General features: G+C 67.2%; 163 protein-coding genes and 1 tRNA gene. 103 read left to right on the forward strand and 61 right to left on the reverse strand.

What is annotated here, in order from left to right; genetic code table 11:
• Window positions 1-48: 48 nt before the first annotated feature.
• Entirely contained in the window at window positions 49-1,065 is a 1,017-nt protein-coding gene (locus ACTXPP_RS01185) for a serine hydrolase domain-containing protein (protein WP_443340480.1), read from the reverse strand.
• A gap of 492 nt (window positions 1,066-1,557) precedes the next feature.
• Here ACTXPP_RS01185 and ACTXPP_RS01190 point away from each other — a divergent pair, with 492 nt between their 5' ends.
• Genes ACTXPP_RS01190 through ACTXPP_RS01200 form a run of 3 tightly spaced genes read left to right on the forward strand, consistent with a single transcriptional unit; the run spans window position 1,558 to window position 3,597 of the window.
• Complete coding sequence (locus ACTXPP_RS01190; RefSeq protein WP_443340625.1) at window positions 1,558-2,628, forward strand: ATP-binding protein; 1,071 nt, start codon at window positions 1,558-1,560, stop codon at window positions 2,626-2,628.
• 10 nt (window positions 2,629-2,638) lie between these two features.
• Entirely contained in the window at window positions 2,639-3,142 is a 504-nt protein-coding gene (locus ACTXPP_RS01195; RefSeq protein WP_443340481.1) for a GNAT family N-acetyltransferase, read from the forward strand.
• 26 nt (window positions 3,143-3,168) lie between these two features.
• Window positions 3,169-3,597: a DUF1801 domain-containing protein gene (locus ACTXPP_RS01200; protein ID WP_301494456.1), complete on the forward strand. Its 429-nt coding sequence runs from the start codon at window positions 3,169-3,171 to the stop codon at window positions 3,595-3,597.
• Window positions 3,598-3,657: 60 nt separating this feature from the next.
• Here ACTXPP_RS01200 and ACTXPP_RS01205 read toward each other — a convergent pair whose 3' ends face one another.
• Complete coding sequence (locus ACTXPP_RS01205) at window positions 3,658-4,704, reverse strand: 1-acyl-sn-glycerol-3-phosphate acyltransferase (RefSeq protein WP_443340482.1); 1,047 nt, start codon at window positions 4,702-4,704, stop codon at window positions 3,658-3,660.
• Window positions 4,701-5,636, reverse strand: coding sequence for a patatin-like phospholipase family protein (locus ACTXPP_RS01210; RefSeq protein WP_443340483.1), 936 nt, complete (start codon window positions 5,634-5,636; stop codon window positions 4,701-4,703). The genes ACTXPP_RS01205 and ACTXPP_RS01210 overlap by 4 nt, the downstream gene beginning before the upstream one ends.
• A 199-nt stretch (window positions 5,637-5,835) precedes the next feature.
• Here ACTXPP_RS01210 and ACTXPP_RS01215 point away from each other — a divergent pair, with 199 nt between their 5' ends.
• A complete protein-coding gene (locus tag ACTXPP_RS01215) occupies window positions 5,836-6,438 on the forward strand; it encodes a MarR family winged helix-turn-helix transcriptional regulator (protein ID WP_443340484.1) in 603 nt (200 codons plus the stop codon).
• Window positions 6,439-6,494: 56 nt separating this feature from the next.
• Here ACTXPP_RS01215 and metE read toward each other — a convergent pair whose 3' ends face one another.
• Window positions 6,495-8,843 (reverse strand): 5-methyltetrahydropteroyltriglutamate--homocysteine S-methyltransferase, encoded by a 2,349-nt coding sequence (metE, locus tag ACTXPP_RS01220; RefSeq protein WP_443340485.1) that lies wholly within the window; start codon window positions 8,841-8,843, stop codon window positions 6,495-6,497.
• Window positions 8,844-9,129: 286 nt separating this feature from the next.
• Window positions 9,130-9,735 (reverse strand): class I SAM-dependent methyltransferase, encoded by a 606-nt coding sequence (locus ACTXPP_RS01225; RefSeq protein WP_443340486.1) that lies wholly within the window; start codon window positions 9,733-9,735, stop codon window positions 9,130-9,132.
• A 132-nt stretch (window positions 9,736-9,867) separates the two neighbouring features.
• On the opposite strand from ACTXPP_RS01225, the gene ACTXPP_RS01230 reads away from it, so the two are divergent.
• The 3 genes from ACTXPP_RS01230 to ACTXPP_RS01240 all read left to right on the forward strand — a co-directional run bounded on the left by ACTXPP_RS01230 (window position 9,868) and on the right by ACTXPP_RS01240 (window position 12,439).
• A complete protein-coding gene (locus tag ACTXPP_RS01230; protein ID WP_443340488.1) occupies window positions 9,868-10,665 on the forward strand; it encodes an ECF transporter S component in 798 nt (265 codons plus the stop codon).
• Window positions 10,662-11,354: an energy-coupling factor transporter transmembrane component T family protein gene (locus ACTXPP_RS01235; RefSeq protein ID WP_443340489.1), complete on the forward strand. Its 693-nt coding sequence runs from the start codon at window positions 10,662-10,664 to the stop codon at window positions 11,352-11,354. The genes ACTXPP_RS01230 and ACTXPP_RS01235 overlap by 4 nt, the downstream gene beginning before the upstream one ends.
• 134 nt (window positions 11,355-11,488) lie before the next feature.
• Window positions 11,489-12,439, forward strand: coding sequence for a VanZ family protein (locus ACTXPP_RS01240; protein ID WP_443340490.1), 951 nt, complete (start codon window positions 11,489-11,491; stop codon window positions 12,437-12,439).
• Here ACTXPP_RS01240 and ACTXPP_RS01245 read toward each other — a convergent pair.
• On the reverse strand, window positions 12,436-13,212 hold the full coding sequence (locus tag ACTXPP_RS01245; protein WP_443340491.1) for an HAD family hydrolase: 777 nt from the start codon (window positions 13,210-13,212) through the stop codon (window positions 12,436-12,438). The two genes, ACTXPP_RS01240 and ACTXPP_RS01245, sit on opposite strands and share 4 nt — an antisense overlap.
• Window positions 13,213-13,294: 82 nt before the next feature.
• Between ACTXPP_RS01245 and ACTXPP_RS01250 the strand changes: the two genes are divergently transcribed.
• The 7 genes from ACTXPP_RS01250 (at window position 13,295) to purT (ending at window position 23,031) form a co-directional block, all read left to right on the forward strand.
• Entirely contained in the window at window positions 13,295-13,723 is a 429-nt protein-coding gene (locus ACTXPP_RS01250; protein ID WP_301494870.1) for an OsmC family peroxiredoxin, read from the forward strand.
• Window positions 13,724-13,753: 30 nt separating this feature from the next.
• A complete protein-coding gene (locus ACTXPP_RS01255; RefSeq protein ID WP_443340627.1) occupies window positions 13,754-15,682 on the forward strand; it encodes a fructose-specific PTS transporter subunit EIIC in 1,929 nt (642 codons plus the stop codon).
• A gap of 387 nt (window positions 15,683-16,069) precedes the next feature.
• On the forward strand, window positions 16,070-17,782 hold the full coding sequence (locus tag ACTXPP_RS01260; RefSeq protein ID WP_443340492.1) for an ABC transporter ATP-binding protein: 1,713 nt from the start codon (window positions 16,070-16,072) through the stop codon (window positions 17,780-17,782).
• Window positions 17,779-19,506: an ABC transporter ATP-binding protein gene (locus tag ACTXPP_RS01265; RefSeq protein WP_443340493.1), complete on the forward strand. Its 1,728-nt coding sequence runs from the start codon at window positions 17,779-17,781 to the stop codon at window positions 19,504-19,506. The genes ACTXPP_RS01260 and ACTXPP_RS01265 overlap by 4 nt, the downstream gene beginning before the upstream one ends.
• A gap of 219 nt (window positions 19,507-19,725) precedes the next feature.
• Entirely contained in the window at window positions 19,726-20,895 is a 1,170-nt protein-coding gene (locus ACTXPP_RS01270; RefSeq protein ID WP_301525401.1) for an ATP-binding cassette domain-containing protein, read from the forward strand.
• A gap of 34 nt (window positions 20,896-20,929) precedes the next feature.
• A complete protein-coding gene (locus ACTXPP_RS01275) occupies window positions 20,930-21,724 on the forward strand; it encodes a MerR family transcriptional regulator (protein ID WP_443340494.1) in 795 nt (264 codons plus the stop codon).
• Between the two features lie 23 nt (window positions 21,725-21,747).
• On the forward strand, window positions 21,748-23,031 hold the full coding sequence (gene purT, locus ACTXPP_RS01280) for a formate-dependent phosphoribosylglycinamide formyltransferase (protein WP_443340495.1): 1,284 nt from the start codon (window positions 21,748-21,750) through the stop codon (window positions 23,029-23,031).
• A gap of 10 nt (window positions 23,032-23,041) precedes the next feature.
• Here the strand turns inward: purT and ACTXPP_RS01285 are convergent, their stop codons facing one another.
• Window positions 23,042-23,779 carry a RidA family protein gene (locus ACTXPP_RS01285; RefSeq protein ID WP_443340497.1) on the reverse strand — a complete coding sequence of 246 codons (738 nt, stop codon included), beginning with the start codon at window positions 23,777-23,779 and terminating at the stop codon, window positions 23,042-23,044.
• A 277-nt stretch (window positions 23,780-24,056) separates the two neighbouring features.
• Between ACTXPP_RS01285 and ACTXPP_RS01290 the strand changes: the two genes are divergently transcribed.
• Window positions 24,057-25,322 carry an HNH endonuclease signature motif containing protein gene (locus ACTXPP_RS01290; protein ID WP_443340498.1) on the forward strand — a complete coding sequence of 422 codons (1,266 nt, stop codon included), beginning with the start codon at window positions 24,057-24,059 and terminating at the stop codon, window positions 25,320-25,322.
• Between the two features lie 15 nt (window positions 25,323-25,337).
• On the opposite strand, the gene trhO is transcribed toward ACTXPP_RS01290, so the two are convergent.
• Entirely contained in the window at window positions 25,338-26,267 is a 930-nt protein-coding gene (gene trhO, locus ACTXPP_RS01295; protein ID WP_301494856.1) for an oxygen-dependent tRNA uridine(34) hydroxylase TrhO, read from the reverse strand.
• An 83-nt stretch (window positions 26,268-26,350) separates the two neighbouring features.
• On the opposite strand from trhO, the gene ACTXPP_RS01300 reads away from it, so the two are divergent.
• Window positions 26,351-27,157 (forward strand): aminoglycoside adenylyltransferase domain-containing protein, encoded by an 807-nt coding sequence (locus ACTXPP_RS01300; protein WP_301520527.1) that lies wholly within the window; start codon window positions 26,351-26,353, stop codon window positions 27,155-27,157.
• Window positions 27,158-27,183: 26 nt separating this feature from the next.
• Here ACTXPP_RS01300 and ACTXPP_RS01305 read toward each other — a convergent pair whose 3' ends face one another.
• Window positions 27,184-27,738 carry a GNAT family N-acetyltransferase gene (locus tag ACTXPP_RS01305; protein WP_301494283.1) on the reverse strand — a complete coding sequence of 185 codons (555 nt, stop codon included), beginning with the start codon at window positions 27,736-27,738 and terminating at the stop codon, window positions 27,184-27,186.
• Window positions 27,739-27,997: 259 nt separating this feature from the next.
• Here ACTXPP_RS01305 and ACTXPP_RS01310 point away from each other — a divergent pair, with 259 nt between their 5' ends.
• Complete coding sequence (locus ACTXPP_RS01310) at window positions 27,998-29,074, forward strand: hypothetical protein (RefSeq protein WP_443340501.1); 1,077 nt, start codon at window positions 27,998-28,000, stop codon at window positions 29,072-29,074.
• Between the two features lie 72 nt (window positions 29,075-29,146).
• Here the strand turns inward: ACTXPP_RS01310 and ACTXPP_RS01315 are convergent, their stop codons facing one another.
• Entirely contained in the window at window positions 29,147-30,577 is a 1,431-nt protein-coding gene (locus ACTXPP_RS01315) for an FAD-dependent oxidoreductase (protein WP_443340502.1), read from the reverse strand.
• Between the two features lie 1,666 nt (window positions 30,578-32,243).
• Here ACTXPP_RS01315 and ACTXPP_RS01320 point away from each other — a divergent pair.
• The 11 genes from ACTXPP_RS01320 to ACTXPP_RS01370 all read left to right on the forward strand — a co-directional run bounded on the left by ACTXPP_RS01320 (window position 32,244) and on the right by ACTXPP_RS01370 (window position 45,372).
• Complete coding sequence (locus ACTXPP_RS01320; RefSeq protein ID WP_301494322.1) at window positions 32,244-33,917, forward strand: nitrite/sulfite reductase; 1,674 nt, start codon at window positions 32,244-32,246, stop codon at window positions 33,915-33,917.
• Window positions 33,918-33,935: 18 nt separating this feature from the next.
• Entirely contained in the window at window positions 33,936-34,145 is a 210-nt protein-coding gene (locus ACTXPP_RS01325; protein ID WP_443340503.1) for a hypothetical protein, read from the forward strand.
• A gap of 44 nt (window positions 34,146-34,189) precedes the next feature.
• On the forward strand, window positions 34,190-35,746 hold the full coding sequence (locus ACTXPP_RS01330; RefSeq protein ID WP_443340504.1) for an ABC transporter transmembrane domain-containing protein: 1,557 nt from the start codon (window positions 34,190-34,192) through the stop codon (window positions 35,744-35,746).
• On the forward strand, window positions 35,743-37,548 hold the full coding sequence (locus ACTXPP_RS01335; protein ID WP_443340505.1) for an ABC transporter ATP-binding protein: 1,806 nt from the start codon (window positions 35,743-35,745) through the stop codon (window positions 37,546-37,548). Before ACTXPP_RS01330 ends, ACTXPP_RS01335 begins: the two co-directional genes overlap by 4 nt.
• A gap of 180 nt (window positions 37,549-37,728) precedes the next feature.
• The gene (locus ACTXPP_RS01340; RefSeq protein WP_301524743.1) at window positions 37,729-38,565 is read left to right on the forward strand and encodes a phosphoadenylyl-sulfate reductase; all 837 of its coding nucleotides are present in this window, start codon (window positions 37,729-37,731) and stop codon (window positions 38,563-38,565) included.
• Entirely contained in the window at window positions 38,547-39,485 is a 939-nt protein-coding gene (gene cysD, locus ACTXPP_RS01345; RefSeq protein ID WP_443340506.1) for a sulfate adenylyltransferase subunit CysD, read from the forward strand. The genes ACTXPP_RS01340 and cysD overlap by 19 nt, the downstream gene beginning before the upstream one ends.
• Complete coding sequence (locus ACTXPP_RS01350; protein WP_443340507.1) at window positions 39,485-40,792, forward strand: sulfate adenylyltransferase subunit 1; 1,308 nt, start codon at window positions 39,485-39,487, stop codon at window positions 40,790-40,792. The genes cysD and ACTXPP_RS01350 overlap by 1 nt, the downstream gene beginning before the upstream one ends.
• A 13-nt stretch (window positions 40,793-40,805) precedes the next feature.
• Window positions 40,806-41,507, forward strand: a complete 702-nt coding sequence (locus ACTXPP_RS01355; RefSeq protein ID WP_443340509.1) for a sirohydrochlorin chelatase — start codon at window positions 40,806-40,808, stop codon at window positions 41,505-41,507.
• A 10-nt stretch (window positions 41,508-41,517) separates the two neighbouring features.
• A complete protein-coding gene (locus tag ACTXPP_RS01360) occupies window positions 41,518-42,474 on the forward strand; it encodes a sulfite exporter TauE/SafE family protein (RefSeq protein WP_301494303.1) in 957 nt (318 codons plus the stop codon).
• Between the two features lie 251 nt (window positions 42,475-42,725).
• Window positions 42,726-44,141, forward strand: coding sequence for a phosphate acetyltransferase (gene pta / locus ACTXPP_RS01365; protein WP_443340511.1), 1,416 nt, complete (start codon window positions 42,726-42,728; stop codon window positions 44,139-44,141).
• 22 nt (window positions 44,142-44,163) lie between these two features.
• Window positions 44,164-45,372: an acetate kinase gene (locus tag ACTXPP_RS01370; RefSeq protein ID WP_443340512.1), complete on the forward strand. Its 1,209-nt coding sequence runs from the start codon at window positions 44,164-44,166 to the stop codon at window positions 45,370-45,372.
• Here ACTXPP_RS01370 and ACTXPP_RS01375 read toward each other — a convergent pair whose 3' ends face one another.
• Complete coding sequence (locus tag ACTXPP_RS01375; RefSeq protein ID WP_443340513.1) at window positions 45,373-45,822, reverse strand: PAS domain-containing protein; 450 nt, start codon at window positions 45,820-45,822, stop codon at window positions 45,373-45,375.
• On the opposite strand from ACTXPP_RS01375, the gene ACTXPP_RS01380 reads away from it, so the two are divergent.
• Together ACTXPP_RS01380 and ACTXPP_RS01385 are read left to right on the forward strand one after the other, a co-directional pair.
• Complete coding sequence (locus tag ACTXPP_RS01380) at window positions 45,823-47,151, forward strand: aminotransferase class I/II-fold pyridoxal phosphate-dependent enzyme (RefSeq protein ID WP_443340514.1); 1,329 nt, start codon at window positions 45,823-45,825, stop codon at window positions 47,149-47,151. It abuts the gene before it with no gap.
• Complete coding sequence (locus tag ACTXPP_RS01385; RefSeq protein WP_301494313.1) at window positions 47,148-47,894, forward strand: aspartate/glutamate racemase family protein; 747 nt, start codon at window positions 47,148-47,150, stop codon at window positions 47,892-47,894. The genes ACTXPP_RS01380 and ACTXPP_RS01385 overlap by 4 nt, the downstream gene beginning before the upstream one ends.
• Here ACTXPP_RS01385 and ACTXPP_RS01390 read toward each other — a convergent pair.
• Complete coding sequence (locus ACTXPP_RS01390) at window positions 47,866-48,369, reverse strand: helix-turn-helix domain-containing protein (RefSeq protein WP_443340515.1); 504 nt, start codon at window positions 48,367-48,369, stop codon at window positions 47,866-47,868. The two genes, ACTXPP_RS01385 and ACTXPP_RS01390, sit on opposite strands and share 29 nt — an antisense overlap.
• Window positions 48,370-48,420: 51 nt before the next feature.
• Entirely contained in the window at window positions 48,421-48,819 is a 399-nt protein-coding gene (locus ACTXPP_RS01395) for a DJ-1/PfpI family protein (RefSeq protein ID WP_443340516.1), read from the reverse strand.
• Between the two features lie 106 nt (window positions 48,820-48,925).
• Between ACTXPP_RS01395 and ACTXPP_RS01400 the strand changes: the two genes are divergently transcribed.
• Window positions 48,926-49,564 (forward strand): HD domain-containing protein, encoded by a 639-nt coding sequence (locus ACTXPP_RS01400; RefSeq protein ID WP_301494318.1) that lies wholly within the window; start codon window positions 48,926-48,928, stop codon window positions 49,562-49,564.
• A gap of 25 nt (window positions 49,565-49,589) precedes the next feature.
• Complete coding sequence (gene scpC, locus ACTXPP_RS01405; protein WP_443340517.1) at window positions 49,590-51,107, forward strand: succinyl-CoA:acetate CoA-transferase ScpC; 1,518 nt, start codon at window positions 49,590-49,592, stop codon at window positions 51,105-51,107.
• Window positions 51,108-51,136: 29 nt separating this feature from the next.
• Here the strand turns inward: scpC and ACTXPP_RS01410 are convergent, their stop codons facing one another.
• From ACTXPP_RS01410 to ACTXPP_RS01420, 3 genes are read right to left on the reverse strand one after another with little or no spacing between them, the layout of a single operon-like run.
• Window positions 51,137-53,506, reverse strand: coding sequence for a serine/threonine protein kinase (locus ACTXPP_RS01410; RefSeq protein ID WP_443340518.1), 2,370 nt, complete (start codon window positions 53,504-53,506; stop codon window positions 51,137-51,139).
• Window positions 53,496-54,623 carry a transporter substrate-binding domain-containing protein gene (locus ACTXPP_RS01415; RefSeq protein WP_443340520.1) on the reverse strand — a complete coding sequence of 376 codons (1,128 nt, stop codon included), beginning with the start codon at window positions 54,621-54,623 and terminating at the stop codon, window positions 53,496-53,498. Before ACTXPP_RS01415 ends, ACTXPP_RS01410 begins: the two co-directional genes overlap by 11 nt.
• Window positions 54,620-56,128, reverse strand: coding sequence for a GlnX family signal transduction membrane protein (locus ACTXPP_RS01420; protein ID WP_443340521.1), 1,509 nt, complete (start codon window positions 56,126-56,128; stop codon window positions 54,620-54,622). The genes ACTXPP_RS01415 and ACTXPP_RS01420 overlap by 4 nt, the downstream gene beginning before the upstream one ends.
• A gap of 76 nt (window positions 56,129-56,204) precedes the next feature.
• On the opposite strand from ACTXPP_RS01420, the gene ACTXPP_RS01425 reads away from it, so the two are divergent.
• The 3 genes from ACTXPP_RS01425 to ACTXPP_RS01435 are packed head-to-tail and all read left to right on the forward strand — an operon-like array spanning window position 56,205 to window position 59,289.
• Entirely contained in the window at window positions 56,205-57,218 is a 1,014-nt protein-coding gene (locus ACTXPP_RS01425; protein ID WP_443340522.1) for an ABC transporter ATP-binding protein, read from the forward strand.
• The gene (locus tag ACTXPP_RS01430; RefSeq protein ID WP_443340524.1) at window positions 57,218-58,030 is read left to right on the forward strand and encodes an ABC transporter permease; all 813 of its coding nucleotides are present in this window, start codon (window positions 57,218-57,220) and stop codon (window positions 58,028-58,030) included. The genes ACTXPP_RS01425 and ACTXPP_RS01430 overlap by 1 nt, the downstream gene beginning before the upstream one ends.
• 26 nt (window positions 58,031-58,056) lie before the next feature.
• Window positions 58,057-59,289 carry a multidrug effflux MFS transporter gene (locus ACTXPP_RS01435; protein WP_301520387.1) on the forward strand — a complete coding sequence of 411 codons (1,233 nt, stop codon included), beginning with the start codon at window positions 58,057-58,059 and terminating at the stop codon, window positions 59,287-59,289.
• Here the strand turns inward: ACTXPP_RS01435 and ACTXPP_RS01440 are convergent.
• From ACTXPP_RS01440 to ACTXPP_RS01465, 6 genes are all read right to left on the reverse strand, one after another.
• Window positions 59,286-59,804: a MarR family winged helix-turn-helix transcriptional regulator gene (locus ACTXPP_RS01440; protein WP_301496202.1), complete on the reverse strand. Its 519-nt coding sequence runs from the start codon at window positions 59,802-59,804 to the stop codon at window positions 59,286-59,288. The two genes, ACTXPP_RS01435 and ACTXPP_RS01440, sit on opposite strands and share 4 nt — an antisense overlap.
• A 160-nt stretch (window positions 59,805-59,964) precedes the next feature.
• Entirely contained in the window at window positions 59,965-61,404 is a 1,440-nt protein-coding gene (gene cls, locus ACTXPP_RS01445; RefSeq protein ID WP_443340628.1) for a cardiolipin synthase, read from the reverse strand.
• A gap of 113 nt (window positions 61,405-61,517) precedes the next feature.
• Window positions 61,518-62,282: an exodeoxyribonuclease III gene (locus ACTXPP_RS01450; RefSeq protein ID WP_443340526.1), complete on the reverse strand. Its 765-nt coding sequence runs from the start codon at window positions 62,280-62,282 to the stop codon at window positions 61,518-61,520.
• A 3-nt stretch (window positions 62,283-62,285) separates the two neighbouring features.
• Window positions 62,286-63,383: an N-acetylglutamate synthase, CG3035 family gene (locus tag ACTXPP_RS01455; protein WP_443340528.1), complete on the reverse strand. Its 1,098-nt coding sequence runs from the start codon at window positions 63,381-63,383 to the stop codon at window positions 62,286-62,288.
• 2 nt (window positions 63,384-63,385) lie between these two features.
• On the reverse strand, window positions 63,386-64,021 hold the full coding sequence (locus ACTXPP_RS01460; protein WP_301496188.1) for a peptide deformylase: 636 nt from the start codon (window positions 64,019-64,021) through the stop codon (window positions 63,386-63,388).
• Between the two features lie 31 nt (window positions 64,022-64,052).
• Complete coding sequence (locus ACTXPP_RS01465; RefSeq protein WP_443340530.1) at window positions 64,053-65,381, reverse strand: MFS transporter; 1,329 nt, start codon at window positions 65,379-65,381, stop codon at window positions 64,053-64,055.
• A 129-nt stretch (window positions 65,382-65,510) separates the two neighbouring features.
• Here ACTXPP_RS01465 and ACTXPP_RS01470 point away from each other — a divergent pair, with 129 nt between their 5' ends.
• From ACTXPP_RS01470 to ACTXPP_RS01480, 3 genes are all read left to right on the forward strand, one after another.
• Window positions 65,511-65,744, forward strand: coding sequence for a DUF3263 domain-containing protein (locus ACTXPP_RS01470; protein ID WP_301496192.1), 234 nt, complete (start codon window positions 65,511-65,513; stop codon window positions 65,742-65,744).
• A 50-nt stretch (window positions 65,745-65,794) separates the two neighbouring features.
• Window positions 65,795-66,598, forward strand: a complete 804-nt coding sequence (locus ACTXPP_RS01475; protein WP_443340532.1) for a LytR C-terminal domain-containing protein — start codon at window positions 65,795-65,797, stop codon at window positions 66,596-66,598.
• A 70-nt stretch (window positions 66,599-66,668) separates the two neighbouring features.
• Complete coding sequence (locus ACTXPP_RS01480) at window positions 66,669-67,847, forward strand: glutamate--cysteine ligase (RefSeq protein WP_443340534.1); 1,179 nt, start codon at window positions 66,669-66,671, stop codon at window positions 67,845-67,847.
• Between the two features lie 11 nt (window positions 67,848-67,858).
• Here ACTXPP_RS01480 and ACTXPP_RS01485 read toward each other — a convergent pair whose 3' ends face one another.
• Window positions 67,859-68,488, reverse strand: coding sequence for a hypothetical protein (locus ACTXPP_RS01485; RefSeq protein WP_443340536.1), 630 nt, complete (start codon window positions 68,486-68,488; stop codon window positions 67,859-67,861).
• Between the two features lie 165 nt (window positions 68,489-68,653).
• Window positions 68,654-70,066 (reverse strand): dipeptidase, encoded by a 1,413-nt coding sequence (locus ACTXPP_RS01490; protein WP_443340537.1) that lies wholly within the window; start codon window positions 70,064-70,066, stop codon window positions 68,654-68,656.
• Window positions 70,067-70,291: 225 nt separating this feature from the next.
• Between ACTXPP_RS01490 and groL the strand changes: the two genes are divergently transcribed.
• The 3 genes from groL to ppk2 all read left to right on the forward strand — a co-directional run bounded on the left by groL (window position 70,292) and on the right by ppk2 (window position 73,412).
• The gene (groL, locus tag ACTXPP_RS01495; RefSeq protein WP_443340539.1) at window positions 70,292-71,941 is read left to right on the forward strand and encodes a chaperonin GroEL; all 1,650 of its coding nucleotides are present in this window, start codon (window positions 70,292-70,294) and stop codon (window positions 71,939-71,941) included.
• Window positions 71,942-72,228: 287 nt separating this feature from the next.
• Window positions 72,229-72,360: a PorACj family cell wall channel-forming small protein gene (locus ACTXPP_RS01500; protein WP_301499114.1), complete on the forward strand. Its 132-nt coding sequence runs from the start codon at window positions 72,229-72,231 to the stop codon at window positions 72,358-72,360.
• Window positions 72,361-72,521: 161 nt separating this feature from the next.
• Window positions 72,522-73,412, forward strand: coding sequence for a polyphosphate kinase 2 (gene ppk2 / locus ACTXPP_RS01505; RefSeq protein ID WP_301520384.1), 891 nt, complete (start codon window positions 72,522-72,524; stop codon window positions 73,410-73,412).
• On the opposite strand, the gene ACTXPP_RS01510 is transcribed toward ppk2, so the two are convergent.
• Both ACTXPP_RS01510 and ACTXPP_RS01515 read right to left on the reverse strand, forming a co-directional pair.
• The gene (locus tag ACTXPP_RS01510; RefSeq protein WP_301497055.1) at window positions 73,409-73,894 is read right to left on the reverse strand and encodes a MarR family winged helix-turn-helix transcriptional regulator; all 486 of its coding nucleotides are present in this window, start codon (window positions 73,892-73,894) and stop codon (window positions 73,409-73,411) included. The two genes, ppk2 and ACTXPP_RS01510, sit on opposite strands and share 4 nt — an antisense overlap.
• A 74-nt stretch (window positions 73,895-73,968) precedes the next feature.
• The gene (locus tag ACTXPP_RS01515; RefSeq protein ID WP_443340542.1) at window positions 73,969-74,277 is read right to left on the reverse strand and encodes a rhodanese-like domain-containing protein; all 309 of its coding nucleotides are present in this window, start codon (window positions 74,275-74,277) and stop codon (window positions 73,969-73,971) included.
• Window positions 74,278-74,415: 138 nt separating this feature from the next.
• Between ACTXPP_RS01515 and ACTXPP_RS01520 the strand changes: the two genes are divergently transcribed.
• Window positions 74,416-75,096 (forward strand): YdcF family protein, encoded by a 681-nt coding sequence (locus tag ACTXPP_RS01520; protein WP_443340544.1) that lies wholly within the window; start codon window positions 74,416-74,418, stop codon window positions 75,094-75,096.
• Here the strand turns inward: ACTXPP_RS01520 and ACTXPP_RS01525 are convergent.
• The 3 genes from ACTXPP_RS01525 to ACTXPP_RS01535 all read right to left on the reverse strand — a co-directional run bounded on the left by ACTXPP_RS01525 (window position 75,093) and on the right by ACTXPP_RS01535 (window position 77,249).
• Window positions 75,093-76,142 carry an SGNH/GDSL hydrolase family protein gene (locus ACTXPP_RS01525; RefSeq protein ID WP_443340546.1) on the reverse strand — a complete coding sequence of 350 codons (1,050 nt, stop codon included), beginning with the start codon at window positions 76,140-76,142 and terminating at the stop codon, window positions 75,093-75,095. The two genes, ACTXPP_RS01520 and ACTXPP_RS01525, sit on opposite strands and share 4 nt — an antisense overlap.
• A gap of 157 nt (window positions 76,143-76,299) precedes the next feature.
• The gene (locus tag ACTXPP_RS01530; protein ID WP_443340548.1) at window positions 76,300-76,773 is read right to left on the reverse strand and encodes an inorganic diphosphatase; all 474 of its coding nucleotides are present in this window, start codon (window positions 76,771-76,773) and stop codon (window positions 76,300-76,302) included.
• Between the two features lie 11 nt (window positions 76,774-76,784).
• Window positions 76,785-77,249, reverse strand: coding sequence for an SRPBCC family protein (locus tag ACTXPP_RS01535; RefSeq protein ID WP_443340550.1), 465 nt, complete (start codon window positions 77,247-77,249; stop codon window positions 76,785-76,787).
• Between the two features lie 128 nt (window positions 77,250-77,377).
• Between ACTXPP_RS01535 and ACTXPP_RS01540 the strand changes: the two genes are divergently transcribed.
• From ACTXPP_RS01540 to ACTXPP_RS01550, 3 genes are all read left to right on the forward strand, one after another.
• On the forward strand, window positions 77,378-77,692 hold the full coding sequence (locus ACTXPP_RS01540) for a type II toxin-antitoxin system Phd/YefM family antitoxin (protein WP_301520811.1): 315 nt from the start codon (window positions 77,378-77,380) through the stop codon (window positions 77,690-77,692).
• 64 nt (window positions 77,693-77,756) lie between these two features.
• Entirely contained in the window at window positions 77,757-78,059 is a 303-nt protein-coding gene (locus tag ACTXPP_RS01545; RefSeq protein WP_443340553.1) for a type II toxin-antitoxin system RelE family toxin, read from the forward strand.
• Between the two features lie 29 nt (window positions 78,060-78,088).
• Window positions 78,089-78,739, forward strand: coding sequence for a flavin reductase family protein (locus tag ACTXPP_RS01550; protein ID WP_301497041.1), 651 nt, complete (start codon window positions 78,089-78,091; stop codon window positions 78,737-78,739).
• A gap of 11 nt (window positions 78,740-78,750) precedes the next feature.
• On the opposite strand, the gene ACTXPP_RS01555 is transcribed toward ACTXPP_RS01550, so the two are convergent.
• Window positions 78,751-79,764 carry an ABC transporter substrate-binding protein gene (locus ACTXPP_RS01555; RefSeq protein WP_301497039.1) on the reverse strand — a complete coding sequence of 338 codons (1,014 nt, stop codon included), beginning with the start codon at window positions 79,762-79,764 and terminating at the stop codon, window positions 78,751-78,753.
• Between the two features lie 8 nt (window positions 79,765-79,772).
• Between ACTXPP_RS01555 and ACTXPP_RS01560 the strand changes: the two genes are divergently transcribed.
• The 18 genes from ACTXPP_RS01560 to ACTXPP_RS01645 all read left to right on the forward strand — a co-directional run bounded on the left by ACTXPP_RS01560 (window position 79,773) and on the right by ACTXPP_RS01645 (window position 96,378).
• Window positions 79,773-81,338 carry a helix-turn-helix domain-containing protein gene (locus tag ACTXPP_RS01560; RefSeq protein WP_367618691.1) on the forward strand — a complete coding sequence of 522 codons (1,566 nt, stop codon included), beginning with the start codon at window positions 79,773-79,775 and terminating at the stop codon, window positions 81,336-81,338.
• Between the two features lie 102 nt (window positions 81,339-81,440).
• Window positions 81,441-82,808: a D-alanyl-D-alanine carboxypeptidase/D-alanyl-D-alanine endopeptidase gene (gene dacB, locus ACTXPP_RS01565; RefSeq protein WP_443340555.1), complete on the forward strand. Its 1,368-nt coding sequence runs from the start codon at window positions 81,441-81,443 to the stop codon at window positions 82,806-82,808.
• A 16-nt stretch (window positions 82,809-82,824) separates the two neighbouring features.
• Window positions 82,825-83,901 carry a tRNA lysidine(34) synthetase TilS gene (gene tilS, locus ACTXPP_RS01570; protein ID WP_443340557.1) on the forward strand — a complete coding sequence of 359 codons (1,077 nt, stop codon included), beginning with the start codon at window positions 82,825-82,827 and terminating at the stop codon, window positions 83,899-83,901.
• Window positions 83,901-84,479 carry a hypoxanthine phosphoribosyltransferase gene (gene hpt, locus ACTXPP_RS01575; RefSeq protein ID WP_301498266.1) on the forward strand — a complete coding sequence of 193 codons (579 nt, stop codon included), beginning with the start codon at window positions 83,901-83,903 and terminating at the stop codon, window positions 84,477-84,479. The genes tilS and hpt overlap by 1 nt, the downstream gene beginning before the upstream one ends.
• Window positions 84,480-84,568: 89 nt before the next feature.
• A complete protein-coding gene (gene ftsH, locus ACTXPP_RS01580) occupies window positions 84,569-86,995 on the forward strand; it encodes an ATP-dependent zinc metalloprotease FtsH (RefSeq protein WP_443340559.1) in 2,427 nt (808 codons plus the stop codon).
• Window positions 86,958-87,602 carry a GTP cyclohydrolase I FolE gene (gene folE, locus ACTXPP_RS01585; protein ID WP_443340561.1) on the forward strand — a complete coding sequence of 215 codons (645 nt, stop codon included), beginning with the start codon at window positions 86,958-86,960 and terminating at the stop codon, window positions 87,600-87,602. The genes ftsH and folE overlap by 38 nt, the downstream gene beginning before the upstream one ends.
• Window positions 87,602-88,507, forward strand: coding sequence for a dihydropteroate synthase (gene folP, locus ACTXPP_RS01590; protein ID WP_443340563.1), 906 nt, complete (start codon window positions 87,602-87,604; stop codon window positions 88,505-88,507). The genes folE and folP overlap by 1 nt, the downstream gene beginning before the upstream one ends.
• On the forward strand, window positions 88,500-88,880 hold the full coding sequence (folB, locus tag ACTXPP_RS01595) for a dihydroneopterin aldolase (protein ID WP_301494612.1): 381 nt from the start codon (window positions 88,500-88,502) through the stop codon (window positions 88,878-88,880). Before folP ends, folB begins: the two co-directional genes overlap by 8 nt.
• Window positions 88,877-89,404, forward strand: coding sequence for a 2-amino-4-hydroxy-6-hydroxymethyldihydropteridine diphosphokinase (gene folK / locus ACTXPP_RS01600; protein WP_301520382.1), 528 nt, complete (start codon window positions 88,877-88,879; stop codon window positions 89,402-89,404). The genes folB and folK overlap by 4 nt, the downstream gene beginning before the upstream one ends.
• Before the next feature lie 10 nt (window positions 89,405-89,414).
• Window positions 89,415-89,948, forward strand: coding sequence for a DUF3180 domain-containing protein (locus ACTXPP_RS01605; protein ID WP_301494615.1), 534 nt, complete (start codon window positions 89,415-89,417; stop codon window positions 89,946-89,948).
• The gene (locus ACTXPP_RS01610; protein WP_301494617.1) at window positions 89,945-90,994 is read left to right on the forward strand and encodes a DUF6779 domain-containing protein; all 1,050 of its coding nucleotides are present in this window, start codon (window positions 89,945-89,947) and stop codon (window positions 90,992-90,994) included. Before ACTXPP_RS01605 ends, ACTXPP_RS01610 begins: the two co-directional genes overlap by 4 nt.
• Window positions 90,991-91,941 (forward strand): Rossmann-like and DUF2520 domain-containing protein, encoded by a 951-nt coding sequence (locus ACTXPP_RS01615; RefSeq protein ID WP_301494619.1) that lies wholly within the window; start codon window positions 90,991-90,993, stop codon window positions 91,939-91,941. Before ACTXPP_RS01610 ends, ACTXPP_RS01615 begins: the two co-directional genes overlap by 4 nt.
• A gap of 72 nt (window positions 91,942-92,013) precedes the next feature.
• Window positions 92,014-92,994, forward strand: a complete 981-nt coding sequence (gene panC / locus ACTXPP_RS01620; RefSeq protein ID WP_443340567.1) for a pantoate--beta-alanine ligase — start codon at window positions 92,014-92,016, stop codon at window positions 92,992-92,994.
• A gap of 10 nt (window positions 92,995-93,004) precedes the next feature.
• A complete protein-coding gene (gene panD, locus ACTXPP_RS01625; protein WP_443340569.1) occupies window positions 93,005-93,418 on the forward strand; it encodes an aspartate 1-decarboxylase in 414 nt (137 codons plus the stop codon).
• Between the two features lie 46 nt (window positions 93,419-93,464).
• Entirely contained in the window at window positions 93,465-93,767 is a 303-nt protein-coding gene (locus ACTXPP_RS01630; RefSeq protein WP_301494626.1) for a DUF503 domain-containing protein, read from the forward strand.
• 182 nt (window positions 93,768-93,949) lie between these two features.
• Entirely contained in the window at window positions 93,950-94,444 is a 495-nt protein-coding gene (locus ACTXPP_RS01635; protein ID WP_301494628.1) for an RrF2 family transcriptional regulator, read from the forward strand.
• Between the two features lie 43 nt (window positions 94,445-94,487).
• Complete coding sequence (locus ACTXPP_RS01640) at window positions 94,488-95,738, forward strand: globin domain-containing protein (RefSeq protein WP_443340572.1); 1,251 nt, start codon at window positions 94,488-94,490, stop codon at window positions 95,736-95,738.
• Window positions 95,739-95,805: 67 nt separating this feature from the next.
• Entirely contained in the window at window positions 95,806-96,378 is a 573-nt protein-coding gene (locus ACTXPP_RS01645; protein ID WP_443340574.1) for a GNAT family N-acetyltransferase, read from the forward strand.
• 2 nt (window positions 96,379-96,380) lie between these two features.
• Here ACTXPP_RS01645 and ACTXPP_RS01650 read toward each other — a convergent pair whose 3' ends face one another.
• Window positions 96,381-97,250 (reverse strand): HEAT repeat domain-containing protein, encoded by an 870-nt coding sequence (locus ACTXPP_RS01650; protein WP_301494634.1) that lies wholly within the window; start codon window positions 97,248-97,250, stop codon window positions 96,381-96,383.
• A 300-nt stretch (window positions 97,251-97,550) separates the two neighbouring features.
• Here ACTXPP_RS01650 and ACTXPP_RS01655 point away from each other — a divergent pair, with 300 nt between their 5' ends.
• From ACTXPP_RS01655 to ACTXPP_RS01675, 5 genes are all read left to right on the forward strand, one after another.
• The gene (locus ACTXPP_RS01655; protein ID WP_301494636.1) at window positions 97,551-97,937 is read left to right on the forward strand and encodes a hypothetical protein; all 387 of its coding nucleotides are present in this window, start codon (window positions 97,551-97,553) and stop codon (window positions 97,935-97,937) included.
• A complete protein-coding gene (locus tag ACTXPP_RS01660; RefSeq protein WP_301494638.1) occupies window positions 97,927-98,784 on the forward strand; it encodes a hypothetical protein in 858 nt (285 codons plus the stop codon). The genes ACTXPP_RS01655 and ACTXPP_RS01660 overlap by 11 nt, the downstream gene beginning before the upstream one ends.
• A 71-nt stretch (window positions 98,785-98,855) precedes the next feature.
• The gene (gene lysS, locus ACTXPP_RS01665; protein ID WP_301494639.1) at window positions 98,856-100,487 is read left to right on the forward strand and encodes a lysine--tRNA ligase; all 1,632 of its coding nucleotides are present in this window, start codon (window positions 98,856-98,858) and stop codon (window positions 100,485-100,487) included.
• Window positions 100,488-100,694: 207 nt separating this feature from the next.
• Window positions 100,695-102,104 carry an acyl-CoA dehydrogenase family protein gene (locus ACTXPP_RS01670; protein ID WP_301494641.1) on the forward strand — a complete coding sequence of 470 codons (1,410 nt, stop codon included), beginning with the start codon at window positions 100,695-100,697 and terminating at the stop codon, window positions 102,102-102,104.
• Between the two features lie 34 nt (window positions 102,105-102,138).
• Entirely contained in the window at window positions 102,139-103,347 is a 1,209-nt protein-coding gene (locus ACTXPP_RS01675; RefSeq protein ID WP_301494643.1) for an acyl-CoA dehydrogenase family protein, read from the forward strand.
• Between the two features lie 367 nt (window positions 103,348-103,714).
• Here ACTXPP_RS01675 and ACTXPP_RS01680 read toward each other — a convergent pair whose 3' ends face one another.
• Window positions 103,715-105,475 carry an AMP-binding protein gene (locus ACTXPP_RS01680; RefSeq protein WP_301520379.1) on the reverse strand — a complete coding sequence of 587 codons (1,761 nt, stop codon included), beginning with the start codon at window positions 105,473-105,475 and terminating at the stop codon, window positions 103,715-103,717.
• Between the two features lie 446 nt (window positions 105,476-105,921).
• Between ACTXPP_RS01680 and ACTXPP_RS01685 the strand changes: the two genes are divergently transcribed.
• Complete coding sequence (locus tag ACTXPP_RS01685) at window positions 105,922-108,588, forward strand: ATP-dependent Clp protease ATP-binding subunit (protein ID WP_301494647.1); 2,667 nt, start codon at window positions 105,922-105,924, stop codon at window positions 108,586-108,588.
• A 137-nt stretch (window positions 108,589-108,725) separates the two neighbouring features.
• Here the strand turns inward: ACTXPP_RS01685 and ACTXPP_RS01690 are convergent, their stop codons facing one another.
• Window positions 108,726-109,733 (reverse strand): iron-sulfur binding domain-containing protein, encoded by a 1,008-nt coding sequence (locus tag ACTXPP_RS01690; RefSeq protein WP_301498510.1) that lies wholly within the window; start codon window positions 109,731-109,733, stop codon window positions 108,726-108,728.
• A 124-nt stretch (window positions 109,734-109,857) separates the two neighbouring features.
• On the opposite strand from ACTXPP_RS01690, the gene ACTXPP_RS01695 reads away from it, so the two are divergent.
• Together ACTXPP_RS01695 and ACTXPP_RS01700 are read left to right on the forward strand one after the other, a co-directional pair.
• Window positions 109,858-110,505 (forward strand): carbonic anhydrase, encoded by a 648-nt coding sequence (locus ACTXPP_RS01695; RefSeq protein ID WP_443340577.1) that lies wholly within the window; start codon window positions 109,858-109,860, stop codon window positions 110,503-110,505.
• Window positions 110,506-110,584: 79 nt separating this feature from the next.
• Entirely contained in the window at window positions 110,585-111,289 is a 705-nt protein-coding gene (locus ACTXPP_RS01700) for a hypothetical protein (protein WP_301498513.1), read from the forward strand.
• On the opposite strand, the gene radA is transcribed toward ACTXPP_RS01700, so the two are convergent.
• From radA to ACTXPP_RS01715, 3 genes are all read right to left on the reverse strand, one after another.
• The gene (gene radA / locus ACTXPP_RS01705; RefSeq protein WP_301520707.1) at window positions 111,276-112,694 is read right to left on the reverse strand and encodes a DNA repair protein RadA; all 1,419 of its coding nucleotides are present in this window, start codon (window positions 112,692-112,694) and stop codon (window positions 111,276-111,278) included. The two genes, ACTXPP_RS01700 and radA, sit on opposite strands and share 14 nt — an antisense overlap.
• 39 nt (window positions 112,695-112,733) lie before the next feature.
• Window positions 112,734-113,351, reverse strand: coding sequence for a hypothetical protein (locus ACTXPP_RS01710; RefSeq protein ID WP_443340579.1), 618 nt, complete (start codon window positions 113,349-113,351; stop codon window positions 112,734-112,736).
• A gap of 78 nt (window positions 113,352-113,429) precedes the next feature.
• The gene (locus tag ACTXPP_RS01715) at window positions 113,430-113,552 is read right to left on the reverse strand and encodes a hypothetical protein (protein ID WP_301520708.1); all 123 of its coding nucleotides are present in this window, start codon (window positions 113,550-113,552) and stop codon (window positions 113,430-113,432) included.
• Between ACTXPP_RS01715 and ACTXPP_RS01720 the strand changes: the two genes are divergently transcribed.
• Both ACTXPP_RS01720 and ACTXPP_RS01725 read left to right on the forward strand, forming a co-directional pair.
• The gene (locus tag ACTXPP_RS01720) at window positions 113,551-114,141 is read left to right on the forward strand and encodes a CarD family transcriptional regulator (RefSeq protein WP_301494444.1); all 591 of its coding nucleotides are present in this window, start codon (window positions 113,551-113,553) and stop codon (window positions 114,139-114,141) included. The genes ACTXPP_RS01715 and ACTXPP_RS01720 overlap by 2 nt on opposite strands.
• Window positions 114,142-114,183: 42 nt before the next feature.
• Window positions 114,184-115,059: an IspD/TarI family cytidylyltransferase gene (locus ACTXPP_RS01725; RefSeq protein WP_301494442.1), complete on the forward strand. Its 876-nt coding sequence runs from the start codon at window positions 114,184-114,186 to the stop codon at window positions 115,057-115,059.
• A gap of 45 nt (window positions 115,060-115,104) precedes the next feature.
• Here the strand turns inward: ACTXPP_RS01725 and ACTXPP_RS01730 are convergent, their stop codons facing one another.
• Window positions 115,105-115,701, reverse strand: a complete 597-nt coding sequence (locus ACTXPP_RS01730) for a neocarzinostatin apoprotein domain-containing protein (protein WP_301494440.1) — start codon at window positions 115,699-115,701, stop codon at window positions 115,105-115,107.
• Window positions 115,702-115,775: 74 nt separating this feature from the next.
• Window positions 115,776-116,645: a fumarylacetoacetate hydrolase family protein gene (locus ACTXPP_RS01735; RefSeq protein WP_301494439.1), complete on the reverse strand. Its 870-nt coding sequence runs from the start codon at window positions 116,643-116,645 to the stop codon at window positions 115,776-115,778.
• Window positions 116,646-116,673: 28 nt separating this feature from the next.
• Between ACTXPP_RS01735 and cysS the strand changes: the two genes are divergently transcribed.
• Entirely contained in the window at window positions 116,674-118,095 is a 1,422-nt protein-coding gene (gene cysS / locus ACTXPP_RS01740; protein ID WP_301494437.1) for a cysteine--tRNA ligase, read from the forward strand.
• A gap of 165 nt (window positions 118,096-118,260) precedes the next feature.
• Here cysS and ACTXPP_RS01745 read toward each other — a convergent pair whose 3' ends face one another.
• Entirely contained in the window at window positions 118,261-119,670 is a 1,410-nt protein-coding gene (locus ACTXPP_RS01745; protein WP_301494435.1) for an MFS transporter, read from the reverse strand.
• 76 nt (window positions 119,671-119,746) lie between these two features.
• Here ACTXPP_RS01745 and rlmB point away from each other — a divergent pair, with 76 nt between their 5' ends.
• The 3 genes from rlmB to ACTXPP_RS01760 all read left to right on the forward strand — a co-directional run bounded on the left by rlmB (window position 119,747) and on the right by ACTXPP_RS01760 (window position 122,437).
• Complete coding sequence (gene rlmB / locus ACTXPP_RS01750; protein WP_443340582.1) at window positions 119,747-120,700, forward strand: 23S rRNA (guanosine(2251)-2'-O)-methyltransferase RlmB; 954 nt, start codon at window positions 119,747-119,749, stop codon at window positions 120,698-120,700.
• A gap of 65 nt (window positions 120,701-120,765) precedes the next feature.
• Entirely contained in the window at window positions 120,766-121,896 is a 1,131-nt protein-coding gene (locus ACTXPP_RS01755; protein ID WP_443340584.1) for an NADH:flavin oxidoreductase/NADH oxidase, read from the forward strand.
• A 217-nt stretch (window positions 121,897-122,113) separates the two neighbouring features.
• Entirely contained in the window at window positions 122,114-122,437 is a 324-nt protein-coding gene (locus tag ACTXPP_RS01760) for a hypothetical protein (protein ID WP_443340585.1), read from the forward strand.
• On the opposite strand, the gene ACTXPP_RS01765 is transcribed toward ACTXPP_RS01760, so the two are convergent.
• The 3 genes from ACTXPP_RS01765 to ACTXPP_RS01775 are packed head-to-tail and all read right to left on the reverse strand — an operon-like array spanning window position 122,421 to window position 125,035.
• Window positions 122,421-123,326, reverse strand: a complete 906-nt coding sequence (locus ACTXPP_RS01765; protein WP_301494427.1) for a metal ABC transporter permease — start codon at window positions 123,324-123,326, stop codon at window positions 122,421-122,423. The genes ACTXPP_RS01760 and ACTXPP_RS01765 overlap by 17 nt on opposite strands.
• Window positions 123,326-124,036, reverse strand: coding sequence for a metal ABC transporter ATP-binding protein (locus tag ACTXPP_RS01770; RefSeq protein ID WP_301494425.1), 711 nt, complete (start codon window positions 124,034-124,036; stop codon window positions 123,326-123,328). Before ACTXPP_RS01770 ends, ACTXPP_RS01765 begins: the two co-directional genes overlap by 1 nt.
• The gene (locus ACTXPP_RS01775; protein ID WP_443340588.1) at window positions 124,037-125,035 is read right to left on the reverse strand and encodes a metal ABC transporter solute-binding protein, Zn/Mn family; all 999 of its coding nucleotides are present in this window, start codon (window positions 125,033-125,035) and stop codon (window positions 124,037-124,039) included. It lies immediately after the preceding gene.
• A 93-nt stretch (window positions 125,036-125,128) separates the two neighbouring features.
• Here ACTXPP_RS01775 and ACTXPP_RS01780 point away from each other — a divergent pair, with 93 nt between their 5' ends.
• A complete protein-coding gene (locus tag ACTXPP_RS01780; RefSeq protein ID WP_443340589.1) occupies window positions 125,129-126,304 on the forward strand; it encodes a LacI family DNA-binding transcriptional regulator in 1,176 nt (391 codons plus the stop codon).
• On the opposite strand, the gene otsB is transcribed toward ACTXPP_RS01780, so the two are convergent.
• The 5 genes from otsB to thrE all read right to left on the reverse strand — a co-directional run bounded on the left by otsB (window position 126,279) and on the right by thrE (window position 131,314).
• Window positions 126,279-127,115 (reverse strand): trehalose-phosphatase, encoded by an 837-nt coding sequence (gene otsB, locus ACTXPP_RS01785; protein WP_301494420.1) that lies wholly within the window; start codon window positions 127,113-127,115, stop codon window positions 126,279-126,281. The two genes, ACTXPP_RS01780 and otsB, sit on opposite strands and share 26 nt — an antisense overlap.
• 29 nt (window positions 127,116-127,144) lie before the next feature.
• Window positions 127,145-127,660, reverse strand: coding sequence for an META domain-containing protein (locus tag ACTXPP_RS01790; RefSeq protein ID WP_301494418.1), 516 nt, complete (start codon window positions 127,658-127,660; stop codon window positions 127,145-127,147).
• Entirely contained in the window at window positions 127,657-129,174 is a 1,518-nt protein-coding gene (locus ACTXPP_RS01795) for an alpha,alpha-trehalose-phosphate synthase (UDP-forming) (RefSeq protein WP_301494450.1), read from the reverse strand. Before ACTXPP_RS01795 ends, ACTXPP_RS01790 begins: the two co-directional genes overlap by 4 nt.
• 99 nt (window positions 129,175-129,273) lie before the next feature.
• Window positions 129,274-129,615: a hypothetical protein gene (locus tag ACTXPP_RS01800; RefSeq protein WP_301494448.1), complete on the reverse strand. Its 342-nt coding sequence runs from the start codon at window positions 129,613-129,615 to the stop codon at window positions 129,274-129,276.
• Between the two features lie 64 nt (window positions 129,616-129,679).
• Window positions 129,680-131,314, reverse strand: a complete 1,635-nt coding sequence (gene thrE, locus ACTXPP_RS01805; protein WP_443340592.1) for a threonine/serine exporter ThrE — start codon at window positions 131,312-131,314, stop codon at window positions 129,680-129,682.
• Between the two features lie 205 nt (window positions 131,315-131,519).
• On the opposite strand from thrE, the gene ACTXPP_RS01810 reads away from it, so the two are divergent.
• Window positions 131,520-131,592, forward strand: a tRNA-Thr gene (locus ACTXPP_RS01810).
• 121 nt (window positions 131,593-131,713) lie between these two features.
• Here the strand turns inward: ACTXPP_RS01810 and ACTXPP_RS01815 are convergent.
• Window positions 131,714-132,049, reverse strand: coding sequence for a hypothetical protein (locus ACTXPP_RS01815; protein WP_301494415.1), 336 nt, complete (start codon window positions 132,047-132,049; stop codon window positions 131,714-131,716).
• 294 nt (window positions 132,050-132,343) lie between these two features.
• On the opposite strand from ACTXPP_RS01815, the gene ACTXPP_RS01820 reads away from it, so the two are divergent.
• Window positions 132,344-132,988, forward strand: a complete 645-nt coding sequence (locus tag ACTXPP_RS01820) for a GNAT family N-acetyltransferase (protein WP_443340594.1) — start codon at window positions 132,344-132,346, stop codon at window positions 132,986-132,988.
• A gap of 107 nt (window positions 132,989-133,095) precedes the next feature.
• Here ACTXPP_RS01820 and ACTXPP_RS01825 read toward each other — a convergent pair whose 3' ends face one another.
• From ACTXPP_RS01825 to purF, 7 genes are all read right to left on the reverse strand, one after another.
• Entirely contained in the window at window positions 133,096-134,475 is a 1,380-nt protein-coding gene (locus ACTXPP_RS01825) for an MFS transporter (protein WP_443340596.1), read from the reverse strand.
• Between the two features lie 62 nt (window positions 134,476-134,537).
• Window positions 134,538-135,425 (reverse strand): formate dehydrogenase accessory sulfurtransferase FdhD, encoded by an 888-nt coding sequence (fdhD, locus tag ACTXPP_RS01830; protein WP_443340598.1) that lies wholly within the window; start codon window positions 135,423-135,425, stop codon window positions 134,538-134,540.
• A gap of 15 nt (window positions 135,426-135,440) precedes the next feature.
• Window positions 135,441-137,762, reverse strand: coding sequence for an FdhF/YdeP family oxidoreductase (locus tag ACTXPP_RS01835; protein ID WP_443340600.1), 2,322 nt, complete (start codon window positions 137,760-137,762; stop codon window positions 135,441-135,443).
• 182 nt (window positions 137,763-137,944) lie between these two features.
• Window positions 137,945-138,328, reverse strand: a complete 384-nt coding sequence (locus ACTXPP_RS01840) for a DUF6457 domain-containing protein (protein ID WP_443340602.1) — start codon at window positions 138,326-138,328, stop codon at window positions 137,945-137,947.
• A 167-nt stretch (window positions 138,329-138,495) separates the two neighbouring features.
• Complete coding sequence (locus tag ACTXPP_RS01845; RefSeq protein WP_443340631.1) at window positions 138,496-139,614, reverse strand: heme/hemin ABC transporter substrate-binding protein; 1,119 nt, start codon at window positions 139,612-139,614, stop codon at window positions 138,496-138,498.
• A 41-nt stretch (window positions 139,615-139,655) separates the two neighbouring features.
• Window positions 139,656-140,291, reverse strand: coding sequence for a nucleosidase (locus ACTXPP_RS01850; protein ID WP_301498618.1), 636 nt, complete (start codon window positions 140,289-140,291; stop codon window positions 139,656-139,658).
• Between the two features lie 30 nt (window positions 140,292-140,321).
• Window positions 140,322-141,824, reverse strand: coding sequence for an amidophosphoribosyltransferase (gene purF, locus ACTXPP_RS01855; RefSeq protein ID WP_301498616.1), 1,503 nt, complete (start codon window positions 141,822-141,824; stop codon window positions 140,322-140,324).
• 465 nt (window positions 141,825-142,289) lie between these two features.
• Between purF and rpsH the strand changes: the two genes are divergently transcribed.
• The 20 genes from rpsH to ACTXPP_RS01955 all read left to right on the forward strand — a co-directional run bounded on the left by rpsH (window position 142,290) and on the right by ACTXPP_RS01955 (window position 156,054).
• A complete protein-coding gene (gene rpsH, locus ACTXPP_RS01860; protein WP_301520648.1) occupies window positions 142,290-142,688 on the forward strand; it encodes a 30S ribosomal protein S8 in 399 nt (132 codons plus the stop codon).
• 22 nt (window positions 142,689-142,710) lie between these two features.
• Window positions 142,711-143,247 (forward strand): 50S ribosomal protein L6, encoded by a 537-nt coding sequence (gene rplF, locus ACTXPP_RS01865; protein WP_301520647.1) that lies wholly within the window; start codon window positions 142,711-142,713, stop codon window positions 143,245-143,247.
• A 2-nt stretch (window positions 143,248-143,249) separates the two neighbouring features.
• The gene (gene rplR / locus ACTXPP_RS01870) at window positions 143,250-143,654 is read left to right on the forward strand and encodes a 50S ribosomal protein L18 (protein WP_301520646.1); all 405 of its coding nucleotides are present in this window, start codon (window positions 143,250-143,252) and stop codon (window positions 143,652-143,654) included.
• A 40-nt stretch (window positions 143,655-143,694) separates the two neighbouring features.
• The gene (rpsE, locus tag ACTXPP_RS01875) at window positions 143,695-144,336 is read left to right on the forward strand and encodes a 30S ribosomal protein S5 (protein WP_301520645.1); all 642 of its coding nucleotides are present in this window, start codon (window positions 143,695-143,697) and stop codon (window positions 144,334-144,336) included.
• Window positions 144,337-144,341: 5 nt separating this feature from the next.
• Window positions 144,342-144,527 carry a 50S ribosomal protein L30 gene (gene rpmD / locus ACTXPP_RS01880; protein WP_301520651.1) on the forward strand — a complete coding sequence of 62 codons (186 nt, stop codon included), beginning with the start codon at window positions 144,342-144,344 and terminating at the stop codon, window positions 144,525-144,527.
• Between the two features lie 3 nt (window positions 144,528-144,530).
• Window positions 144,531-144,977 carry a 50S ribosomal protein L15 gene (rplO, locus tag ACTXPP_RS01885; protein ID WP_301520644.1) on the forward strand — a complete coding sequence of 149 codons (447 nt, stop codon included), beginning with the start codon at window positions 144,531-144,533 and terminating at the stop codon, window positions 144,975-144,977.
• Window positions 144,978-145,505: 528 nt separating this feature from the next.
• Window positions 145,506-146,837, forward strand: a complete 1,332-nt coding sequence (gene secY / locus ACTXPP_RS01890; protein WP_301498274.1) for a preprotein translocase subunit SecY — start codon at window positions 145,506-145,508, stop codon at window positions 146,835-146,837.
• Window positions 146,834-147,379, forward strand: a complete 546-nt coding sequence (locus tag ACTXPP_RS01895; protein ID WP_301498276.1) for an adenylate kinase — start codon at window positions 146,834-146,836, stop codon at window positions 147,377-147,379. Before secY ends, ACTXPP_RS01895 begins: the two co-directional genes overlap by 4 nt.
• A gap of 19 nt (window positions 147,380-147,398) precedes the next feature.
• Window positions 147,399-148,202 (forward strand): type I methionyl aminopeptidase, encoded by an 804-nt coding sequence (map, locus tag ACTXPP_RS01900; protein ID WP_301498278.1) that lies wholly within the window; start codon window positions 147,399-147,401, stop codon window positions 148,200-148,202.
• 214 nt (window positions 148,203-148,416) lie between these two features.
• Window positions 148,417-148,635: a translation initiation factor IF-1 gene (gene infA / locus ACTXPP_RS01905; RefSeq protein WP_301498279.1), complete on the forward strand. Its 219-nt coding sequence runs from the start codon at window positions 148,417-148,419 to the stop codon at window positions 148,633-148,635.
• A gap of 227 nt (window positions 148,636-148,862) precedes the next feature.
• Window positions 148,863-149,231, forward strand: coding sequence for a 30S ribosomal protein S13 (gene rpsM / locus ACTXPP_RS01910; RefSeq protein WP_301498281.1), 369 nt, complete (start codon window positions 148,863-148,865; stop codon window positions 149,229-149,231).
• A gap of 3 nt (window positions 149,232-149,234) precedes the next feature.
• Complete coding sequence (gene rpsK, locus ACTXPP_RS01915) at window positions 149,235-149,639, forward strand: 30S ribosomal protein S11 (protein ID WP_301498283.1); 405 nt, start codon at window positions 149,235-149,237, stop codon at window positions 149,637-149,639.
• A gap of 23 nt (window positions 149,640-149,662) precedes the next feature.
• Window positions 149,663-150,268 carry a 30S ribosomal protein S4 gene (gene rpsD, locus ACTXPP_RS01920; protein ID WP_301520596.1) on the forward strand — a complete coding sequence of 202 codons (606 nt, stop codon included), beginning with the start codon at window positions 149,663-149,665 and terminating at the stop codon, window positions 150,266-150,268.
• 138 nt (window positions 150,269-150,406) lie between these two features.
• Window positions 150,407-151,420: a DNA-directed RNA polymerase subunit alpha gene (locus ACTXPP_RS01925; RefSeq protein WP_301498736.1), complete on the forward strand. Its 1,014-nt coding sequence runs from the start codon at window positions 150,407-150,409 to the stop codon at window positions 151,418-151,420.
• A gap of 140 nt (window positions 151,421-151,560) precedes the next feature.
• On the forward strand, window positions 151,561-152,082 hold the full coding sequence (gene rplQ / locus ACTXPP_RS01930; protein WP_301498738.1) for a 50S ribosomal protein L17: 522 nt from the start codon (window positions 151,561-151,563) through the stop codon (window positions 152,080-152,082).
• Between the two features lie 317 nt (window positions 152,083-152,399).
• Window positions 152,400-153,236, forward strand: coding sequence for a hypothetical protein (locus ACTXPP_RS01935; protein ID WP_443340609.1), 837 nt, complete (start codon window positions 152,400-152,402; stop codon window positions 153,234-153,236).
• Complete coding sequence (gene truA, locus ACTXPP_RS01940; protein ID WP_443340611.1) at window positions 153,237-154,103, forward strand: tRNA pseudouridine(38-40) synthase TruA; 867 nt, start codon at window positions 153,237-153,239, stop codon at window positions 154,101-154,103. It abuts the gene before it with no gap.
• A 119-nt stretch (window positions 154,104-154,222) separates the two neighbouring features.
• Window positions 154,223-154,627 carry a hypothetical protein gene (locus ACTXPP_RS01945; protein ID WP_443340613.1) on the forward strand — a complete coding sequence of 135 codons (405 nt, stop codon included), beginning with the start codon at window positions 154,223-154,225 and terminating at the stop codon, window positions 154,625-154,627.
• A gap of 266 nt (window positions 154,628-154,893) precedes the next feature.
• Window positions 154,894-155,502 carry a flotillin family protein gene (locus ACTXPP_RS01950; protein WP_443340614.1) on the forward strand — a complete coding sequence of 203 codons (609 nt, stop codon included), beginning with the start codon at window positions 154,894-154,896 and terminating at the stop codon, window positions 155,500-155,502.
• A gap of 48 nt (window positions 155,503-155,550) precedes the next feature.
• The gene (locus tag ACTXPP_RS01955; protein WP_443340616.1) at window positions 155,551-156,054 is read left to right on the forward strand and encodes a flotillin family protein; all 504 of its coding nucleotides are present in this window, start codon (window positions 155,551-155,553) and stop codon (window positions 156,052-156,054) included.
• Between the two features lies 1 nt (window position 156,055).
• Here the strand turns inward: ACTXPP_RS01955 and ACTXPP_RS01960 are convergent, their stop codons facing one another.
• The gene (locus tag ACTXPP_RS01960; RefSeq protein ID WP_367618716.1) at window positions 156,056-157,024 is read right to left on the reverse strand and encodes an arsenic resistance protein; all 969 of its coding nucleotides are present in this window, start codon (window positions 157,022-157,024) and stop codon (window positions 156,056-156,058) included.
• Between the two features lie 105 nt (window positions 157,025-157,129).
• Window positions 157,130-157,912, reverse strand: a complete 783-nt coding sequence (locus ACTXPP_RS01965) for a hypothetical protein (RefSeq protein ID WP_443340617.1) — start codon at window positions 157,910-157,912, stop codon at window positions 157,130-157,132.
• A gap of 176 nt (window positions 157,913-158,088) precedes the next feature.
• Between ACTXPP_RS01965 and eccB the strand changes: the two genes are divergently transcribed.
• Window positions 158,089-159,276 (forward strand): type VII secretion protein EccB, encoded by a 1,188-nt coding sequence (gene eccB, locus ACTXPP_RS01970; RefSeq protein ID WP_443340618.1) that lies wholly within the window; start codon window positions 158,089-158,091, stop codon window positions 159,274-159,276.
• A gap of 11 nt (window positions 159,277-159,287) precedes the next feature.
• Here the strand turns inward: eccB and ACTXPP_RS01975 are convergent, their stop codons facing one another.
• Complete coding sequence (locus tag ACTXPP_RS01975; protein WP_443340620.1) at window positions 159,288-160,445, reverse strand: S8 family serine peptidase; 1,158 nt, start codon at window positions 160,443-160,445, stop codon at window positions 159,288-159,290.
• The gene (locus ACTXPP_RS01980; RefSeq protein WP_443340622.1) at window positions 160,442-161,695 is read right to left on the reverse strand and encodes a ubiquitin family protein; all 1,254 of its coding nucleotides are present in this window, start codon (window positions 161,693-161,695) and stop codon (window positions 160,442-160,444) included. Before ACTXPP_RS01980 ends, ACTXPP_RS01975 begins: the two co-directional genes overlap by 4 nt.
• Before the next feature lie 260 nt (window positions 161,696-161,955).
• Here ACTXPP_RS01980 and ACTXPP_RS01985 point away from each other — a divergent pair, with 260 nt between their 5' ends.
• Together ACTXPP_RS01985 and ACTXPP_RS01990 are read left to right on the forward strand one after the other, a co-directional pair.
• Window positions 161,956-165,276 carry an FtsK/SpoIIIE domain-containing protein gene (locus tag ACTXPP_RS01985; RefSeq protein ID WP_301495690.1) on the forward strand — a complete coding sequence of 1,107 codons (3,321 nt, stop codon included), beginning with the start codon at window positions 161,956-161,958 and terminating at the stop codon, window positions 165,274-165,276.
• Window positions 165,273-166,475, forward strand: a complete 1,203-nt coding sequence (locus ACTXPP_RS01990; protein ID WP_301495691.1) for a type VII secretion-associated protein — start codon at window positions 165,273-165,275, stop codon at window positions 166,473-166,475. Before ACTXPP_RS01985 ends, ACTXPP_RS01990 begins: the two co-directional genes overlap by 4 nt.
• Here ACTXPP_RS01990 and ACTXPP_RS01995 read toward each other — a convergent pair.
• Together ACTXPP_RS01995 and ACTXPP_RS02000 are read right to left on the reverse strand one after the other, a co-directional pair.
• A complete protein-coding gene (locus ACTXPP_RS01995) occupies window positions 166,467-167,717 on the reverse strand; it encodes an alpha-hydroxy acid oxidase (RefSeq protein WP_301495693.1) in 1,251 nt (416 codons plus the stop codon). The genes ACTXPP_RS01990 and ACTXPP_RS01995 overlap by 9 nt on opposite strands.
• A gap of 112 nt (window positions 167,718-167,829) precedes the next feature.
• Window positions 167,830-169,542 (reverse strand): L-lactate permease, encoded by a 1,713-nt coding sequence (locus tag ACTXPP_RS02000; protein ID WP_301495695.1) that lies wholly within the window; start codon window positions 169,540-169,542, stop codon window positions 167,830-167,832.
• Window positions 169,543-169,871: the final 329 nt, after the last annotated feature.

Here is a 169,871-nt window from a genome sequence, read left to right on the forward strand (position 1 = left end):
TGTTAGGCGGGATGATCGCCGGGATTGTCCAGATAGCCCGCGCCTGAGTCAGCGCAACAGTTCCAGCGCCACCGGCAGTAGGTCGGCCTGCATGGTGCCGTCGATCACCGAGATGGACGCCCCGCGCCGGGCTTCCCGGTCGAGGACGACCACGGAGCAGAACCCGCTGGCGGCACCGTTGTGCCACGCGAGGTTGGGTTGCAGCATCCATCCTGCGCCGATGCGCACACTGTCGGTGCTGTCGTTCCGGAACAGCGGGGTGAAGGCGTTCTGCCAGCCCGGCAGCGGGTCGTTGAGCATCCGCTCCATCAGCACGGACATGTCTTCGGCGGACGCCCGGATCCCGCCCGCCGGCGCGTAACCCTCGCCTGTCCACTGCTCCTGGGAGCGGTTGACCACGCTCAGGCCGTGGGCGTCGCGGGGTCCTTCGGTGTCACCGGGGGAGGGGACGTGGATGGTGGGACGCCCCACTGGTCCGGCGAGGCGGTCGGCGACGAGTTCCGGGTAGGACGTTCCGGCTGCCTTGGCCAAAGCATGGCCGAGGGCGGACCCGCCGAGGTTCGAGTAGTCGAAATGCCCCGGGCGTGCGGGAGCTGCGCGGAGTTGGACGACCAGGTCGTCGAGGGTCTCCGGTTGAGGGTCCAGGCCGTGGAGGAGTCGCCAGGTGATCCGGAGTGACGTACGTCGTCCACCCCCGGTCGACGGAAGTCCGGAGGTGTGGGTCAGCAGGGACTCCAGCGTCGCCCGGCCAGCAGCGGTGCCGTCCAACGGGAGGAACTGGTCGAGGGTGTCCTGCGGTCGCACCAGCCCCTCGGCGACCATGGCGGAGTAGATCAGTCCGTTGAAGGCTTTTCCGACGGAACCGAGCAGGTAGGTGTGGTCCGTCGGCGTGCCGATCCCGCTGACCCGCGACCCGTCCGGTGAGACCACGGCGAGGGACGCACCGAACAAGGTCGGTTTCTCGGGAGCGAGTCGTCGGAACTGCGTGACCAGGTCATGATCGCCGTATGTGGGGGCCTCGGAGGTGAGGTGTCCAGAGGGAGTAATCGTCGTCCTCCCCGGCATCCCGGCGGGATTTCTTCCTGCGACGTGCGATCGCCTCGGCGCCCGTTGCGATCTGGAGGGGAAGGGGGCCGGTCGCCCAGTCCACAAACGTCAGGATTCGGTTTAAGGTTCTCTTCACGGCACCGTTCTTTCTCATTGCATTACTCCTGCGAGGCAGGCGAGGAGCGGGACAATGCGGGCAACAGGAATCTCGTAGGATCCGCGTCCTGCCTGGTGCACCCAACCTGCAGCGACGAGTTGCCGCAGGTGATGGTGCAACTGACCGGTGGTGCCGAGATGGTCCATAGCTGCGAGATCCGCGGTCCGGTGGGTGCCGTTGAGGATATGGCGCAGTAGTTCCAGCCGGACCGGATTGCCGAATGAGGTGAAGGACGCGGCGTAGGCACTCCAGTCGGTCTCCAGGAGGTTGCAGTGTCCCCGCTTCAGCAGTCTGACGCCGTTGGTCGCCGACGGAACCCGTTCACTCCGACGGCGGGTGCTACTCCACCCCTGATGGTCGGAAGGGGTGATGAACTCGACGACTTCAAGGAGTCCATTGTCGACGGCCCCGGTCCTCCGGGGCTGCTCACTCTGGTCACTGGTCCGCGAGGGACGGGGAAGACCGTCATGCTCAACGCGATGGAAGATACCGCGAGGTCCGAGGGGTGGTTGCATCTGTCGGAAACGGCCACCACCGGGCTTATTGAACGTCTCAGGGACGGTGTCGCCGGACTGGCGGAAAAGACGGGTGGCGAAGACCGGTCGCATCCGCCTATCACCGGGGTCTCCACTCCGGTGGGAGGCGTGAACATCGAGTACACGGATCGCCCGGACAGCAGTCTCCGGCAGTCCCTCTCGCAGCTCCTCGACAGCCTGGAGCGACACGGGACCGGAATCGTCATTTCCGTCGATGAGGTTCATGGTGGAGACCGCGAGGAGTTTCGGCAACTGGGAGTGCTCGCGCAGCACCTGGTCCGGGAGCAGCGTCCATTTGCGCTGATCCTGGCAGGTCTGCCAGGTGCGATCTCCGACCTGCTCAACGATGCCGTACTGACCTTCCTCCGACGGGCAGAACGTGTGGAACTCGGGAATGTCTCGATCCACGATGTCCGGTCAGCTCTGCAGGACCCCATTGAGAGATCCGGTGTCACCGCAGACGAGGAAGCTCTTGACGCTGCAGTGGCGGCGACTGAAGGGTATCCGTTCATGATTCAGCTGGTCGGATACAACGTGTGGCGATGCGCGGAAGACGGTCATATCGGGGTGGATGAGGCTGCCAAGGGGATTGACCGGGCGCGGAGGAGGCTCGGAAACCTGGTTCATGCGACCTCGCTCAGTGATCTCTCCGATGTTGACAAGACTCTTCTCGTGAATATGGCGAAAGACGACGGCACGAGTTCGGTATCGGACATCGCTGAGCGGATGGGCGTACGGAAGAACTACATTTCGGTGTACCGGCAACGGCTCCTTGATGCCGGGGTGATCAGGGCAGCAGGCCCCGGATGGATAGAGTTCACCCTGCCCGGCCTGAGGGACTATCTCCGGGACCACGCGGCTACCTTGGTCCGCTCGCGCCGCGCGTAGCATCACCTGCATGACTGAACTGAGCCCCTTCCCCGACGGTGCCGTGGTGCGTCCTGCCCGCCCGTCCGATGTCCCCGGCATCCTGGACTGCATCCGTGCCCTCGCCGTGTACGAGAAGGAACCGGACGCGGTGGAGAACACCGAGGAGATGCTTGCCGGGACTCTCTTCGGGGAGAATCCGCAGGCCTTCGCGCATGTCGTGGTGAAGGACGAACAGGTCCGCGGCATCGCCCTGTGGTTCCTGTCCTACTCCACCTGGACCGGACGCCACGGCATCTGGCTCGAGGACCTCTACGTCTATGAGCGCTTCCGCGGCTCCGGCTATGGCACCGCGCTGCTGTCCGCGCTCGCTGCGATCTGCGTCGAACGCGGCTACAGCCGCCTGGAGTGGACGGTGCTGGACTGGAACGAGCCGTCCATCGCCTTCTACCGCTCCATCGGTGCTGTCCCGCAGGACGAATGGACCACCCAGCGTCTGATCGGCGACGACCTGGCCACCCTCGCAGGGCGCTGACGATCATGGCCGCAAAGACTCCCGCAATGTCCCCCTCTGACATGCCGTACACCGAGGTGCTCGACCGGGTGACCGGTCCGCGCCGCGCGGAGGCTGACGACCTGGTCGCTATGATGCGGGAGGTCACGGGAGAGGAGCCGGTGGTGTGGGCCGGCCGGATCATCGGTTTCGGAATCGGACGCTACCGCTACGAGTCCGGTCACGGCGGCACTGTACCCCTGGCGGCCTTCGCGACGAACGCCCGTCAGCACACCGTCTACCTGGGCGGCGGTTTCCAGGAGAAGTACCCGAAGCTGCTCGGGGAGCTTGGGCCGCACCGGGCAACGACCGGATGTCTGCACGTCACGCGACTGTCGAAGGTGGACGCCAGCGTCCTGCGCATTCTCGTCGAACGCACGGTGCGCGTTGCCAGGGCGGTGGACGCCGCGGTCGACGACGACCAGGAACCGAGCTGAGACTGCAGCTCGCGGAGACCCCGGTGCTCCGGCATGTCTGGCTCCTGACAAGGAACACAATCAGCGCAGGTCAGCGTCGATCCAGGCATCGATTTTCCGCCACCAGTGGTACAGCCAGTCGACCCGGTCCGTGTAGGTGGCCGGGATGTCCTCCGGGGGCACGTACCAGCCCTTGACGTGGAGCGTTTTCTCGATCGGCAGGGCCTTCCATATCTCACCCAATGACTCGAACTTGTCGAGGCCGGTGTGTGCGACGAACACCACGCCGGCATCGGGCTGCGCGTCGATGGCGGCGAACAGACCGCCGGGGCGGGGAGCCAGCACATTCGTCATTCCCGCCGCCATCTCTGCGTGGTCATCGTGGCCGTCCTCGGTGAGTTGCTTGATCCGTGCGAGGCGTCGACCTTGGGTGAAGTTGCCGCCCTCGGGGAAGACGATCAGTGTGTCCCTGTCCTCCATGGCCGCGGACATGGCGGCGATGCGGTCGACCGAGCGGGCACCACGCTGCGGATTGCGGGGGTCGGTGAAGGACGTGGGCTGCAGGAACACCATCGACAGCCGGTTCATCAGGACGTCGATGGCCGGGTCCCACTGCAGGGTGTCCTTCAGCACGATGCGCGGGTTTCGGTGGAATGCGTTGAGCAGACTGTGGATCAGGGTGAAGGAATCTCCGGGTCCTGCATGCCGGGACGCGAGCACCTGTGGCCGGTCACCGTGTCCCTGTGTGGTGCCGAAGTCGCCGTAGTAGCGGATGCTCAACCGCAGGCTCCAGTCCACATAGGTGAACAACACCCGAAGTATCCAGGCGGTCAACCGGTAGTGCGCGGCGCGGAACCAGGGACTGTGGATACGCCAGCCGAACCCGGAGATGATCCACAGGCCGAACAGGGACACCAGCAGTGCACCCTCCAGGACCAGGTAGATCACCAACACGCCCAGGACCCGCACCGCCCTGCCGACCTTGGGAATCAGTCCCAGCGCCACGATAGCCAGCAGATACAGCGGTATCGTCCAGACCAGCACGGCGGCCAGTGCCACCACCGCCGGGGCAAGGACGACCCGGCGGAACCAGGTGGGTGGCAGACGGGGGCTCATGGTGCTGCTCATGACAATTCGGTGTCTCCACCGCGCACCGTCATGCCGTCGCGGGACGCGATCGACAGGTCGCCGTCCGGGTTCATCCGGTGGTCCACCGTGTGCTGGGCGGCGAGGAAGGCGGAGGACCGTCGGTAGGCCTGCTCCATGCGGTCTTCGGAGCCGGTGAGTGTCGGAATCGTCGCGTTGCGCTTGTCGCCAGGGGGCACGCCCCCGGACGGGAGGACGTGGACGGTCACGCCGTCCGGCAGGGTGGCCAGATCGCTGGCGAACCGGTGGCGCCGGGCGATTTCGAAGGACACCCGCATCGACCCGATGATGTTCGTGGGGCGGTGCAGTGGCTCTTCGATGCGTCCGACCTGCATCACGTAGATCGTCTTCGCGCCCATGGCGATCGCCTTGCCCAGTGGGATGGACGCCACGAGGCCGCCGTCGTAGAGGTGCTCGCCGTTGATCCGGGTCGGCGGCAGTAGCCCGGGGACCGATGCTGAGGCCATCACCGCCGGCAGTAGCGGGCCCGAGGTGAACCAGCGTTCGCAGGCTCCTTCCACGCTCGAGGCGACGGTGGCGAAGGGGACGGCCAGGTCGGCGAAGGTGGTCTCGGGGTCCAGGGACTGGGTGAGCAGGTCCTTCAGTGGTGCCGGAGACAGCGTGTGGTTGCGCAGTCGCACCAGACGGGCTGCCTGGCGGAACAGTGATTGTCCGTAGACCTTCCGGGCCTTCTCGGAGGTCCATGCCTCCATGAGTGGTTCGACGGCGTCCGTGCTGGGGTGTGCGGCGATGAGCGCACCGTTGATCGCGCCGATGGATGTTCCGACGACCAGGTCGGGGACGATTCCGTGTTCGAGGACGGCCCTGGCCTGGCCGACCTCGACGGCGCCGCGGATTCCCCCGCCGCCGAGGACGAAGGCGACGGGCCCTTCAGGTTGTGTGCGGGTGGACATGACTAAAGGGTAGTCGGGTCGGTCGGCAGCTCCCCAGTGGTTACACCAGCGTGGAGTGGGCGGGCTGCGGAGAAAAGTGACGGTGAACTGGGGGAAATGAAACATGTGTAGGTACCTGTTGACCTTTGCAGGTACCTGAGTACCCTATAGTGCACAGGTACCTGAAAGACAGGTGCCGAAGTATCTCGGAGGAGAGAACATGAACGACAACACTGAATTCAACAACATTGCCGACCGAGACCTGGCCAGCCAGTTCACTCATGTGGCGATGATGATGCGCCGGCTCGACATGTCCGGTCACCCCGGTCGACCTTTCGCAGGGATGCGCGCCGGGCAGGGGCGCGTCCTGCACGTCCTGACGCTGCGTAGTCCCATGCCTCAGAAGGAACTCGCGTACATGCTCGGCGTACGGCCGCAGTCGCTCAGCGAGCTGCTCGGCAAGCTGGAGTCCGCCGGACTGGTCGAACGACGACGAGATGACGGTGACCGCAGGACGGTGATCGTCGAGATCACCGAGGACGGTCGCGAAGCCACTGCCGAGACTCCCGAGACGGACGACCCCTTCGACGTCCTCAGCGACGAGGAGCAGGAGCACCTGGCCGATATGCTCGACAGGGTCGGCGCGTCCCTGCGTGCGAAGTTCCCGGACCGTGATGGCAGGGGAGGTCGTGGCGGCGGACGCGGCGAGCGCGGCGGTTACGGTCGCGGCCACCACGGACACCGCGGCCACCGTGGCCACGGCGATCACCCCGGCACCATGGAGATGACCATGATCTGGGGCCGTCGCCCCCGATTCGCCTAGTCGCCCCCGCGCAAAAAGCCCCACCGAGGTGGGGCTTTCCTCATACGCGGGAAGAATCAGGCGTTCACGGTGGCGCGAGCCTTCTCGGCCGCGGCGACGAGCACCTTCAGCGCGGCGGTGGTCTCCTCCCAGCCACGGGTCTTCAGACCGCAGTCCGGGTTGACCCACAGCTGGCGTGCCGGGACGGCCTCGAGGGCGTCGGCGAGCTGCTTGTCGACCTCGGCCTGGTCCGGCACGCGCGGGGAGTGGATGTCCCAGACGCCCGGGCCGACGGCCAGCTCGAAGCCGGAGTCCTTCAGGGCGTGCAGCACCTGCATGCCGTTACGGGAGGCCTCGATGGAGGTGACGTCGCCGTCCAGGTCCGCGATGGTGCCGATGAGCTCGTTGAACTCGGAGTAGCACATGTGGGTGTGGATCTGGGTGACGTCCTCGACGCCGGCGGTGGCCAGGCGGAAGGAGCCGACGGACCACTGCAGGTAGTACGGCTGCTGGGCGGCGCGCAGCGGCAGCAGCTCACGCAGGGCGGCCTCGTCGACCTGGACGATCTTCGCGCCGGCGTCCACCAGGTCGTCGATCTCGTCGCGCAGGGCCAGGGCGACCTGGTCGGCGGTCTCGCCGAGCGGCTGGTCGTCACGGACGAAGGCCCAGGCCAGCATGGTCACCGGACCGGTGAGCATGCCCTTGACGATCTTGTCGGTGAAGGACTGTGCGGTCTTGAACCACTCGACGGTCATGGCCTTCGGGCGGGTGACGTCACCGAACAGGATCGGGGGCCGCACGCAGCGGGAGCCGTAGGACTGGACCCACGCCAGGTCGGTGGAGTGGTAGCCCTCGAGCTGCTCGGAGAAGTACTGCACCATGTCGTTGCGCTCGGGCTCACCGTGGACGAGCACGTCGAGGCCCAGGGCCTCCTGACGCTCGATGACGTCCTTGATCTCGGCGACCATCGCGTCGTGGTACTGCGCGTCCGAGAACTCGCCGGTGCGCAGCTTGGCACGGGCGGCACGGATCTCGGCGGTCTGCGGGAAGGAGCCGATGGTGGTGGTCGGCAGCGGCGGCAGGTCCAGCTCGCGCTCCTGGACCTCACGACGCTGGTCGAAGGGGTTGCGGTGGCGGTCGGCGTCGGTGATGGCACCGGTGCGCTCGCGCAGCGCGGCGTTGCGGGTGCGCTCGGAGTTCTTGCGGGACGACACGGCGGCCTCGGCCTCGGCGACAGCCTCGGCGTCACCCTCCTTCTCCTCACCACGCAGGGCGCGGGACAGGACGGCGACCTCGGCGACCTTCTCGGCGCCGAAGGCGAGCCAGCTACGCAGCTCGGAGTCGTCGTCGAGGCTGGTCTCCTGGGCGAGGGAGTAGGGGACGTGCAGCAGCGAGGAGCTGGTGGAGACACCGACCGGGCCGCGGGCGGCGAGGGCCTTGAGGGTCTCCAGGGCGCGGGCCAGGTCGGTGCGCCAGATGTTGCGGCCGTCGACGACGCCGGCGAGCAGCTGCTCGGAACCGTTCCAGGACGGCAGCAGGTCAGCGTCGGCGATGTTGGTCTCGTCGGACTGACGCTCGTCGGTGCGGCCGGTGACCAGGTCGACACCGAAGGCGGCGATGCCGGTGCCGGTGAGGGTCTTGATGGCCAGGTCGCCGTCGCCGAAGTAGGTCTGGACCAGCAGGTTCAGGTCGGTGGCGGCAGCGAGCTTCTCGTAGCCGGCGCGGGTGCGGGCCAGCAGGTCGGCCTTGCGGTCGGAGTCCTTGTCGACGTCGGTGACCAGGTAGGGCTCGTCGAACTGGACCCAGTCGGCGCCGCGCTCGGCGATCCGCGGCAGCAGGCGGGCGTAGGCCTCGAAGACCTCCTCGAGGTGGGTCAGCGCGTCCGAACCGTCGGTGGTGCGGGCCAGGGCCAGGTAGGTCAGCGGGCCGATGAGGACCGGACGTGCCGCGGTGCCACGGGTGAGCTGGTCGCCCAGGTCGGCGAGCAGGGCGGCGTCGTCGAGGCGGAACTCGGTGTCGGCGGCGAGCTCGGGGACGATGTAGTGGTAGTTGGTGTCGAACCACTTGGTCATTGCGGAGGCCGGGAGCTCGGCGGTGCCGCGGGCGGCGGCGAAGAGACGGTCGACGAAGGCGGGCAGTCCGTCGTTGCCGTGGTCGTCGATGTCGGCCACGCGGGCCGGCAGAGCGCCCAGCAGGGCGGAGGTGTCGAGCATCGAGTCGTAGAAGCTACGGCCGATGGTCGGGACGGAGTCCAGGCCCTCACCGGTGAGACGGTCGGCTTGCTGGTTGACCAGCTGGGTGGCGACGGTGGCGAGGTTGCGGCCGGTGGTCGCGTCCTTCCAGTAGGTCTCCAGGGCCTTCTTGAGCTCGCGCTTCGGGCCGATGCGCGGAACCCCGGCGACGGTGGCGTTGATCTGTGCGTTCACGAATGATCCTTCACGTGTGGATGTACGGTTCTCGCCGTCGGTGCGAGACGTCACGCGCGGATTGTCCCTCCCCGGGCACACAAAAGCCCCGGGACGTGGACGGCGCAGGCCACAGGTGTGGCGGGCGGGTCCGCACGCTACAGGACGGCTCACATGTGTGGGTGTGTCCTGCAGGTTCGACCTCGTCCGGGGCTCCAGGAGGTCAAACTCGACTCTCGTCGACTGCTTCGGGCACTAGGTAACCAGTAGACCGCTTGGTCTGTCAAGCGGTTCGTGTGATTCCAGTTCACCCCCGGCGTTCAGCCACCACATAGGCGGCCGTCATCGCGAACGAGAGCGTGTCGTCCCCGGCCCTGTCGAAGAATTCCCGTTCAGCTCGTTCTTGCACGTCAGCAGTCTGTGCCAGGAAAGTCCGACCAGCAGTTCCCACGCCACCGGACACGCCCCGCCACAGGTCCGACGGTGTGACCTCCCAGTCCCAGGCGAGCGACCCGGTAGGCCAGATCGTCACCGCGGCGCGACCGGCCGGACGCAGCACCCGCGCGATCTCGGCCATGCCGCGCCTCGGATCGGGGAGATGGTTGACCAGGAAGTTCGCGGTGACCACATCGAAGGTCCCCGACCCCAGCGGCAACTCAAGCGCTGAGGCCCGGTAGGTCGCCGCCAGCGGCACCCGCTTCCGCGTCCGCGCGACCATCGCGGGATCACTGTCGACGACGGTGACGTCCCGACCGCGCTCCACCGCGGCTGCCGCGAGACCGCCCGTACCGCATCCCAGATCAAGATGACCAGTCTCCCCACCGCTCGCTGAGGTGTCGGCGAGCATCCGCTCGACCGTCCCGGAACACAGCGTCCCGAAGGACACCTCGTAGGACTCGGCAGGAAAGGTCATGCCGCAGACGCTACCCGCCTGTCTTGCCCCTGGCGCGTCGACTCGGCACAATGTGACAGGTCACCGCCCTGCGCATCCCCGAGGTGACATACGGGAGCGCGTGGGCCATTCCACCTGCCCCAGGAGCCCTCGTTGCGTCCGCTGTCACAGTCCCTGCGTATCGCTCTCGTCTCGATCGCCGTCGTCATCTACGCGGTGACCTGGCTCTACCTCGTCCTCAACCAGCCTGACGACTCCGACTTCACCTCCATGGCGGATTCGGCGTCCACCACCATCGCCCTGGTCGGATTCCTGGTCCCCACCATCATGGCGCCGATCGCGGTGATCCCCACCTTGCCGGTGCGCACCCTGGCGCTGATGCCGGTCGCCCTGGTGCTGAATATCGTGGTCGGTCAGGTCGTGGGCACCATGGGCCTGCCGCTGCCGCTGTACCTCGACTCCTTCGGTACCGTGCTCGTCGGTGTGCTCGCCGGACCAGCCGCTGGCCTGGCCACCGGCGGTCTCTCGGCGATGGTGTGGGGCACGTTCAACCCGACCATCATCTGCTTCGCCGCAGGCTACGCCCTGTTGGGTCTGGCCGCGGGCCTGGTGCGCAAGCTCTTCGAGTCCTCCTGGTGGAAGGTCGCCCTCGCTGCCCTGGTACTCGGTTTCTTCTCGGCGCTGGTCTCCGCCCCTGTCGCCTCGTTCATCTTCGGCGGTACCGCCGGCACCGGCACCGGTCTGCTCGTCAGCTTCTACCAGGGCCTCGGTGCCTCGCAGACCACCGCGGTGTTCCTGCAGTCGTGGACCTCCGACCCGCTGGACAAGCTCATCGTCTTCCTCGTGGTGTGGGTGGTCGTCCGCTCGCTGCCGCAACGTTCGCGCCGCACCTTCGCACCGGATGACGCTGAGCGTTCTCTGGACCGGAAAGCCGCGCCCGACCGAGTATGAGCCCACTGACCCCGCTCACCGCTGCGGCGTGCGCGATCATCACGGTGATGGTCCTGCACGACGTGTGGGTCTCGACCGCCTTCATCGCCCTTGCCGTACTCCTGGCTTTCGTCGGACGCCGCCACCGCCGTGCACTCATCGCCGGGCTGGTCCTGTCAGTGCCGGCGTTCCTGTCGTATCTGCTGATCTACGTGCCCTTCGGTGATGTGGAGGTCGCCCGGTTCCTGATTCCGGTCACCTCCGACGGTGCGGCGGTCGCCACCGGCCTGGGCCTGCGCTTCATGGCGATGACCTGCGCCGGACTGGTGGTGGGCAGTTTCGTCGACGCGGACGCGCTGATGCGTCGGTTGCAGTTGTCCGTCCCGGCGCCGTTGGTCTACATGGTCGGCACGGTGGTGCGTCTGCTGCCGATGGCGCAGCAGCGGTGGCGGACGATCCGGCAGGTCCAGGCGTCCCGCGGGGTGGACGTCGACACCTGGCGTTCCCGTGGCGCGACCGTCCTGCCGCTGGTCGTCGGCCTGATCGACGATGCCGCCCAGCGCGCCCGGCCCCTGCAGCGCACCGGCATCGGTGAACCGGGCCCGCGCACGCTGCTGCTGCCGGTGCCGGATTCCCTGGTCCAGCAGGTGTGTCGCTGGCTGATAGTCGCCGGAGTCGTCGCGGTGCTCGTCCTTGCTGCGGTGGTGTAGGACGCCGCTCTGTTCGATCGCGTTAGAATCACCGCATGTCTGACAGTGTCTTCCCCGCGTTGATGGCGGTTCTGATCGGTGTGGCGGCGAGTGCGGTGCTGTTCACCCCTTTGTGACGCTGAGTTACCGTCGTCGTGGTCGACCTGGGGGCGGGCAGGACGCTGCTGCGGGCCGCGGCGCTGATCTACTTCTGGGCGATCTGGTCGTACACCCTGCTTCCGCTGCCGGACAGTACATCGGGCTTCCAGTGCGCAGGCACCAACACTGACCCCCTGCAGTCCGTGGACACCCTACGGGTCGCGGTACGACGCCCCGGGGACCCGCTCACCGACCCAGGGGTGCTGCAGCTCGCGCTGAACGTCCTGCTGTTCATCCCGTTGGGGTTCCTGGTGCGTGTGCTCGGCGGACGTGGGATACCCACGGCAGTGCTGGCCGGACTGGGTACCTCGTTGTTGATCGAGTTCACGCAACTCACCGGCGTATGGGGGATCTACGACTGCGCGTACCGCGTCTTTGATGTGGATGACCTGATCACCAACACCGTCGGTGCGCTCTGCGGTTCGCTGCTCGCTCTGGTCGTACCTCGTCGGCACCGGGGTATGGCGCCCACCCAGGACGCAGGTGAACCGCGCCCTGTCACCCGCGGAGGACGTCTTCTCGCGATGCTCTGCGACTGGCTCGGGTTCACCTTGGTCAGCGTGTCCGTGTCCGTCTCCGTACAGCTCATCCTGGATGTGACAGGTCAGCGCGACGCCGTCCTCGAGGGGGAGATCGCCTCGCTGGTGGGGCCGGGTGTGGCCCTCGTCATCTGGCCGGTCGCGGTGCTAACCACGGGCGCGACCATCGGCGACCTCGCCGTGCAGTTGCGGTACCGGGGTGGTGCCCTTCCTCCACCACTCTCCCGGCCGCTTCGTTACCTCGGTGGGATAGGCGGGTACGGGCTGCTCGGGCTCATCCCGGGCATCGGGTGGGTGTCGTGGCTGTTCGCGGTGGTGTGCATCGTCCTCGTGTTCGTGACGCAGCAAGGCAGAGACCTCCCCGGCCTGGTCAGTGGGCAGGAACTCGTCGACGCACGGCAACGCTAGAGTCTCGGCAGGACCTCCGCCACCGACCCGATGACCTCCCCGGTGGCCTCCTTCAATGCATCCGGTGACCAGGGGAAGGAGAACGCCCGGTCAGCCACCGCGTGCATCGACAGGTCGTTCCAGGAGTCGCCGAAGCTGATCAGCTCCACGTCCTCGCGCGGCAGTGCCAGGTGGTCGACAAGCCAGTCCAACCCCGCGCCTTTGGACGCACCGACGGGCAGCACGTCGACGAAGTTCTGGTTCACCACGCACCCCACCTCGTATGACGCGCTGATCTCCCGGTGGATCCGATCGCGCAACTCCTCGTTGTCGGGAATCCGCACCGGCACGCCGACGAATTGGGCGCCGGTGAGCGTGTCGATCCCGGCGATGTCCATGTCCAGGAAGTCGGTGAGGACCGAGGTGGGCGGCTCATTGTTGATCGTCGAGCTGAACCGAACGTCCCGGCCACCGAGCATGGTGCCGTAGACGGAGATGCCGTCGATGCTGGAGAGGTGCTCCACGATCCGGCGCACCATCGCCGGGTCCAGGGTCGAACGGTGCAGGACGTCCCACCGCTGGTCGGTCAGCACAGCACCGGTGAAGACCGCGGAGTAGTCGAAGCTCAGGTCGTAGTCCCGCAGGGCGAATTGTGTGGCGGAGAGGGACTTGCCGGTGGCGGCGACGGCGAGGTTCCCGGCGGCCTGCCAGTCGTGGATGGCGGCCAGCGTGTCTTCGGCGATGCCGTCGTCGAAGAGGATGGTGCCGTCGAAGTCAAAGGCAGCGATCTTCATGCCCGCAAGCCTAGCGACCGAGTCCGGCACCGCGCGTACGCTGGATCCCACCACACATCCACCACGAATGAAAGGAAGCACCATGCCGAAGCCATCCGTCAGCGAAGCAAGCGCCCACTGGGAAGGAAGCCTGTTCGAGGGGTCAGGCAGCGCCACCCTGGAGACCTCCAAGGTCGCCACCTTCGACACCAGCTGGAAGGCCCGCACCGAGGCCGGTGCCGGGACGACCAACCCCGAGGAGCTGCTCGGTGCCGCGCTCGCGTCCTGCTACACGATGCAGTTGTCCAACGGGCTGGCCGAGGACGGTCACCCCGCCACCACACTGGACGCCCGCGCCGCGGTGACCTTCGACCCGTCCAAGGGAGGGATCACCGGCATCACACTCACCATCAGCGGGGACGTGCCCGGTATGAGTGCCGAGGACTTCCGGGAGAAGGCCCGCTGGGCCAAGGAGAATTGCCCGGTCTCCACCGCCCTGAAGTCGGTGCCCAAGGAACTGCGCTTCGAGTAGCGAACAGTCAAGAGCACACCGGAACAGCCGCTGGTCCTGGCGGTCACCGCCTGCCCGACCGGCATCGCGCACACCTACATGGCCGCCGAGAACCTGGAGGCCGCCGCCGAGAAGGCGGGCGTGCGCGTCCGCGTGGAGACCCACGGCTCCATCGGCGTGGAGAGTGCCTTCACCGACAAAGAGATTCTGGACGCTGCCGCCGTCGTGATCGCCGCCGACCTGGCGATCGACACCTCCCGCTTCGTCGGGAAACCGGTGGTCTCCACCGGGGTGGACGACGGGATCAAGAAGTCGGCTGAGCTGCTGGAGAAGGCGTTGAGCGCGCCTGTCGCGACCGGCGACGAAGCGGGCGGTATGTCGGACGCTGCGTCCGACACGGCGTCCCACGACGACCGCCCGTTCCTGCGCAGGTTCGGCGACGACCTCTACCGTGCGCTGATGAACGGCGTCTCCCACATGATCCCGTTCGTGGTCACCGGCGGGCTGATGATCGCCGTCGCCCTGTCGATCGGCGGTGAGCCGAGTGCCGAGGGCCTGGTGATCCCCGAGGACTCCTTCTGGGACACCCTGAACCAGCTCGGCGGGCTGGCGTTCTCCCTGATGGTGCCGGTGTTGTCCGGCTACATCGCCATGGCCATCGCCGATAGACCGGGCCTGGCACCGGGCTTCATCACCGGCCTGGTCGCCGTCACCGGTGACCTGTACGGATCGGAGGCGGACGCCGGGTTCATCGGCGGCATCATCACCGGTATTCTCTCCGGTTACATCGCCCTGGCGATCCGCAAGATCCCGGTGCACAAGCACATCCAGCCGATCTGGCCGATCATCGTCATTCCGGTGCTGACCACCCTCATCGTCGGTGCGCTGTTCATCTACCTGCTCGGCCTGCCGATCGCCAACCTCTTCGAGGCGATGACGGAATGGCTGGAGGGACTGCAGGGTTCCTCGGTGCTGCTGCTCGGTGTGATCATCGGCGCGATGATCGCCTTCGACATGGGCGGCCCGCTGAACAAGACGGCGTTCCTGTTCGCCGGGGGTCTGATCGCCACCGGAAACGCTGCCCCGATGGGCATGGCGGCCGCGGCCATTGCCGTGCCGCCGCTGGCCGCCGGGGTGACCACACTGGTCGCCCGCCACCGGTTCAACAAGTCGGAGCGGGACTCCGGTATAGCCGGTCTGTTCATGGGCTTCTTCGGTATCTCGGAGGGTGCGATCCCGTTGGCGGTCGCGCGTCCGCTGCAGATCATCCCGGCCAATGTCATCGGTGGCGCGGTCGCCGGTGCGCTGGCCGGCCTGTTCGGGGTGAAGGACAATGTGATGCACGGCGGGCCGATCGTCGCCGTCCTCGGCGCGGTCGAGGGCATCGCCTGGTTCTTCCTTGCCCTGGTCGTCGGTGTGGTGGTCACCTCGGCGGTGCCGCTGCTGCTGATGGCGGTGACGGTCGGCGGTAAAGGCAGTGACAACGGCAACGACAACGGTAAGGACACGCCGTCCGACCTCATCGACGCCGATACCGTGGTGCTGACCAGTGCCGCCACCGACCGGGACGCGGTGATCCGTGCCCTCGCCGGACAGGCGGAGAAGCAGGGACGTCTCGACGTCAGCCCCGTCGTCGACGCAGCCTTGGCACGCGAGGAACAGTCCACCACCGCGGTGGGCAACGGTGTGGCCATCCCGCACGCCCGGACCGCGGCGGTGAGCGTCCCGACGCTGGCGTTCGGGCGGTTGGCGACGCCGGTGGAGTGGGACGCTCCGGACGATGAACCGGTCGACCTCGTATTCCCCATCGCGGTACCGGAGGATGCGGGTGAACAGCATTTCAAGATCCTCGCGAAGCTTGCCCGCGCCCTGATGAAGGACGATTTCCGCGAATCGTTGCGGTCTGCGTCGTCCGCGGAAGACGTCGTCGACCTGGTGAAGGATCTCGGTGTCGAGGACGTCGGTGCCGTGCCTGCGTGACCAGTGACAGTGTCCGTCGAGCCGTGTACTGTCATGGGTGTCAGACCTTTCGACCTCGGTTGAAAGTACTGCACATAAAACAGCCCCGGAAGTGCTTCCAACACTGCCAGGGCTGCCCGAGCACCAACGTGCCCGGCCTCTTCGGTTCAGGCTCCTACCTGAACCATCCGAGGATGTCGGTTTGCGATATCTACTACCTCGCTTGCCACTGTGATCCCGATCAGGACCGTGGCGGCGAGGTTCTTTCTATCGCGACCGGTCCGGACACGGACGGCGATGCTGTATTCCGTTCAAGCACCGACCGCTGCGGACAACTTCCTGTCCGAACGGCATGGCAAGCTTGCAGGGAGACCTCACTGACGGGGTCGTCAGGAGGAACATCCGTCAATGCCACGACCGCAGCACCGCCCGGGAGTTGTTCCCGCCGCCGACGGCGAAGCGCTACGCAGCCACCTCTTCGGTATCCGCTGGCCGCTGTTCTTCCAGGCCTCACCGACCCCGCCGTCCCGCAACCCGGTCGACTACGACGCGGACACCACCCCGGTCCAGTTCATCTGGCGCATCATCTTCGCCGCCCGCCGATTCACCATCCCCGCAGCGTTCCTGCTGGGTCTCAGTCAGGTCGCCGGAGCGTTACTGCCCGTCGCTGCCGGTACCGCGGTCGACTCCGGTATCGCCACCGGCAACACCGGCCAGCTCGTCCTCTGGTGTGCCGCAGTGATCGCGCTGGTCGTCGTGAATTCCATGGCCACCCGCTACGGTTCACGCTGCGGCATGTACGGCATGCAGACCGTCCAGCACCGCCTGCGCATGACCGTCACCGAACGCCTGCTGCACCCGGCCGGCATGAAGAACCGCACCCTGGGTGGTGCACAGCTGGCCGTCGCCACCGGCGATGTCTTCCGCGTCTGCGCCACCATGCAGCTCGGCGTGTACCCCGTCGGCGAACTCGTCGCCATCGCCGCCGGTGGAATCGTCCTGTTCACCATCGCCTGGCCACTGGGACTGGCCGTGCTCATCGGCGCCCCGTTGATGATGTGGATCATGGCCGTGGCCGGGCGCCCCATGCAACGCCGCAACAAACAACAACAGGCCCGGGTCGCCGCCGCCACCGGCCAGGCCGCCGACCTGATCACCGGCTACCGCACCATCAAGGGGCTACGCGCCGAGGCGAACTCCACCGCCCGCTACATCACCGTCAGCCAGGAGGCACTGCAGGGTGCACTGACGCTGCAGAACTCCCGTGGGATCTACTTCGCCTCGATGAACGTGGTCTCCGGCTGCCTCGTCGCCGGCCTGGCCGTCGGTGCCACCGCGATGGCATTGGACGGCCAGTTGAGCGTCGGTGAACTCATCGCCGTCGTCGGTGTCACCCAGTTCATGATGGGCCCACTCGCCGGACTGCCGCGGTCCATCGGCGCAGTGTGGGCCACGGGTGTCGCCTCGGCCTCCCGAGTCCTCGACCTGCTGAACACGCCGTACGACGTCCCGCCGCGCCACGGTGACGCGCAGCCACCAGCCGATCTCGGAATCACCGCCGTCGACATCACCGTGAACCCCGGCGAACGCGTCGGCATCCGCGCCTCCGGCGCCCCGGCCCGCGAGTTCGTCGCCCACCTTGCCTCCGGTGACGAGGGAGTCGTCCTGCACGGCGACGGGCAGACGGTCACCGCAGCAGATGTTCCGCTGGAGCTGTACCGGCGCAGCGTCCTGGTCACCCCACACGCCGCCGACATCTTCGACGGCACCGTCACCGACAATCTCGCCCCCTCGGCCGCGAGCCCCGCGGCGATGCAGGACGCACTGGTCGCGGCGTCCTGCACGGACATCCTCACCGCCCTGCCGGACGGTGCGGACAGCCGCGTCGGCGAATCCGGCACCCGGCTCTCCGGTGGGCAACGCCAACGCATCGCCCTGGCCCGGGCCCTGGCCGTCGAGGCGCCGGTCCTGGTGCTGCACGACCCGACCACCGCCGTCGACGCCATCACCGAACACCACATCGCCGAGGGCATCGCCGGCATGCGTGCGGGACGCACCACCCTCATCGTCACCGAATCTGCCACCCTGCTGAATTCCTGCGACCGGGTGGTGACGCTGTGAAAACGAACACCGACACCGACACCGACATCGGCGACCGCCTACCCACCGCCACCGGCCCACGCACCGCCCGGGTGCTGTGGCAGGAACTCACCGGCCGACGCTGGATGCTCGTGGTCTCCGCGATCATCGCCGCCGTCGCCGCCGGCATCGAACTGATCGCCCCGGCCACCCTCGGCCGGGTCGTCGACGACATCACCGGCGACGGCGACGGTTGGCCGCCGTGGGGTTACGCCGTGGCGATCATCGGCTCCATCGTCGTCGGCGGGGCACTGCAGATCGTGGGCGTGCTCTTCGCGAACTACTGCTGCGAACGCGTGCTCGCCGGGATCCGCGAACACCTCGTGGCCACCGCACTGCGGTTGCCGCAGCAGCGCGTGGAACGCAGCGGCACCGGCGATCTGATCAGCCGGGCCAGCGACGACGTCGCCCAGGTGTCCGGGGCACTGCAACAGGTCGTGCCGGTGCTGTCCTCGACGGTATTCACCGTGCTGCTGACCGTGGCCGGGATGAGCGCCCTGGACTGGAGGTTCGGGCTGATTCTGGTGGTGATGCTGCCGGTGTACTGGCTGGCGCTGCGCTGGTACCTGCGTCTCGCGCCGCCGATGTACGCCGCCCAACGCATCGCTTTCGGCACCCGCGCGCACCACGTCCTCTCCTCGCTGCGCGGCATCGACACCCTCACCGCTTTCGGGCTGGACGACCTGCACCAGCAGCGCATCGGACGTGCCTCCTGGGCAGTCGCCGGCTGGTCACTGCGCGCCCGCACCGTGATCTCGATGTTCAACTGGCGGATCGACGCCGCCTTCGCCGTCGCCGTCACCGTGGTGCTGGTCATCGGCTTCGTGCTGGTGGACGGCGCTGCGGTCACCGTGGGTGCGGCGACCACGGCGGTGCTGTTCTTCCTGCGGCTGCAGGGGCCGATACGGGCACTGATGAGCGTCATCGACACTCTGCAGCTGGCCACCGCATCGCTGAGCCGGATCGTGGGGGTCACCGACCTTGCACAGGACGCAGGACGCCCCGGGCCCGCAGTCAGCGACGCGGCCGGACTCACCGACGTCAGTTTCTCCTACACCGAAGGCCCACAGGTCCTCCACGACGTCACGGTGCACATCGCACCCGGCGAGCACCTGGCGGTCGTCGGCACCACCGGTGCCGGCAAGACCACGGTCGCCTCCCTGCTGGCCGGGGTGCACACCGCGGACAGCGGTGAGGTGACCGTTCCAGCGAAAACCGCGCTGATCAGCCAGGAGACCCACGTCTTCGCCGCCACCCTGCGCGACAATCTCGCACTGGGCACCACCGAGGTCACGGACGGGCAGATCATCGCCGCGGTCACCGCTGCGGGTGCCGAGGATCTGCTCGCGCAACTGCCGGACGGCCTGGACACCGATCTCGGTCCCCAGGGCTATGCGCTGACCACCGCGGATTCCCAGCACATCGCCCTGGTGCGGGTGCTGCTCGCCGACCCGGACCTGGCGATCCTCGACGAAGCCACGGCCGAAGCAGGTTCGGCACACGCCCATGTGCTGGACGACGCCGCTGCCGCCGTCCTGCAGGGACGCTCCGGCGTGGTCATCGCCCACCGGCTGAGCCAGGCCGCGGCCTGCGACCGGATCATCGTCATGGAACACGGGCGGATCATCGAGGACGGTACCCACGAGCAGTTGCTGGAGTCTGGCGGTCAGTACGCCCGGTTGTGGGCCGCGCAGCATGCCGGGTGACGGTGTCGCATGTGCTGTGTAAAGTAGACAAGGAACAACCCCAGCGGTGTTGGTTCACCGCCAGGGCTGCCCGAGCACCAACGTGCCCGGCCTCTTCGGTTCAGGCTCCTACCTGAACCATCCGAGGGTGAATCAACCAAGACAACCACCTCCTTCGCGCAGCGAGGAGGGCGGCCATGATCGACCGCACCGTCTCGCACTCTATAAGGCGGCTCGGACATGAACGATGCCCCTGGTAGCGTCACCTGCATGATCGACCGCTTCTACTGGGCGGCCTCCGGGGCAGGCCTGTCCGAGCACGCCTGGGCCACCGCCGAAACCTCCGGCGCCGCCTGGGTCGGCAACGACGCCTCCTCCCACCTCTCCCTGCTGCGCTCCACCGTTGTCCAGGAACTCGCCTTCGGCATGGAGCAGCAGGGCGTTGACCCGGAGACCATGGCGTCCCGCATCGAGGCGGCACTCGATGTCTGGGACCTGCGGGCCGTCGCCGAGCGGGAACCCTCACGCCTGTCCACAGGGCAGACGCGCCGGGTGGCCATCGCCTCAGCCCTGCTGCGTGACCCCGGTGCGCTGGTCCTGGACTGTCCGACCGACGGGTTGGACGCCGCGGCCGTGGAGATCCTGCGCACCACCCTCAACCGTTTCGACGGGGACGTCACCGTCTACGACCGGGTGCGCACCGCGCTGGCTGACGATGCCGCCGCGGAACTCACCCTCGACGGCACTCCCGCCGCAGCCCCGGCACCCCAGGTCGACCATGCCCCGGTACCCGGTCAGGGGAGCGTCCTGACCATGGACGCGGTGACCGTCACCCGCGGCCTCTTCACCGCCGGCCCAGTGACCATGCGAGCTGCCGGCGGGCAGGTCACCCACCTCGCCGGGCCGAACGGATCCGGTAAGACCACCCTGATGCTGGCCACCCTCGGTCTGCTCGACCACCAGGGCGAGCTGGACGCCCCGACGACCGGTTGGGCGCCGACCGGGATGGACGCGGCGTTCTCGAAACGCACCGCACTGCGCGAACTCGCCGTCGGCACCGACGCCGCCCACGCCGAGGCCGCGCTGGTCTGGGTCGGACTGGAGAAGTGGCGGGACGTCCACCCCTTGGACGTCCCCAGCTCGCCGCGACGCATGCTCGCCGTCGCCGCAGCCCTGGTCCGCGGGCCCGGCCTGCTTATCCTCGACGAACCGACCGTCGGGTTGGACGCCGAGGGCTACGCCTGGCTCGCCCGCGTCATGCGCGGCTATGCGGCGGGGGAGTACCACGCCGCCCTGCGCGCGGCCGGTGTCGAGCCGCTGTGGGACGAGGGCCTCCCGGCCGTCCTCTGGTCCTGCCACAACGCCACCTTCGCTGCCGCGGTCAGCGATGCCGCGGTGCAGTTGGCTTGACCCTCACGTCGCGTCAGGGAGGAGTATCTGGTTCATGAACACCGAATTCACCGTCAGCCAGGCCGCCGACTTCCTCGGCGTCACCGTCCGCACCCTGCACCACTGGGACGCCAAAGAACTGCTCGTCCCGGAGACCCGCACCTGGTCCGACTGCCGCATCTACACCGACGAGGATCTCGCCCGCGGCCAACGCATCCTCGTCTACCGCGAGTCCGGCGTCCCGCTCGCCGAGATCGCCGAGCTGCTCGACGCCACCGGTTCCGATGAGCGCATCCACCTGCTGCGCCAGCGCGAGATGCTCATCGACCGGCGCAAGGGGGTCGAGCGCATGCTCGCCGCGGTGGACGCCCTGATCGCCGAGGCCGACAGTGGTGTCTACACCGGCCCGGTGCCACCCCGGAGGGTCCGGGAGATCCTCGGGCCCGACTGGGACCCCGACTACCAGCGCGAGGCCGAGGAACGCTGGGGCGACACCGAGGAATGGCGGCAGGGGCAGGACGCCATGTCGAAGATGGGTGAGGCCGACTGGAAGAACATCCGGGAGGAGGGCGACCGCTTCGCCCGTGCCCTCGCCGACGCGCACCAGCGCGGCGTCCTACCTGGTTCGGAGGAGGGCAACGCCCTGGCCGAGCGGCAACGCGCCTCGCTGTCGTACTGGTACGAGGTCACCCACGACCGGCAGGTGATCCTGTCCGGCATGTACCTCGCCGATGCCCGCTTCCGTGTCAACTGGACCGTCGACGGTGAGGACCACACCGACTTCCTCGTCGACCTGATCCGCGCCAACGCCGCGGCACAGGGGGTGGACACCGACAACCCCACCTGGTGATTCGCCTGGTAGCGTTTCCAGGCATGTACACGCCTGACGTCATCGGAACGCCACTCGCCCCCAACGCCACCAAGGTCCTCCTGCTCGGATCCGGCGAGCTCGGACGCGAAGTCACCATCGCCCTGCAGCGCTACGGGGTGGAGGTCCATGCCGCGGACCGCTACCAGGGCGCCCCCGCCCACCATGTCGCCCACGCCGCCTACACCCTCGACATGACCGACCGGGCCGCGATCCGCGCCCTGATCGAGGAGGTCGGCCCCGACTTCGTGGTGCCGGAGATCGAGGCGCTGGCCACCGATGCGCTGCAAGAGGTCGAGGACGAGGGTGTGGCCACGGTCATCCCCACCGCCCGCGCCACCCGCCTGACCATGAACCGTGAAGGCATCCGCAACCTGGCGGACAAGGAGCTCGGCCTGCCGAACTCCCGCCACGTCTTCGCCTCCACCTACGAGGAGTTCACCGCCGGTGTCGAGGAGGTCGGCATGCCGTGCGTGGTCAAGCCGGTGATGAGCTCCTCGGGCAAGGGCCAGTCCTATGTGCGTTCCGAGGACGATCTGCAGGCCTCCTGGGACTACGCCATGAGTGGCGCGCGGGTGGCGAACCAGCGCGTGATCATCGAGCAGTTCGTGCCCTTCGACTACGAGATCACCCTGCTGACCGTGCGGTCGCTGGACCCGGGGACCGGTGAGGGCGTCACCTGGTTCTGCGAGCCGATCGGTCACCGCCAGGACCGCGGCGACTACGTGGAGTCCTGGCAGCCGGCCCAGATGACCCAGGCCGCCCACGAGGCCGCCCGCTCCGTCGCCGCCCGCATCACCAGCGCGCTGGGAGGACGCGGCGTCTTCGGTGTGGAACTGTTCATCAAAGGTGACGACGTGTACTTCTCCGAGGTCAGCCCCCGCCCGCACGACACCGGCATGGTGACCATGGGATCCCAGCGCTTCAGCGAGTTCGACCTGCACGCCCGGGCGATCCTGGGTCTGCCGATCGACACCACGCTGATCTCCCCGGGTGCCTCCGCGGTGATCTACGGTGGGGTGGAGAGCAGTGAGGACGCCTCCGCCGGCGCCGAGTTCCCCGCGTACTCCGGCCTGTCCCAGGCGCTGGCGGTGCCGGAGACCGAGGTGCGGATCTTCGGCAAGCCGGTCAGCCACGAGCGTCGCCGCATGGGTGTGGCGTTCTCCACCGCGGAGAACGTCGAGATCGCCCGTGAGCGGGCGAGCCAGGCGGCGGACACTGTGACGGTGTCGCTGCAGGGCGTTTCGGACGCTCCGGCCGACGCCGACGGCGAGTGGGGACGCCGCTAGTCGTCCTGTTCTAGTCGTCCGACTCGGTGTAGGCGTCCACCTCGACCTGCACCAGCCAGCCGTCGACGGGCTGGTCGGCGACCCCGATGGTGAGCACCGTGGGTTTGGTGGGGTTGTCCTGTCCGGGCAGTGGCGACGAGGACGTGGTGGTCGCAGTAGTTTCGGTGGGTTCAGCGGATTCGGACGGCTCCGCGGGCTCGCTGGTCGCCGGGGCCGAGGTGGGGGAGGTGGTCTCAGTGTCCGAGCTTTCAGGGTCCTTCGTGACCGTCAGCGCGCTGGGGGTGATCAGGCTCTCCCCGGAATCGGGGTCTACGTTGGCGAAGAAGGTGCGGTACGCACGCTGCCACCCCTCGTAGTCCGCACCGTCCGGCCCGTCGGTGAGGTACACCCGGATGCTGGCGACATCGAGGATCCTGACCTCTTCGGCACTGAGCTCGTCGTTGATCTTCGACAGTACTCCGAGTGCCTGGGCTTCGGTGGGGGTCATCCGTCGTTTGAGTGTCCCCTCGTCGGTGATCAGCGACGGATCGATGAAGCGCAGGGGGTCGCCTTCCTCGGCGTCCTCGTTCAGTTCGTCGGGGCCGGTGGCGCCGATGCGGTACAGGTCGGCGCTGGAGGGCACGGAGACCGCCCGGGCGTTGGTCTCGCTCTCCTCGGCGGAGGAGCTGAACACCGTCTCATCGAATCCGCAGGCACTGAGTCCGAGTACAAGTGTGGATCCGGCAAGCACGGCGAGGGGGCGCTTCATCTTCGGGGGCTCCGATCTTGGGCGGGCGCTGCAGGCTACCTCCACACCCTACCGGGATGTCTGTCCACCGTCGGAACCCGGATCTTGCGTCAGATTTCGTCCTGGACGGACGTCGATGACCTGCGGATTGTCCTGACCGTCGCGGCTGAACCTCCAATTTAGAACATACGTTCCCATCAGGAACCTGGGCGAAATATTGCTGTCCAGTGCAGTTGTTAGTGTACGAAGTGCACCATTCGACAATGTGATCGTAAATACTCTGACGGCAGGAGAACCCATGAACGTCGTACCATCACCCCAGGCAGGTGGCGAGGTGGCAACCCCACTGACCCGTCGTGAACGGGCCGGGTTGGCGTTGCAGTTCTCGGGGAGGATCAACCGTGCAGAGCTGGAACTGGTGGAGTTCCTCGCCGGGGTGCCGGCAGATCACCGTCTGTCATCCGCGGAGGTGATGCGCCGGCGACGTACCGCCGAGTCGCACCGCTACGTCCACGCCGCCGAGATCGCCGAACGGATGCCGGACCTCTTCGCCACGTTCCGGGCGGACGGCCGTTACTCCGTGGACCACCTCGACACCCTGTGGAGCCGGGTGAACCGCCACGCCAGGGCACTCCGGACCTCCGACCCGGCCACAGATGTTCTCCTGGACGTCCTCGATGCCGCAGTGGCTACGGCGATTCGTGACTGGGTGGACCGGACCAACATCACTGCGATCACAGCCTTGTCCGATGTCGCCGATGAGGCGCTGGTGGCGGTCGCCCCGCTGGTGGTGGCGCAGACCGAGGAGCGCGAAGCAGAGGAAGTACGGTTGACCCGTCAGGGGACGAAGTTCGTCCTGGATTGCGGCACCGAGGTCATCGCCGAGTCCTTGTGGTCGTCGATCAGCGACGTTGCACTGGACTGGCGGCGGGAGCACGCCACGCAGGACGCCGCAGTGCCGGACGGGGATGCGCCGGCTGCGGCCCCGACGATGAGCGAATGTCGGGGCGAGGTTGTCCTCGGCATCCTCGGCGGACGCATGGAGCAACTCTCCGTGACCGTCAACATGTACACCCAGGAAGGTGCCGGCGGATACCTCACCGGAATCGGGTGGGTCTCACCGACGACCGCGGCCACGCTGGCCGGGATCGCCGAGCAGGTCCGGAACCTGCCGGAACGTGCCGAGGTTCCGGCGACAGCGTCCTACCGTTTCACCACGGTGCAGCGGGCACTGATCGAGGGGAGGGACGGACGGTGCCGATTCCCCGGCTGCTGCGTCCGGGCCGACCGCTGCGACCACGACCACCTGGTCAGCTCGCCGCACACCGATCCGACCAGCGACGGGCCGACCAGTGTGGAGAACGGGATCGCGTTGTGCCGGACCCACCACCAACTGAAGACCTTGGGGATATGGCGAGTGACCAGCCCGGATGATGCAGTCACCCTGCACTGGGCAGGACCAGGGAAGATCACCGCCACCACCACAGCCGCCGGCCCCCTGTCACCGGCGCACCTCGGGCCCCGGCCTGACGAGGCCGACCCCCCCACCCCCGGTCCTCGATAAAGCAGCGGAGCCGGGCTACAGGTGCGCGCCGACGGACTGACAGGTCTCGCTACCGCAATGCGCGGTGGCGGGCGACGCGGCGCAGGAGTCGCACAGCAGGACCATCTCGCGGCAGTCCTCGTTCACACAGTTGTGGAAGGTGTTCGTCGCCTCGCCGCAGTGCACGCAGTGGCCGAGCTGTGCGGCGTCCTCACTGAACTCCATGTGCATCCGCTTGTCGAAGACATACAGCGAGCCCTCCCACAGGCCCTTGTCACCGAACTGCTCGCCATAGCGGACGATACCGCCGTCGATCTGGTACACCTCGTTGAACCCACGGTTGCGCATCAGGGCGCTGAGCACCTCGCAACGGATGCCGCCGGTGCAGTAGGTGACCACCGGACGGTCCTTGAGATCGTCGTACTTGCCGGAGTCGATCTCGGTGATGAAGTCATGCGTGGTCGTCACATCCGGCACCACGGCGTTCCGGAACTTCCCGATCTGCGCCTCCATCGCATTGCGACCGTCGAAGAACACGACCTCCTCACCAACCTCCGCCCGCTCCTCGACAAGCTCATTGACCTGCTGCGGGCTCAGATGCGTGCCACCGCCGACGACACCGTCCACGTCGACGGCAAGCTCCTCGGGGGCCCCGAAGCTCACGATCTCCTCGCGGACCTTCACCGACAGTTTCGGGAAGTCCTCGGCGGAGCCGGCCGACCACTTGAACTCCATGTCCTTGAACCCCGGAAACTCGCGGGTGCGGCGGATGTAGAGCTTCACGCTGTCCAGGGGACCGCCGACGGTGCCGTTGATCCCGTGTGGGCTGATGATGATGCGCCCGCGCAACCCGAGCGACTCGCACAAGGTGCGCTGCCACAGCATCACCGCAACCGGATCGGCGATCGGGGTGAACTGGTAGTAGAGGAGGATGCGTGTCTCGGAGTTGGTTCCTTTGGTTCCCACGCAGGTCACTCTATCGGCGACCGGCCACGAGATTGAAAACCGGCGGACCCCGTACCCTGGGACAGGTGGACGAGCTTTCTGCTGTGGCTTCTGAACCTGCCGTGCCGTTGATTCTCGAGCATCTCGACACCCATGATCCCGGCGGAGTCCGTGGGGTGTATCTGTACGGGTCAGCGGTGACGCCCGGTCTCACGGTCCACAGTGATGTTGACCTGCTCGTCGTCGTTCGGAGGAGCTTGAACCAGGCGGAACGACACCAGTTGTCTGCGCTGTTGCTGCAGGTCTCGGGATGGTCGGGCCATGCCGATGATCCGGCGGTGTCGTCGCGACGTCCGGTCGAGCTGACGGTGCTCGTGGAACACGGCAGTCCCCGTCGGATCGACTACCAGTACGGCGAATGGCTCCGCGCGGAGATCGCCGCCGGGGCTCTGCCTCGCCCGGTCAGCGACCCTGATGCGGTGGTGCTCCGTGCAACGGCACTGGATGCGTCACGTACGTTACGCGGTCCGGACCCGGATCAACTGCTGGAACCGGTGTCAGCGTCGGAGTTGCGGGCCGCGATGATGGGCGCATTGCCGGACGTCCTGGCCGGTGTCGACGGCGATGAACGCAATGTGCTGTTGACGTTGGCGCGGATCCTGGTCACCGTCCGGACCGGACGGATCGTCTCGAAGCACGTGGCGGCAGCACAGGCGGGGGAGTGGGTTCCTGGGGTGGCCGGCCCCCTTGACCAGGCGAGACGGGGGTATCTCGGCGAAGACGGCCACTCGACGCAGGACGCACGGTCGGCTGCCGCTCTGTTGGCCGACGCAATTCGTGATGAATACTCCCAGGGGCGTCCGGGCAGAGAAAAAGGCACCGCTGCCATGGGTGGCAGCGGTGCCGGTTGACGCGGGGTCGCCGGTGAGGGGTGCCCCTAGTCCAGGGTGACGCGCATTTCCTGGTGCTCGATACCCTCGGCGGTGAAGGGCTCGTCGATCGCCTCGAAGCCATAATTCTTGTAGAAGGGCATCAGGTAGGTCTGTGCTTCGATCTTGACCTCGGTCTTCTGCACGTTCGGGTCCAGTGCGGCAGCTCGGCCCTTGATGACCTCGAAGGCGTCGTCCACCAGCTGGCTGGCGATGCCGAAGCCGCGGAAGTCGGGGTGGACGCACAGGCGGCCGATGTGCTGCTGCTCGGGCGGGCCGAAGACGCGCACGGTGCCGACCAGTCGCAGCGGCGAGCCAGGGTCGGCGTTTCCCCACGGGTAGTCCGGGCCGGAACCGGGGTGGACGTAGGCCATGACATGGTGGGTGCCGGGCTCGGCGTCGGTGTCGTCGATTTCGGCGAAGCAGCCCCGCTGCTCGTTGACGAATACGTCGACGCGCAGTTTGTAGAGAGCGTGAACCTGCTGGGGCTGCATCGCGAGGAGCTGCTTGCCGGTGACGTGAACAGTCGGTCCGGTGACGGTGGTGTCTGTTGCGTCTGTCATGGGTTCAGGATAGTCGGACAGGGTGGGCTATGTAAGTGGAACAGTGAACTGTCGGCCACGTTTCCGGAACAATCCGGTGCTGCCGAAGGTCTCGTACTGGTCACATAGTTTTTTCGTGTGTTGCGACCTGTAGGAGGTCACGCAGTCGGGGCGAGGGGATGGTGGGTGACACTGGAAAGACCGGCGTTATTCTCAGGCTCATCCGAGGTAGGATGCATATGGGATAACAACTTTGATAGGTGAAGCTTGGGAGTGGATCATGAACCGTGATGTTCGGCGTGCCCTCAGGAGTGCTGCGGCGATGACGGGTACCGTCCTGATGCTCACCTCGTGTGGGTCCGACGGCGGTACCGCCGGTACCGAGAGCACGGACAGCGCCGCGGAGCCGACCGCCGACCCGTATTGCACGGTCGCCGAGGGGCTGGACGTCGCGGATTTCGAGGACGACGTGGTGACTGGTGCGGACCGCCATCTCACCGGCGATTTCGAGTTCGCGCTGGTGGACATCACCGGTGACGGGGAGGACGAATTGCTGTTCCGGGCGGTCGGCAACCACATCAGCGCCACCCAGGTCTTCGCTGCCGGTGAGGACGGTGACGAGCTCACCCGGATCGACCGGAACTTCTACGCCGGGGCAGCATCCACCGGTGGCTTCCGGGCGGAGTTGCATGCGGCCTCGGACGGATCCGGCTTGCTGAGCTCCGAAGGCCAGTCGGGGACCGGGCAGTACACCACGGAGAAGTGGACGGTCGACGGCTCGGAGATGGTGGAGACCGGCGACGGGTGGGACTTCCGCCTGGACCAGAAGCCCGATGACCTGGAGTCTCTGCAGGCCGAGATCGAGTGGGGGAGTGTCGGGGACGTCTGTGTCGACGGCGAGCAGTCGGACGGGACGTCCGACAGCAGCAACGGCGCCCCGAACCCGACCAGGGGGAGTTCTGCGTCCGGCCCGGCACCGGACCGGGGCTCCTCCCCGGAGCCGTCCGACGGCGAGTTCGCCCTCACCGGGACTGTCGTCGAGATGACCGCCGGTGAACTCATGGAGGGTGGGCGCACGCCCAATGGTGAACCGACGAGCGACATCTATGTCGTGCTGCAGCTGGACAGTCCGACGCCGGTGAGCGCGCAGCAGTCCGGCAGCCCTGGGCAGACCAGGGATGAGACGGTCTCCGAGATCAGCCTGGCGACCCCCTATGGTTCGCTGAGCTCGATCAACTGGGACAACTATATCGGTGAGCAGGTCACCGTGGACGCCACTGCCGACGGGCTGATGTTCCCCTCGGACACCGGCCTGCCGCTGGGTATGGTGCGGCTGACGGAGGGGACGGTGGAGTGACAACATAGACGGAGAGGTCACTCCAGGTGCTCTGGAGTGACCTCTCCGTCTATGTCGATGCGGCGCGGGGCCTTAAGCCTTCACGCGGGCCTCGCCGGAGGAGTAGCGGACCATCTCGTCGTGCTCGCGGACCTTCTTGCGCTCACGGCCCTCGGCCTCACCGAGCGCGCGCTCGTGGGCGTCGAGGTTGTACCAGCCCTCCCAGGTCGAGTAGTCGACACCGCGGGAGTGCAGCAGCTCGATCACGCCGTCCTCGGAGGGGTCCTCCGGGGAGAAACCGATGCCGTTGTCGTGGTCGGCGACCAGGTTGGCGACGGCCTCGTTCGCATCGCCCTTGGTGTTGCCGATCAGGCCGACCGGGCCACGGCGGATCCAGCCCGTGGCGTAGACACCGGGCAGGGTCTCACGCAGCTCGGCCTCCGGGTCGGCGGAGCCCGGGACGCCGGCGATGCCGTCGGCGGTGGGGCCCTCGGTCAGGACGCGGCCACCCACGTTGGGGATGACGTTCTCCTTGCCGTCCCACGGGATGTCGGCCTGCTCGTCGGACTTGTAGCCGACCGCGCGGTAGACCTGGCCGACGTTCCACTCGGTGAGCTCGCCGGTGTGGGTGACACCACCATTGCCGTCGAGCTCGGTCCGCTCGGTGACCAGGCCGGTGACCTTGCCGTTGGCGTCGTGCTTGACCTCGACCGGGGACTCGAAGAAGTGCAGGTAGAGCTTGTGCGGTGCGTCCTTCGGCTCGGCGACGGCGTAGTTCTCCAGGATGGTGCACACCTGGTCGGTGATCTTGGAGTTGTGCCGGGCGGCCTCGGAACCCTCGTCGTAGTCGATGTCCTCGGGGTTGACTATGACCTCGATGGTGTCGGAGTGGTTGAGCTCCTTGAGTTCCAGCGGGGTGAACTTCGCCTGGGCCGGGCCGCGGCGTCCGAAGACGTGGACTTCCTTGGCCTTGTTGGTCTTCAGTGACTCGTAGACGTTGTCCGGGATCTCGGTGACCAGCAGCTCGTCGGCGGTCTTGGCGAGGACGCGGGCGATGTCCAGGCCGACGTTGCCGACGCCGATGACGGCGATGGACTCGGAATCGACGTTCCAGGCCTCGTCGAAGTGCGGGTTGGCGTCGTAGAAACCGACGAACTTGCCGGCGCCGAAGGTGTGCTCACCGCCGGGGATGTTGAGGTCGCGGTCATCGGTGGCGCCGGTGGCGTAGATGACGGCGTCGTAGTGCTTCTTCAGGTCCTCGAGGGTGATGTCCTCACCGACGTTGATGTTGCCGAGCAGGCGGATCTGCGGCTTGTCCAGCACCTTGTGCAGCGCCTTGATGATGCCCTTGATGCGCGGGTGGTCGGGGGCGACACCGTAGCGGATCAGGCCGAAGGGGGCGGCCATCTTCTCGTAGAGATCGATGGAGACGTCCTTGCCCGACTTCATCAGGGCATCCGAGGCGTAGATGCCGGCCGGGCCGGATCCGATGACGGCGACGCGGAGCGGTCGGTTGTCAGACATGAATGCTGGGTCCTTTTCGGTGTTACGTGGGCGGATATCTCACCATGTTAGCCTCCCCTACTGTCGAACTGAAGAGCTCGCGAGGGCAGACGGGGTTCCGCACTGACGGAAGCAGACTATAGACCACTCGGTCTGTCTACTGCAAGGATTTACCGGGGGGACTGCTGTGAACTCGTGCTTTGCGGGTGAGTGCTGCCTACGTTGTGTCCGCGGACAGATCGGTCTAGTCTAGTGCGACGAGAACGGAACAGACTGAGTTGTCTGTACCCCACACTGCACGACCCACTGCGCGACCCCCAGAGAAGAGGACCTGATGACTACGGCGACCGAGGCGGCGACTGACATGACGCCCACCGCTCTTCAGGACGCCCAGGCTGCGGTGCAGAAGGCCGCAAGCGAGAAGGAGGATGCCGCCATCGCCGCACGTAAGGCGACGGAGGCATCCAAGGCGGACCCTGACAATGACGCCCTCGCGGACGAGGCGCGTCTCGCGAAGAACGCGCAGCGCCGCACCTCCCGCGCGCTCAAGAAGGCGCAGGACGCACTGACTGAGCTGGAGGGCACCGAGCCACAGTCCGAGCTGGAGCAGGCGCAGGCGGAGTACGCGAAGCTCGAGGTCGAGCAGGGCAAGCTCGTCGCCGCACTGAAGGAGGCGGAGGCTGCCACCGTCGCCGACCCGGACAACAAGGACCTGTTCTCCGCAGCGCGTAAGGTCCGCTGGGACGAGATGAAGGCCGGCAAGGCGCTCAAGCGCGCAGCCGCGAAGGTCGAGGAGCTCGGCGGGTCCACTGAGCAGGCTGAGCAGGCTGAGCATACTGAGCAGCCTGAGCGGACCGAAGCGCAGCCGGCTGAGGAGCCCCAGCCCGTCACCGAGGCTGCACCCGCCGCCCCCGCGGGAATCCCGACGGTCGCCGAGGCCGAGCGACTGGTGGCGGAGACAGAGAAGGCCGCTGTCGAGGCCGAGACCGCGACTTCCGCAGACCCGGACGACAGGAAGCTCGCCGCGACCGCACGTCGCGCCCGCTCGGCAGTGCGCAAAGCCAACCGTGCGCTGAAGAAGGCAGTCAAGGCTGCCGAGGAGAACGGTGATGACGGTGTCGCCGCAGCAGATGGTGCAGATAGCACCGACGGAGCTGCGGAGAACGCGGAGAAAACTGCCTCACCTGAAGAGACTGCCGCCACCGGCGGAGCCAGCCTGCAGGAGGCGGTGTCCCTGGTGCAGGCAGGATCATCCGTCCTCACCGTCGCCGCCGACGCCGCGGAGCGCGCCGCCGCCGCAGCGCCCGGCAATGTCGAACTGGCCGCCGCCGCGACCGCCGTGCGCGCCGCGCAACAGCAGGCCGCCGAGGCGCTCCGGGCGTCCCAGATCGCCAACGGCGACACCCCGACCGAGGCTGAGAGCGAGCCGGAGGTCGCGGAGCCCGCGCCCGAGGACCCCAGTGTCATCGCCGCCCGCGAGGCACTCGCCGCAGCCGAAGCCGAGCAGGCCGAATTCGCCGAGGCCACCAAGCAGGCCGAGGCCGCCACCGACGCCGACCCGGACAACAAGGACCTGTTCTCCGCCGCACGCAAGGCCCGCTGGAATGAGCTGAAGGCCGGCAAGGCCGTCAGCAAGGCCGCCAAGGCACTCGACCAGGCCATCGCCGATGCCCCGCCGGCACCGAAGGTGCTCACCGAGGAGGAGAAGGCCGACCGCAAGGCGCCGAAGCCCGAGGGCCAGTGGCTCATCGACGGCAAGGACCCGCTGAACAACGACGAGCGCATCAAGCAGGAGGACGCCGGCCTCGCCGTCGCCGACCGCGTGCGCGAGATCTACGCCAAGCAGGGCTTCGACTCGATCCCCGCCGAGGACCTCGCCCCCCGCTTCAAGTGGATCGGCATGTACACCCAGCGCCGTCAGGACATGGACGGTGAGCAGACCAGCCTGCTGACCAACGCCGAGTTGCAGGACCGCTACTTCATGATGCGTGTCCGTCTCGACGGTGGGGTGATGAGCAGCGAGCAGATGCGCGTCATCGGCGGCATCTCCTCCGACTTCGCCCGCGGCACCGCCGACTTCACCGACCGCCAGAACATCCAGCTGCACTGGATCCGTATCGAGGACGTCCCGGAGATCTGGGACCGTCTGGCCTCCGTCGGCCTGGACACCTTCTTCGGCTGCGGTGACGTCCCGCGCGTGGTGCTGGGGTCCCCGGTCGCCGGTATCTCCAAGGACGAGATCATCGACGCCACCCCGGCGATCCGCGAGATCAAGGACAACTGGCTGACCCGCGACGAGTTCGCCAACCTGCCGCGCAAGTTCAAGTCGGCGATCTCCGGCAACAAGCGTCAGGACGTCACCCACGAGATCCAGGACATCTCCTTCATCGGCTCCGAGCACCCCGAGCACGGCCCCGGCTTCGACGTCTGGGTCGGTGGTGGTCTGTCCACCAACCCGATGCTCGCCCAGCGTCTCGGTGCCTGGGTGTCGATCGACAAGGTGCCGGAGGTGTGGGCCGGTGTGGTCCGGATCTTCCGCGACTACGGCTACCGCAAGCTGCGTAACCGTGCCCGGCTGAAGTTCCTCGTCGCCGACTGGGGCATCGAGAAGTTCCGCCGCATCCTGGAGGACGACTACCTCGGCTACAAGCTGGACGACGGCCCCGAGCCGGAGGTCGCCCCCGGCTACCGTGACCACGTCGGTGTCCACGAGCAGCGCGACGGTCGGTTCTACGTCGGTGTGAAGCCCACCGTGGGCCACACCGAGGGTGACCACCTGCAGCGCCTGGCCGACATCGCCGAGTCGCACGGTGTCACCGACCTGCGCACCACCCCGGACAAGGAGCTTCTGTTCCTCAATGTGGAGTCCGACAAGATCGATGACCTGCTGAAGGATCTGGAGTCCGAGCACCTGTCGGCCAAGCCGTCGTCCTTCCGACGCGACATCATCTCCTGCACCGGCCTGGAGTTCTGCAAGCTCGCCCTGGTCACCACCAAGCAGCGTGCGATCACCCTGGCCGACCAGCTGGAGGAGCGTCTCGGGGACCTGGACGTCCCGCTGAAGATCAGCCTCAACGGCTGCCCGAACTCCTGCGCCCGTACCCAGGTCGCCGATATCGGCCTGAAGGGGCAGATCGTCACCGACGACAACGGCAACCGGGTCGAGGGCTTCCAGGTCCACCTGGGTGGTGCTGTCGGCATGCACCCGGACTGGGGCAAGAAGCTGCGCGGCCACAAGGTGACCTCCGCCGAACTGGACGACTACGTCGTGCGGGTCGTGGAGCACTACAAGGAGCAGCGCGCCGAGGGTGAGCAGTTCCGCGACTGGGTGTTGCGTGCCGACGAGGCCGTGCTGCAGTAGCGGTAACAGAAGGCACCGATGGACAGCGCCAACGACCGTATCCCCGGACCGACCGCACACCACAACCCCAGGAGGGCCACCGTCATGAACTGCCCGTACTGCACCTCGGAGAATCTCTTCCCCGACTTCGAGACCGACAACGCCTGGCAGTGCCGGGACTGCCGCCGGGTGTTCTCGGTGAAACTGCACGGTCACCTCGACCGGGGCGTGGACCGCGGCGCCGACTGAGCGTATTCGCAGGTTAGGGTACACTTCCGGTAGGGTGGCGCCTTATGGCGTCCACCATTCGATCGGGGTTGCTGCGCACCTCCCCCTCAGAACTTCCCGACCCGCACGACCGGCGCTGGTTGCTGAAGTTGGCTTTCGCCCAACGCCCGTGGCAGTTCATCGCCATGGCGGGGATGGCGTTCGGCTTCATCTGTAATGCGACGACCTCGATCGTGGTCGGACGCGCCATCGACGATGCGGTGGCCACCGGGGAACTGGACCGCCTGGTGCTCTGGTCGTTGGTGCTCGTGGCCTTGTTCGCCGTCAACGGCGTCTGCGTCTGGTTCGCCCGACGCTACATGGAACTGACCATGCAGCAGCTCAGCCACGACCTGCGCACCACGGTCACCGACCGGATCCAGGACCCGCGCGGCATCGCCGGCCGGGAACGTACGGCCGGTGGCCTGCTGTCCATCGCCAGCACGGACTCGAACAAGGCCGCCGAGATCGTGGTGATGACCGTCTTCCCGGTCGCCGAGGTCGCCTCGATCGTCTACGTCGCCGCCGTGGTGCTGTCGATCCACTGGCAGCTCGGACTGGGCGTGCTCCTCGGCGCTCCGCTGGTGGTCGCGTTGTCGGTGCGGGCGGCCCGGCCGCTGCGCGACCGCTCCCGTGATCGCCAGCAGGCCCTGGCCGAGGCCGCCGCCGTCGCCGCCGATGCGGTGCAGGGCCTGCGCATCATCAAGGGGTTGGGTGTGGTCCGCACCATGCGTCAGCGCTACCAGGGCTATTCCTCGCGCGCCTTCGACGCCACGGTGCGGGCGAACGCCGCCGAGGCGCGGTTGACGATGATCACCGAGTCCGTCGGCGCGATCTACGTCGTCGCCATCGGTGTGAGTGCCGGCTGGATCGCCCTGCACGACGGGCTGACCATCGGTGAGCTGATCACCATCGTCGGCCTGTCGCAGTTCGTCGTCATGCCGATGACGATGCTCGGCAAGAACTTCGCCACCCGCGTGGCGAACGCCGCGGCGTCCGGTCACCGCGTCGTCGAGGTGCTCACCGCCGAGGTCGCGCACCCGGAGGAGGCGTCGGACGCGGCGACGGACGCCGTGCTCTCCCACATCCCCTCCGGCGTCACCGTGGTCCACGGACCGGCCGGGGAGCTGGCCGATGCAATGCGCCGGCTGCCGAGGCACCGTGTCGTGGTCGCCCCGCATGCCGCCGATCTTTTCGACGGACCGCTGCGTGACAACGTCCATCCGGACTCCCGGGTGGCGGCTGCCGCACTCGAGGTGGCGGACTGCTCCGACATCCCCGGCGGGCCGGACCGGTCGGTAGGGGAGGGGGGACGCCGTCTGTCCGGCGGTCAACGTCAGCGCGTGGCGCTGGCCCGTGCGGTCGCGGCCGATCCGGAACTGCTGGTGCTCATCGACCCCACCACCGCGGTGGACTCGGTCACCGAGCAGCACATCGCCGAGCGCCTCAGTGCGCTCTACAACGACGGCAGTGGACGAAGGGTCGTCGTCATCAGTGACGCCCCGGCCTGGCAGGTGGCCGCCGCCTCGGAGACCACCGCAGCCGAACTCCTGGACCTCGTGAGTGAGCGGGTGAGCCGATGAGAGCCGCTGGACTGGCACCGATCAACACCGCGTCCGACGGTGGCGAACCGATCCGCACCTTCCCCCTGGCGACCTGGGCCCAGGCGCGACGTGAGATCGCCGCCCAGGCACGGCGGCTGCCCCAGGCACGCCGCCAGGCGCTCATGGCGGTGCTCCTGCTGGCGGTGGGTGCCTGGTGCACCGTGACCATCCCGAGGCTGCTCGGCCGGATCGTGGATATCGTCAGCGGAAGCGGGACGGAGACCGACCTGTGGGGCACCGCCGGGCTGATGGTGGTCGTCGCCATCGTCGCCGGTGTCTGCAATGGTTCGGGCTACTTCCTGCTGGCCCGGTTGTCGGAACGGCTGATCGCGAACCTGCGCGAGGACATGGTCGGCACCGCCCTGGGGCTGCCGATGCACGAGGTGGAGGACGCCGGTACCGGTGACGTGGTCTCCCGCTCCACCGACGATGTCGCCCAGGTGTCCTCGGCGATCATGGAGGCCCTGCCGATCCTGTCGGGCGCGGTGTTCGTCATCGCTGCCACGGGGGTGAGCCTGCTCACCGTGGACTGGCGGTTCCTGCTGGTCGTGGTGCTGGTGTCGCCGGTGTACTGGCTCGCTGCGCGGTCCTACCTGCGCAAGGCCCCGACGCTGTACGCCGCCGAGCGGGCGTCGATGGGCATGCGTGCCCGCCGGGTGCTGGAGGCGATCCACGGTCGGGCGACGGTGCGGGCCTTCCGCATGGAGGACGAGATGCATGACCGCGTCGGCCAGGCGTCCCGCGATGTGGTGGTCAACGCGGTCAACGCCAACCGGGTGATGGTGCGGCTGCTGAACTGGATGCTCATCGCTGAACTGGTCATGCTCCTCACCGCAGTGGTCCTGGGCTTCTTCCTGGTCGATGCCGGGGCGATCGGGGTCGGTTCAGTCACCGCCGCGACGTTGATGCTGATCCGAGTGCGTGGCCCGCTGCAGCAGGTGATGCGCATCCTCGATGTGGCCCAGTCGGGCTATGCCTCGCTGGCCCGCATCGTCGGTGTGACGGTGGACCCGCCGCGTCCGGTGCAGGACGCCGGGGCACCGGCACCGGTGGGTACCGTCGAGCTGCGCGGGGTCGACTTCCGCTACGGCGCGGAGTCCTGGGCGGTGCAGGACGTCTCCTTCACCATCGAGCCGGGGCGCACGGTGGCGCTGGTCGGGGCGTCCGGTGCCGGTAAGACGACGGTGGCCACGCTGCTCGCGGGCTTGCGTGAACCGACGAGTGGCGCGGTGACCGTCGACGGGGTTCCGGTGACCGCGCTCTCTGATGATGAGCGGGCGGCCCGGTTGGCGCTGGTGTCGCAGGAGGTGCACACCTTCTCCGGGACGCTGCGCGATGACCTGGCTCTCGCCGCCCCGGACGCCGGGGACGAGTCGCTGGTCGAGGCGCTGCGTGCGGTGGGCGCGGGGGCGTGGTTCGCCCGGTTGCCGGACGGACTGGGCACCGTCGTCGGTGCCCGCGGACTGATCCCGGACCCGGTGGTGGCCCAGCAGATCGCCCTGGCCCGGGTGCTGCTGCGCGACCCGAAGGTCGTCGTGCTGGACGAGGCGACAGCGGAGGCCGGGTCGTCCGGTGCGGCGGCGCTGGAGGACGCGGCGGCGCGGCTGACCGTGGGACGTACTGCGTTGACCGTGGCGCACCGGCTGGACCAGGCCCGTCTGGCCGACGAGATCCTGGTGATGGAGGACGGCCGGATCGTGGAGCGGGGTTCCCACGATGGTCTGGTGGCCTCGCAGGGTCGCTATGCACGACTGTGGGCGGTCTGGTCGCAGGGGCGCTGAACCCCGCTGTACAGACCCCTCGGTCTACTAGTTTTCACATCATCTACCTGCTGTCACAATTGAAACTTGTGACGGTATCGGGAAATTCGGTTGCCGGGGGCGGACAGACTGGTCTAGTCTGGTGCGGCACAGCACAGACCGACCGGTCTGTCGCACCCCAGGCAAGCGAGAAGAGCAGGTATGACGAACACAGGACCGGCCGCCGGCTTCACGGCGCTCACCGGTTTGGTCGGCGTCACCCGCGCCGATGACCAGCGGGAGCCGGCTGACCTCCGGGACCCGGAGGTCAGCCCGTCCGACGCCCCGACGACCACCACCCACCTCACCGAGGAGCAGACCGCCGCCCACCAGGCCCTGGTGGACGAGTGGAATGACAAGCTCGAAGGCGCGACCGCCGAGGAGATCCTGGAGTGGGTCAACGAGCACACCACCGGCACCGTGGCAGTGACGCTGTCCATGCAGGACACCGTGCTCGCCGAACTGGCCCAGGACCGGGTCGAGGAGGCCGAGCTGGTCTTCCTCGACACCGGCTACCACTTCGCCGAGACCCTCGATGTCGCCCATGACGTGCAGCAGCGCTACAGCCTGCCGCTGCGCACCGTGGAGCCGGTCTACTCGGTGGCGAAGCAGGACGAGGTCTACGGCCGCGACCTGTACCAGTCCAACCCCACCGCCTGCTGCCGCATGCGCAAGGTCGAGCCGCTGGCCCGGATGCTCAACCCCTACGAAGCCTGGATCTCCGGCGTCAAGCGGGTCGACAACGAGATGCGCAAGAACACCCCGATCCTCGACGTCGACCGTACCGGCCGGCTGAAGATCAACCCCATCGCCGCGTGGACCGACCAGGATGTCCAGGACTACATCGAGTCCCACGACCTGATCGTGCATCCGCTGACGACGCAGGGCTACCCCTCGATCGGTTGCGAGACCTGCACCCTCCCCGTCGCCCCCGGCGAGGATCCCCGTTCCGGCCGCTGGGCCAACTCCACCAAGACAGAATGCGGACTTCACCTGTGACTACTGCCTTTGATGCCACCGAAACCAAACTCAGCCCCCACCTCGCCAGCCTCGAGGCCGAGGCCATGGAGATCCTGCGCGAGGTCGCCGGCCAGTTCGAGCGTCCCGCCCTGCTGTTCTCCGGCGGCAAGGACTCCGTCGTCGTTCTGGAGTGCGCCAAGCGTGCCTTCGCCCCGGCCCCGGTGCCCTTCGAGCTGGTCCACGTCGACACCGGCCACAACTTCCCGGAGGTCATCGAGTTCCGCGACCGGATCGCCGAGGACCCGCGGATCACGCTGCACGTCGCCGCCGTCCAGGACTGGATCGACTCCGGAGCCATCCAGGAGCGTCCCGACGGCACCCGCAACCCGCTGCAGACCGTCCCGCTCGTCGAGACGATCCAGAACCGCAACTACGACGCCGTCCTCGGCGGCGCCCGCCGCGACGAGGAGAAGGCCCGGGCCAAGGAGCGCGTCTTCTCCGTGCGCGACCCCTTCGGCGGCTGGAACCCGCGGCGTCAGCGTCCGGAACTGTGGGGTCTGTACAACGGCCGCCACCAGGCCGGCGAGAACATCCGCGTCTTCCCGATCTCCAACTGGACCGAGGCCGACATCTGGGACTACATCAAGGCCCGCAACGTCGAGATCCCGGACATCTACTACTCCCACGACCGCGAGGTCTTCAACCGCGGCGGCATGTGGCTGACCGCCGGTGACTGGGGCGGCCCGAAGGAGGGCGAGACGGTCGAGACCAGGACCGTGCGCTACCGCACCGTCGGCGACATGTCCTGCACCGGTGCCGTCCTCTCGGACGCCGCGACGATCGACGACGTCATCGACGAGATCCGCCTGTCCACCACCACCGAACGTGGCGCCACCCGTGCCGACGACAAACTCTCCGAGTCCTCCATGGAGGACCGCAAGAAGGAAGGCTACTTCTGATGACCGCCGCCACCCTGGAAAACACCGAGGTCGCCGTGACAGACCTTCCCACGCTGCGCCTGTGCACCGCCGGATCCGTCGACGACGGCAAGTCCACCTTCGTCGGACGACTGCTGCACGACACCAAGTCCATCCTCGCCGACCAGTACGAGGCCGTGGAGCGCGTCTCCGCCGCCAAGGGACTGGAGAACCCCGACCTGTCGCTGCTGGTCGACGGCCTGCGCGCCGAGCGGGAGCAGGGCATCACCATCGACGTGGCCTACCGCTACTTCGCCACCGACAAGCGCTCCTTCATCCTCGCCGACTGCCCCGGACACGTGCAGTACACCCGCAACACGGTCACCGGCCTGTCGACCTCCGACCTGGTGATCGTGCTGATCGACGCCCGCAACGGTGTCATCGAGCAGACCAAGCGCCACCTCACCGTGGCCGCGATGATGCGCACCGCGCAGGTCGTCGTGGCGGTCAACAAGATCGACGCCGTCGACTTCGACGAGGGCATCTTCCGGTCCATCTCCTCCGACGTGCACGCCCTGGCCGCCGAGCTGGGACTGCCGAAGGTGGACGTGGTGCCGACCTCCGCACTGCTCGGCGACAACGTCGTCACCGCCTCGGCCAACACCCCCTGGTACTCCGGCCCGACCGTGCTGGACATCCTGGAGAAGGCCCGTCCGTCCCGGATCAACGCCGGCACCGTCCGCGGCCTGCGCTTCCCGGTGCAGTTCGTCATCCGCGACCACGCCACCGACTACCGTGGCTACGCTGGACGCCTGACGTCCGGATCGGTCTCCGTCGGTGACACCGTCACCGTCGGCGGCGCCGACGGACGCACCACCACCGTGGCCGGCATCGACGGCCCCGGCGGCGAGCAGACCACCGCCGAACGCGGCGAGTCCGTCACGCTGCGCCTGGCCGACGACATCGACATCGCCCGCGGCGACCTCATCGCCACCGCCACCGAGGACGACAGCACCCCGGAGGCGTCCAACCAGGTCACCGGACTCGTCTTCCAGCTCTCCGAGACCCCGGTGAAGCTGCGCGGCAATGTGCTGCTGCGCTACGGTGCCGCCACCGTGCGCGCCCGGGTCGACGAGATCGTGCGCCGCGTGCACATCCTCGATGCGGACGAGACAGCAGACCTCGGCTCCGAGCTGGCCCTCAACGACATCGCCGAGGTGCGGATCACCGTCGCCGAGCCGCTGCCGTTCGAGGCATACCGCCGTGGCGGCCGCGTCGGTTCCTTCCTGCTGATCAACCCCGGCTCCGGTGACACCCTCACCGCCGGCCTGGTCACCGAGAGCAACTGAGGAGCCTGGGTCGATGGCCGACATGCTTCCTGTGGTGTGTCTGGCCCACGGCTCCCGTCACCCGCAGGCCGATGCGGCGGTCTCCCGGATCGCCGCGGCGGTCGAGGATCTCAGCGGACGTCGCGCCGTGGCGTCCCACCTGGACTTCTCCCCGCTGACCCTGATCGAGGTCACCCGACTGCTCGGGGTGTCCGGGCATGAGGCGGCCGTGGTCGTCCCCCTGCTGTTCACCGATGCCTTCCACCTGCGGCAGGACGTCCCGGACGCCCTGGAACAGGCCAGCGAGGCCAGCGGGGTGCAGCTGCACCTCGCCGCTCCGGTGGGCCTCGGTGAGGACCTCGCCGAGGTCATCGCCGGGCGGGTCGGGGACGCCGACCACCTGGTGCTCTACTCCGTGGGGTCGACGGTCCCCGGGGCCAATGACACCGTCGCGGCACTGGCCGCACGGGTCGGGGAGCTCCTCGGGGTTCCCGGCCACGCCGTCGTCGCCACCGGTGGCGACGGCACCGGGACGGACGCCCTGCTCGCCCACTGCCGGTCGGTGGGGGACGTCGCCGTCCAGCCACTGTTCTTCTCACCGGGCACCCTGTGGGACCTGGCTGTCCGGGCACTGTCCGGCGAGCCGGGGGTGCAGCTCGGAGAACCACTGGGGGAGGACGTCGCCCCGCTCGTCGTCACACGGGTGAATGACACTGTAACCGACCGAGAGAGATAGAGGAGTAGGCGTGCAACTGCTGATGTTCGCATTCGCCGGCCTGGCGGCACAGCTGGTCGACGGTGCACTGGGTATGGCCTTCGGCGTCACCGCCACCACCATGCTCATCCTCTCCGGCATGGCGCCGGCCTACGCCAGTGCCGCAGTGCACTTCGCCGAGGTCGGCACCACGCTGTTCTCCGGGCTGGCCCACTGGCGCCTCAACAACGTCCACTGGCCGACCGTCATCTTCCTCGGCATTCCGGGTGCCGTCGGTGCCTTCGCCGGCGCGACGGTCCTGTCCGGTCTGTCCGCCGAATCCGCCGAGCCGGTGGTGTCGCTGCTGCTGCTCCTGCTGGGCGGCTACGTCCTGGTCCGTAGCGTCCTGGTGCCGTGGGGACGGTCCTCCGCAGGCTCCACCGAGGACACCCCGCCGGCCGGGAACGGTCGTCGCTCCCGGGTCGGTCTGGTCGCCCTGGGACTGGGCGGCGGTTTCCTCGACGCCTCCGGTGGCGGCGGCTGGGGGCCGGTCACCACATCGACGCTGATGAGTGTGGGACGCAGTCAGCCGCGCAAGATCATCGGCACGGTGAACACCGCCGAGTTCCTGGTGGCCGTCTCCGCCTCCGCCGGGTTCATCGTCGGGCTCGAGGCCGTGCACGACTCGTGGCAGCCGGTGCTGGGCCTGCTGATCGGCGGCGTGATCGCCGCCCCGATCGCCGCCTGGGTGGTCACCAAGATCCGCCCCGACATCCTCGGCGGTCTGGTCGGCGCGCTGCTGGTGTTGCTCAACGGACTACGGGTCTCCGCCTCGATGGGTTGGATCGGCGTCGCGATCGCCGCCACCGTGGCCGCGCTGTGCATCACTGTGGTGCTGCGGTCGCTGGGCCGGACACGTCGTGCTGCGGCTGTCGTGGAGCCGGCGCCCACCGACGCCGACGATGACCCGGATCATCCACGGGTAGTTATCCGCACAGATACTCTCTGAGAGGGGAGCGTCGGGGAAACCACCCCCGGCGTAGTGGGGTAGGACACAATATTGGGGGTAGTGAGACTCGGCGAACAGGCCTTCGTTGGGCACTGGTTGCTTTTCACGGCACAATAGGTCGATGTAGGTAGCGCACAAGATTCCGTCGCAACGGTCTCCATGACGATGAGCCAGATGGTCAACAAGATGTGGCCAATCACACGTGGGTGTCACGGTTAGCGGCGGAACAGTCGAGTTATGAAGGAGAGACCGTGACTGTTCGAGCAGTGCTCAGTCCGATCGCGACCGGGGCAGGCCGCCGAGACGATCTCATCGCCCACCTGTCGGGATCAGTGACCGACATCTTCGACACCCTGCGTCCCTCGGCGCCGGATTTCGGAGCCGCACTGGGGACCGCCCTCACCACTGACGGTGGTGTCCTCATCGGCACCGGTGAGCCGATGTTCGACTCACGGCTCGCCGCAGCCGCCGGAGTGGGGCACTTCCTCGTCGCCGGTGGGGAGCAGGACCACCTCCAGCTGCAGCAGGTCTCCGGCCAGCTCGTGCGGTCCGGCCGGACCCCGCGCGGCATCAGCGTGCTGGACCACCCGGACGCATCGTCCTCCGCCCTGGAAGCCGAAGGCAGCGCCGTGCCCTTCGTCGCCGTCACCGCAGGTCTGGACGCCGAGCCCGGCACCCCGGTCATCGGCCCGGAGTCCTTCGAGCGCAACCTGATCATCCAGGCCCGCGCTGCCAAGGCCCACATCGTCCTGCCGGAGGGCGACGACGACCGCATCCTCGAGGCCGCCGACCAGCTGCTGGCCGCCCGGGTCTGCGACCTGACCATCCTCGGCGACCCCGCCACGATGGCCGCCCGCGCCCACGAGCTCGGCCTCGACCTCAGCTCGGCCACGCTGACCGACCCGACCAAGGGGTCCGACCTGGAGCGCTTCGCCGAGGAGTTCGCCGAGCTGCGCAAGGCCAAGGGTGTCTCGCTCGACGAGGCCCGCGAGACGATGAAGGACATCTCGTACTACGCCACGATGATGATCCACCTCGGCATGGCCGACGGCATGGTCTCCGGTGCCGCCCACACCACCGCGCACACCATCAAGCCCAGCTTCCAGATCATCAAGACCTCGCCGGACGCCTCCATCGTCTCCTCGATCTTCCTCATGGTCATGGACGGCGTGCTGTGGGCATTCGGTGACTGTGCGGTCAACCCGAACCCGACCCCGGAGCAGCTTGCCGAGATCGCCGTGGTCTCCGCCAAGACCGCCGCCCAGTTCGGCATCGAGCCCAAGGTCGCCATGCTGTCCTACTCCACCGGTGCCTCCGGTGCCGGTGAGGATGTCGAGGCCGTCGCCGAAGGTGTGAAGATCGCCCAGGAATCCGCTCCCAACCTGGAGATCGATGGCCCGCTGCAGTTCGACGCCGCCGTCGTCGAGTCCGTCGGCCAGAAGAAGATGCCGGGGTCCGAGGTCGCCGGCAAAGCCACCGTCTTCGTCTTCCCGGACCTCAACGCCGGAAACATCACCTACAAGGCCGTGCAGCGCACCGCCGACGCCTTGGCCGTCGGCCCGATCCTGCAGGGACTGAACAAGCCCGTCAACGACCTGTCCCGAGGAGCCACCGTCCCGGACATCGTCAACACCGTCGCCATCACCGCCATCCAGGCCGGAAACTAGCCCGAAAGGCCCTCAGAAGCTCATGACCAAGTATGTTCTCGTCCTCAATTCCGGTTCCTCCTCCATCAAGTTCCAGGTCATCGACCTGAACGCCGATGTGAAGGAAGGGCCGTTCCTCTCCGGTCTCGTCGAGCAGATCGGCGAGAGCCGCGGACACATCAAGCTGATCACCGAAGACCAGACCATCGAGGACCGTCGTCCGATCCTCAGCCACTCCGTGGGTCTTGAGCGTGCCTTCGGCATGATGTCCCTGCTGGGTGTCGGCCCGCAGGACCTCGACATCTCCGCGGTGGGGCACCGTGTGGTCCACGGTGGATCCCACTTCTCCGAGCCGGTGATCATCACCGACAAGGTCGTCGACGAGATCCGTGGTCTGGTGCCGCTGGCCCCACTGCACAACCCGGCGAACATCGACGGCATCGAGAACGCCCGCGCCCTGCTGCCCGATGTGGAGCACGTCGCGGTCTTCGACACCGCCTTCTTCCACGGGCTGCCGGAGTACGCGTCCCGCTACGGCCTCAACCGTGAGGTCGCCGACCAGTACAACATCCGTCGTTACGGCTTCCACGGCACCAGCCACGAGTACGTCTCCGGACTGGTCCCCAAGCTGGTCAACAAGGATGCCGAGGACATCAACCACATCACCCTCCACCTGGGCAACGGTGCCTCCATGGCCGCGGTGCGTGGCGGTAAGCCGGTGGACACCACCATGGGGCTGACTCCGCTGGAGGGTCTGGTCATGGGTACCCGTACCGGTGACATCGACGCCGGTATCATCTTCCACCTCTACCGCGAGGGCAAGATGACCATCGACGAGATCGATACGCTGTTCAACAAGCGCTCGGGTCTCAAGGGCCTCGCCGGTGCCAATGACTTCCGCCTGATCCAGGAACTGATCAACGAGGGCGACGACAACGCGCAGGAGGCCTACGACATCTACGTCCACCGCGTGCGTCGCTACGTCGGTGCCTTCATGCTGCAGCTCGGTTCCCTGGATGCCGTCGTGTTCACCGCCGGCGTCGGCGAGAACCACGTCGGTATCCGCCGCGACACGATGGCCGACCTGGAGAACTTCGGGATCAAGATCGACAAGTCCCGCAACAACAACGATGAGGGCGTTGAAGGGCCCCGCGTGATCTCCACCGACGACTCCGCCGTCAAGGTCCTGGTGATCCCGACCAACGAGGAGCTGGCCATCGCCCGCGCCGCTGATCACCTGTCCCAGGCCTGATCAGTCCCGGTTCTCGAGCTCCCGCACCCGTCGGCGTAGTTCCCGTTCCGCCTCCCAGCGTGCGGTGACGTCCCGCAGGATCGCCCCGACACCCTCCACCGTGCCGTTGGCGTCCTTGAGCAGGACAATCGAGAACTCCAGTGAGATCCGTTGCCCGTCCCTGGTCATACCAGGGGCGGTCAACGGATCTGTGCCGTAGTTGGTGGCCCCGGTGTCCATGACCCTGTCCCAGCCGGTCCAGTGCCGTCCCCGGAGTTTCTCCGGGATGATCAGGTCCAGTGACTGGCCGAGCGCCTCGGACTCCGGGTAGCCGAACATGTCTTCGGCGGCTGCATTCCACAGTGTGACCTTCCCCGAGCGGTCGGCGACGATGACCGCGTCGAGGGTGGACTCCTCGATGACCCTGGCGGCGAGTGCCGTCCGTTCTGACGTTCCGGTAGTGTTTGGCATATGCCAAACTCTACCACGATGATCACCGGAGACTCGGCCGAGAGTATCGCCGACTCCGTCCGGGAACTCGTCGATCGTGGAGACCTGGCCCCGGGCCAGCAACTGCCCTCGGTCCGGGCACTTTCCGGTGAGCTCGGCGTGCACCGGAACACCGTCGTCTCCGCCTACCGGCGACTCGCCACCACCGGGACGGTCTCCACCCGCGGCCGCGCCGGCACCGCCGTCACCGGTGCTACCCCCATGTCGGAGGAGGGCAGTGCGGGTGGAGGAACCCTCCGGGACATCGGTCACGGCAATCCGGGGGCCACCTGGTTGCCCGACCCCAGGGACGCCTTCGCACTGTTGGCGACGATGGACCAGCCGGCTGTCCTGTACGGCGGCGACTCCCTGGACGAAGACGTGGAGCGCTGGGCGCGCCGGTGGATCTCGGCAGATCACGCACGAGACTTCGGGGTCGTGCTCACCGCCGGGGCGGTTGACGCGGTGGAACGGCTGCTGGCACAGTCATTGACCCGCGGGGACGGCGTGGCCCTGGAGGACCCCTGCTTTCTCACCAGCATCAACTCGGTCCGGCTGGCCGGCTACCGCCCCGTACCGGTGCCGGTGGACGCCGAGGGGATGACCCCGGACGGGTTACGGACCGCGCTGCAGGCCGGGGTTCGTGCGGTGGTGTGCACGCCCCGGGCGCACAACCCCACCGGTGCCAGCCTGACCGCCGGGCGCGCCGCCGAGCTCCGTGAGGTCCTGCAGGCCCACCCCCACGTCCTGGTGGTGGAGGACGACCATTTCTCGCGATTGTCCACCAGTGACTACCACAGCATCATCGGTGAGGGACACCGGCGTTGGGCGCTGGTCCGGTCGGTCTCCAAGTTGCTCGGACCCGACCTCCGGCTGGCGGTCGTCGCAGCCGACGATGACACGGTGGGTCGGCTACGACGACGTCTCAGCGCAGGGACGACGTGGGTGAGCCACATCCTGCAGCGCATCGTGACCGTCATGCTGGATGACGGCACCACCGCAGACCGTATCCATCAGGCACGGGAGTACTACGCCAGGCGGAATGCGGACGTCGTCCGGATGTTTGCCGGGACGCCGGTCGTCGCCGCCCCCGGTGACGGGCTCAACGTGTGGCTCACCCTGCCGGTCCCGGCACAGGGGGCTGCAGCACGACTGGCGGCACGGGGATGGCGCGTGCGGACCGGTGAGCAGTTCGCGCTGACCGGGACGGGTGAGGATCGGCATCTGAGGCTGACCGTCCACGATCTGGACGACGCTGATCTGCAGGTACTGGCCGAGGATATTCTGGCTGTGGTAGCCATGGGCTCATGAACACCATGCGAAAACTCGGCCTGATCGGAGGAACCGGACCGGAGTCCACCCAGCTGTACTACCGGGCCCTGACCACCGGGGTTCAGCAGCGGTGCGGGGAGGAGGTGCTCCCCGAACTGACGATCGAGTCGCTCAGCGTCTTCGAGGTCTTCCGCCATCTCGGCGCGAAAGACACCGACGGGCTCACCGACTACTTCGCTGCCGCAGTGGACAACCTTGTCGCCGCCGGCGCACGGGTGGTCAGCCTGAGTGCGATCACCCCGCACATCATTCTCGACCGGCTGGTGGAGCGCTCCCCGGTCCCGCTGGTCAGTGCCGTGGAGGCGGTACGGGACGAGGCCGCCGCCAGGAACGCCACCCGGGTGCTGCTCCTGGGCACGGGGTTCACGATGTCACCGGAGACCAACGACTTCTTCCTCCGGCCGTTCACCGAGGCAGGTATCGAGGTGGTCATTCCGACGGCGCCCGACCGCGAGGAGATCCAGCACCGGATCGCCACCGAACTTGAACTCGGGTTGGCCACCGATGAGACCAGGGGCCGGTTCGTGGACATCATCACCGGAATCCACCGGGAGCAACCACTGGACCAGGTTGTCCTCGGATGCACCGAGCTGCCCATGGTGCTCGACGACGAGGTGTCTCCGGTGCCCTGCCTCGACACCGTCGGTATCCACACCCGTGCCCTGGTCGAGGCGATGTTGACGGATCCGACGACTACTGCCCCCGTCGGAAGGTCGAGCTGAACCGCACCCGGTACTCGGACGGGGTGATGTGAAGATGCCGGTCGAACGCCCGACGCAGGCTTTCGTCACTGCCGAAGCCTGCCCCGCCGGCCGCCGCGGTGACGGTCTGCCCGTCGAGGATCAGCTGTTGGGCCGTTGACATCCGGAACTGTTCGAGCCAGCGGGACGAGGTGGCCCCCAGTTCCTCGCGGAACATTCTTCCCAGGTGGCGTGTGCTCACGGCGGCATCGGAGGCCATCGTGGTCACGGTATGGGCGCCGGCCGGGTCCGCCTGAACCCGTGCGAGGACCTCCCGGAGGATGGGGTTGTCCACCAACGGGGCGTTCGGGGGGCTGGCGAACTGGGACTGGCCACCCGGTCGATGCATGAAAACGACCATCTCACGGGCGATCCGACGCGCCGTGTCCGCGCCGAGATCCTCCTCCACCAGTGACAGTGCCAGATCGATGCCGGCGGTGATCCCGGCCGAGGTCACGAAGCGGCCGTCGTGGACGTGGAGGACGTCCGTCTCGACGCGTATCCGGGTCTAGCGCCGGGCCATGTCGCGGGCGTTGCGCCAGTGTGTGGTGACCCGTCGACCGTCGAGCAAGCCCAGTTCGGCCAGCAGGAATGCTCCGGTGCACACACTGGCGATCCGTCGGGGATGTCCGGAGAGGACTGCCGTGGCCTCGAGCAGGCCGGGGTCGTTCGCCCGGTCGGGGAGGTCGTCGGCACCGGTGATGATGATGGTGTCCAGGTCAGCGGCGGCCCCGGGGGACGGGGGCACGGTCCCGGCGACGGGGAGTCCGTTGGCCGCGGTGACCGTACCTCCGCGGGGAGAGAACACGGTGAACTCATAGTCATCGGCACGGCCGAGAACCTCAGCGGGGCCAGCGTAGTCGAGCATGGTCATGCCGTCGAAGACCAGGAAGCCGACGCGCCTCATGTCCGGTTTAGTGGGATATGCGTCGGGAAAGACATGGTGCACGTGTACCTGCCGGAACGAAACTTGTTACCAGGCCTGTGACCCCACCGCTGGAGGTGGATGAGCAATGACCGACACCATCGCCGGTATCACGACCCCGGACTCCGACCTCGCCAAGGAAGCCACAGAACTCGTGCGTGACGTCGCCACCCCGCTGGTCTTCGACCATTCGCGCCGCGTGTACCTCTTCGGTGCGCTGCGTGGCGAGCGCGACGGCACCACGTACGACCCGGAGCTGCTGTACATCGGTGCGATGTTCCATGATCTCGGGTTGACCGAGACCTTTCGACGCACCGATCAGCGTTTCGAGATCGACGGGGCGGATGAGGCGCGCAGGTTCCTGGTGTCCCACGGCATCGCCGAGGACGCCGCCGACAAGGTCTGGCCGTCGATCGCACTGCACGCCACCCCGGAGATCCCACTGCACATGGATTCCGAGATCGCACTGGTCACCCGCGGCGTCGAGCATGACGTGCTGGGGCTCGGTTTCGACACCGTCACCGAGGCTCAGCGTGCGGAGATCGTCGCGGCGCATCCCCGACCCGACTTCAAGAACGGCATCCTCGCCGCCTTCACCGACGGACTCAAGGACCGTCCTGGCACGACGTTCGGAAACGTCAAGGCGGACGTGCTCGCCCATTTCCTCCCCGGGTTCGAACCTGGTGACTTCGTCGAGGTCATCCGGAACAGTGCCTGGCCCGAGTAATCCACCACCCACCAAGGGGAACACCATGTCCGACCGTTCCGACCGTATCGCCAATACTGAGCTTCGTTCGAGGACCATGACCGCCGACGAGGCGGCCGAGTTCGTCCACCACGGTGACACCGTGGGGATGTCCGGTTTCACCGGGGCAGCCTACCCGAAGGCACTTCCCACCGCCATCGCCGACCGGGCCTCCCGGGCCCACGACCGTGGTGACGAGTTCACCATCAACCTGCTCACCGGGGCGTCCACCGCCCCGGACTGCGACGGGGTCCTGGCTGAGGCGGACGCGATCAACTACCGCATGCCCTACCAGTCGGACCCGGTACTGCGCTCCAAGATCAACGCCGGCAGCGCCAAGTTCCAGGACATCCACCTCTCCCACTCCGGCCTGCAGGTCGAACAGGGTTTCTTCGGTGCCCTGGACGTCGCCGTCGTCGAGGTCACACGGATCACCGAGGAAGGCCACCTGGTCCCCTCCTCCGGTGTGGGCAACAACCTCGAGTACCTCGATGCCGCCGACAAGATCATCATCGAGGTCAACTCCTGGCAGTCGCCGGAACTGGAGGGCATGGCGGACATCTACCGGGTGCCCCGTCTCCCCAACCGCACCCCGATCCCGATCAACAATGTCGGTGACCGGATCGGAACGACCTACATTCAAATCGACACCTCGAAGGTTGTCGCGGTCGTCGAGACCAATGCCCCGGACCGCAACAGCCCCTTCAAGCCCTTCGACGAGGTCTCCAAGCAGATCGCGGGACACTTCCTGGACTTCCTCGAGGGTGAGGTCACCGCGGGACGGCTGACCTATGACGGCTACATCATGCAGTCGGGGGTCGGCAACGTCCCCAACGCGGTGATGGCCGGACTGCTCGACTCGAAGTTCGAGAACATCCAGGCATACACCGAGGTCGTCCAGGACGGCATGCTCGACCTGATCGACGCCGGCAAGATGACGGTGGCCTCGGCAACCTCGTTCGCACTGTCCCCGGAGTACGCCGAGAAGATGAACCGGGAAGCTGCCCGGTACCGTGAGTACCTCGTCACCCGCCCACTGCAGATCTCCAACTCGCCGGAGGTCATCCGGCGCATGGGGCTGACCGCGTCGAACGGCATGATCGAGGCCGACATCTACGGCAACATCAACTCCACCCATGTCAGCGGTACCCGACTCATGAACGGGATCGGTGGCTCGGGTGACTTCACCCGGAACGCCTTCGCCTCGACGTTCATCTCCCCGTCGGTGGCGAAGGACGGTGCGATCTCCGCGGTGGTCCCCTTCGCCTCACACATCGACCACACCGAACATGACGCCATGGTCGTGATCACCGAGTACGGCTACGCGGACCTGCGTGGACTGGCACCGCGGGACCGGGTGGCGAAGATGATCTCGGTCGCCCACCCGGACTACCGGCCCCTGTTGGAGGAGTACTACCAGCGGGCCGCGACCAACAGCCATCTCCACACCCCGCACGACCTGCCCACCGCTTTCTCCTTCCACGGCAACCTCGCCGAGCGGGGATCCATGAAGGCCACTGGTTAGAACCCCGTCAGAACTCCGTCAGAACTCCGTCAGAACCAGGTCCGGGGACGGATCTTGTTCGCCATATCGACCAGCCGGAACCGGTGGTTGGTGAACGGGGACTGACGGGCGATCTCCCGCAGTCCCTGCTCCAGTCCGGCGCGTAGGCCACTCTCGCTGAACTCCACGTCGAACAGTGGAGGGGAGGACTTTCTGACGGCCGGGTCACCGTCGGGGCGCGACCGCAGCCAGTCGAGGGCCGCCGCCAGTACAGCGAGCCTGACCTGCAGGATCCGTGGTTCGTTCGTCGGCATGATCTCCAGGCGGCGGGCGGCGCGACGTAACCGGGCCTCATTGACAGTCGACTGGTCCGACACCAGTATCAGCACCGTGGTCAGACGTGCCGTCTGGTGGTGGCGGGAGGACTGCGGAACCCGGTCCAGGGCCGAGATCGCCGCGTCCACCAGACCCTCGGCGTGCAACTGCCGGGCCAGGCCGAAAGCCGCCGAGACCGTCGTCGGGTTGGTCGTCCACACCAGGCCGTAGAGACGGATCGTGTGGAACCGCAACGCCACCGGGTCCTTGGTCACGTGCGTCCACCCGGGTACCTCGCTGTAGTCGGTGCCCTGTTTGCCCCGCGGGTACGTCAGTGCCAGCGAAGCCTTCTGCACGTCCGTGTCGAGCAGGCGGGTGTAGTTCACCCCCTGGTGCTGCAGCAGCAACTCATCGGTGGCGGCCAGGGCGAGTTTCGGGGCAGGCTCGCCGGGGAGGGTGTTGAGCACCTCGTTGAAGCTCTCCTGTGCGGAAGAGAAATCTCCGTTCAGCAGGTTGGACACCCCGGAGAGCCAGAGGTGCCGCCAATCGCTGCGTAGGCTGTCGTCCATGTTCTGCAGCGTCAGCCCCGCCTCGGTGGTCATGCCCAGGTCGAGCTGGGCGCGCACGATGGTCAACGGGATCTCGGTGGAGCGGGACATGTCCGGCTGGTTCAGGGCGGCCCTCAGGGTGTCGAGCATTTCACCGGGCTCGGTCAGGCTCGCCGCCGACAGCAGAGAGGCGCCGGGATCATTCGGATCGGTCAGCGGGATGGGCAGCGCCGAGACGACCTCCGGGGAGGTGATCTCCACCGAGCGCTCGATGCCGTCGATCAACTTGTCGGTGGGGAACAGCAGGTGCTTGGTGCCGTAGGTGGATCGCTGGGCGGTGAAGCGGGTGTCGAGGTGTGCGTACTGGCGGCCGTCCCGGATGGCCAGCACCTCCCGCAGTACCCCGGTCAGCTGGTTGGCCATGGTGCCGGCGGAGGAGAACCGCTTCTCCGGGTCCTCGTGGGTGGCCCGCAGCAGCAGACGGTAGAGCGAGAGGTACTTCCGGAAGATCGGTTCGTCGTCCGGGGTGGGCAGTCCCTCGTCGTAGACCCCGTCGGTGACCGGGAGTTTCACGATGAGGCTGGCGAGAGTGCGTCCCACGGTGAAGATGTCGCTGGCGATGGTGGGGCCGGTACGGGAGATCTCCGGGGCCTGGAAACCCCGGGTGCCGTAGATGTGGCCGAAGGCGCCGATGCCGGATACCGCACCCAGGTCGATCAGTTTCGTCTGGTCCTCGGTGATGATGATGTTGTCGGGCTTCAGGTCGTTGTAGACCACGCCGCGGGAGTGCAGGTAGTCCAACGCCGGCAGGATCTCCAGGAGGTAGCCGATGGCGGTGTCGACCGGCAGGGTGTTGCCGGGTTGGCGCATACGACGGTGGCGCAGCGACGGCCCGCCGACGTACTCCATGATGATGAATCCACCGGGGCTGCGGGTGTCGTCGATGAAGTTGAAGATCTTGACGATCCCGGGGTGGGTGATGTCGGCGAGGAAGGCGCGTTCGGAGTCGGCGATGGCACGTTCGTGCGCGGTGTTGGTCTCCATCATGCCCTTGAGCACGACCCACCGGTCGGAGACGTTGTGGTCGATGGCGAGGTAGATCCAGCCCATGCCGCCGTGTGCGATCGGCCCCAGCACCTCGTACTGGGCGGCGACGATGTCGCCGGGGTGGAGGACAGGACGCTCCGTTCCCCCGGCGACGGCCTTCTCCACCTCCTCGTCGTCGATGACGGCGTCCGGCGGGTTCGTCGGCGGTATGAACGGCAGACGCACCATGCCGCCGGCGACCTCGGCACCGGCGCGGGACGTGCCGCGCCGCCGGCGGAAGGTGGAGAGAGCCTCGCGACGGCTGCGTTCCCCCGAGTCCTCCTGGGCCTGGTTCAGCGTCGGGGTCGGGTTGGTGGCCCCGTCCCCGTCGTCCGCGAAGGGGTCGAACGGTGTGGCCTGGGTGGCGGCGCTGTCGCCGGTGTCCTGGTCTTCGTCGTCGGCGAAGGGGTCGAAGAAGGTGGCTTCCGTCTCGGTCCCGGTCTCGTCACGGGAGATCGGGTCACTGTTCATTGTTGTCCTCCTCGATCTCGGCTTCCGATTCGGCGGCGGAGTCCGCGGCGTCCTGCAGTGCCTGATGGCGCAGCGCGGCCAGCTCCCGGGTGTCATCGGCGGTGCGGTACTTCATGTCCGGCGCGCTGCCGTCGCCGAGGTAGTCCTGCATCCACTGCTGGTAGAGCCGGTCCCACGTCCCGTCGGAGCGGATCCGTTCCATGGTGGAGTTGACCTGGCGCACCAGTGAGGACGAGTCGCGTTGCTGGGGAAGCGCGGCGGCCACCGCGTACTGGGAGGCGTCGGTCGCGGTCCCGACAATCTCGGTGTACGGGTCCTGCGACTGCAGCCCGGAGAGGATCGCCGAGTCGGAGAAGATGGCGTCCACCTGCTGTCGCTGCATCGCCAACAGGCAGTCCGACCAGGTCTGGGTGGTCAGGATGTCGCCATGGGAGTCGAGGCGGCGTAGCTCCAGCAGGTTGGTGGAGTCCACGGTCACGCAGACCGACCGGTCCGTCAGGTCAGCCTCGCTGTGGATCCCGGAATTCCGCATCACCAGGATGCGCGGATAGGTCGTGAGGTAGGGGACGGAGAACTCCACCTCGGTCTGCCGGTCCCGGGTGACGGTCATGGTGCGTAGCACCAGATCCACCGTGCCCTCGGCCAGGGCGTTCTCCCGGCCCGTGCCTTCCACGAAGCGGAACTCGACCCGGTCCGGGTCGCCGAAGATGTCGCGGGCGATCTCATGGGCCAGGTCGACCTCGAAACCTGCCATGTTCTTGGTGACCGGGTCGCGGAAGCCCAGGCGGTTCAGCGACTGGGCGACGCCGACGACCAGACGGCCACGTTCGATGATCTCAGGCACCCGACGGTTCGGCGATACCTCCTCGCCGGTGTCGGGACTGCGGTTGGGACGCAGCGAGCCGAAGGGCTCGCCGGAGTCCTTCGGCAGGACGTCCTCGCCGGCATCGGCAGTGGCGGGGATGAGAGTGGACCCGTTCGGCAGCGCCAGGGACGGTTCCGGCGGCTCCGGCCACTCCTGCAGGTCGAGGCCCTCGGAGGCGCAGGACACCAGGGCCAGGGACGCGGCCAGTGCAGTCGTGAGCGCCAGCGCGGCGCGGAGCGGGTGCGGGTTCACAGGTACTCCTGGAGACGGGGGCGGGTGCCCTGGATGACGCACAGTGCCGAGACCAGGCCCAGCAGTATCACGATGGACGTCACCTGCTGTGCCGCGGCCCGGGAGTCGGACAGGTACTCGCGCAACTGCTCACGGGTGTCGTTGATCAGGGTGCGCAGGTTACCGTCCAGCGCCTGGTAGGACTCGGTCACCGTCGGGGGTGCGGAGGTGCCGGAGCCGTCGTCGGCGACGGTCGGGCTGTCACCGACGGTCGCCCGGATCGCCGCAGCGTAGTCACCTTCGCGTACCAGTGACAGCATGTCCGCGTGGGCGCTGTCCCAGGAACGCAGGTTCTCCCGGGCCTCGTCGACGGCGTCGCGGTCACTGATGGACGGGCGTAGTTGCTCCAACGCCGCGTCGATCGAGGCGATCTGGTCGGAGAACGAGGAACGGTCGCTGTCGTTGTAGTCGCGCTGGACCAGGCCCAATGCTTCGGAGGTCCGGGTCTGCTGCACCTCGATACGCAGCGTGGTGAGCGCCTCCAGGGGCTGGGTGGTGCCGTCGAGACCGCGGGAACCGTTGGTCCAGGTGTTCAGCGCGGACCCGCCGGCCCACAACATCGCGATGGTCATCAGCACGGTGGCGGCGAGGTAGCCGGGGTTGATCCGGCGGTTGGTCTGTGCGGCCAGGTAGAACTGCGCGATGATCAGCAGCACCACCGCGGCGACCAGGCCGGAGAGGGCGAACCAGTTGGGCTGGGTCAGGGCGATCTGCTGGCGTCCCACCTCCGAACTGGTGCGGGTGTGCAGCTCGCCGGCGGCCGGGAGGATGTCGTCCTGCATCATCGAACTGGCCTGGGTGATGTAGGCCCCGCCGACCGGTAGTCCGTGGCGGTTGTTCACCCCGGCCTCGGTGATCAGGCTGGTGTACATCGGCAGCTTCTCCTGGATCTCCAGGATCAGTTCCATCTCGCGGGAGGACGGGTCGTCGATCCCGGCGGCGGCCCGGACCACCGCCCGTGAGGCGGTGTCCAGGGCCTCCCGGTAGGACGACTGGTAGTCGGCCGCGCCCGCGGCGTCCTCCACGAAGCCAGTGGTGGCGACCGAATCGGCCACCGAGAGGGAGTTGTAGAGGTCCTGGGCGGCGAAGGACACCGGCTCGGTGCGGTTGACCAGGGTGTTGAGGTCTCCCTGCTGGTTCGCGGCCTGGCCGGCCATCGCCCCGCCGGCGGCGATGATGGCCAACACCAGCAGTGCGGAGACGGCCGTCATCAGACCGGGGGTGGTGGAGATGAAACGCTGGATCCGGCGGGGGATCTCCAGGGCCGGGCTGAACACCCCCATCGGGCCGGGGCTGGCGCGCCGCTGCAGGGCATCGTCCATCCACCGGTCGGAGTCGGTGCGCCGGTCACCGGTGCCCGCGGCTGGACGGGTCGAACTGTCCCCACTGGTCACCGACGCGGAAATCGCACCGTCCGGGGCCGGGTCAGCGGCCCCGTCCAAGGAGTCGGTTTCCGGAGCGGGCATGACTGCAATCCTACAGTTGCAGTCACGATGATGTGTCACCGAAACCTCACGTGCACTCTGTGGCACCATAGGAAGAATGATTGATGTCCAATCCCTGACTAAGCGGTACGGATCCGCCACCGTCGTTGACGACCTGAACTTCACCGTCGAACCCGGGATCGTCACCGGCTTCCTCGGGCCGAACGGTGCCGGGAAGTCGACGACGATGCGTATGATCGTCGGCCTCGACCGCGCCACCGCCGGGACGGCGACGATCGACGGCAAACGCTACGACGAGTACGCCAAGCCGTTGCACAAGGTCGGGACCCTGCTCGACGCGAAGTGGACCCACCCCAACCGCACCGCGGCCAACCACCTGAAGTGGCTGGCCGCGGCGAACGGTATCGCCGCGACGCGGGTCGACGAGGTTCTCGATCTCGTCGGCCTGACGGATGTCGCAGGTAAGAAAGCCGGCAACTTCTCCCTCGGTATGGGCCAACGTCTCGGCCTGGCCGTCGCCCTGCTGGGCGACCCGGAGGTGCTGATCCTCGACGAGCCGGTCAACGGCCTGGACCCGGAGGGTATCCGGTGGGTCCGTGACTTCGTCCGCCACCTCGCCGGTGAGGGACGCACGGTGTTGATCAGCTCGCACCTGCTCAGTGAGATGGCCCAGACCGCCGACCACCTGGTGGTCATCGGCCGGGGAAAGTTGGTCGCGAACACCTCCACCCACGACTTCATCAAGAATGCGTCCACGGCGACCACGGTGGTGCGGACCCCGCACAGTGATGAGTTAAAGGACGCCCTGACGGAGCAGGACATCGTGTTCACCGAGTCCACCGACGGGGACGGTCGTCAGATCCTGGTCATGGAGGACACCGAGCCCGACACCGTCGGCGAGATCGCCTTCAGCTACGGGCTGATGCTGCGCGAGCTCAGCGAGAAGCGTGCCTCGCTGGAGGACGCCTTCATGCGTATGACCGGCCACGCGGTGGACTACCATGCCACCCTGGGGGACATTCAGGACGTCCCGGGCCAGGGCCCGGTGTCGGATCCGGGACCGGCCCCGGTTCCGCCGGCAGGCAACGCCAGTGACGAGGGGGAGAAGTAATGCTGTTGAACACCATCCGCTCCGAGTGGTTGAAGATCCGCTCCACCAGGTCCGTCTACTGGACCACCGTCCTCGTCGCGGTCATAGTCTGGGGACTCGGCGCCATCATGGCCTGGGCCAGCGGTTTCAGTCTGCAGACGGCGCTCGACGACGGCGAGATGGACGTCGTCGCCAGCATGGTGGAGACCATGAGTGTCTCCGGGGCGATCTTCGCGTTCCCGGTGTTCGGTCTGATGATCATCCTCATCCAGGCCGTCCTGCTGGTCACCGGTGAGTACGGCAACGGGACCGCGAAATCCAATGTTCTGGCCGCGCCGAAACGCTGGCAGCTCCCGGTGGCCAAGTGGATCGTCTACGGACTGATCGCTGCGGTGGTCACGGTGATTGTCTCGGTGGTCAGCGTGTACCTGTACAAGTGGGTCGCCGGGTTGCAGATCGAGGACACCTCGGTGCTGGACGGGATGTCGATGTCCGCCGACGACGCCTGGAACGTGGTCGCCCGGATGACCCTGTTCTCCGTGCTGGGTGTCGGTCTGGCGATCGGTGTGGCCTACCTGCTGCGGCACACGGCCGGGGCGATGGCCGTCGTCCTGCTGTGGAGCCTGGTGCTCGAGGACCTGGTGAACTTCATCCCGAAGGTCAGCGACGAGATCTACCCCTACATGCCCTTCCTGAACATGCGCAGTGCCGTCAACCTCAACGACGTCAACAATGCGGCCTGGGGCCAGGGCGGGTCGATGATCTACTTTGCCGCGATCGCCCTGGTGGTGTTCCTCGCCGGGCTGGTGGCACTGCGCCGTCGGGATGCCTGAACCGGAGTTGGTAAGCTGACGGGATCATGTCACAGAACCCGTCCCCACGCTCGTCACAGAAGGCGGCCATGCCGCTGGCGATGCTGGCCGGTATCGCCCTGTTGTCCACCGGAGGTCCCTTCGGCACGGACATGTACCTGCCGTCGCTACCGGAGATCACCGACGAGCTGGACACCACCGCGTCGCTGACCCAGTTGACCATCACCGCCTACATGGTGGGGATGGCCGCCGGCCAGCTGGTCATCGGACCGCTGTCGGACCGGCTGGGACGAAACCGCCTGCTTGTCGGCGCGACCGTCGTCGGTCTGGTCTCTTCGGTGCTCTGTGCACTGGCCCCGTCGATCGGGCTCTTCATCGTGATCCGCTTCTTCCAGGGGGCTGCCGGTGGTGCGGGGGTGACCCTGGGTCGGGCGATGATCGCCGACCGGGTGCAGGGGGCGGCGGCCGCGGCGGCATTGTCGACGATGATGATGTTCACCTCGATGGCACCGATCATCGCCCCGGTCGTCGGCGGTGTGGTCGCCGGACTGGCAGGCTGGCGGGCGGTCTTCTGGACGCTGGCCGCCATTGCGCTGCTCCAGGTGGTCGTGGCACTCGCCCTGCCGGAGACCCACGCACCGGAGAAGCGGGCCACCGGCTCGATCCTCACCGTCTACCGGCGGATGGGTGGCCTGTTCCTGATCGGCCCGTACATGGGGCATCTGGTGGCCTTCGCCGTCGGCTTTGGCGTGATGTTCTCCTTCGTGTCCGGGTCCTCCTTCGTGATGCAGGAACAGTTCGGCCTCGGTCCGACGGCCTTCAGCCTGGTCTTCGCCGGCAATGCGGTCGCCCTGGTACTGGCGAACATGGTCAACGTCCGGATCGTGGGACGGATCGGGGCACCGCGGATGCAGATCGTGGGACAGACCATGCTGGTCACCGGAGCGTTCGGCCTGCTGATCGTGGCACTGACCGTGCATTCCCTGCCGCTGGTGATCATCCTGACCTTCGTCGCGACGGTCGGCTCCGGATTCAACATGGGCAACACCACCGCGCAGGCGATGGACCTGGCCCCGGGGCGCGCCGGGGCGGCATCCGCTCTGCTGGGTGCCGCGCAGTTCCTCATGGCCGGCGCGGTCGCACCGGTGGTGGGACTGGGGGAGGACGGTCTGCTGACCATGGCCACGGTGATGGCGGTGTGTGCGTCGGTGGCGGCGGTCGCCGGCGTCGTGGGACGCCGGGGTGCCGCGCGGCGGGCCACGGTACTGCAGCGCGGTTAGCTACGGCTGCGCTGGATGTCCTCGATGAGACTCTCGGCGGCGATCGACAGGTTGCGCAGGGCGGGGACACCACGGCGCAGCTTGGCGAGGTCGCGGCCGTCCATTCGCTTGGCGGCCCGGGCGATGAGCATCGCCCATTCGTCGGTGACGGAGTTCAGCATCTCGATGCCGTCGTCGGAGAGGTCGAGGTCCTGGGCCCGGCGGTCCTGGTCGTTTGCCTGGCGCACGACGAGGCCGGAGTTGATCAGGCGACGCACCGTGGCGGAGACGTTCGAGGCGCGCAGGAACCGCAGCCGGGCGATGTCGGAGACACCGCAGCCCGGGTGCTGGGCGATGAAGTGCAGCACCTCGATCTCGGACTGGGAGACCGAGAGCTTGTGGTTGGGCCGGTCCATGAGCCGACGCAGTGCGGAAAGGAAGTCGTAGACGGCGGTGGCGATCTCGGCCACGTCGATCTCGGGGAGGATCTCCGGGGCGCGGTGGCCGCGGATCTGGTCGTGGAGTGCGTCCCCCATGAAATCGGTGTCCTCGACGGTGCCTGAACCGTCCCGGGAATCCCTGCTGTCCTGGATGTCACTGGCCATGGTGGGCTCCTTCTCTCCTGTGATGGTCGTCGGGGTCGAACGCGTGCGCGGTAGTTTCTTCAGGCTATGTGTTTATGACATTGTATGCCACCTACTGCAGTGCCGAGGTAAGGCGGGCGACATTCTCCAGATATCGTCGCCACATCGGCCGGCTGTTCCACTGGTCGGTGGTCAATTCGGTGCACTCGGCGCGGTAGTCGGCGGCCAGATCGTGCAGGGCACTGATCACGTCACCCTTTTCGACCATCAGCGTGACCTCGTAGTTCAGCTCGAAGGAGCGGATGTCCATATTGGACGACCCCATCACCGCGACCTCGTCATCGGCGATCATGAACTTGGTGTGCAGCACCGCCGGGTAGGGGTACTGGAAGATACGGACACCGGCGCGTTGCAGTTCGGAGTAGTACGAGGACTGGGCGAAGTCGACCAGGGCCTGGTCGGCCTTCTCCGAGACGTACAGTTCGACCTCCACACCGCGGTAGGACGCCGTGGTCACCGCGTCCATCAGTGCCTCCTCCGGCACGAAGTAGGGGCTGACGATGACCAGCCGCTCCTTCGCGTGGTGCGCGAGTGAGACGAACAGTCGCAGGTTGGGTTCGGTGGTGTATCCCGGGCCGGAGGGGATGACCTGCATGACCTCGGCGCCGGGGGTGTCGTCCCACGGGGTGTCCTCGCTGGCGAGCCAGTCGGCGGCCTGGGTGGGGGAGAGCAGGGCGAGCTCCTCCTTGGACTCGGTGAACCAGTCGACGGCGAAGATCGCGTCGAGGCTCAACACGATCGGTCCGCTGACCTCCACCATGATGTCCACCCAGTGCCGTCCCTTCCGCTGGTTGGCGGACTTGAGGTAGCTGGAGTCGATCATGTTCTGACTGCCCATGAAGCCGATGCGTCCGTCGACGACCAGGATCTTGCGGTGGTTGCGCAGGTCGGGTCGCCGGAAACGCCATTTCAGCGGCTGCAACGGCAGCATCAGCTTCCAGTCCACACCGATGTCGGTGAGACGTTTGCCGAGCGTGCGGTAACCCGGGTACTTCCAGCTGCCGACCTGGTCGAACATCAGACGGACCTTCACCCCGCGGGCGACGGCGCGTTCCAGGGCGGAGAAGAAGACGTCGGTGGAGTCGTCCCAGGCGGTGATGTAGATCTGGACGTTGACGTAGTTCTCGGCGGTGTCCACCGCCTCGGCCATCTTCCGCAGGCTCTCCTGGTAGTCGGAGTGCAGGGCGACGAAGTCGCCGGTGGCCGCGGGCATGGCGGTGAGATGGCGGTTCAGCATGATCATGCTGGCGACCTCGTCGTTGAGCGTGTGGCCCTCGGGGATGGCGGGTTCGTCCTGGCTGACCGTGCGGATCAGTTCATTGGCCTGGTTCTGGATGCGGTGGCGTCGCCGGCTGATGTACGGCGATCCCATCAGCAGGAACAGGACGATGCCGACCATCGGGATGAGGAAGATGGCAAGCAGCCAGGCCATCGCACTGGTGGGTTTGCGCTGGGAGGGCACGTAGCCCAGGGCCACGATGCGCAGCAGCATGTCGAAGGCGAGCACCCCCCACTGCCACCAGGTGAGGTCCGCGGAGAGGTAGTGGCCGACCAGGGGGAAGGCGAGCCACTCCGGGGTGATGAAGGACCAGAACTCCGACCAGCTCATGCGGTGTAGTCCACGATCACCGGCGCATGGTCAGAGGCACCCTTGCCCTTACGCTCGTCGGCGTCGGTCCAGGCACGACCGGCAGTCATCCCACGGCTGAACTGCAGGTCGATCCGGATGCCCTGGTTACGTTGGAAGCGCATCGCCTGGTAGTCCCAGTAGGAGTAGGTGCCGGAGAGTCCCGCGGTGGCCTCGGCCATTCCGGCGTCGGTGACGAGCCGTTCGAGTGCGGCACGTTCCCGCGGGGTGACGTGGGTCTTGCCGTCGAAGAAGGACCGGTCCCACACATCGGCGTCGGTGGGGATGATGTTGAAGTCGCCGACGACGACGGTGGGCTCCGTGCCCTCCCGCAGCGAAGACACCAGTGCGTCGAGGAAGTCGAGCTTGTAGGTGTAGTGCCGGTCGGAGATCTCGCGGCCGTTGGGGACGTACAGGCTCCACACCCGCACCCCGCCGCACACCGCGCTGAGGGCGCGGGCCTCCTCGGTCGGTTCGGCCGCCGGGTCCTTGTCGAAACCGGGCTGGCCGAAGCTGGTGCTCACGTCCTCTAACCCGATGCGGGAGAGGACCGCGACCCCGTTCCAGGCGCTGAACCCATGGTGGGCCTGTTCGTAGCCCATGTCGGAGAAGTCGGGGAACTGTTCGTCGGTGCACTTGGTCTCCTGGAGACACAGCACGTCCACGTCCGAGCGCTCCAGGAAGTCCCGGATACGTTGCTCACGGTTGCGGGAGGAGTTCACGTTCCAGCTGGCGATGCGCATGACCTACAGCATATCGGTTTCCTGATTGCGCAGGGTCATGCACCGGTGCCGGTGGTGTTCGGAGAAGCCCAGCGAGTGGTAGAGGGCGCGTCCGGCGGTATTGGACGTGATGACCTGCAGGTAGCTGCGGGACGCCCCGTGGTCGCGTCCCCAGTGCAACATCGCGGTGACCATGTAGCGCCCCAAGCCTTTCCGGCGCCAGTCGGCGGCGACCTCGACGGCGGAGAAACCGAGGTAGTCGTGGGTTCCGCCGCGGGTCACGGTGCCGCGGGTGACGGCGACGAGTTCACCGTCGACGGTGATCCGGGCGAAGCCGAGGGTGCCGTCGATGCGTCCGGCCAGTAGCCGCAGGGCGTGCTCGGGCAGCGGTTCACCGCGGAAGTGGTACAGGCTGAGCCAGTCGTCGTCGGGGTCCCCGGCGATGGAGAACTCCACCGAGCGTCCGGCCAGGGCCGGGATGTCGGGGAGTTCGGGCAGGTCGCCGTCGAGGTCGCGGGTCATCACGATGATCTCCGGGCCGTGCTCCCCCTTGAGCTGCTCGGCGGGACGCGCGACCCGGTCGGGCACGAGCAGGCGCACCGGCAGGTCGTGGCGGGCGTAGAAGTCGCGGATGGCGACCATCGGCACCGGGGTGGTGCCGGTGGAGGGGCCCAGCGGGACCGCGGAGTTGGACCGTTCGGTGATGCCGTCACCGGCGCGCAGCAGCCAGCCGTCGACGGTCTCGTTGGCGATACCGGGGAAGGCGGCGGCGGTGGCCTGCTCCACCGCCCGGATGTCGGAGGTGCGGACCGGGCGGGAGGCCAGGGTCTTGAGCACCACCACCTGGTCGGCGGGGATCTCGTGGGAGTCGCCGTGCTTGTCGACGAGGACCAGCGGATCGACTGAGGTGATCACCCCGATGACGTCGCTGACCAGCGGGCGGCCGGTGGTGGGGTTGATCACTGTCTGACCGTCCTGAACGACGAGGCGACGCACCGTGGCGCGGGAGCCGACCCGCACGCTCACCGGGTCGGTGTGGCGGGAGACCGGGAAGGCCAGGCCGGGGTGGGACACCGCACCGGCATGTGCGCCGGACCAGGATGTGTCAGGGGTGTCAGGCACTGCTATTCGCCATGGCCGAAGGGGGCGGGGTCCTCGCCCGGGAGCCAGGTGTTGCCGGCGGTGGTCCAGCCCTCATGCTTCACGGTCTTCTTCGCGGCCCGCTTGTTCCGGCCGACGAGGGTGTCGATGTAGAGGAAACCGTCGAGGTGACCGGTCTCGTGCTGCAGGCAGCGGGCGAAGAAACCGTAGCCCTCCACGCTGACCGGCTCGCCGTTCTCGTCGACACCGGTCACCCGGGCCCAGTCGGCGCGTCCGGTGGGGAAGTCGTAGCCGGGCACGGAGAGGCAGCCCTCGACGTCGTCCTCCGGGTCCGGCATGGTGCCGGGGATCTCGGAGGTCTCCAGCACCGGGTTGATCACGCAACCCTTACGCATCGGGCCCCCCTGGGCCTCGATGTCGGCCTCCGACTTACGCTCGCCCCCGGCGTCCTCGATGTCGGGGCAGTCGTAGATGAACAGACGCTTGGCCACCCCGACCTGGTTGGCGGCGAGGCCGACACCGTTGGCGGCATCGAGGGTCTCGTACATGTCGGCGATCAGGGTGTTCAACTCCACAGAGCCGATCTCGGCCGGGTCGACCGGTTCGGTGGGGTTGTGCAGGACGGGATCGCCACAGATGACGATGGGCATGACGGACATGCCCATCAGGATAGTCGCTGCCGGCCTGAGGTCACACGTGCAGGTCGGACTTCTCCACGGACTTCGGGACCAGCCAGACGGCCACGCCGGAGATCACGGCCATCGCGGCAAGGTAGACGCCGATCGTCCAGGAGTTGCCCGTCTCGTCCAGCAGCAGCTGGGCGATCATCGGGGCGAATGCACCACCGAGGATCGAGCCCAGGGCGTAGCCGATGGAGGTACCGGAGTATCGCACCTTCGCCGGGAACATCTCTGCGTACAGGGCCGACTGCGGGGCGTAGGACGGTGCGAGGCCGACGGTCAGCACGACCACGACCAGGACCAGCCACAGCAGCTCACCCTTGTCGACGAAGAACCACATGGGGACGGCCCAGACGGCGATGATGGCGTAGCCGATGATGAAGGTCTCGCGGCGTCCGATCTTGTCGGAGATCTTGCCGGACCACAGGGTCAGCACCAGCCAGGAGACACCACCGATCAGGGTCGCGACCAGGGTCTGCGAACGCTCCAGGCCGACGGAGTCGCTGCTGGAGTAGGAGGAGAAGAAGGCGATGATCATGTAACCGGCTGCGTTGTTGCCCGCGAAGATGAAGGCGGCGAGCAGGACGCGACGCCAGTGGTGGCGGAAGAGGTCGCCCAGTGGAGTGGACGCCTCCTTCGCACGCTGCTGCATCTCGGTGTAGACCGGGGACTCCTCGACGGCACGACGGATGACGTAGCCGACGACGATCAGCACGATCGAGGAAAGGAAGGGGATGCGCCAGCCCCAGGACTGGAAGGTGTCCTCGTCCATGCTGGTGGTCAGCAGGTACATGAAGGACGTCGCCAGGATCAGGCCCAGCGGCACGCCGATCTGCGGGTAGGCGCCGAACAGGCCGCGCTTCTCGACCGGGGCGTGCTCGACCGCCATCAGGGCGGCGCCGCCCCACTCGCCACCGGCGGAGAGGCCCTGCATGATGCGCATCAGGATCAGCAGGATGGGTGCGGCGACACCGATGGTCTCGTAGGTCGGCAGCAGGCCGATCAGTGCGGTGGCCAGGCCCATGCCGAACAGCGTCGCGACCAGGACGGACTTGCGTCCGTACTTGTCGCCGAGGTGGCCGGCGATGACCGCGCCGAGCGGGCGGAACAGGAAGCTGATGCCGATGGTGGCCCAGGAGATCACCTGGGCGAGGGTGGACTCGCTGCCCAGCGGTTCGAAGAACAGCGGGGCGAAGACGAAGGCGGCGGCCTGGGCGTAGATGAAGAAGTCGTACCACTCGATGGTGGTGCCGACCAGGGTGCCGGCAAGGACCCGTTTCTGTTCGCGGGTCTGCTTGCCGTTCGGGGGACTCTGCCGCTCATTGGTGGCTGTGGTCATTGTTTCTCCGGAAAAAGTCAGTGGTCGCGCCGGTGGAGCGACATCATGTCGGGCACACGTACTGTACGCAATCGGTGGCGGCGGTGGGGAGTTTTCGATGCATTCTGGTGCCGGATAGAGTGAATCTCCATGACGGACACCGGGGAGAGTACGGGCTCGCTCAGCGAGCGCGAGCGCGAGATGCTCAGTTTCGAGTCACTGTGGTGGCGTGATGAGGGGGCGAAGGCCGAGGAGATCCGCCGCCGTTTCCAGGTCACTCCGGTGCGTTACTACCAGCAACTCAATGCGTTGATTGCCCGGCCGGAGGCGTTGGACGTGGATCCGGTGCTGGTGAAGACATTACTGAGACGTCGGGATACGTGAAGGCGGTGTCGGTCTGGTGTGACTGGTGTGACACAAGTTAAGCTGGCACCGTGACTGATCAGAACGGACCTGTCTACGACCCGAACCCGAACACCTCCTACGACGAGGACTTCGCCATCGGTGCTGCCGCTGGAGCGGGGGACGCCGGGCTCACCCCCGAGATGGAGAAGGAGAAGCCGGCCGGTGGGGCACCGCTGCGCGGGCTGGCGATGATCCTCACCGCGGTGGCGGTCGTCCTGATCGCCTGGGGCGTCTTCTCCTTCGTCGGCGACGACGGTGACGATGACGGAAGCGACGGCGACTCGGGCACGGTCGCCGGGGAGCAGGACGGCGCGAATGGCTCGGACGGCAGCGGTGCCGACTCCGACGACGCGAACAGCACCGGCGACGCGAACGGTGCCGACGGGGCGTCCGACCAGGATGACGCGAACCGCGACAGCGACGGCGACTCGGACGGCGACTCGGACAGTGATGGTGATTCGGACGGCAACGCGGACGGGAGCGGCGCGAACATCGACCGCGGTGAGACCGCGGTGACCGTGCTGAACAACGGCCCGAACAACGGTGGCCCGATCGCCACCGACGCCGCCGACCGCCTGCGCGAGGATAACTGGAGCAACATCGGCTTCGGAAACCTGCAGGGACGGGTGACCGGGGTCAGTGAAGAGACCCGCGTCTACTACCCCGAGGGCAATGCCCAGGCGCAGGCCGCTGCCGAGCAGATCGGACGGGACCTCGGGATCCCGGTGGCTTCCGGAAACAACGACTACTACGACCGCTTCGGCGAGGCCGACGTCCGCAACGGTCCGGACGCGACGAATGTGGTCATCGTCCTGACCGGTCCGCTCACCTAGAAGCGGGGTCTGGTATCGGGGCAAGGGTTCCGGGCAAAGGATCCGGAGCGGATGCAGTAACATTCCCCCCATGGAATTTCCGTCCTCCGCCCCGACGGTCGGTATCGAATGGGAGGTGGCCCTGGTCGACCCGGAGACCAGGGACCTCATCCCTGCCGCCCCCGCGCTCGTCGATGCCCTTGACGAGCGGTTTCCGGGCCACCGGATCACCCGCGAGTTCCTCGCGAACACCGTCGAGATGGTCACCGGGGTCCACGAGACCATCCCCGGCGCCGTCGAGGACCTGCGCGAACAGCTCACCCAGATCCTCGCGGTCGCCGATGACCTGGGGGTGAACGTCTTCTCGGCGGGTACCCACCCGTTCGCCCACTGGGGTGACCAGATCCTCAGCGAGAAATCGTCCTACCAGGAGATCATCCAGCGCACCCAGTACTGGGGCCGCCAGATGCTGATCTGGGGCATCCACGTGCATGTCGGGGTCGGCGGCAGGGACCGGGTGTGGCCGATCATCAACGCGGTGATGACGCAGTACCCGCATGTGCTGGCACTGTCGGCGTCCTCCCCGGCGTGGGAGGGCCTGGACACCGGCTACGCCTCGAACCGCACACTGCTGTACCAGCAGCTGCCCACCGCCGGTATGCCCTACCAGTTCGCCGACTGGGACGAGTGGGAGGCGTTCAACGTCGACCAGGACCGTTCCGGGGTGATCAACCACACCGGCTCGATGCACTTCGACGTGCGTCCCTCGAAGTACGGCACGGTGGAGGTCCGCTTCGCCGATGCCACGATGGAGGTCTGGGAGGTCGGCGCGATCGCCGCCTTCATCCACTGCCTGGTGGTGCACTACGAACGTGAGTGGCAGGCCGGACGCGACCTGCCCACCCTGCAGCACTGGCATGTGGCGGAGAACAAGTGGCGGGCGGCCCGGTACGGGCTGGAGGCGTTGATCATCACCGACCGGGACACCACCGAGCGGTGGGTCACCGAGGACATCGCCGACTGGCTGGAGCGGCTCGCCCCGCTCGCCGAGGAGCTGGGGTGCTCGGCGGAGTTGGCTGACGTGCGCCGCATCATGGAACGCGGCGGGGACTACGCCCTGCAGCGTGCGGCGGCCCGGGAGGCCGGGGCGGCTCTGGAGCCGGGGGTGCGCACCCGCGGTGACGTCGGTGCCGAGGAGGGCTTCACCCAGCCGGACGCATGGATCGCCGCAGTGGACCTGACGGTCGACTCACTGCGGCGATCGGTGTAGGTGGAGCGTCGTTAGCCGTGCAGGCGTCCGGCGGCGGACGCCAGGGCGTTGGCGATCGAGAGATCACGGTCGGCGCCGAAGCCGACGGCCCAGACCTTCTTCGTCTCGTGCTGGGCGAAGATGAAGGTGACCGTCGCCTCGAAGATGTCGTACTGGTGGAACTCCAGGACCTCGACCCGGCGGCCGTGGTCTGCCAGGATCTGGGTCATGGCCGAGGATGCGCCCATCGCCGTGATCGAGACCCGGGTACCGGCGTTGCCACGCAGGCCGGTGATGCTCAGCTCGTAGGACTTGCGGCCGGCCGCCCGGCGGGTCGCGGTCATCGACTCGACCCGCAGGGTGGAGGGGGCGTAGGTGGCGATGAACTTCCGCCACTCCATGCCGCGGGCCTCCTGGCGCATGCCGGTGGGAAGGCGCTTGCCGAAGCGGGCGCGGAAGGGGTCCTCTGAGAAGACCCGGGTGCGCTGGCGGCGCTTCTCGATCCGGGTGGGGTTGCCCTCCCGGTAGGTGACGGCAGTGGACCGGCGCAGGCCGGGCTGGTCGGTGTAGGTCGGGGCATTCCGCGTGGCGTCGGCCTCTTCGGGGCGCGCAAAACGGATCATCGTGGTGGTGGGCATCCGGTTGTCCTGTGACTCGAACATGAGTGGGTCTTTCCCTTGTGCTGGTTGGTCGTCGGGGGATGTGGACCGACGCAACCGCCGCGAATAGCGCGACTTACCCCGAGGTGGAGGGGTCAGTCCGCTCCTCCACCGGGGTGGGCTACTCGCTTAAGGGTGCTGATCATGGGGATGATGTTAGTTGTGTCACTACTTTTTATCAAGCCGGGAGAGGAAGAGGAGCTCAGCGACACCGATGTCCCTGATCTCATCCGGTGAGACCGACTCGTCCGCAGAGTGGATACGGCAGGAGGGTTCCTCAATGCCGAACAGGGCCAACTCCGCCTCCGGATAGTGCGACAGCAATGCATTGCACAGCGGGATGGAGCCGCCGGAACCGATCTCGGCGGTCTCGGACGCGCCGTAGGCGTCCGCCAGGGCCCGCGACAGGATGCCCAGGGCCGGGCCGGAGGTGTCCGCGGAGAACGGGGAGGCCAGCGAGTTGCGCTCGATCTCCAACTTCGCATTGTGCGGGACGTGGGACTCGAGGTGGGCCACCAGGGCGTCCTGCGCAGTCGCCGGGTCCATTCCCGGCGGCACCCGCAGGCTGACCACGGCACCGGCCTCGGCGACCACGGCGTTGACCGAGTCCGCCACCGACAGCGAGTCCAGGCCGGTCACCGTGATCGACGGGCGGGTGATCGTCAGGTCATTGGGGTTCAGGCCCTGTGCGGCACCCAGGACGTCCACCCCGTCGAGCACACCGGCATCGGTGCGGAAGGTGGCCTCGTCGGGGCCGCGTCCCTCCCAGGTCTCCTCGGAGGCGAGCCCGTCGACGGCGACGAGGCCGTTGTCGTCCTGCAGGGTGGCGAGCAGCTTGATCAGCGACAACAGGGCGTCCGGGGCCGCACCGCCGAACTGACCGGAGTGCATCGGCTGCTCCAGGGTGCGCAGTCGCACGGTCACCGGGGCGGAACCGCGCAGGGCGGTGCACACGGCCGGGACGCCGAGGGTGTCATTGCCGGAGTCGGCGATGAGGAAGGTGTCGGCGGCGAAAAGCTCCGGATCGGACGCCAGCAGGTCCTCCAGTCCGAAGCCGCCGCGCTCCTCGGAGCCCTCGACGACCACGCGGATACCCACACTGCGCAACGCTTCGGCGCTGGCGGCCGGGAGGGAGTCGTCCTGCAGCAGCTCGTTGACCGCCCGCAGCACGGCGAGGTGCATGACCACGTGCCCCTTGCAGTCGGCCGCGCCGCGGCCGTACCAGCGGCCGTCGCGTTCGGTGAGCTCCCAGGGGGAGGACGTCCAGTTGTGGACGTCGGACGCCGGCTGCACGTCGTAGTGGGAGTACAGCAGGATGGTCGGCCAGCCCGGGGCGGCCTCGCGCACACCGATCACCGACACCGATCCATCGGAGGTGGTGTGCTCCTCGACCGGGATGCCGGCGTCCCGGAAGTGTTCGGTGACCCAGCGGGCGGCACCGGCGTTGTCCTCCTCCAGGCCGGGGGTGGAGTGGATGGACTGGAAGGCGACGAGCTCGGTCAGGGCCTGTCGAAGCCAGGGGAGTTGTGCGGCGACGGCGTCATGGGCGGCGGCGGTGGCCAGGTGAATGTTCTCGGTCATGGGAACCAGCCTAGCCCGACCGTCTGTCCTTGCACTCGGGGCCGGAGACTGCTAGAAAATGGTGTTAGCACTTGCTCTCGCAGAGTGCCAGCAAAACGAGAACGAAACCCACTCAGATGCAGTGAGGGTGGACGATGCGACATGCGTCCTCCCGTGCCGTCGCGGGCGCTGGGTCTGAACCTCAACGTGTCGCTTGTATCTCAACACGTAAGGATCAACAGCCACATGGCAAAGATGATTGCATTCGACGAGGAAGCTCGCCGTGGTCTGGAGAAGGGTCTGAACACCCTCGCCGACGCGGTGAAGGTCACCCTCGGCCCCAAGGGCCGCAACGTTGTGCTGGAGCGCCAGTGGGGCGCCCCGCTGATCACCAACGACGGCGTCACCATCGCCCGGGAAGTCGACCTCGAGGACCCCTACGAGAAGATCGGCGCCGAGCTCGTCAAGGAGGTCGCCAAGAAGACCGACGACGTCGCCGGTGACGGCACCACCACCGCCACCGTCCTGGCCCACTCCCTGGTCAAGGAGGGTCTGCGCAACCTGGCCGCCGGTTCCAACCCGATGGGCATCAAGCGCGGCATCCAGGCCGGTGTCGAGAAGGTCACCGAGGCACTGCTGGCCGGTGCCAAGGAGATCGAGACCCGTGAGCAGATCGCCGCAACTGCCGGCATCTCCGCCGCGGACGAGAAGATCGGCGAGCTGATCGCCGAGGCGATGTACGCGGTCGGCGACGGTGAGCTCAACAAGGACGGTGTCATCACCGTCGAGGAGTCCAACGCCTTCGGCGTCAACCTCGAGACCACCGAGGGTATGCGCTTCGACAAGGGCTACCTCTCCGCCTACTTCGCCACCGACGTCGAGCGCGGCGAGGCCGTCCTGGAGGACCCCTACATCCTCCTGGTCTCCTCCAAGATCTCCAACGTCAAGGACCTTCTGCCGCTGCTGGAGAAGATCATGCAGTCCGGCAAGCCGCTGCTGATCATCGCCGAGGACATCGAGGGTGAGGCACTGTCCACCCTGGTCGTCAACAAGATCCGCGGGACCTTCAAGTCCGTCGCCGTCAAGGCACCGGGCTTCGGTGACCGTCGCAAGGCACAGCTGCAGGACATCGCCATCCTCACCGGTGGCCAGGTCATCGCCGAGGAGGTCGGCCTGTCCCTGGAGACCGCCGACATCCCGCTGCTGGGTACCGCACGCAAGGTCGTCGTCACCAAGGACGACACCACCATCGTCGACGGTGCCGGCTCCGCCGAGCAGCTCGAGGGCCGCGTGCGCCAGATCAAGCAGGAGATCGAGAACGCCGACTCCGACTACGACAAGGAGAAGCTGCAGGAGCGCCTGGCCAAGCTGGCCGGCGGTGTTGCAGTGCTCCAGGTCGGTGCAGCCACCGAGGTCGAGCTCAAGGAGCGCAAGCACCGCATCGAGGATGCCGTGCGTAACGCCCGTGCCGCTGCAGAAGAGGGCATCGTCGCCGGTGGTGGCGCCGCACTGCTGCAGGTCGCCAGCGTGCTCGACGACAACCTCGGCCTGGAGGGTGACGAGGCCACCGGTGTGCAGATCGTGCGCGCCGCCCTGTCCTCGCCGCTGAAGCAGATCGCCACCAACGCCGGCCTGGAGCCGGGCGTCGTCGCCGACAAGGTGACCGGCCTCGAGGCCGGTCACGGTCTCAACGCCGCCACCGGTGAGTACGTCGACCTGCTCGCCGCCGGCATCTCCGACCCGGTGAAGGTGACCCGTTCCGCACTGCAGAACGCCGCCTCCATCGCCAGCCTCTTCCTGACCACCGAGGCTGTCGTCGCCGACAAGCCGGAGCCCGCCGCTGCTGCCCCGGGTGCCGATGAGATGGCCGGAATGGGCGGTATGGGCGGCTTCTAGTCCGTCTGTCGCATACCCCCATATGCGGCCCCCTTGAGCCCGCCACAGTCACGGTGAATGCCGTTTCCTGTGGTGGGTTTCTTTTATTTCGCGGGTGGATCGAGAAGTGTCCGATCACTTCCCTGAACAGTGATGATCGGGAGTGTCGATGGTCATTCTTCCAACGATCGGACGTTCCCCCCGGGAAAAAATCGCGAACTGCGGTTGCAGAATCCCTGACAGTTGGTAGGTTCAGGAAACGAGGTCCGGATGCCCCGGGCCGTACATGAACTTCAGGAGAGAACATCATGGATCTCAGCTCTATCACCGACCTGTTCGACAACTTGTCCACCTTCTTCGGCGGCTTCGCTGACGTCTTCGGCGGCCTCTTCGACATCTTCGAGAGCGGCGCTGCACTGTCCTCCGGCAGCGGCGAGTAGGACTCGTCCCCCTCCTTCGGGGATCATGGTAGCCCGGCTTCGGCCGGGCTTCCGTCTTGTCTGGGGCCGGTGTCCCGATATGCCTCAACGTGCGCGCAACCGGGGGTGAGTCGTGTTTCGTCCCCATGTAGGCTGCCCTCTTCTCCACTAGACTGGTGAGCATGGACAATGAGGAGTTCCACATCGTCGACCTGGCGGCGACCGAAGGCTATATCGTCGATGACTCGGACGAGGACGACCCCGTTCTGGTCACCCCGGACGGTCACCGGGTGGACACCTGGCGGGACAGCTACCCCTACCCGGAGCGGATGGGCCGCGAGGAGTACGAGACGATCAAGCGGTCCCTGCAGATCGAGTTGCTGAAGTGGCAGAACTGGACCAAGGAGACGGGCCAGAAGCACATCATCCTGTTCGAGGGCCGTGACGCCGCCGGTAAGGGTGGCACCATCAAGCGGTTCAACGAGCATCTCAACCCGCGTGGTGCGCGCACCGTCGCCCTGGAGAAGCCGAGTCCCCGGGAGTCGACGTCCTGGTACTTCCAGCGCTACATCGAGAACTTCCCCTGTGCCGGTGAGATCGTCTTCTTCGACCGCTCCTGGTACAACCGCTCCGGTGTGGAGCGGGTAATGGGCTTCTGCACCGATGACCAGCACTCGGAGTTCCTGCGGGAGGTACCGATGCTGGAGAACATGATCATGGGCTCCGGTATCAGCCTGACCAAGCTGTGGTTCTCGGTGACCCAGAAGGAGCAGCGGACCCGTTTCGCCATCCGCCAGGTGGACCCGGTGCGTCAGTGGAAGCTCTCGCCGATGGACCTGGCGTCCCTGGACAAGTGGGACGACTACACCCGGGCGAAGGAAGAGCAGTTCCGCTACACCGACACCAATGAGTCGCCCTGGATCACCATCAAGTCGAATGACAAGAAGCGCGCACGGCTCAACGCCATGCGCTACGTGCTCAGCAAGTTCGACTACACCGGCAAGGACTACGACGTGGTCGGGGAGCCGGATCCGAAGATCGTCAAGCGCGGTCGCGACCAGATCGGCGACTAGTCCCGGCGGTGGTCGTCGATGTCGTCGACCTCGCTGTCCTCCTCGGCGGCGATGATCGACTTCGCCAGCTTCTTCAGGTGCTTGAGCTGCTTGGACGTCGACTCGTCCAGGGCGGAGTCCTCAGCCAGTTGAACGATGGGGGTCAGTGTGGCCTGGGCCTTCGCACCCTTCTTCGTCACCGAGATGATCTGCCGCCGCCGGTCCTTGGCGTCCTTCTCCCGCTTGGCCAGCCCGCGCTTCTCCAGGGCGTCCACCAGACGCACCATGTCGGAGCGGTCGACACCGATGATCTCGCCGAGCTCGGCCTGGCTGGCGGCGTCCCCGTCGACCAGGTAGGTCAGCACCCAGTACTCCCGGAGATTGAAGTCCTTGGCGGACAGTGCAGCCTCCACGTGGGTGCGGGTACGGCGTCGAAGTCGTTCCAGCTGGAACGACGGCGACTTCAGGAGACCCTGCGGGAGGTTCACGGTGGTTTCAGCCATAGTCACATTCTATCGTCTCAGGGGTGGGGAAGACGAACTATGGGGGAACCCCGCTAACCGCGTCGCCTCGGTGACTAGCCTTCGGTCCCGACGATCGGCAGGCCGGAGTCGCGCCAACCGATGGTGCCGTTGGAGACGTTGATCGTGTCGATGCCGTTCATCTCCAGCCAGGTGCAGGCCTTCGCACTGCGGCCACCGGAGAGGCAGATCAGGTAGATGTCCCGGTCGAAGTCGAACTCACCGTAGCGGGCCTGGAGTTCGGAGAGGGGAAGGTTGGTCGCGCCCTCGGCGTGCCACTGGTTGAACTCGTCCGGCTCGCGGATGTCGATGAGCTGGGCCCCTTCGGGGACTTCGTTGGCCTTGACGTTCTCGAAATCACTCATGGTGCCCCAGTGTACGCAGGCACAACTGAGTCTTCACGGTCGTGAGCTCTAAGGGAGTCGTATGTTTGCCCTGGGAATGTCGGAAGTCGGCTGCAAAAGTGCGTCAAACGGCTGACATGACTGCTCGAGGGGTGCAGGGTGGGGAAAGTCAACATCGCCAACCTCTCCGAACTTTCCGAAAAGGACGTCCCCATCGCCATGAAGCCTTCATCCCGTCGTGCCCTGTCAGGTCGATTCTCCCGCTCCGCCACCGCAACCGGACTGGTCGCCGCCACGGTGGCAGGCCTCTGCATCGGTGCCGGTGCCGCCCCGGCGACTGCCGCGCCGCTCGTGCCGGACACCAAGAACGTGATCTCCGACAACCGGGACATCGCCGATCACGAACGGGTGCGCCCCGTCGCCAGCCACGCCGTGCTGGCCAATGACCGTAGGGTGCCGATCGTTGTCCTCGGCGCGCGACTGAACGAGGACTGCAAGACCCCGAAGGTGCTCGACGACCGCCTCAACGGTGCCGCTGAACTCGCCCGGATCCACCGGGGCAACCCCGTCGTGGTCACTGGCGGAACCACCCAACCGGACTGCCCCTCGGAGGCCAAGGCCATGGAGAAGGGGTTGCGCCTGCGCGGGGTCAGCAACCCGATCGTCGTCGAGGAGAAGTCCGGCAGCACCCTGGACAATGTTGCCAACACCTCCGACTACATCCGCAGCAACGGTGGGGTCGCGGTGATCGTGACCTCTGACCCGCACTACTCCCGGGCCCTGTCGAACTACCGGGACAAGGGGATCGAGGCTGTCGCCTACGTGGAGGGTGAAGGCTAGGACTCGGTCTCGTCCGAGGCGTCCTCCTCGACGACGTCCTCGAGAGCGTCGGCGACGTCACCGATCACCGGCGTGTTCTCCAGGTCAGCGTCCTCGATGAATTCCAGGATCTGCTCGGCGGCGTCGCGACCGAGGAATGCCACGATCTGTGCGGCCAGGAACTGGCTGCCGGCGATCGAGGGGTGGGCGTTCATGTTGAACCCGGGGGTCGTGTAGTCGCGGTTGCCGGAGACATAACGATCGGCGTCCGGTGCGCAGGTGGAGTTCTTCTCGAGGGTCATCTCGTGGATGTCGATGAACTCCACACCAGTGCGCTCGGCGACGTTGCGCTGGATGTCCTGGACGGCAGTTTCGCGGGCGGCGGTGTCTTCGGCCACCTGGCCGAGGGGCAGGTACGGGATCAGGTTCACGCTGCACTGTCTGCCATCGGGGTCGGTGGTGGCCAGGCGTCCGAGGATGATGATCTCCGCGCCGGGGGCTGCGTCCTGAATCTTTTCGACCGCCGCGAGGAAGTTCGCGGTGATCTCCGCGTCGCCGAGTTCCCGTTGCTTGTCGTTCATGCCGGAGGAGAGCACCACGGTGGAACTGTCGTTGACGTGCCCGGCGTCGATGGCGCGGGTGACCCGGTTGAGCATGTGGGCCGTGCCGGAGTTCGTGCAGGCCCAGTTCTGGACCGGGATGCCGGTGTCCTCGGCGAGCAGGCCGGGCCAGGCGTCCGGGGCGATGTGGCAGCCGCTCTGCTGTGGGTAGTCCTCGGCGGAGGATTCGATGTTGTTCGCCACGGAATGCGTGTTCGCGGTGAAGGAGTCCCCGAAGGTGACGAGGTTGTCGGTGGTGTCCTCGGAGTAGGGGTTGGACGGGTTGAGTGCGGCGGAGCCGGGAGCATTCGCCGAGCCCTGGCCGGACGAGCCGGACAGTGCAGAGCTGCCGGTGCTGCCTGAGCTACTGTCCTGCGCGACGGAGACAGCGGCAGTGACAGTGGTGAGGGTGAGCGCGCAGGCGGCAGTGAACGTGGCGCGGATGAGGGACAGGAGTGAGGGGTGCATGGCGCGTCCTGGGGGAGTGGGGGAGTGGGGGGAGTGGGGAGAGATTTCAGTGATCGACCTTAACCCGGGCCATTCGTCGGTGCTGGACATCGCGCCGGAACGCAAGAACCCCGCAGACTCCGTGAGTCGGCGGGGTTGGTGTGTGTCAGCGTCGAAACTACTTGTGGCGCTCCACAGCCTCAGCCAGGATGCGCTCGGCCTCGGCCTTGTCGCCCCAGCCGGAACCGTTGACTTCCTTGCCCGGCTCCAGGTCCTTGTAGTGGACGAAGAAGTGCTCGATCTCGTCCTTGACGTCCTGGGCGATGTCGCCGATGTCCTGGAACTTCTCGTAACGGACGTCGTCGACGACGCAGAGCAGCTTGTCGTCGCCGCCGGCCTCGTCGGTCATCTTGAAGACACCGACCGGGCGGGCCTCGACGATGACACCCGGGAACACGGACTCCGGCAGGATCACCAGGGCGTCCAGCGGGTCGCCGTCCTCACCGAGGGTGTGGTCGATGAAGCCGTAATCGGCCGGGTACGCCATCGGGGTGAAGAGGTAACGGTCGAGGTAGACCTTGCCGGTCTCGTGGTCGACCTCGTACTTGTTGCGGGAACCCTTGGGGATTTCAACGGTGACTTCGATGCTCATGGCAGCAGAGTTTACCTTGCCGGCTCCGCCGTTGCGGCGATGGCCGCGAGGGTCTGGGCGATTCCCTGCTCCATCTCAGCTTCGAAGGTGTCGTTGCCGCCGAGGAAGGCGGCGACCAGACCCCGGGACAGGGCACTGGTGTTGCCCTTGACGATGCGGGACTCGGTGAGGGTGGTGGTGCCGTCACCGTTGTCGGTGAGTTCGTAGCGCCAGTGGCTGCGGTTCAGCGGGATGCGCCATTCCAGCAGTTCATTGGGGGTCCACTGGGTGACCTTGGACCAGGTCGGCCAGAACAGAGGTCCGCGCTTGTTGAGGTTGATGGTGGTGGTGCCGGTACCGGGCTCACCGCCGAGGACGAGCATCTTCTTGCACTGTGGGCTGCGCTCGCCCATGCCCTTCAGGTCAGACGCGACGGCCCAGACCTGTGCGGGGCTGGCGTTGATGGTGCGGGATGCGGTGATGAGTTCTTTCGCCATGGAATGGAGCATACGTTCCAGGCGGGGATCGTCGCAGCGATTCGGCGGAGGTCGGCGTGCAGAGACCTTTAGCGTTGACCTGGGTAATATTCTGGGTAGAATTGCACGTAGAAAGTGAGGTGGATGGTATGGAAACCAACACCAGGGACATGATCAGCATGAGCGAGTTCTCCCGGAACCCGTCGGCTGTCGTCAATGACCTTCCGACGCACGGGCACAGGGTGATCGTGCGGAACAATCAGCCTGTCGGTGTGCTGATGTCAATGGAGGAAGCGGACCGGTTGGACGAGGTCCGTGAGGACATGCAGCTCATGGCGATGGCGATGGTGAGGATGGCGTCCGACGACGGGGTGCGGTACAGCCTTTCTGAGGTGATCGCGGAGTTCGGCCTCGACGAAGCCGAACTCATGGATGAGGGGGAAACTGGGGATGAAGCGCTATGAAGTTGAGTTGACGCGTGAGGCGTGAAAGGATCTCAAAGGGTTGGAGGGCTCGCAACGTAACATGGTGCTGAAGGCACTGGTGAAGTTGCAGAGCGAACCATTAGAGCGCGGATTCCGGCTGGGACGTCGGCAGGGCGGCGACCTGACCGGCCTGTTCAAGTTGGTCGTGGGGAACAGGACGATCCGGGTGATTTACGAGGTCAACGAGGATAACCGGATCACGATCGTCTGGGTCATCGCGCAACGGAGTAATGATGAGTGCTACGAACTTGCCTACTCCCGGATTCCTGCGATCGGTTCATCGGAGCACCGCGATCGGATCCGCTCCCTGCTCGACAACGCTTTCGGCAGGAGTTCGGGCGACTGACACCGGGGTTCGCGCCTACAGTGGCCGACATGACGGCGGACAGATCACGCGAACAGGACAGTGGCACCCACTTCTACGAACCCGGGGTCGGCACCGGGCTGCCCCATTCGCCGTTCAACGCGATCATCGCGCCGAGACCCATCGGGTGGATATCCAGCCGTTCGGCGGACGGCGTGCTCAATCTGGCGCCTTTCAGTTTCTTCAACGCCTTCAACTACGACCCGCCGATCGTCGGGTTCGCCAGCAACGGGCCGAAGGACAGCCTCCATAACGCCGGGAGTACCGGGGAGTTCTGCTGGAACCTGGTGACCAAGGAACTCGCCACGGCGATGAACGCCACGTCCGCTGTCGTCCCGCCCGAGGTTGATGAATTCGACATCTCGGGGCTGACACCTGCGGCCTCGATAATCGTCGGGGTGCCGCATGTGGCGGAGTCGCCGGTCGTCTTCGAATGCCGCACCACCCAGGTCGTCCCGCTCCAGACCCAGACCGGTCATGTGACTGCGACAAGCATGGTCTTCGGCGAAGTCGTCGGCGTCCACATCGACCAGTCGCTGCTGGTTGACGGTATCTACCAGACAGCGCTGGCGGATCCGGTGCTGCGCGCCGGTGGTCCGTCGGACTACTTCACCCTCGCCGAGGAGAACCGGTTCCAGATGGAACGTCCGGAGGCGGGATAACTATGGTCGGCCTACTTCAGTTTGTCCCCCAGTAGGTCAACGATGTGCTCTGCCAGCCACACGTTCGTCAGCGGCGCGGGGGAGCGCAGCCCCACGGCCATCGTGCCCGGGAACGGGTCATCATCCGACAACTCTAACGGGAAGGCCAGGTCATTCTGGACGGCAGGGAGATTCTGGAATGCCTGGCTCCCGCTCAACGTCGGCATTCCGCCGGAGGGGTCATAGATGAACATCACGTCTGCAGCGAGGTCAGCGTAGCGTTCGCCGCTGACAACGTCGGTGTTGGTGAATTCCTCCGCCTTCTCGAACGGTTGGAAGCCGAGTTGGGCGAAGAACTCTTCGCCGGGTGATCCTGCAAATGACTCGACATCGACGTTGTCGCCCTTATCCGAGATGAAGTTCGCGCTGTACTCGGCGAACTCCGGGTTCTCATCGCGGATGGCCTGGATGGCGTCGTCGTGGGTTGACTCGACGTCTGCCGCAGCCTCTGCGAGGTCCGTGGCCTCACCCAATCGGGCCAACTGTTCGCGCCAATCCGTTCCGTTCTCGCCCCAGGAGTAGCTATAGGCAAGGACAGGCGCGACCTGTGACAACTGGTCGAAAACACTTTGTTCGGTGGTGTTCACCACGATCAGGTCGGGGTCCTCCGCCGAGATGGACTCGACGGGCACATTGCCGTCGACAGGTTCGAGAATGGTGTCGATGTCATCTGCCCCGTACTCGGAGAGGAAGGAACTGAACTGCTCCCAGTCGTTCGAGGCGATCGGGGTGATCCCGAGCGACAGTGCAAGCTCGGGGCCCAGGCCGCGATAGGCAACGATCTTCTCCGGACGATCCTCCAAGGTCGTGGAACCATACTCGGTATCCAGCTCAAGAGGGTATTCGGTGGTTCCTTCCCCGGCGGGCAGACGGGATGAGGCGTCTGACGCATCATCTGCGTCGGAACTGCAGGCGGTCACCGTGCCGGCGACCAGGACAAGGCCGAACAGGGGTGCGGCTAGTTTCTTCAGGCTATGGGTCAACATGAAACATCATGGTAGGGTTCGCTAATGATCGACTATGTCGTCAGCAGACATATAATGAACCCTTGAGTCCGGGAGGTCCCGTAGTGCGGAGTCTGGCACCGTGCTGGCTCGGTACGGTCACTGTTCACAGTGACAACCACCTTTACTACGTTGTCCGGGGACGCGCTCGCGTCCTAGTCGACGGCAGTGCGTATGACCTGCGGGAGGGTGACGCCCTGTGGATTCCTCCGGGCATCCCGGTCAACCAGATCGCCACCGACCGGGAGACCGTCGCTTTCACCGTCCTGCTGCCTTCGACAGATTTTCCGGACGCTGCATCCGCAGCCGTGTGTAGGAAGCTCCCTGGTGCGATGGTGGACGTCCTGCTGCATCTCTTCTCCCGCTGGATCACCCCTCCGTGGCAGGAACCAGGAACAACAAGGGAGATACTGGATGCGCTGCGGGCCACGTTCTTCAGCGACGGGGCCCGGTCGGTGAGTTTTCCACCGATGCCGACGACTGCCGCCGTATCTCACGTCGCACGCCAACTTGCCGACGATCCTTCCGATCCCCGGAGTATCGAGGATTGGGCAGGTGAAGCCGGAATGAGCGTCCGGCACTTGACCAGGTTGTTTATGGCAGAAACCGGCATGTCGTTCAATAGGTGGCGATCCACGGCACGAGGAGCTGTGGCTGCACGATCATTGTCGCGCGGTGCGACGATCGCTGAGGCGGCAAGGCTCAGTGGGTATGCGTCGACGGCATCGCTCTCCCACGCACTTCAGCGGCAACTGGGGATGTCTCCCGGCATGCTGCGAAGTACGACAGGCATCGGGCAGATACCGGCTGACAAGACGGCACCACGGGTTCCGGCGGGAAGAATGCTGCCGATCGTCAATGCCCGACATGTCCTGGTGTGGATGGCACGGGGGAGTGCTCGTGTTCGTCTCAACAATGGGCAGGTCACTCTCGCCCGTGGCGACCTGCTGTGGTTGCCTTCCGGAGTGTGGCACGACCTGTCCACCGATCCAGGCGGGGTGATCCTGCCGGTCGGCTCACTTCCCACGGAATTCCCGCTGTCCCGGAAGAATGTGGTCGCCTTTCGGCCTGCCGGAAGCTCAGAGACGGAACTGCTCTACCGCGCTGCGGTGAGCCATACGTTGGTCCGCCCGTACCCGTGGAACGCCGCAGAATTCGCTGGCGGACTCACTGAGCTGCTTCCATCGGCGAATACAGCGCAAGCGCCCCCGGAAGCTTCTTCCGCTAAGGTGGCACGAATCCTGCGCGAGACACCGTCGACATCCGATTCCCTCACCCGCTGGTCAGTGAGGCTTGGAGTCCCCCGGCGGGACTTGGCCAGAGCGTTTCAGAGGGTGACCGGCAGTTCATACCGGCAGTGGTCCGTTGAGCGGAGGATGTCCGTGGCACGCGCGATGCTGCGCCGCCCCACGAGTTCCGTGTCCGACGTGGCCGTCCGGGCCGGATACGGCAGTGTCGTTTCCTTCGTACGGGCATTCAGGAACCGCAATGGTATGACTCCGGGTGAGTTCCGGATGATTCATCTCAGACGTGAGGTGTTCGACGCGGTGGAGTGAGTGCGACATCAGTTCCAACTCACCACACCGCGCACCGTGTCCACCCCGTCCGATACTCTAAGGTGGTTCGCCGACACCATGATGAAAGGCCCTGATGCCACGATGAGCACGAAAGCCTCGCGACGCTGGATCTACGGTGGATCTGTCGCGGCCTTTGCCGTCGTGGTGGCGCTCATCATCGTGGTTGCGCTGATCCTGGACAACCGCAACCCCTACAACATCGCCGACGCCGAGACGCCCGCCCCGGCCACGCCGGTACTGGAACCCGCAGTGTCCGGTGGGGATGCGCCTGACGTGGACGACGAACTCCGGGAGGTGGCGTCCGACCCCGATCTGGGCACCCTGTCCGGCCACGTCACCGACATCGCCACCGGCGAGGAGGTGTGGTCGACCCGCGCCGACCGGATGCTGGTGCCGGCCTCGGCGACGAAGCTGGCCACCGCGGCCGCTGCACTGACCACCCTGCCTGGCGACCAGCGTGTGTCGACCCGGGTGCTGCCCGGCGAGACCGAGGGGCAGATCGTGGTCAAGGGCGAGGGGGACATCACCCTGGAGAGCACCTCCGGGGCCGGATTCTTCACCAACCCGGCGGCGTTGGACGATCTCGCCGCCCAGGTCACCGACGCGCTCGGCGATGCCGGGGTCACCGAGGTCACCGAGATCATCGTCGACAACTCGGTGCGCTCCGGGGACCTGTTCAACAGTGACTGGTCCCGCGACGACATCGGGGCAGGCAACGTCGCCCCCTTGTCGTCGGTGATGCTGGATGCCGGACGGATTGACCCGTCCGACTCCTACTCGCCGCGGTCGAGCGCACCGGCCCAGGACGTCGGCTCCGGCCTGGCCGAGGCACTCGGATTCCCCGAGGCCTCGGTGTCCGTCTCAGACAAGAAGGTCTCGACCGCCTCGGATGCCGATGAGCTGGGCGAGGTGCAGTCTGCCCCGCTGACCACCCGGGTGCGCGATATGCTGCTGCACAGCGACAACATGCTGGCCGAGGCGATCGGCCGGGAGGTCGCCGAGGCCGCCGGGGAACCCACGACCTTCGCCGGGGCGACGACCGCCACCCTGGACGCCCTGGACGAGGCAGGCCTCGACGTCTCGGAGGCGGTACTGGGCGACAACTCCGGGATGAGCCGGAAGAACCGGCTGTCCGCACGGATCCTCGACGGGATCATCGCCTCGGCGGCGTCCGAGACCGAGCTTCGCGGCATCCTCGACGGCCTGCCGGTCGCCAACGGCAGCGGAACCTTGATCGACCGCTACGACTCAACGTCCGGAGCCACCGACGGCGCCGGATGGGTGCGCGCGAAGACCGGCACCCTCGACGGGGTGAACTCGCTGGCCGGCACGGTGACGACCGAGGCCGGACGCACCCTCAGTTTCGCCTTCCTGTCCCATGGCTCTGACATGGACGCCGGGCGTGCGGCCCTGGACCGGCTCGCCGCCGCGCTGCGCACCGTCGAGTAGGGGCAGAGGTACGCAGTTGGTTGCCACACCGCATACGCTGGCGGTCCGCCACAGCCTGCGGTCTTTCCTGGCCCAGGCCGGACTGTCGCCGGGCGACGAGGTGGTCTGTGGGGTGTCCGGCGGAGGGGACTCGGTGGCACTGGCCGCAGCCTGCGTGGCCGCCGGGCTGGACGTCACGACCGTCACCGTCGACCACGGCCTGCAGGACGGCTCCGCCTCCGTCGCCGCGCGTACTGCCGCGCTGTGTACCGATCTCGGGGCCCACGCCTGCACCGTGCCGGTGACGGTCGAGGGGAGTGGGGAGGCCCCCGCCCGCTCGGCCCGGTACGCCGCGCTGGGTGAGGTCGCGGCAGGACGTCCTGTCCTGGTCGCCCACACCGCCGACGATGACGCCGAAGGCCTGCTGCTGTCCCTGGCACGGGGGTCCGGTACCGGCAGTCTCGCCGGGCTGAGGGCAGTCACGCACGACCACCCGGTGGTCGCCGCCGGGGCGGCGTGGCTGGGTCGGCCACTGTTGGGCGTCGCCCGCGCCGACACCCAGGGCAGCTGCGCTGAACTGGGGTTACCGGTGTGGCATGACCCGCACAACGAGTCCCCGGAGATCATCCGCTCCCGGGTGCGTCACGAACTGTTGCCGCTGGCCCAGGAGATCCTGGGCGGCCATGTGGACTCCAACCTGGCACGGTCGGCCCGGCTGTTGCGTGAGGACGCCGATGAGCTGGACGCCCAGGCCGCCCGGATTCTGGAGCAGGCCAGGGGGCGTATCGACAGTGCAGCGGCCGGTGTCCCATCGGGGCTGCAGGTTTCTGTCCTGGAGTCGGCGCCGGCACCGCTGCGCCGCCGGGTGATCAGGCAGTGGCTCGCGGAGACGGCCGGACCACTGACGTCCCGGCACCTGGACATGGTGGACGCACTGGTCACCGACTGGCACGGCCAGGGGCCGGTGGCGGTGCCCTGGCCGCCACAACCGGCGGACAATAAGCTGTCCGAGGCACCCTCTACAATGGGGACGACCCGCCGACTGGTGGTGCGCCGCCGTCGGACGGACACCGGAAGCCAGCTGGAACTCGACCGGACCGCAGGAGTCTCGTGATGATCAGCAAGAAAACCGACGTTCCCGACAACTGCTACGGCGATGACGTAGAGGCGGTGCTCGTCGACCACGAGACACTGCACGCCCGGATCGCCGAGATGGCCCGCGCCGCCAGCGACCGCTACCGGGACGAGGACGAGGACACGATCCTGGTCTGCGTGCTGAAGGGGGCGACCTACTTCATCGCGGACTTCGCCCGGGCCATGGACATCCCCACCCAGATGGAGTTCATGGTGGTGTCGTCCTACGGCAGCTCCGCTCACTCCAGTGGCACGGTGGAGATCATCATGGATCTGAAGCGCGACATCCGCGGGCGCAACGTCATCATCCTGGAGGACATCATCGAGTCCGGCATCACCCTGTCCTGGCTCGTGTCGGACCTGGCGGCACGGGGGCCGAAGAACCTCGAGGTCATCACGCTGTTGCGCAAGCCGGAGGCAGTGCAGAAGCAGGTGGACGCCTCGGAGGTCGGCTTCGAGATCCCCAATGACTTCGTCGTCGGCTACGGCCTGGATTACGCCGAGCGCTACCGGGATCTTCCCTGGGTGGGGACGTTGCGTCCCAGCGTCTACAGTTAGACCGGCGGGTGCTGTGGGATCCATAGTGTCCCACATGGCCACCGCCTCTCCCGTCCCACGTCCGTCTCCTTCGATACGCTAGAGAGATTATGAACAAAAAGAGGGTCCTGAGGATTGCCGCCATCGTGGCCGCGCTCCTCGTCGCGTTCTACGCTTTCAGCGTCCTCACCGACTCCACCCGTGGTTACGACAACGTCGACACCTCGGTGGCACTGGAACAGATCGACGACCAGAACGTCGCCGAGGTGCAGATCAACGATCGTGAGCAGCAGCTGCAGATGACGCTGCGCGACGAGATCAGCGTCGACGGCAAGGACGGCATCGACCAGATCATCGCCCAGTATCCGGCGCGGGCCGCGGACACCATCTTCGACCGGGTCGAGGCCGCAGACTCGGACAAGTACACCACCAACGTCACCGAGGACAGCTTCCTCGGTTCGCTGTTGGTCATGCTGCTGCCGATCCTGCTGATCGGTGCGCTGCTGCTGTTCTTCCTCACCCGGATGCAGGGCGGCCCCGGCGGGGCACTGGGGATCGGCAAGTCGAAGGCCAAGGAACTCAACGTCGACAACCCGGACACCACCTTCGACGATGTCGCCGGTGCGGACGAGGCTGTCGAGGAGCTCGACGAGATCCGCGACTTCCTGCAGAATCCGGACCGCTACGAGGAAGTCGGTGCGAAGATCCCGCGCGGTGTGCTGCTCTACGGCCCACCCGGTACCGGTAAGACCCTGCTGGCCCGCGCCGTCGCCGGTGAGGCCGGGGTGCCCTTCTACACGATCTCCGGTTCCGACTTCGTGGAGATGTTCGTCGGTGTCGGTGCCTCCCGGGTGCGTGACCTGTTCAAGACCGCCAAGGAAAACAGCCCCTGCATCATCTTCGTCGACGAGATCGACGCGGTCGGACGTCAGCGTGGCGCCGGTATGGGCGGCGGCCACGATGAGCGCGAGCAGACCCTCAACCAGCTGCTGGTGGAGATGGACGGGTTCAGCGACCGCGAGAACGTCATCCTCATGGCCGCGACCAACCGCCCCGACATCCTCGACCCTGCGCTGCTGCGTCCGGGCCGTTTCGACCGGCAGATCCCGGTGACCAACCCGGACATCGCCGGCCGTGAGCAGATCCTTCGGGTGCACTCCAAGGGCAAGCCGTTGGCCGACGACGTCGACCTGAACTCCCTGGCCAAGCGCACCGTGGGCATGTCCGGTGCCGACCTGGCGAACGTGCTCAACGAGGCGGCGCTGCTGACCGCGCGGGTGGACGGCAACGTGATCACCGGCGACGCCCTGGAGGAGGCGACCGACCGGGTGATCGGTGGTCCGCGCCGCAGCGGCAAGATCATCTCCGAGCACGAGAAGAAGGTCACCGCCTACCACGAGGGCGGCCACACCCTGGCCGCCTGGGGCATCAAGGACATCGAGCGGGTCTACAAGGTCACCATCCTCGCTCGCGGTAAGACCGGTGGCCACGCCATGGCCGTGCCGGAGGACGACAAGGGCATGTACAACCGGGCGGAACTCTTCGCCCGCCTGGTGTTCGCCATGGGTGGCCGCGCCGCCGAGGAACTGATCTTCGGCTCACCGACCACCGGTGCCTCCGCCGACATCGAGCAGGCCACCAAGACCGCCCGCGCGATGGTCACCGAGTACGGCATGAGCCCGCAACTCGGTGCGGTGAAGTACGGCGAGGAACAGGGCGATCCGTTCGTCGGACGTGGTGGTTCCGGAACCCTGGACTACTCCCCGGCGGTGGCTGCCACCATCGACGAGCAGGTCCGCATGCTCATCGAGAAGGCGCACGGTATCGCCTACCGCACGCTGCGCGACAACCGTGAGTACCTCGACACCCTGGCCGAGAAGCTGCTCGAGAAGGAGACGCTGCGTCGACCGGACCTGGAGGCGATCTTCTCCGACCTGGAGCCGGTGGAGGTCACCGACATCTTCGAGAACCAGGACGCCGACTTCCCGCAGGACCACCGGGAACCGGTCAAGACCCCGACCGAGCTGGCCCGCGAGCGTGGCGAGGAGCCACCGGCACGCAACGACTTCTTCTCCGCGGCCCGCCGCGCCCGCATGGAGCGCCGCCGCAAGGAGAAGGACGCCAACCTGCGGGGGAACGACCCAGCTGGCCCGGTCGTCCCGGTGGAACCGTCGGTGGTCCCGTCGGATGCCCCGTCATCGACTGACCCCGGGTCCTCCGGGCCGGTCGGCCGCTGGAGTGGCCGGTCCACCACCAGCACCGACCACCTCTGGGGCGGTCAGGACGATGCCGACGCCGGTCACCGTCACCCCGGTGAGATCAGTTACGGCGACGGCAGTGCCACCGACTCGCCGGAGTCGCGGCGTCCGGAGCAGCGTGGCTTCCGCCTGCCGGACAATGAGCAGCCGGAGCACCCGTGGCCGAGCGAGAGCAGCCCGACGCGTAACCTGGGACGTTCCGAGGGAAACGACGCCGGTGGCCGACACCACCGACGTGACGATGAAAGAGAACAGGACCACAGTGACCGAAACGACTGACGCCACCGGCGACGCCGCCGTCAACGTGTCGACCGGGGCAGTCTTCGACCAGCAGCGGGCTGAGGCCGCGGTGCGTGAACTGCTCATCGCCATCGGTGAGGACCCGGACCGGGAAGGACTCCAGGAGACTCCCGCCCGGGTGGCCCGGGCCTACCGCGAATCCTTCGACGGGCTCTTCCGCGACCCCGCAGACGTCCTCGCCAAAACCTTCAACGAGGACCACCGGGAACTGGTGCTGGTCAAGGACATCCCGATCTACTCCACCTGCGAGCACCACCTCGTGCCCTTCTACGGTCACGCCCACATCGGCTACATTCCTGGCGACTCCGGCACGGTCACCGGCCTGTCGAAGCTGGCCCGGCTGGCCGACGGATACGCCAAGCGACCCCAGGTTCAGGAACGTCTGACCAGCCAGATCGCCGATGCCGTCGCCGAGCACCTCGAAGCACAGGCCGTCATCGTCGTCATCGAGGCCGAGCACCTGTGTATGGCGATGCGTGGCATACGCAAGCCCGGGGCATCCACGGTGACCTCCGCGGTACGTGGCGGATTCCGCAATGACGCCCGCTCCCGTGCCGAGGCAATGAGCCTGATCCGGGACCACTGATGCCCGACAGAACCCCCGAACGGAGCCCGGACCGGACCCTCGTGATGGGCATCCTCAACGTCACCGAGGACTCCTTCTCCGACGGCGGCGAATGGATCGACCCGCAGCGTGCGGTCGACCACGCCCGCGCAATGATCGCCGACGGGGCCGACATCATCGACGTCGGCGGCGAGTCGACCCGCCCCGGCGCCGTCCGGGTTGACGCCGAGGTCGAGGCCGCCCGCGTCGTACCGGTGATCCAGGCGCTGGCCGCCGAGGGTATCGCGGTCAGTGTGGACACCATGCGCGCCACCACAGCAGCAGCGGCCGTGGCGGCCGGGGCAACCATCGTCAACGACGTCTCCGGTGGCCTGGCAGACCCTGACATGGACCGGGTGGTCGCCGAAGCCAACCAGGACCGTGCGGTGGACTACTGCCTGATGCACTGGCGCGCCGAACGGTTCGAGTCCGCCGCCGGCCGGGCAGACCACACCGGAGGGGTACTCGCCGACGTCACCGGGCACCTGGTGGACCTGGCCGACCGGGCCCAGCGTGCCGGGGTGCCCGGCGACCGGATCATCCTGGACCCCGGTCTCGGCTTCGCCAAGGATCCCGCCGACAACTGGTCCCTGCTGCGCGGCCTCGGCGACGTCACCGCACTGGGCCACCGGGTGCTCGTCGGCGCCAGCCGGAAGCGGTTCCTCACCGCACTGCGTCCGGCAGCCGACGGGGCACCCGCTGCCGCAGATTCCGCGGCCGCCGACCAGGCGACCGCCGCAGTCACCGCACTGGTCGCAGCGTCCGGAGCGTGGGCGGTCCGGGTGCATGACATCGCATCGAACCGGGTGGCGGCGGACGTCGCCCACGCCGTGGCCACCGGCCGCGGCCCCGCATTACCCGAAGGATGGAGGGCACGTCGTGGCTGACCGCATCGAACTGGACGGGCTGGAGGTCTACGGCTACCACGGCGTATACGACTTCGAGAAGGAGGCCGGGCAGAAATTCATCGTCGATCTGGTGGTCTGGACCGACTTCACCGTCGCCGTCGCCGAAGACGACATCAACGCCACGATCTCCTATGTCGACCTCGCCGACATCGCGGTCGATGTCGTCTCCGGTCCGAGCCTGGACCTCATCGAGACCGTGTCGGCGACGATCGCCGACCGGATCAACGCCCTGGACGGCATACTCGCCGTCGAAGTGACCGTCCACAAGCCCGATGCGCCGATCCACCATCCGTTCTCCGACGTGCGGGTCGTGGCCCGCCGGTCGCGCAAGACCCCCACACCCCGGTCATGACCCGCCCACGCCGAGCCGTCCTGGCCTTCGGTTCGAATCTCGCCGGTCCGTTGTCCGGGCCAGAGGAGCAGATCCGTGTCGCCGCCGCCGCCCTGGCCGACCGCACCGGGGTGACCCCGGTCGCCGCCAGCGCCATGTACGCCACCGCGCCGTGGGGTGTGACCGACCAGGCGGAGTTCCGCAACAGTGTGCTCATCGTGGACACCACGCTCAGTCCCCTGGAGTTGCTGCACACCGGTCAGACGCTGGAGCAGGACGCCCGCCGCGTCCGCGAGCGCCACTGGGGGCCACGCACCCTCGACATCGACCTGGTGCACATCGAGGGCGAGACCAGCGACACCGACGAACTACGGTTGCCGCATCCATGGGCGCACGAGCGGGCGTTCGTCCTGGTGCCGTGGTTGGACGCCGACCCCCACGCCGCACTGTCCGGGCGCGCCGTCACCGAGTGGCTCGCTGAGTTGGGCCCTGATGCCGCCACGGCGGGAATCCGGGCGCTGCCTGAGGTCGAGTGGGCACCGTAGCATGGGCGGCATGACGCCCCGACGGGAGAATCGCACCGGTCCTGGTCCGGCCCTGTCCACGACCAGTATCGGCCTGCTGCTGCTCGCCGCCGCCGGTGCCGTACTGGTCGGCCTGGCCGGAAGCTGGATGTTCTACGGTGACCTCCCGCCGGTGAAAGTGAGCGGGTCGGTGGCGATGTGGGTGTTCGCCGCGCTGGCGGTCGTGCTCGCGGTGGTCGTGAAACACCGGGTGGAGGACGGACGGATCGGCCAGGACTCCTCGCAGCTCTTCCCGGTATTCGTCGCCCGCTGTGCGGTTCTCGGCATGGCCACGGCATGGATCGGGGCGGTCGTCGGTGGTCTGTACGGCGGGGTCACGATCTACGTCCTGCTGCGGCACAGTGACTTGCTCGCGGCCCAACAGGACACCCCGGGGGCGGTGACGTGCCTGGTGGCAGGGGCGGCCATGGCGGCGTCCGGGGTGTGGCTGGAACGCAGTTGCCTGGTGCCGCCCGGCGGGGCCGACCCAGACAACGGCACAGGCGATGTACTGTTGACCCCATGAGTTCTGCGTATGTGCCCGACGACTCGCACCGGCTTCCCGACCCGTCGAGCCGGAGCGCCTCCCGCACGCCCGGCGGCGGCCTCAAGATTCTGATGTACCTGGTGTTCGTCCTGGCCCTGGCGGCGACGATCATCATGTTCTTCGTCGACTCCGAGGTCTGGCTCACCGTGGCCGTCATCACCTCGCTGTGGGCGGCGTTCTTCGGGGCGATCCTGGTGTCCCGGTACTCCGGTATCCTCAGCGAGGAAACCAGCCGCCGGAAGGAGCTGGAGCGCCGCCACCGCGCCGAGATCGACTACGAGCGTGCCGAGGCGCAGCGTCGTGAGGGCGAGCTGGAGCGTGACTACAACACGCGGCTGGCCACCCAGCGTGACGAGACCCTCGAGGCGATCCGCAAGGAGCTCGAGGTCATGCGGGAGCAGCTCACCGATCTCTCCGGTGCGCCGTGGACCGGTGAGCAGGTGTCACTGAAGGCACGCGCAGAACGAATCATCGAACTGGAACGCAGCACCGTGCGCTCGTCCTCGTACTCGAGCTCGAGTTCGTCCCCGGAGCACAGAGCCGCCACAGACCAGGCGACCGAGCAGGTCGGGAAGTCCGAGCCGCAGGAGCGGACCGGTTCCCGCAAGGGCGCCTTCGCCACCGGGACATTCGCCGCGGTGCGCTGGTCGGGCTCCGACAACCAGGAGACCACCCAGATCCCGATGGTCGTCGATACCCGTGGCATCGACGAGGACACCACGCAGCAGGGTGAGCAGGCTCAGCCCGCTGAGCCGACTGAGCCTGAAGCGCCCGCTGAGCCCGCTGAGTCCGCTGGGCAGTTCGGCCGTCCGACGCCGCAGGCCGAAGCGCCGGAGACTCCGGAAACTCCGGAGGCACCGCAGCCGACGCCGCAGCCGGTACCGGAGCAGCCTGAGACCTCGGGTCGTCGCCGCGCGGCCGATCAGCCGGAGGAGGCCCACGGCCGCCGCCGCGCCGACGAGCATTCCGGCGGCGTCACCGTCGCCGAGCTGATGGCCCAGATGAAGAAGAACGCCAAGTCGTGACATCGTCCCCCGGGGCCCACCCCTCCGACCGACAGGAACCCCGCCTGTCGGTCGGAGTCATTTCCGCCGGGGCCGTCGGCACCGCGGTCGCCGAATCGCTGCAGCGCGCCGGCCACCACATTCACGGCATCGTCGCCCGCTCGGAAGCCTCCCGCGCCCGCGCCGAGGACCGACTGCCCGGAGTCCCGGTGACCACCGTCGCCGACGCCGCCCAGGCCGCGCTGGTCGTCCTGGCGGTCCCCGACCCGCAACTGCCCGCGGTGGTCGAGGAGGTCGCCACGACGGTGCGGGCCGGACAGATCGTCCTGCACACCGCCGGTGCGCTGGGATGTGACGTCCTGCAACCGATCACCGACACCGGGGCACTGCCGCTGGCGCTGCACCCGGCGATGACCTTCCTCAACCGCCCGGAGGACACCGACAACCTGCAGGGCTGCGCCTGGGGTGTCACCACCGACTCGGAGACCGGCACGGCCGTCGCCGAGCTACTGGTCAGCTCCCTCGGTGGGGTGCCGGTGGCCGTCCCGGAGGACGCCCGGACGCTCTACCATGCGGCCATGGTCCACGGCGCCAACCATGTCGTCACCCAGGTCAGCGAGGCGCTGTCGATCCTCGACCGGGTGCTGGGGGACCCGTCGGTGCAGAATCCGGAGTCGGCACTGCTGTTGCGGCGGATCCTGCCGACGGCGGTGGACGCTGCGTTGGCCTCCCGGATGAGCGCGCTGACCGGACCGACCGCCCGTGACGACGCGGCGACGGTGCTGCGTCATCTCACTGCGCTGGACGCGGCGGACGTCTGTGACAACACCAGTACCTCCGGCGGATCCGGCCTCGCGGAGGCGTACCGGCAGGACGCCGAGCGCACCGCCCGTGCCGTCGGATCGCTCGATGTGGAACGTGCCGTGCGCCTCGTCAGGCATTCAGGCACAGGATCAGGCGCCGACTAGAGATTGTGGTACCGGGAGGACTATCCTGTAATACCTGTTCCACCCACTCATACCCACAAAGGAGCGTCGCCGGTGAGTTTCACCCCGGGCCAGGCCACCGTCTACACCGAAACCGAGACGATCGGCGAACTCACCCGCGCGATGCGTAAGGCCGGTCGTCCGGTCGTTCTCGTTCCCACCATGGGCGCGCTGCACGAAGGCCACCTGTCGCTGGTGCGCGCCGCACAGTCCATCCCACGGGCCCTGGTTGTGGTGTCGATCTTCGTCAACCCGCTGCAGTTCGCCGAAGGCGAGGATCTGGACGCCTACCCGCGCACCCTCGAGGCCGACGTGGAGAAGCTGCGCTCGGTCGGTGTGGACGCCGTGTTCGCCCCGAGCCCGCGCGAGATGTACCCCAACGGGCCGCGCACCACGGTGAACCCCGGCCCGGCCGGCGAGATCCTGGAGGGCACGGAGCGTCCCACCCACTTCGCCGGGGTGCTCACCGTCGTGGCGAAGCTGCTCACGATCACCAACGCCAGCCACGCGTTCTTCGGCGAGAAGGACTACCAGCAGCTGGTGCTGATCCAGCAGATGGTCACCGACCTGAACCTGGGTGTCGTCGTCCACGGTGTGCCGGTGGTCCGGGAATCCGACGGGCTGGCGAAGTCCTCGCGCAACATCTACCTCTCCGACGACGAGCGGCAGCTGGCATTGACCCTGTCGGCCGCACTGCTCGCCGGGGCGCACGTCGCCGAGGACGGGGCGGACGCGGTGCTGGACACTGCCCGCGCGATCCTGGACGCTGCCGAGGGTATCGAGCTGGACTACCTCGCGCTGCGCGGCCTGGACCTGGGGGAGGCTCCTGAGGTGGGCAACGCACGCCTGCTGGTCGCCGCACGGGTCGGTGCCACCCGACTGATCGACAATGTCGGGGTGCCGGTGGGAGTGGGCTTCCGCAACATCGAAGCCGCCGAGGCAGAAGCAGAAGCAGCGGCAGAAGCAGCGGCAGAAGCAGCGGCTGAAGCCGCCGGTTCCGCCGATGCCGACACACTGATCAAGACCGAAGGGTAGTGTTTCTCTCGTGATTCGCACCATGATGAAGTCCAAGATCCATCGGGCGACCGTCACGCAGGCCGACCTGCACTACGTCGGGTCCTGCACCATCGACGCGGACCTGATGGAGGCCGCCGACATCCTCGAGGGCGAGCAGATCGACATCGTCGATGTCGACAACGGCGCCCGCCTGACCACCTATGCCATCACCGGGGAGCGCGGTTCCGGGATGATCTCGATCAACGGCGCTGCCGCGCACCTGGTCCACCCCGGTGACCTGGTGATCCTCATCAGCTACGGCCAGTACATCTCCGAAGAGCTCAAGGACTACAACCCGCGGGTCGTCTTCGTCGACGCCGCCAACCGTCAGGTCACGCTGAGCTCCGATCCGGCGGACGTCCCGGTGGGATCCGGCCTGCTCAACCCGCGCTTCCCGGTCTGAGCACCCTTCCCGCCGGACAGGTGCCCAGGCTAGAGTGGGCGCCCATATGTGGATCGCAACCCTGGAACTTGACCTGCTGCTCGGCGATGTCCATTCGCTGAAGCAGAAACGATCGGTGGTCCGGCCGTTGGTGTCGGAGATCCGACGCCGCCATGACGTCTCGGTGGCCGAGGTCGGCCACCGGGACGTGCACCGCCGGACGATCATCGGGGCTTCGGTGGTCAGTGGGGACCGGTCGCACGCCGTCGAGGTGATGGAGGCCGTGGAACGTATGGTGGCCTCCCGCCCGGAGGTGCAGCTGCTCTCGGCGCGGCCGCGGTGCTACTCCTCCGAGGACCTGGAGATGTAGCTGGAGGGGGTGACCGGGCGGTGCGTCGACGAGAATGTGACGGAGATCAAACTGCGACCGGGTCCCTCGAACGACGCCACTGGTGAAGCGGCGGTAAAGGTACCCTGACCTGCTGACGGGGTCCATCTTTTATGGGGTATTTCAGATGTACCTTTTCCTGATCCGGCACTAGCGTGGGATTCATGCACCTCACGAAGTTCACCGATCTGGGACTCCGGTCGCTGATGATCCTCGGGGACACCGGGGCAGCCGGCGCCACCGACCCGGCGCAGCGACGCACCATCGGAGAGCTCGCCGTCCAGACGAACGCGCCAGCGTCCCACGTGAAGAAGGTCGTGGCACGACTGACCGGCCTGGGCATCCTGGAATCCGTCCGGGGCCGTAGCGGTGGGGTGTATCTCGCGGACGGAGGACGGTCGACCAACGTCGGCGTCCTCATCCGTGAACTGGAGGGGCACCAGGAGGTCGTCGACTGTGACGGCGACGCCCCCTGCCCGCTGGCCGGACGTGGCTGCCAGCTGCGCCACATGCTCGCCGACGCCCAGGAGCGGTTCTCCGCCACCTTCGACGGCGTCACCCTGGGCGAGCTCATCGACCAGACCCCGCCCGCCGGGTCGGCACGGTCCCAGGGTCCGGTGCCCATCGGACTGCCGGCACCGGCCCCCGCCACACGCTGACCGACCACACCCCACACTGCACACAGCATCCAAGGAGAGCCCCATGTTCACCACCGAATCCACCCTCCCCGGCGCCGCCCGCCGCGCCCACCTCACTCCGGAGCACGAGGAGACCATCAAGGCCACCCTCCCGGTCGTCGGCGCGAACATCGGCACCATCGCCAAGAACTTCTACGCCAGGATGTTCACCGCACACCCGGAGCTGCTGCGCGACACCTTCAACCGCGGCAACCAGGCCTCCGGTGAACAGCAGAAGGCACTGGCCGCCTCGGTCGCCACCTTCGCCACCATGCTCGTCGACCCGAACGGACCCGACCCGGTCGAGATGCTCTCCCGGATCGCCCACAAGCACGTCTCGCTGGGTATCACCGCCGACCAGTACGACATCGTCCACACCCACCTCTTCGCCGCGATCGGCGAGGTGCTCGGCGACGCAGTGACCCCCGAGGTCGCCGCCGCCTGGGACGAGGTCTACTGGCTGATGGCCAAGGTGCTCATCGGGGAGGAGGACCACCTCTACGCCACCGCGTCCGTCACCCCGGGTGATGTCTTCCGTGACGCCTACCTGGTCAGCTCCACCGTCCTGACCGCCGGTGACGCCGGCGTCACCGAGTTCACTTTCGAGGTGCCCGGGGATCGCGGGGCCTACACCGCCACCCGGCCCGGCCAGTACACCTCCCTCGGCGTCACCCTCGCCGACGGTGCCCGCCAGCTCCGCCAGTACTCCCTGGTCGACTGGGATGACGACGGTTTCACCATCGCCGTGCAGCGGGACGGGGAAGTCTCCAGCTACCTGCTGGACACCCTGAAGGTGGGTGAGCGGGTGGACGCCACCCTGCCCGCCGGTGACCTCGTCCTCGTCGAGGACGGATCCCCGGTCGTGCTCGTCAGCTCCGGAATCGGTTCGACCCCGATGACCGGCATGCTCTCCACCCTGGTGGCGCTCGGCGGCACTGATGTCACGGTCATCCACGCCGACGACAATGAGGCGTCCTACGCCCAGCGCTCGGTGACCGACGGCTACGTCCACGCCCTGCGCGACGCCGGGACCCCGGTGCGCAATGTGGTGCGGTACCGCGACAAGGGTGAGGGGGTTGACCTGGTCGCCATCGCCGAGGAATCCGGCATCCCCTACGGTGCGAACTGGTACCTGTGCGGCGGCAACAACTTCCTGCAGGACATCCGCGGTCAGCTGGCCGAGCACGCCGGCGTGCTGCAGCCGGCCGCGCTGCACTTCGAGCTGTTCAGCCCGAACGACTGGCTCGTCGAGCACCAGGTCACCGTCGCCTCCTGACCCCTGCCCCCGTCGCTGCCCCGACGCTGCCTCCTGCGGCAGGGTCGGGGTAGTACTCTGTGGCAGCATGACCGAACCACTGCACCCGCTGAGTTGGCCCCTGCCCTCGGCGGACATCGTCGGCGACCTGCCGGACGGCACACAGCTGCGGCTGCGAGCCCCGGTGAAGGCCGACATTCCCGGGATGGTGATCTCCTGTCGCGACGCCTCCACCCGGGAATTCACCCATATGCCGGAGAACTACACCGCGGCGGACGCGGAGGGTTTCCTGCGGGCGATGATGCACTCGCCGACGGCGATGCTGTGGATCCTCGACAATCCGGACGAGCCCGGTACCTTCGGCGGCACCCTGGAGGTCCGTCTGGTCGACCGGTCGGCCTACTGTGTGGAGCTCGGCTACACCACCGCACCGCATCTGCGTGGTCGTGGTCTGATGAGCGCGGTGGTCGCGGCCGTCACCGAGTTCCTCTTCGACTACCGGGTCCACCGGGTGCAGTTGAAGGCGAACCCGGTGAACGTGGCGTCCTGCCGGGTCGCCGAGCGCGCCGGGTTCACCAGGGAGGGGACGCTGCGGGATGCTGAATTACTGCACGGACGCTTCAACGACCTGGCGATCTACTCCCGGGTGATGACCGACTGAAATCAGTGACCGAGATGCCGCGCGGTCCCGGCGACGCGGGGGTCGGGATCGGCAGCGAGTCGGGTCAGTGCCTCGTGCGCGGCATCGCCGGGCAGGTCGCCGAGTGCCTGGACGATGCTCAGCCGCTGCTCGACGGTTGCGGCCGGGGTGATGGTGGCGAGCAGCTGATGGACGCCTTCGGCGCGGGCTGAGTCGCTTCCGTCGTGCTGTCCGGACGTCAGTCCGGCAAGAGCCTCGGCGGCGTCGGTGTCGTGGTCACCCTCGACGACCATGGTGACCAGGGTGTCGATGAGCTCGGCGCGGTGGCTGCTTCCGCCGCCGCGCCGAGCCAGTGCGAGCGCGGCAATTGCCCGGGTGTCCGGCTGGGTCAGCCGGTCCTGCAGGGCGGCGGTGGCCTGTGGCAGGTCGATGTCGGCGAGGGCTTCGCTGATACGGCGCCGGACGGTGGGGTCGGCAGGGTCGGCGGGGGCGTCCGACCCCGCGGCGGTCAGGGCATCGATGGCTGCAGTCCCTTGCCGGACGATCGCCCAGCGCAGTGCCCCGGCGGCGTTGAGGTCGGGTTCGTCGAGGTAGCTTGCCACCAGGGAACGCACCGACGGGGAACCGTCCTGCAGGGCGACCGCCTGCCGCTGGCGGGAGGAGCCCTCGCGCAGCTCGGCGAGCAGCAGCGGGACGATTGTTCCGGCCGGGTGCCGGGTCAGTGCCCAGGTCAGCATGTCGCGGACGAAGAAGTCTGGTTCGGTAGCGCACTGGGCGATCAGGGCGCCGACGTCCTGCGGGGTTGGGTCGGTACCGGCGGCGAGGGCGGCCTGCAGACGGGTGTTCGTGTCCTGTGCGCGGGAAGCCTGGAAAACTCTGGTCAAGCGGTTCATGGTCCTCATCCAAGACCCTCACATTGTGACAGGGTCAATGTCCACGCCAAAGATTCACGCTGAACGTTATGGCTGGACAGCGCTAGACAGCTTGGTCTGGATGTGTGCTATGCTCGACCCCACGATCAAGAAGTTCATCGCGCAGTGCACTGTCGGGATCCACGTGATCCCCGAACTGCCCAGTCCCCGGCTGGCTGTGATGACTGGCAACCGTGTCGCGTACATCGGTGCCCCCGGAGAAGATCGGCCCCACGCCGCACAGAAGACGGTGAGGGGAAACCGCGATTCACAAGGAGTACCATGCGTTCAACGCACTGCACCCTGCACACCCCCGGACACAGCGTCCACTACATCCAGAACCGGCAGATCACCGATTTCGCCCGGCACTACCCGGAGCGGTGCCACGCCGTGACGGTGACCGACCTCGGCGCCGGCTGGTTCGAGACCAAGATCGACGGGGAGACCCGCCTCGGCTGGAACCATGACCACGATCTCGTCACCGAGATCGCCCGCGACTCCGTGCTGGGGGAGGTGGTCCACGTCCCCGACTTCGCCGCGCTCGTCCGGTGGGTCGACGGCAACAGCAACGGGAGCGCCGGCACCGTCCTGCTCCCCGCCTGGGGCAAGACCGGCTCCTGCGCCGCCGACCGCGCCGCGTCCCGTCAGGAGGTGCGCGATGACCGGTAACGACGTCTGTGAACGCGGCAAGTACGGGTGTCGGAGCTACCGCGCCGGGCATACCGCCCACTTCATCCAAGCCCGCCTGACCTCGGAGTACCTCGACTACTTCCCGGAACGATGTCGTTCGGTGGAACTGGAGGACCTCGGTGAGGGACATTTCCGGACGCACATCGACGGGGTCGCCGTGCGAGGGTGGAACCATTCTCCCGAGCAGGTCGCCGAGTTCGCCGGTGAATCCCGTCGCGGGCTGGTCCAGTACGTCCCGTACTCCGGGGTGCTCCTGTGTGCGAGGGTCGACAAGAACGGCCAGGTGTTCGCCCGCGCCATCATCAACCCCTTCTGGGAGGGTGGCGAATCACCGAAGACCACTGACGGACTCTTCCGCGGAGTTGACCTAAGGCTGCTCCTGCCGCGGGCACATGACCAGGAAAGGGAGTGCGACACCGACGCGCCGGGGCACGGTGCCACCGGCGGAGTTGCTCCCGGCGACCTGCCGACGGGTGACTTCTCCGGTAAGGATTTCGTCCGGGTCACCTTCGGCGGTGGGAGCGGCGGGCGACGTGGGGTGCTTTTCCCGGGTGGGGTTGCGCTGACGGCGCATCACTGCAATGCGGACTACCTGCCTGTCTTCACCCGGACGGCTTGCGACGAGGAGGTGTACCTCCACCTCGGGACAGGTCTCCTGGTCCGGGGAACCGGTGATCACCGGAAGTATCTCAGCGTCAGCTGGGAGAGGCTGGATGAATGCCCGACATCCGCGTCCCGGAATCAGCGACGGGGTCGGGGCGAGATCTTCCACCGTGGCCTGCTCGACGATCCGGCCGAAGACGGAGACGCCGAGGGCACCGACTAGACAGGGGCCGTCGCGTCCTGCCTGGTCCCGGGATACCGCGGCCCACCTGCCATGCAGTAGGCTGGATCACCGTGACTGACGCGAAGAACCCCAGCCAGAGCCAGCAGGCGGCCCCCGTAGCGGATGCCGCGAACGACCTTCCCGAGCAGGTCCAGGTCCGCCTCGGCAAGCGTGACCGGCTGATCGCCGACGGGCAGGACCCCTACCCCGTGGAGGTCCCCCGCACCCACGGCCTGGCCGAGATCGTCTCGTCCTACGTCGTCCTGCCGAAGGACGAGGACGAAGCGGCCGCCGTCGAGCGCGTCGACGGCGTGACCTACCTGGAACCCGGCGACGAGACCGACCAGCAGGTCGGCATCGCCGGTCGCGTCATCTTCGTGCGCAACACCGGCAAGCTCGCCTTCGCCCGCATCCAGGACGGCGACGGCACCCAGCTGCAGGCCATGCTGTCGCTCGCCGAGGTCGGCGAGGGCGCCCTGGCGGAGTGGAAGGCCATCGTCGACCTCGGCGACATCGTCTTCATCCACGGCCGGGTCGTGGCCTCGAAGCGCGGTGAGCTCTCCGTGATGGCCGACTCCTGGTCCATGGCCTCCAAGTCGCTGCGTCCGCTGCCGGTCGCGCACAAGGAGCTCAGCGAGGACACCCGCATCCGCCACCGCTACACCGACCTCATCATGCGCGAACAGGCCCGCACCAACGCCATGACCCGTATCAAGGTCATGCGTGCGCTGCGCAACGCCCTGGAGCGCCGCGGCTTCCTCGAAGTCGAGACCCCGATGCTGCAGACCCTGCACGGCGGTGCCGCCGCACGCCCCTTCGAGACGCACTCCAACGCCCTCGACATCGACCTCTACCTGCGCATCGCCCCGGAGCTCTACCTCAAGCGCTGCGTGGTCGGCGGCATCGACAAGGTCTTCGAGGTCAACCGCAACTTCCGCAATGAGGGCGTGGACTCCTCCCACTCCCCGGAGTTCGCCATGCTGGAGACCTACCAGGCGTACGGCACCTACGACACCGGTGCCCAGCTGACCCGCGAGATCATCCAGGAGATCGCCGAAGAGGTGTTCGGCACCACCACCGTCACCCTGGTCGACGGCACCGAGTACGACCTCGGTGGCGAGTGGCGCACCATGGAGATGTACCCCTCGCTCAACGAGGCTCTGAATGCCAAGTTCCCGGAGCAGGACGCCGTGTCCGAGGTCACCGTCGACAGCACCGTCGAGGAACTCAAGGCGCTGGCCACGGTGATCGGCCTGGATGTCCCGGCCAAGGGTGGTTGGGGTCACGGCAAGCTCGTCGAGGAGATCTGGGAGCTGTTGTGCGAGGACCAGCTCGACGGTCCGGTCTTCGTCCGTGACTTCCCGGTCGAGACCTCCCCGCTGACCCGCCAGCACCGCTCCAAGCGGGGCGTGACCGAGAAGTGGGACCTGTATGTCCGTGGCTTCGAGCTGGCCACCGGCTACTCCGAGCTGGTCGACCCGGTCATCCAGCGTGAACGCTTCGAGGACCAGGCACGTCTGGCCGCCGGTGGTGACGACGAGGCCATGGTGCTCGACGAGGACTTCCTCGCCGCCATGGAGCAGGGCATGCCGCCGACCTCCGGCACCGGTATGGGTATCGACCGTCTGCTGATGGCGCTGACCGGCCTGGGTATCCGCGAGACAGTGCTGTTCCCGATGGTCAAGCCCGAGCGCGAGAACTAGCATTACCCCTGCAGGGCGCCTGTGCTGCAGAACTTCTGCAGCACGGCGGGGGGAGTTTCAGGGGGGTACGTTCCGCTGTGTGCCAGCTGTCAAAGTTCGGGTTTTGTGACGCGGATCATGGCCTGTGGTTATGATGGAAACATCATTATTTGTCCGTCCCAGTCCATGCTGTACGGCTGAAGTACAGCGAAAGGTAGCTGCCAAACCATGAGCGACCGAAGCAAGCGGAACGACTCGACCCCGGGCCTGCACACGATCAAGCGTGACGCAACCGGTGCCGTGATGCGCGCCCTCACCCGGTTCACCGGCTCTGACATCGCCCAGAAGTACGGCCTGAGTGACAAGATCGACCGGGTCGCCTACGAGTCCACCAAGGGTGGCATGCGCACCCTCGGTGCCATCAACCGCCAGTTCAAGAAGTCCAAGGGCTCCGGCAAGCCCGTCCGCCTCGAGGCCCAGGGCAGCGAGGGAGACGCCTCCACCGAGCCGAAGAAGCCGGCGAAGGTCGTCTTCGACCTGACCCCCACCGAGGACCAGGAGATGCTCGTCTCCGCCGTCCGCGAGTTCGCCGAGGAGCAGCTCCGCCCCGTCGCCGACGAGGCCAACGAAGCTGCCGAGACCTCCAAGGAGGTCCTCGACAACGCCGCCGAGCTCGGTATCTCCCTGGTGAGCCTGCCGGAGGAGTTCGAGGGCCTGGCCGCCGAGTCCGCCTCCACCACCTCCGCCCTCGTCGCCGAGGCCCTGGCCTTCGGTGACATGGGCCAGGCCGTCGCCATCCTGGCCCCGGCCGGTGTCGCGACCACCATCACCAACTACGGTGACGACGCCCAGCAGAAGACCTACCTGCCGGAGTTCGCCGGCGAGTCCGTCCCGCAGGCCGCCGTCATCGTCAACGAGTCGCGCCCGCTGTTCGACCCCTTCATCCTGCAGACCACCGCGAAGCGCTCCGGCTCCGACATCATCATCAACGGTGTCAAGACCATGGTCCCCAACGCCGGTTCCGCTGAGCTGTTCGTCATCGCCGTCGACCTGGACGGTGTGAACACCTTCGCCATCGTCGAGTCCTCCACCGAGGGCGTCGTCGTCGAGGCTGACCCGTCGATGGGTCTGCGTGCCGCCGGCCTGGGCCGCGTCCTGCTGAAGGACGTCAAGGTCCCCGCCGCCAACCTCCTCGGTGGTGCCGATCTCGAGGACGAGACCCGCGCCGACAACTACACCGAGATCATCCGCCGTGCCCGCCTGGGCTGGGCTGCACTGGCCTCCGGCACCTCCGAGGCCGTCCTGGAGTACGTCAAGCCGTACGTCCTGGAGCGTCAGGCCTTCGGTGAGCCGATCGCCAACCGCCAGTCCGTGGCCTTCATGGTCGCCAACATCCGCATCGAGCTCGACAGCATGCGCCTGATCACCCAGCGTGGCGTGTCCCGCCTCGACCAGGGCCTGTCCTTCAACCGCGAGGCCGGTCTGGCCCGCCGTTTCGCCTCCGACAAGGGGATGCAGATCGGTTCCGACGGCGTCCAGCTGCTCGGTGGCCACGGCTTCACCAAGGAGCACCCGGTCGAGCGGTGGTACCGCGACCTGCGTGCCATCGGTGTCGCCGAAGGCGTCGTCGTCCTTTAAACCCCGCATCTGAATCATCGAAGGAGCATAAGCAATGATCAACCTTGAACTCCCGAAGAAGCTGCGGGGCACCGTCAACCAGGCGCACCAGGCCGCAGCAGAGATCTTCCGGCCCATCTCCCGTAAGTACGACCTCGCCGAGCACGAGCGTCCCGTCGAGCTCGACACCATGGCATCCCTCGTCGAGGGTATGTCCGACGGCGGCGGCAACATGGCCGGTGCGGCCGGCGGTCGCAGCGACAAGAAGAAGGACGACGGCAGCATCCGCAACGGCGGAAACATGTCCTCCCTCCTCAACGTCATCGAGACCTGCTGGGGCGACGTCGGACTGACCCTGTCCCTGCCCTACCAGGGCCTCGGCAACGCCGCCGTGGCTGCCGTCGCCACCGACGAGCAGCTCAAGGAGTACGGCAAGGTGTGGGCCGCCATGGCCATCACCGAGCCGCAGTTCGGCTCCGACTCCGCCGCGGTGGCGACCACCGCCAAGGAGGACGGCGACGAGTACGTCCTGAACGGTGAGAAGATCTTCGTCACCGCCGGTGAGCGTTGCGACCACGTCGTCGTCTGGGCCACCCTGGACAAGTCCGCCGGCCGTGCAGCCATCAAGTCCTTCCTGGTCCCGCGAGACACCCCCGGCTTCGAGCTGGTCCGCCTGGAGCACAAGCTGGGCATCCGGTCCTCCGACACCGCCCACTTCATCCTGGACAACGTCCGCATCCCGAAGTCCGCGCTGCTGGGCACCCCGGAGATCGACACCAAGAAGTCCTTCGCCGGCGCGATGGCGACCTTCGACAACACCCGCCCGCTGGTCGCCGGTATGGCCATCGGCGTCGCGCGTGCCTCCCTGGAGAAGCTGCGCGAGATCCTGACCGACGCCGGCATCGAGATCGACTACGACGCCCCGGCCTGGAACCAGACCGCCGCCGCCTCGGAGTACATCCGCCTCGAGTCCGACTGGGAGGCCGCGTACCTGCTGACCCTGAAGGCCGCATGGATGGCCGACAACAAGCAGCCGAACAACAAGGAAGCCTCCGAGTGCAAGGCGAAGGCCGGCCGCATGGCCACCGAGCTGACCCTGCGCGCCGTTGAGCTGGCCGGAACCTTCGGCTACTCCGAGCGCTCCCTCCTCGAGAAGTGGGCCCGCGACTCCAAGATCCTCGACATCTTCGAGGGCACCCAGCAGATCCAGCAGCTGGTCGTCGCACGCCGCGAGCTGAACCTCTCCTCGGCACAGCTGAAGTAGCAGGTAGCTGCAGTCACACGCAGCACGCAGCACGCAGCACGCAGCGGCCCCCGGTCATCACGACCGGGGGCCGCTTTCATGTCTGGGTGTCGCACGCGGCAACGACAATCGATCACACCCCCGGCGATTTCCGTATCGTGAGAACACCAGGTCAAGAGCCTGCGGAGTGCGGGAAGAAAACGCTTCGGGTGTGATGCATGACCGGTAGGTACGTGCGCCACAGGGCCGATGCCAGGCACAGAGGAAAGGCCAACGGCCCGGTGGTCACTCTGGACCGCCGGGCCGTTGGCCTGTCGCGCTGTGGCGTTGTCGCGCTGTGGCGTTGTGGCACCGTCCTGCAGGTGCTGCAGGCACCGCCGCCTACAAGCTAGGCGACCTCATCTTCGACGCCGGTGTCGATCTTCGGCAGCTCACGCGGGACGATCTTGCCGACGGCGTTGCGGGGCAGTTCATCCATGAACACGAAGTAGCGGGGGACGTTGTGGCGCGCCAGCTTCGCCTTCACCGCTGCCTTGGCACGGTCGTCGAAGCCTTCCTTGTCGGACTCGTCGTTCAGCACGACGTAGCACGCCAGAGCCTGGCCGAAGTCGGGGTCGTCGACACCGTGGACGGCGACCTCGTAGACCTCCGGCATGTCGGAGATGACGTCCTCGGCCTCCTGCGGGTACACGTTCTCGCCACCGGAGACGATCATGTCGTCGCTGCGTCCTGCGAGGTAGAACAGGCCGTCCTCGAAGTAACCCAGGTCGCCGGTGGAGACCAGGCCGCGCAGGTTCTCCTTGTCCACGCCGGGACGGGTGTAGCCCTCGAACAGCAGGTCGTTACCGACGAAGACGCGTCCGACAACGCCCTCGGGGACGTCATTGCCGTCCTCGTCGACGACCTTGAGGATGGTCGCCATCGGTGCCTTGCCTGCCGTGTTCGGGTGCTTGTCGAGCTCCTCCGGGGTCGCGATGGACGCCCAGCTGACCTCGGTCGAACCGTAGAGGTTGTAGAGGACCTTGCCGAACTTCTCGTGGGTCTCGCGGATGACGCGCGGCGGCAGGGCCTCACCGCAGGCCACGATGCTCTTGGTGCCCGGGTCGAAGCCCTCCGGCACGGCCTCGAGCAGGCGGCGCAGCTGGGTGGGCACGATGGCGATGTTCGCCGGACGGTTGTGCTCGATCAGCTTCACGGCGGCCCGCGGGGAGAACTTGCGCTGCAGGATGAACGTCCCACGCAGCGCCAGGCCCAGCTGGATCTGGCAGAAGCCCCACAGGTGGAACATCGGCGCGGAGACGTAGTAACCGCGGTGGTGCTTCAGCGGGATGCGCGACATGATCGACGATGCCGGCATGTAGGTGGTCGGCTCCGGACGGCGCGCGCCCTTGGGGGTGCCGGAGGTTCCGGAGGTCAGGATAATGGTGCGGCCACGACGCGGGCGGGCCGGGATCTTCGACTCGGCCGGGCCGGTGCGCAGCACCTCGGTGAGGGTCGGCCAGTCCGGGTTACGGGTGGCGTGGTCCTCCGACTGCAGGGCGTCAGCGACATTGCTGGCGTACTCGATGTCGTCCAGCTCGGCCTTCTCCTCATCGGTGAGAGGGGCAGCAGCGGAGTCCTGGTTCTCCTCCCAGTTGATGATGACCGGGCACTCGTCGAAGCCCTTGGGAAGCAGGGGGATGAACTCCTCGTCGATGAAGAGCAGGTCGATCCTCTGCTCCTTCATCACCGCACGGGTCTGGGACGCGGAGGCGCCGGTGTTGAACAGGACGATGTCGGTGCCGAGCTGGCCGTGGGCGCACATGGTCATGAGGAAACCACGGTGGTTACGGCTGAGCATGCCGATCCGCTGACGCTCGCGCACGCCGGTGCGGTAGAGGGCCTCGGCGAGCTTGCTGGTCTGGTTGTGCAGCTCGCCGTAGGTGATCGAACCGGCATCGTCGATGACGGCGGTGTGGTGGTAGTCCTGTGCGGCGCCGAGGGCGAGTAGGCCGGCGGGGGTGAAGGACCACTGGACGATGGACTTCAGGGCCTTGCCCATTGCCACCGGGCCCATGGCGCCCAGCACTCCCGACTTGAACAGGGGGAGGGTGCCTTCGGCGAGCTTGGGGAGTTCGCTCAGGGAAATGGTGCGATCTGATCCACTCATGGTGAGCCTTCTTTCGGATAGTCGGTCGGCTGTTGGTTGTCTGTGGTGTCGAGGTGTCCGTGCCGCGACGTCGGATCGTCCTACCGGATAGTGACGGTGGCGACAGGACCGCAGCGTGCGTGACCCAGATTACAGATAAAAATGCGTGTGTTTAGTGAATCACATTATTTGGTGGCAGGGTCCCGCGCATATGGGGTGCACGACGCCCAGGTGGCGGCATCGGGCCGGTGTTCAGACACGTTCATTGGCCCTGTTCGCTGACGGCGTACAGCGTGCCGAGCGACGATGTAAAGGTACTCTCACCTGCAGTTTATATAGTGTTTCGGCGGGTGGGGTCCCCGGGAACAAGTTCGAGGGCCGTCGCGTTGTGCCCAGTGAGTAAACGTGGGGTCGCCGAATCACTAAGGTGGTCTCCACAACCCGGACCTTGAAGTGAGGGAGAGCTAATGTTCGAGAGGTTCACTGACCGTGCACGACGCGTCGTCGTGCTGGCGCAGGAGGAAGCCCGCGCGCTCAATCACAACTACATCGGCACCGAGCACATCCTGCTCGGGCTGATCCACGAAGGTGAGGGAGTAGCCGCCAAGGCGCTGGAGTCCATGGGGATTTCCCTGGAAGCGGTGCGCACCGAGGTCGAGGACATCATCGGCACCGGTGGGCACCCGCCGAGCGGCTACATCCCCTTCACCCCGCGCGCCAAGAAGGTCCTCGAGCTGGCCCTGCGTGAGGCCCTGCAGCTGGGGCACAAGTACATCGGCACCGAGCACATCCTGCTCGGCCTCATCCGCGAGGGTGAGGGGGTGGCCGCACAGGTGCTGGTCAAGCTGGGTGCGGACCTGTCGAGTGTGCGACAGCAGGTCATCCAGCTGCTGTCCGGCTACGAAGGTTCCGAGCCCGAGGCTGCGCCGGACGAGCCGGCCACTGCCGGTGTCGGCCAGAACAGCGAGCCGGGCCCCGGCGGCAACAAGCCGGGTCAGAAGTCGAACTCCCTGGTCCTGGACCAGTTCGGCCGCAACCTGACCCAGGCCGCCAAGGACGGCAAGCTCGACCCGGTGGTCGGCCGTGAGAAGGAGATCGAGCGCATCATGCAGGTGCTCTCGCGTCGTACCAAGAACAACCCGGTGCTCATCGGTGAGCCCGGTGTCGGTAAGACCGCCGTCGTCGAGGGCCTGGCCCTGGACATCGTCAACGGTAAGGTCCCGGAGACCCTGAAGGACAAGCAGCTCTACTCGCTGGACCTGGGGTCCCTGGTCGCCGGTTCCCGCTACCGCGGTGACTTCGAGGAGCGCCTGAAGAAGGTGCTCAAGGAGATCAACCAGCGCGGTGACATCATCCTGTTCATCGACGAGATCCACACCCTGGTCGGTGCGGGTGCCGCCGAAGGCGCGATCGACGCCGCCAGCATCCTGAAGCCGAAGCTGGCCCGCGGCGAGCTGCAGACCATCGGTGCCACCACCCTGGACGAGTACCGCAAGCACATCGAGAAGGACGCCGCCCTGGAGCGTCGTTTCCAGCCGGTGCAGGTGCCCGAGCCCTCCGCCGAACTGACCATCGAGATCCTCAAGGGTCTGCGTGACCGCTATGAGGCGCACCACCGCGTGTCCATCACCGACGGTGCCCTGGCAGCGGCTGCCCGCCTGGCGGACCGGTACATCAACGACCGTTTCCTGCCGGACAAGGCCGTCGACCTCATCGACGAGGCCGGCGCCCGCATGCGCATCAAGCGGATGACCGCCCCGAAGGCCATCCAGGACGTCGACGACAAGATCGCCGAGGTGCGTCGCACCAAGGAAGCCGCGATCGACAACCAGGACTTCGAGAAGGCCGCGTCCCTGCGTGACGACGAGCGCAAGCTCACCGAGGAGCGTGCCGAGAAGGAGAAGCAGTGGCGCGCCGGTGAACTCGACGATGTCGCCGAGGTCGGTGAGGAGCAGATCGCCGAGGTGCTCGGCTCCTGGACTGGAATCCCGGTCGTCCGACTCACCGAGGAGGAGTCCTCCCGCCTGCTGCACATGGAGGATGAGGTGCACAAGCGGATCATCGGCCAGGATGACGCAGTCAAGGCCGTCTCCCGGGCGATCCGTCGTACCCGTGCCGGTCTGAAGGACCCGAAGCGTCCGAGCGGTTCGTTCATCTTCGCCGGACCGTCCGGCGTCGGTAAGACCGAGCTGTCGAAGGCGCTGGCCGAGTTCCTCTTCGGCGACGATGACTCGCTCATCCAGATCGACATGGGCGAGTTCCACGACAAGTTCACCGCGTCCCGCCTGTTCGGTGCACCTCCCGGATACGTCGGCTACGACGAGGGCGGCCAGCTGACCGAGAAGGTCCGCCGCAAGCCGTTCTCCGTGGTGCTCTTCGACGAGATCGAGAAGGCGCACAACGAGATCTACAACACCCTGCTGCAGGTCCTGGAGGACGGTCGACTGACCGACGGCCAGGGACGTGTCGTGGACTTCAAGAACACGGTGCTGATCTTCACCTCGAACCTCGGTACCAGGGACATCTCCAAGGCTGTGGGCATGGGCTTCACCGGAACCGGTGCCACCGACGAGGAGGGCCAGTACGGGCGGATGAAGGCCAAGGTCGACGATGAGCTGAAGAAGCACTTCCGGCCCGAGTTCCTCAACCGTATCGACGACATCGTGGTCTTCCACCAGCTGACCCGCGACCAGATCGTCCAGATGGTCGACCTGCTCACCGGTCGGGTGCGCACCGCGCTGCTGGAGAAGGACATGGACCTGGAGCTGTCGGAGAACGCCAAGCACCTGCTGGCCGTCCGTGGTTTCGACCCGGTGCTCGGTGCCCGTCCGCTGCGTCGTACGATCCAGCGGGAGATCGAGGACCACCTGTCCGAGAAGATCCTGTTCGGCGAGATCGGTGCCGGCGAGATCGTCACCGTCGACGTCGAGAACTGGGACGGCGAAGGCAAGGGCGAGGGCGCGAAGTTCGTCTTCGGTTCCAAGCCGAAGCCGCTGCCGGAGATCGCCGCCGATGACGAGGGTCCGACCGCCGATGAGGCGCAGGACGCCGTGGTCGACGCCGCCACCGACGAGGACACCCTGCCGGAGACGCAGGACGCCGTGGCGGACGCCGCCGGCGAGTCCCGGGAGTAGTTTCCGGTAGGTCCCCGGGGCGTGGTTCCGGGGCACGGCCGCCCCATGGCCCCATGTCAGAAAGGTGGGATCATCTGCTGGTTTTCACGAAGAAAACCAGCAGATGATCCCACCTTTCTGACGTTGTGGTGGGGCGCTCAGCGGGGCAGGCGGTAGGACGACTCGGTTGATTCAGCTGAGCCGTCGATCTTCTCCACCAGGCCGTCGGTCACCAGGGACTCCAGGGCACGGATTCGCTGGGCCGCATCCTCACTGGTGGCGATGAAGTCCGGCGCAGTCACCGTGACGGTCGTGTCTCCCTCGCCGCCACGCAGGATCGCCATGATGCGGCCGCGCACCTGCCGGTCGGTTCCCTCGAACTTCTGCACCCGCTTCTTCGCCGCCGCCGACTCCGCGGCACTGGGCTCCGGGCGTCCCAAGGCCACCCAACGGCACCGGGTGACCACCGGACACTCGGAGCATTTCGGCGACCGGGCGGTGCACACCGTGGCACCCAGTTCCATCAGCGAGGAGCACATCCCGACCGCGACGGACCGGGTGTCCTGGGCATGCCTCGGATTGCGGTAACCGCGGCGCACCAGGGCGGGGTCCTCGTCCACCCACGGCATCAGGTCGGCCACATCCACGAGATCCGCGGCCGCCGCCGGGCCCTGAAGATACTGTCCGCGTGCCAGTCGGCGGTGTACCCGGCGAACATTGGTGTCCACGACCGGGACGGCGCGTCCGAAAGCGAATGCGGCGACCGCGCGGGCGGTGTAGTCACCGATGCCGGGCAGGGCCAGTAGTTCAGCGACGGTGGAGGGGACCGTCCCGTCGTGTCGTTCGACAATGGCCCGTGCACACTCGCGCAAACGTAGTGCACGGCGCGGATAACCCAGGTTCGCCCACGCACGGAGGATCTCGTCGGTGGGGGCGTCGGCCAGGTCGGCCGGGGTGGGCCATGTCTGGAGCCACTGCTCCCACAGGGGAATGACGCGGGCCACCGGGGTCTGCTGCGACATGATCTCGCTGAGCAGGATCGCCCACGCACCGGTGTCAGGTTCCCGCCAGGGCAGGGCACGGGCGTGGTCGTGGTACCAGCCGTTCAGCACCTCGCCCAGGGGGCGGGGGTCGGCGGCAGCGGTGGAGGACGTCGTCGTGGTCATGTCATGGTCCACTGTGCCGTACCGCCTGACGACATCAAAAACGTGTGCCGGGGACTGTGCGGGAGACTGTGCTGGAGACCCCGGCCGTGGACTGCCAGGGTAGTTAGGTGGAAGAATGGAGCGCATGAGCCACCATTTCACACCGCAGCAGGCACTTGAGGCACTCGTCGAGGGCAATGCTCGTTTCATGTCGGAAGACTCCGACCATCCCCACCAGGACCGTGTTCGGCGCCAGCTGATGACCTCCGGCCAGAAGCCCCACGCTGTGGTGCTGGCCTGTTCCGACTCGCGGGTACCGGTCGAGATCATCTTCGACCAGGGTATCGGCGACCTCTTCGTCATCCGTACCGCTGGAGAGATCACCGACCTGTCGGTACTGGCGTCGCTGGAGTTCGCTGTGGTGTCCCTGGGTGTTCCACTGGTGGTCGTGCTGGGCCACGAGAGCTGCGGTGCGGTGGGGGCCGCCCAGAATGCACTGACCACCGGCAGGATGCCGCCGGGGTTCCAGCGGGTGCTGGTGGAGAAGGTGACCCCGTCGTTGTTGGCGGCCCGGGCGTTGGGCGCGGACACCAGCGAGGACTTCGAGAAGCACCACGTGGTCGAGATCGCCAACCACATCGTGGACCGCTCCCCGGGCATCGTGGAGAAGCTGCGCGACGGGGAGTGCGGTGTGGTCGGAATGCGGTACCGCTTGTCGGACGGACTGGCCGAACCCGTTGTCACCTACGGGGTCGACGCTGACGGTGTGGAGAAGGCGGACCCCGGGGAGTAGTGCTTCAGTGCTTCAGTGCTGCCGGATTTCCGGGTGTCATGCCACTGTCGTGGCGTAACTGCTGGTTAGACTGGCAGTTGTGAGCCAGAGCAACAGTTCCCGACAGCTTCCACCGGAGATCTACCGTCGTCGCCGTATTACCGCGGTGCTGGTGGTCGTCGTGGTCGTTGCCGTGCTGTGGTGGGTGGTGAGTTCGCTGGTCGGCGGGGGAGATGACACCGAGACGACTGCGGAGACCACCACCTCCGTTCCGCTGGAGCCGTCGTCGGATGCCTCGGCGGCACCGTCGGAGTCGGAGACGCCGGATCCCTCAGAGTCGGAGGAGCCTGAGGAGACCGATGCACGCGGCGACGAGGATGACGATGCCGACGCACTGGCGAATCAGTCCACCTGTGGTATCGACGATCTCGAGCTGAGCGTCCGCCCGGGTGAGAACACCTTCCGGGAGGGCCAGCAGCCCAACTTCTTCCTCACCGTCGAGAACCCCACCGGGGCGGAATGCGAGATCGATCTGTCGGAGGAGGAGCTGAAGTTCGAGGTCTTCACCCTCGGCTCCAGCTACGACCGGGTGTGGGGCGACACGGACTGCAACAATCCGACCTCCTCGTCCCGGCTGGAGCTGGAGGCCGGGGACTCCCGGACCTACGAGATGACGGGTTGGTCCCGGACCACGTCGTCGCCGGACTCCTGCGACGACCGTGAGCCGGTCGGCCCGGGTGCCTACATGGTCTACGGGCACATCGGCGACAACACCTCCGAGCCGCAGACGTTCAACCTCGCTTGAGTCCGAGCGCCGCCGCGGCTTCGGCGACGGTGCTCACCGGGATCAGCCGCAGGCCCTTCGGTGGGGTGACCCGGTCGGCCCCACGGGTGGCCTCCGGGACCACGGCGGAGGTGAATCCGAGCCGGGCGGCCTCCGACAGTCGCAGGCGCAGGTCCGGCACCCGGCGCACCTCACCGCCGAGTCCGACCTCGCCGACGGCCACCAGCCCGGTGGGCAGTGGCTTTTCTGCGGCGGTGGAGGCCAGCGCCAGTGCCAGTGCCAGGTCGGCACCCGGTTCGGAGATCTTCATTCCCCCGACGGTGGCGGCGTAGACCTCGTGTTTCATCAGGTCGATCTTGACCCGGCTGGCCAGGACAGCCAGGACGACTGCTACGCGGCTGGCGTCGATACCGGTGACCACCCGACGGGGATTGTGCATGTCGGTTCCCATCGCCAGGGTCTGGATCTCACCGAGCATCGCACGACGCCCGTCCATCAGGACGGTCACCGCGGTACCGGCGACCGGATCGTCCCGGTGGTGCAGGAACAGTCCGGACGGATCAGCGACCTCCCGGATCCCCTCGGAGGTCTGCTCGAAGCACCCCACCTCGTCGGTGGCCCCGAAGCGGTTCTTCTGGCCGCGCAGGAAGCGCAGGGCGCTGTGCCGGTCGCCCTCGAAGTTCAGCACCACGTCCACCAGATGCTCCACGGTGCGGGGGCCGGCCACCGCGCCGTCCTTGGTGACATGTCCGACGAGGAACACCGGCAGACCGGTGGACTTCGCCAGGGTCGTGAGAGTGGCAGCCACCGCGCGGGTCTGCGCCACTCCGCCGGCCACGCCCTCCACCCCGGAGGCGTTGAGGGTCTGCAGTGAGTCGACGATGACCAGCTCCGGCTGGACGGCGTCGATCTGCCCCAGGGCGGTCTCCAGGTCATGCTCGGACGCCAGGAAGAGGGTGGGGGAGAGCGCCCCGGTGCGTTCGGCCCGGTGGCGTACCTGGCCGACGGACTCTTCGGCGGTGAGGTAGAGGACGCTGCGGCCCTGGGCAGCCCACCGGTTGGCGACCTCCAGCAGCAGGGTGGATTTACCTGCCCCCGGCTCACCGGCGAGCAACACGGCACTGCCCGGTACGATGCCGCCGCCGAGCACCCGGTCGAGTTCGCCGATGCCGCTGGGCCGGTGGTCGGCCGTCGTCGGGTCGATGTCGGTGACCGCACGCGCCGGTGAGGTGGGTGTCAGCCCGCCGGTGTTGACGGTGCGTCCCGCCCCTGTGCCGCCCCCGGACGCGGGCCCTGCCGCAGACAGGGTCACAGCCTCCATCGAGCCCCATTCCTGGCAGGAGGGGCACCGCCCCACCCACTTGGTCACCTGGTGACCACAGGAGGAGCAGCGGAACGCACTGCGGTTCTTAGATTTCGTCGCCATGGTCGACAACCTTAGTGGTCGGCCCGGACACGAAAATTCTTAGTGGATCGGGGTGCCCTCGGCGTCGCCGTCGATGGCGTCGGTGCCCTGACGGGTCACACCATCCTGGTGGCGGAAGGTCTTGCCGGACTCGGGGTACCAGGTGGCGATCGGGGCGTTGATCTCGATGGTGTTCTCGCCGGTGAAGTCCTCACCGGAGAACTCGAAGGTCACCACGCGGGAGGAACCGGCGTAGAAGTCCTCGCCGTCGACGACGGTCGCGAGGTACTCGGTGCAGCCCTTGTCGACAGCCTCCGGGTTCATCTCTTCCAGGGCGGCCTCGGCATCGGCGACCAGGCTGCAGTTGGGGCGCAGCGTGGTGGGGGTGTCGAAGTCGATCTCGGCGTCCTGCACGTCGATGCTCTCCAGGGTGATCTCGTTGCCCTGGATGCCGGTGTTGGAGGCGTTGAACTTCAGTGCCACGGAGTTGTCTTCCTGGGCGATCAGGGTGACGTCACGCACGGCGGCATCCCCCAGGTCACCGTTGGTGCCGTTGACCGCGGCGGTCTGGTTGGCGGTCTGGGAGATCTGACCTGCGGAGCAGGCAGTCAGTGCCAGTGCCGCGCAACCGGCGGTGACGGCAAGCGCTCGCCGGGTGGCGGACTTCCGGGTCTTCACAGTGTTGTCCTCCAACGTTCTTCTCCAACTGCTGATTAATCGTCGCTGTCCACACTATCCTGTGCGGGGGTCCGACACCTATTCACCGGCGAGACAGGTCTCGCCGGTCCACCCGATTGGGGCGACCGGCACCAGCGGTGCGGAACGCCGGGTGATGCCGCGGGCGGTGGTGGTGGCGGTGGTGGTATCCTGGGTCGCCATGGAGTTCAATATCGGGGATGTCGTCGTTTACCCCCACCACGGTGCCGCAGTGATCGAAGGGATCGAGCAGCGGGTATTCAAGGGGGAACCGGTGGAATACCTGGTGCTGCGCGTCAACCAGGGTGACCTGCTGGTGCGGGTGCCCGCCGCGAACGCGGAGACCGTCGGCGTGCGAGACGTGGTCGGCGAGGAGGGCCTGCAGAAGGTATTCTCGATGCTGCGCGAAACCGATGTCGAGGAGGCCGGCAACTGGTCCCGCCGCTACAAGGCGAACCAGGAACGACTGGCGTCCGGCGACGTGAACCGGGTCGCCGAGGTGGTTCGTGACCTGTGGCGTCGCGACCAGGACCGTGGCTTGTCCGCCGGTGAGAAGCGCATGCTGGCCAAGGCGCGGCTGGTGCTTGTCGGCGAGCTCGCCCTGGCGGATGGCGTCGACGACGAGAAGGCTGATGCGACGGTGCAGCGGATGGAGGAGACCATCGTCCGGCACCGTGAGGAGGCCGCTGCCAAGCGTGCCGCCGGTGTCACCGACGAGGATGCCCCCCGGTCGATCGACCTGGACGACGAACTCGGCGAAGACGACGAGTAGCGCAGGTAAGGCAGACGGGGACGCGTTAGGACATCTGACGTAGTGTCGGCAGGCGTCGTGACCGTGTACGCGGTGGTCGCCGCCATCGACGACGGACGGCAACTGGGGGAGGATACGCCGACGGCGTTCGTGGGGATCGCCGGACGGACCATTCTGGAACGATGCCTGGACGGGCTGGCCGCATCGCACGAGGTGGACCGGACCGTGGTCTCGGTGTCGGCTGAGATGCAGGTCGAGGCCGAGGAACTCCTGGCATCGCAGGCTGTCCAGTGGGCGCCGATGACGGTGTCCGTGGTCGTCGGTGGCGTAGAACGTGCTGACTCGGTGCTCGCTGCGCTCGAGTCCATCGAACGTGACGTGGGGGATCAGGAGTCCCGGGTTCTCGTCGCAGTGCACGACGCGGCCCGGTGCCTGACCCCGCCGGCGGCGATCGCCGGACTGGTCCGCACCGCCTGTGAGGGGGTGGCGAACAACGCCTGGACCGGGGTGGTGCCGGTGGTGCCGGTGCCGGACACGGCCGAGGTGACCGAGGTGACCGAGGTGGTCAAGACGGTCGAGGTGGCCTGCGGTGGTGCCGCTGACGGGGCCGAGGTCATCCGGTCCGCCCCGGTCAGTGGTGTGCCTCCCGATGGGGCGCGCGGTGGGCTACGTGCCGCGCAGACCCCGCAGGTCTTCGCCTTCGACCGACTGCTCGCGGCGAACCGGATGCAGCAGGCGCGGGAGGAACTCGATTCAGCACATCCGACCGGCGAGCCGCCCTCTGCACACTCCCCGATCGAGGTGGTCGACGACTCCTCGTTGATGGAGATGGCCGGCGAGACCGTGGTGGTCGTTCCCGGCTCCGACCTGGCCTTCACGATCTCCGGGCCGGCAGACGTGGTGCAGGCGGAACTCCTGGCCACCGGTGAAAACAAGTAGCCCCACCACGGTGAGCGCGGTGGGGTGGGTCGGACTCGCGTCCGACTAGTTTGCGAAGGAGACCGGCAGCTCGGCGACGTCACCGAAACCGGACTGGTGGTCACCGAAGAGCTTCACCACGCAGGAGTCCGTGGTGCAGTCCAGGCTGCCGTCCTCGCTGGTGGCCTTGACATCCAGCTCCACCTCGGCATTGCCCTCGGCATCGAAGTGGTCGGTGGCCCGCTCCTCACCCTCGGCGGCGATCCAGGCGGAGTCCTCGCGGCCACCGGTACAGGTGGGCGGGCCGCCTGCGGCACCCTCGGCAGCGCAGATGCCCAGGTAGTAGCCCTGATCTGTATCCAGGTCGGTGAGGGTCACGGTGATGGTGTCACCGTCAGCCAGGTCGTCGGTCTTGTCCGCGGACATGCCGTCGACATCGCCTACGTCATCTCCGTCGTCGTCCCCGTCGTCGGTGTCATCGGCCTCGTCTGCGTCGTCGTCGGCGGGCTGCTCGACGGCGGTGTCGTCGGCAGCATCGTCATCCGAATCATCGTCATCGCCGCAGGCGGCGACACCGAGGGTGAGAACTGCAGCGGCAGCCAGGGCGGCGGCACGACGCACCGGACGCGCGGTGCCGGTGGTGCGGGTCAGGCGAATGCTCATAGGTCAACTCCGTGGTCTCTCAGAACTGTTGTCTCCTGTATGTACTGAGCAGAGCCTACCAAAACATCAGGTACTCACATCCGAATCGTGGACTCCACCGCCCCCAGCCCGTCGACCTCGATACGCACCACGTCACCGTCGGCGAGGAAGCGGTCCGAGCCTGCCCCCACACCCTCCGGAGTGCCCGTGACGATCACATCGCCAGGCTCCAGGGAGGCGAAGTTGGCGATGTAGCGCACCAGCTCCACCGGGGGGAACACCAGGTCGGCGGTGCTGTGCTCCTGGCGCAGCTCGCCATTGACCCAGGTCCGCAACACTGCCCCGGCCTCCACCGGATCGTACTCGTCGGCCAGGGTCAGCCACGGGCCGAACCCGGATGAGGCATCGAGGTTCTTGCCCTGCAACCACTGCTGCGTCCGGTACTGCCAGTCCCGCTGGGAGAAGTCGTTCATCACCGCATAGCCGGCGATCGCCGCACGCGCCTCCTCGGCGGAGACGTCGTCGCGTCCGCCAGCGACCCGGGTGCCGATGACCACCGCCAGCTCGCCCTCGTAGTCGGCCTTCGCCGACAGGGCGGGAGGCACGGTCACCTCGGCGTACGGCGAGGTCACCGCGGACGGGTACTTCACGAACAAGGTGGGGTGGTCGGGGACCGGGTGGCCCATCTCCACGATGTGCTCGCGGTAGTTCAGGCCGACGCAGAAGATCTTCTCCGGACGCCGCACCACCGGCGACAGTTCGTCCAGCGAGACCGTGATCGGGTCACCGTCGCGACGCAGCCCCGACTCCACCGCAGGCCGCAGGCCGGTGGCGTTGCCCCGCAGCAGATCGCCGATGCTGCGGCGGTCGGCCACGCGTCCTGACATGGTGTGCGCCTGGTAGTCCACGTCCTCCACCAGTACGGTGCACTTGGCTCCGCTGATCGGTACCGTCGCCAGTTTCATCTTTCATCTCCCAGCTAGACTGTTTGTTGTGACTCTGCGATTCTTCGACACCGCGACCCGTGAACTCCACGACTTCGTCCCCCTGCGCGAGGGACATGCGAGCGTGTACCTGTGTGGCGCGACCGTGCAGTCGATCCCGCACATCGGACACGTGCGCTCGGGTGTGGCGTTCGACGTCCTGCGAAACTGGCTCGAGGCCAAGGGCCTGGACGTGGCGTTCGTGCGCAATGTTACAGACATCGACGACAAGATCCTGACCAAGTCCGCCGAGCACGGCCGCCCCTGGTGGGAATGGGCTGCCACCCACGAGCGTGCGTTCACCCGCGCCTACGACCTGCTGGGCGTGACCCCGCCGTCGATCGAGCCGCGCGCGACCGGACACATCCCGGAGATGATCGCCTACATCCAGCGCATCATCGACAACGGGTTGGCCTACGCCACCGAGGACGGGTCGGTGTACTGCCGTACCGCGAAAGTCCCGCAGTACGGTTTCCTGTCGCACCAGAAGTTGGACGAGCTGGACCAGGGTGAGGATGCCGCCCCAGGCAAGGAGGATCCGCGCGACTTCGCGATGTGGAAGGCCGCCAAGCCCGGCGAGCCCGGCTGGGACACCCCGTGGGGCTACGGACGCCCCGGCTGGCACATCGAGTGCTCGGCAATGTCCCGGAAGTACCTCGGCGAGGCCTTCGACATCCACGCCGGGGGTATGGACCTGCAGTTCCCGCACCACGAGAACGAGGCCGCACAGGCGCACGCCGCCGGGGACGACTTCGCCACCCTGTGGCTGCACAACGGCTGGGTGACGATGTCGGGTGAGAAGATGTCGAAGTCGCTGGGCAATGTGCTCTCCGTGCCCAATGTCCTGACCCTGGTGCGGCCCATCGAGCTGCGCTACTACCTGGGCTCGGCGCACTACCGCTCGATGCTGGAGTACTCCGAGGATGCGCTGCAGGAGGCCGCGGCCGGGTTCCGACGCATCGAGAAGTTCCTGGGACGTGCCGTGGAACTGGCCGGGGAGGTGCCGGTGACCGAGTGGCTGCCGGCCTTCGAGGAGTGCCTGGACAACGATCTCGCCGTGCCACAGGCGCTGGCGGTCATCCACGAAGCCGTGCGCGACGGCAACAAGGCGCTGGACGCCGGGAACCGCGATGAGGTCGTCCGCCTCGCCGGTGAGGTGCGCGCGATGATGGGCGTGCTGGGCGTGGATCCGTTGTCGGAGACCTGGGCGGGTGCCGATTCGCGTGGTCGAGGTCAGGGTATCGGTGCAGCGGAGGGGTCGGACGATGCGCTTGCCGCATTGGACGTCCTGGTCACCGCCGAGCTCGAGCAGCGTGCCGAGGCCAAGGCCTCGAAGGACTACGCCACAGCCGATGCGGTGCGCGACCGGCTCAAGGCCGCCGGCATCTCGGTGGTTGACTCCGCAGCCGGGGCGACCTGGTCGCTGGGGTAGTGCCCTGGGATATGCGCCCACCTGGTACGCGTGATCGACTGCCTGTCAGAAAGGTGGGACCAATCGCTGTGGCTTAGGGGTGGATCACAGCATTTCGTCCCACCTTTCTGACACCGGGGCGGTAGGCGGGAGGGGGCGGGGAGGAGAGACAGGACGGCCGCCCCGCTACTTCTCCAGCAGGCGGGTGCCCTTCAGCTCCGGCAGCGCCAGCGCAGCCAGCGCGGCGATCGCGAACGCGATGCCGAAGAGGGTGAACAGGATCGGCAGACCACCGAAGACCAGCAGCGGCGGCACGATCAGCGGCGCGATGATCGACGCCAGGCGCCCGAAGCCGGTTGCCGCACCGGTGCCGCGGGCGCGCATGGTGGTGGGGTAGAGCTCCGGCCCGATCGCGTACAGCGCACCCCAGGCGCCCAGGTTGAAGAAGGACAGCAGGCAGCCGGCGGCGATGATCTGCCACTCCTGACCGGCCGGCCCGTACAGTCCTGCCGCGACGGCGGAACCGGCCAGGAACGCCGCCAGCGTGGCGCGACGTCCCCACCGTTCGATGAGGAACGCCGCCACCGCATACCCCGGCAGCTGCGCCAGAGTGATGATCAGCGTGAAGGTGAAGGACTTCACCAGGGAGAAGCCCTGGTCCACCAGGATCGACGGGATCCAGGTGAACGCCCCGTAGTAGCTCAGGTTGATGCAGAACCAGATGGTCCACAGTGCCGCCGTCCGGCGTCGGAGCGGCGCGGCCCAGATGCTGGTCACCGGGGCGGACGCTCCGTCGGAACCCGCGAGAATCGCAGCGTCCAGCTGCTTCTCGTCCAGCACCTGGGACGAGTCGGAGGCCCCGTCCGCGTTCTCGGCCTGGAACTTCAGGCGGGTCGGTTCGGACGCCTCGAACTCGGCGACGATCTCCTCGGCCTCCTCGTGGCGGCCCTTCGACTCCAGGAAACGCACCGACTCCGGCAGTTTCATCCGCACGTACAGGGCGTAGAACGCCGGCACCATGCCGAGTGCCAGCGCCCACCGCCAGCCGTTCTCGCCGACCGGCACCACGAAAGCACCGATGACGGCGGCGGCCAGCCAGCCCACCGCCCAGAACGCCTCGAGGATGACCACCATGCGTCCGCGGACCTTGCGAGGGGCGTACTCGGAGATCAGCGTGGAGGCGACCGGCAGCTCAGCGCCGAGGCCGAGGCCCACCACGAAGCGCAGGGCGATGAGGACCGCGAGCCCGCCGGCCAGGGCGGAGGCACCGGTGGCCAGACCGTAGACCAACAACGTGACGGCGAAGATATTGCGGCGTCCGAACCGGTCGGCCAGCAGGCCACCGAAGGTCGCTCCCAGTGCCATGCCCACGAAGCCGGCGGAGGCCAACCAGGAGGTCTCGGTGTGGGTCAGTCCCCAATGGGTGGTCAGCGCGGCCATGATGAAGCCGATCAGACCGACGTCCATCGCGTCCAACGCCCAGCCGATGCCGGATCCGCCGAGCAGCTTCGTATGACGCTTGGTGACCGGCAGGCGGTCGAGGCGCTCGGTGCGGGTCAGCTGGGGAGAGGTGGCCGTACGGGACTGAGGTGTCATGGGAACAGAACTGTACAGCGCAGGGCCACGGTTGTGAACAGGGGGAATCGAGGGGGGAGGGGGTAGGGTGGTGCCCATGGCAGGAAACGACAAGCGCCGCGGCGCAGTACGCAAGACCGAGCGTAAGGGGTCCTCGAAGGGCTCCGGGGGAACACGGCGACGAGGGCTCGAAGGCAAGGGGCCGACCCCGAAGGCCGAGGACCGCGTCTACCACGCGAAGCACAAGGCGAAGAAGCAGCAGGAGCGCCGGGACTCCGGACGCCACGACCCGCGTGACCGCGCCGAGCAGCCGGAGCTGGTCGTCGGCCGTAACCCGGTCATCGAGTGCCTCCACGCCAACGCCCCGGCGACCGCGCTCTATGTCGCCGTCGGCACCGGCAACGACGACCGGCTGTCCGAGGCCGTGCACACCTGCGCCGAGCGCGGCATCGCGGTGCTCGAGGTCAGCCGCGACGAGCTGGACCGGATGACCGGCAACGGCATGCACCAGGGCATCGGCCTGCAGGTGCCGCCGTACAAGTACTCCCAGGTCGAGGACCTGATCGATGGTGCGCAGAGTTCCGGACGCCCCGGGATGATCGTCGCTCTCGACAACATCACCGACCCACGTAACCTCGGTGCGGTCATCCGCTCGGTCGCCGCCTTCGGTGGACACGGCGTGATCATCCCGGAGCGTCGCTCAGCCTCGGTGACCGCAGTCGCGTGGCGGACCTCCGCCGGCACCGCCGCCCGGCTGCCCGTCGCCCGGGCCACGAACCTGGTGCGCTCGCTGAAGCAGCTGCAGCAGGCCGGTTACCAGGTCGTGGGCCTGGACGCCGGTGGCCAGCACACCCTGGACACCTACGACGGCACCACCCCTGTGGTGGTCGTCGTCGGTTCCGAGGGCAAGGGATTGTCGCGCCTGGTGGGGGAGACCTGCGACGACATTCTCTCGATCCCGATGACCTCGACCGTCGAGTCGCTGAACGCCTCGGTCGCCGCGGGTGTGGTGCTCAGCGAGTTCGCCCGCCAGCGTCGGGTGCGCGGGTAGGACGCACACCCCTGGGGTTCAGCCCCCGGGGAATCGTCGCCGTAGCCGGTGCGTTGGACCCCGGTATGAGTCACAATCTCTTCACCCCGGTCATCTTGCCCACCCCGGACCAGAACGGTCTGGAGGTGGGCAACCGTGCTTTCGTCGCCCCCATGTGCCAGTACGCCGTGGATGCCACCGACGGTGTGCCCACCGACTGGCACCTGTCCCACCTCGGCGCCCTGGCCGCCGGCGGGTTCGGTGTCGTGGTGGCCGAGGCCACCGGTGTGGAGGCCCGCGGACGGATTTCCCCGCAGGATCTCGGCCTGTGGGAGGACGGACAGGTGACCGCCCATGCCCGGCTCGTCGAGCTCATCCACGGTCAGGGCCGGACGGCGGGAGTGCAACTGGCTCACGCCGGTGGAAAGGCGTCCACCTGGCCGATGCTGCCGGGGTTCTCCGATGCGACGGTGCCGGTCGCCGAGGGTGGCTGGCAGACCGTCAGCGCCGTCGACGGCCCGGTGATGCCGAACCTCGACCCTGCGGTCGGATTGACGGAGGAGGGGATCGCGGAGGTCGTGGCGTCCTTCGTGGACGCGGCGCGCCGGGCGGACGGCGCCGGGTACGACGTGGTGCAGATCCACGCCGCCCACGGGTACCTGATCCACCAGTTCCTCTCCCCGCTGACAAACACCCGCACCGACGGCTACGGCGGGGACTTCGCCGGGCGTTCGCGGCTGTTGCGCGAGGTCGTCGCCGCAGTGCGAGAGGTGTGGCCGGACTCGAAGCCGTTGGGCATCCGGGTCTCCGGCACCGACTGGGTCGATGACGGGCTGCAGGTCGGCGAGGTGGCGTCCGTACTGCGGGACCTGGTGGCCGACAGCCAGATCAGCTGGATCGACGTCTCCTCCGGTGGTCTCACCGAAGGTTCGACCATCCCGGTGGGCCCCGGTTACCAGGTGCCGTTGGCGGTCGAGGTGACGGACACCCTCGCCGAGGCAGGGCTCGGAGAGGACGCTGCGGTGGTCTCCGCCGTGGGGCTCATCGAGGATGCGGCGCAGGCGGAGACGGTGTTGGCGACCGGGCAGGCCCACGCGGTGTCGATCGGTCGTGCGGCGCTGGTGAACCCGCACTGGGCGGCGCGGGCCGCCGCGGAGCTGCGGGTGCCGCGCGAGGAGATCCCGCATGCCCCGCAGTTCTTCCGCGCCCGGTTCTGACAGCGCCGGACGTGACGTTCGGGGCAGGCCGGTCGATGGAGTGGATAAGAGTGACTTGTCCACCGGCCCGAGGAGGCTGTCATGTTCACCAGTTTCCCGACCCGAAGGTTCGCTGCGGTCGCCGCGACGGTCGTGCTCGGAGTGGGGGGTGTCCGGGTGCTCGGGAGGGGATGACGAGGCCCAGGCTTCGGACGCGTCCGGTACGAGCACCGTCACGGTGACCGAGACAGCATCCAACCCTGATCTGAACCCGAACCCGAACCCTGATCCCGCGCCGCAGCCCTGCACCCTTGGCACCCTCCACGAGTCGACGGGGCTGGAGATGCTCGATGTGATGATGTACTGCGACGGGGCGTGGATGCGCGCCGGGCAAGCTGCCACCGACCACGTCCGCAACTTCTGCTGGACCGGGGAGACGTGGGTCGAGTACGTCGCCGACGGACGCAGCGAACCCACCGGCTACCCCTGCTACTCCTGGGACCGGCTGATCACCGACGGTGTCCCGGAGGCCCTGCGCGACCAGCTCACAGTCTGTACGTGAGTGACTCCGCGTGGCAGTCATCGTGCCCGGCGGGGTCAGGCGGCCCAGCGTGCCCGTCCTGCCGGTCGCGCTGGACGCGGCGGTCGCGGACCCAGCCGATGACCCGGCACACCAGGTAGATCGCGAAGCTGATCGAGGTCACGAAGGGGCTCACCGGCAGCCCGGGCTCCAGTGACAGGATCAGCCCGCCGACGGCGGCGACCACCGCGAAGCAGGCCGACAGGGCCACCGCCACCAACGGGTTCGAGGTCACCCGCACCGCTGCAGCCCCCGGGGTGATAAGCAGGGCGAGCAGCAGCAGGGCGCCGACGATCTGCACACCCTGGGACGCCACCACGCCGATGAGCACGGCAAACACCGCGGCCAGCAGTTTCACCGGCACCCCGGAGGCCGCGGCCATCACCGGGTCGACGGTGGCGAACAGCAGCGGACGCCACAGCCACGCCACCACCGCGACAACCAGTACCGCCAGTACCGCCAGTACTCCGAGCGAGGCTCCCGACACTCCGACGATCTGGCCGGTGAGCAGTGCGTACGCCTCCGAGGTGCGCCCCGGGTAGAGGTAGATGAACAACACGGACAGGCCCATGCCGAAGGCGAGGACCACGCCGACCGTGGCGTCCTGCTCTTTCAACCCCAGCAGGGCGAGGACCACGGCGGCGAGGATCGCCCCGACGATCGCGCCGGTGGTCACACCCACCCCGAGCAACAGGGCGGCGGCGGCACCCATCAGGGCCAGTTCGCCGGTGGCGTGAGCGGCGAAGCTCATCTTCCGCATCACGATCAGCGGAGCGAGTGCCCCGGAGACCACGCCGAGCAACAGCGAGGCCCACACGGCGTGCTGGACGAAGTCGACCTGGAGCAGGTCCCAGGTCACTGAGCTGTTCATCAGACCACCACCAGCCGACCGTTGACCTCGGCGACGGTGACGTCCGTGCCGTAGAGCCGGGACAGCACCGGCCCGGTCATCACCTCGTCCACGGTGCCGGTGACGTGCCCGTCGGGGCCCAGGTAGAGCACCCGGTCGGTGACACCGAGCACCGGGTTGATGCCGTGGGTGACGAAGATGACCGCGGTGTCGTGCTCGCGGCGTCGCCGGTCGAGCAGCTCGACGGTGCGCTGCTGGGAGGCGTAGTCCAGGCTGAGCAGCGGCTCATCGCACAGCAGCAGGTCCGGGTCATTGGCCAGGGCCTGGGCCTGCCGCACGCGCTGTTGCTGGCCGCCGGACAGGGTGCCGACGCGTCGGGACGCCAGGCCGGACGCCCCGACCTCGGCGAGGGCGGCGTCGACGGTGGCGCGTGAGGGACGGCGGTTCCTGACGGTGCCGTGGCCGATGGCGAGGCCGACGAGGTCACGTACCCGGATGGGAAGGTCGGGGTCGAACATGCGCTGCTGGGGGATGAACCCCACCCGGCCGTTGCCGCCGACCTCCACCTGCCCGGCGGAGAGCCGGCGGGTGCCCAGGATGACGTTGAGCAGGGTGGACTTGCCCACCCCGTTGGGGCCGAGCACGGTGAGGAACTCGCCGGGGGCGATGGACAGGTCGAGGTCGCGCCACAGCGGGTCGACGGCGGCGCCGGTGCTGGTGAGGACGCTCATCTAGCCGAGTGCTTCCTCAAGGTCGCTGATCACGGTGTCGACGTAGTCCTCGTAGTCCTGGTCGGCCCCGGGGGTCTCGTTGATGTTGACCACCGGCACGTCGGCGTCCTCGGCGGCGTCGGAGAGGCGGTCGCTGGACTGGGACTGGGACTGGAGGTTGCTGATCAGGGTGTCCACCTCCCCGTCGGTGATGAGGTCGCGGGTGGCCGAGAGGTCGGCGACGGACGGCTCACCCTCGTTGAGGACGGTCCGGGCGAAGCCCTCGGGGGTGATGTCGTGGACCTCGGATCCGTCGAGCAGCAGTCCGGCGACGGATTCGGTGAGGATGACGTGGGCGTGCGGCAGGGCCTGGATCCGTTCGGTGAAGCCGTCGGCCATCTCGGTGACGCCGGTGGCCTCGGCCGGGACGGTGTCGTCGAGGCTGTTCAGGTGGGCGGCGAGGGAGTCGGCGAACCCGGTGATGACACCCATGTCCAGCCAGACGTGGGGGTTGGACTCGCTGGCGAGGATGCTGCTGCCGTGGTCGTGGTCGGCATGGTCGTCATCCCCATGGTCGTGGTCGTCATCCCCGTGATCGTGATCATGCTCGTCGCCGTCACCGTGGTTGTGCCCCTCGGCCAGGGGTGCGGCGGTGATGACCTCGGCGTCGTCGTTGGCGTTGTCGGTGAGCCAGTTGTCGTAGCCGGCCCCGTTGCCCACCACCACATCGGCGTCACGGATCGTGGAGATGTCACGGGCGGTTGCCTCGTAGACATGCGGGTCGTCGTCGGTGCCGGACAGGATGGTGTCCACCGTGATTCCCAGCTCGGTGTCGGCGGCGTCCTCGGCATCGTCGACGACCTGTTGGGCGAGGTCGCCCCAGGTGGAGGTGGATGCGACGATGCGGATGTCCCCGTTGTCGGCGGCGGAGTCGTCGGAGCCTCCGGCGCAGGAGGAGAGGCTGAGGGTGAGGGCACCAGCGCCGGCGAGTGCCGCGAGGCTACGGGAGTGACGATTCATGCGACCCAATTTAACCTTTGTTGGTAACGGTAGTCAATTGCAGTTGTCGCCCGGGCGGCGGTGGGCTCCCCGCCACCGGCTACCATGGTCGCTGTGAACCGATCCAGCTCCCCCCGTCGACAGAACGCCACCGGCCGGCCGGCCCGCCGCGGCACGCTGGCGTCCATCGCCGCAGAGCTGGGGGTGTCCCGGACCACCGTCTCCAACGCCTACAACCGTCCCGAGCAGCTCTCCGTGGAACTGCGTGAGAAGATCATGCGCACCGCCGAGCGCATGGGCTACGCCGGGCCGGACCCCATGGCCCGCTCGCTGCGCACCCGCCGCGCCGGGGCGATCGGCGTCCTGCTCACCGACGACATGACCTACGCCTTCGAGGACCAGGCCTCCCTGGAGTTCATGTCCGGGGTCTCAGAAGCCTGCGTGGGCATGGACACCTCAATGCTGCTGATCCCCGCCGGTGCGGAGACCAGCGAGGAGGACCGCCCCGCCGCCCTGGTCAACCAGGCGGTCGTCGACGGGTTCATCGTATACTCCGTCGCCGCCGACGACCCCTTCCTCGCCTCGGTACGGGCCCGGCAGATCCCCACCGTGGTCTGCGACCAGCCGGCGGACGACCAGGGGCTCAACTTCGTCGGCATCGATGATGCCGAGGCCATCCGTCCGGCCGCCCAGGCGCTCGTCGATGCCGGCCACCGCCGCATCGGTGTGCTGTGTATCCGTCTGGACCGCACGCCGAACAATGGTCCTGTGAGCGCTGAACGCCTGCGGAATGCGCAGATGCACGTGCAGAAGGGCCGCGTCACCGGCATTCTGGACGTGCTGGCGGACGCGGGCATCGACCATCCGGACGTGCCTGTGGTGGAACGACACCTCAACAACCCCGAGACCGCGCGGGAAGCCGCCGCCGAACTGCTGGAGAACAACCCCGGGCTCACCGCCGTGGTCTGCACGACCGACAGTCAGGCGCTGGGAGTGCTCGACTACGCCGAGATCAACGGACTGGACGTCCCCGGGGACCTGTCGGTGGTGGGCTTCGACGGTATCCCGCGCGCCCGCGCCCGTGGCCTGTCCACCGTGGAGCAGCCCAACCGGGAAAAGGGATTCACCAGCGGAAACGTCCTCGCCGCCCTGATCGGACGCAATTCCGAGACCACTCGCCGCAGCGAGGCCCGCGGTGCGGCGACGATGCAGTGGGCCGAGCCGGAGCCGCGGATCATCCTGCCGACCCGCTACCTGCCGGGTGCTACCGTCGGCCCCGCGCCGCGCTGAGCTCGGCGAGGAACGCCGCCACCGCCGTCGGATCGGCCAGGTGCCTCTGGGCGAGCGTCTCGCCGTCGCCGACCCGCACCCCGACATCAGGACGCGCCGGGTGGTGGGAGGCGTCCCCGCCCTGGTTCAGGACGGCCTGTGCGGTCTCGTCGGTGACGTCGTCGCCGATGAACAGGACAGCGTCCGGACGGTGGTGTTCAACGTAGGTGCGTAGGTAGCCGCCCTTCGTCGCCGCCGACACCGCGACCTCCACAATGTCCTTACCTTCGGTGACCGTGGCCCCGTCGAGTTCGCCGGCGGCAGCGGCGAAATCCGTGTAGACCTGCTCCGCGGTCCGGCGGTCCGCCGCGCCCCGGATGTGCAGCCCCACCGCGAACGGCTTGTACTCCACCGACAGGCCAGGGTCACGCAGGGCGAAGGATTCGGCGAGCTCACCGAGGACGCCCAGGAGCGTCCGCTGTGCCTGTGACAGTTCGTCGGACGTCCCGAGGGAAGGCTCGGCGGGTTCAGCACCGTGACTGCCCACCAGTCGGATGTCGTCCGGGCCCGGGTCGACCACCGCGGAGATGTCGGCGACGGGCTGCAGCATGCCGAGGTTGCGTCCGGACAGCAGCATGACGGTGGTGCCGGGGTATCCGGCGAGCCGGTCGATGCTCTCCCGGGCGCCCGGGACCATCCGGACGTCCATCGGCTCGGTGGAGAACTCGGCCAGGGTGCCGTCGAAGTCCAGGGCGACCAACAGTTCCGGGACCCGGGCGAGGTACTCGACGTCTGCGGGGGTGACGGTGCTGACGCTGCGCTTGTCGCTCATGGTGACCAGGGTAGTCGGAGCGCCGCGACTCAGTACGTGGCGATGAACTCGACGAAGCGTCGGGCCTGCCAGTCGGAGACCTTGTCGTCGCTGCGGGTCAGCCGCATTTCCTCGTCGCTCGGGGTCGACCAGCGCAGTTCGGCGTCGTCCAGCACCTCGACGAGACGGTCTGCGAGCACTTCGTCGTTGGGCATGCAGGACGTCCCGTCCTGCTCCGAGGAGTCGCGGGCCTCGAGGTCCTCGAAGCGGATCTTCTCACCCTCCAGCCATTCGATCGTCCCGCTCAACGCCATGCACCCGATGCCGCCGGTGAATGACTCGCCGCCGCCCAGGGCGATCCACGACCGCGTCTGGTCGGTCTGCGACAGCCCGGACTCCACCGCGGTGCCGGACTCCTCGGCCGGAGCGTCCTCGATCCGGGTGAGCTGCCAGCGCACGTCGACGAGCTCGGCGGGGGCCTCGGAGCCGCAGGCAACGAGTGTGGCCGCCGCGCCGGCGACGGCGACACCCAGGCACGTTCCCCTCAGCGCGCCGGCCCGGCTCATTCGGTCACCACCTGCGGATCGAGGACCTCCAGGAACTTGCGGGCCCACCCGTGGACGTCGTGGGCGGCGACCTCCTCGCTCATCGAGGTCATCCGGGCCCGACGGTCCTCCTCCGGGGCAGTGACCGCCTGCATGATCGCCGCGGCGGTGGACTCCACGTCATAGGGGTTGCACAGGTAGGCCTCGGGAAGCTGGGTGGCGGCACCGGCGAACTCACTGAGCACCAGGGCGCCCGAACCGTCCGAGTGGCTGGCCACATACTCCTTGGCAACCAGGTTCATACCGTCCTTCAACGGGGTGACCAGCATGACATCGGCTGCGGAATACAGGGCGAGCAGCTGCGCGAAGGGCATGTTCGCATGGGAGTAGTGCACCACCGTGTGACCCAGGCTGCCGTAGGAACCGTTGATCCGGGAGACCGTGCGCTCCACGTCCTCCCGGGTGCGGGCATAGGACTCCAGCCGTTCCCGCGACGGGGTGGCGACCTGGACCAGGCACACGTCGTCCGGGTTGAGGTCACCGCGGGAGAACAGATGCTCCAACGCCTTGAGGCGCTGCATGATGCCCTTGGTGTAGTCCAGCCGGTCCACCCCGGCGAAGAGGATCTTCGGGGAGCCCACCCGGCGACGTAGGGCCGTCGATGCCGCGATCGTCTCCGGGGAGGAGGCGGTGGCCGTCACTCCCTCCGAGTCGATGGAGATCGGGAAGACACCCACCTTGACCTCGCGGCCGTCAGGAGCGCGTACCGTGCCCGCCACGGCATCCCGTCGCGGCAGCCGGGCACCGCGGATATAGGACACGCCCTCCTCGTCGGTGCCGGCAGCACCGTCGGTACCGCAGGCATCGCCGCTGCCGACCTTGCTGAAGGTGACGTCGGCGCCCAGGGCACGCAGGGTGTACAGGAAGTTCCATGCCGAATCCGGGGTGTGCAGGCCGATCAGGTCCGCACCCAGGGTGCCCTGCAGGATGTCCCAGCGCCACGGCGCCTGACGGAACAGCTCGGGGGCGGGGAACGGGATGTGCAGGAAGAAGCCGATCTTCAGGTCGGGGCGCATCTCACGCAGCATTCCCGGGACCAGGTGCAGCTGGTAGTCCTGGACCCACACCGTCGCCCCCTCGGCGGCGACCCGGGCGGCAGCCTCGGCGAACCGGCGGTTGACCGTGCGGTACGCCCGCCACCAGGAACGGTGGAACTCCGGGTGGACGATCAGGTCGTGGTACAGCGGCCACAGTGTGGCGTTGGCGAAACCCTCGTAGTACGTGTGGAACTCAGCGGTGGACAGGTTCACCGGCACCAGTGACACCCCGTCGGCCAACCCGGGCAGGTCACCGTCGGCGATCTCGTCCTGCGGCGAATCAGCGGCGACCCCGGGCCAACCGACCCATGACCCGTGGCTGGACTTCAGCACCGGACGCAGCGCGGTGACCAGGCCACCAGGACTCGTCGCCCAGTAACTGTTCCCCTCCGCGTCGGTGGCGGGGTTGACGGGCAGCCGGTTCGCGACCACCACCATGTCACTTCGGTCGTCTGTCGTTCCCGCTGCAGTCGTCGCAGACGCCGCACTCGCCGCAGTAGTCACTGTGACCTCAATCCCTTTCCCGCCGCCGTGGAACTACTCCCCGGTGGTCTTCTTGGTCGCCTTCTTCGCTGTCGTCTTCTTGGCGGTGGTCTTCTTGGCCGGAGCCTTCTTCGTGGTCTTCTTCGTCGCCTTCTTGGTGGCCTTCTTCGCCGGCTTCGGGTTCTTGGCCTCTTCCTCCGCGGCGGCATCGGCGGCGACCTTGCGGTGGATCAGACCCTCCGGCTCGACCCCGAGCATGCACATCAGCGTGGCGGCGTCGAGGAAGTCATTGGCGTAGGTCGCGACGATGCGCTGCGCAGCGATCGCGGTCTCCTTCTCCACGGCGTGCAGAGACTCTGCGCTGGTGGTGTGGTTGTCGGTGACCTTCGGCGGCACGTAGAACTCCCTGGTGTGAATACTGGTCGAGATAACAGTCAACTAACTTGCGTAAGCGCCCACTCTAGCCCGTCGGGGCATCTCCTGCAGCGTCCACCCCGCGATCGGAGTCTGCCTTCCTCCGGCGACGGTTGACGAACGGGTCCGGCAACCACGGGGTGCCGCGTCGGCGCTGCCGACGCACCGTCCAGTGCGCCGGTCCCGCAGGACGCTCAGCGTCGGACCCCGACCCCGACCCGGCGCCCGAGCCCCGACGGCCCCGGGCCCGACGGGCGGGCGGACGACGCAGGTCATTGTGGCGGTACAGGATGCGAGGACGTCGCAGCCGACGGGCCACCCACTCGCCCAGCACCACGCCGGCAGCCAGTGACGTCGCCGTGGCCAGGGCGATACCGAGGTTGGAGATACCGAAGACGAACTGGTCGGTGAGCATCGAGTACATGCCCCGGTACAACGCCAGCCCCGGCAGCAGGGGGGTGATACCCACGATCGCGGTGATCTGCGGCGGGATCAGGTACCGACGGGACAGCAGACCACCGGCGAGGCCCACGAACGCTGCGGTGACACCGGCGGAGGTCACCGCACCCAGCCCCATCTCCAGCAGCACCAGCCGGTAGAAGGAGTAGGCGATCAGCGCGGTCACCGTGGCGATGACCAACGCTCGCCGGGCGGTGAAGGATGCCAACGCGAAGAACATCGCGGCACCTACCCCGCCGAGAACCTGGACGGCCGCGCCGCCGAAGTTCCCCTGGGTGGAACTGGTGTCGATCGGAGGCAGGGTCATGCCCAGCTCCGCGGTGAGCATCACTCCGACACCGATGCCGGAGATGATTCCGCCGGTCATCAGCACGGTCTCGTAGAACCGTGCCGAGGAGGTCACCGGGGCGCCGGTCACGCCGTCCTGCAATGCCTGGACCAGCGTCAACCCGGCGAGCATCGCGACGATGCAGGAGGCGATCACCAACGACGGCGATAAGTAGATGTCCAGAGACCGGGCGAAACTGTAGCTCACCGCCGCGGGGATGGTGGCGATGATCCCGCCGAAGAAGTTCTGGAAGAACAAGGGCAACGATTTCGAGGACAGCCACACGTTCGTGGCCATGATGATCACCGTGGTGATCGTGGCGATCAAGGCCACCAGTGGCTCGCCGCCGAGCATCAGGGCCACCGATCCGGCGAAACCTCCCCAGGAGAGCACCGCCCAGCGGATGCGGTAGGGCGGTGGGCTGGTCTCGATGTCGTCGAGGATGCTGCGGGCCAGCTCCAGTTCGGTGGCACCGTTGACGATCGACCGGACGAGGCGGTCGACCTCGGTGAGCCGCGAGAAGTCCGTGTTCAGTGACCGGACCACCCGGAAGGTGTTGGTCGGCGCACTGGTGCCGTTGGATGACGTGTAGATGGTGATCGTGTTCAGGGTGATGTCGACGTGGCAGCCGTACAGACCGTAGGACGACGTGACCGCGCGGATCTGCGCGCGCGTATCGGTGTTGCCCGTGCCCGAGGCCAGCAGCAGGTCACCGATACGTGACGCGGTGTCCATCACCCGGTGGACCTCGGCAGGGTCGGTGAGGTTGACCGGGGCGAGGGGGGACGGCGGAGGCGCGGTGCGGATCGTGTCGATCGTCGACTTGTTGCCGCCGGAGACCAAGTCGTATGCGCGGTTGCGCAGGGAGGTGATTCGGTTGGTGACACGTCCCACGGAGCTGCTCTCACCCTTTCTGTCGACCCGGTCGGCGTTGACCTCTCCTTTGGCGGAGAATGGTCGGCGCCGATGCTTCTCCTGCTCACTCTACGTCACGGGCAGGAGGATTCGATGTGCCCCCGACGCTGCTGGTAGGATCACCTGTCGAATACCGTGGAGCCGTCGGTCCAGTGTGAGCTGGGGGCGTGAGGCCGGGTTTTCCGCTGGAGTGGCGCAATCGGTAGCGCAACGGTCTTGTAAACCGTAGGTTGCGAGTTCAAGTCTCGTCTCCAGCTCAACAAATACGACGAACGCCACGACCCCAGAGGATGGGTCGTGGCGTTTGTCGTGAGGGAGGAGAGGCTGGAGAATCAGGAGAGTGGAGAGGCTGGAGAACTAAAAAGAGTGGCGCGGGGCCTAGCTGGAGCCGGGCAGGCCGGGAATCGGAAGGTTCGGCAGGCTCGGCAGTTCCAGGCCGGTGGAACCGATGATCTGGTCGCCGTTGCTGGAGCCGAAGCTGGAGCCCAGGTCCGGGGCGATGGAGGAACCGAGGTTGGCATCGCCGAAGGACGAACCCAGGAACTGGTCGCCGAAGGACGGGCCGAGGTTCAGGTCGCCGACGGTGTCAGGGCCGATGTTGATGTTGACCGGGGGCAGGGCCGGGAACCGGAACAGGGGACCGGTGGTGATTTCGAGGTACAGGTCCTTGATCGGACCCGCGACGATCTCCTGGATTTCAAGAATCAGAGACATGGGTGGCTCTCCTTCGAGCGGAATAAGTGCAGGGCACAGCGCCTCGCTGAGGAGAAAGTTAGCCTGATTCCGTCAAAAAGTATGTCCGGGGAAACAAGATACCCCCATAGGGGGTTGGGTATGTAGAACGGGCTGACCGTTCATCGGCGGCCGTGGGGCCTGCCATCACCTTTTGTCGCTGCGCCCGTGGTGTTGGAAACGTGGGACGAATCGTCGTTCCTGAGGCCGGAAACCAGCAGATGGTCACACCTGTCTGACATGGTGGGTGCGGCGCGGCCGGCAATGTCTGTGACCATGGCTGAGGCCACCCCACAGACCACCCCACAGACCACCCCACAGACCACCCCAGAGATCACCGTCCGTGAGACCGTCGAGGCAGACATCCCGGCGATCACCGCGATCTACAACGAGGCCGTCGCCAACACCGTGGCCGTGTGGAACGACGACATCGTCGACGAGGCGAACCGGTTGCAGTGGCTGGCCGAGCACCGCGTGCCCGGGACGGTGGCGCTCACCGCCGTGATGACAGATGACACAGATGACACTGGCGTCGAGCAGGTCCTCGGCTACGCCACCTACGGGGACTTCCGCCAACACGACGGTTTCAGGCACACCGTCGAGAACTCCATCTACGTCGACGGCACCCGCCGCGCCGGGGGAGTGGGCACCGCACTGATGGAGGAGCTGATCGTGCGCGCCCGGACCGAGGACGAGCACGTCATGGTCGCCGCGATCGAAGGCTCCAACACCGCCTCACTGAAGCTCCACGCCAAGGTGGGCTTCGAGGAGTGCGGGACGGTGCGTCAGGTCGGCACCCAATTTCGGCCGCTGGCTGGACATGCCCTTGATGCAGCTGATGCTCTGACTCAGACCCGCCCAGCTCAGACCCGCCCGTTTACACCCGCCACTGGGCGGCGGTGCGCCACTCTTTGCCGGTGACGGTCAGGACATGGTCCTTGGCGCCGAGGGTGTGGAGCAGTGCCCCGTTGAATCCCTTAGCCAGGGTGATTGCCTCCTTGAAGTTAGAGCAGGCTCAACATACCCCATCAGGGTTCCGTTGTGGACCCTTCTTCCTGGTTAGTGCTGTTCACGTCTTTCATGTCCTTCTCGCCACGCACCTTGAGCAACAGCAGCAGGCCGGCCAGCAGCACCACGGCGATGCCGAAGATGCCGTAGCGGTCGTCGCCGGTGGTCGCGGTGAAGATGGCGAAGGCGGCCGGTGCCATCCAGCTGACACTGCGTCCGGTGGTGGCGTACAGGCCGAACATCTGGCCTTCCCGACCGGGCGGGCTGACCCGGGTGAGGTAGGAACGCGAGGCGCTCTGGGCGGGTCCGACGAACAGGCACAGCACCAGGCCGAATATCCAGAACATCAGCGGACCGTCGACGAAGAACAGCACCCCGGCGTCGATGACCAGCAGCACCAGTGACACCATGATCACCGGCTTCGGCCCCCACCGGTCGTCCAGGTAACCGGCCCCCAGCGCGCCGAGTGCGGAGACCACGTTCGCCGCCACGCCGAACAGCAGGACGTCGCCGGCACTCAGCCCGTACACCGACACCGCCAGCACTGCGCCGAAGGTGAACACACCGGCCAGGCCGTCGCGGAAGACCGCTGAGGCAATGAGGAACCACACCGCCGAGCGGTCGGTGTGCCACAGCGCCCTGATGTCGCGGAAGAGACCCAGGTAGGACTCCTTCACCGAGTTGGTCTGCGTCTCCGGGTCCGGGGTGTTCTTCGGCACCTTGCGTAGCACGGGGATGGCGGACACCAGGAACCACACGGCGGCGAGCGCGGCCACCAGGCGCACATTCCAGCCGTCCTCGACCGGGACGTTCAGGAAGCCGCGGGTGTCACCCTCGCCGGCGATGAACCCCAGGTAGCACACCAGCAACAGGACGATCCCACCGAAATAGCCCATCGACCAGCCGAAACCGGAGACCCGTCCCACATTCTCCCGGGTGGAGACCTGCGAGAGCATCGCGAAGTAGCTGACCTCGGCGAACTCGAAGGTCACCGAGGCCACGGCCATGATCACGATACCGGCCCAGAAGTACACCGGCTGATCGTCACCGATGCCCACCAGGGCGAACATCAGTCCGACTGTGATGAACGTCCAGAGACCGACCGAGCGGCGTCGGGTACCCCGGATGTCCGACCGCCGACCCATGATCGGGGCGATCAGCGCGATACTCACCCCGGCCACCGCCATGGCGATGCCGTACCAGCTGGCCGGGCTGATCCCGCCGCCCGTTTCACCCTCGATGGAGGTGCCGACCGAGTCGGTGAGGTAGACGGAGAAGATGAAGGTGACCAGCACGGCGTTGAATGCCGCCGATCCCCAGTCCCAGAACGCCCACGCCAGGGTGGGGCCGCGGAAGATGCCCTTGGTGGGCTCGGGTGTGGTGGGCTCGGGTGAACTCATGGACACCACAGTATTGCCCCGACGAAACTTTGTCGGTGTAACCCGGCCGTGTCTTCCTGCGGTCAGGACGCCAGGTCGCCGCTGTACAGGTTGAACCGGTCGTCCCGGGTGAAGCCGGTGAGCAGCAGCCCGGACTCGCGGGCCATGTCGACCGCCAACGACGTCGCCGCGGAGACGGCGACCAACCCGGAGAACCCGGCCAGCACCGCCTTCTGCACCAGTTCGAAGGACGCCCGTGAACTCATCACCAGGTACACCGCCCGGTCCGGGTCGGACGCATCGACGTCCCCCGGCAGCCGGTCGTCGAGCATCAGTGCACCGATGACTTTGTCGGCGGCGTTGTGGCGTCCGACGTCCTCCCGGACGATCAACGGACGCCCGTCGGTGGTGAAGGCGCCGGCCGCGTGGATGCCGCCGGTCTTGCGGAAGGCCTCCTGGGCCTCGCGCAGTGCCTGCGGCATCGCGATGATGCTGGTGGGGGTGGGACGCACCGGCGTCAGCGTGTAGCGCTTCTGCTTCAGCAGGTCGTCGATGCTGCGGGTGCCGCAGACGCCACAAGCAGAGTTCGTGGTCACGGTGCGCACCGGCAGGTAGGGCTGCGCCACGGGCAGAGTCGGGAGGTCTGGGGGAGTCAGGGAGACGTCCAGGGTGTTGTAGGTGTTCTCGTTGTTCGGACCCACCGCACCGGCGCAGTAGCGGGCGGTGGAGACGTCCGAACGGTGCGAGATGACCCCCTCGGCGTGCAGCAGCCCGTGGACCAGCTCGATGTCGTGGCCCGGGGTACGCATGGTGGTGGTCAGGTCGGTGCCGTCCACCCGGATCTGCAACGGTTCCTCCACCGCGAGCCGGTCGGCACGCGTGTCGACCTCCACGGTGGCACCACTTGCGCCGCCTCTGTCGCCGCTGACCCGGACCTTCGTGACCCTGGCCTTGTCAATCAACCGTCCCATGATCAAGGAAGCGTACTACTTCTCCGCCGACGGCATCGGCGGCATGTCCTCGGCGCGGCGCCCTGTCGGCTCCAGGTAGACCGGGGTGGACTTGAACACCGGGGTATTCGAAATCTTCACCGCGTGGTCCAGCGGGATCACCACATTGGCCTCCGGGAAGTAGGTGGTGCAGCCGCCACGGGAGTGGTCGTACTCCACGACGCGGAAGGCCGGGGCGCGGCGCTCGCCGTCCTCCCAGCGGGAGACGATGTCCACGATGTCGCCGTCGCGCAGGCCCTGCTCCGCGGCATCCTGCGGGTTGACGAAGACCACCCGGCGACCGTTACGGATGCCGCGGTAACGGTCGTGCATCCCGTAGACGGTGGAGTTGAACTGGTCGTGGGTGCGCACCGTGTTCATCATCAGCTGACCCTCCGCCAGCTGCACCATATTCGGCTGGTTCACCGTCAGGTGGGCCTTGCCGTCGTCGGTGGGGAAACGACGCTCGCGGGGGCCGTTGGGCAGGTAGAACCCACCGGGGTGCTTGAGCTTCTCGTTGAAGTCCTCGAACCCGGGGATGGTGTTGGCGATGTGGTTGCGGAGCACGTCGTAGTCGTCGATCATCGGCTGCCAGAACGCATCGCCGAAGGTCTCCCGGCCGATGGAGCACAGGATGTCGACCTCGCTCTTCAGGTTCGCCTTGCGGTTCGCCCGACGCTTACCGGTCGAGGCGTGGACCTTGCCGGCGGAGTCCTCGACCGTCACCGACTGCGGGCCGGCCTTCTGGATGTCCATGTCGGTACGCGACCGCACCGGCAGGATCAGCGACTTCTCGCCCGGCCAGGCGTGCGACCCATTCGGCTTGGTGGACAGGTGCACGGTCAGCTCATTGGCAGCCACGCCCTGCTCCAGCACCGAGGTGTCGGACGCCACGCGGATCAGGTTGCCGCCGAGGGAGAGGAAGAACTTCACCTTGCCGTCGCGCATGGCCTGCAGCGAGGCGACGGTATCGTAGCCGTGCCTGCGGGGGACCGGGAAGTTGAACTCCTTCTCGATCGCCGCCAGGAAGCTCTCCGGGGACTTCTCCCAGACGCCCATGGTGCGGTCGCCCTGGACGTTGGAGTGGCCGCGCAGCGGGGCGGTGCCGGAACCCGGCTTGCCGATGCGTCCGGTGAGCAGCAGGGTGTTGGTCATCTCCTGGATGGTGGCGACCGCGTCCTTGTGCTGGGTGACGCCGAGGGTCCAGGTGATGACGGTGGAGTCGGCCTTCTCGATCGCGTCGACGGTGGACAGGACCTGCTCACGGGGGATGCCGTGGGCCAGTGCCAGCTCGTCGTCGTCCAGCTCCGCGAGGTGGGCGGTGAGGTCCTCGAAGCCGGTGGTGTAGTTCTCGATGAACCAGTGGTCGATGACCTTGTCGCGCCGGACGAGTTCCTTGTTGATCGCCAGGAACAGGGCGCGGTCACCGTCGAGACGGACCTGCAGGTAGTCGTCCGAGATCTTCTCCTTGAAGCCCAGGTAGGTCTTCACCGACTGCGGCTCACGGAAGTTCATGAGCCCGGCCTCGGGGATCGGGTTGACCGAGATGATGTGGCCACCGTTGTCCTTGCAACGGGAGAAGGCGGTGAGGGCGCGCGGGTGGTTGGTGCCCGGGTTCTGGCCGACGGAGATGATCAGGTCGGTGGTGTGGAAGTCGTTCATGGTGGCCGACCCCTTGCCCAGCCCCAGGGTGGCGGACAGGGCGGCGCCGGTGGACTCGTGACACATGTTCGAGCAGTCCGGCAGGTTGTTGGTGCCCATGCGACGGGCCAGCAGCTGAATGGCGTAGGCCGACTCATTGGGGGCCTTGCCGGAGGTGTAGAAGACCGCCTCGTCCGGCTCGGTGCGCTGCAGCTGCTCGGCGATGATGCCGATGGCCTTGTCCCAGCTCACCGGACGGTAGTGGTCGTCGCCGGAGGAGCGGTCGTAGAGCAGTGGTTCGGTGATGCGTCCGACCTTGCCCAGCCAGTGGTCGGTCTTCTCCCGCAGCTCGCTGACGGAGTAGTCGGCCCAGAATGCGGCATCGGCCTTCTTCGGGGTCGTCTCCTCGGCAACGGCCTTGGCACCGTTCTCGCAGAATTCGACGATGTTGAGGTCGGCCTGGTCAGGCTCGGGCCAGGCACAGCCGGGGCAGTCGAAGCCCTTGTGCTTGTTGATGGTCAGCAGCGAAGGCGTCGCGTTGTTCGGCAGCGCGTGCCCCATGGCGTGGAGCACCGCCGGAAGACCGGTGGCGGTGTCCTCCAGTTCGGAGACATCCGGGTGGTCGTACCGGTTCGCGATCGGGTTCACCTGGGCGCGGGGTTCTTGCAGGCTGGTCATGCCATCGAGCCTATCCTTGCCCGGTGCGGGGCTGCGAACAGGAAAAGTGCTGTTGTTGACCTGACCACTATCCTGCGCGGCGGTGTCGGCACGGGGTCGTCGGGAAACCGCAGGTTGTGACCTCGGTCATATGGCGGTGTCGTAGGGCCGTTCGGTGATTCCGTCCCCGGACCCGGCCCGAACTAGTCCTGCGCGAGGGTCGTGATGCGCTCGATCAGAGGGGAGAATGCCTCGGAGAGGTTATCTGCGGAGGTGTTTTCCGGGCCTGCGGACTGCGCTGCGGACAGCTCTGCACTCTGTGCGGCAGCCTGTCCTGCTGCGAGGCCGATGAGGAAGGCGGTCACCGGCGCAGCCGGGCGGGACCGGTTGTGCGCCACCGCGGAAGTGAGGTCCAGCACGTCCTTCACGCTCGCACGGACCACCTCCTCCGGCAGGCCGAGTTCCTCGGCGACCTGGGTGAGCCAGGCATGCGCACTGCGCATCGCCTCAGGGGAGTCCTTGCGGTTGGAGCTACCTGACTTGTCGGTCTGGTCAGTCTGGTCAGTCTGGTCGGACGTGTCGGACATGGCGCGGTCCTTTCGCTGGTGGATGGTCCGGACCCCGGGGGCGCCCATGTCGGAAACGTGGGATGAATCGCTGGTATGTCGGTCAAAAACCAGCAGATGGTCCCACGTTTCTGACAAGGACAGGTGCGAGGCCGTGACCGTCGAGGATAGTCGAGACTGCCCGGGCGCTACTCCGCCTGGTAGAGCGCTGCGGCGGCGGTGAGCAGCATCTCGCCGGACTGCGGCCCGAAGCTCAGCGCCTGGCTGTCCGGGATCGACAGGATCCGGTGACGTTCGCCGGCGGTGGTCTGTGCGATGCCTGGCTTGGCCAGCAGCCCGTCGAGCCCGCCGGTGGACTCCAGGCCCGCCGACATCATCACGATGACCTCCGGGTTCAGCTCGGCCAGTGCCTCGGCGTTGGCCGGGGACGCTTTGCCGATGCCCTGCTCCTTCGCTGCGTCCACCCCGCCCAGTGACTCGATGAGGTCGGAGGTGCCGTCGCCGGAGCCGAGGATGTAGAAGACCCCGCCGTCGCCGCGGGCGTAGAGGAACGCCATGCGCATCGGATCCCCGGGGGCGGTGTCACCGATCGCCTCGATGGCCTGATCGATCTCATCCTCGGCGCGGGTCGCCAGGGTGTCCCCGACCTCCGACAGACCCACGACAGAGGCCAGGGTGGAGATGTCGTCGCCGACGGTGTCGATGGAGTGGTCGGGGTTGATCTTCACCACGGAGACACCGGAGTCGCGCAGTTGGGAGATGGCCTCATCCGGCCCGATGCTGCCGTCCACGATCACCAGGGACGGGTCGAGGTTGAGCACGGCCTCGGCGTTGATCGAATGCCCGCCCTGGGTCACCACCGGGAGGTCGGACAGTGACGGCTCCATCGAGGAGACGGTGCGTCCGACGATATTGTCCCGCAGGCCCAGGCCGGCGAGGGTGCGGGAGATGGTGCCGTAGATGTCGAGCGGGATGATCCGGCTGACATCGTCGATGGTCACGTCGTGGCCGTCGGCATCGGTGAGTTCCACCGGCAGGTCCGGCTCGGCGTCCCCGGCCCCCTCGGCCGGGGTGACGTCCCCGACGGTCTCCGCGGTGGAGGTGCCGGTGATCTCCCTCGGGTCGGAGACATCGGCCTGGTCGGTGAAGGCCGTCAGTGCGGCCTCGAAGGAGGTCTCCTCCGCGGTGCCGGTGGTGCCGGTGTCGTTCTGTGACCCGACACCGCAGGCCGTCAGGCCGGTGGTGGCGACAGTGGCAGACAGCAGGAGACAGGCCAGTGCCCTGGCCGGACGACGAAACATCATGATGATGAAGATATCACAATGTGAGACGCCGAAGTAAGCTGAGGCTAAGCGGGGGCTTCGAGGGCTTTACGGGTGTGGTTGGCCAGCTCCCGGGCCAGTCGGGGGATCTCACGCTCCCAGGAACGAGCGGCGGAGCCGTCGGCGGAGTCGCTGACCAGTTTGAGCAACTGGACCGGCACCCCGAAGTGTTGGGCGACCATGGCCACGGCGTATCCCTCCATGTCCACCAGGTCAGCGTCCTCGGCCAGGCGGTCGCGTGTGGTGTCGTCGTCGACGAAGGTGTCGCCGGTGGCCAAGGTCACGGACGACCCGGACGACGCGGTGTCGGCCAGCTCGATCGGGGGATACTCGTCAGCCCCGGTCAGTGCGGCAACCGCGGCATGCGAGAAGTCGTGCAGCAGCACCCGGTCCACCCGGTGCAGTCCGGACATCCCCGGACGCAGTGCCCCCGCAGTGCCGATGTTGATGATCGCACTGGGCAGTCCGCCGACCCGGAGGTAGTGGTGCAGACAGTCGGTGAGGGCCAGGGTGGTACGGATCCGCCCGATTCCGGTGAGCAGGACGGGGGAGTCTTCGTCGATGCCGGACGCTTCGGACGCCATCGCCACGACGATCAGTGGTTTACCCGGGACGATCTCGCCCCGGTGCAGCCGGCTCTGGTCGGGAAGGTTCTCAGTCACGCTTCCCGATGATACCGGCGAAACCGGATCTTAGGAGACCTGCGTTTCCCCCACCCAGTCCAGGTAGTCCTGGGTGATGGTGCCGGTGACGTACTCGCCGGTGAAGCAGCTCAGGTCCAGGCCGTCGAGCGTGGTGTCGGTCTGGCCGTCGAGGATCGCCGCGGCGAGGTCCTCGACTTCCTGGAACACCAGGTGATCGGCGCCGAGCAGTTCGCACATCTCCGGGATGGTGCGTCCGGTGGCGACGAGTTCCTCACGGTTGGGGATGTTGATCCCGTAGACGTGCGGATGGCGGATCGGCGGGGCGGCGGAGGCGAAGGACACCTTGCGCGCCCCGGCGGCCTTCGCCATCGCGATGATCTCGAAACTGGTGGTACCGCGCACGATCGAGTCATCGATCAACAGGACGTGCTTGCCGGCGAACTCGGTGGACATGGCGTTGAGCTTCTGGCGCACACTCTTCTTGCGCACCGCCTGGCCGGGCATGATGAACGTCCGGCCCACGTAACGGTTCTTGAAGAATCCCTCGCGGTAGGGCAGGTCCAGGGTGCGGGCGACCTCCATCGCCGCAGGACGTGCCGAGTCCGGGATCGGCATGACGACGTCCACGTCCTCGATCGGGACATGCTTGGCGATGGTGCCGGCCAACCGGGCGCCCATGCGCAGTCGCGAGTCGTAGACGCTGATGCCGTTCATCATTGAGTCCGGTCGCGCCAGGTAGACGTACTCGAAGGAGCAGGGTTCCAGGGTGGCGCCGGGGGCGCACTGGCGGGAGTACAGGATGCCATCGGAGCTGATGAACACGGCCTCGCCCGGGGCGATCTCGCGAACGACCTCGTAGTCGGCGTTCTCCAGGACCAGGGACTCCGAGGCCACGACCCATTCGTCGTGGCCGGCGACGGTGGTGCCGTCGGACTGTCCGTTCGGGCCGGTCGGCCCACGGCGACCGAGGACCAGCGGACGGATGCCGTTGGGGTCGCGGAAGGCCAGCAGGCCGTGGTGGGCGATCAGGGAGATGACGGCGTAGGCGCCCTCGACCCGGTCCTGGGTGGCGGTGACGGCGTCGAAGATGGCGTCGGGGTTCAGGTCGTCCGGCCCGGTGGTGGACTGCAGCTCATTGGCAAGTACGTTGAGCAGCAGTTCGGTATCCGAGGTGGTGTTGAGGTGGCGCCGGTCGCGGTAGCGCATCTCGGAGGTCAACTCGCGGGTGTTGGTGAGGTTGCCGTTGTGCACCAGGGTGATGCCGTAGGGGGAGTTGACGTAGAAGGGCTGTGCCTCCTCCTCACTGGATGCCGCCCCCTTCGTCACATAACGCACATGCCCCAGCCCGGCGGTTCCCAGCAGGGACCGCATGTCCCGCGTACGGAAGGCCTCGCGGACCATACCCTTGGCGCGGAAGAGGTGCATGTGGCCGCCGTCCTCGACCGTGGCCATGCCCGTGGAGTCCTGCCCGCGGTGCTGCAGGAGGAGAAGGGCGTCGTAGATGTCCTGGTTGACCGGGTTGTTACCGACCATGCCGACGATGCCGCACATAGTGTTGGAAATACCTCGCTGAAGTCGCTGAAGTCACTGAGAGTGGATGCAGGGGTAAAGCCTACGCGCATAGTGGGGACGGACCATCATTCGGTCGAGGGAAGGGGCGCGGACCGGTGGGACTCCCGGGGGGGCCGACCGGGTGTGAGGGTGGTGTATGACACTCATTTTGCCTTTATTTGCCCAGGTTGCTAGCGTGGACAGGTCTCGCGGGGGACACCTGTGCCCTCCGATCCCGGGACCGAAGACCACGACGGGCACCGTCAGGTGTGCGTCTATCACGTCCAAGCAAGTTCAAGAACCACTTTGTCACAGGCCCTCCGCCCTTTGCGGCCGCGTCAAGAACACCAGGTAGCGAGCAATCCGGACTATTGAGCCCGGGGAGCGTCGAGTTGCGGGTCAATCAACACGCGGTGACGCCCGGGTGGGTCGGGAACCCTGACGAGAAAGGCTATAGGTCATCCCATGACCATGACTGACCCCATCGCGGACATGCTGTCCCGCGTGCGGAACGCGTCCAACGCGTTCCACGACAGCGTCTCGATGCCGTCCTCCAAGATCAAGGCCAGCATCGCTGAGATCCTGAAGTCCGAGGGCTACATCGCCGACTACGCCGTCGAGGATGCCTCGACCGGCAAGCAGCTCACCCTGGAGCTCAAGTACTCCCAGTCCCGCGAGCGTTCGATCGCCGGACTGCGTCGCGTGTCCAAGCCGGGCCTGCGTGTGTACGCCAAGTCCACCAACCTCCCGAAGGTCCTCGGCGGCCTGGGCGTGGCCATCATCTCCACGTCCCACGGCCTGCTGACCGACCGACAGGCGACCGAGAAGGGCGTGGGTGGGGAAGTCCTCGCCTACGTCTGGTAAAGGAAGAGGAGGCTAAGTACTAATGTCACGTATCGGTAAGGCACCCGTGGCCCTCCCCTCCGGCGTTTCCGTCGCTATCGACGGTCAGAACGTTGAGGTCAAGGGCCCCAAGGGCACCCTCTCCCAGGTCATCCCGGCCCCGATCTCCGTTGCCCAGGAGGACAACGAGATCATCGTGAGCCGTCCGGACGACCACCGCAAGAACCGCTCCCTGCACGGCCTCTCCCGGTCGCTCGTCAACAACATGGTTGTCGGCGTCACCGATGGCTACACCGTGAAGATGGAGATCTTCGGTGTCGGCTACCGCGTCCAGGCCAAGGGCCAGAACCTCGAGTTCTCCCTCGGCTACTCCCACCCGGTCCTCATCGAGGCACCGGAGGGCATCACCTTCGCGGTCGACGGAAACACCAAGTTCTCCATCGCCGGTATCGATAAGCAGCAGGTCGGACAGATCGCCGCCAACATCCGTCGTCTGCGGAAGGACGACCCCTACAAGGGCAAGGGCATCCGCTACGAAGGCGAGCAGATCCGTCGCAAGGTCGGAAAGACGGGTAAGTAGAGATGGCACAGAGCACTGCATCAAACAAGCGTCTGCCGGTGGGCAAGGACATCTCCACCCGCCGCCGCGTCGCGCGTACGCGTCGTCACTACCGTCTGCGCAAGAACATCAGCGGCACCGCCGAGATCCCGCGTCTCGTCGTCCACCGCACCTCCCGTCACATGCACGCCCAGCTCATCGACGACGTCGCCGGCCACACCCTGGCCGCAGCGTCCACGATCGAGCCCGAGGTCCGTGCACTCGACGGTGAGAAGAAGGACCGCGGCGCCCGCGTCGGCGAGCTCATCGCCGAGCGTGCCAAGGCCGCCGGCATCGAGACCGTCGTCTTCGACCGTGGTGGCTACCAGTACCACGGCCGCGTCGCCGCTCTGGCTGACGCTGCACGTGAGGGTGGTCTGAAGTTCTAATGCGTATCGACAACATTTACACCGACGGAAGGAACGCGTGATGTCGGATCGTGATCGTAACGGCGGACGCTCCGCCGATAGCAACCGCGACAACCGCGACAACCGCGGCCGCGACAACAAGCGTGACGACCGCCGTGGCGGCCGTCGCGACCAGCAGGACGAGCGCTCGCAGTACCTGGAGCGCGTCGTCACCATCAACCGCGTGTCCAAGGTCGTCAAGGGTGGTCGTCGCTTCAGCTTCACCGCTCTCGTGATCGTGGGCGACGGCCAGGGCATGGTCGGTGTCGGCTACGGCAAGGCCAAGGAAGTTCCGGCTGCGATCCAGAAGGGTGCCGAGGAAGCTCGTAAGAACTTCTTCCGTGTCCCGATGATCGCCGGCACCATCACCCACGAGGTTCAGGGTGAGGACGCCGCCGGTGTCGTCTGGATGAAGCCGGCTGCGCCGGGTACCGGTGTCATCGCCGGTGGCGCCGCCCGCCCGGTCCTGGAGTGCGCTGGCATCCAGGACGTCCTGTCGAAGTCCCTGGGCTCCGACAACGCCATCAACGTCGTCCACGCCACCGTGGACGCCCTCAAGCAGCTGGTCCGCCCCGAAGAGGTTGCTGCCCGCCGTGGCAAGACCGTCGAAGAGGTCACCCCGGCCGCGATGCTGCGCGCACGCGCTGCAGGACAGGGAGCGTGATTTCCATGGCACTGAAGATCACCCAGCTCAAGGGAACCGTCGGAACCATTTCGAAGCAGCGTAACTCGCTGCGCTCGCTTGGCCTGAAGCGCATCGGCCAGTCGGTCGTCCGCGAGGACACTCCGGTTGTCCGCGGACAGATCAACACCGTGCGCCACATGGTCAAGGTCGAGGAAGTTGCAGGGGAGTAGAAAATGAGCGATCCCATCAAGCTCCACGATCTGCGGCCGTCCAAGGGTGCCAACACCGCCAAGACCCGTGTGGGTCGAGGCGAGGCGTCCAAGGGCAAGACCGCCGGTCGCGGTACCAAGGGAACCAAGGCCCGTAAGAACGTGCCGGCGTACTTCGAGGGTGGCCAGATGCCGCTCCAGATGCGCCTGCCGAAGCTGAAGGGCTTCAAGAACCCGGCGAAGGTCGTGTTCCAGGTCGTCAACGTCGACGAGCTGGCCACCGCCTTCCCCAAGGGTGGCGACGTGACCGCTGCTGACATCGTTGCCGCGGGCCTGGTCCGCGCCAACCAGCCGGTCAAGGTCCTCGGCGACGGCGAGATCTCCGTGGCACTCAACGTGTCCGCGCAGAAGTTCTCGAAGTCTGCCAAGGAGAAGATCGAGGCTGCCGGCGGCTCTGTCACCGAGGCCTAGTTCTTCACCGTCCTGACCGTGCACACGGTCACCACGGACAGACGCCGAACCCCGTTTCCCCGGTCCTGGGGGAGCGGGGTTCTCGTCATGTCCGGCACAGTTCTCGTGGGACGGGGCGGCCCGATGTCGGTAGGGCGGGGCGGGACAGGGTGGGACGGTGTCAGATACGTGTGATGAATCGCTGGGATCGGGCCGGAAAACCAGCACACGATCCCACGAATCAGACATGTGCCCCGTACACACCCTGCCCGAGCTCGCTTCACACCCTGCCCGAGACTGCCGCTCGCCCCGCCCGCACCCCTCTCAAACCCGGAACAACTCTGCGGCCCAAGGGCCGGAAATGTAGCCTACCGTTCGGGTGCTGCTATCCTTGTGCAGTTGTCTGTTTCCCGTTTGCGTGGCCGTCCGTCACACGGTCTCTGCCGACGGAATAATCTGACCCACACACTTACCCCCAAGTAGAAACCATCGGCGGGGCCGGCCCCGGGTACCCCACCCGGAACGTGTCCGCTGAACCAGGAGGCAAACGTGACCGCCTTGCTCTCTGCGTTCCGGGATGCTGATCTACGCAAGAAGATCTTCTTCACTCTTGCGATGATCGTGCTGTACCGGATCGGAGCACAGATCCCGACCCCGGGTGTGGACTACGCGGAGGTCACTTCGCAGCTCCGGTCCCTGACCGAAGACGGCCAGAACAGCATGTACACGCTGATCAACCTCTTCTCCGGTGGCGCGCTGCTCCAGCTGTCGGTCTTCGCGATCGGCATCATGCCGTACATCACCGCCTCGATCATCGTGCAGCTGCTGACCGTGGTCATTCCGCGCTTCGAGCAGCTGAAGAAGGAGGGGCAGTCCGGTCAGGCGAAGATGACGGAGTACACCCGCTACCTCACGGTGGCGCTGGCGCTGCTCCAGTCGGCCGGCATCGTGGCGCTGGCTGACCGTCGTCAGCTCCTGGGGCAGGACGTCCGCGTCCTGCACGAGGACGTCGGTGTCTTCGGCCTGATCACCATGGTCACCATCATGACCGCCGGTGCCGTGCTGGTGATGTGGTTCGGTGAGCTGATCACCGACCGCGGCGTGGGCAACGGTATGTCACTGCTGATCTTCGCCGGTATCGCCACCCAGGTACCCTCGCAGGGCGGTCAGATTCTGAGTAGTTCCGGTGGGTTCGTCTTCGCCGGTGTCGTCGTCGCCGTGCTGATCCTCATCATCGGCGTGATCTTCGTCGAGCAGGGCCAGCGCCGTATCCCGGTGCAGTACGCCAAGCGCATGGTGGGTCGTCGCCAGTACGGGGAGACCTCCACCTACCTGCCGCTGAAGGTCAACCAGGCCGGCGTTATCCCCGTGATCTTCGCCTCGTCGATCCTCACGGTACCGATCCTGATCACCCAGATCATCCAGTCCGGCAACGCCGGCCAGGACGACAACTGGTGGAACCGCAACGTGATGACGGTGCTCTCCGATCCTTCGGACTGGAAGTACATCGTCGGCTTCGGTGCCCTGATCATCTTCTTCTCGTACTTCTACGTGTCGATCCAGTACGACCCGGCCGACCAGGCCGAGAACATGAAGAAGTACGGTGGGTTCATCCCGGGCATCCGTCCGGGACGTCCCACCAGTGAGTACCTCTGGTACGTGATGACCCGCCTGCTGCTGGTCGGTTCAGTGTACCTCGCGGTCATCGCCGTCCTGCCGAATGTCGCGATCACCATGGGCCTGGCCGATGATGGGGCAGCCTCAAGTCTTGGTGCGTTCGGTGGTACCGCTATCCTGATTATGGTCTCGGTCGCACTGACCACCGTCAAGCAGATCGAATCACAACTCATGCAAGCCAACTACGAAGGATTCCTCAAATGAGACTCGTTCTCCTCGGCCCTCCCGGTGCGGGCAAGGGCACGCAGGCCGCCATTCTGGCTGACTCCCTGAAGGTGCCGCACATCTCCACGGGTGACCTCTTCCGTGAGAACATCGCCAAGGAGACCGAACTCGGTCGCCAGGCGCAGGAGTACATGGACGCCGGAAAGCTGGTCCCGACGTCGGTGACCGCCGACATGGTGCGCAAGCGCCTGGAGCAGGACGACGCCGTCGACGGCTTCCTGCTGGACGGTTTCCCCCGCACGGTCGAGCAGGCCGGCATCCTGGGTGAGATCCTGAGCGACAAGGACACCGCCCTGGACGGTGTGCTGAACTACCAGGTGTCCGAGGACGTCGTGGTCGAGCGCATGCTGGCCCGTGGCCGCAGCGACGACACCGAGGAGACCATCCTCACCCGCCTGCAGGTCTACCGGGACGAGACTGCCCCGCTGATCGACTTCTACTCCGACATCATCGTCAACGTCGACGCCGAGGGAACCGTCGAGGACATCTCGTGCTCCACCCTCGACGCCCTGGACCGCTAGAGAGCTGCTCCGAGCACCCATGGGTTTCCGTAAGTCACGCAAGATCATCCGGGGCAAGACCCCGGCGGAACTGGACGCCATGCAGGCGGCCGGCGAAATCGTCGGCCGTGCACTGCAGGCCGTCCGGGACGCCGCCGTGCCCGGGGCCACCACCCTGGACCTCGACGAGGTCGCCGAGGACATCATCCGCTCCTCCGGTGCGGTGCCGACGTTCAAGGGCTACGGCGGTTTCCCGGGAAGCGTCTGCTCCTCGGTCAACGACATGATCGTCCACGGCATCCCGGATGCCGAGACCGTCCTGAAGGACGGCGATCTGGTCTCCATCGACTGTGGTGCCACCCTGGACGGTTGGGTCGGTGACTCCGCGTGGACTTTCGGGGTCGGCGGGGACGACGCCCTGTCCGACGACGTCCGCCGGCTCAACCAGGCCACCGAGTTCGTCCTGTACGAGGGTCTGAAAGCGATGGTGCCGGGGAACCGGCTCACCGACGTCTCGTGGGCGCTGGAGGAGGCCACCGGGCGGGCCGCCGACACGTTCGGGGTGCCTCTGTTCATCGTCGACGGTTACGGCGGACACGGCATCGGGCGAGAGATGCACCAGGAGCCCTACCTCGCCAATGAAGGCAAGCCCGGTAAGGGACCGTTCATCGAGGAGGGGTCGACCCTGGCGATCGAGCCGATGCTGGCGCTGGGCACCGCAGACTCCTACGTCCTCGACGACGACTGGGGCGTGAAGACCACCGACGGGTCCTGGGCCTCGCACTGGGAGCACACCGTGGCCGCCACCGCCGACGGCCCCCGGATCCTCACCCCGCGGTACTAGAGGAACGGCCGCAGCACCGCTGCGGAGAGCTGGCCCCGGGGACGCCGGTGAAGCCCTGGGTACACCATTTGGTGTGCCCAGGGCTTTTGCCGTACGATTAGCCGTTGGTGTGGACACAGGCATGCACACGGTTGTGTGCCGCGGTCCGCAGCACAACAAGACCAGACCTAATGGCCTGCCCCTGACGTGGGACGGGCCGGGAAAAGTGGAGGATATGGCTAAAGAAGGCGCCATCGAGGTTGAGGGCAAGGTCATCGAGCCCCTGCCGAACGCGATGTTCCGCGTTGAGCTGGACAACGGGCACAAGGTGCTCGCACACATCTCCGGCAAGATGCGTCAGCACTACATCCGTATCCTCCCCGAGGACCGGGTCGTCGTGGAGCTGTCGCCCTACGACCTGACCCGCGGCCGGATCGTCTACCGCTACAAGTAGACACCGGTCGGGCCGTCCCCACGGTCTGGTCGACTGACATGAAGAACGCCTCCACTCATCTCCCCGTCACGCCCTGTCGCTGTAAAGCGCAGTGGAGTTGACGGGAACACCTCCGGCCGCGGCGGCTGGAGCCTGCCGAACTACACCCGGAATTCTCCGGGACAAGATCGGGTTACCGGGACGAGGGTGGAGAAAACCGCCGCTGACAAACCGGAAGGAACTGCCTCATGGCACGCCTTGCTGGTGTTGACCTCCCGCGCGACAAGCGCATGGAAGTTGCACTCACCTACATTTTCGGCATCGGCCCCGCCCGTGCCGGCGAACTGCTGGAGAAGACCGGCATTTCTCCCGACCTGCGGTCCAAGGACCTGACCGACGAGCAGGTTTCCGCTCTCAAGGACGTCATCGAAGCCACCTGGAAGGTCGAGGGTGACCTCCGCCGCGAGACCCAGGCTGACATCCGTCGCAAGATCGAGATCGGCTGCTACCAGGGTCTGCGCCACCGTCGTGGCCTGCCCGTCCGTGGTCAGCGCACCAAGACCAACGCTCGTACCCGTAAGGGCCCGAAGAAGACGATCGCAGGAAAGAAGAAGTAGTCTATGCCTCCCAAAGCACGCGCAGGCGCGCGCCGTACCGGCCGCCGCGTCGTAAAGAAGAACGTGGCGCACGGCGCCGCGTACATCAAGTCCACCTTCAACAACACCATCGTGTCCATCACGGACCCGAAGGGTGCTGTGATTTCCTGGGCATCCTCGGGCCACGTCGGCTTCAAGGGTTCCCGTAAGTCCACCCCCTTCGCCGCCCAGATGGCTGCCGAGTCCGCTGCCCGTAAGGCAATGGAGCACGGCATGAAGAAGGTCGACGTTTTCGTCAAGGGTCCGGGCTCCGGCCGCGAGACCGCCATCCGCTCCCTGTCCACCGCCGGCCTCGAGGTCGGAACGATCTCGGATGTGTCCCCCCAGCCGCACAACGGCTGCCGTCCGCCGAAGCGTCGTCGCGTCTAACTAGAAAGGATAGGGATTAGATCATGGCTCGTTACACCGGATCCGCCACCCGTAAGTCCCGTCGTCTCCGCGTCGACCTCGTCGGCGGGGACCGCTCCTTCGAGCGCCGCCCGTACCCCCCGGGTCAGGCTGGCCGTACTCGCATCAAGGAGTCCGAGTACCTCACCCAGCTGCAGGAGAAGCAGAAGGCTCGCTTCACCTACGGCGTGATGGAGAAGCAGTTCCGCCGTTACTACGCAGAGGCCAACCGTCGTCCGGGTAAGACCGGCGACAACCTGGTCGTCCTGCTGGAGTCCCGTCTGGACAACGTCGTCTACCGTGCCGGCCTGGCCCGCACCCGTCGACAGGCCCGCCAGCTGGTCTCCCACGGTCACTTCACCGTGAACGGCAAGAACATCAACGTGCCGTCCTTCCAGGTCTCCCAGTACGACATCATCGACGTCCGGGACCGCTCCCGTTCGATGCTGTGGTTCGAGGAGGCCCAGGAGCTGCTCGTCGACGCCGTCGTGCCGGCGTGGCTCCAGGTCGTGCCGTCCACCCTGCGCATCCTCGTGCACCAGCTGCCCGAGCGCGCCCAGATCGACGTTCCGCTGCAGGAGCAGCTCATCGTCGAGTTCTACTCCAAGTAGGACGTCGGGTCCTCACCGACCCGTTCATCGTCGTCACCGCATGCGGTCGGCGGCGGTACCCCACAGTTAGACCCCAACCCCATGTTGTTCACCTCATTTGGCGTCAAATAGCGGTCGCCACGAAGGAGAAGCAAGAAGATGCTCATTTCCCAGCGCCCGGCGTTGAGCGAAGAGTTCGTCAGCCCGTCCCGTTCCCGGTTCGTCATCGAGCCGCTGGAGCCGGGTTTCGGCTACACGCTCGGTAACTCGCTGCGCCGTACCCTGCTGTCGTCCATCCCGGGCGCGGCAGTCACCTCCATCCGGATCGAGGGTGTGCTCCACGAGTTCACCACCATCCCCGGCGTGAAGGAGGATGTCTCCGACATCATCCTGAACATCAAGTCCCTGGTGCTGTCCTCGGACTCCGATGAGCCGGTCACGATGTACATCCGCAAGGAGGGCGCCGGTGAGGTCACCGGAGCCGACGTCGTCGTTCCGACCGGTGTGGAGGTCCACAACCCGGACCTGCACATCGCCACCCTCAACGAGCAGGGCAAGATCGATGTCGAGCTCGTTGTCGAGCGTGGCCGCGGCTACGTTCCGGCGGCTGCCACCACCGGTGAGATCGGCCGTATCCCGGTCGACCAGATCTACTCCCCGGTACTGAAGGTCAGCTACAAGGTCGAGGCCACCCGTGTCGCGCAGCGCACGGACTTCGACAAGCTGGTCATCGATGTCGAGACCAAGAACTCCATCACCGCCCGCGACGCCATGGCGTCCGCAGGCAAGACACTGGTGGAGCTGTTCGGTCTGGCCCAGGAACTGAACATCGCCGCAGAAGGCATCGAGATCGGCCCGTCCCCGACGGAGTCCGAGCACATCGCCGCCTACGGGCTGCCGATCGAGGACCTCGAGTTCTCCGTGCGCTCGTACAACTGCCTGAAGCGCGAGGACATCCACACCGTGGGCCAGCTTGCCGGACGCACCGAGTCCGACCTGCTGGACATCCGCAACTTCGGCCAGAAGTCCATCAACGAGGTCAAGGTCAAGCTCGCCGAGCTGGGCCTGGGTCTCAAGGACGCCCCCGAAGGCTTCGACATCAACGACATTGAGGGCTACGACCCGGAGTCCGGCGAATTCGTCGACACCGAGGGTGAGGACATCGCAGAGTAAATCTGCAGTCCTGGTTCTAACTGGCGCAGGGAACCGCTGTCGGCTGTGCCGGTGACATCGCGCTCACCAGTGCGTCCGCACTGAACTGTGCTGGACCGCGCTGGACACAGTCTGACCAAAGAAACACACGAGGAGAAGTTATGCCTACCCCGAAGAAGGGTGCCCGCCTCGGCGGATCTGCTTCCCACCAGAAGAAGATCCTCGCCAACCTGGCAGCTCAGCTCATCGAGCACGGCGCCATCAAGACCACGGATGCCAAGGCCAAGCTGCTGCGTCCGTACGTCGAGAAGATCATCACCAAGGCCAAGAAGGGCACCGTTGCGGATCGTCGCAACGTCCTGAAGCTCATCACGGACAAGGAAGTTGTCGCTTACCTGTTCAACGAGCTCGCCCCGAAGTTCGAGGGCCGCGAGGGTGGCTACACCCGCATCATCAAGCTGGAGAACCGTAAGGGCGACAACGCCCCGGTGTCCCAGATCTCGCTGGTGCTGGAGGAGCTCGCCTCCACCGAGGCCACCCGCGCAACCCGCGCCGCCGCATCCAAGGCCGCTGAGGCTCCCGAGGTCGAGGCCGACGAGGCCACCGACGCCGCTGCCGCCGATGAGGCTGCAGAGGCCGACGTCACCGAGGCTGCCGAGGAGACCGAGGACGAGGCCAAGTAAGGTCCCGTTCCCCACGGCATGATCGCCGCGGTCCGCCGCGGTGCTCACCCCACCCGCCCCCGTGCACACCACCGTGCGCGGGGGCGGGCTTTTGTGTGCACACACGTGAGCGGTAGTAGCCCGTCCCCGGGCGCTCTCCGGATCACATTGCCAGACCTGGAGGAACGCTCACGGCCCGGGAACGTACCTCCAGGTATGCCAATTTCGGCGGACGGCGGCGGACGGCGGCGGACGGCGGCGGACGCCGGTGATGAGCGGGGCTGAGCGACGGTGTGGGGTGGCGAGGGCTGCCAGGATGGGTTGGTAAGATTTCTCGGGTGTTGTCCTACCGAGGTGCCGGCGTGCTGTTCTTCCTGAGCGGCATCTTCTCCTGCATCGGTCAGGCCGCGGCGTTCATCCGCTGGAAAGGGCTGTACTCGATCACGGACAACCGGCTGGCGGACTTCACCGTCACTGAATGCCAGGTGCTGCGCGACAGTGTCGGTACCCGCTACGTGTGCAATCCGGCGCACGTGGTGACCAATACGTCCTATGTCATCGCCGGTGTGCTGCTGATCGTGGCCGGTGCGGTCATCGCCGCGTCGGCGCAGCGTGAAGGGCATACCACGCTGGGTCTTGTCGTGCCGCTCGTAGTCGGCTCCGGGGTGTTCTACACGGCGGCTGCTCTGGTGCCGTACAACGTCGGCAGGCTCGGCCATGACGTGCTGATGCTGTTCTTCGCGCTGACGGTCTGGACGTTGATGGCACTGCTGGCCGGTCTCGGCTCCTACCGGCGTGCGGCGGGTGCGGATCCGTCCCCGTTGATCTACGGGGCGTACATCCCGCTGACGAAGATGATGCTGTCGGTCTCGGTGCTGGGCATGCTCACGCTGATGTTCCTGGGGTCCAACGGGTTCCCCGGCGCCTACGAGCGCATCGCCTTCGACACCATCACCTTCTGGCTGATCATCATCGGTACCGGGATGTACTCCCTCGGTGGTGCAGCGGACCAGGAGAGCCGCCGTGTCGCTGAGATGGAGGCGCAGTGGGGTGTCGGCCCTGGGGTGAAAGCGAGTCCGGGCGCGACAGGGTCGACAGAGTTGACAGAGCCAACAGAGTCGACAGAGTCGGCCGGGTCGACAGGGTCGACCGGGTCGACGGCTGAGGAGAAGTAGATGGTGGAGTACTGCGAGGAGGTGGTCCGCGTCCGGTTGGACGTGGCCTATGACGGCACCGATTTCCACGGGTGGGCACGTCAGAAGGGCCCGCAGGAGGGGCTCCGTACCGTCGCAGGCGTCCTGGAGGACGCACTTGCGATGGTGTTGCGCCATCCGGTGGAACTGGTTGTCGCCGGACGCACCGACGCCGGCGTGCACGCCAACGGCCAGGTCGCCCATGTCGATGTTCCGGTGTCGGCATTCGAGCAGCGTTCACTGCAGCATCCGGAGGACCTGGTTCGTCGGCTGTCCAGGATCCTGCCCGCCGACATCCGGCTGCACGGCGCGGTACGGGCACCGGAGGGCTTCGACGCCCGGTTCTCGGCGTTGCGCCGCCGGTACGTCTACCGGGTGACGACTGCGCCGGCGGGACCGTTGCCGTTGCGGGTGCGGGATACCGCGGTGTGGCGTCGTGAGGTGGATCTGGACGCGGTGCAGTTGGCGTCGGACGCGCTGGTGGGGCTGCACGACTTCGCAGCCTTCTGCAAGTACCGGCCGAATGCCACGACGGTGCGCGATCTGCAGGAGTTCACGTGGCGGGAGGTCTCGACGGCCGCTGAACCGCAGACCTATGAGGCGGTCGTGGTCGCCGATGCCTTCTGCTGGTCGATGGTGCGCTCGCTGGTGGGTGCGGTTCTGTCGGTGGGGGAGGGGCGGCGTGCAGCGGACTTCACTGCCGGACTGCTCGATGAGCGGGAGCGTAGTTCCAAGGTTCCGGTGGCCCCGGCGTGCGGGTTGAACCTGGTCGCGGTGGACTACCCGGCGGATGCTGAGCTTGCGGCCCGGGCGGAGGTCACCCGTGACCGGCGGGGTCCGGTGGCCTGATCTGAGGGGTTAAGGGGGCCGAGGTTAAGACCTTTAATTTCGTGAACTAACCTTATGGACCCTGACGCACCTAAGGGCCGATCTTCACATGCAGGCCATAATGATCCACAGGAGAATTCATGTCATTCCGTAAGCCTTTTGCTGTCGCGGCCGTTTTGGCTGCCTCGTTGACCCTCGCAGCCTGTGGTGGTGATGACGACGATGATTCGGAAACCACCACTCCGCCTACCTCGACCGTGTCCGAGACGAGCAGTGAATCTGAGACGACGTCGGCGTCCGCGACCAATGAGGACGAGCTGGGGGAGGACGGCGGTTCCAACGGTGGTGGCGAGCCCGGTGAACCGGGCGGCAACGGTGGTGGCAACGCTGGCGGTAACAACTCCGGTGGTGGCAACGGCGGCGGCAACAACAACTCCGGCGGGAATAACTCCGGTGGTGGCAGCAAAAACGGTGGCTCCGCCGGCGACGAGGTCGAGTCCACCGAGACCGAGACCGCGGACGCCGACGACGAGGGTGCGGGGTAGTCGACAGATGCGCCCGAGGCTGCGCCGAACAAGGGCGACGAGTGCACCCGCCTGCAGGCCAATGAGGGTGAGACCACGACGGCGGCCGACGGTTCCACTGTGAGGTGTTACCCCGGTGAAGGGGACAACGCTCCGAACTGGGGATAGCTGACCGGGAATTGGCGGTTCGAAGGAATCCCCAGGTTTCTACACCCCTGCCATGTAGGCATACCTAAAATGTGTCACCATGGTTGGGTAACTCTCCAACCACGAGAAAAGAGGCACCTGTGCTCTACGATGTCCCGAAACCGACCGAAGCACTGCTGATCACCGGTGGTTTCACCGGCCGTGCACCGGACAGTCCCTACCGTGTCGTCGTCGGAGGCGGTGCCTGGTCTGTCCCGGTGCTGCACCGCGTTCAGCGCTTCCACATCGGGGCGAACACGGTCAACATCCAGGTCCGCGCACAGTCCAAGCAGAACGTGGACGTGGACGTCGAAGCCTCCGTGGTGTTCTCCGTGCAGTCGGACAAGCCGAACATCACCCAGGCCGCCAACCGTTTCCTGGGCGTGGACCGTAACCAGATCCTCTCCACCGCCCACGACATCTTCTCCGGTGAGACCCGCGCGATCATCGGCACGCTCACCGTGGAGGAGATGATCTCCGACCGGCTGAAGCTCGCCTCCGAGGTGCTGCACAACGCCGAGGTGAAGATGCTGACCTTCGGCTGGCAGATCGACTCCTTCCAGATCAATTCGATCAGCGACCCCTCCGGCTACATCAACGCTCTCTCCGCACCCGAGCTCGCCCGCGTGGAGCGCGAGAAGGCCGTCGCCGAGGCGCAGCGGGACGCCGAGATCGCCGAGGAGCGGGAGAAGTCCGCACGTCGGAAGTAGCAGTACGAGCGTGACACCCAGATCGAGGTCGCGTCCAACGAGAAGGCCGTGGCGCAGTCCCGCGCCGAGGCCCGCAACGCCGAGCCGCTGGCACAGGCCGAGGCGGACAAGTCCGTCGCCGAGAAGAAGGCCGAGCTGGCGATGATCCAGGCCAAGGCGGACCAGGACACCGCCGCGGCCCAGGCCGAGCTGGCTGTCGAGCAGGCCCGCCTGACGGAGAACAACCTGGTCACCGAGGTCATCAAGCCGGCCGAGGCCGAGGCCAAGCGTCGGCGCATCGAGGCGGAGGCACAGGCCGAGGCCACCCGCATCACCGCCGAGGCACTGTCCGCCGGCGACGCCATCGCCCTGGACCAGCAGATGGTCGAGCAGATGCCGGAGATCATGCGCGCCATCGCCGACAGCCTGGCCACCTCGAACCTGACCATGATCGGTGAGGGTCAGGACCTGACCAAGCTGCTCAGCCAGCTCGCCGGGATCGCCCCGGAGCTGCGCAAGCTGGCGCGTCCGAACGGGGAGGCCGCTGCGTCAGCGGAGCAGGCCGCAGAGTAGGTCAGCGCACCATCCGCGGCACCAGGCGGACCAGCGCCACCATCACCAGCAACTCCACCAGCGTCTGGGTGACGACCATCAGCGGGGCCAGCTGGTAGTCGTCCGGCAGTGCCAGCACCAGAGGCAGCACCACCAGTGAGTTGCGGGTGACCCCGGTGAACACCGTCGCCCGTCGGGCGGCGGTGTTCTGCCTGGCGAGGCGTCCCACCAGTGCGCCGATCAGGGTCATCACCACGGCGAAGGCGAGGTACACCGGGACTACCTTCGCCAGGGTGTCCCAGCGACTGGCCACCCCGTGGATCTGGGAGGCCACCACCACGGCGAGGGTGGCCATCATCAGCGGCACCATCGCCGCCGAGAACACCGAGTCCACGGCGGTGGCGGCGCGGGCGGGACGCCCCGAACCGGAGGCCACCCATTGGGTCACCGCCGCAGCAGTCAGCGGCAGCAGGATCAGCAGCAGGAAGGCCTCGAGGAACGGGCCGGGCTCCACCGACTCGACCACATCCGCGCCGACGAACAGCCAGAGGTACAGCGGTAATGCCACCATCTGCGCCAGCATCAGCACCGGGGTGGCGGCCAGCAGTCGGTCGGACGCCCCGCCGCCCAGGCCAGTGAACACGATGACGTAGTCGATGCACGGGGCGAGCAGCACGAAGAGCACGCCGACCAGCAGCGCCCGGTCGTCGGCGATGGGGCGGGTCAACAGCCACACCACCAGCGGGACCAGCAGGAAGTTCAGCGCACCGATCGTCGCCAGGAACCGCCGGTCACGTACCGCGTCCACGATCCGACGGACGGGGACAGCGAGGAAGGTGGCGTAGAGCAGCAGCACCAGGACCGGGTTGATCGCCGCCTCGGCCGGTTCGGCCACCGCCGGGACCCCGAGCCCGAGCACACCACCGGCAATCAGGGCCAGCAGATACAGGGCCACCTGGCGACGCTCCAGCCACGGCACGACCCCGGACAGGGCGGTAGCGGTCGCGACAGCAGGCGCCTCGGGGGCTGCTGCGGCGGTGTCGGACTCGGTCACGCCGCCCAGCCTAATGGTCGGCCGGTCCGGTGGCGCAGTGGCTTACCGGCGCAGCGGCAACGCGGTGATGGCGATCTGTGTTCCCCCGCCGACGCTCACCCGGCCGGCGTTCAGATCGACGGTGGCGTCCACGACCACCTCACCTCCGGCCATTTCACCGGTGGGATCGACCAGCACCCGGCACTGCTGCGGATGCCATGCCGCCTTCCATTCCTCGATGCTGTGGACCACCGCGACATCCTGCCCGAGGACACGTCCGGACGGTGCGATCGTCGCCGCCACGGTGTCGGTGTCGGCACCTGTGATCACCGTGGTGGAGCCCGGTGGCAGGTTCAACTGCACCGGCACCCCGGACTCGTCGGTACCGACCATCCAACCGGGCAGCGCGGTCGCGTTGAGCACCGTGCCGGGAGGGCAGATCCGCGCACCCACCGGCAGGGCGTCCACCCTGCTGGCCAGCAGTCCACACCCGGCCGCGGCCCAGGCCATCCGGACCGCGAGGCCCTCCGGTACCCCGACAAGGCACCGCGTGGTCTGGCGCAGCAACGACGCCAATCCGGCATAGGAACGCTGCACCGTCGTGGCCGGACGCGGTGCCGGGGCGGTGGCCAGCTGGATCGCGGATTCCGCACCGGGCGCGGCGACGACGGAGGCTACCTCGTCCATCCGTAGGCCGGCGGCGAGCCGGGCCAGCAGTCCAGCATCCACCGTCACTGGTTCGGTGGGGGCGGATCCCCACAGGTCCGGGTGGCACGGATAGACCTGGAACCACACCGTGGCCGCCGGTCGTCCCCGTCCGTGAACCTGGCGGTGGAACCACTCCACCGGTTGCCGAAGTCGTGCATATCCCCGCATTTCGTCCCCTTGTCCGCGATAAGCGATGTACTATCGTCCAGCAAAGCATGGTGGTCGGGGGAATGCGGGAAAATCACTGTTTCTCGCCGTATCCTCCCCGGGCACCTCGGGGTAGATACAACACAGGCATCACAGGGGGATCGTCCATGAGGACAACGGGACTTCAAGTGTCCGGATACGCATTTCTGCTGCGTCGCACGGAACTCGCACTGGTCATCGGTGACCCGCGCATGGCGCAGGATCCGCTGCGCACCCAGCGTCGCGCCATCGGTGTGGGGCTGTTGCTGTCACTGCTGGTCGCTGGCGGGATGCTGCTGGTGGCGATGTTGCGTCCGCAGCCCTCCATCGACGGGGCGGGGCTGGTCGCCGATGAATCCGGGGCGCTGCACGTGCGCATCGACGACGTCTTCCACCCGGTGACCAATGTCGCCTCGGCCCGGCTGCTGCTCGGCTCCACGGAGGAGGTCACCCGGTCGACCTCGGCGCAGTTGTCGCAGCTGCCGTCGGGTCCACCGGTGGGGATTTCGGACGCGCCGGGTGTCGTCGCCGCAGCGTCCTCGCAGTGGGCGTTGTGTCGCGACGGGGTCGTTGCAGCGACGGGGGGATCGGTGCAGGACGCCGGACCGGTGGTGGTCGACGCCCCGAACGGACTGTGGCTGGTGGTGGACGACACGAGGATGCTGCTGGGCCCCTCCGACGGGATTGGTGGACAGCTGGCCCGGGCGGTCGGCGCGGCCCCGGTCCCGGTGACTGAGGGGATGCTGCAGGTGTTGCGGCGAGGTCCGGACGTGTCTTTGGGCGCACTGGACGGGCTGGTGACCAGCGGCGACCGGGTGTTCCTCGCCGGTCCGACGCGGGTCGCCGAGATGACCGGCACCCGCCGGGCGGTCGCTGAGGTTCTGGTCCCCACCCCGGCTGAACAGCTACCGCTGGCGGAGATCCTGTCGCGTCCGGAGATGACCGGGACGGCAGCGTTGTCCCATGTGCCAGCGGCCATGTCCTTCGACACGGTGGAGGAGGTCTGCGTGGGCGATGGTGTGGTGCACGCCCCCGACCCGGGCGCCGGCCCTGCGGTCGGCCCCGGCTCCCACTTCGCGGGGCCGCGGGGGACGTCTGCCGTCCTGACCGAACGAGGTTTCGTCCTGGTCAGCGAGGCCGGGGTGCGGTACTCGGTGACCTCGGTGGAGGAGCTGGAGGCGATGGGGGACTGGGGTGGGGAGGGCGGCGTCGCCGCACTGCCTGAGGTGTCCTTCCGGGTACTGGAGCCCCTGCCGGACGGCGGTGTGCTGTCACAGGACCGGGCCAGGGAAACGCTGACCAGCGCAGCTGCCTGAAGTCCGGAGCGTCACCCTCGGCGCAGGTCGCACAGCCCTCGCAGCACCCCGGTGGCCAGGACCGCCACCAGCCCCAGAGCGCCCAGCCCGAGGGGAATGCGCAGGTCGCGGTGCTCGGGTGTCGGGTGGACGACGGCCACGGTCGCCGGCAGAGCGAAAGGGCCTGTCTCGGTGGCACCGGTGGTCACAGCCGTACCCGGCAGGGACCGGTCGGCGGCCGCAGCGACGGCGGCCTGCGGGTCAACGACATCGACGACACCATGTTGGGCAGTATCCACCAGCAGGGAACGGACCTGCGTCGCCGTCAGCCCGGGATCGACCTGCCAGATCAGTGCCGCAGTGGCGGCAACCACCGGGGTGGCGAAACTGGTGCCGGTGAACGGGGCCGGATCCCCGACGACCGTCCGAACCGTCTCGCCCAGCCGCATCGGCGCAGACACCGGACCACCTGGGGCGTGAAGGTCGACCCAGTGGCCGGGGGTGCTGTAGTCGGCTGACAGCCGTCCGGCATTGAGCTGCGCGCCACTGGCCTCGGCCAGCCGGGCATCCACCCCGCCGACGGTGAGGACACCGGGCAGCGCCGCGGGGTAGGGGACCTGACCGTCCTGGCACTGTCCGGTATTACCCGCCGCGGCGACAACGAGGAGCCCGGCATCCTCGGCGCCGTGCACCGCACGGCGGAGTTCGGCGGTGTCCTCGCAGGCCACCACGGACATGGTGATCACCCGCACATCGTGTTCGGCAGCGGCCCGGCGCGCCCGGTCCACTGCGGAGACCAGGTCGGCGACGGTGGTCCGGTCGGGGTCCTCACCGGCCCCGGTTCCCTGCCGGACGGAGACGATGGTGGCGTCCGGCGCGACCGTGCGCACCACGCCGGCGACGGCGGTGCCGTGCAACAGGCAACGGTCGCGGTCGGCGGGGTTCAGGGTGCGGACCCCCGGTGCATCGACCCCGGTGTCGATGACGGCGACACCGACACCTCGACCGGTGGAAACCTGGTGGGGCAGGTCGACGTCCACCGGTAGCGGGTCGCCGAAGACCGGCTCGTCGCAGCGTGGTTCGGCAAACGCCGGCGCGGATGGCTCGAGACCCGGGACCGTCGCCACCGGCAGGACGGTGAGGGCAGTGGTCAGGGCAACTGCCAGGGAAACTGCCAGAGTGTGCCTCATCCGATGCCCCGGACCAGGTCGAAAATGCCGGTGGTGGCGATGAGTAGCGGGATGGCCACGGCGAAGGCGATGGTCTCGGTGATGTCCAGCACCCGGCCGGCCAGCGGAGAGGTGACCCGCACGGCCGGCAGAGCGGCGGGGGCCAGGGCCAGGAGCGACCAGGCCCCCGGCAGGTGGAGCGCCACCCAGGTCAGCAACAGTGTGGCGGTGACCGTCACTACCACGGAGTGGACCGGTCGGCAGGCCCGGGCGGACAGGCCGGTCAGTGCGACGACCAGGAGGGCGGCGATGGTCCAGACCGGGACGTCCGACTCCCCGGCGGGGAGTAGCTGCACCGTCCCGGCGAGTAGGACGACACAGCAGGTCACCACCATTGCCGGATGCAGTGAGCGGGCCCGGGCAGCGGTGGCGCCGGTGTCGGGCCGGCTGTCGGGCGAGGATTCCAGGGCATCGAAGAGACCGGTCGCCGGGATCCGCGGCAACCTGACACCGGCCAACCCCAGTGCGAGCTGGCCGGAGAAGGTCAGTGCGGCCAACCCCAGCAGCATCGTCACCCCGGGGACGACATTGAGGACGGCGGCGATGAGCAGCCCCACACTCACCACCCGTTCCGGCCCCGGACGCCACACCGCCAATGCGGCAAACAGGCAGGCGGCAACCACACTGGCCTGCAGCCCCACGCCGAAGCCGAGGAGTGCGGCCACCGGCACGTACCGCGCATCGGTCAGGGAGGCGGCGGCTGCGGCGAAAGTGGCGACGAGCTGGGCGGCCCAGATCAGCAGCACCACGACCGGAACCCCGGGCACCGCGGGCACCGCGAATTCCCCGACCGCTCCGTCCAGCACCGTCTGCGCGGTCGCACTGACCCCCAGCGGGTGCCAGACCAGCTCCGGCAACTGCTCCATGGCGCCCGCAGGCAGGAACCACGACACCACCGCGGCCAGGCAGGCGGCGACCCAGGCCGCCGGGGAGGGCGGGACGTCCTCACTGAGCCGGCCGACATCGTCGACCGGTGGGGCGGGCAGCCCGGCACGTTGCAGGGTGAGGCGCTCGCCGGGGCGGACTTCGGACTCGGCCAGGGACCGCTCGGGGCGCAGCACCCCCACCGGCCCGGACAGTCGCCACAGGTCACCGGGTTCGGCGGTGACCAGGTGGGGGATGAGTTCGGCGACGGGCACCGTGTCGGCGACGGTGGCTTCGACGGTGCGGTCCGGGCCTCGCCCGATGACGGTGATGCTGACAGCGATCATGGGTGTTGTGTCCCCCGTGGTGTTCTCCGCCTGCGGCCGGTCGCGTCCCCTCCGACGCGTCCCCTCGGTCAACCGTAGGTGGTTCATTGGGCAGCGTACGCGAAAAAGTCTCCCGCGGTGAACAATTCTGCGGTACTGTTCGTCCTCAAGGGACGGGGCCGGGTTCGGGGGCTTCGTGGACATGGGGTTGTCATACGTGGGTTGTCACCACGGGGGAATCCAGCGGGAATCCAGCGGGAATTTACAGGGGTTGATCACACATGAAGTCGCAGGCGCCACCGACTCTGCCGAAGAGCAAACAGCCGTTCATCCGGCTGCTCATGCCGGTGGTGATGGTCGTTGCCGTGGTCGGCATGGTCGCTGCCATGGTGTTGTCGGGGATGGGACGCAGCCCGATGGCGTTCATTTTCCCGCTGATGATGCTGGGTTCCCTGGCGATGATGATCTCCCCGGGCGGTCAGGACGTCGACGAGATCCGGCGTGGGTTCCACCGCCACATCGATGCGTTGAGTGATTCCTTGCGACGGGCCCGCCGCCGGCAGTTGGAGGACGCCGCGGTGCACCGTCCGGATCCGCAGGCGTTGTGGACGATCGCGGCCGAGACGAGCAGCGCCACCGGCACCTCCGACACCGGGGAGGCGGGCGTGGTGCGGATCGGTACTGCCGTCCAGGCGCCTGATGACCCGCTGGAGATCCCGGTCGACGCCCCGCCGGAGGACCTGGAGCCGGTGTGCGCCACCACGTTGCGCAGCCTCGCCGGTAGTTACGCCACCGTCGATGCCCCGGTTGCGGTGGACCTGCGTGAGTTCGACTGCGTGGTGGTCACCGGGGCAGGGGCATCGGCGTTGGTACGCGCGATACAAGGCCAGTTGGTGATGCAGGACGCGTCGGCCATCACCGTGCAGGGTCCGCACCGGCGGTGGCTGCCGCACGAGGGGCCACTGACCGTCCGGGTGGTGGGGACGGAGACGGACACCGCCGACACTGCCGACACTGCCATGCCGACCCCGGTCTCCGGCGGTGACACCGTGACCGTCATCGCCGACGCCGGTGACGACCCGGCCACCGCCGGGTGGCACGACCTTGCCCGCAGATCAGGCCTGCTGTTGCAGGTGGGCGAGGACCGGGCGATGTCGGTGTGGACGGTCGACGGGTGGCGTGCCTTCGCCACCGCCGACGCCCTCAGCGACGTGGAACTCGCGGCGCTGTGCCGGTCGCGGACGACCCGGCGCGTGGCGTCCTCCCTGCTTGATCTCGGTGGCGGGGACCTGCGCGCTCCGATCGGCTTCGCCCCGGCGCCGGTGTACCTGGACATCCGCGAGTCCGCCAAGGGCGGGATCGGCCCGCACGGGTTGTGCATCGGTGCGACGGGGTCGGGGAAGAGTGAGCTGCTCAAGGCGGTGGTCACCAGCTTCGCCCACCAGCATTCGGCCGAGGAACTCAACTTCGTGCTCATCGACTTCAAAGGCGGGGCGGCGTTCACCGGCCTGGAGAGGTTGCCGCACACCAGTGCGGTGATCACCAACCTGTCCGAGGAGGCGGTGCTGGTAGACCGGATGCAGGACTCCCTGCTCGGGGAGATGCACCGTCGGCAGGAGAAGTTGCACGCCGCCGGTGTGGCGACCGCCGCCGACTACAACCGGTCATTTCCCGGGGAGATGCCGGCGTTGTTCATCATCGTCGACGAGTTCTCCGAGCTGCTGCACGCCCGGCCCGAGTTCGCCGAGGTCTTTGCCGCGATCGGCCGGCTGGGCCGCAGCCTGCAGATGCATCTGCTGCTGGCCAGCCAGCGGTTGGAGGAAGGGCGGCTGCGCGGTCTGGAGTCGCACCTGTCGTACCGGATCGCGTTGCGGACGTTCTCGGCGGCGGAGTCGCGCCAGCTGATCGGCTCGACGGCGGCGTTCGACCTGCCCGCCTCCCCGGGCGCGGCGATTTTGTCATCGACAAGTCAGGTCCGTTTCCAGTCCGCCTATGTGTCCGGCCCGGAAGTGCCCCGCGACCAGCGTCTGGTCTGTGAGCTGGGCGTGGAGCCGGAGTCGGCGGGGACCACGATGGACCTGGTCATCGATGCGTTGTCCGGGCCGAACAAGCACCCGATCTGGTTGGATCCGCTGCCGGAGACGCTGGCGGCCAGTGCGGTGATGGGCGACGCGACGGGCCCCGACGTCCCGCTGACGGTGCCCCTGGGGTTGGAGGATCTGCCGTTCGACGGGGTACAGCGTCGCTTCGTGCTGGATTTGCGACGCCGCCACTGGGCGGTGGTCGGCCAGCCGGGTACGGGCAAGACGATGCTGCTACGATCCCTGGTGCTCGGGCTGGCGTTGTCCTCGCCGCAGGTGGCGGTGTACGTGGTGGATCCCGGTGGGTCTCTGGCGCATCTTGAACGGTTGCCGCAGGTGGCGTGCGTGGCGGGCCCGGAGCTGCTGCCCCGGATCCTCGATGAGCTCGAGGAGGAGGGACCGGGGGAGACCGGTGGGGACGTCCCGGCGCACCGGGTGCTCATCGTCGACGGGGTGGAGTCCCTCGGCGAGGAGGACCGCCGGTTGGCGACGTTCACGGCCGGCGCCCTGGAGCGTGGGGTGCACGTGGTCGTCACCTCCCAGCGGTGGACGTTCCGGCCCAGCCTGCGTGACCTGCTCACCGGGTCGGTGGAGTTGCGGATGAACCCGGTGGACTCGAACTTCCGGGACGCCCAGCGCAGCCTGCCGGATCTGCCGGGACGCGGGGTGTCGCCGCAGGGTAAGCACCTGCAGATCGTGGTCTCCGGGGCGCAGGACATCGAGCACGCACGCCGGGTCAGTGTGGACCGTCGTGAGGAGGACCGGACGCTTCGGGTGCTTCCGGAGTTCTGCACCATTGATGCCCTGGAGCGCGGCGGTACCAGCGCAGTGGCGCTCGGTATCGGAGGCCCGCGCCTGTCCACGGTGTGGTGGAATTCGGCGGCGTTGCCGCACCTGACGGTGGTGGGGCAGTCCAGGGCAGGGGCGACGACGGCTCTGCGGACCGTGATCGGTGCGGTGGGGCGCACCGGGAACGCACTGCTGGTCTCGGATGCGCGCCGGGGACTGCTCGGAGAAGCCGGGTACGTCTCACCGGCGGGGTTCGCCGACCGGATACGTGAGTGGGTGACGGTGCTGACCGGACGGATCCCGGGCGACGGGGTGACCCCGGAGATGCTGCGCAACCGCAGTTGGTGGAGTGGCCCGGAGCTGTATGTGGTGGTTGATGACCTGGACCATTCCGTGGAGCTGGCCGCCGCAGTGGACCTGCTGGTCCCGCTGCTGCCCCATGCGGCTGACATCGGGCTGCACCTGGTGCTGGCACGTCGGAGTGCGGGGATGGCCCGCAATGCGTTCAGCCCGTTGATGCAGGGTACCCGGGACCAGTCGGCGTGGCTGGTGTTGTCGGCGCCGAGAGAGGACGGCCCGGTGGCCGGGCAGGTGCTGTGTCCCCGCGAGCCGGGTCGCGGCCTGCTGGTGCAGGGCAGCGCGGTGGAGTTGCAGGTGGCGGTTGCCCCGGTGGCAGGGGCAGCAGCTGAGGTCGAATCCGAGTCTGATACGAGCGTGGAGGTGACCGTATGAGTGCGATGCTGACCGATGCCGTGGCATTGTCGGAGTCGGGAGTGCTGGTCAACGGACTGTCGGCGACTGACCTGCTGAGCGGATTCCAGGTCACCGGTGAAGAGACGGTGGAAGCGGCCGAACCGGAGGAGGCGGGCCCGTCGCCGGACTTCCGTGGGTCAGGTGTGCTACTGCGTCGGCTGGAGGCGGTGCGGGAACTGGTCGCCGAGGTGTTGGACGCCCGTGCCGAGGACCCGGAGCTCACCAGTGCGAACCCTGCCGTGCCGCGGACGGTCTTCCCCTGGGGCATCGGGATCGCAACCTCCGATGTGGTGGTCGTCGGCCCGGACAAGGACGTCACCGCTGCCTACCTACGGATGGTGGGCCTGCGGGCCCGGACGGTGGATGCCACGGAGCCGCTGCGGATCGCCGGTGAGTTGGCTGCGGCACGCTCCGCGGTCACCGACGGGGTGTTGGAGGACCCCGAGTCTGAACCGGATCAGGCACCGGCACCGGAGCCTGATCTGGACCCGGACGGTGGCCCGCGTGCTGGCGTCGACTTCGATTCTGCCGTCGACCAGGATGCTCGGCGTACGTCCCCGCGTCCCGCGGTCGTCGCTGCAGTGGGTGTGGCCATCGTCGGTGTCGCCGCCGTGGCCGTCGCGGGCATGGTCGTCCTGCCCACTGCGGGCACGGCTGATGCGGTCGATGGTGCTGACAGCGCGATGCAGAGCTCGGCGCCATCGGCACAGCAGTCCCCACCGGTACAGCCGGATCCTGCTGACCCGGCAGACCAATGGCGTGACCTGACCAGTGAATCGGGACATCCCCGGCCCCAGGTGACGGTCGCCGTCGACGTCCCCGGCTGGCAGGTCACCGACAGTTCCGAACAGCGGGAGATCTGGACGTCCGACGATGCGGGCATGAGGGTGCTGACTGCGGCGGCGCCGACACCGGTCGGCACCCAGGCGGAGTTGGATGCCGCGATGCTCACCGCCCTCGAGGACGCTGTCGGTGCCGGGGCTGACGGAACTCTTGTGGTCACCGCACACGCGCCGGTGGACTACGAGGAGAGCTTCCCGGAGTCCACCACGCAGTGGCGGGTGCGGCTTATCGACGGCCACCAGGTCTCGATCGGTTGCCAGTACCGCGACCCCACTGCGGCACGGTTGGCGGCCTGTGACCGGTTCACCGCGACGGCACGGGTCGATTCACCGTGAGGTGCGGACAGCGTCCTCCCGGCCGAACCGCTTGAGCTGGGTGACATGCTCCGGGGTCAGCTCGTCGAGGGTGTTGACCTGCAGCAGCTTCATGGTGCGCACGATCTGGGAGCGCAGGATCTCGATGGTGCGGTCCACACCCTCCCGGCCGCCGGCCATCAGGCCGTAGAGGTAGGCCCGGCCGATCAGGGTGAAGTCGGCACCCAGGGCGATGGCGGCCACGATGTCGGCACCGTTCATGATGCCGGTGTCGATGATGACCTCCATGTCGTCGCCGACCTCGCAGGCGACCTGGGGCAGCAGCTCGAAGGGCACGGGGGCTCGGTCGAGCTGGCGTCCACCGTGGTTCGACAGCACGACGGAGTCCACACCGAGCTCGCCGAGGGTCACGGCGTCCTCCAGGGTCTGCACACCCTTCACCGAGATCTTGCCCGGCCACATCTCCCGGATGACCTTCAGGTCCTCGTAGTTGATGGTCGGGTCCATCGCCGAGTCGAGCAGCTCACCGACGGTGCCGCCGGTCGACGACAGGGAGGCGAACTCCAGCGGCGGGGTGGTCAGGAAGTCGACCCACCACCAGGGCCGCGGGATGGCGTCCAGAATGGTCTTGGCGGTGAGCTGCGGCGGGATGGAGAACCCGTGGCGGGTGTCGCGCATCCGGTTGCCGGCGACCGGGGCGTCCACGGTGAAGAAGAGGGTGTCGAAGCCGGCGGCGGCCGCGCGCTCCACCAGCCCGTAGGAGATGTCGCGGTCCTTCATCACGTAGAGCTGGAACCAGTTGCGCCCGTTCGGGTTGGTGGCCTTGACGTCCTCGATGGAGGTGGTGCCCAGGGTGGAGAGGCTGAACGGGATCCCGGCGGCGGCCGCGGCACCGGCACCGGCGACCTCACCCTCGGTCTGCATCAGGCGGGTGAACCCGGTGGGGGCGATGCCGAAGGGCAGGGCGGAGGTGCCGCCGTGGATGTGGGCGGTGGTGTCGGTGGCGGAGGCGTCCTTGAGGATCGACGGGTGGAACTCGATGTCCTCGAAGGCCTGGCGGGCACGAGCCATGGAGATCTCGCCCTCTGCACCGCCGTCGGTGTAGTCGAAGGCGGACGCCGGGGTGCGGCGCTTGGCGATCTTGCGCAGATCGTAGATGGTCAGGGCGGAGTCCAGGCGACGCTTCTTCGCATTGAGCTCGGGCTTCTTGAACTGCATCAGCTCGAAGATCTCGGAGGGATGGGGGAGTTGGCGCTTGACCATGACGGTCTCCTTGTCTGTGGTTGGTTGAGGTTGGTTGTGGTCGGTGTTGGTTTGCTGTGGTCGGACCACAGGAGGTCTGTGGTGCCGAGGGTACTCGTGTCGGCCGGCTCCGCTAGGGCAGCATCCAGTCGAAGACGGTGGCCTGCAGGCCGTTGATCAGGCACAGGGCGGCGAGCATGCCCAGGCTCCAGAACATCACCTTGCGCAGGATCTCGGATTCCCGGCCGGCCAGTCCCACGGCGGTGGCGACGATGGTGAGGTTCTGCGGGCTGACCAGTTTCGCGACCACGCCGCCGGAGGTGTTGGATGCCACCATGAGTGCCGGGTCCAGGTCGGCCTGGATGGCCGCGGTCTGCTGCAGAGTGGCGAACAGGGCGTTGGCGCTGGTGTCCGAACCGGTCACCGCCGTGCCCAGCCAGCCCAGGACCGGTGCGAAGAAGGCGAAGGCCGCACCCGCCCCGGCGATCCAGAAGCCGATGGTGATGGTCTGCCCCGACTGGTTCATCACATAGGCCAGTGACAGCACTGCGGCGACGGTGAGGATGGAGAACCGCATCTTCACCAGGTTCTCCCAGTACGCCAGCACGGCGACCTTCGGGGAGACGCGGTAGATGATGGCGACGAGGATGCCGGTGAACAGCAGCAGCGTTCCCGGTGAGGACAGCCAGGTGAAGTTGAACACCGTGGAGGTCGAGACGTCCCCGTCGGCGGTGAGGACATTGCCGTGCAGGCCGGGCCACTCGATCGCGACATCCGTGCCGTCGAGGAAGTCCTTGACCGGTGCCCAGAGTTTGGCGACCGAGAAGACGACGATGACCAGCAGGTAGGGGACGAGTGCCATGAAGGTGCGCCACGGGGTCAGGGTGCGTGTGGAGGTGTCACCGGTGCCGGCGGCGCCGGCGGCACCCGCGGCGGTCTCGGTTCCGGCGACGTCCTGGACGTCGCCCTCCTGCTCCTCGAGGTGGCGTTCGGCCAGCAACTTCTCGCGGGCCTCGGCGGTGCCTCGCGGTTGCCAGAAGCGCAGCATGATCACGGCGGCGGCCAGGCCCGACAGGGCCGAGATGATGTCGGTGAGCTCGACGGAGATGTAGTTGGCGGAGATGAACTGCGTGACGGAGAAGACGGCACCGATGACCAGTGCGATCGGCCAACACTGCTTCACTCCCCGTTTGCCGTCGACGAGAAGGCAGAGGAACAGCGGGACCACAAGGGCGATGAACGGTGTCTGGCGTCCGACGATGGCACCGATGTGCTCATAGTCGATGCCGGTCAGCGCCCCGGCGGTGATGATCGGTGTGGCGATCGCGCCGAAGGCCACCGGGGCGGTGTTGGCGACCAGCACAGCGACCGCTGCACGCATCCGGGAGAACCCGATTGCCAGCAGCATCACGCCGGTGATGGCCAGGGGAGCACCGAATCCGGCCAGCGCCTCGAGCATGCCGCCGAAGCAGAAGGCGACGAGGATGGCTTGGACCCGGGGATCGTCCGAGATGCGGTCGATGACGGCGCGGAGATCGAGGAAGCGTCCGGAACGCACCGTGAGTTCGTAGAACCAGATGGCGGTGACCACGATCCACATGATCGGGAACAGGCCGAAGATGGCGCCCTGGGTCGCGGACAGCCCGGCGAGGCCGACGGGCATGTCGTAGATGAGGATGGCGATGACCAGTGAGACGCCGAGCGCTGCCAGGCCGGCCCAGTGGGCTTTCCATCGCAGCAGACCCAGTGCCACGAAGACGGTGACCAGCGGCAGCAGGGCGACCAGTGCCGAGAGGAGAAGATTGTCGGCAACCGGGGCGAGGTCGGGTTGGTACAGGGAGTTCATCGTATGTCTGTCCACCTTGCGGGGGTTGTGGGGTGGGCTGTGGCGTCGGCATCCGGGATGGTGACCTGCGTCACCGATGTGGTCATACCACACACTAGATCACGGAAAGTTTCACCGTCAAGACTTTGTTCTGAGTGCGGGAAGATTGCCCGCAGCTGGTGCGGTGAGGACTCTGCGACGGTGTGGATGTACCACGAGTCAGCGCGGAGACAGCGCGGAGACAGCGCGGAGACAGCGCGGAGACAGTTCAGAGACAGTGCAGGGGGACTGTGGGAACACCGGGCGGGGACCGTTCGACGTGGTACAAACAAGACCATGACCCAGCAGGA

This window comes from Candidatus Corynebacterium faecigallinarum (assembly GCF_052264515.1).
In the GTDB taxonomy this organism is placed as follows: domain Bacteria; phylum Actinomycetota; class Actinomycetes; order Mycobacteriales; family Mycobacteriaceae; genus Corynebacterium; species Corynebacterium faecigallinarum.

Coding starts and splice junctions, on each gene's coding strand:
- map (WP_301498278.1), top strand. CDS start 147,399: ATGGGTTTCCGTAAGTCACGCAAGATCATCCGGGGCAAGACCCCGGCG.
- ACTXPP_RS01945 (WP_443340613.1), top strand. CDS start 154,223: ATGTCATTCCGTAAGCCTTTTGCTGTCGCGGCCGTTTTGGCTGCCTCG.
- ACTXPP_RS01190 (WP_443340625.1), top strand. CDS start 1,558: ATGGTCGGAAGGGGTGATGAACTCGACGACTTCAAGGAGTCCATTGTC.
- ACTXPP_RS01515 (WP_443340542.1), bottom strand. CDS start 74,277: ATGAGTGATTTCGAGAACGTCAAGGCCAACGAAGTCCCCGAAGGGGCC.
- ACTXPP_RS01400 (WP_301494318.1), top strand. CDS start 48,926: ATGACCGACACCATCGCCGGTATCACGACCCCGGACTCCGACCTCGCC.
- ACTXPP_RS01380 (WP_443340514.1), top strand. CDS start 45,823: ATGCCAAACTCTACCACGATGATCACCGGAGACTCGGCCGAGAGTATC.
- ACTXPP_RS01670 (WP_301494641.1), top strand. CDS start 100,695: ATGAGCGACCGAAGCAAGCGGAACGACTCGACCCCGGGCCTGCACACG.
- truA (WP_443340611.1), top strand. CDS start 153,237: ATGGTGGAGTACTGCGAGGAGGTGGTCCGCGTCCGGTTGGACGTGGCC.
- ACTXPP_RS01605 (WP_301494615.1), top strand. CDS start 89,415: ATGACGCCCCGACGGGAGAATCGCACCGGTCCTGGTCCGGCCCTGTCC.
- ACTXPP_RS01290 (WP_443340498.1), top strand. CDS start 24,057: ATGAACGTCGTACCATCACCCCAGGCAGGTGGCGAGGTGGCAACCCCA.
- folP (WP_443340563.1), top strand. CDS start 87,602: ATGCCCGACAGAACCCCCGAACGGAGCCCGGACCGGACCCTCGTGATG.
- ACTXPP_RS01425 (WP_443340522.1), top strand. CDS start 56,205: ATGATTGATGTCCAATCCCTGACTAAGCGGTACGGATCCGCCACCGTC.
- ACTXPP_RS01470 (WP_301496192.1), top strand. CDS start 65,511: ATGACGGACACCGGGGAGAGTACGGGCTCGCTCAGCGAGCGCGAGCGC.
- fdhD (WP_443340598.1), bottom strand. CDS start 135,425: ATGGGACGGTTGATTGACAAGGCCAGGGTCACGAAGGTCCGGGTCAGC.
- ACTXPP_RS01185 (WP_443340480.1), bottom strand. CDS start 1,065: ATGCCGGGGAGGACGACGATTACTCCCTCTGGACACCTCACCTCCGAG.
- ACTXPP_RS01675 (WP_301494643.1), top strand. CDS start 102,139: ATGATCAACCTTGAACTCCCGAAGAAGCTGCGGGGCACCGTCAACCAG.
- ACTXPP_RS01985 (WP_301495690.1), top strand. CDS start 161,956: ATGAAGTCGCAGGCGCCACCGACTCTGCCGAAGAGCAAACAGCCGTTC.
- ACTXPP_RS01205 (WP_443340482.1), bottom strand. CDS start 4,704: ATGAGCAGCACCATGAGCCCCCGTCTGCCACCCACCTGGTTCCGCCGG.
- ACTXPP_RS01770 (WP_301494425.1), bottom strand. CDS start 124,036: ATGAGCGTCCTCACCAGCACCGGCGCCGCCGTCGACCCGCTGTGGCGC.
- purF (WP_301498616.1), bottom strand. CDS start 141,824: ATGTGCGGCATCGTCGGCATGGTCGGTAACAACCCGGTCAACCAGGAC.
- ACTXPP_RS01410 (WP_443340518.1), bottom strand. CDS start 53,506: ATGAACAGTGACCCGATCTCCCGTGACGAGACCGGGACCGAGACGGAA.
- ACTXPP_RS01630 (WP_301494626.1), top strand. CDS start 93,465: ATGTGGATCGCAACCCTGGAACTTGACCTGCTGCTCGGCGATGTCCAT.
- ACTXPP_RS01510 (WP_301497055.1), bottom strand. CDS start 73,894: ATGGCTGAAACCACCGTGAACCTCCCGCAGGGTCTCCTGAAGTCGCCG.
- ACTXPP_RS01200 (WP_301494456.1), top strand. CDS start 3,169: ATGTCCCCCTCTGACATGCCGTACACCGAGGTGCTCGACCGGGTGACC.
- ACTXPP_RS01260 (WP_443340492.1), top strand. CDS start 16,070: ATGCCACGACCGCAGCACCGCCCGGGAGTTGTTCCCGCCGCCGACGGC.
- ACTXPP_RS01765 (WP_301494427.1), bottom strand. CDS start 123,326: ATGAACAGCTCAGTGACCTGGGACCTGCTCCAGGTCGACTTCGTCCAG.
- ACTXPP_RS01715 (WP_301520708.1), bottom strand. CDS start 113,552: ATGGCGACCCAGGATACCACCACCGCCACCACCACCGCCCGCGGCATC.
- ACTXPP_RS01795 (WP_301494450.1), bottom strand. CDS start 129,174: ATGGTGGTGGTCGCGAACCGGCTGCCCGTCAACCCCGCCACCGACGCG.
- folE (WP_443340561.1), top strand. CDS start 86,958: ATGAAAGAGAACAGGACCACAGTGACCGAAACGACTGACGCCACCGGC.
- ACTXPP_RS01650 (WP_301494634.1), bottom strand. CDS start 97,250: ATGAACCGCTTGACCAGAGTTTTCCAGGCTTCCCGCGCACAGGACACG.
- groL (WP_443340539.1), top strand. CDS start 70,292: ATGGCAAAGATGATTGCATTCGACGAGGAAGCTCGCCGTGGTCTGGAG.
- ACTXPP_RS01790 (WP_301494418.1), bottom strand. CDS start 127,660: ATGAGCCGGGCCGGCGCGCTGAGGGGAACGTGCCTGGGTGTCGCCGTC.
- ACTXPP_RS01370 (WP_443340512.1), top strand. CDS start 44,164: ATGACCAAGTATGTTCTCGTCCTCAATTCCGGTTCCTCCTCCATCAAG.
- ACTXPP_RS01335 (WP_443340505.1), top strand. CDS start 35,743: ATGAGAGCCGCTGGACTGGCACCGATCAACACCGCGTCCGACGGTGGC.
- rpsK (WP_301498283.1), top strand. CDS start 149,235: ATGCCTCCCAAAGCACGCGCAGGCGCGCGCCGTACCGGCCGCCGCGTC.
- ACTXPP_RS01655 (WP_301494636.1), top strand. CDS start 97,551: ATGCGTTCAACGCACTGCACCCTGCACACCCCCGGACACAGCGTCCAC.
- rplQ (WP_301498738.1), top strand. CDS start 151,561: ATGCCTACCCCGAAGAAGGGTGCCCGCCTCGGCGGATCTGCTTCCCAC.
- ACTXPP_RS01755 (WP_443340584.1), top strand. CDS start 120,766: ATGAGTCACAATCTCTTCACCCCGGTCATCTTGCCCACCCCGGACCAG.
- ACTXPP_RS01435 (WP_301520387.1), top strand. CDS start 58,057: ATGTCACAGAACCCGTCCCCACGCTCGTCACAGAAGGCGGCCATGCCG.
- ACTXPP_RS01840 (WP_443340602.1), bottom strand. CDS start 138,328: ATGTCCGACACGTCCGACCAGACTGACCAGACTGACCAGACCGACAAG.
- ACTXPP_RS01225 (WP_443340486.1), bottom strand. CDS start 9,735: ATGACCTTTCCTGCCGAGTCCTACGAGGTGTCCTTCGGGACGCTGTGT.
- ACTXPP_RS01500 (WP_301499114.1), top strand. CDS start 72,229: ATGGATCTCAGCTCTATCACCGACCTGTTCGACAACTTGTCCACCTTC.
- ACTXPP_RS01975 (WP_443340620.1), bottom strand. CDS start 160,445: ATGAGGCACACTCTGGCAGTTTCCCTGGCAGTTGCCCTGACCACTGCC.
- hpt (WP_301498266.1), top strand. CDS start 83,901: ATGATCAGCAAGAAAACCGACGTTCCCGACAACTGCTACGGCGATGAC.
- ACTXPP_RS01730 (WP_301494440.1), bottom strand. CDS start 115,701: ATGAGCATTCGCCTGACCCGCACCACCGGCACCGCGCGTCCGGTGCGT.
- ppk2 (WP_301520384.1), top strand. CDS start 72,522: ATGGACAATGAGGAGTTCCACATCGTCGACCTGGCGGCGACCGAAGGC.
- rlmB (WP_443340582.1), top strand. CDS start 119,747: ATGGCAGGAAACGACAAGCGCCGCGGCGCAGTACGCAAGACCGAGCGT.
- ACTXPP_RS01555 (WP_301497039.1), bottom strand. CDS start 79,764: ATGTTGACCCATAGCCTGAAGAAACTAGCCGCACCCCTGTTCGGCCTT.
- ACTXPP_RS01245 (WP_443340491.1), bottom strand. CDS start 13,212: ATGAAGATCGCTGCCTTTGACTTCGACGGCACCATCCTCTTCGACGAC.
- purT (WP_443340495.1), top strand. CDS start 21,748: ATGTACACGCCTGACGTCATCGGAACGCCACTCGCCCCCAACGCCACC.
- ACTXPP_RS01285 (WP_443340497.1), bottom strand. CDS start 23,779: ATGAAGCGCCCCCTCGCCGTGCTTGCCGGATCCACACTTGTACTCGGA.
- rpsH (WP_301520648.1), top strand. CDS start 142,290: ATGACCATGACTGACCCCATCGCGGACATGCTGTCCCGCGTGCGGAAC.
- ACTXPP_RS01235 (WP_443340489.1), top strand. CDS start 10,662: ATGAGCCCACTGACCCCGCTCACCGCTGCGGCGTGCGCGATCATCACG.
- ACTXPP_RS01330 (WP_443340504.1), top strand. CDS start 34,190: ATGGCGTCCACCATTCGATCGGGGTTGCTGCGCACCTCCCCCTCAGAA.
- ACTXPP_RS01355 (WP_443340509.1), top strand. CDS start 40,806: ATGGCCGACATGCTTCCTGTGGTGTGTCTGGCCCACGGCTCCCGTCAC.
- dacB (WP_443340555.1), top strand. CDS start 81,441: ATGAGCACGAAAGCCTCGCGACGCTGGATCTACGGTGGATCTGTCGCG.
- ACTXPP_RS02000 (WP_301495695.1), bottom strand. CDS start 169,542: ATGAACTCCCTGTACCAACCCGACCTCGCCCCGGTTGCCGACAATCTT.
- ACTXPP_RS01310 (WP_443340501.1), top strand. CDS start 27,998: ATGAACCGTGATGTTCGGCGTGCCCTCAGGAGTGCTGCGGCGATGACG.
- ACTXPP_RS01395 (WP_443340516.1), bottom strand. CDS start 48,819: ATGAGGCGCGTCGGCTTCCTGGTCTTCGACGGCATGACCATGCTCGAC.
- rpsD (WP_301520596.1), top strand. CDS start 149,663: ATGGCTCGTTACACCGGATCCGCCACCCGTAAGTCCCGTCGTCTCCGC.
- rplO (WP_301520644.1), top strand. CDS start 144,531: ATGAGCGATCCCATCAAGCTCCACGATCTGCGGCCGTCCAAGGGTGCC.
- otsB (WP_301494420.1), bottom strand. CDS start 127,115: ATGAGCGACAAGCGCAGCGTCAGCACCGTCACCCCCGCAGACGTCGAG.
- cysD (WP_443340506.1), top strand. CDS start 38,547: ATGCGGACTTCACCTGTGACTACTGCCTTTGATGCCACCGAAACCAAA.
- radA (WP_301520707.1), bottom strand. CDS start 112,694: ATGGCGACGAAATCTAAGAACCGCAGTGCGTTCCGCTGCTCCTCCTGT.
- ACTXPP_RS01210 (WP_443340483.1), bottom strand. CDS start 5,636: ATGTCCACCCGCACACAACCTGAAGGGCCCGTCGCCTTCGTCCTCGGC.
- cls (WP_443340628.1), bottom strand. CDS start 61,404: ATGCTGCTGCGCATCGTGGCCCTGGGCTACGTGCCCTCCCAGCGCAAA.
- ACTXPP_RS01375 (WP_443340513.1), bottom strand. CDS start 45,822: ATGCCAAACACTACCGGAACGTCAGAACGGACGGCACTCGCCGCCAGG.
- ACTXPP_RS01270 (WP_301525401.1), top strand. CDS start 19,726: ATGAACGATGCCCCTGGTAGCGTCACCTGCATGATCGACCGCTTCTAC.
- ACTXPP_RS01350 (WP_443340507.1), top strand. CDS start 39,485: ATGACCGCCGCCACCCTGGAAAACACCGAGGTCGCCGTGACAGACCTT.
- ACTXPP_RS01530 (WP_443340548.1), bottom strand. CDS start 76,773: ATGAGCATCGAAGTCACCGTTGAAATCCCCAAGGGTTCCCGCAACAAG.
- ACTXPP_RS01815 (WP_301494415.1), bottom strand. CDS start 132,049: ATGTCTCTGATTCTTGAAATCCAGGAGATCGTCGCGGGTCCGATCAAG.
- ACTXPP_RS01745 (WP_301494435.1), bottom strand. CDS start 119,670: ATGACACCTCAGTCCCGTACGGCCACCTCTCCCCAGCTGACCCGCACC.
- ACTXPP_RS01465 (WP_443340530.1), bottom strand. CDS start 65,381: ATGACCACAGCCACCAATGAGCGGCAGAGTCCCCCGAACGGCAAGCAG.
- ftsH (WP_443340559.1), top strand. CDS start 84,569: ATGAACAAAAAGAGGGTCCTGAGGATTGCCGCCATCGTGGCCGCGCTC.
- ACTXPP_RS01450 (WP_443340526.1), bottom strand. CDS start 62,282: ATGCGCATCGCCAGCTGGAACGTGAACTCCTCCCGCAACCGTGAGCAA.
- ACTXPP_RS01825 (WP_443340596.1), bottom strand. CDS start 134,475: ATGAGTTCACCCGAGCCCACCACACCCGAGCCCACCAAGGGCATCTTC.
- ACTXPP_RS01540 (WP_301520811.1), top strand. CDS start 77,378: ATGGAAACCAACACCAGGGACATGATCAGCATGAGCGAGTTCTCCCGG.
- ACTXPP_RS01660 (WP_301494638.1), top strand. CDS start 97,927: ATGACCGGTAACGACGTCTGTGAACGCGGCAAGTACGGGTGTCGGAGC.
- ACTXPP_RS01485 (WP_443340536.1), bottom strand. CDS start 68,488: ATGTTCGAGTCACAGGACAACCGGATGCCCACCACCACGATGATCCGT.
- ACTXPP_RS01460 (WP_301496188.1), bottom strand. CDS start 64,021: ATGTCCGTCATGCCCATCGTCATCTGTGGCGATCCCGTCCTGCACAAC.
- ACTXPP_RS01525 (WP_443340546.1), bottom strand. CDS start 76,142: ATGCACCCCTCACTCCTGTCCCTCATCCGCGCCACGTTCACTGCCGCC.
- ACTXPP_RS01980 (WP_443340622.1), bottom strand. CDS start 161,695: ATGATCGCTGTCAGCATCACCGTCATCGGGCGAGGCCCGGACCGCACC.
- ACTXPP_RS01645 (WP_443340574.1), top strand. CDS start 95,806: ATGACCGAACCACTGCACCCGCTGAGTTGGCCCCTGCCCTCGGCGGAC.
- ACTXPP_RS01695 (WP_443340577.1), top strand. CDS start 109,858: ATGAGCCACCATTTCACACCGCAGCAGGCACTTGAGGCACTCGTCGAG.
- ACTXPP_RS01690 (WP_301498510.1), bottom strand. CDS start 109,733: ATGACCACGACGACGTCCTCCACCGCTGCCGCCGACCCCCGCCCCCTG.
- ACTXPP_RS01635 (WP_301494628.1), top strand. CDS start 93,950: ATGCACCTCACGAAGTTCACCGATCTGGGACTCCGGTCGCTGATGATC.
- ACTXPP_RS01275 (WP_443340494.1), top strand. CDS start 20,930: ATGAACACCGAATTCACCGTCAGCCAGGCCGCCGACTTCCTCGGCGTC.
- infA (WP_301498279.1), top strand. CDS start 148,417: ATGGCTAAAGAAGGCGCCATCGAGGTTGAGGGCAAGGTCATCGAGCCC.
- ACTXPP_RS01895 (WP_301498276.1), top strand. CDS start 146,834: ATGAGACTCGTTCTCCTCGGCCCTCCCGGTGCGGGCAAGGGCACGCAG.
- ACTXPP_RS01820 (WP_443340594.1), top strand. CDS start 132,344: ATGGCTGAGGCCACCCCACAGACCACCCCACAGACCACCCCACAGACC.
- ACTXPP_RS01340 (WP_301524743.1), top strand. CDS start 37,729: ATGACGAACACAGGACCGGCCGCCGGCTTCACGGCGCTCACCGGTTTG.
- folK (WP_301520382.1), top strand. CDS start 88,877: ATGACCCGCCCACGCCGAGCCGTCCTGGCCTTCGGTTCGAATCTCGCC.
- ACTXPP_RS01610 (WP_301494617.1), top strand. CDS start 89,945: ATGAGTTCTGCGTATGTGCCCGACGACTCGCACCGGCTTCCCGACCCG.
- ACTXPP_RS01305 (WP_301494283.1), bottom strand. CDS start 27,738: ATGACAGACGCAACAGACACCACCGTCACCGGACCGACTGTTCACGTC.
- rplF (WP_301520647.1), top strand. CDS start 142,711: ATGTCACGTATCGGTAAGGCACCCGTGGCCCTCCCCTCCGGCGTTTCC.
- ACTXPP_RS01325 (WP_443340503.1), top strand. CDS start 33,936: ATGGACAGCGCCAACGACCGTATCCCCGGACCGACCGCACACCACAAC.
- ACTXPP_RS01430 (WP_443340524.1), top strand. CDS start 57,218: ATGCTGTTGAACACCATCCGCTCCGAGTGGTTGAAGATCCGCTCCACC.
- ACTXPP_RS01560 (WP_367618691.1), top strand. CDS start 79,773: ATGGTAGGGTTCGCTAATGATCGACTATGTCGTCAGCAGACATATAAT.
- ACTXPP_RS01490 (WP_443340537.1), bottom strand. CDS start 70,066: ATGACCGAGAACATTCACCTGGCCACCGCCGCCGCCCATGACGCCGTC.
- ACTXPP_RS01925 (WP_301498736.1), top strand. CDS start 150,407: ATGCTCATTTCCCAGCGCCCGGCGTTGAGCGAAGAGTTCGTCAGCCCG.
- ACTXPP_RS01990 (WP_301495691.1), top strand. CDS start 165,273: ATGAGTGCGATGCTGACCGATGCCGTGGCATTGTCGGAGTCGGGAGTG.
- ACTXPP_RS01215 (WP_443340484.1), top strand. CDS start 5,836: ATGAACGACAACACTGAATTCAACAACATTGCCGACCGAGACCTGGCC.
- ACTXPP_RS01685 (WP_301494647.1), top strand. CDS start 105,922: ATGTTCGAGAGGTTCACTGACCGTGCACGACGCGTCGTCGTGCTGGCG.
- ACTXPP_RS01550 (WP_301497041.1), top strand. CDS start 78,089: ATGACGGCGGACAGATCACGCGAACAGGACAGTGGCACCCACTTCTAC.
- ACTXPP_RS01735 (WP_301494439.1), bottom strand. CDS start 116,645: ATGAAACTGGCGACGGTACCGATCAGCGGAGCCAAGTGCACCGTACTG.
- ACTXPP_RS01195 (WP_443340481.1), top strand. CDS start 2,639: ATGACTGAACTGAGCCCCTTCCCCGACGGTGCCGTGGTGCGTCCTGCC.
- ACTXPP_RS01250 (WP_301494870.1), top strand. CDS start 13,295: ATGCCGAAGCCATCCGTCAGCGAAGCAAGCGCCCACTGGGAAGGAAGC.
- ACTXPP_RS01480 (WP_443340534.1), top strand. CDS start 66,669: ATGGAATTTCCGTCCTCCGCCCCGACGGTCGGTATCGAATGGGAGGTG.
- rpsE (WP_301520645.1), top strand. CDS start 143,695: ATGTCGGATCGTGATCGTAACGGCGGACGCTCCGCCGATAGCAACCGC.
- ACTXPP_RS01775 (WP_443340588.1), bottom strand. CDS start 125,035: ATGAATCGTCACTCCCGTAGCCTCGCGGCACTCGCCGGCGCTGGTGCC.
- ACTXPP_RS01640 (WP_443340572.1), top strand. CDS start 94,488: ATGTTCACCACCGAATCCACCCTCCCCGGCGCCGCCCGCCGCGCCCAC.
- rplR (WP_301520646.1), top strand. CDS start 143,250: ATGGCACAGAGCACTGCATCAAACAAGCGTCTGCCGGTGGGCAAGGAC.
- scpC (WP_443340517.1), top strand. CDS start 49,590: ATGTCCGACCGTTCCGACCGTATCGCCAATACTGAGCTTCGTTCGAGG.
- ACTXPP_RS01720 (WP_301494444.1), top strand. CDS start 113,551: ATGGAGTTCAATATCGGGGATGTCGTCGTTTACCCCCACCACGGTGCC.
- rpmD (WP_301520651.1), top strand. CDS start 144,342: ATGGCACTGAAGATCACCCAGCTCAAGGGAACCGTCGGAACCATTTCG.
- ACTXPP_RS01995 (WP_301495693.1), bottom strand. CDS start 167,717: ATGGTCAAGCGCCAACTCCCCCATCCCTCCGAGATCTTCGAGCTGATG.
- ACTXPP_RS01420 (WP_443340521.1), bottom strand. CDS start 56,128: ATGCCCGCTCCGGAAACCGACTCCTTGGACGGGGCCGCTGACCCGGCC.
- ACTXPP_RS01385 (WP_301494313.1), top strand. CDS start 47,148: ATGAACACCATGCGAAAACTCGGCCTGATCGGAGGAACCGGACCGGAG.
- rpsM (WP_301498281.1), top strand. CDS start 148,863: ATGGCACGCCTTGCTGGTGTTGACCTCCCGCGCGACAAGCGCATGGAA.
- ACTXPP_RS01835 (WP_443340600.1), bottom strand. CDS start 137,762: ATGACCAGCCTGCAAGAACCCCGCGCCCAGGTGAACCCGATCGCGAAC.
- eccB (WP_443340618.1), top strand. CDS start 158,089: ATGAGGACAACGGGACTTCAAGTGTCCGGATACGCATTTCTGCTGCGT.
- ACTXPP_RS01440 (WP_301496202.1), bottom strand. CDS start 59,804: ATGGGGGACGCACTCCACGACCAGATCCGCGGCCACCGCGCCCCGGAG.
- ACTXPP_RS01535 (WP_443340550.1), bottom strand. CDS start 77,249: ATGGCGAAAGAACTCATCACCGCATCCCGCACCATCAACGCCAGCCCC.
- ACTXPP_RS01315 (WP_443340502.1), bottom strand. CDS start 30,577: ATGTCTGACAACCGACCGCTCCGCGTCGCCGTCATCGGATCCGGCCCG.
- ACTXPP_RS01680 (WP_301520379.1), bottom strand. CDS start 105,475: ATGAGTGGATCAGATCGCACCATTTCCCTGAGCGAACTCCCCAAGCTC.